Source organism: Streptomyces sp. NBC_00207 (assembly GCF_045160965.1).
Taxonomy (GTDB): domain Bacteria; phylum Actinomycetota; class Actinomycetes; order Streptomycetales; family Streptomycetaceae; genus Streptomyces.
Map to the genome: position 1 here is coordinate 7,964,247 of NZ_CP130715.1, position 226,495 is coordinate 8,190,741.

Sequence of the window (226,495 nt, forward strand, 5' to 3'; positions counted from 1 at the left end):
AGCAGCGGAGCGGTCTCCAGCAGGGACCGCAGCTGCAGATCCGCCACAGGCGCCAGATAAATCGCCCTCGTGGTCTCCAGGTCCGCGTGGCCCAGCAGGTCCTGCACCATCCGCCACGGATCCCCGTAGAGCAGGCGGAAGTCCCGCCGTTCTTCAGGTGTCAGTCCGAACTTGCGGTCCATCAAGTAGTGCAGGACCACGAGCATGTAGAGGGCAAAGGAGTGACGCGCGCTATGCGGGGTGGCCTGCGGTGCGACGCTGCGGTAAGGGTCCAATCCTGGGGGTGCGGGCGCAGGATCAAGCACCGCGCGGCACCGCTCGTTGGCCGAGCGGAACACGTTCTCCCAGGAAGAGACCCGAAACGGCAGGCCCTGCTCGTTCAGCCACAACCACAGCGGCTCCGGCCCCTGGGGACCCTCCGTGTAGAGCGTCATGCGCTCGGCCACGGTTAGGTCGGCCAGGGCCTTCTTGCCCACGACCCCGTTGCGGTCGCACCAGTGGACCTGGCGCTTGGTGCCGGTGGTCACCTGGGTGACCAGGCGCATGTCCACCACGGCGTCGTACCGGCCAGCCGCTTGCGCCTTGCGGACCGCCTCCGCGCGCAGTCCCTGCTGGTATGCCTCGACCCCACCCAGGACGTGAACCGCGACGTAGAACGTGCGTGACTTCTTCGACCGGGTCACCGCAGCGGCGATCCGCCCGACGTAGTAGCGGCCACCCCGCAACCGGATCGACGGGACCTCGAAGGTCAGCAGCGAACCGCCCTCGCTCAGCCGCATGCCCGAGGAGTGGAGCAGGTCGGCAAAGGCAGCATTACGGTCCTCCAGCCGCCCGGCCCATGTCGGAACCGGCACCCCGCCGGCGCCATGCCCGCGCATCCCCACATCTACCCAGCGGCGCCAGGCGCGTGGAGTCAGCCACCTCACATCGCTCCGCTTGGCGTCCTTCGCCTTCCCCGCCGGCACGCGGATCACCGTGCCGTCACGGCCGAGGATCTCCTTCATCGCCACCGGGTTCTGCGAGATGAGTTCCCGGCCCTCCGCCCAGGCGTAGAGCCCTGCCAGCGCGGTCAGTTCGCGGTCCCACTTCGCTCCGCTGACACGGTTCGCATTCTCCGGGGCGAAGCGACGCCAGTCCTCGTAGTCGTCCACGTCCTCCGCGACGGCCTGCGTCCACACATGCCCGCGTGCCCACAGGAAGTTCAGGAACAGGCAGATGTCGATGGCGTAGTTCCGCTTCGTCTCCGCGGTGTACCGACGAAACCGCCGTGTACGGAGGTAGAGGCAGAGCAACTCGTCCACTCGATAGTCCGGGGCAAGCAGGATCGGATCGCCGGGGTTGATGCCCGCTTGCTTCTCCGCCTCGGCCAGGTCCTCCCAGCCCTCTACCAGCGTGGGACGAACTCCACCCGGACCCGCACCCGCCGGGACCCAAAACACACGCCAGCCAGCCACCAGCAGACCCTCCCCGAGCTCCTTCAACACGCTCATTCAACAGGGAGGGCGGCGAGGCTATGAGGATGGCCGTGTACCGGAACACGGGGTGTTCGGGGTCCAACAGGGTGATGTCCGCGCAGACGGCCGTGCAGCCCGCAGCGCGGGAGGTGGCCACCGCGTCGGCGCTCTTGTCGATGCACAGCATGTCTACGTTGGCGCCGAGGATCTTGCGCAGGCCCACGCACCAGCCGCCGCACCCGCAGAACAGGTTCACCGCACGCGGGGCGTCGCCTAGCTCGGGGGCGAACAGCCAGCGGACCGGGCCGGGTCCGGCGAGCCGCTCCAGGTCGGCGAGGTCGGCCGGGGCGGTGAAGTCGGAGAGCCGCTTCCCCTCCAGGTCGGCGTACGTGAGCGAGGGCCGGGCGAACGTGGCGGGGATCTCCGCCGGTTCGGTGCCGGCGCACCGCTCCTCGTCTGCCTGCGCGGCGAGCGGCACCCATGCCTGCATCCGGGACTTGCTCGGCCGGTGCGCGGTGTCCTTCTCCGCGTACTGCACGGTGTCCTGTCGGCGGGCCTGCTCCCACAGGGCCAGGGCCCGGCGCCCCTCGGGCGTCAGGTCGAACCAGCGGCGCCCGCCCTGCGCGCGCACGGCCAGGAGACCGGACTCGACCAGCCCCCGGCCTGTTGAACGTCGTCACCGGGCAGGCCCCGGGCGACCCGCACGAGATCGTCGCGGAGGTCGTCGCCGAGCAGGGCGAGCGGGGCCTGGCCGCCCTCACCGAGGCCGGGGCGCTGCTCCTGGCGCTCGCCGTCGAAGAGCTTGTCGCCGTGCTCGATGACCCCGAGGTGGACGTGCCGGCGCGGGTGGTGGGCGTGTTCGAGGCGTACGGGGAGGAGGCGGGGCTTCTACCGCACCTCCCTGCGCTTCTGGCGGCTGCGGGCGGGGCGACGCTCGTGGACCAGCGGGCCCTCGCCGACGTGGTGGAGGCGGCCGGGGTGACGGCCGCGTTCCCGGTAGGGCTCGCGAAGACGGCCGGGATGGTGCTGCGCCTGGTGGAGCTCGTCGGTACGCCGCTGGAAGGTCTCCTCGAAGGCCTGGAGGAGAGGATCCTCACCGTGCCCTGAGCCGGGTGCCGACGCGCTCTCTATCACGCAACGCCGTTGTCGTCTAACTGTGTTGACGGCTCGCCTATCTAGGTTATTGAGTGTCCGTCATGACCATTAACGACTTCGCGAGCGAGTGGCCCCGTACCAGGCCCTTCAAGGACTGCGTGGACCGCGTCAACCAGTGGACCGGCAAGACCTTCCAGATGATGGCGGCGGACGCTGGTTTCGTGCGTTCGACCGCATGGTTCAACAACAACGCCAATTACACGCGCTATGCCACGCCGCCCGCCCCGAAGTACGTCCCGGGTGTGGCCAAGGCCTTGGGTGTCTCGGAACGCCGTGTCGCTGAGATGGTCGCGGAGCAGTGGTACGGAGTGCGGCCCGACGACACGGTGCCCGATCGGCTCCGGGATGTGCTGGACGTTCTGCGCTGCATGGACATGGAAGACGTGGCCGAGGTCGAGAAGCTGGCGAAGCACCTCAAGGCCTTGCGCTCCCGGGTCACGGATCTGGAGTTCGAGGTCGAGGAGCTGACCTCCAAGGCGTCCGACGAGGACCAGGGCGAAGGGGAGGAGCCCGCGGCGGCTTAGATGCCGGCGCCGTAGGGTCGGGAGAACCCGATCAAGGAGGCTGCGGTGCCGGAGATGGACAACCCGATCGTGATTGCGCAGACGACGGAGGACGACGAGGAGCGGGCGTACGCGCTGGCCCGTGGCGCGGTGGAGGCCCGGCTGACCGCCGGGGCCCACGTGGACGCCCGGATGACGGCCTTCTACTGGTGGAAGGGCGAGGTGCAGCACACGCGCGAGTACCGGATCTCCTTCAAGACGACACAGGACCGGGTGGAAGCCCTTCGGGCGTGGGTCCACGAGAACCACGGTTACGACGTGCCGCAGTGGATCGTCCTGCCGACCGTGGCCGCGTCGGAGGAGTACCTGGCGTGGGCACAGGCGGAGACCCGGGCACGGTAGGAGCTGGACGTGCCGAAGGCCCGTACCCGGGTGGGTGCGGGCCTTCGTGGCGTTCGGGGGTCAGGCGGCGAGGGCGTGGAGCTGGTCGGCGAGGTCGGCTTCGTGGCGGGGGAGCTGCGCGGCGATGCCGGCGGCTCGTTCGCGGCCCATGGTGTTGGGCTTCGCGCTGGCGGCTTGCGCGAACTGGCGGGCGACGTGGGCGCCCTGGTCGATGTCGCCGCCCAGGAGGAGCGCGGTCGCGAGGTCGCCGAGGATGACGACTCCGGCTTCGGAGAGGTCGCCGCCGAGGCGGTTCGCGGCGGTGGTCGCGGCGTCGTGGAGTTCAGGGTGTGCGAGGCGGCCGAGGACGGAGATCGCGAGGGAGTCCATGCGGCTGGGGGACACGAAGCGGACCCAGGCCTGTTCGGTGAGGTAGTCGCCGTACTCGTAGGCGGTGCGGGCCCGGTCCAGGGCGCGCAGGGCCTCGGTCGCGTTCCCGGCCGCGGCGGCCTCTTCCGCGTGGCGGCCGTGAATCCAGGCGGCGGCGGTGGCGTTGCCCGGCCCGCGTACGTGCTGGGCGGCCTGCTGGAGGAGTTCGAGGGCGCGGGGGCCGCTGGTGGCGTACGAGGCGTAGCCGAAGGCGAGGGCGCGCAGGGCGGGGTGGCCTGCTGCTTCGGCGCATTCGGCGGTCACCCGGTAGTAGTTGCGGGCGGCCTGGTGGTCGCCGAGGTCCCAGGCGAGCCATCCGGCGAGTGCTGCGGTCTCTCCGGCCGCGACGGTCAGTTCTCGTTCGTGGCGGTGGGCGCGGGGGAGTGCGCTCGTGATGGCGTCGAGGTGGGCTTCGACCCGGCCGCGGAGCTGTGTGGCGGTGAGGGTGAGTTCGGTGATGTGGAGCTGCTCGGCGGTCTCGGTGAGGATGCCGGCGGATTCGAGGTCGAGGGGCTTCGCGCGGGTGAGGGCGTGAGCGAGGCGCCCCCAGGGTTCGGCGGCGGTGACGGCGCCGACGAGGGCGCCCCCTATCAGCGTGCGGCGCAGCATGTCGTCGTGCTCCTGGTGGGCGGGCTGTTGGCGCGCTTTGCGGGCTTGTCGGGCGGCTCGTTGGAGGTGTTCGGGGGGTAAGCCGCAGGCTGCTGCGAGGTGCGCGCACGTGTTCGGGCTGGGGATGTTCTCGTTGTTCTCGTACCGGCTGATCTCGCGTCTGGTCATGGTGTCGCGGCCGGAGGAGGCGTTGACGGCTTCGGCTTGCTGCTCCTGGGTGCGGCCGGTCTGGGTGCGCAGGCGCTGGAGGAGCTCCCCGAAGGTCTCGTAGTCGCTGGTGGTCATCATGGGCCCCTGTCTTGGCGTGCGCCCATGATGGCCTCGGTTTTCCCCCTCTGTTTCCCCCTCGGCTGGTTTTTCCCCCTCCGGTTTCCCCTGGGACGGGGGCTTGTTGGGCGGTGAGGTAGGGCCATGAACGAGGACCGGGCGGCCGGACGGGGTCGCAAGAAGTGGATCCGTGTTGGCGCCCGGGTGCTCGACACGAGCACGGGGCGGATCGGCGTGGTGCTGATATTCCGCGACGGAGACGGCCAGACCACGACGGGCGAGGTCGTGACGCCGGATGCGGAGTGGACGGTGCTGCGGCCGGAGTGCGAGGGCTCCCCGCTGGGCGCCCTGCCGTGGCGGGCCTTGACCGACGACATCGGCCTCGTCACGGAGCGGAGGCCGGACGCGTGATCGGTGACCAGGTGGCTGGTCTGCTCTTCCTCGCGGCGAACGCTGTGGGTCTGGGCCTGGTCGGCGAGATCGCCCACCAGGAGGTGACCGCCGCGGCCGGGATCGAGCGGGCCGACGAGGAGACCTTCGAGGACGTGCCGGCGGAGGAACCGCTCGTGCGGGCCTGCCGGTGCGGTGAGCGCACCGCCCTCTAAAGACTGCCGTTCCGCCTACGCCCAAGCGTCCCCCTGTCGGGCGTGGGCGGGACGGCGCAGGTTCCCGGGCCGGTCGCCTGTCCACCGACCAGCACCCCCACGGTGGGGGTGTCCAAGCAGGCAGGCGACCGGCCCGGGTGCACCACAGGCACATCCCAACCAGGAGAAGGAGCACAACCATGGACATGATGGTGATGCGCCCGGCGCCGGAAACGGTCGCCGTACGGGCCCGGGAGATCCTCGCGGTGTGGGAGGCCGACCCGGAGTTCGGGCGGCTGTGGCAGTCCTGCGCCCGGTACCAGAACGACTGGACCTGTGTGTTCGGGTACACGGTCGTGGAGAACTACGACACCGCGCGGGACGCGGAGCCGCTCTTCACGGAGACCATGCGGTGCATGGCGATGAAGTCGGCCGTGTACGAGGCGACGGGCGACGAGAAGGCGGCCGAGCTGCCGGTGCCGGTCGCGGTGGACGAGATGTCGCACGCCCTCGCCGCCCAGTTCACGCTCGCGTCCCGGATTCAGGACCGGACCGGTATCCGGTTCGTCCACGCCACCGACATGGAAGAGGGCGTCGGCGGCGGGACGTGGGACCACGGCGACTACACCCACCAGGTGTACAAGGCCGCGTTCGGGAACGTTCCGGCCCGGTACTGGATCGGCGCGGCCGAGACGGACCGGCGCAGGAAGATCCTCGACACGGTCTTCGCGCAGGTGGGAGTCACCGACCGAGGAAAGAAGGTCGCCATCGACTTCGGCGGGGCTGCTCCGGCGGTGCCGGCGTAGTCGTCTCCGGCGGAGGGGCGATCCGGTCCGGCGTTAGCCCGATCTTGTCCGGGTGAACGCAGACCGGAGTGCCCTCGGCGGTGTACCGGAAGCCATCCGCGGGGTTGAACGGTGCCTCGCGGGTGGGCCGGTCGTAGATCAGGAAGTCCTCGCGCGCGAACCGTAGCGATGGACAGACCCCGCAGACCGGATAGTCCGACTCGGGGTCGATGTACGGGGAGGGGGGCGCCATGACCAGACGGTACCGGCACGGCGCCCCGCTTTCCCGGCACTTGGGCCCACCGGGCACGGCTTTGAGCGGGCGTGCGCGGCACATTGCTTGTCAGGTCCATGATATTTGGCCGCTGGCCGGAACCGATCGAATGCAGGGGGGTGGGGCGGAGTGCTGACCGACGGGTCCGGCATAGTTGGGGCTGCTGCCGATAGCAGCGTGCTACGTGCCGCCTCAGCGGCGATTCAGCCGGTCCGGGGTCTCCGGGCGGGCGATGTCGCAGCCGGGCAGAAGGCACGAATACCCGTGGTCACCCGTTCGGATGAACCGTACGCACGTCGCAACGATGGACTTAGTGCTGCGCGAGAAGATGACTCCGCCCCCCTGTCTGGTGGGGTCCCCCGTGCTGGCGGCCGTGCGCCGCGCCGGGCCGTTGATCCCCTGCTGACCTCGGCCGAAGTCGCTGCCGAACTCGGCCTCTCCACACACACCTTGGCTCACTGGCGGGTGCAGGGCAGGGGGCCCGAGTGGATCAGGATGGGCGAGGTCCACAGCGGCGTCCGCTATCCGGCTTCGGGGGTCGAGCAGTGGCGAGATGCCCGCACACCTACGGGCCGAAAGGCTGTCAGGGCCGGGTCGGGTCCGGGTACGCGCCACGCGGCGTCAGGACAACAGCGGATGAGCAAGGTCTGGATCAAGGACCAGTGGCACCTATCCCAGCCGGGACCGGATGCGCAGGAGTGCCGGGAGCACTCGACCCGGTGGGAAAAGGTCTACTCCTCCGGCTCCCACGGGCAGGGCTCGCGGTGGGAGGTCAGGTGCTACGAGGGGGAGAAGATCCGCCGGAAGGGGCGGTTCGAGACCAAGGAGGAGGCCGAGGAGCGGGCGGTGGAGGTGCGGCGGGAGCGCGGAGAGGTGCCGGCCGACCCGTCGCACACGCAGGTCACGCTCGCGGAGTGGGCCGCTCTCTACCTGTCGTGGCTCACCTGCGAGGAGCGCACGATGCGGAACTACCGCACGTACCTCAACAAGCACTTGCTCCCGGCCCTGGGCGAGCGACGGATCGCCGATCTCCGCCCCGCGGACCTCAAGACGTGGGTGGCGAACTGCACCATCAAGCCGTCTTACCTGCGCACGATCTTCCAGTTCCTCTCCACGGTCCTGGAGGCGGCCGTACACGACGAGCGGATCAAGAGGAACCCGTGCCGGGCGCCCGGGATGAATCTTCCCCGCGTTAAGGGCGTGCGTGTAGAGGTCTGGTCGGACGAGCGGGTGCCGGCCGTCATTAAGGGTCTTCCGTCGCACTATCAGATCGCGGGCCTGATCGCCGCGTACGGGAACCTGAGGCAGGGCGAGGTGTTCGGCCTCGCAGTCGAGGACATCGACTTCAAGCGGAGGATCCTGCACGTGCGGCAGCAAGTCGTACGGTCGCGCGGGCGGCTGCGCTACAGCCTGCCGAAGTCGGGAGAGGTCCGCGAGGTTCCACTCCATCCGCAGCTTGCCCGGGCGCTGAGAGCGCACATGGCATTGCACCCTCCGGTGCGGGTGACGCTGCCCGGTGTGGACGGTCTGCCGCACGAGCATGAGCTGGTGCTGACGAACTCGGCGGGGAGCCCGGTGCAGCGGCGAGGCTTCAACATCGCGTGGAAGCGAGCCCTGGCAGCAGCCGGAGTGATCCCGTCGAGGAAACGGGGCGAGGAGCACCAGGCGGCCCGGGAGCACGGCATCCACGCCCTCCGTCACTGGTGGGCGTCCGTCATGATCGAGCTGAGGATGCCCATTCCGGTGGTGGCCGAGGCCATGGGCCACCACGATGCCACGGTGACACTGCGGACCTATAGCCACGTCACCAAGAGGGCGTTGACCCGCAAGCGGACCGACTATGACCGGGAGGCGGCCGCCCTGGTGAACGAGCTCTATCAGCTGACAGCCCGTGCGGTACCATCCGGTCGGATCACCGAGACGAGGAGGGAGGCAGCGTGAACAGCACGACGGCGTACACCAGTTCGGCGGCAGGGCGCGCTTCGGTTTGCCTCCCGGAATGTGCCACGCGTGTGCCACGCGGCCGGGTTCAGAGCGTGTCTTCCCTGGTCAGCGCCTCGGCGGCCTCCTTCGCGTCGAAGAAGAGCCGGGCGCGCGCCCAGCGCTCGGCTGCCGTTCCGTGCTCGAAGTACGTCGCCGGCGCGTTCATCGCGTCCCTTCCGCCGTTCAGGTGGTCCGTCCGGTGCCTCCAACACGCCCGGGCGGTGGAACATTCCACCCGCCGGAGCCACCACCGCGGGGCTAGGTTGTCCGCATGAGCAATCTCGATCGCCAGCCCGCTCTCTCCGCCTGCGGCGGCCGCGGATTCGTCGTGGCCGAGCCGGTGCGCGAGCTCCTCAGCCCGCGCACGGTCAAGCTCGGAGAGTCCACCGAGGTCCGCCGACTCCTGCCGAACCTGGGCCGCCGCATGGTGGGTGCCTGGTGCTTCGTGGACCACTACGGCCCGGACGACATCGCCGACGAGCCCGGCATGCAGGTCGCGCCCCATCCCCACTCGGGCCTGCAGACCGTGAGTTGGCTCCACGAGGGCGAGGTGCTCCACCGCGACAGCGAGGGCAGCCTCGAGACGATCCGCCCGCGCGAGCTTGGCCTGATGACCTCCGGCCGCGGCATCAGCCACTCCGAGGAGAGCCCGCGCCCGCACGCCCGCTTCCTGCACGGCGCCCAGCTGTGGGTAGCCCTTCCGGACAGCCACCGGAACGTGGAACCGCACTTCCAGCACCACGCGGAACTCCCGCACGTCACGGCCCCGGGCCTGACGGCGACGGTCATCCTGGGCACCCTGGACACGGCGACCTCGCCCGGTACGGCGTACACCCCGATCGTGGGCGCGGACCTGACCCTCTCGGCAGGCACCGAGACCCGCCTCCCGCTCGACCCGGACTTCGAGTACGCCGTCCTGTCGATGTCGGGCGAAGCCCACGTCGACGGCGTCCCGGTCCTCCCGGGCTCGATGCTCTACCTGGGCTGCGGCCGCACGGAACTCCCCCTGCGCGCCTCGTCGGACGCGAGCCTGATGCTCCTGGGCGGCGAGCCGTTCGAGGAGGAGATCGTGATGTTCTGGAACTGGATCGGCCGGAGCAACGAGGAGATCGTACAAGCCCGCAAGGACTGGATGGAAGGCACCCGCTACGGCGAAGTGAAGGGCTACGACGGCCCTCCGATCCCTGCACCGCAGCTCCCGCCGGGGCCGCTGAAGGCACGCGGACGGGTGCGCTGACCTGCGCTTTTCTGCAGTAGGTCGACCAGCTGACATCAGCCGAGGAGAGGCCGCATCCCGTACGGAGACCCTTCCGGCGGGGCAAGCGACGGGGTGCTCCGGGAGGCGCTCACCGGGCTCTCGACGTTTCCCAGGTATGACCGGCTGGGGTCAGCTTTGCCAGGACCAATGCTGACCCAATGCTGACTTTGGTGACGGTTCGTCAGGTCTGATGCATTCCGCTACTTCGGTCGTTGGGGGCGATCGGAGCCTGACGCTGCTCGGTACAACACGTTGCACCGAGCAGGTGGTCTCGGGAGTGGCGCGGGCCTCGGGCAGCGCTGCCCGTGGACTACGGGCGCTTGCCCGGGCCGAATGCGGAATCGAAGCCCCGGGAGTGCGCCGTGGGAGCGAGTAGGCATGGCGTTCCCGAACCCGCGAGCGAGTGCAGACCGGTATGTCCTGCCGTGAGGGCGTTACGAGGCGCGGTCGTCGAGGTTGTGAGCAGGTTCTTAGTCTCCTGGTGGTACAGCGGCTACGCCCACGCTGACCTGGGAAAACAGCGCTTCGCAAGGCTCTTGGGTGTGGGCTGGTCCGGATATGGTCCGGATCTTGGTCCAAGCGGTCGTCGGGCGGGGAGGGGTCGGGAGTTCTGGGAGCGATCGGCACTGGACGGGCCGCACCGTCGTCTCCCGCGCCATCTCCTGGCCGTCCGTCTGCCGGGCGTTCAGAACGCCCGCTTGCCGGGCCGCCCCTGGCCTGAACTTCACGGGCGTGTCTGCGGGTGCCAAGGGGCTTCGCCGTCGGGCGGTGCCGCGAGTCCCTTCCGTACGGTGCGCCCGCGGCGGGAGGCGGATCGAAGGATCTGCAAATTGCAGAAATCTGCAATTTCATAGATGATGTAATGGCTGTGTTCCCAGGTAGCTGCAGGCGCAGCACCAGGCGTTTGCCCCGTTCGGGGTGGTGAGAAGGGTGCGAGACCGTGCCGGTTCCGCTGTATCAGGCGAAGGCCGAGTTCTTCCGGATGCTCGGGCACCCGGTGCGTATAAGGGTTCTGGAGCTGCTGCAGGACGGGCCGATGCCGGTGCGGGACCTGCTGGCCGCGATCGAGGTCGAGCCCTCCGCCTTGTCCCAGCAGCTCGCGGTCCTGCGCCGCTCGGGGATCGTCGCATCGACCCGTAACGGCGCTACCGTCGTCTACGCACTGGCCGGCGGGGACGTCGCGCAGTTGATGCTGGCGGCGCGGCGGATCCTGACCGAGGTCCTGACGGGGCAGAGCGAGCTGCTGGAGGAACTGCGCGAGTCCGAGGTCCCGGCCTCGTGAGCGTGAATACCGCCCTGACCGCCGTGCTCGGCCGGGTCCGCTGTATTCTGCCCGCCCGGGCCGACTGGGCAGCTATGGCCCGCAGCCCCCGCCGGGACCTGCTGGCCGGGCTCACGGTGGCGATCGTCGCCCTTCCCCTCGCGCTCGGGTTCGGGGTCTCCTCCGGTCTGGGCGCGGAGGCGGGGCTGGCCACGGCTGTCGTCGCGGGCGCGCTCGCCGCGCTGTTCGGCGGGTCGAACCTTCAGGTGTCCGGCCCGACCGGCGCGATGACCGTGGTCCTGGTGCCGATCGTTGCCCAAAACGGGCCCGGCGGTGTCCTGACCGTTGGCGTGATGGCCGGCGTGCTCCTGATCGGTCTCGCCTTGCTGCGGGCCGGACAGTACATGCGGTACGTGCCGGCGCCGGTAGTGGAGGGTTTCACCCTGGGGATCGCGTGCGTGATCGGCCTCCAGCAGATACCCAACGCGCTCGGCGTCGAGAAGCCGGAGGGCGAGAAGGTCCTGCTCGTGGCGTCGCGGGCGCTCGTGGAGTTCGTGGCCTTCCCGAACTGGACGGCGATCGGCCTCTCGGTGGGTGTCGCGGCGGTGATGCTGGCCGGGGCGAGGTGGAAGCCGACGGTCCCCTTCTCGATCGTCGCGGTCATCGCCGCGACCGTGATCGCGCAGGTCTTCCGTCTTGACGAGGCGGCCCCGATCGGTGACCTTCCCTCCGGGCTCCCCGCTCCGTCCCTGGCCTTCCTCAACGCTTCCGCGTTCGGGTCGCTGCTGGCCCCGGCGGTCGCGGTCGCGGCGCTCGCCGCGCTGGAGTCCCTGCTGTCGGCGACCGTGGCGGACGGGATGACGGTGGGGCAGCAGCACGATCCGGACAAGGAACTGTTCGGGCAGGGCATCGCCAACCTTGCGGCCCCGCTGTTCGGCGGGGTGCCGGCCACCGCCGCGATCGCCCGCACGGCGGTCAACGTCCGCACCGGCGCCTCCTCCCGGCTGGCCGCGCTCACCCACGCCGCGGTGCTCGCGGTGATCGTGTTCGCCGCCGCCCCCTTGGTGTCGAAGATCCCTCTCGCCGCGCTGGCCGGCGTGCTGCTGGCGACGGCGATCCGCATGGTCGAGGTCGGCTCGCTGCGCGCGATGGCGAAGGCGACCCGCTCGGATGCCGTCGTGCTCGTCCTGACCGCCGCGTCCACCCTGGTTCTCGACCTCGTGTACGCGGTGATCATCGGCCTCGTCGTCGCGGGAGCCCTCGCCTTGAAGGCGGTGGCGAGCCAGGCCCGGATGGAGCAGGTTGACTTCCGCCCGGACCTGCCTGGCGAGCACAGCGACGAGGAACACGCCCTGCTGGCCGAGCACATCGTGGCCTACCGCATCGACGGACCGCTCTTCTTCGCCGGCGCCCACCGTTTCCTCCTCGAACTCTCTGAGGTCTCTGACGTGAAGGTGGTGATCCTGCGCATGGCGAGGGTGACCACCCTGGACGCCACCGGCGCCCTCGTCCTGAAGGACGCGGTCGAGAAGCTGCACCGGCGCGGCATCGCCGTGATGACCTCCGGTATCCGGGCCGGCCAGCGCCAGGCCCTGGACGCCGTTGGCGCCCTGGACCTGCTGCGCCTGGAGGGCCGTGAGTACGCCACCACCCCCGAGGCGATCGCCGGCGCCCGCAAGCACTTGGAGCGGGCGGGACTGCTGCCCCGTACGCACCACCGACCGCACCGCATCCGGAAGGCCGCACGATGACCGTCCCCGCCGACCTCCGCATGATCGAGGTCTCCGGCACCGAGGCTCTCTGGCTCCTCGAGGGCTCCGCCCAAGGCCGACTCGTCTACATCCAGCGGGAGGTGGCCGTCGTCCGCCCCGCCACACACGTGATGGAGTACGGACGCCTCGTCGTCCGGGCCCCCGTACAAGCCGCCACCATCCCCGGCCGGGCGCTGCTGACCTACCAGGTCGACGAGATCCGCAGCCCAGCCGGCACCGGCTGGACGGTCAGCGCCCACGGCCCGGCCGATGTCATCGCCGACCCAGACGAGGCCGCCCACTACCGGCGCACCCTGCCCGGCTGGGCCCACGGCCCCCATGACACCCTGCTGCGCCTGCACCCGCAGTCCGTGTCCGGGTTCCGCCTGGCCCGCACCGTGAACGGGGTGGGCCGGTGAGCGTCCAGGTCGAGGCGATGCCCTACCGGCACGTGCTGGACGTGCCGGCCATGGGGGCCGCCGTTCGCATCGCCCGCGAGACCACCGAGCTTGTCCTCGTCGAGTGCGGGGTGGGTCTTCGTCACCCGAGTGTCGGGCCGACTCTCCTGATCCTGGCCGAGCTGGTCACCAACGCCGTCCGCCACGCCGCAGTCCTGTCCCCGATCATCACGGTCACCTACGCACACGGGCCGGGTGCATTCGCGTTCGCCGTCCACGACCGCCACCCCTACCAGCCCGCCCTGTTCGGGGCGCTCGCCACCGCCTCGGGCAGCGGCCTGGCCATGGTGGTCGAAATGACGATGGAACTCGGCGGCACCGCCGTCGTACGGGCGGACGCGGACGGGCGCGGCAAGGCCATCTGGATCACCCTTCCCCTGTGAAGCCGAGGAGCTGACGATGACGATCGAATGGCGCTACACCACCCGCCAGGACCTGGGCGTGCTGTCCCTGGCCGGGTATCTCGGCGCGGACGCCACCGACCGGTTCACTGGTGCCATCGGCTGGGCGATCGCGAGGGGCACCGGCCCGGTCATCCTGGACCTGACCGGCCTGCTGGGCTGGTCGGCCGGCGGGCAGATCGCCGTCGCCCAGGCCGCCCGCCGCCTCGCCGAGAGTGGGCGCCGACTCGAGCTCGCCGCGATACCGGCGGACGGCTCTCTCGTCCCGGACGCGACCTGCCCGCCCGTCCCGGTCCACTGCGACCTCGCCGCCGCTCTGGCCGCTCACGGAGCCCACGGGACGGCCAAGCAGTGGACCACCGATGACTGGCCCACTCCGCAGGCCCCCGAGGAACCCGCCCTCACCTAGACCAGCACGACCATCCACAAGAACGGCGAAGGACACCGGCACCATGAGCGACATCGTCTTCAAAGACTCCAACGGCACCGTCCTGGAGGACGGGGACTCGGTCACCCTGACCAAGGACCTGAAGGTCAAGGGAACCTCCGAGACCCTCAAGCGCGGCACCCTGGTCAAGAACATCCGCCTCACCTCCCGCCCGGGCGAGGTCGAGTGCAACACGAGGAAGGTCAAGGGCCTGGTCTTGAGGACCGAGTTCCTCAAGAAGGCCTGACCGGCGAAGGCCCTGCTGCGGAAAGGCGAACGACACGAAGGTGCCCCGCCGGGTCCGCGAGTTGCAAGGATCTGCAATTGTGGAGGTCGCAAGGTGTGAAGAGGGGCGAACGGATGCCTCTGCGAGGGAACGGTTCCGGGTGGATGAGATGGGCAGTCACGACAGAGGTACCCAGGTGAGCACACCGCTGTACCAGCTGAAGGCGGAATTCTTCAAAACGCTGGGGCACCCGGTCCGCATCCGCGTCCTGGAACTCCTGGCCGAGCGCGAGCACGCGGTCGCCGAGATGCTGCCCGAGGTCGGGGTGGAGGCCGCGAGCCTCTCCCAGCAGCTGGCCGTGCTGCGCAAGTCCAACCTGGTGGTGACCCGCCGGGAGGGCTCGAGCGTGTACTACGCGCTCACCGACCCCGAGATCGTCGAGCTCCTGCGGGTCGCCCGAAGCATCCTCTCCGGCGTTCTGGAGGGCCAGGCCGAACTACTGGCCGACCTCAAGGCCAGCCGCCACGCCTGAACGGTGCCGGCCCTGCGGGGCCCGCACCCCACATACGGCGGCCGTCTTCCGTTAGTGCGGGTTCAACGCGCTTCTGACACCGGAAGACGGCCGCTCCCTACATATGCCGAACCTGCGCCGCAGGCGTGCAGGCCCCCCTTCGGTCCCAGCCTCACTTCTGGGCGTGCTGCCCCAAGTAGAACAGCAACCAGATGAACCCGGCGAACACGTGCGTGCCGAAGATGTAGAAGAAGGCCCGCATCGCAACGCCCTTCTCTTTCCACTTCTCGTGCTCCGCCGCCGTGTCCTTCTCGGGCAGGTTGTCCGTCATGACGCACCTTCCTTCTCCGTGCTCGGCTCCTCGACCGGGCGGCGGCACGGGCGGACGCGGACCTGTATGCCGTGTTCGCCGGCGTACTCGATGGCGGCCGCGACTTCACCGGCCTCGACCGTGCGAACCTCCGGCTCAGGGCCGGTTCCGAGGAAGGCGACCTCGTACAGCTGGACGACCCTTTGGCTCCTGCTGGTCACGGTGTGCCTTCCGGCAGGATGAAGCGGACGAGCACCGTTTTGCCGTGCCCGCCGGAGGAAGGCTCGATACGGACGTCGCCGCTGAACGTGCGCGCCAGGTCGGCCACCGTGCGCAATCCCCGCCCGGAGGTCCGGTCGGCATCGGCCGGCGTTATCGGGCGCGGGTCCAGGTCCTCGACCGAGACCACGAGCAGGTGCTCGGCCATGTGGAGAGTCACCTCCGCATCCGGGGAGTCCTGAGCGTGCCGGACGGCGTTGGTCACCAGTTCGCTGACCACCAGGAGCACGGCGCCGAAGAGGGCGCTGGAGCTCTCAAGCCCGAAGGAGACGAGGGACCGTTCGCTGCGCTCGCGCGCGGCCCGCACGGAACCCGGCACCAGCGGCACCGTCCACACGTGCTTGAGCACCTCGACGGCAGGCCGGCCGCTGGGGTGCCGGGCCATCACCGACGCCTCGGACATGCCGGTGCCACTGTCTGGTTCACCGGCCGTCTCCTGCGTCGGTGGCCATGCCTTGATCGTGGGCCACGCGCAATGCGTCCTCCAGCTCCTCTGCCGCCTGCGCCTCCTCGAAGGCATCGTCAGCCTCCTGTGCAGCCTGGAGACGAGCCCGCGCCACGCGGACCCGTTCCAGCGCCGCTTCCTCGAACCCGGCCACACCGCGACCCCCGTCCGCCATATCCAGAACTAGTAAATTGCATAACTCTGCAAGTCTAGCTGGTGCGGGTCCGTTGGGAAGTTCACCGGCCCAGGCTGGTCAGGGCACCTTGCGCACCAACTGGCTGGTCAGCTCGTAGCGGGCACCGACTACGGCCAGGCAACCGTCGGCGATCCGGGCGGCGAGGTCCGGCTCGGCGGCAAGGCGCGCCCGGACCCGGCGGACGTTCTCGGTGACCGCCGCGTCAGTCCGGGCGTCGCCCTGAAGCCGGTGGTCGATCGCCGGCCGGATCCGGTCCGCCAGGTAGGCGATGTGCGCCGGGAGCTCACCGCCGGCCTCGGCGTGCACGGCCGCAGCGACTGCCCCGCACCCCTGATGCCCCAGGACGACGATCAGCGGGACACCCAGTTCCAGCACGCCGTAGGCGATGCTGCCCAGGACTGCCTCGTCCAGGACTTCGCCCGCCGACCGCACGGTCAGCAGGTCTCCCAGCCCCTGGTCGAAGACCAGCTCCGGCGGCACCCGCGAGTCCACGCACCCGAGCACCACGGCGAACGGATGCTGCCCGCCCACCAGCGCCCGGCGCACATGCCCGGCGCGGTCCGGATGGCTCTCGTGGAACGTCCGCCAGCGCCGGTTTCCCGCCTCCAGCTCGCCCCACGCCTGCCGGGGCCCGGCAGGCCGCGGCCTGCGGACAGCTGCCTCCCCGGCCCGTGCGCCTGAGGCTGCTGACGGCCCGCACACCAGCCCGACCCCTAACGCCAGGGCCCCGCTCAACCCCGCACGCACCATTCGGCGCCGCGCGAGGACCACCTCGGATTCGCAGTCACGATCGACACTCATGTCTGGACAAAGTAGGTGCCAGCCCTTGTCGGACATCGGGCAAAGGCCGGCCTTGAGCAAGACTTGGCCCGCGCTGGAGGTGCGCGTTTCCCTGGCGGGTCCGAGCTCTGTCGGGCAGGGCGGCGAGGGCCCCGCTGCGGGTGTCAGCCGGTCTTGAGCATGCCGCGCATCTGGGTGATCTCGGCTGTCTGGGAGGTGATGATGTCGTCGGCCAGGGCCTTGGCGGGGCCGTAGGCGCCCTGCTGCTTCTCGGTCTTGGCCATGGCGATGGCGCCTTCGTGGTGGTCGATCATCATGGTCAGGAACATGGTGTCGAAGGCGTTACCCCTGGCGTTGCCCAGCCGATCCATGTCCTGGTCGTCCATCATCCCGGGCATGCCGGGGTCGTCGCCGTGGCCCGTGCCGTCCATGCCGACGCCGGTGGGGACCTTCTCGCCCCACGCATTGAGCCAGCCGGTCATGGTCTCGATCTCCGGGGCCTGCGCCTTCTTGATCTTTTCTGCGAGTGCCTTGACGTCGGGGGATGCGCCGTGGGCGGCGACCATGTCGGACATCAGGATGGCTTGGCGGTGGTGGGGGATCATCCCCTGCGCGAAGGCGACGTCCGCCTGGTTGTGCCGGTCGGCCTCCGACGGCGCCGGGGCGGTCGTGGTGGCCGGTGCGGTGCCGGCCGTGTTGGTGGTGTTGTCGCTGCCGCACGCGGCAAGGATCAGTCCGGCGGCGACCGCGGTGGCCGCCAGGGCAGCCCGTCGCGGCCGGGATCGGTTCGTGTTCATGTCGCTGAGCTCCAGTGATTCGGATGCGGGAGGGGCTGGCTCTTCGTGGCCGACGCGCTCGGGCGCGTGCCACGGGAGGAGTCCCTACGTCCGCAGGACCTGGAGATCGGCGAGCGAGGGCGGCGCCCGCCCTCCGGCGGGCTGATGGACCACTGCGAGCGACGGTGCAGGCTGGGCAAGGACGAGGCTGCCGGGCATGCTGCTGAGAGGCGTGGTATCCGGTGCGGCGACGCCGGGGGCACCGGGCAGGGCCGGGGAAGCGCACATCTGGTCCGCATGACCGGCGTCCCGGACCGGGCCGCGCTGCTCGTCGTCGCCGCACGAATACAGCGGGCCGGCGGCCGCCGAGTGGTGGGGCACGTGCACCGTCACGCCCGTCGCCGGCAGCGCAGCCGAGGTGCCGAGACCGTGCATCCCGAGCAACCCGATCAGGAGAGCGAGGACGAGCAGCGGTCCGAGTCGCGGCACCGGCCGGGGCTGCGGCTGCGTGCGGGGCTCGTGACGGGTCACATTTCCCACCGTAGGACGCACCCGCGCGTGGCGCAGCACGACATGGGCTCGGCTAACCGCCATGGCGATCGTCTCCGTCGGCTGGGGCCGTAGGGGTCGAACCGGGCAGGCGGAGGCGCTTGAGGGCGAGGGCGTTGACGGCGACGATGATGCTGGATCCGGACATGGACAGGGCGGCGATCTCGGGGCGGAGGATCAGGCCCGTGGTGGGCTCGAAGACGCCGGCGGCGATGGGCAGGGCGATGGCGTTGTAGCCGATCGCCCAGCCGAGGTTCTGGCGCATCTTGCGCACGGTGCCCCGGCCGATGCGCAGGGCGGTGGGGACGTCGAGGGGGTCGGAGCGCATCAGGACGAGGTCGGCGGTCTCGATGGCGACGTCGGTGCCGGCGCCGATGGCGATCCCGAGGTCGGCCTGGGCGAGGGCGGGGGCGTCGTTGACTCCGTCGCCGACCATGGCGACCTTGCGGCCGCCGCGCTGGAGTTCGGCGACGGTGGCTGCCTTGTCGCGGGGGAGGACCTCGGCGATGACGGTGTCTATGCCCAGGCGTTGTGCGATCCGCTCGGCGGTGGCCCGGTTGTCGCCGGTGAGCATGACGACCTCGACGCCGAGTGCGTGGAGTTCGCGTACGGCGGCTGCGGAGGTCTCCCTTGGCGCGTCGGCGATGGCGATGAGGGCGGCGGCCAGGCCGTCGACGGCGGCGATGACGACCGTACGGCCGGTGGCGGCCAGCTCGTCCCGCCGGGCGGTGAGCGGACCGAGGGACACTCCCTCCTGTTCGGCCAGCCGGCGGTTGCCCACGGAGACCCGGTGGCTGTCCACCACGGCGGTCGCCCCGTGGCCGGGCACGTTCTCGAACCGACGGGCCTGCACCGGTTCAACGCCGTGCGACTCGGCGTGGCGTACGACCGCCTCGGCCAGCGGGTGCTCGGATTCCCGCTCGACCGCCGCGACCAGCCGCAGGACCTCGTGCTTGTCGCGGCCGGGTGCGGTGATCACCTCAGTGACCTCCGGTTCGCCCTTGGTGAGGGTGCCGGTCTTGTCCATGACCACGGTCTGGATCCCGGCCGACGCCTCCAGGGCCATCGCGTTCTTGAACAGGACCCCCCGCTTGGCTCCCAGCCCGGTGCCGACCATGATCGCGGTGGGTGTGGCCAGGCCCAGCGCGTCCGGGCAGGTGATGACGACCACGGTGATCGCGAACAGCATCGCGCTGCTGAAGGGCCGGTCCGCGGCCAGCAGCCAGACAGCAAGGGTCAGCGCGCCGCCCACGAGGGCGACGAAGACCAGCCAGAACGCGGCCCGGTCGGCGAGCCGCTGGCCGGGAGCCTTGGAGTTCTGGGCCTCCTGGACCAGCTTGACGATCTGCGCCAGTGCCGTGTCGGCGCCCACCCTGGTCGCCCGCACCCGGAGCACGCCGTTGGTGTTCAGAGTGGCACCGACCACGGCGGAGCCCGGTGCCTTGTGCACTGGCAGGCTCTCCCCGGTCACCGTCGACTCGTCGACCTCGCTCTCGCCGTCCTCCACGACCCCGTCCGTGGCGATCTTCGCCCCTGGGCGGACGAGCAGCAGGTCCCCGACGACCACCTCGGAGGTGGCGACCTCGACCATTTCACCGTCCCGCAGAACGAGCGCCTTGGGCGGGGCGAGGTCCAGCAGCGCACGGACGGCGTCGTTGGCGCCGCCGCGGGCGCGCATCTCGAACCAGTGGCCGAGCAGCACGAAGGAAGCGAGCACGGTGGCGGCCTCGTAGAAGACCTCTCCGCCGCCCGTGAGCGTGATGACCAGGGAGTACAGCCAGCCCGCGCCGATGGCGACCGCCACCAGCACCATCATGTCCAGGGTCCGGGCACGCAGCGCCCGTACGGCGCCGACGAAGAAGATCGAGCACGAGTAGAAGATCACCGGCAGGCTGAGCAGGAGCGCCCATACGTCCTGGCGGAGCCCGAACGGCACGGGTGTGTGCCAGCCGAAGACCTCCTCGCCGATCGGGGACCAGACCACGATCGGGACGGAGAAGACCACCGCGACGAGGAAGCGGTTGCGCATGTCGGCGACCATGGCCGCCATCGACATCTCTGCATGGCTGTTATGACCGCCATGACCATCGTCGCCCGCCTCCTCGTCGGGCGACTGCCCGCCCTCCGGGCCGTGCCCCGCGTGCGCCGGCGGTACGGCTTCGGCCGCTTCCACCACTCCGGGCGGATCCGGCTCGTCCATCGGGTCGCAGATGTGGGACGGCACCGACTGGCCCGCGCAGTGGTAGCCGCACTCGGTGACCCAGCCGCGCAGCTCGGCCAGGGAGGTCCGGCGGGGGTCGAAGACGACCGTGGCCGACTGCGCGACCGCGTTCACCTCGACGTCCAGCACCCCCGGTCGGCGGCCCAGCACAGCAGCGACGGTGTTCTGCTGAGTGGCCCGGACCATGCCCCGCACGTCCAGAACCACTGTGCTGCGCTCCTTGCCCCCATCGCGCGGCTCGTGCTTCCGCGGGTGCCGCATGCCCGTTCACCTCCCCGATCCGACAGCGGGTCCACTCGGCCAGGGCGCCTACCAGCAGCCTGTGGCCGTCGCGACCGCCGCGCAAGGGCAGAGCAGGCGCCCGGAGAGCGGGCGGTGACTCAGGTCCGGGCCGGGGCCGCGCTGTATCGATTGCGGATCACGTGCTGCGCTGGTCGCGGGTGTCCTGGCGGAGCTGGTCGGTGTGGCGGGTGAGGGCGTCGATGCGTTCGGCGAGCTCGGCGTCCTCGGGCCGCAGGTGGGCGCGGGTGTCGGTCAGGGGGCGGACGAGGCGGGCGGTGCCTCGCCCCGGGCGAGGGCTATGTGGCTCCCACCGAGTACCTGCTGCACGACGGTTCAACCGAGGCCCAGGACCGGCTCACGGCCGGTGGCCAGCGGCTCCCCTCCGTGCCACACGACCTCGAACGCCGGATCGTCGGCTGCCCACGGATTGACGGCCGCGGCAACAGCCTCGGCAACCGTCACCGACATCAAGTGGTTCATCTTGCGGAACGGCAGGTAGCAGTACGTGCAGCCGTAATGCACTCTGCATCGTGCTCCTCTCGATCGGGTCTGAGCAGTGCGTCTCGCCCGCGGATTGGCTCTGTTGAAGGCACCGGGCGGAGCGTCGGTGCGGTCAGCGGGGGTCGGCCTGGCGGAGGGCCTGGTGGTCGGCGACGACCCATTCGACGCCGCCGCCCTCGGGGCGCAGGAAGACGGCTTCGGGGATGAAGCGGCGGGACTTGGGGTCTTCCCAGTCGCCGATGAACTGGACGATCCCCTCGCGGTCCGAGGTGGGGTCCAGTACGCGGGCGCCCTCGTAGAGCCAAGAGGGCCGCCTGCTCATGCCGCACCGTCCGTGCCGGCCGACTTCCTGAATCGCTCCATGCCACGCTCGGCGCGGACCCTCAGGGAGGGACTGGGGTCGGGACTGCCGAACGGGTCGTCCCACGGGGCGTATTCGGGCCCGTGCTGCATCGTGCCGCCGGGGGCCTGTGGGGGAGCGGAACGGGGGCGTCCCCCGTGGGCACGAGGGTGTCGAGCGAGGCGTTCCAGCCATCCTCGCCCCCGCCCTCGGGACACAGGCGGTAGACCGTGGTGCCGGTGTCCCCGGGTACGTCTATGACCACACCCGTGCGGGAGGTTGCGGTGTCGTACGCGAGGTCGCCGCGCAGCGGCCAGCGGGGATCAGAGTCGTCCGCCTGCTGTCGTACGCGGTCATGGTCAGTGCGACGCGTCGAGGTCACGTAGCGGAACATATGCGCTCCGCTACGGAGCAATATGAATCCCTGGAATGTCCCCAGGTCAGTCCAGCGAAAAGCGTCCGGTCATGCCACGCAGCCGTTGGCGCGTAGCAGCCCGCTCGGCGTAGATGATCTTCCGCAGAGTCGCGCGTGCGACGGGGTGATTGCGGACCAGTTGGGGAGCGATCCGTTCGGCGGTCTCCAGTTCGGTCAGGGCCTGGTCGCGGTTGCCGTCCCACAGCCACGCGCGGGCGAGGTCCATGTGGTGGTGACCGAGGCGGGAGTTCGGCAGGACCGCGATGTGTGCAGGATCCGCCTCGCGGTTGAGCCGGAGAGCCTTTGAAGCGTCCATCCTGATCGCCACGATCAGCGAATTGCATTGACCTACCTGGGACGCCCGTTCCCCTCCCACGGTGGGGAGAGTACGAGCCCGAGCCGCCGCGCGGATGGATGGGAGCGCTCGGCTTCGGGCGCCGTTCGTACGACGCGGAGGTGGAAGCCGCGCGCAAGCGGTTCGACGAGGCGCTGCGGGACCATGCGCGCGAAGAGCACAAGCGGGTCGGGAAGCTGGATGCGGCGCAGGCCCGCCATGACGAGCGCAACCAGCAGGAGGCGGCTCGCGTTGAGGAGTGGAATGCCGGGGTGGAGGCACGCCGCGCCGCTTACCAGGAGCGCGACGTCGAGGCGGTCGAGTGGTTCATCGACCAGGTCTTGGCCGCCTCCACGTATCCCCACGGCTTCCCGAAGGCCCACCAGGTCTCCTACCAGGCAGATACAGGAGACCTGCTGGTCGAGATCGACCTGCCGCTGGAAGAGGTGATCCCAGCGGCCCGCGCCTATCGGTACGTGAAGACGCGCGACGAGATCACGCCTGTCCCGAGGCCGGAGAAGGAGCGCCACGAGCTGTACGCGTCCGTACTGGCGCAGACGGCGCTGCGGACCGTCCACGAGTTGTTCGCGGCGGACACCGACGGGGTGGTGAGGTCGGTGGCATTGAACGGGCACGTGGCCACCATCGACCGCGCCACGGGCCGCTCCCGCTCCCGCTTCCTCGTCCCGAGCCCTTCAGCCCGCATCCATCGAGCCGGGGGCGGCGTAGTGGCCGCCTTCCGCCGTTGAAAGCCCCGTTAGATCGGGATCCCCGAGTACGCGGTCGAGCACGGTGGGGCTGGCGCCAACAGCTCGCCGTACTCCTCTACGCCGCTGCCGTCACCGTCTTGGTGGTCGTCCTGGCCATCGCCGGCGATCCCAGACGCTGACCGTCAACCGACCTCAGGAATCCCCGTTCACACGCCGTGGCCTCGCGCCATCCCCATCTCCTCACGGGCCCCGAAGCAGCAGGGCTGGTGAGGCATGCCCCAACGGGGTTGGGCCGACACCCGTCGGCTATGGAATTCGACGAATTGGAGACACGCATGGCAGCACAGAAGGAAGACCTGCTGATCGGAGTCGAGAGCCTGATCAAGGTCCAGGACCGCTTCACCGCCGCGGCGGCGGAGTCCGACTCCACCGGCACCTCCGCGGGCGACGACGGCGAGAACCGCGACGGCCTGAACCTCCCGCAGGAGTAGCGCCACCAGCGCACCACAGCTCCAACCCGGGGGCCTGTCATCCACGGCGGGCCCCCGGCCCTCACCCCATGACTCGACTGGAGGAAGACGTGGATCACCACTTCGTCACTGCAATGGAGAAGGCTCTCGGCTGGGACGGACCTGGCGCACTCGGATCTGCTTTCACCCGAGGCACGATCGAGGACCTTGATCTGCTCGATCGCCTGCTTAACCCCAGTAAGTTGCTTGACCTGGTGATGCGTCGCAGCGTCACCACGCCCCAGTTCCGCATTTTCCAGGAAGGGGCAGAACTGCACCCTGGCCGCTACATCCACCCCTCCGTCACTCGGCGGGGACAGGCCATCCCCATGGCCGACATGCGCCGCGTCGGTGGGCTGATGCGCGAGGGCTGCACCATGGTTCTGGACGAGGTCGAGCGGAGCCTCGCGGGCCTGTCCACTCCCGATGGCCACACCTTTCTCGGCAACGCCTGCACTGCCCTGGCAGATGCCGCCCGCGACGGCCTGTTCGGCGCCTGGGGTGTGGCCTCCTGGGATACCCGGTCGCTCGAGATGGTCCAGGTGGACGACCTGCCGTCCCCGGACCTCTTGATGGTCCGGGCCGGGTTCCTCGTGGGCATCGACCTACTCGACGCCATAAACGTCCTGCGCACGGCCTGGCAGCCGGGCGAGACCTGGGGCATGAGTCCCTTCGGTGGCGGCCACAGGAAGGTGTGGGAGGAATTCGACCCCCGGCCGTTCCTGCGACCGCGTCACGAGGATCTGTCCCGCATACAGGCGGCGTTCCGGGCCTCGTTCCACCTGCCCAGCGCCTCCGCGATGGCGGTCGGTACCGACGACCCCGGGCACCTGGCCCAGTTGGTCCAGACGCTGGGCGCGGAGGTGGACACCGCCGCCGTCAGTCAGTACCTGCGGGCCCTCCATGGACACCGTCAGAGCTGAAGCTCGGCTACCAGGCGCTCGGCCTCCTTCCGGGCTGGCGCCAGCAGCGGATCCTCCTCGTACGCGTAGGGTCCGACGATCTTCGACAGGAAGAACAGCGACATCAGCTTGCCGTCCCGGCTCTCCAAATCTGCACGCCGCTCCTGCTGGACGCGGTTCGCGAGCCCTGGGACGGCAAGCGCGTTGCCCCACAGCGTTGCGGCGTCCAGGCCCCGGGGCGCCATGCCCCAGTCCTCCCAATCAATGAGGGAGAACCCCGGCCCCATCACGTTGGCCCAGGTCAGATCTGCATGAGCCGGCGACCACCGCTCGATGCGCGTATCGGCCACCCCAGGGAAGACCGCTCCGAGGGTCTGGGTCACGTGCTCCTGCGTGATCGTCACCGTATCTGGTGTCGCGATCCGCGGTGTCTGCTGTGAGGCAAGCGCGTCCAGCGAAGCGTTCAGAGCTGCCCACCATTCGTCCGGCAGGCCCGGGTCTTCGAGCACCAGGGCGCCTTTGCCGATAGACGGCGATGGAATCAGCTCCAGCTCATCCGCGCGCCACATCACCGGCTCGCCCGACTCACGCCACGCCAGGCCCTGGTACCACTGGGGCATCGCGACCCCCTGAAGAACGGCAGCGGCCTCGGTCCCGTTCCAGCCCTGTGCGCCGATCCGCTCGAATCCCCGCCGTTCAATGCGCACCCATGTATCCCGTTCGGTACGGCAGCCCAGGGAACGGCGCTTGCGTACGAGGGCCTGCCGATCCAGTTGCACATGCAGGGCCGCTTCTACGCGCTTCAGCACGTCTTCCACCGGCTGACGGCGTAGATCCACCTGGGCAGCAGCGGTCAAGGGTCCATTCATCACGACCTCCTCGGCGAACGGATGACCGTAGCAGGAAGAGCCCCGCCGACACGATGCGTCCGTCAACACGGAGCACATCAACTTCGCTGGTCGTCGGCCGTTGCTGGGCAATCCGTCCACGGCGATGGCGGCTGGCCGCTGTACTGAGACCGTCAACAAGCAAGGAGACAGACCGAAATGATCGAACGAGTCCGCGCCGTCCTCGTCACCGCTGACGACACGATGCTGGTCATCCGTCGCACCAAGCCCGGCATCCCCGTGTACTGGGTCCTGCCCGGCGGCGGCGTCGAACCCAGCGACGAGTCCCGGGAGGCCGCCCTTCACCGGGAGATCCACGAGGAGATCGCGGGGAAGGCCGACGTCGTCCGACTCCTCCACACGATGGAGTCCGACGACGAGCGTCAGCTCTTCTACCTCGCCCGCATCGCCACCTGGTCCTTCGACGACCGCACCGGGCCCGAGTTCAGCGCCGAGGGCCGCGGCGAGTACGCGCTGGAGGAGATCCCGCTGACCGTCAAGGGCCTCGACGGCATCGACCTCAAGCCTGAGGAGATCGCTCACGTCCTCCGGGGCACCATCGGCGCCGGCGCCTTTCGTGCAGAGGCTGCGAAGTAGCTGTCCGACTTTGTGGACTTGCCGTCGGGGCCAACGCCGAAGTGCATCGGCCCCGACGGCGCCTGCCGCTAGTGGTTGCTGTGAGCTGCTCAGGTTGGGACGGGCACAGTTTGTTGGCACGGGCCAGACAGCGGGCGTTGGGCAAGGGATCTCAACATGCAGAAGCCGCCTGCGATGAGTCGGTGGCTCGTCCAGAGTTGCTGTCCGTGCGGGAATCTATGCTGGTCGAGGGCCTTGGGCGCCGTAGTGAGCGCCGCCACTCTCAGTCAGCACCTCCGCCCCCGCTTGCAGTGGCTAGTCGGACAGACGCCCCAGTAGCGCGCCTTGGCCGGACTGGAGAATGTGCGCGGCCTCTAGCGGGATCCAGAAACACTCGAAGTAGGTCGGCTCCTGCTCGCCGTCGTGGTCCTCCTGGCTCATCCAGCGCTCCGGCGTCGGCTCGGTCAGCTCCAGGTGGAAGACGTGCCGGTGCTGGATCTCGAACCGGTACGGGCTGATGTCGTACTCGGTCTCGCCGAGCTTGCAGACGATCTTGAAGTCCGAAAGGCCGGTCTCCTCGCGGGCCTCGCGCAGGGCGGCGCCTTCCGGGGTCTCACCGGGGCGGATGCTGCCTGCGGGCACCTGGATGCCAACCTCCTCATAGGAGTAGTCGGTGTGGCGGAACACCAGCAGGCGTCCGTCACGGACGACGTAGACGAGGACCTTTTCCTTCGTGACCTTCTCGGGCATAGCGACAACCTCCACTTGGTGCAGGAACTGGTCCATGAGCCCGGCCCGGTAGAGGACCGGGGCCTGCTTGTCCTGTGGTCGACCGCGATCGGTCGGTGTCCGGGGGGAAACCCAGAGTCTAGGCGCCCAACTTGCCGTCGAATCAGCGCAATTCTGTCGATCGGCTGGCCCGGGAAGACCCCGACTGCTACCGGGGCGGCCGACCGACGCCTGACCCTCGTTCGAGTGTGCGATGCCGAACCTGCCGCCGGTGCGTGAACCCTTGTCGCAGCCCGATCGGCCATCCTGCTGGCAGGATCGGCTGGCAGTCGCCGGCCTTGATCGCTGGCCCCGATCCGCCTTCGATCTGACCTGATCACGACGACGCCTGAAGCGCATGACGCAGTTGCCGGAGGTTGCGCCGATCGGAACAGTGGTCGGGGGAGGGAGACCATGCATGCTGGCTTCGACCCTGTGGGCTGATTCCCGAAGCGTGTCTCGATCATTCCGTTGTGTCGAATCTGACCGTGTCCGTATCCTCGTCTCAATGCGTTGACGGAGACGAGTAGCCACGGATCACGCGAGCAGAGAGAGCCGCCGGTAGCTGTGAAGGCGGACTCGCACCCGTGGTGAAGACCCTCCCGAGCGCGGGGAGGAAAGGCCCTCGGGCCCAATGCCCCGCCGGTTTGCCCCCGTCATCGGGCTGAATGAGGCCGCCGCTGTCTGGCGGTGGCAAAGGCGTGGTGGCACCGCGAGTACCCTTCTCGCCCACGCTTCCAAGGGATCATGACGACGCCCCTGGAGGGCTGCGATGATCCACAGCACTAGCCGCGTACTGGTTTCTGACCTGCGCGCACACGTCGACCAGACCGTGACCGTCTCCGGCTGGGTGAACGCGCTCAGGCTGCAGCGCAAGATGCAGTTCGTCATCCTGCGGGACCACTCCGGCATGGCCCAGGTGACCCACAAGCGCGACGGCGGCCCGCTCGAAGCCGTCATCGAATCACTCACCCCCGAGTCCGCCGTGCGGATCACCGGCCGCGTCGTAGAGGCGGCCCAGGTCAACCTGGGTGGCCTGGAGATCGTCCCCGAGACGATCGAGGTGCTGAACCGGGCGGAGACGCCCCTGCCGATCGACGAGCACACCGGCCCCGAGCACCGGCTCGACTGGCGGTTCCTCGACGTACGCAAGCGGGCCACCGCGCAGATGGTGTTCGCCGCGCAGACGACCCTGGAACAGGGGCTGCGCGAGTACGCCATGCAGAACGGCTGCACCGAGATGCACACCCCGAAGCTGATGGGCACCGCCTCGGAGTCCGGCGCGGAGGTGTTCAAGCTCGGGTACTTCGACAGCTCGGCCTACCTCGCGCAGTCGCCGCAGTTCTACAAGCAGATGGCCGTGGCCGCCGGCATCGACCGGGTCTTCGAGATCGGCCCCGTCTTCCGAGCCGAGCCGTCGTACACCTCCCGGCACGCGACCGAGTTCACCGGCGTGGACGTCGAGCTGTCGTGGATCGACGACGTCGAAGACGTGATGGCGTTCGAGGAGGGGATGCTTGCCCACGCCATCGCGAAGGTCGCCGAGGTCCACGGTGAGGCGATCCAGGAGATCTTCGGCGTCGAAGTTGTCGTGCCGGAGGCTCCGTTCCCCAGGATCACGATGGCCGAGGCGCAGGAGATCCTGCGGGCCGGCGGCTGGGACCCCGAAGGCGTCAAGGAGGACCTGGACCCGGAGGGTGAGCGGACCATCGCCGCCCACATGAAGGAGCTCACGGGCCACGAGTTCGTGTTCATCACGCACTACCCGGCCAGCATCCGGCCCTTCTACCACATGCGTCCGGCGGACCGGCCGGACCTGACGCTCAGCTTCGACCTGCTCTGGAAGGGCCTGGAGATCACCACCGGGGCCCAGCGTGAGCACCGCTCCGACGTGCTGCTCAAGCAGGCGGAGGAGAAGGGCATGGACACCGAGCCGATGCAGGACTACATGAACATCTTCCGGTTCGGGTGCCCGCCCCACGGCGGCCTTGGCGCCGGCCTGGGCCGGATCCTGATGGTCATGCTCGGCCTCGACTCGATCCGCGAGGCCGCGTTCCTGTTCCGCGGACCGAACCGCCTCACCCCCTGACCCGAGGTAAGAGGTACTGCTCCCCACCGCTGCCCAGGCGGTGGGGAGCAGGGACGGCTCAGGCCCGGTGTGGCCCGGTCGAGGGTCCACCGGTGTTCCGCCTGCCCAGCGCTACCGCGTCGGCAGTCAGGCTGGCGTGGCCGTCACCTCAGCGGTGCCCATCCCTCACCCTGAACAGGCTGGTCCTGCCCACGGCCGCTGGCCCCCTTGAGGCGTGCCAGACCGGAGCGCCTCCCATGGTGATGGTCCAGCCCAACGCGTTGTCGCGCGACAGCTCCCCGACCATGAACTCCGCGGCCAGGGTCCGCAGGAAGCGCATGAAGCTCGGTTCGTTTCGGAACTCGGATGCGAGTGGGTACATCAGGATCGGGATTCGCCCATGCCCGGTCCAGGTCGAGTTGGAGTAGTCGATGGCCTGGGCTATCAGCTTCGCCGGATCACTGCTTGGCTGCTTCACCTCGAGCCCGAAGACCACATCGGTCTTCTTCCAGCCTGTCGTGTCACGCGGAGTCAGGAGAAGGTCCAGGCGGACGGTTTTCCCGTGAATGGACTTACCGGAGACCTGACGCTGAATCTCGAAGAAGGGGGAGAGCTGTCGGACAAGCCAGTTGACCAGGTCGGCCTCTAGCTCGAATCGGGGAACGTCGTCCGTCACCTGGGCGCCGCCTCGGCAGTTTGTGATCCCTGGATGGGTGTCCGGCGACTGGGGGCAGTGCTGCCAGCTGTACCGGTACTGATTCCCGTCGTGGTAGTCGGCAGAACAGCTACACGGACCAAGAAGACTGTCGCACTCTTGCAGGGACCCGTAGATGCTCTTTTGCATGTGCGAGACGGGGTAGTCGGCGACGATCCTTCCATCCCATAAGAATGCCGAACAGGTGTGCACCAGCTGTAAGTAGGACGCGGTCGGTCCCGAGGTCGTCGCTGGACCGTACCCCATGTAGATCATGGATCTTGTCCCGTCAGGGTGCCCCAGGACCAGAGTCCTTTCCATGCCTGCGTAGTCGATGATCTCGGACAGGTCCCGCTCCTCCATCTGCGGCGACACCCTGACAACTCGCAGCCCGGAGGGAGCAAGGGCGACCGCCGGGGGCGCGTCGGTGGGCCAGAAGTCCTTGACCCTGTCCGGCCTGGCCGTGGCGGAGTGAGAGCCGTGACACCACATCGTCTCAGCCGACACAAAGTGCTTGACCGGCTCACGAGCCTCTTCCCCAAACCCCTGGACACAGGCCGTGCATGACAACGAACCGGAGCTGTACCGCACGCTTCTGGAACGACACGTCTCACAGTTCTGCAGCGGCGTCCCGTCTGATTGCACGGGGTAGACCGAGAAGCCGTAGGTCGTCACGATGTACTCTGCGAGTTCCCTCCCGCGAAGGCTGTCGACGTTCACGTCTGCCACATTCCCCCCAGGGTGTCTGGCTCGTGGTGGTTGCCTACATACGCGTGATCAACATGTCTGCCCCCTGCGTCCGATCACCACCCCGCTGGCGCATCGTTGACGCATATCCACAACCTGCTCTCCCAGGTGACTTCGTGGCCAACGCCGTTGGCAACCCTCGCACGCGGGTATGACAGCACGCTCCGGATGTGCCCGGGGGCCGCGGTCCGGGCCGAGGCGTTTGCAGAGCTGCCGCTGTACGTTCCGTTCGGGCTCGTCCAGCCGGTACAAGGGCACCTGGACGCGGTGATCGGGTGAGTCGTCGAGTGGCCTACGCCGTCGCGGCCGGATCTCGGAGTTGTGGTGCTCGACTGGTGCGCTGCCCTCTGGCCCACGCATAGATTGGGCCGGTTAGGGCGGGGCATGAAGGGGAGCGCATGACGCAATCGTTGGAGATCACGCCGATCGGGACCGTGGTCGGGGGACGGGTCGAGCCCACGGACGACCATTGGGGAGGGCAGGCGATCATCCGTCTGAACCCGGACTTCCCCGTCGAGGTCGTGCAAGGCCTGGAGGAGTTCTCGCACCTCCTCGTCGTCTGGCACTTCCACAAGGCATCGCCCAACGATGTCGCCCTGCACGCACGGAGCCCCCGCAACAATCCGGCCTGGCCGCCGACCGGCACGTTCGTGCACCGCAATCACCGCCGGCCGAACCAGCTCGCGCAGTCGTTTCCCCGCCTGGTGAAGGTCGATGGCCTGGACCTCTATGTCGAGGACCTCGACGCGATCGACGGCACCCCGATCTACGACGTCGCACCGTACTTCCAGCAGATGGGACCGCGGGGCGAAGTACGCGAACCGAGCTGGCCAGCGGAGATGCTCGCGGACTACTGGCGCTCAAGGGGACTCGCGTGACGGATCCGCAGTGCAAGCCGTTCCTGTACGTCGTCGTCTGTGCCGCCGGGATCGCGGACGACGTCGGCAAGCTGATCACGGCGGCCCAGGAGCGGAACTGGGACGTCGGGGTCGTCGCCACTCCGCATGCCCTGCCCTTCCTCGACGTCCCTGCGATCGAGACGCAGACCGGCTTCGAGATCCGTTCTGCCTGGAGGTCGCCGGGTGACGATCGGCCCCTGCCGCCGGCGGACGCCATCGTGGCTGCCCCTGCAACCTTCAACACGGTCAACAAGTGGGCCGCGGGCTTCGCCGACAACCTCGCGCTGGCCATCCTGTGCGAGGCGTACGGAATGGACATCCCCACCGCCGTCCTGCCGTACGTGAACTCCGCCCTGGCGGCGCACCCCGCGTACCGGCGAAGCATCTCCGAACTTCGTGAGATGAAGGTATCGATCGGGAGCTACGATCCTCACCGCCCGAAGGCCGGCGGCGGCGCCGACCGCTTCCACTGGGATAGGGGCGCGTTCACGGGCGGATAGGCGGCGCAGGCGTCGGCTGCCTCGGCCTTCGTGCCGGTTTGGGTCAGCTGGCGCCGAGGCGGCGCCACGGCCTGACGTACCAGCGGCGCGACCATGCCAGGTGCCTCTCCGCGACGGCCAGATTGTTGCGACTTCGTGCGGTGTCGGGGTGGTCCGTGCCCAGTGCACGGGTGCGGTCGTCGAGGACCTGCCGGAACTGCTCGACTGCTTCCGTGTGCCTGCCGAGGTGGTTCAATGCCATGGCCAAATTGGTGCGGCTGGTCAGGCTGAGGGGGTGCTCCGCGCCCAGAGTGCGTGTGTAGTCGGTGAGGTTCTGCCGGTGCAGATCAGCTGCTTCCGCGTGCCGGCCCCGTTCGTTGAGGGCGTTGCCAAGATTGTTGCGGCTGCTTCGGGTGTCGGGGTGGTTCGGTCCCAGCACCCGTGTGTAATCGGTGAGGTTCTGGCGGTGCAAGTCGACCGCTTCCGCGTGCCGGCCGAGGTGGTTCAGGGCGTTGGCGAGGTTGTTGCGGGTACTCAGGGTGTCGGGGTGGTCCGGACCCAGCACCCGTGTGCAGTCGGTGAGGCTTCGACGGTGCCGATCGATTGCTTCCGTATGCCGGCCCTGGAGGCCCAGCATGAGAGCGAGCTTGCTCTGGCTAAGCAGGGTGTCGGGATGGTCAGGTCCCAGTACCTGCATACGGTGGAGCGAAATCCGCGCGTACAGATTCGCCGCTTCCCCGTGTCGGCCGAGACTGACCAGCGCGTTTGCGAGGTCGTCGAGGCTCTCCAGGGTGTCGGGGTGATTCGGACCCAGCACCCGGGTCCGGTCGGCGAGGTTCACCTCAAACAGTTCGAACGCCTCGGTGTACTGGCCGAGGCAGCCCAGTTCACGGCCCAGACCGCTGCGACTCTCCAGGGCGTCGGGATGATCCGGCCCGAGAACGCGTGCTCGGTCGGTGAGGTTCTGGCGATGCAGATCGACTGCTTCGGCATGTCGGTTGAGACCGCCCAGCGCGTTCGCGAGGTTGTGGCGGCTGCGGAGGGTGTTCGGGTGGTCCGGTCCGAGAACGCGTGCGCGGTCGATGGTGTTCTGCTCGAGTAGCTCGATGGCGTCCGCGTGCTGTCTCAGACTTTGCAGCGTGACGGCGAGGCCGTCGATGCTGGTCAGCGTGTCGGGGTGGTCCGGTCCCAGGACCCGGGTGCGTGTTGTTGCTGCCTGACGGTCCAGACGCAGGGCTTCGGTCGCCTCGCCGGCGTCGTCCAGAAGTCGTGCCAACGAGTACAGGGCGCTGGCGAGTTCGAGGTCGTCACGGCATCCCTCGAGCTCGGCGAAGGCCAGTGCGTGGGGTGCCAGAAGCCTGCCGATGGGCCATCCCGTACGTCCCGTGCCGTTCAGGCCTCGCACTGTGGTCACCATGTGATCGGCGAGAGCCCGGTACCAGCGGCTCGGGTCAGGGGACTCGCTGGTCAGGGCAAGGGCGGAGATCTCACGGATCAGGGGATGAAGTGACACCTGGGCGATGTCCGAGCCGGCCGGACCGGTTGCGGGAGTGTCCACAAGACCGTAGGTGTGCAGGCCGTTGATCGCCGCCTCGACGTCGGTCGCGGTCGTCGCCTGGCCGGTGGCCGCCGTCACCAGGCTCGGCGTGATGAGCGACAACGGAACGGGCGCAGTGCCGAACAGCGAGAGCAGGCGCAGGATGTGGCGTGCCCGGGTGGTGCCCCTGGCGGTGAGCTGGCCCAGGGAGAGGTCCCAGGTGTGGCGGACGAGGCTGCGGGCAACATCTGGGTCGGCGGCGTCGGGGTGTTCGGCACCGAGTAGGGCAGACAGTTCGTGGTCCAGGGCTTGCCTGTAGGCGGTGAACGTACGGTGTCGGCTGGCGACGGCGGCCAGGTAGCGACCGGCGGTGTGGAGCGCGAGGGGGAGACCGCCGAGCCGGTCGGCCAAGAGCCGTGCGTCTTCCAGGGTGCCCGCCTCGGGTGCGCCGTCGAGCAGAGCGCGGGCGCCGGCATCCGGGTCGAGCGGGGCCAGGCGGTGCAGAACGGCGCGGCCGCCCCAGGTGTCAGGGTCGGTGTCGCGGCTGGTGACCAGCAGGAGGCCGCTGCCGCCGGGGCGGATCCAACCCCGGTAGGAGGCAACGGGCTCCCTGTCGGGACCCACGGCAGCGGGCTGGTCGACGTTGTCCACGACCAGCAGCCATGAACGCTCCAGGGCGAGCTGCTGCCACACCACGTCCGGCAGGCTTGCCCGGCCCGACCGGACCGATTCCAGCTGTTCTTCCGAAAGCCCGCAGGCGAGTGCAACCCGGGTCATCTGCTCGGCAAGGTCCCGTTCGTCGCGCCACGGTACCCAGAACACCGGCGTACCATCGGCAACGGCCTGGTCGGCCAGTAGGGCGGCCAAGGTGGTTTTGCCCATTCCCCCCGTGCCGCACAGCACCGCGAACCGGCCGTCGGGACGACGTAACATCGTTCCCAGCGTGGCGAGGTCGGCGTCCCGGCCGCGCACCGGCCCCCCGGTGTGCGCGGGTGCGAGAGACCCGTGCCTGTTTGGCAGTACCCGTTCCAGAGGAAGCTGCCGCGGATTCGCGCGTCCCGCGCCGGCATCCAGGCTCTTGGCCCAGAACTGAAGTACGACCGCCGCAACGATCAGAACACCGAATGCGGGCCACACGAGCCGGGGATCTTGGGCCCAGGTGGGAACCACTGCCGTCACGTAGTTCGTGATCACGCCCATCCCGGCCGCGACCAATGCCGCGCCCACCGCGACCGCAGACCCGGCCCGCGCACTCGTTCCCCGCAAGACATCGTTCCCTTCGCGCTGTCGCAACGACCAGCATGACGCCTGCAGGCCGGCTCGCAGGGCACGATGCCGAAACTCGACGACTCTCCGGGCTGCGAAGGTGAAAGCCGTTCTCATGGGCAGAGGCACAGAGACCTCAGGAGTTCAAACGGTGGTCCAACTCAGAGCAGTGATCGTCTCCTGCGGCGGGCAGGCGCACTGCCGGTTCTCGACGATGTAGACGACAGGACCAGGGAACCAGTCATCACGACCTCCTTGGCGAACGGATGACCGTAAGGGCGCCGCAACGGCAGCTGCGACGCCGGGAGCCGACGGGCGCTGCTGTGGTCGGCTCTGCACCGAAAGGGGAGAGTCGGCGCATGTGGATGGCCTCGCCCTGAGTGGGGACTCGGTCCGCGGCGAGGCGGCGTGTTGTCATCCGGGTGGGGGTCGCTGCGGGCGGACACTTCTCGCATGCCCGAGGACCAGACGAAGTCCGTCCCTCCCGAACCGCTGTTGCAGATGATCGCCAACCTTGCCCGGTTCCATCGAGAACATGAGCAGTTCTACGCGCAGGCTCCGCTGCGGCAGGCGAGCGAGCTTCAGGCGTGCTCCCGGGCACTGAAGTCTCTGGCAGGCCGGTGGAGTGTGATCGACGCCGGTGAGCCGGCAGAGAATCCGTTCGCCGGTGCGGAGGATCTGAACGCCCCCGGACTCGTCGCGGAGTCGGGAATCCTCTTCATGGAGGGGGAGGCCGAGCCCGTCGAGCTTCAGCGGCTGAAGCGGGACGTCGGGGAAATCGCGGAAGACAGCGAGCAGACCGGAATCTGGCTGGCGCACGCGATGGAGCAGGCGTGGGAGGCCGCCGGCTTCTTGGTTGCTTATCCGGCGCTTGCCGATCTGCTCGGGGAGCGCCATCGCATCATTGCCAACGACTGGCAGTCGGCAGGGTTGCTGGCGCTGGTTGCCCACCTGCTGCGCCGCTCCCTCGACCTGTTGGATCGGGTCACGTTCTCTCCCGCGGCGCTGCGAGCCGACCTCGGGTCCGAGCGGAAGACCCCTGCCTACCTCTTCTCGGCGTCCGAGCTGCTCGACCGGGCGGCGGACCTCCTCGCGGAATCGGCAACGCTCGTGCGCGACAACGAACGGCGGTGGCGCGTGTTCGGCGCTCGCGTCCGCCGGCTGCGGTTCGGCTGAAGCGGCTACGTCGGAGCCGTCGTACGGCGCATCCGTTCACCTCACAGAGCCGGCCGACGATGCGCAGGCCGCTATGCGACCAGGCGTCAGGTGGTTGACGGCGGAAGGGAGGCGTGCGGGCCGACCCGTTGGGCGGGACTCGTGCAGTACGACCTCGGGCACGACCTCCACCAAGTCCGGGACATGCGCCGGGCACGGCGGATGCCCGTCTTCGGTGCGGTGTCCATGGGCGTGCAACCCGAGGCGTGGCGGCGCGCGGCCCGCGTGTCTTCCAGGTGGCCGTCAGGCGAGGGCGAGGAAGAGCTTTTCGAGTTCTTCCTCGGTCATGGGGGCCTCGGTTCCGTCGGCGTTGTTCATGCACTGGCGCATGCCGCTGGCAACGATCTTGAAGCCGGCGCGGTCGAGCGCTTTGGAGACGGCGGCGAGCTGGGTGACGACGTCCTTGCAGTCGCGGCCGGCTTCGATCATGGCGATGACACCGGCGAGCTGTCCCTGGGCGCGGCGCAGCCGGTTGAGGACTGAGCTGACCGCGTCGTCGTCGACCTTCACCGGGTGCCTCCTGTTTGGTGTGCTCTCCGGATCCATAGTACCCCAGGGGGTATTTTCCCTTCCGGGGTCAGTGATTGAGGAGCCTTGCGAGGGTGGCATCGAGGTCGCCGGGCTGAGGCCGGTTGTGGGGGAGCTTGGCGAGGACGGCCGCCATGCCGCACGAGTTGGTCAAGGCGGAGTAGGCGAGGCCGCCGGCGACTGCGGCGGAGATGAGCTGGAAGGCGGGGTGGATCAGTCCGAGCCCGATACCTGCGAGGACGAGGGCGCCGGCGGTCAGGCGGACCTGGCGTTCCATGCCCCACGTGGTGCGCGAGGCTTGTTCGGCGCGGTGGAGGTCGTGCCCCGCTGCGGCCCACGCGCCGGTGCCTCCTGTGAGGGTGGCGGTGTCGACGCCGTGCTCGGCGAGCGTCCTGCAGACGCTGTCGGAGCGTGCTCCGGAGGCGCAGACGACGAGGATGTCGCCGCGGTCGGCGGCGTGGCGGATGGCGGGAAGGGCGCGTGAGATCTGGTCGAGCGGGATGTTCAGGGCGCCGGGCAGGTGACCTGCGGCGTACTCGCCGGGAGTGCGGACATCGAGGACGGTGAGCTCGTGCAGGCGGGTGTGGGCATGGTGGGCGTTGAGGGCGTGGCGGGTGGTCATGGCGGACTGTCTCCTGCCGGTTGTGGGCGGTGTCCGGTGCGGATACCGGGCGTGCTGTGGGGGTGTGGCCGTGGGGTGGATCTGCTGTCAGCGGACCGCGTCGGTGAGCATCATGACCGCGACGCACAGCAGCACGACCGCGAAGATCCGTTGCAGGCTCGAGCCCTTGATCGCGGCGGCCAGGCGCCGTCCGTCCCAGGCGGCGAGGATCGCCGCCCCGGTGAAGGGCGCGACGACGGCCCAGTCCAGAGGCGCGGCGCCGCCCGTACGGACGGTGAGTGCGGCGAGCGAGTTGACGGTGATGACGAGCAGGCTGGTTCCGATGGCCACCCGCATCCTCAGACCCAGTACTCCTACGAGGGCGGGGACGGCGAGGAACCCGCCGCCGACCCCCAGGAATCCGGTGACGGCACCCAGGCTCGCGCCGGCTCCGGCAGCCCGCACGGGGCGGACCGGGCCGAGCTCGTTCTCGGGTGCGGGGGACTTGAGCATGTGCAGGGCCGCCAGGCCCGCGACGGCTGCGAACGCTGCGGTGAGCAGTTGTCCGGGCAGGTGTGCCGAGAGGGCGGCGGCCGTCACGGCGGGAGGGATGCCGGCGGCTGCGAAGAGGGCGCCGGTTCTCCAGCGGACGTTGCCGGAGGCGGCGTGGGCGTAGAGCGAGGTGGCGGAGGTGGCGGTGACGATGATCAGGGACGCGGTGGTGGCGGCGGCCGGGGTGAAGCCGAGCAGGTAGATCAGGGCGGGGACCGCGAGCACGCTGCCGCCGCCGCCCAGCGCGCCGAGTGCCAGGCCGACAACGGCTCCTGCGATCAGGGCGAGGGCGAGCGTGTTCACGCTATCGAGCCGTGGTTTCCGTGGCCGTCGACGACCGGAAGTCCCGCTGCGGCCCAGGCGTTCATGCCGCCCGTGATGTCGACGACGGCCCCGGCTCCCCGTTCGGTCAGGAGTCTCGCGGCCCGCTGCGACCGGTGCCCGGAGCGGCAGATCGCCATCAGCGGCCGTCCCCGGGCGGCCCGGGGCAGGTCGGCGCCGGCCAGCAGGGCGGAAAGCGGTGCGTGCACGGCGCCGGGTGCGTGCCCGGCTGTCCATTCCGCCCGCTCGCGTACGTCGAGCAGGACGGCGGCCCCGTCACGGGTGCGCTGATGGGCATCGGCTGGAGTCACGCGGGCGGGGCGGCGCCGGAAGGGGAACATCATGGGGTCCTTCTCTCGTCGGGAACGGGGAGGCCGAGTCGTCAGCTGTCGGTGCGGGGTCCGGTGGCCATCGGGAGACCCGAGCGCCTGGCGGCGTCGAAGGAGTCGTCGACGGCCACGACGTCGCGCCCAGCGGCGTCGAGCAGGGAGGCCGCGATCCCCGCACGCATGCCGCCCGCGCAGTGGACCCACACCACTCCGGCCGGTACCTCGTCCTGGCGTCGGTGGAGCTGGTGGATCGGGATGTGCACCGAGTCCTTGATCCAGCCGTCCGCGCGTTCGGACTCCCGTCGTACGTCCAGCACGATCCGGTGCTCGTAGGGGTCCAGGGCGGCGAGGTCGGCGAACGTGGCCCGTGGGAAACCCCGCAGCTGTTCGTGTGCGGAGATCCAATCGACGGGCTCTCCGGTGGCGGCGGCGGCCGGCCGGTCGATACCGACCCGGGCCAGTTCGCGCTGTGCCCGCGCCAGCTGCACGGGGGATTCCGCGAGGAGGGTGACGGGCTTGCCCCACGGGATCATCCACGCCAAGTACGTGGCGATCTTCCCGTCGGCCTCGAAGTTGAAGGACCCCGCGACGTGCCCCTGGGCGAAGGCGATGCGATTGCGCAGGTCGACCACCCACTCTCCGGCGGCCAGGCGGGCGGCGATGTCAGCGGCGTCCGCCACGGGAGGTGCGGTGAGGTCGACCGGAGCCGGGCCCGCGGCGTTGACCGGCCCCATGTGGGCGTAGTAGGCGGGCACGTCTTCGAGCCCGGCCAGCAGGGCGGTGACGAAGGCGTCGACGTCCTGGACCAAGGCGTCGTTGCCCGCCTTCTCCTTGCCGATGGTGGTGGCGTCCCCGTCGGCCTGGGCTGAGGAGCAGAAGCTTCCGAACCCGTGGGTGGGCAGCACCTGGGTTTCGTCCGGCAGTTCAGCGGCCAGCCGGTGTGCGGAGGCGTGCTGGGCGCGGGCCAGCGCCTCGGTCAGTCGCGGTTCGACCAGGTCGGGCCGTCCGACCGTGCCGATCAGCAGGGAACCTCCGGTGAACACGGCGACGGCCGCACCCCGCTCCTCCAGGACGTAGGAGGTGTGGTGCGGGGTGTGGCCGGGGGTGGCCAGTGCCCGCAGCGTGATTCCCGCGTCCACCGTCACGATGTCGCCGTCCTGGACCGGCGTGCGGGCGAAGGACACCCGGGCCGCGGCGGGCACCAGGTAGGCGGCGCCGGTGAGGCGGCTCAGGTCCAGGCCGCCGGTGACGTAGTCGTTGTGGATGTGGGTCTCCACGACGTGGGAGATCCGCACCCCCCGGCGGGCCGCCGCGGTGAGCACCTGGTCGATGTCGCGCGGCGGGTCCACCGCCACGGCCGTGCGGGCGCCGCCGGCCAGGTAGCTGCGGTTGCCGAGCCCTTCCAGATCAAGGGTGTCTATGAAGAACACGCTGTCGCTCCTTATCTCGAGAATTACCCCCGGGGGTATATTGCGAGCGTACACGAATACCCCCGGGGGTATTCTTTGCACACTGTCCCGGGACCGCTCTCCGCCCGCTGCGCGTCGGTCTGGGCCAGAGCACAGACTGGTGGGGTGGGCAGCATGGATGCGATCGAGCTCAGGGGACTGACCAAGCGCTACGGCGCCGTGGTCGGGGTGGAGGACCTCACACTCGGCATCGGTCCGGGCGAGGTGTTCGGCTTCCTCGGGCCGAACGGGGCCGGCAAGACCACCACGCTCAGGTGCCTGACGGGTTTGCTGCGCCCAACCGCCGGCCATGTCAGGGTGCTGGGGATGGACCCGCTCGCCGATCACCGCCGGGTGGCACGGGAGCTCGGCTACCTCCCGGGTGAGCTGCGCCTGTACCCGGAGCTCACCGGGGCGCAGACCCTCGACCTCCTGTGTTCCCTCCAGGGTCGGCCCTGTGCGCGGCGAGCCGAGCTGTGCGAGCGGCTCGGGCTGACGCCCGCGGTCCTGCGGCGCACGGTGGGCGGGTACTCGCGCGGCATGAAGCAGAAACTGGGCCTGGTGCAGGCGCTGCAGCACGATCCCCAGCTGGTGGTCCTGGACGAGCCGACCGAGGGGCTGGACCCTCTGGTGCAGGAAACGTTCTTCGAGCTGATGGAGCAGGCAGCAGCCGACGGCCGCACTGTGCTGTTGTCCAGCCACGTGCTACCGGAGGTCCAGCGGGCCTGCGGACGCGTGGCGATCGTCCGGGAAGGGCGCCTGGTAACGGTGGAGAGCGTGGCCGCACTCCGGGAGGCGCGGGCGCGCCGGATCCGCCTTGCCTTCGACGACGGGAAAGGGCCGCGCGCTCTGGGGAGCGCGGAACAGTGGGCGCCCCGCTGGGAGGGCGACCGGGTGGAGCTTCTCGTACCCCCGAGCGAGGTGGTGGAAGCATTGCGTGAGCTGCTGGCCTTGGGGATGGCGGACGTCATCGTGGAGGAGGCGGGCCTGGACGAGGCGTTCCTGGATCTGTACCGCAATGGTAGGGCGGAGGGGGCCGCGCCATGAAGTCGCGGTGGCCCCTGCTGTGGCTGGCACTGCACCGGCGCCGGCGAATGCTGGTGGCCCTCATGGTCGGGATGGTCGTCTTCGAGGCACTGATCGTGGTGGTGGCGAACACGATCGCGCCGGGGCAGCTGTTCTCGGCGGGCGGGAAGGGCCCTCCTTCGGCGTACCGGGCGTTCAGCGGGTCGGGCGGCGACGTTTCGATCGCGAGCTATCCGGGGCTGCTCGGCGCCGGACTGGTCCATCCGTTCTGGATCGCCATGCAGCTGACCGCGATCGGGGCGCTGGCCGCGGCCGCGGTGGCGGCCGACGTGGAATCAGGGACGATCGAGCTGGTCATGGTGCGCCCCGTGAGCCGCAACCGGCTCCTCGCCGAGCGGACCGCCGCCGTGGTGATCGCGGCCCTCGCCCTCAACGCCGCAGCGACGCTGACGGTGGCGGCGGGCGTCTGGCTGTCGCCGGACATCCACCGGGACGTGCCGTTGAGCGGCGTCTTCGCGGCGGGGCTGATGGGGTTCGGCTTCGCGCTGTGTCTGGCCGGACCGGCCCTGGCCGTATCGGCCGGGGGGAGCCGACGCGCCCAGGTGATCGGTGCGACGATCGCCATCGGAGCGGTCGGCTTCGCGGTCAACTTCATCGCGCTGGCCTGGTCGAAGGCAGCCCCCCTGCGGTTCATCAGCCCTTTTCACTACTACACACCGGGTGACGCCCTGGCACAGGGCCACGTGCTGTGGCCGCAGCTGGGGGTGCTGGTCGGGGTAGGAGTGGTGGGGCTCGTCCTGGGCCACGCGTTGCTGATGAAGCGGGACCTGGCCCCGTAACACCGACATTGCGCTCACGCGGATGCAGAGCCTTCGAGCCGGCAGTGCACACCGACCACGCCTTCGACGGCCCGGGCGAGGCGAGTGGCCACGGGGATGAGGTGCGGGTCGCGGGTCCTTCCGGTCAGGGTGACGATGCCGTGCGTGACGTCGACCGTGATGCCACGGTGCGAGAGCGGGAAGAGACGCTCGACGACCTCGCGGCGGACCTCGGCGGCCAGGTCGTCGTCGGAGCGGAGGAAGACCTTCAGGAGGTCGGCGCGGCTGACGATGCCGAGGATGGTGCCATCGGCGTCGACGACCGGAAGCCGTTTGATGTGGCGGTCGGTCATCAGGCGGGCGGCCTGAGGGAGCGTGGCGTCGGGGCGGATCGTGACGGCTGGGCTGGTCATCAGCTGCTCGGCACGGACCGATCCGGCCTTCGCGGTGTCGCCGAGCCGGCGCATCTGCTCGATGAGGCTCGGCCCGTGTTCGTGGAACTCCTCCTTGGTGAGGAGGTCGGCTTCGGAGACGACGCCGACGACATGGCCCTCGCCTTCGATGACCGGGACCGCGGTGACCTTCCAGCGCTCCATCGCGGTGGCGATCTCCTTGAACTCGGCGGCGGCGGTGACGGTGACGACGGTCTTCGTCATGACGTCGTTGACGGTGTACGGGGTGGAGGTCATGGCTGGTCCTCAGCGGGCGTAGGCGAGCGGCATGTCGCTGTGGTGGGGTGCGAACAGGTCGAGGATCCGGGTGCGGGCCGAGTCGAGCCGACGGGCGATGACTGCGGCGACAGCGGTCGATACGCAACGGCCCACGACGGCGTTTTCGTCGCAGAGCCTCCGTACGGCCTCCGCGTCGAATTCGAGCGCCCGAACGGGGTGGGTGGTGACGGCGCCGAGGTGCCAGGAGTAGGGAGGGACCATCCACGAACAGCCGAGGAGCCCTCCCGAACCGGGGGTGTCGACGACGGTGGCCTTGTGGCCGGGGACGTGCAGGTCGAGGTCGACGGTGCCGTTTTCGATGATCCAGAAGCGGTCGGCCCGCTGCCGCTCCTTGAAGATGCGGGTTCCGGCGGGGATGTCCACGCGGTGGGCGGGGGCTAGCAGGGCCCGGCGTGCTTCGGGTTCCATCTCGTCTAGGAGAGTGGTCATGGCGGTCATGGTGTGCCTCCAGCCGTTCCCCTTCAGGGTCGCGCCGGTCCCTTGGGGTGCGGGAGGGCCTCGCGGTGCATACCGCAGGGCCCATACGGCCCGGGTCAGCGGACCAGGACGGCTTCGCCGGATTTGGGTACGACGGCCGTCCATCCCAGCTCGTGGTCGATGCGGTCTCGGAGGGTCTCGGCGGCGGTCTCCTCGCCATGGACGAGGTAGGTGGTGTGTGGGGGCGGGGCGGAGCGCAGCCAGTCGATGATCTGGTCGGCGTCCGCGTGGGCGGAGAAGTGGGGTACGTCGGCCACCTCGGCGCGTACGGGAACGTACTCGCCGAACATCTTGAGGGTGCGGGCACCGTCGACGAGGTCACGCGCCCGGGTGCCGGCGGCCGCGAAGCCGACGATCACGACGGCGTTGCGGGGGTCGGGCAGCAGCCGGTGCAGGTGGTGCAGGACCCGGCCGCCGGTGGCCATGCCGGCGGAGGAGACGATGACCGCGGGGCCCGTGGTGCTGTTGATGTCGATGGACTCCTGGACGGTACGGGCGGCCAGGAAAGGCTCCGGGCTGAACACCGCCTCGCCCTGGCCCAGGATCTCGGGCCGCAGTTCGGGAGCGCGGGACCGCAGGGCGTCGCGGTACACGTCCAAGGCGGCCAGGGCCATGGGGCTGTCCACGTAGACGGGCACGTGGCGGGGTAGCGTGCCGTCACCGCGCAGCTCGGCCAGCTCGTGCAGGACGACCTCGGTCCGGTCGATCGCGAATGCCGGGATGACGACGGTTCCTCCTCGCGACAGCGTTCGGGTGATCACGGCAGCGAACTCGCGCCGTGCCGTCTCGTGGTCGTGGCGGCGGTCGCCGTAGGTGGACTCCATCAGCAGCACGTCGGCGCCGGTGAAGGGCTCCGGGGGCAGCAGCAGGGGGTGCCCGGGACGGCCGAGATCGCCACTGACGGCCAGGGTGTGGCCGTCCTCCAGCGTGAGGTGAGCCCAGGCTGAGCCGAGGATGTGTCCGCCGTGGTGCAGCCTCAGTTTCGTTCCGGCCATGATCTCGATCTCGCTGCCGACCTCGACCGGGTCGAAGAACTTCAACGTGTTCTCGACGTCCGAGTCGTCGTAGAGCGGCTTGGCGGGGCGATGCTTGGACCAGCCGTGACTGTTGGCGTGCTCGGCGGCCTCCATCTGGAGGCGGGCACTGTCGCGGAGCACGATCTCGGCGAGGCGGGCCGTTCCGGGGGTGCAGAGGATCGGACCACGGAAGCCGTGCCGGACCAGGCGCGGCAGATAGCCACAGTGGTCCAGGTGAGCATGGGTCACGACCACGGCGCGGAGGTCGGAGGCGTCGAAGCCGGGCTTGTCCCAGTTGCGACGGCGCAGGTCCGCGAAACCCTGGAAGAGCCCGCAGTCGACGAGGATACGGGCGTGGTCGCTCTCGACGAGGAACTTGCTGCCGGTGACCGTGCGTACCGCACCGAGCAACCGGAGGAGGGCAGGTCTGGGCGAGGCGGTAGCGGGGCGCGGGGCTGTCTCGGACATGACCCGCCCTCCCTTCGGTAAGGGGATCCGGTTCTCACCATTGCACCGCGTGTATGGGCCTACAGGGGGCCGACAGGCCCACGCAGGGGACCGACCGGCCCATGCGCGGGCCGTCGAGCCCGGGTCAGCCTGGCGGTGGAAACCTCCTTAACGTACGCAAGGGACGAGGGGAGCGTCGTGAAGACACTCGCCTTTCCAGGGGTGACGTGCCCGAGGTGAACCGGGTCAGGATCCTCAGGCACGGGACGTATCGGACTGGCACCCATCGTGACCGCCGGTCTCCACAGCCACGGCACACGCTGTCACGGTCCCGGCCACCCAGCCCCGACACCGAGAGGGCATGACGACGATGACTAGAACCCAGCACGGGCCGGGCGCCTCGGAGGCGCCGGCCGGACGCACTGACCTTGGGCGGCGGATCGCCTTGCGCCGTGAGGAACTCGGCCTCACCCGGGACGAACTGGGTGAGCGCTGCGGCGTTGACGGCGCGTACATCACCTACCTGGAGGAACACGCGGCAGCGCCGGCTATCGGCTCCCTGTTGCGACTAGCCGACGCACTGGGGACGACCGCCGCGGAACTCTCGGGCGCGACGACGGAATACCCGCCAGGCAGAGGAACAGCCGTGCTGGATGCCAAGCTGGTCGAGTTGTCCGAAGGCGAGTGCCGACGGCTGCTGTCCACGCACGGTGTGGGCAGGGTCGCTGTCTTCACGCCGGACGGTCCGGCGATATTCCCGGTCAACTACGTGGTGGCGGGCCGCGACATCGCATTCCGGACCTCGGGTGACGCGGTGCTCGCGCGGGCCGCCGGCTCCGAGGTGGCCTTCGAGGTCGACCACGTCGACGACGTCACGCGCCTGGGCTGGAGCGTTATGGCCGTCGGCGAGGCAGGAGGCGTCACCGACGAGGAGGAGCTGGGTCGGCTCGACGCCGTCGCGTACTCCCTGCCCTGGGCCGGCGGTCCGCGGACCCATTGGATGAAGGTCACTGCGATCCGGATCACCGGACGCAGGGTGATCAGGCAGTGAACCCGCTTCGAGCCGTCGTCCTGGACACCGACGGGGTCCTCCTCGACTCCGCCGCGCTGCATGCCCTTGCGTGGAAGTCCGCCTTCGACGGCTGCCTCGACGCCTGGGCGGCGGCCGGCACCGGCCGCCCGGCGCAGCCGCCCTTCGACGCAGAGCGGGAGTACCGGGCACTGGTGGACGGCAAACCCCGTCTCGACGGAGCTCTCGCCGTTCTGACCGCGCGCGGCATAGAGCTGCCGCGGGGTAACGCCACGGATCCGCCGGGGTGCGGCACGGCATGGGCGGTCGCCGCCCGAAAAGAGCACGCGTTCACGGCAGCGCTCGAGGACGGAGCGGTCGAGGTGTTCGACGAGGTCCGGCCCGCACTCGAAGCGCTGCGCGCCCAGGGGATGCTCTGCGCCGCCGTCTCCGCATCCAGACATGCACGCCCTTTGCTGGAGTCGGCCGCAATCGCCCCGCTCGTCGACGTGCTCGTGGACGGGGCGGATGCCGACCGAATGAACCTAGCGGGCAAGCCGGACCCCGCCCTGTTCCTCGAAGCGACACGCCGGATGCGTGTGGACCCCGTCGACGCGGCCGTGGTCGAAGACTCTCTGGCCGGGGTGGAGGCAGGCCGACGCGGGCGCTTCGGCCTGGTGATCGGCCTCGACCGGACCGGCGTCACGTCTGCCGCAGCGAACCTCCGGTCTCGCGGCGCGCATGTCGTGCTCCCTGACCTCACCGCCGTCGTGGACACCGTCGCCGGAGCGCAGCCGTGAACACCGCGTGGACCTGGACTTTCGACCGCTACGACCCGAAGACCGAGCAGGTGGTCGAAGCTCTGTGTACGCTCGGCAACGGCCGGTTCGCCACGCGCGGAGCCGCACCCGAATCACCTGCCGACGCGGTTCACTATCCCGGTACCTACGCGGCAGGCTGCTACAACTGGCTCCCTTCCCAGGTCGCGGGGAAGCAGGTCGGCAACGAGGACATGGTCAACCTCCCCGACTGGACCCGGGTGCGCTACCGCTGCCTGCCCGAGGACGGACCGGCGGGGGCGTGGCTCACTCCCGACGATCCGAGCCTGCGCCACCACCACGTCGTGCTGGACCTGCACGCGGGGACGCTCACCCGCCGCATGCTCTTCCAGGACGGCAACGGCCGCCGGCTCGGCGTCACCCACACCCGGCTGGTTCACATGGCGGACCCCCACCTCGCGGCCCAGCAGAGCACCTTCCGCGCGTTCGGATGGCGCGGAACCATCGAGATCCAGTCCGTTCTCGACGGTGACGTCACCAATGCCGGCGTCGCGCGGTACCGGGCCCTTGACGGACGTCACCTCACGGGCCACCGTGCCGGCGTCGGAGCGGACGGCATCGCTCGGCTCTCCTGCGAGACCACATCGTCCCGCATCCGCATCGGTATCGCGGTACGCACGTCCTCCCGGCCCCTGGCTGCCGTGAGTCTGAGCTGCACAGAGGCGGCGACGGCGCAGACCTTCCGGTTGCCGATCTCCCGTGGTCACCCAGTCGTCGTTCTCAAGTCCGCAGCCTTCTACAGCTCGTTGGACCGGCCTGCGGGCGATCCGCTCGCATCTGCGGTCGAACACGTCACGCGCGCACCAGGCTTCGCGACCGCGCTCGCCGGGCATATGGCAGCCTGGGAAAGCCTCTGGAGCCAAGGCGAAGTAAGGGTGCCCGGTGAGGCCGGTCGGATCCTGCGCCTCCACGCCTTCCACGTCCTGCAGACCCTCTCGCCGCACACGGCGGAGCTCGACGCCGGCGTACCCGCCAGAGGCCTGCACGGAGAGGCTTACCGGGGCCACGTCTTCTGGGACGAGCTGTTCGTCATGCCCTACCTCACCCTGCACTTTCCCGATGTCGCACGCGCCGTGCTCATGTACCGCCACCGACGCCTCCCCGCAGCCCTTGCCGCAGCACAGGCGGCTGGTAGACCGGGCGCGATGTTCCCGTGGCAGAGCGCCAGTTCAGGGCGAGAGGAGACGCAGACACTACACCTCAACCCACGCTCCGGCCGCTGGCTGCCGGACCACTCCCACCTCCAGCGCCATGTCGGTTCTGCCATAGCCTGGAACGCCTGGCGATACGCGCAGAGCACCGGTGACGCAGGGTTCCGGTACGGCCCCGGAGCCGAACTGCTCCTGAGTATCGCCCGCTACTGGGGAGCGGCCGCCGAGTACGACGCGGACCGGCAGCGCTACCGGATCCGCGGGATCATGGGCCCGGACGAGTACCACGACGCCTACCCCGGGGCGGCCACACCCGGAGTCGACGACAATGCCTACACGAACGTGACCGCCGCATGGGTGCTGGCCCGTGGACTCGAGCTGGCCGCAGAGCTGCCGCGGACACGCATGCGCCAGCTTGAGCAGCAACTCGGCCTCGATGCGGAGGTGCTGAACCGCTGGGAGGACGTCTCCCGCCATCTCTATGTCCCGTGGCACGGCAATGTCATCAGTCAGTTCGAGGGCTACGGAGATCTGGCCGAGCTGGACTGGGATGCGTACCGAAGGCGGTACACGGACATCCGCCGCCTCGACCGGATCCTGGAATCCGAAGGCGACACGGTCAACCGCTATCAGGCGTCGAAGCAGGCCGACACCCTCATGCTCGGCTACCTCTTCCGCCCCGACGAGCTGCACGACATCTTCGCCCGACTCGGCTACGAGCTCGACGATGACCTCTGGCACGCCACCGTCTCGTACTACTCACAGCGCACGAGTCACGGATCGACGCTCAGCAGCCTCGTCCACGGCTGGGTCCTGGCCCGCCACAAGGGCCCCGACGCCTGGCGGTACTGCGAAGAAGCCCTGCTCGGTGACGTGGTGGACATCCAGGGCGGCACGACCGGTGAAGGCATCCACCTCGGAGCCATGGCCGGCACTCTCGACCTCATCGAACGGGGCATCGTGGGGCTCGAGGTCGGCCCCGACGGACTGCGCATCGACCCCGTCCCGCTCCGGGAGGTGCCACGGTGCTCCTTCACCCTCGACTGCCTGGGTCACCATGGCATTCGCATCCGGTTCGTCCCCGGCAGGCTGGGTATCACTGTTCCCTTCTCCCCAACGGCCCCTCCCCTTCCGCTGTACCTGCCCGGTGGACGGGCCGCGTCCGTGGCCCCCGGTCGGCAGCGGTGGTTCCGCATGGAAATCGGCTGACCAGCGGATCCCGTTCAGCGGCTCCTGTCTCCGGGGACGGCCGATGTCGCTTCGAGGCGGTCCCTCACCTCCGAGGTCAGGGCCTCCAACCGTGGGGAACCTGTGGGCACAGGGCTCTCGGGGCGATGGATGAGGCGTGCTGCCTGCGGCAGGTCCGCGAGATCGGCCTCGAAGCGGGATCTGGCGTCGGCGAGGGCGTCGGGCGGGCCGGTCCGGCGGCCGTCCCGCATCACGGTCCGGAGCAGGGGCACCGTACCGTCGGGCGGTTGCTCGTCGATCAGACCGATCACATCTGCGCAGCCGGGGCCGCGGAACACCTGTTTGGGAGCCGGGGCTGTGACCTTCGCGGAGGACAGCTTCATCACAGGGCGTCCGTCGTACTGGACCAGCTTGTACGCCGCGTCCAAGTAGGGAGCATCGGCAGCGACGCCCACCCGGGTTCCGACAGCGAAGACGTCGATCGGTGCCCGAGTGCGCACGAGTTCGGCGACGGAGTATTCGTCCAGACCGCCGCTGGCGATGATGTGTACGTCGGTCAGCCCTGCCGCGTCGAGGAGTCGGCGTGAACGGTGCGCGAGTTCCCCCAGATCGCCGCTGTCGAGCCGGATCGCGCAGCCCGGGCCGCGCCGGAGATCGGCGAGAACGCGGCCGGCGGTCGCGACGCCGCGTTCGGTGTCGTAGGTGTCGACGAGGAACGTCAGCGGGCCCGGATGGGTGCGGGCGAAGGCCCGGAAGGCGTCCTCCTCGCTCGGGAAGCACTCGATGTACGAGTGGGCCATGGTGCCTGCGGCTGGGATGCCGTACCGGGTGGCGGCGGCAACATTGCTGGTCGCGGTGAAACCGACCATGGCGGAGAGTCGGGCGGCCTGCAGCCCGGCCTGGGGGCCGTGGTCGCGCCGCAGTGAGAAGTCCACCAGGGGTCGGCCTTGCGCGGCGATCACACAACGGGCCGCCTTCGAGGCGACCGCGGTCTGGTGGCAGATCTGGCCGAGCAGATATGTCTCGACGAGCTGGGCTTGGGGGAGCGGGGCGGTTACCTCCAGCAGGGGTTCCCCGGCGAACACGAGGTGCCCCTCCGGAATCGCGCGGACTACCCCGTCAAAGCGCAGGCCGAGCAGGCCGGACAGTTCGGCGGGCGGTCTGTGGAGCACGGCGGCGAAGTCGCGGACGTCATCCGTGCTCACCCGGAAGCGGGACAGGTAGTCCAGGCCCGGCTCCAGCCCGGCGGAGACGAGGAATCCCCGGCCGGGCGGCAGATCCCGGACGAACAGGCTGAAGGTGGCCGGGGCGCTCATACCCTCTCGCAGGTACGACATCGCCATCGTCACTTCGTAGAGGTCGGTGGTCGTCGTCTCGGACATACGTCCAGCCTGCACGGCCTGCGGCCTGTCGGGCATGAGCCCTTCGGGCCCCCGTTCGGCCCGCCATGGGCCGGTCGGCCCCTCCCCGGTACGGCCCGGTCGGCCCCTTGCAGCTGCACCTCTCGGCACTTCGGTGCCGCCACCTCCCGGTGTGATCGTGGAATCCGGATGCCGATACAGGCTCCGTTTCCGTGAGAGGTGGCCACGATGTAGCGCATCCGGATCCAGTCCCGCCAGAAGCAGCCCCACAAGCCCGCGCCGCTGGACCAGCGAACCCCGTCCGGCCGCCCGCTCCCGTATTGAGCCCGGAGGTCGTCATGGCAAGCACGCGGCGCGTCGTCCCGTTCGCGGAACTCGGCCGACAGGAGGTCGGCAGTGTCGGGGGCAAGAACGCCTCACTGGGTGAGATGACCGCCCACCTGGCCGATGCCTCGGTGCGAGTCCCCCCGGGGTTCGCAACGACGGCCGACGCGTACGGAGAGCTGCTTGACGGGCACGGACTGCGGGGGCGGATCGAGGAGCAGATCGCGTGGCTGCATGAAGGCACCGCGCTCGACGAGGTCGGGGCCGCGGTCCGGTCGATGATCCTCGCTGAGCCGCTGCCCCCAGGGCTGCGGTCCGAGATCGTCTCGGCCTACGAGCAGCTGGGACGCGACGAAGGCCGTGAGGATCCGGAGGTCGCCGTACGCAGCAGTGCCACCGCCGAGGACCTGCCGGAGGCGAGCTTTGCCGGCCAGCAGGAGACCTACCTGAACGTGCGCGGGACCGCCCAGCTGCTGGAGTCCGTGCATCGCTGCTACGCGTCCCTCTACACCGACCGAGCCATCGACTACCGGGAGCGGATGGGCTTCGACCACCTCCAGGTCGCCCTCTCCGTCGGTGTCCAGATCATGGTCCGGTCGGACCTGGCCGGTGCCGGGGTGATCTTCACCCTCGACCCGGAGAGCGGATTCCCCGAGGTCATCGTCATCAGCGCGGCGTTCGGACTGGGCGAGACGGTCGTCAGCGGGCAGGTCGACCCCGACGAGTACACCGTCTTCAAGCCGAGCCTGAAGGACCCGGAGCTGGACCCGCTGATCGACGTACGTGTCGGAGCGAAGCGGCGGAAGGCGGTTTACGCGGAACATGGACTGACGCGGACCGTCGACACCACCGCCGGGGAGCGCTCGCAGAGGGTCCTGACCGACGCCGAAGTACGGCTCCTCGCCGACTGGGCACTGACCGTCGAAGGGCACTACGGCTGTCCCATGGATCTGGAATGGGCCAAGGACGGCATCACCGGAGACCTGTGGATCGTGCAGGCCCGGCCCGAGACCGTGCAGTCCCGCCGCGCCGCCTCCACTCTGCGCCGCTGCCGCCTGACGGCCGTGCCCGGTACGCCTCTCGTGGACGGCATCGCCGTCGGTGAGGCCATCGGCAGCGGACCGGTCGTCGTCCTGGACTCGCCCGTCGACCTTGACCGCTTCCCGTCCGGCGGGGTGCTCGTCACCGGTATCACCGACCCGGACTGGGAACCGATCATGAAGCGGGCCTCCGCCATCGTCACCGACCACGGCGGCCGCACGTCCCACGCTGCGATCGTCAGCCGCGAACTCGGCGTCCCCGCCGTCGTCGGCACCAGCCGTGCGACCCACGTCCTGAACGACGGACAGACGGTGACCGTCTCCTGCGCCGAAGGCGGACGCGGCAGGGTCTACGAAGGGCTGCTCGCCTACGAGGAGACCGAGACAGATCTCGCGGACATCCCAGCCACCCGGACACACGTCATGCTCAACCTCGCCGACCCCTCCGCCGCCTTCCGGTGGTGGCGCCTGCCGGCCGATGGTGTCGGCCTGGCCCGGCTGGAGTTCATAGTGGCCCACCAGGTCAAGGTCCATCCCATGGCTCTGCTGCACCCCGAGCGCCTGGATCCCGCCGACCGCTGCGCCGTCGACCAGCTCACCGAGGGATGCCTCGACCGCACCCGTTACTTCACCGATCGCTTGGCGTACGGCATCGCCCGGATCGCCGCCTCCCGGTGGCCCGCCCCCGTTGTCGTACGGACCAGCGACTTCAAGACGAACGAGTATGCGCGCCTCGTCGGAGGCCGCCCGTTCGAGCCGGTCGAGGCCAACCCCATGATCGGCTGGCGGGGTGCGAGCCGTTACTACAGCGACGGATACCGGGAGGGCTTCGCCCTCGAATGCCGGGCACTGCGCCGGGTCCGCGACGAAATGGGCCTGACCAACGTCATCGTCATGATCCCCTTCTGCCGCAGCCTCGAAGAGGCCGACCGGGTGCTGGGCGTCATGGCCGAGGAAGGCCTCAGGCGTGGGGAGAACGGGCTGAAGGTCTACGTCATGGCGGAGATCCCCGCCAACGTCATCCTGGCCCAGGACTTCGCCGAACGCTTCGACGGTTTCTCCATCGGCAGCAACGACCTCACCCAGCTCACCCTGGGGGTCGACCGCGACTCCGAAGCTCTCGCTCACGTCTTCGACGAGACCAATGCGGCGGTCACCCGGAGCATCGAGATCCTCGTCCCCCGTGCCCAGGCCGCGGGCCGCCCCGTCGGTCTCTGCGGCCAGCGCCCCAGCGACGACCCCGCCTTCACCGAGTTCCTGGTCAAGGCAGGCATCGACTCCATCTCCGTTGCCCCGGACAGCTTCGCCGCGGTCAAACAGCACGTGGCCGCCGCCGAACCGGTCCGGAACGGGGAGGGCCGAACGGCCCCATCACGGACCCGATGGTCCCAAGCGGAGCAGCCGTCCGCCTCGTGAAAGTGGAGGAGGACAACGCTTGAAGGCGCTGATCGGGCGCCGGAACGGAGCACACCATGTCAGGAACGCACCTGGAGCGCAGGCGCAGCCCGTTCCCCGATTTCAGGGACTGGTTCGGCACCGAATTCCCACGGTTCCCGCTGTGGCGGTCGTCGTTCGATACCTTCCCGATCCCGATCGAGGTGACCAACAAGGAGGGTCGGTACACGCTGCGCGCCGAACTTCCCGGGATGGACCCCGACAAGGACATCCAGATCACGGTTGAGGGGGACACCCTCACCGTCAGCGCCGAGCACACCGAGAGCAAGGAGGAGAAGGATCACTCGGAGTTCCGCTACGGCTCCTTCCAGAGAGTCGTGCGCCTGCCCGGGCCGATCCCCTCCGACGAAGTCGAGGCAGCGTACGAGGACGGCATCCTCACCGTGCGCGTGCCCATGCCGGACTCGCCCGAGGAGTCCAAGCGGAGCATCCCCGTCAAGCGCACCACGGCGGACGGCAAGGGAGAGTCGTCATGACGTCCAAGCGCGTCCTGGTCGCCTACGGCACCAAGCACGGTGCGACCGCCGGAATCGCGTCCGAGATCGGCAGGACCCTGCGTGAGGACGGCCTCGACGCCGTCGTGGTCCCCGCCGACGACGTGGACGACGTACGCGGGTACGACGCCGTGGTGCTCGGCGGCGCCCTGTACGCCGGGCACTGGAGCGGCAAGGCCAAGCGCTGCGCCGAACGCAACGAGCACTACCTCCAGCACCGCCCGGTCTACCTGTTCAGCAGCGGCCCCGTAGACAGTTCCGCCGAGCAGCACGACATCGCGCCGGTGCCGGCGGTGGCCCGGGAGATGGAGCGCCTCGGCGCGCGCGAGCACATCACCTTCGGCGGCAGCATCACCGGCAGTACGCCCGGCTTCATCGCCCGGGCCATGGTCCGCGCGGGCAAGGGAGGAGACTTCCGCAATCCCGAGCGGATCCGGACGTGGGCCCACCACATCAGCGCCGAGCTCGCCGCTCCCCACTGAGCGGCCGGGCAGTACCAGAGCGCGGAGGTGCACGATGTCCGAGCCCGGCACGCCCGGAGACGGGCCCACCCGATCGCGCCCGGCGACGGCCGACCGCGTGCGTCGGCTGTTCGGCGGACATCCGAACGAGCTGCGTCGTCCGGCCGACCGGACCCGGCGCCGCTGGAACATCGCCTTCGTGCTCTCCTTCCTGATCGCCCTGTCTTGCGGCGTCGTCGTCACGACGGCCGTCTGGGATGCCGAAAGCCGCACTGCCCGGGAAGCGGCCCGCCACCGGCACCGGATCGAGGCGACGACGGTCGGCGCCGTGGAGCGCGCGGTCTCCAACCGCTCCGGCGGCACCTCCCGGACGGTTGCTCCGGCCGTGTGGGAGTACCCGGCCGCTCACCAGCACTCCGACACGATCTCCGTCCCGTTCGGCACTCCGGCAGGCCGGACGGTCACGATCTGGGTCGATGACGCGGGCAGGGAGGCGCAGGCGCCGTCGGCCGAAGCCCGACGCGTCCTCACGGCCGCAGTCGCGGGAGTCGGATCCTTCAGCCTGCTCGCCCTCGCCACAGGGGCAGTGGTCCGCCTTCGTCTGCTCCACGTCGAGACCCGCAGCCTGGCCCAGTGGGAACACGAGTGGGAGGCAGTGGAGCCACGCTGGTCCGGCAGGCTGCCGCGCGAACAGGGACCTGGCGATGACTGAGGCAGCCACCCGGCCCCCATCCCCGGTCAACGGGCTGCCCCTGAGCCCTGACCCGCTCGAACCGTTGCCGCTCCTCAGGCGCGAACTCGGCACCGGGCCCAGTGGACTCTCCGCGCGCGAGGCGGCCCGCCGCCTCGCCGTCTACGGTCCCAACGAGGTCCGCCGCAAGGCCCGTACCTCCCTGGGGCGCGAACTCGTCCGCCAGCTCGTCCACCCGCTGGCCATGCTGCTCTGGGCGGCTGCCGTACTGGCCTTCGTGGCGGACATAGCAGTCCTCGGCTGGGCCATCATCGCCGTGGTCATCGTCAACGCCGCCTTCGCGCTCCTGCAGGAGCGCCAAGCGGAGCAGGCCGTGGAGACCCTGGCCCGGTATCTGCCCGAGCACGCGTGGGTGATCCGCGACGGCCGGCCGTCGGCTGTCGAGTCGCGCGAGCTCGTGCCGGGCGATCTCATCGTCCTTGACGAGGGCGCCAAGGTCCCCGCCGACGCCCGCCTGACCGACGGGGGCATTGAGGTCGATCTGTCGATGCTGACAGGGGAGTCCGCCCCCGCCGAACGCGTCGCCGGCCCTGGTCTCGCAGGGGCTCCGCTGCTCCAGGAGCCGAACCTCGTCTTCAGCGGTACCGCCTGCACCGAGGGCCAGGCCCAGGCGATCGTGTTCGCCACGGGCGACCACACCGAACTCGGACGGATCGCCGCACTCAGCCAGCGTACCCAGCGCGACCCCAGCCCCTTGGAGCGGCAGGTCAAGAAGGTCGCCTGGCTGATCGCCGCCGTCGCGGTCGCCATGGGCGCGGTGTTCCTCGTGGCAGGCGTAGCGGTAGGACTCCCGCTGACCGACTCGCTGATCTTCGCCATCGGCCTGCTGGTCGCCAACGTGCCAGAGGGCCTGCTGCCGATCATCACCCTCGCCCTCGCCGTCGGGGTACGGGCCCTCGCCCGCCAGGGGGCTGTGGTCAAGCGGCTGAGCGCCGTGGAAACTCTCGGGTCCACCAACGTCATCTGCACCGACAAGACCGGCACCCTCACCCGGAACCGCATGCGGCTCCAGACCGTGTGGACACCTGAACACGGTACGAGCACCGGTCCCTGGACGGGCGAACTCGCCCGGACAGGTGCCCTGTGCACCACGGTCACGCGGGATGCCGAGGGCCACCTGCACGGCGACCCGACCGAGATCGCACTGGTTGAAGGAGCCGGCGCCCACGGCGCCCCCATAGACCTCGACAGCAGGGACGCCGGCCGCCGGGTCCTCTTCCGTTTCGACCCGCGATTGCGCCTCATGTCCGTCGTGCAGGAGGCGGAACCCGACGGCGCCCACGTCATCGTCAAAGGCGCGCCGGAGGCGGTGGTGGGCGCCCTTGACGGCGGGGACCCCACTGCCGCGCTCGCCGCCGCGGACCGGCTCGCCCACGACGGCATGCGTGTCCTGGCCGTCGCCGTGCGCGACCTGCCGAAGGGGGCCGCGACACCGGTGCGGCGCCACGATGCGGAGAGCGGTCTGCGCCTTCTGGGGCTCGTCGGCCTGTACGACCCTCCGCGGCCCGAGGTCGCGGAAGCCGTCCGCCGCTGTCACGACGCGGGCGTCCGGGTCCACATCGTCACCGGTGACAATGGCGCTACCGCGGCCGCCGTCGCACGTGAGGTCGGGATCGGAGTACCGCGCCTCGCGGTCGTGGCCCAGTCCGAGACGGTGGGCGACCAAGAACTCGACCAGCTCCTGGCGCACGGCGACGCCGAGGTCGTCTTCGCCCGCTCCTCACCGGAGACCAAGCTGCACGTGGCCGACACCCTGCGCGCCCACGGGCAGATCGTGGCCATGACCGGCGACGGCGTCAACGACGCCCCCGCACTTCACCGTGCGCACATCGGTGTCGCGATGGGCCGGTCCGGCACGGACGTGGCACGCGAAGCGTCCACGATGGTGCTGACCGACGACAACTTCGCCACCATCGTCGCCGCCATCGAATCCGGGCGCCGCGTCTACGACAACGTCCGCAAGTTCATCGTCTACATCTTCGCCCACGCCACCCCCGAGGTCGTTCCCTTCCTGGTGTTCGCACTCTCGGCCGGCACCATCCCCCTGCCGCTGACCGTCCTGCAGATCCTCGCCATCGACCGCGGCACCGAGACCCTCCCCGCCCTCGCTCTCGGCCGGGAACGGGCCGAGCCGGGCGTCATGAGCCGTCCGCCGCGACCGAGCTCGCAGGGGGTCATCTCCCGCGACATGCTCATCCGGAGCTGGGGATGGCTCGGCACGGTGTCCGCCGCCCTGGTCATGACCGCGTTCTTCTACGTGCTGTGGCGGGCGGGCTGGCACCCCGGCGACCCCACCGGCCCCGGCACACCCCTCCACCACGCCTACGTCACCGCGACCACCGCCACGTTCGCCGGCATCGTCACCTGCCAGGTCGGCACGGCGATGGCCGCACGCACCGACCACGCTGCTCTGCGCGAGATCGGCCTGTTCACCAACCACCTGCTCCTCGCGGGCATCGCCTTCGAGCTGGTCTTCACCGCGGCGCTCGTCTACGCGCCGCCGCTGCAAGACCTGTTCGGTACCGCAGCCCTCTCCCTCGATGTCGTCGCGCTCATCGCCGCCTTCCCGGTCCTCGTGTGGGGCACCGACGAACTCCGGCGCTGGGCCCGGCGTACTCGCCGGAGCACGAACGTCTGAACCTGTCCGGAGGCTCCCATGTCACACACAGCCGAATGGAAGGTCCGTCTCTACCTCTTCGAGGAGGACCACACGACGAAAGCACGCCTGGAACTCGACACGGGAACGAACAGGCTCACGGGGCACGGCACCGCCCGCTGCGCACCCCAGGACAACGACGTCCCGGAGATCGGCGACGAACTCGCGGTCGCTCGCGCCATGGAGGATCTCGCCCTCCAGATGAAGCGAGCCGCCTACGGCGACATGCAGGCTGCCGGAGCTCCGTCCCTGCGGGAGTCCCTCAAGCCGTACAGCGGGTGGCTGGACACCACAACGTGAACACGAAGGAGGCTCGACCGGGACCTTTGGCCCCCATGAAGGTCCTGAGCGGCCCTCTTCCCGGAGGGGCCTGCGGTGTCACCGTGAAGTCAGACCCTCAGGAGCCCTGGGCGAGGAGGAATCATGAAGCACACCGTCAGCGGTTCCGAACTCGGCTCCGTCGTCGTCGGCGTCGACGGCTCCGAGCCCGCCCGTCAGGCCGCGCTCTGGGCAGCGGGAGAGGCCGAACGCCGCGGGCGTCCGCTGCACATCGTCTACGGCGCAGACACGGACGGCCGGGCACTCTACGTATCCGTCGAGACCATCGAGCGCGTCCGCGTCGCCGGCCGCGAACTGCTCGACGAAACCGCTGCTGCGGTCAAGAAGCAGCACCCCGGCCTGGTCGCCTCCACGGAATTCGGCCGTGGCGACCCCGTGGCCAGCCTGCACCGGGCCGCTGGTCGTCGCGGCACCATAGTGGTCGGCAATCGGGGTCTGGGCGGATTCAACTCCCTCTTGCTCGGATCCGTGGGCCTGAAGGTGGCGGCCGGCGCGAAGACGCCCGTCATCATCGTCAGGGGAACCGAGAGCGGCGCCGAGAGCGGGACGGTACTCGCCGGGGTCCGTGACGAGCGAGATCTGGACTGTGTGCGCTACGCGGCGCGCGAGGCCGAGCTCCGCAAGGCCGAGCTGCGGCTGCTGCAGGTGTGGAACGTGCTCCAGTCCGTCGGCGACGTGGTGACCATGATGGACGACATCAAGGAGATCGCCGACGAGTACGTCCGGCACCTGACCGCGGTGACGGAGCGAATCCGGCGGGAATTCCCGGACCTCACCGTGCGGGCGGACGCCGAGAAGAGCGCGTCCGTCGCCGGCGTCCTCGTCGAGGCTTCCCGACACGCCGACCTGCTGGTCATGGGTGGACGGCGGGCGTCCGCGTACCTGGGGCCCACCCTCGGGCGGTACACCCACAGCCTCGTACACCACTCGCACTGCCCCGTGCTGCTCATCCCGCGCCACACGGACGAGCACGGGAGTGGATCGTGATGGCCACCGCCGAACGCCGCGAGATCGTCGTAGGCATCGACCCGGCCAGGGACTGGCACTTGCCCCTTGCCTGGGCGTCGGACGAGGCCCACCACCGTGGGATCGGGCTCCGACTCGTCGTGGCCGTGCCTCCGCCGCACCGTACGCGGCAGGTTGATGACACCCCCCGCGCGACGGCTCTGCGCCAGGCGGGCTCTGAAGCCCTCGCGGCAGGTCACGAGTGGGCGCGGGAACGACACCTGGGGCTCGACGTGGCCACCGATCTGATCGAAGGATTCCCCGTTACCGCCATCGGACGCCTGTCTCGCCACGCCCGCCTGCTCGTGCTCGGATCCCGTCACCTGAGCCGGTCGGCGGAACTCTTCAGCGCCGGTTCCACGGTGGTCCCGGTCACGGCCCAGGCGCACTGCCCTGTCGTCGTGGTGGGAAACCCCGAGCACACCACCCAGGAGCCCTACCTGGTCGTCGGCATCGACGGCAGTGAGTCCTCGAACGCGGCGCTGGCGCTTGCCTTCGAGGAAGCCGACCTGCGCGGTGCCGCGCTGCGCGCCATCGCTGTGTGGCAGCCACCGGTCTTCCTGCTCCACGACGAGGAGGTCGCACTGCAGGCTCAGCGGCGGATGCTGTCCGAGGCCACGGCCGGCTGGTCTCAGAAATACCCGGACGTGGTGCTCTCCCACGAGATCCCGATCGGGCACCCGGTGGAAGAGCTCGCGGAGGCCGGCGAGCACGCCTTGGCCGTGGTGGTGGGCCGCCGCGGACGAGGAGGCTACTCCGGCATGCGCCTGGGTTCCGTCGTCCACGGACTGCTGCACCGGGCCTTCTGCCCGGTGATCACGGTTCCGGCCGAATAGGACCGCCATGGCCACGACCCCGGCCACCGCAGCGGTGCCGGTACGCGCGCCCGGCGGGCTCACCGACCTCGAGGCGGAACGCCGACTGGCCGAGCACGGCCGCAATGAGATCCCGCCCGCCCCGGCGACACCCTGGTACACCAGGGTGCTGGCCCAGCTGCGCGATCCTCTGATCATGGTGTTGCTGGGCGCGGTGGTGCTCACGATCGCGATCGGCGACCACGCCGACGCGGTGGTGATCGCCGTGGTGATCGTCGTCAACACGACCGTGGGCGTCGTGCAGGAGATCCGCGCCGACCGCGCCGTGGCCGCTCTCTCCGCGATGTCGGCACCGAACGCACGGGTCCTGCGGGACGGAGCTCCGCGCGAGGTCCAGGCCGCCGTCGTGGTGCCCGGCGATGTCCTGCTCCTCGCCGAGGGTGACATCGTGGCGGCCGACGCCGATGTCACCGAGGCGTCCGCCCTCATGATCGACGAATCCATGCTCACGGGGGAATCCGTCCCCGTGGACAAGGCGCACGATTCGACGGTGGGCGCGGGGACTGTGGTCGTGCGAGGCCGTGGGGTGGCGACGGTGAGGGCCACCGGCCCGGACAGCGCGCTCGGCCGGATCGCCGCCCTTCTCGACACCGAGAGGGAGCCGACACCCCTGCAACACCGCCTCGCCTCACTGGGGCGCATCCTGGCGGTCGTCACCTTGGCACTGTGCCTGCTGGTCTTCGCCCTCGGGCTCGTACAGGGCCTGCCGCTCGGGATCATGGCGGTGACGGCCATCAGCCTCGCCGTAGCAGCGGTACCGGAATCCCTGCCCGCCGTCGTGACTCTGGCCCTCGCGCTGGGAGCGCGGCGCATGGCTGCCCGGCACGCTCTGATCCGCCGGCTCCCCGCCGTGGAGACCCTCGGCTCCGTCACGGTCCTCGCGACCGACAAGACCGGCACCCTCACCGAAGGCCGCATGGTCGTCCAGCACGTGTGGACGCCACGGGTTGCGGCCGACTTCTTCGGAGTGGGGTACGAACCGCAGGGAGACGTCCTGGTCGAGGGCAGGCAGCCGACGGCGGGCGAGCTCGGACCCGTGCAGGACCTGCTGGCCGCCGCGTCGCTCTGCAACGACGCCTCCCTGCGGCCGCCCCAGGGAACGCCGCCGGACGAGGGCCGGTGGACCGCGGTCGGCGACCCCATGGAAGCCGCCCTCCTGTCGGCCGCCGTCAAGGCAGGGTGCGGTGAGCCGGAGCTTCTCAGGCGCACCCACCCCAGGTCGTGGGAGGTGCCGTTCGACAGCGGACGCAAGCGCATGACGACAGTCCACCGTCTGCCGTCCGGTGGTGCTCTCGTGTGCCTGAAGGGTGCCCCGGAGGTGGTGCTGGACGCGGCCGTTCTCGCGGACCGCACGGACCTCGTGGCCGGCGCCCGACAGCAGGCGGCGAGCCTGGCCTCGCACGGATACCGGGTGCTCGCAGTGGCGTCCGCCGAACACGCCGGGCCGCCGGACACCGCGGAGACGGCCGAGGCGGGACTGAGGCTCCTGGGCCTGGTCGCCATCAGCGATCCGCCCAAGCCCGCGGCAGCGGCCACTCTCGCCGCCTGCCACGAGGCCGGCATCACCCCGGTTCTGATCACCGGAGACCACCCGGCGACGGCTCGCGCGATCGCCGCCCGGGTGGGCCTGGTCGGCAGCGACACCGATGAAAAGGCCGTGGTCAACGGCCCCGATCTGGCGGCCGGCCGGGTCGCCGACCTCACTGCCGCACGCGTCTTCGCCCGGACCGACCCGCAGCAGAAGCTGGACATCGTCGATGCCTGGCGGGACCGGGGAGCCGTCACCGCAATGACCGGCGACGGCGTCAACGACGGCCCCGCCCTGCGCCGCGCCGACATCGGGGTGGCCATGGGGCAGCAGGGCACAGAGGTCGCCCGCCAGGCGGCCGACCTCGTACTGACCGACGACGACCTCTCGACCGTGGTTGCGGCCGTGGAGGAGGGCCGGCGGGTCTACGACAACATCCGCCGCTTCCTGGTCTACGGCCTGGCCGGCGGTGCCGCCGAGATCCTCGTCATGCTGATCGGCCCCCTCCTGGGCCTTCCGCTGCCGCTCCGGGCGGGCCAGATCCTGTGGATCAACCTCCTGACCCACGGCCTGACCGGGGTGGCCATGGGAGCCGAACCGGTGGCCCCGGAGGCGATGCACAGGCCCCCGAGGCCACCCGGTCAGCACATCCTCGGCGCGGGCGCCTGGCAGCGCCTCGTGGTGCTCGCCACGGTCGTCACAGGCGCCTGCCTCACCGCCGGAACAGTTTCACGGTCCTGGGGCCTTGCCTGGCAGAGCGTCCTCTTCCTTTCCCTGCTCGCTGCTCAGCTCGGCGTCGTGCTGGGCCTGCGAACCCGTTTGCTGACCCGGGAGAACCTCTTCCTGCCCCTGTCCGTCCTCGCCTCCGCCCTGCTCGGGGCGGCAGCGCTCTACCTTCCCCCGCTGCAGTCGGTTCTGGAAACCGAACCCCTTGGATGGCCGGGCATTGCCCTGGCATCAGCCGCCCTCACCAGTGGCTTCGCGGCGGCCCGACTCACACGGCACGCATTCCGAAGGAGCTGATGATCATGGAGACGCACCCGTCCGAGCATGGACCCCACGCTCGCCTCGGCGACGAGATAGTCGTGGGAGGGCCGACGGTGGGCAAAGCGGGGCGCGACGGCGAAGTCGTCGGTCTGCGCCACGACGACGGCACCCCGCCATACGACGTCCGCTGGTCGGACACCGGCAGGACGACCCTCTTCTTCCCGGGACCGGACGCGCACGTTCGGCATCTCGGCGCGGACGACTCCGGCTGATGCCTTCAGCCTGAGCGGGAAGGTGGGGGCGGGGCTACGGTGAAGACGCAGGCCGGACATTCCCCGGGGCGCCGCTGGAGGTACGCATGGGCGGGGACGAGCAGAGTCCCGTGCGTCCGGGGCTTCCGCGGCTCCGGCTGGACGAACTGCTCGAGGAGCTCCAGGTCCGAATCGACGAGGTGCGCGGCACCCGGGACCGGCTCAACGGGCTCCTCGAGGCCGTGATGTCCGTCGGCCGGGAGCTCGATCTGCCACAGGTACTGAGGGGCATCGTGGAAGCCGCTGTCGTCCTGGTGGACGCGGAGTACGGAGCCCTGGGCGTCATCGGTGACGACCAGAAGCTCGCCCAGTTCCTTCCCGTCGGCATCAGCGACGACCTCCGGGCCGAGATCGGCGACCTGCCCTCCGGCCACGGCATTCTCGGCCAGCTCATCCGGCACCCCGAGCCGCTCCGGCTCTCGGAATTGTCCGGTCACCCCGCCTCCTACGGCTTCCCTGCCCACCACCCCCCGATGCACTCCTTCCTCGGCGTCCCCATCCGGGTCCGCGAGGACGTGTTCGGCAACCTTTACATGACCGAGAAGCGCGGCGGCATCGATTTCGACGAGGAGGATGAGGCGGTCCTGTCCACACTGGCGGTGGCAGCCGGCATCGCGATCGATAACGCCCGCCTCTTCGAAGAGGTACGCCTCAGGGAGCGCTGGCTGGCCGCCAGCTCCGACTTCACCAGTGCTCTGCTCTCCGGCTCGGCCGAGACGGAGGTGCTGGAGGGGATGCTGGAGCGGGCCCGAGACATCACGGGCGCCGACACCGGTGTCTTCTACATCGTGGGCCAGAGCGGGGAGCTGCGCGGCTCGCTGGCCCTGGGGGAGGGAGCCGAGGCACATCGCGGCATCGTGCTGCCCAGCAGCGAAGGTACCCTGGCCGCCGCTGCCCTCGGCGAGCAGGACGGGCTGATCACCGTGGCCGACGTCGGGGCCGACGACCGGATCACCGTGCAGCCGGAACGGTGGAAGGGCTTCGGTCCCGCCGTCGCCGTCACGTTCGGCACCAAGGAGAAGCTGAGCGGCGTTCTCATCCTGGCCCGCAGGCGCGGCAGCCCGGCGTTCGCCCGAACCGAGATCGCCGCCCTGCCCGGCTTCGCCGGCCAGGCCGCCGTGGCCCTGGAGCTCGCCGACCGGCGCCGGGACGCCGAGCAGATGACCATGTTGGAGGATCACGACCGCATTGCCCGTGACCTGCATGATCTCGCCATTCAGCGCCTCTTCGCCACAGGCATGACCCTGCAAAGCGCCCAGCGCTTCGTCGAGCATCCCGAGGCTTCGGAACGGCTCGCCCGGGCGATCGACGACCTGGATGCCACCATCAAGATCATTCGGTCGACCATCTTCGGACTCCGTGAACACGAGGTATCCGGGGTGCCGCCGAAGCTGCGGCTCCGCGCCGTTCAAGCCGTGGAGGAGGCTGCCAAGGTGCTCGGCTTCGCCCCGGCACTGCGGATGGAGGGCCTCATCGACACCGACGTACCCACCGGGACCGCGGACGAGGCACTCGCCGTGATCGGAGAGGCGCTCACCAACGTCGCCCGGCACGCCAAGGCATGCCGGGCAGAAGTTTCCCTCTCGGCCGTCGAGGGCGTACTGACTGTGCAGGTCACCGACGACGGAGTGGGAATGGCGCAGGGAGGTCGTCGCAGCGGGCTTCGAAATCTCACGGAACGGGCCGAACGCCTGGGCGGTGAACTCTCCGTTTCGGCGCACGGGCCCACCGGGCAGGGCACGAAACTGGAATGGCGGGTCCCACTGGACGCCGGAGGCCACTTCCCTTCCCCCGGGTGAGGGCTCCCCGCAGTCACTCAGCTGCGGCCCCTGCCGCGCTCCGGCTGGTGTTCATGGACCTGCGTGGCGATGACGGCGGCCTGCACCCGGCGCTCCACGCCCAGCTTGCCCAGGAGCCTTGAGATGTGGTTCTTGACCGTCTTCTCGGACAGGTACAGCCGCTTGGCGATCTGCGCGTTGGTGAGGCCTTCGCCGATCAGTTCGAGTACGGCACGCTCCCGCTCGGAGAGAGCGGCCAGCCGATCGTCATCCGGGGCCTTGACGGTCTGCGGGTCCCGTAGGGAGTGCATGAGGCGGGCGGTCGTCGCCGGGTCCAGCATCGACTGTCCCGTCGCCACCGTCCGTACGGCCGAGACGAGGTCGGACCCCTTGATCTGCTTCAGGACGTAGCCGGCCGCACCGGCCATGATCGCGTCGAGCAGCGCGTCCTCGTCATCGAATGATGTCAGCATCAAGCAGGCGAGATCCGGCATGCGCGAGCGCAGCTCGCGGCACACGGTGATCCCGTCCCCGTCGGGCAGCCGGACGTCGAGCACGGCGACGTCGGGGCGCAGCGCCGGTCCGCGGGCCAGCGCCTGCTCGGCGGTGGAGGCCTCACCGACGACCTCGATGTCCGGCTCCGCGTCCAGCAGGTCGTGCAGGCCGCGGCGTACCACCTCGTGGTCGTCCAGGAGGAAGACCCGGACGGGCACCTCGTCAGAGGCCGGCGGTGCGTCGGACATGTACGCCCCTGTAGTCGATCCGCTCTGCGTATGTCTCATACGGATTGTCTCAGTGGAGCGGGGGGATACGCCCTGGGCGCGCCCCTGGCTTTGTTCAGTCCGTGGGGAGGATGCTCCGGTCGAGCGGGTACCCGGCCATTCCCCGCTGGTCGTCGTAGACATGCCACTCGGCGGACGACGGCACGTACGAAGCGCTGCACATCCCCGCAGGCAGACTGCCTCGCGCTCGCCGGGCGCTGCTCATGCTCGCGTACATCGGCCCTGCGTCAGATCAGCCGCTGCTCAGCATGCGGGGACACGGGTCCGGACCTCCAGGGCATTGGTGGGCTGCACGGGGCAGACGCCGTACCACTCTTCGGCGATCATTTCGCGCATGCGTCACTCGGAGACGCCCAGCGTCGAGACGATGTTCGGGATGAGCGACGGGGGCGGAGGAGTGGGGCTTGCCCACCAGGTCGTTCCGTGAACAAAGCCACGCCCCAGGGGCCGGGGCACCATGAGGCATCAGGAGGCTCCGGTGGGCTGCCCTTCCAATTCCATCCGCACATCCACCACGCCTTCCACGGCATGGACCGCGCGAGCCATCAGCGGCACAAGGGCGCGGTCACGGAGCGATCCGCGCAAGGTGACGACGCCCTCCTTCACCGACGCCTGCAGCTGTGCCGGGGGAGCGAACCCGGCGAGAACCGCCTCGCGGATCTCCTCGCCGATCTCCTCGTCGGGTCGAAGGAACACCTTCAGCAGGTCGCTCCGGCTGACGACGCCCTCCAGCATCCCCACGCCGTTCACCACGGGGAGGCGTTTCACGTGCTTGCGCGCCATGATCCGGGCAGCCTCGGCGAGCGTGGCGTCGGGGTGCACGGTCACGGCCGGGCTCGACATCAGTTCCTCGGCCAGCACACCCCCGGCCTTGGAAGCCTCTTCCAGCTGATCAGGAAGCAGGGGGTCGTCCCGCCGGAACTCCTCCTTCGCCAGCAGGTCCGCCTCGGAGACCACTCCGACGACGCGCCCCTCGCCCTCCAGGACGGGAACGGCGCTGACCTTCCACTGGTCCATCAGCTCGACGATCTCCTTGTACGAAGCCTCGCGGCCGATGGCCACAGCCGTATGGGTCATGACATCGCTGACGGTGTACCGGGACGCGGGCATGACGCCCTCCTCACTGCAGGTGGTTCGGGTGCACGACACCGGCCGTCAGAGATAGCTGCCACTGCCGTGCGGGGCATAGAGGTCGAGCAGCCGGACACGGGCGGCGTGCAGCCGGTGCGCGAGCACCTGCGCGACCCAGTGGCCCATCGCGGAGCCGAAAGCAGGGTCGGTATCCATCATCGTGCGCACCGTGGCGGCGTCGAATTCGTAGGTGCGCACCGGCGTCGTGGCGACCGCGCCCAGTCTCCAGGCGCTGGGGTGCAGCATCCACGAGCACCCCACGAGTTCGCCGGGTCCCAGGCTTTCGATCACCGCCGGCTGTCGGCCGGGCACATGCACGTCCAGGGCGACAATGCCCGTTCGGACGATCCAGAACCTGTCCGCCCGGCCACCTTCGTTGAAGAGACGGGCGCCCTCGGGGAAATTGACCTCCTGGGCGACGCCCATCAGCCGGGAACGGTGCTGAGCCGGCAGCGCGCCGGCGATCTTCGTAGGGGGAGTGGTCCTCATGGCGGCCTCCGGTCGATTCCGATTCAAGTCTGAGCGGCACCGCGGGTGGCGGGGATGGGCCGACCGGCCCCCGGTTCCGCAGGACAGGGGACCATTCGGCCCTGGTACGGCGTGAGGGACGGAAAAGAGGCTGGTTGAAGCCGAAGCCGACAAGACGGGGCCGGAGCGGAGGGCCGTGGGATGGATCACGAAACCGCCAGGAGACCGGACCATCGCCCTGTCCCGAATCCAGTGCGGTCCACGCAGCAGCTGGACCGCGCCGAGGCGCTGCGGCTCCTGGGTACCGTCTCGCTCGGCCGCATCGTCTTCACCCACCAGGCGCTTCCGGCCATCCGGCCGACGAGTCACGTCGTCGCCGGGGAGGACGTGCTCGTTCGGCTGGACGAAGGCGCTTCACGCGCGTCGCTGGTGGCGACGCCCGGCGAACCCGGCATCGTCCTCGCCTACGAAGCCGACGCGATCGACCCCGAAACGCATCTCGGCTGGAGCGTCGTGGTGGTCGGCTACACCGAGCTCATCGCGGACCGCGACGAAGCCGAACGGCTAGCGGCGCTGCCCGACCCGTGGAGGGACCAGCCGTCGGCCGGCGTCCTGCGTATCCGGTCCGAACTCGTCACAGGGTTCCGCCTGGGGCCGTGACCATGGTCGATTCCAGCCCGCCGGTGAGGGCCCGGCCCTGCTTCTGACATCGGGGGACGGCGTGGGCTGCGATCAGCTACCACGGAGGTGCGCGAACCTGGGCGAAACGCGGTGGAAGAGGGGTTCCGGATGGATTGGCTGGTGACGGTCACGGGCGCCGCCCTGGTTCTGCTGATCCTTCGGGACGTGTTCCACACGCTGTGGCACCCGACGCGTCACGGCGGGCTGAGCCGCCTGGTCATGACCACACTGTGGCGGCTGTCCTTCGTCCTGGGCACACGTCGCACCACAGCCGGCCTGGCCGGCCCGCTTGCCATGGTGTCGGTCGTCGCCCTGTGGGCCCTCACCGTGGCGGTGGGGTGGGCGCTGATCTACTGGCCTCACATGCCCGACGCGTTCGTGTACGCGGGCGGGTTGCGGCCCGACGACCATGCGGGCCTGCTGGACGCGACGTACGTCTCGCTGGTCACGCTCTCCACGCTCGGTCTCGGCGACGTCGCACCTGCCGAGGGCTGGCTGCGCCTCCTCGCACCCCTGGAGGCGCTGGTCGGGTTCGCCTTGCTGACCGCGACGGTCTCCTGGATCCTCGGCATCTATCCGGCTCTGGCCCGCCGCAGGGCTCTTGCGTTGCGACTCTCCCACCTCTCCCGTACCCATCCCTCGAAGGAACAGATCGACTCCCCGGCCGGGGCGGCCATGCTGGACAGCCTGGCCACAGCACTGTCCGTGGCAGCGGTCGACCTCCTCCAGTACGCGGAGTCCTACTACTTCCACGACGGCGACGACCGGACCTCCCTGGCCCTCCAGATCGGCTACGCCCTCGACATTGCCGATGAGGCTTCGGAAGCCGGGCACAGGGATGTCCGGCTCGCCTCCACGGTGTTGCGTTCCGCCCTGGAAGACCTCGCGAGCATCCTGGACGAGCGCTTCCTGCACACCCAGGGCCCGCCCCGGCAGGCTCTCGAAGCGTTCGCGCGCGACCACGGACGACAGACGGACACCGGTGACCGCGCCTTGCCGTGAGTCTCCCGGCGTGGACGGCGATGTGCTCGTGGTGCAGACGCCAAGAACAGGACGTGCGGGCCTCATCCGGTGACGATCCGATCGGTCACTTCCTTCACGCCGTCGATCTTGCGGACTGCCGCGAGCATCCCGGCCACGTCGGTCGCGCCCGCTGAACCGGTGAGCGTGACGTTCCCCGCGTGCACCGAGACCTGGACGGTGTCCGCGGCTTCCGGCACTGTGGAGCGGACCACTTCCTCGATCTCGGCGCGCAACCCGTCATCACCGACCAGGGCCTCGAGCAGAGCGTGCCGGAGGACCGTTCCCACCAGGTGTCCCTCGCGGTCGACGACAGGGAGACGCTTGAGACGGGACAGGCATGCCAGCCAGGCCGCTTCGGCCACCGTCGCGCCTGGTTGCACGGTGATGGCCGGAGTGGTCATGAGCCGCTCCGCCGTCTCCTCGTGGATTTCGCCGCTCAGCGGGACTTCGCGATACCGGGCCAGGGACCCGGGCATCGGGCCCGTGCCCTGCACGGCGGCCCTCACGAGGAGGTCGGCTTCCGAGACCACGCCGATCACCTGCTCCTGAGGGTCCAGGACGGGCAGCGACCCGGTGTGCTCCCGGGACAGCGCACGGGCCACTTCGGTGAAGGGCGTGGTGCCCCGCACTGATGGGGCTGCGGTATCCATGATGTCGCGCACCAACAGAACGCCAACCGGGATCTCGGCCGAGGGCTCCGGGTGCACGTCCGCGCCGGCCGGGGGACCCGTCGGCACGGACCGTGCCTGCCGCCCTCTCGCTGCCGCCTCGGCCATGGCTCCCACGTAGCGCAGGAGCGAATCCCGGCTTTGTGCCTCATCGGGCCGCCAGGCGTGCGTCGGCGCGATTCGGCGGGCCTCGCTGCCGGCGGAGGACTTCTCTTGTTCTTTCATCTTGCGCTCCCGGCTTCGCGTGTCGGGGAGGCCACGGGCGGAGTGCCAGGACACAACCCAGCCCAACCGCTTTCCACGATCCGGTCCCCCCTGCACGGAGGGCCAGTGCCGAACGGTCCCCTTCCGCGTCTGGTAGTCCCATGATCGGCCTCAGAGCCTCGGGGCCCGTCCCCCACTCGGTACCGCGCCCTACGCCGTTTGCCCCGTGGCACAGGACCTCGTTCCGCTGGCAGGGCAGGCTGTGCCTGGAGAGGCCCGAAGAGGAAGCGGGTACCTATGAAGCCGCTCGCCGGTACGGCGGTCATCGGGATCGGAAACGAGTTCCGGCGCGATGACGGGGTGGGGTGGGCCACCATCACGTTGTTGCGCGCACGGAGACCACAGCGACCTCTCCCCTCCGGCACGGAGCTCGCCCAGTGCGACGGAGACCCCGGCCGGCTGATCAGCCTCTGGGAAGGCAAGGCCCTCACCCTCGTCGTCGATGCCTGCTTCCCACCTGCGGCGCAGCCCGGGCGAACACACCGGTGGTGTGTGGCTCCCGGCGAGATGCCGCACCCGGCTGCCGCAGGCAGGCAGAGCACCCACGGGCTGGGGCTCGCCGAGGCCCTGTGCCTCGCCGACCGCGTCGGGCGCGGCCCCGGCCGTCTCATCGTGTACGCGGTCGAGGGCGCGGACCGTTCGCTGGGCACTGGGCTCACACCGGCGGTGGCGGCCGCCCTGCCGCTTCTGGCCCTGCGTATCGAGGCGGACGTCCGCCTCCACGGCGAGCGGACTCGCCGGACCGGGTTCGGACCCCGGAGCCCGGAGGTCTGACATGCTGCCGAATCCAGGCACGTGGAGACCGAGAGGTGCACCATGACCGACGCTTCGGATGCCGGAGCCGTCCTCGACCACCAGGCCGAGGCGGTCCTCGACCGCGCCGGTCTGGACGCGCTCGTGCGTGTCCTGAAGCGGCGCGGCCGCACGGTGATCGGCCCGACCGTGCGCGACGGCGCGATCGTCCTCGACGAGCTGGACACCGCAGACGCACTCCCGTACGGGTGGGGGGTCGAACTGGAAGCGGGGCGGTACCGGCTCCGCCGCCGCGAGGACGGGGCGGCCTTCGCGCACAGCGCGGGACCCCAGTCATGGAAGTCGTTCCTCCATCCGGAGCGTGTCCGTCAGTGGTCCGCGGACCGCGGCCCGGACGGTGCTGCGGTCATCCGGGAGGAGGAGCAGGAGAGCGTTTCGTACGCGTTCCTCGGTGTGCGGCCCTGCGATCTGCGGGCCATTCAGATCCTGGACCGGGTGATGAGCGGCGGCAGGTACCGGGATCCCACCTACCTCTCCCGGCGCACGGGCGCCTTCCTGATCGCGGCCGAGTGCACCGAGCCGGGTGCCACCTGCTTCTGCGTCTCGATGGGGAGCGGGCCGGCCGCCGACGCCGGGTACGACCTCGCCCTCACCGAGGTCGTGGACGATGCCGGCCACCGCTTCCTGTGCCGGAGCGGGAGCGAGGAGGGAGCCGCGGTCCTCGCGGAACTGCCGGGGCGGAGCCCCGACGGCTCCACCCGAGCAGCTGCGGCCCAGGCCGTGAGCGCCGCCGCCGAACGCATGGGCCGCTCCATGCCGCCGGTGGACCTGCGCACGCTGATGAGGGACAGCCTGGAAGCGGAGCGCTGGGACGACGTCACCGCTCGGTGCCTCAGCTGCGGCAACTGCACCATGGTCTGCCCCACCTGCTTCTGCACCACCACCGAGGACGTCACCGACCTGACCGGCGATCACGCCGAGCGCTGGCGTCTCTGGGACTCCTGCTACGACCTGGACTTCTCCCTCCTCCACGGCGGTCCGGTCCGGTCCACCCCGCGCAGCCGATACCGCCAGTGGCTCACCCACAAGCTGGGCACCTGGCACGACCAGTTCGACAGCTCCGGCTGTGTCGGATGCGGCCGGTGCATCGTGTGGTGTCCCACGGGCATCGACCTCACCGAGGAAGCCCACGCCCTGCACCAGGAGGCCACGCAGCGGGAGAACACGCCGTGACCCCGCATCCGGGTGAGCCACCCGGTGAGAGTGTGCTCGCGGCTCTGACGGCGGAGCAGCGCGGGAAGCTGATGACCCTCGCCCGGGACATCGCCCTTCCGGCCGGCACGCGGATCTTCGAAGAAGGGGAGAAAGCCGACCGCTTCTGGATCATCCGCTCGGGCACGGTCGCGCTCGACATCCACATGCCCGGTCGGGGGAGACAGGTCGTCGAGACCATCGGTGCGGGCAGCCTGCTCGGCTGGTCATGGCTGTGCCCGCCCCGGCAGTGGCACCTCGCGGCCGAGACACGGGACCCCGTCCACGCCTGGGAATTCGATGCCGCCGCCGTCCATGACCTGTGCGCCGAGGACACGGCGCTGGGGCTGTCACTGGTCACCGCCGTCGCCGAGACCATCGGCGACCGGCTGCGAGCCACCCGCACCCGGTTGCTCGACCTCTACGGACCGCCGGGACCGCCGGGACCGCCGGGACCGCCGGGGAGCGGAGCAGCAGCATGACACCCGCACCGCTTTCCTATCGCGTGGTGGACCGGCGCGACGAGACGCACGACACGGTCACGCTCGTACTGGAGCCTGGCGGGGACGCCCTGGACCCCTTCGCACCCGGCCAGTTCGCGATGCTCTACGCATTCGGTGTCGGCGAGATTCCGGTGTCCGTGTCCCGGCTCGGAGACGGGCACCGGCTGACGCACACGGTCCGCGCCGTGGGGGCCGTCTCCCGCGCATTGTGCGGCCTGCGGACCGGCGGGTGGGTCGGCGTGCGCGGCCCCTTCGGTACCGCCTGGGACGCGGCTGCCGCTCATGGCAGCGACCTGCTCGTCATCGCCGGCGGCATCGGGCTCGCCCCGCTGCGTCCCCTCGTCGACACCGTTCTGGCCGAGCCCCGCGCGTTCGGGCGGCTGAACGTCCTCGCGGGTGCGCGGACCCCCGCCGATCTGCTCTACACAGACGAGTTCCCCGCCTGGGCGAAGCCGTTCGGCGCTGTCACGGTCGACCGGCCATCCGGCGGCTGGACCGGCCGGGTCGGAGTCGTCACCACGCTGCTCCGCGAGGCCCGGTTCACACCGTCGGGCACGGTCGCCTTCGTCTGCGGCCCCGAGGTGATGATGCGCGCGACCGCACGGGCGCTGATTCATCAAGGGGTACGTCCCGACCGCATCCGGGTCTCCCTCGAACGCAACATGCGCTGCGCCACCGGCCACTGCGGACACTGCCAGCTCGGGCCACTCCTTCTCTGCCGCGATGGCCCGGTCGTCGGCTACGACCAGGCCGAGCCCCTGCTCACCATCCGGGAACTGTGAGATGAGCACCCCCACCACACCCCAGCCTCCGGAACCTCAGGCCCGCCCCCGCCTCGGTGTGTTCAAGTTCGCCTCATGCGACGGCTGTCAGCTCACCCTCCTCGACTGCGAGGACGAACTGCTCGGCATCGCCGCCGAACTGGAGATCGCCCACTTCCTGGAAGCGTCCAGCGAACCAGCGCCCGGCCCGTACGACCTCGTCCTCGTCGAAGGCTCGGTCAGCACACCCGAGCATGTGGAGCGCATCCGGCGCATCCGCGCAGATGCCCGCCACCTCGTCACCATCGGCGCCTGCGCCACGGCCGGCGGCGTGCAGGCACTGCGGAACTACGCGGATGTCGAAGGGTACCTGGCGACCGTCTACGCCCGTCCCGAATACATCGAGACCCTCGCGACGTCCACGCCGGTCTCCGCCCACGTACCCGTCGATTTCGAACTGCGCGGCTGTCCCATCGACCGGGGTCAGCTCGTCGAGGTCATCACCGCATTCCTTGCCGGGCGAAAACCCGCCATCCCCAACCACAGCGTCTGCTTCTCCTGCAAGCGGCGCGGCAACGTCTGTGTCACCGTCGCTCACGGCACGCCCTGCCTGGGCCCCGTCACCCACGCGGGCTGCGGGGCCCTGTGCCCGACCTACGGGCGCGGCTGCTACGGCTGCTTCGGGCCGGCCGGAACCACGAACCTTCCCGCGCTGGTCCCCCTCATGCAGCGGGACGGGATGAGCGAGGAGGACATCGGCAGGTACCTGCACACCTTCAACGTGACCGCCTTCACCGCCGTGGAGGAGCAAGAGCAGCCCGGCACGACCGACGCGGAAGGCCTCGGATGAGCGATCCCACGCCCCGGTCCCAGGAGCTCCGCATCCCCTCACTCGCCCGTGTCGAGGGCGAGACCGCGCTGCACCTCAGGATCCACGACGGCACCGTCATCGAGGCGCGGCTCAAGATCTACGAGCCACCGCGGTTCTTCGAAGCCTTCCTCCGGGGCAGGGCGCACACGGAGCCACCCGACCTCACCTCCCGCATCTGCGGGATCTGTCCCGTCGCCTACCAGATGAGTGCCTGCCGTGCCATCGAGGACGCGTGCGGCGTCGTCGTCGACGGACAACTGGCCGCCCTGCGCCGCCTGCTGTACTGCGGCGAATGGATCGAGAGCCAGACGCTGCACATCCACATGCTGCACGCACCGGACTTCCTCGGCGAAGACGACGTGATCGGTCTGTCCCGCTCGCATCTGGAGCACGTCCAGCGCGGACTGCGTTTGAAGCAGGCCGGCAACGCCGTGGTCGAACTGCTCGGGGGCCGGGCCATCCACCCCGTCAACGTCCGGCTCGGAGGATTCCACCGCGTCCCGACCCGCGCCGAACTCCGCCCCCTGGAAGAACGGCTGCGCACGGCCCTCGACGACGCCTGGGACACGGTGCGCTGGGTCGCCGGCTTCGAATTCCCGGACGCCGAGTGCGAGGCCGATCTGCTCGCCCTCGCCGAGGAAGGCACCTACGCCATCGAGTCCGGCGTCCCCACCGTGCTCCCGTACGGCGGGACGCCCCCGCCGCACGGCTTTCCCCTGCGGGACTTCACCGATCACGTGGCCGAGGAGCAGGTGTCCCACTCCACGGCCCTCCACTCCCGGCTGGACGGCCGGAGGCATCTCACCGGCGCCCTCGCCCGCTGGGCGGTCAGCGGCCACCTGCTGTCCCCGCTGGCCCTGCAAGCGGCACGGGAGGCCGGGCTGGGCGATCCTCCGTCGCGCGCAGGCGCCGGGCGGGGAGAGGTCTGCAGGAACCCGTACCGAAGCATCCTCGTCCGTGCGGTGGAAGTCCTGTACGCGGTGGAAGAGGCCTTGCGGATCATCGCGGAGTACGAGCGTCCCGTCCGCCCGTACACAGAGGTGCCGGCCCGGGCCTGCACCGGGCACGGTGCCACGGAGGCGCCACGCGGCCTGCTCTACCACCGCTACGCGCTCGACGGCAGGGGCCGTGTCACCGACGCCTGCATCGTTCCGCCGACCGCCCAGAACCAGGGCGCCATCGAGGAGGACCTGCGCCGGCTGGTCCAAGCCGGGCTCGATCGGGGTGAGCGCTCCGAGGCCGAGCTCACCCGGCTGTGCGAGCGGGCCGTCCGCAACCACGACCCGTGCATCTCCTGTTCGGCCCACTTCCTGGAACTCGACATCGAGCGCAGCCACTGATCACGCCCAGGCGTGACCGGTTGCTCCGCGCGGACCTGTGACCGGTCCGCAAGGAGGCTTCGAGTGCTGCTCGGATGACATGCGGCCGTGTGCTCGGCGCGTTGGCACAGATGCTTCGTCGAGTACCGCTTACGGTCGCTGCACGGCTACCGGCACGAGCGCGGAGACGACAGGCTCCGGCCCGGCCGGACGGACACCTCACCGTCATTCCAGTCATCTACCAGACGGAGCAGTCGGCATGGAGCCAGTCGTCACCGTGGGCCTGGACGGCTCACCCGAGAGCCTTGCCGCCGCCCGTTGGGCCGCTGACGAAGCCGCCCGCCGCAAACTCACGCTGCGGCTGCTGCACGCGTGGCCCCTCCTGGCGCCGGAACCGACCCACGTTCCCGCCGAGCTGGATCAGAACTACTGGGCGAAGCGGATCGTGCACAACGCGAAGGCCGAGCTCCAGGCGCGCCACCCGGGCCTCGCCATCGTCGGCAACCTGGTCGCAGACGATGCCCAAGAGGCACTGCTGAAGGCGGCAGCGGAGTCCGAGATGACCGTGCTCGGCTCGCGGGGGATCGAGCCCGTCGAGAGCTTTTTCCTGGGCGACGTCAGCATGCCCGTCGTGGCACGGGCCGAGAGGCCGGTGGTCCTGGTACGCGCCGGGACGCGCGAAGAGGGGACGCCGGCCGCTCCAGGCGTCGCAGGCGGCGTCGTGGTGGCACTGAAACTGCAGGGTCCGTGCGACGACCTGCTCGCATTCTCCTTCGCCGCCGCCGCGGCACGGGGCGTTCCCCTGCAAGCCGTCCACGGCCGAAGCATGCCCCTCCACGCTCACGCTCCCTGGGGCGTGGACCACGACGTGACCGAGAAGATCAGGCAGGACGCTCTGAAGCTCCTGAATGACGCTCTCCGCCCCTGGCGCGAGAAGTTCCCGAACGTGGAGGTAACTCCCGGTATCGGTCTTGAAAGTCCTACCAAGGTCGTGGTCCGGACCGCCGAGGGTGCGGGACTGCTGGTTGTCGGCCGACGAAGGCACCGCCCCGTCCTCGCTCCCCCCTTGGGTTCCGTGGCCACCGCCGCCATCCATCACGCACGCTGCCCCGTCGCCGTCATTCCCCATGACTGAGCCGGGCCAACCCGAGCAGTCGATGGGCTCGGCGCACCGGGCCGACGCGTCCGTGCTCCGGAGCGGCGCCGGCCCCGATGTTCCACTACTCCCGCGGGCAGAGGTGCGCGAGACGCACACGGCCGTGCTGTTCTTCGTCGGTGAGCGCGCCTACAAGGTCAAGAAGCCGGTCGACCTGGGGTTCCTCGACTACACGACCACGGCCGCCCGGCGGACCGCGTGCGAACAGGAAGTCGCTCTCAACCGTCGCTTCGCCCCTGACGTCTACCTGGGGCTGGGAGAATTCCGCAGCCCGGATGCGGACACGCCCGAACCGCTCGTGGTGATGCGCCGCATGCCGGCGGAACGACGTCTGTCCCTGCTCGTGAGCCAAGGCGCCGACATCGACGACGCTCTGCGGACCGTTGCACGCCTCCTCGCCTCCCGTCACGCGGACGCGCCCCGCGGCCCGGACATCGACGAGCAGGGCAGGCGGGACGCGCTGTCCGCACGCTGGGAAGCGAGCTTCACACAGGTCGGGGAACTGACCGACGACGTCCAGCTGCTCGACGGGGTGGAGGAGATCGAGCGCTTGGTGCGGCGCTATCTCGCCGGCCGCGAGGAACTGTTCGACGCGCGTATCGAGCAGGGGCGGGTGGTCGACGGTCACGGCGACCTGCTCGCCCAGGACATCTTCTGTCTCGACGACGGTCCGCGCGTCCTGGACTGCCTGGAGTTCGACGACCGCCTTCGCTCCGTCGACGGTCTCGACGACGCGGCGTTCCTCGCCATGGACCTGGAGCAGACGGGTGCCCCGGAGGCCGCAGCGTTCTTCCTGGCCCAGTACGGCGAGTATTCCGGCGACCCCGCACCGCCGTCCCTGTGGCACCACTACGTCGCCTACCGCGCGTTCGTCCGTGCCAAGGTGTCCCTGATCCAGGCAGCTCAAGGCGCCCGCGGCGCAGAGGCGGCAGCGCGGCGACTGGTCACCACGACGCTGCGCCACCTGCGCACTTCCGCTGTCGGCCTGACCCTCGTCGGCGGCCTCCCGGGCAGCGGAAAGTCCACGCTCTCCGGCGCACTGGCCGATCGCCTTGGCGTCACGCTGCTCAGCAGCGACCGCCTTCGCAAGGAGTTGGCAGGCATGCCGGCGGAGGAATCCGCGGCCGCCGGCTTCGGCGAAGGGCTGTACACGCCCGAGTGGACCGCGAGGACGTACGCGGCGCTGCTCGACCGGGCGTCCACCCTGCTGTCACTGGGCGAGTCCGTCGTCCTCGACGCCACCTGGTCCGATGCCGGGCAGCGTGAAGCCGCCCTGCGCATGGCCGAACGCACCAGTGCCGACCTGGTGGCCCTGCACTGCCAGGCTCCGGGAGAGGTGTCGGCAGCGCGCCTGACCACCCGCGCCCCCGGAGCATCCGACGCCACCCCTGAGGTGGCCACGGCCATGGCAGCCGCGGAGCCGCCGTGGGAGGAAGCCGTCCCCATCGACACCGGCGGCCCTTTGGAGGCCGCTGTCATCCAGGCGATGGCAGCTGTGCGCCCCTACGGATCGGGCCAGGCCCCGGTCTTCCGCCGTCCTTACATGGAACCGGACTGAGCGAGTGGCGAGCCGCGTGCTGGGCCCCGCTCGCCGCCGGACCGATGCCGAATGTCGTGCACGGCTCCATCTCGGGACACGGCCATGTCTCGGGCCGGCTGAACCCCCGCCGGGCCTCGGACCTTCGCGTGAGGTGTTTTGGGCCGTGCGGCCCTGAACGGGGAGCCATTCAGCCCTGCACCACCCCTCCTGCCCGGTGGAGCATGGCCGTGTGGGGTCCTTGCGAAGCGCGGAGGAGGACACGGGACATGGCACCGACGTGGACGACCACAGGAGTGTTCACAGGCGCGGGTGGCGTCCGCACCGACGAGGCCGGGATCATCACCGGCGAGGTGAGCGTACGCACCACCTGGAAGGACGGACAGGCTCATATCGCGGTGCAGTATGGCGGTGCCCCACAGTGGTGCACCATGACCGGAAGCCCTCTGTCCTGTAGCGAACGAGCCAGTCGGGCTGTGCACCAGAGTGCTGTCGAAGCTGTTCGGGCAGGCGCCGCGGCCACGGCCCGGGGTATCTATCCAGAGTCATGAGTGTCGAGACGAGCGGCTGACCGACGAGTCACGTGCTGCGGCACATGGCAGCTTCATCTCCGGTTTCAGCGGACGTCCAGCACCTCGGCCGCGGGGCGCCGGGGTGTGGCGGGACCCTGCGGTCCGTAGCCGACCCGGATCACCATCTGGACGTGGGTCATCGCCGAGCCTGGATCACGCACCGCCCAGCGGAGTGCGGGCCATTCGAGCGGCTGCGAGGTCATGGACGTGACCAGTCCGTCGGCGGTGGCTTGAAGGAGAACCCGTTGCAGGGCCTGCCCGGCGCGTAGCCAGTCCTCGGGCCTGTCACCCGAAGTACCCAGCAGCACGATGTGCGGCCTCTGTTCGAAGGTGGCCCACCCGCGCCCGGGAACGCGCCGGGAGCGACCGAAGTCGCGCACGGCTCCACCCCGACCTGAGGGCTTCGGACCGAAGGCGTTCACGGGGATTCCGTCGGGACGGCTCTGCTCGTCCGGTGTGCCGGCATGTGTCCACGCCATTGTCTCTGCCGTCAGTGAGGGATCCATCTCCTCGCGATGCTCGGAGTCGTGTACCAGACCCAGCACGGTGTCGGTGTGCCACGCGTCCGGTACGGCCAGGCGGCACCCTTCGAGAAGAGCGGCGGCTCGGAGGCCGTCCAACAGTGCCGGAGGGACCTCCTCCTCCGAGAACGGAAATCGGCTGGAGTGACGTCGCCGTACGGCTGGCTGGAGGGTTCCAAGATCGCTGTCCGTGGTCCCGGGTTCCCGGAAGTTGGCAGCAGCCAGCAACCACGGAACGTCCGGGTCGGGCAGCAACCGTACGTCAGCGCCCCAGCCCGACGAGGCTGCGGACACCCGTAGGTTGAACAGAGCGGCGGCGCAGCCCATGTGGAGGGCGCGGTGGTCCGGGTCGGCATGGGGCATGGCACGGCCCGGGTCGCCGTACAGCTCGATGAGCCCGGAGGCCGGTCGGTAGAGAAACTTCCACGGCTGGGCGTTGTGCATGGAAGGAGCCATGGCAGCGTCCTCGATGAGCGGAACAATCGCTGCCGGGTCCGGAAACGATGCGTTCATGAGACCTACCTACCTACCTGCCTGTGCTGTGGGCTTCACTCGTGGGCGATGACGGCGACCGGGGCAACCGCGTGGTGCATCACGGCGTGTGTGATGGGGCCGATGTGAGTGCCGAAGGCGGAGTGGCGGATACGGCGGCCGACGACGACGAGGGCGGCGGTGGAGGCCGCGTCGAGGATCTGAATCGCCGGCTGGCCGATGGTGGCCCGGGAATCGACCTGCAGCGAAGGGTACTTCTCGTGCCAGGGGCTGATCATCTCGTCCAGAGTGGTGGTGATGCCGTGGGCCATTTCCTGCTGGACCCCGGGGTCGAGCGCCGGTGCGTAGCTGAGGATGGGCGGTGGCGACCAGCCGTGGATGATCACGAGCGGGCAGCGGCGGTACGACGCCTCCTCGAACGCGAAGGCGAGCAGCTTGTCACAGGGCTGGTGGATGTCCACGCCGACCACGACGGGCCCGCGGTCGCGGGTACCGTCCGGCGGATTGCCCGCGCGGTCCGTGGTCCGGACCAGTACGACGGGGCGCACGGCCTCGATGATGGTGGAAGCGCTGGTGGACCCGACGAGGAACCCTGCGATGCTGCCGAGCGCGCGGGAGCCGAGTACGAGCATGTCGGATTCCTCGGCGGCGCGGGTGAGGGCCAGGGAAGGCAGTCCGCCCACTCGGCGGGTGTCGACCGGCAGGGTCGGATGTACGCGGCGCGTCTCATCGGCGGTGTCGCGGAGGACGGCCTCGGCCCGCTGCCGACGTTCCTCGGTGGTAGTGACGGGAAGGGGCGGATTCTCCAGCCATTCCTCGGCGTGAACGAGGTCCAGAGAGGCACCGCGGAGCTCGGCCTCTCGGGCTGCCCAGCGGGCAGCCGCCGCACTTTCCGGGGACCCGTCAAGGCCGACGGTCACTCGGTTTGCCATGGTCTCCATCTCCCTCTTCGCGGATCGGCGTTTCCCGGCGCCCGGCAAGAGCTCAGAAGGCCTTCCGTCGGTTCCCGTGGCGCAGAGGAGCCACGTCCCCATGATCTCGCGTCGACGAGCGCGGCGCTGGACCCAAGCACAGACTGAGGAGACGGGTACGGATACACAGGTGAGGAGCAGCCATGACCACCGCGCGGGACATCATGCACAGCGGTGCCACCTGCGTACAGGAGACCGAGACGCTCATGGACGCGGCCCGGCGGATGAGTGAACTGGACGTCGGCGCACTGCCGATCTGCGGGCCCGACGACCGGCTGCACGGGATCATCACCGACCGTGACATCGTGGTGAAGTGCCTGGCCAAGGGTAAGGACCCACACCACGTGACAGCGGGACAGCTGGCACAGGGCAAGCCGATCACGGTCGACGCGGGCGCGGACACGAGCCAGGTGCTGAAGACGATGCAGGATCACCGGATCCGGCGTGTCCCGGTGATCGCGGACCACCGCCTCGTCGGCATGATCAGTGAGGCCGATCTCGCCAGGCACCTGTCCGAGGAGCAGGTGGGTCACTTCGTCGAGACGATCTGCGCCGAGAGGTGAGCCGCAGCGCCTCCCATGGGCGCCGCTATTCGTGCGCGATGACGGCGACGGGCGCCTTGGAGTGGTGGAGGACCGCATGGGTGACCGGTCCGATGTGCGCGCCGACCGAGCTCCGTCGGATACGGCGGCCGACGACGATGAGACCCGCCTCGGCGGCCATCCCGATGAGCTCTGTGGCGGCGTGCCCGACGCTCGAGCGCGCGATGACTCCGACATCGGTGTGCTTGGCACGCCAAGGCGCCAGGACATTGCGCAGAGAGGCCTCCGCGCTCATTTCGAGCTGGGCGTGAACTCTCGGATCGTACGCCGCGCCGTACCCCACCAGGGGAGGCAGTGACCAGCTGTGCAGGACGTGGAGGGTGCATGCGCGCCGCGCTGCCTCCTCGAAGGCGAAGGCGAGCAGTGCATCACAAGGCCGGCTGATGTCGACGCCCACCAACACCTCACGGGCCGCGTGCCGGCCGTCCGGGTGGGGCACCGCGTCCTCGCTCGCCCGCACCATGACCACCGGCCGTACGGTCTCCCGGATGACCGCCATGCCGACGGAACCGAGGACGAAGCCCGTGAGGGTGCCCAGTCCCCGAGAGCCCAGGACGATCATGTTCGCACCGGCGGCGACGCCGACGAGCTCGGCGGCCGGTCGGCCGTCGAATGACCGTACGTCGACCTCCAGTTCGGGGTGGCTCTCGCGCAGTTCGTCCGCGGTCTCGCTCACCAGCGCCTGGGCCCAGTGGCGGCGCACATCGCTCGTCGGCGCCGGGAAGCCCCGGGGCGATGACCAGTCCTCGGCGTGGACGAGATGGAGTGGCACGCCGCGCAGGAGGGCCTCTCGCGCCGCCCAGTGGGCGGCCGCGAGGCTTTCCGCGGATCCGTCGAGGCCGGCGACGATTCGATCGTTCATGATGGCTTCTCTCGGCAAGGGCCCGCATGGGTCAGGGAGTTCGTCTCCGCATGTGTCGAGGCGGCACGGCGGCTTCTTCAGGCTGAGTTCGTGTCGTCGATGGCGTATCCGAGATGCTGGGTTACGGAGACCACGCCGTCCACGGTCCGGCAGAGGCGTTCGATGAGCGGGATGAGGCTCCTGAAGTCGACGGTTCCGTGCAGTTCCACCCGGCCGTCGGTGACGGCCACGGTGATGGCCGAGGGACTCTGACGCACGCTGAGTTCGAGCACGTCGGCCATGATCTCGTGACGGATGTCCTCGTCTTCCCGGAGGAAGATCCGCAGCAGGTCCCGTCGGCTGACGATTCCGATCAGTACGTCCGAGTCGTCCACGACCAGGAGCCGCTTGACTCCTTGGGCTTCCATCAACCTGGCGGCTTCGGCGACGGTCCAGTCGGGTCTGGCGCACACGGGCGGCGAAGACATCAGCTCCTCGGCGCGCGTACCCTCGGCCTTGTCCTCCTGCCAGGCCTCCCGTTCGGGAAGTGACCGGAAGTAGTCGCTTTGGCCGGCGGACTTCGGCAGCAGGTCCCGTTCCGAGATCACGCCGAGCGGTCGGCCGGCGGAGTCGACGACCGGAACGGCCGACACCCTGTGCTCCGTCAGGGTGCGGGCGATCTCCTTGAACGGGGCGTTGTTGGAGACGGTGACGACCTCGCGGGTCATCAGCTCGCGGACTTCCCGATGTTTCATGCTCTTCTCCTACCGCTCGGTGGGCGTTCGGGCGCCGACCGACACGTCGTCCTGCGCGTAGTCGAGCCGGTTGACCACGTCGACGACGCCGTCGACGCTCTGGCACAGGCGCAGCACGATGGGCACCAGGCTGCGTCGGCTCACCGTGCCGCTGAGGGTCACCAGCCCGTCGGCGACCTCGACGGTCAACGACGACGGGCTGAGACCGAGGGTGTGGGTCACCACGTCTTCGAGGATTTCCTCCTGGATGGCGTGGTCCCTGCGCAGGAAGAGCTGGAGCAGGTCGCTGCGGCTCAGGATGCCGATCAGCCGGTCGGCGGCGTCCACCACGGGCAGTCTCTTGACCTGCCGCCCCCGCATGACTCGCGCCGCACGGACGACGCTCCATTCGGTCTGGGCCGTGATGGCGGGGCTGGTCATGAGATCGGCGGCCGTGTTCGTGCCGCTGCCGGAGCTGCGCTTGCGGAGCAGGTCGGCTTCGGAGACGACGCCCACGGGACGGTCGTCCTCGTCCACCACGGGCACGGCGGATATGTCGAACTCTCTGAGCAGCCTGGCGATTTCCTTGAACGGGGTGCCCCGCTGGACGCTGACGGCTGTCGGGGTCATCAGGTCGGCGACGCTGCGGTGCCTCATCGTCGGCCTCCTTCACGTGCGGACTTCGGCATCGAGGCGCACGGCCGTGACATCCACGACGCCCGGTACGGTGCGTGCGACTCGGACCAGCACGTCCTTCAGGGCCGGGTCGGGGATGGAGCCGTCCAGGTGCACGATCCCGTCGGCCACGTGCACCTGCACCATGGCCGATCCGGCGGGGATGAGCTCTGCCATGATCAGTTCGCGGAGTTCCTCGGCGATATCGGCGTCCGGGCGGAGGTAGATCTTGAGGAGGTCGCCCCGGCTGACGACGCCGATGAGGCGGCCGTCGCCGTCGACGACGGGGAGCCGCTTGAGGTGGCCGCGGGCCATCAGGCGGGCGGCGCCGGGGATGGTGGCGTCCTTGGTCACGGTGACCGCGGGTACGGTCATCAGCTGCCCGGCGGTGACTGCGCGGGACTCGTCCGCACCCTGGGCCTTGAGCAGCAGATCCGCTTCGGACACCACGCCGGCGACCCGTCCTTCCTCCGACAGGACGGGCAGGGCGCTGATCCGCCACTGCCGCATGGCCTCCACGACGTCCTTGAACGGTGTTCTGCGGTCGACGGAGATGACGGCATGCGTCATTACGTCCTCGACGGTGCGAAGGTGCTTCATGATGCCTCCAGAACGGCGTCCCGATACGTCCGAGCGTGGACACCCGTGCCGTTCGGCGGTAGGGCCGTGAGGGGGTCACTTCGGGCTGATCGGCCCTGTGTGTCCAGGTGTCGGGCGTGCTTTCATGAAATTGACGGAAAGAGCCCCTGAGAGGATGCGGAGAAGCGGCTGGTGGCCGTGCACCGCACGATCGGGATCCGCGAGAAGCGGGCGGGCTCTTTCCGCCCTTTGCCGCGAGTTCAATGCTGGGCATGGTGAGAGTCGGCAGTCGGAGACAGGTCGTCGACCGCGTAACCGAGAGATTGGTCCACGCTGACGACCCCGTCGACCGACTGGCACAGTCGTTCGACAACAGGAATGGTCGACCGCTCCTCGACCCGCCCGCTCAAGGAGACCACCCCTTCGCTTACGGTCACCGCTACGCCTCCCGGTGTCATCCTGAGGGTCCGGCCCAGTACCTCGTCGACGATTTCGTCGCGGATGGCGTCATCACGGCGGAGCATGGGGCGCAGCAGGTCGGTGCGGCTGACGATGCCCACCAGGGTTCCGGTCTCATCGACCACCGGTAGACGCTTGACACCTCTCTCGTGCAGGAAGCGGGCCGTCTCGACGATGCCCCACTCCGGCCGGGCGGTCAGGACAGGCGTGGACATCAGATCGCCGGCGGTCCGGGCGCCCATGGAGGCACGGTCCATGGGCGACGCGGGGTGCATGGGGTCGCGCCCTTCGGTATCGGGCAGCCCGGCCTGCCTGCGAAGCAGGTCGGCTTCGGAGACGATGCCGATCGGATGGCGGCGGGTGTCCACGACGGGCAGGGCCGAGACGCCGTTGTCGTCGAGGCTCCGGGCGACCGTCTTGAGCGAGGCTTCGGGGCTCGCCGTGGCCACGTTCCGGGTCATGACGTCTGCGACAGTGCGATGAGACATGGTCCGATCTCCTTGTGAATGGGGCCGTCAGCCGTGAGCGATGACCGCGACGGGCGCAGCGGCGTGGTGCAGGACCGCATGGGCCACGGACCCCAGATGCACGCCCAGGGGCGAGCGGCGCAGGTGGCGACCCACGACGACCAGGTCCGCGCTTGCCGCGGCCTGGACGAGCTGCTCGCCTGCGGGCCCCTCGAACGCCTCGTGGGTGACGCTCACGGACGGGAACTTGTGCCGCCACGGCATCAGCATGTCGTCGAGCATCACGGTGATGGTCCGGCCGACCTCCCGCTCGTTCTCCGGGTCGAAGAAGGGCGCGTACTGGTACATGGACGGCATCTTCCAGCCGTGGATCGCACGCAGGGTGCAGCCGCGACGGTCGGCCTCCTCGAAGGCGAAGGCCAGGACCTTGTCCGCCGCCTCGTGGATGTCGACGCCCAGGACGATTTCCCCGTAGCGGGTGGGCTGGGCCTCCTCGGGCGCGTCCGACACGCGTACGAGCACCACAGGCGTCTCGGTGGCCACCAGTGTCGACAAGCCCACCGAGCCGATGAGGAATCCGACCAGGCCTCCCACCCCGCGAGAGCCGAGTACGAGCAACGCGGCGTCGGCCGCCTCTGCGGCCAAGGCTGCCGCGGGCCTGCCCGAGAGGCATCTCGTCGAGACGTCCAGCCCGGGATGCCGGCGTCGCACGTCCTCCGCTGCATCGAAAAGCGCCTCGTCGGCCCAACGGTCGGCAGCTTCGCGGCCCGGCTGCGGTACCGCGGGGCTGATCAGCCAGTCGACGGCGTGGACGAGCCTCAGCGGAACTTCTCGCAGGGCCGCCTCCCTGGCACCCCACCGGGCCGCAGCCCGGCTCTCGGGAGAGCCGTCGACGCCGACGGTCACGTGGTGCTTCATGGCGAGACCTCCTTGGGCGCCGCGGCACTGCGGCTCTCTTCCAGCGTCACCTGCGGCGCGGTGACCGAGGAGGGGCCGAGTGGCCCCATGTGGGGCCGATCAGCCCCCGCTACTCCACGGACGTGCGTGAGGCGACGTAGTCTGCGCAGCCGTCCAACGTGTTCAACGCCGGATAGTCGGTCTCGGGCAGGGCGAGACCGGTGCGCTCGCTCGGCGCAGAGCGGCCGCGTCGGCGCCGTCCTTGATCAGTACGAGGGCCTCGTCACGGTTCACAGTTCCTCCGGTCGTTGGAGCAGGCGGTCGACGGACGTCAGGAAACGCGCCCCGGTCGCACCGTCGCTCGCACGGTGATCTGCGGAGAGCGTGGCCGTGACGGTCGGGTGCACCGTGAGCCTCCCGTCCACGGCTACCGGCTGCTCGATGACACGCCCCAGACCGACGAGCGCGACCTGCGGCGGGTAGATCACCCCGAAGACCGCCTCCACCCCCTGATCGCCGAGGTTGGTCACCGTCAGGGTTGGGTCGGCCGTCTCTGAAGCCCGCAGTCGGCCGCCGCGCGCCCGCGAGACCAGTCCCCGCCAGATCGATCTTCGTCGACAGGAAATAGTGCGGGATCTCGCGGTTGGCGCGGCTCATCAGGGCCGCAATCGCCGCACGCGCCGGATCTGGGGGCTCGGCCGTCGCCGAAGACGGGCGGTCGACGCCCGGCGACTGGGCCAGCCGACGGGCGAGAGGCGAGGCCTTTACCCGATGCGGCCCTTCGGTCGGTGCGTGGTCTACGTCGGAACGAGTGATCCGACCGCCCTTGCCAGGAACCGTGCACGGACGACAGTTCGATGCCCTTTTTGCTCGGCCAAGTGCCTCACCAGGGGAGTGGACACGGTGAGCGGGGCGATGATCCCGTACGAGGTACCGGTCACCCACCCCGGGTCCGCCGTACACCGGGACGTCACGGTTAAAGGGACATTCCGTAGGCGCTGCGGTGCGGTGGGGTGTGCAGGGAGTCATCGTGGGTGGCCGTCAGGCGGGAGGCGACTGCGACCACACCGTCCAGCTGGCTGGTGAGGCGGATCACGACCGGAATCTGGCTCTCTCGCTCCAGCCGGCCCTCCAGCGTCACGATGCCGTCGACCACGTGGACGGTGACCGCCTCGGTGCTCAGCCCCATGGTGTCCACGAGTATGTCCGCGACTACGCGGTGCCGTATCTCCGAGTCCGGTCGCAGGAAGAGCCAGAGCAGGTCACGGCGAGTGACGATGCCGACGAGTCGGTCCTCGTCGTCCACGACCGGCAGCCGCTCGACGCCGCGGCGGGCCATCAGCCGGGCGGCTCCTGCCGCGGTCTCGTCTGCGTGAACCGTCACCGCCGGTGCGGACATGGCCTCACCAGCGGTGAAGGTCACCTCGGACGGAAACGCGGTTCCGCCCCGGCCGGCATCGGGCTCTTCGCCCACCGGGGCGTGATCGGCGGCTGCGCGGCCGATCAGGTCGCTTTCGGAGACGATGCCGAGCACCCGGTCCTCGTCGTCGAGGACCGGCAGTCCACTGATGTCGTGCTGAGCGAGCAGCTTCGCGACATCCTTGAAAGGGGTGGAGGTCACGACCGAGACGACCTCGTCGGTCATCAGGTCTCCGACCTTGATCTGTTTCATGAGGCACCTCCTGCCGTCACGGCGATCCACCCGGACGGGAAGGCCGGAGGCCGCCGATAACCACGATCCGCCCCGTGCCAAGAGACGAGGAGGGCCGAATGGTCCGGAGCCGGGCCCGATCGGACCTGTGCCGCACCTGCGGCGCGGGATTGCATGAACCAGGACCACAGGTCCCTGACAGGGACTGCATGGCCGTCCTGACGTGAAGTCCGAAGAGCCGACCTGAGAGCCCGACCCCTGGCGGCTCCCTGAGGAGGAACCATGGAAGGCACCACGAGCAGCTCGGAACTCGGCGCCGTCGTCGTCGGTGTCGACGGCTCCGAACCGGCCCGGTGGGCAGCGTTGTGGGCGGCGGCGGAGGCCGCACGCCGCGATTGCCCGTTGCACATCGTGCACGGGTCCGACACTGACGGCCGGGTCCTCTACGTCTCGGCGAAGAGCATCGAGCATGTCCGCCAGGCAGGCCGGGAGCTTCTGGATGCCACGGCGGCCGCGGTCACGGAGCGGTTTCCCGGCCTGCAGGTCAACGCAGAGTTCAGCCGCAGGTCACCTGTCCCGAGCCTCCACCAGGCCGCGGGCCCCGACGGCACCATCGTGGTCGGCAGCCGGGGGCTGGGCGGTTTCAGCTCCCTCATGCTCGGATCGGTCGGCCTCAAGGTCGCAGCGTGGGCGAAGACGCCCGTCATCATCGTCAGGGGCACCGAGAGCGGCGCTGAGACGGGCGCGGTGCTCGCCGCCGTCCGCGACGAGCACGACGTCGATTGCGCACGGTACGCCGCACGCGAGGCACAGATCCGCGAGGGCTCACTGCGGCTGCTGCACGTGTGGAACATCCTGCAGTCCGTCGGCGAGGTCGTGACCCTGCTCGACGACGTGGAGGAAATCGCCAACGAGCAGGTCCATCACCTGAACGCGGTGGCGGACCGGGTGCGCCAGGAGTTCCCGGACCTGGCCGTGCAGGTGGACGCGGAGAAGAGTACGTCAGTGGCTTCTGTCCTGGTCGAGGCTTCACGCCGGGCTGACCTGCTGGTGATGGGCGGCCGACGGTCACCCAGCTACCTCGGGCCCACCCTCGGACGGGTCACGCACAGCCTCGTCCATCATGCCCACTGCCCCGTAGAGCTCATTCCGCGCCACACGGACGAGCACGGGAGCGAATCGTGAGCGACGCGGGCGAACACGAGGAGATCGTCGTCGGCATCGACCCGGCCAGGGACTGGCGTCTTCCCCTGGCCTGGGCGGTGGACGAGGCCGGGCGACGCAGCCTCCGGCTGCGACTCGTCGCAGCCGTACCTCCCCAGCACGACACGCAACGCGTCGATGACACACCGCGTAGCATCGCCTTGCACCAAGCGGCCTCGGACGCCCTCGGCGAGGCCGCCGCCTGGAGCAGGGAGCGAGACCCGGAGGTCGGATCGGCCGTGGATGTCCTCGAGGGTTTCCCCGCTCAGGAGATCGGTCGCCTGTCGGGGCGTGCCCGCATGATCGTGCTCGGCTCCCGTCACCTGAGCCGGACTTCGGAGTTCTTCAGCGCCGGTTCCCTGGTCGTTCCTGTCAGCGCTCAGGCGCTGTGTCCGGTCATCGTCGTGGGCGAGGCCGAGCACGTCACTCAACAGCCGCCGTACCTGGTGGTGGGCATCGACGGGAGCGATTCCTCGAAGGCGGCCCTCGCGCTGGCATTCGAAGAGGCCGACCTCAGGAACGCCAGGCTGCGTGCCGTGTCGGTGTGGGAGCCCCCGCTCTTCCTGCACCACGACGAGGAGGCCGCGCTCCGTGGGCAACGGCGCATGCTGTCCGAGACGACGGCAGGTTGGTCGCAGGAGTACCCGGACGTCGTGTTGACGCACGAGGTGCTGACCGGGCACCCGGTGGAGGAGCTCGCCGGTGCCGCCGAGCACGCCCTCGCCGTGGTCGTGGGCCGTCGAGGCAAGGGCGGTTACACGGGCATGCGACTCGGATCGGTTGTCCACGGGCTGCTGCACCGGGCGCACTGCCCGGTGATCACGGTCCCCGTGCGGTGAGGACTGCGTGACGACGCCCGCCGCCGGGTGCACCGAGCATCGTGGCGGTACGACAGAAGCCGAACCGGCACCCGAGATCGGACAGCCTGCGCCTTCAGGCGGTACTCACCGAGGGACGGTCTGCGTGACGCGCCACAGCCGCCGGGGGAGGCTGCCTTCCTCGAAGGCGGCGACCTCGACCAGAGTCCAGCTTCCGGCGAGGGCGTCGACCAGGTCGCGGGAGAAGAAGTGGACGGCGAAGCCGCCGTGTTCCCAGATGTCGTCTCCGTGCCCGGTACCGGCCTGGTAGTGGGCGTCCCCGGTGTGGCGGACGGTGTAGACGAACACTCCGCCCGGCCGCAGTACCCGTCGCACCTCGGCGACCAAGGCGTGGATCTCCTGGGTGGACAGCGCCATGCAGAGCAGCATGTGGGCGAACACGGCATCCACCGAGGCGTCCGCGAGCGGCAGAGGCCCGCGGGCGTCGTGGACCGCCGTGGTGACCCGCCCGGCCACCCCCTGGGACGCGGCGGCCGCGTGCAGCTGTTCCAGACCCACCGGGCTGAAGTCGGTGGCCAGAACGGAGAATCCCTGGCGGGCGAAGTACAGCGCATCACGGCCATGGCCGGCACCCAGCTCCAGCACCTTCCGGGCACCGGCGGTCCCGAAGACGGCAGCGGCGTGGATCGCGGGATCGGATGGCTCCTCCCCGTACATGCCGGGATGCTCGCCGTAGATCTGCTGCCAGTGCGCACGCTGAACGTCGCCCAGCCCCTGATCCCGCTCCGACATGCTGACGCCCTCCTCACCGGGCCGGCCTCGCCTCGACCGGCCCGCCAGGCCACCCTAGAGGGACACCGTGTCGTCACCGCGCCCACCCGCTGTGCCACGGCCGTCATTGCTGTCGGCACTCGGCTTCTGGCACGACTTCTGCGGGAAGAGCCGACTCTTGCGGTGGCGCCCGGGCGGGAAGGTGTGCCCACTGCGGCTTTCGTTCGGGTCCTCCCGTCCGGAGGCGGACACGGCCCCGGGCATAGGACCATCGGCCCTGGTTGCGACCCCGACCAGCCCATGCCCGGACGACACGGGCCGACGGACAGTGAGGACATGGGGGACATGCCCTGCGGGCCGTGTCCCAGACCACCGCAACAGGAGCGTGAGCCATGTTCTGGTACGACCACGGAATGGGCGGATGGGGCTGGGTCGCCATGTCGTTCAGCATGGTCCTCCTCGTGGCCCTGGCCGTCGCGGGAGTCGTACTGCTCCTCCGCAGTGCCGACCGCTTCCCCTCGGGCCCAGTGCAGCCCCCGGCTGCGCCTTCCGCCAAGCAGGTGCTCGCCGAACGGTTCGCCCGAGGCGAGATCGACGAAGAAGAGTACGAACAACGCCTGACCGCACTGCGTGCGCACGGGCCGGGTCAAGACCGGATTGGACCGGGAGAGGAGTGAACCCATCCCTTCCTGGAGGATGGCGGGCCGCGGCTGAGGACCTGCGGATATCGCGATCAACGGGGCGGGGCACGTCTTCCCATCACGGGGGGATCGCGCGATGACGGGTCCCGGAACGTGCAGCACCGGGCCCGTGCTGGTCAGTACGGCCAGGACCAGTTCGCGACCTCCGGCAGGTCGGTGCCGTGCTCGCGGATCCAGTCGTGGTGGCGGATGCGCTGGTCGGCCATGGCCTGGCGCAAGCCCTCGGCGCGGCTCGCGAGGCCGGGCACGCGGTCGATGACGTCCATGACGAGCCGGTGGCGGTCCATGTCGTTGCGCACGACCATGTCGAAGGGGGTGGTCGTGGTGCCGGACTCCTTGTAGCCGCGGACGTGCAGCTGGGGGTGGCCGGTCCGGCGGTAGGCGAGGCGGTGGATGAGCCACGGGTAGCCGTGGTAGGCGAAGATCACCGGCCTGGCGGTGGTGAAGAGCGCGTCGTACTCGGCACTCGTCATGCCGTGCGGGTGTTCCTCGTGGGGCATCAGCCGGGCGATGTCGACGACGTTGACGACGCGGACGGCCAGCGAGGGGAGGTGCTCGCGGAGCAGGGCCGCGGCGGCCAGCACCTCCATGGTGGGTACGTCGCCGGCGCAGGCGAGTACGACGTCCGGTTCGCGGGAGCCGTGGTCGGTGCCGGCCCACTCCCAGACGCCGGCGCCGCGCGTCACGTGGGTGCGGGCCTCGTCGATGGGCAGCCAGTCGAAGCAGGGCTGTTTGCCCGCGACGATCACGTTGACCTGGTCGCGGCTGCGCAGGGCGTGGTCGGCCACGGCGAGGAGGGTGTTGGCGTCCGGCGGCAGGTAGACCCGTACGACTTCGGGGCTCTTGTTGAGGACGTGGTCGACGAAGCCGGGGTCCTGGTGGGAGAAGCCGTTGTTGTCCTGGCGCCAGACGTGGGAGGTGAGCAGGTAGTTGAGGGAGGCGATCGGCGCGCGCCAGGACAGTTCGCGTGAGGTCTTCAGCCACTTGATGTGCTGGCCGACCATGGAGTCGACGATGTGGGCGAAGGCCTCGTAGGTGGAGAAGAGGCCGTGGCGGCCGGTGAGGAGGTAGCCCTCCAGCCAGCCCTGGCAGACGTGTTCGGACAGGATCTCCATGACCCGGCCGTCGCGGGACAGGTTCCGGTCCGTGGGCTCCGTGATGCCCTGCCAGGCCTTGCCGGTGGCCTCGTACAGGTCGTCCAGCCGGTTGGAGGCGGTCTCGTCCGGTCCGACGACCCTGAAGTCCCGTCGCCCGGCCGTCTCCCGCATGATCTGCGTGAGGAAGCGGCCGAGGACGCGGGTCGGTTCGTGGAGGGTCCGGCCGGGCTTGTCGACGGGGACGGCGTGCGCGTCGAGCGCGGGCAGGGGGAGCGGCCGCAGGAGGCGGCCTCCGTTCGCGTACGGCACGGCGCCCAGGCGGCGCTCGCCTCCCGGGACACAAGCCAGGACCTGCGCCGTCGGGCGGCCGTCGGCGTCGAAGAGCTCCTCCGGCCGGTACGAGCGCAGCCAGTCCTCCAGCTGTCGCAGGTGTGCCGGGTTCTCACGTACTCCGGCGAGCGGGACCTGGTGGGCACGCCATGTGCCCTCGACGGGGTCGCCGTCGACGGTCGCCGGGCCGGTCCAGCCCTTGGGCGTGCGCAGGACGATCACCGGCCAGCGTGCGTACTCCCGTCCCGGGTCGGTGCCCGCCGTCCGTGCCTCTCGCTGGATGAGGGCGATGCGGTCCAGGGCGTGGTTCATCGCGCGGGCCATGGCGCGGTGCACCTGGGCGGGGTCGCTGCCGGTCACGTACAGCGGGTCGTGCCCGTAGCCGCGCAGCAGCGCGTCGAGCTCGTCCTCGGGGATCCGGGACAGCACCGTCGGGTTGGCGATCTTGTAGCCGTTCAGGTGCAGGATTGGCAGGACCGCCCCGTCGTGGACCGGGTCGAGGAACTTGTTCGAATGCCAGGACGCGGCGAGCGGTCCGGTCTCCGCCTCGCCGTCGCCGATGACGCAGGCGACCAGCAGACCGGGGTGGTCGAAGGCGGCTCCATAGGCGTGGGCGAGTGCGTATCCCAGCTCCCCGCCCTCGTGAATGGACCCCGGCGTCTCCGGTGCCACATGGCTCGGCACGCCGCCGGGGAAGGAGAACTGCCGGAACAGTGTGCGCATGCCCGTAGCGTCCCGCGTGATGCCGGGGTAGGTCTCGGTGTAGGTGCCCTCAAGCCAGGAGTTGGCGAGGACGGCGGGGCCGCCGTGGCCCGGACCCCAGACGCACAGGGCGTCGAGGGAACGCTCCTTGATCACGCGGTTCAGGTGGGTGTGGACGAGGTTCAGACCGGGCGATGTGCCCCAGTGGCCGAGCAGCCGCGGTTTGACGTGCTCCGGGCGTAGGGGCTCGGTCAGCAGCGGGTTGTCCATGAGGTAGATCTGGCCGACTGCGAGGTAATTGGCGGCGCGCCAGTGGGCGTCGATCTCCGAGATGGGGTACGCGGTCATGTCCGCTCCTCCGTGCGGCGGTCCGGAACGTTCGTCGACTGAGCCGATGCCGACACTCTGCACTCGCCCGGCTTCCGTCCGCGAGGGGAGGACCGGCCCTCGGGGAGGGACTGTCGGCCCCTGTGTGGCACGGACCGTCACGGCGAAGGTGGGTTCAGCGGCGCCGGCACCCCCGGCCGGTGCCGCTCCCTCTGCCGGCCTACCCCGATGCACTGGCATCAGTACGGAGGACAGACCTGTGAAGCGCACCCTCGTCGTCGGAGTGGACGGTTCCCCCGAGAGCCGGGCCGCTGCCGACTGGGCCGCTCGCGAAGCCGTACGGCGCGACCTGCCGCTGCACGTGGTCCACGCCTGGCTGTGGCAGCCGCTCGCACTCCCGCTCGTCCAGGACCGCGACACCGAAGCCCGGCGTGCCGAGGACATCCTGAGGGAAGCCGCGGGAGAGCTCACCCAGCGGTACGCGGAGCTCACCGTCACCGCGGAGGTCCTCTCCGACGCGGTGGTGCCGGCTCTGCTGCACGCCGCCAAGGGAGCGGAGATGCTCGTTCTCGGCACCCGCGGGCACAGCGCCCTGGTCGGCTTCCTGCTCGGCTCCTACGGCCGGCAGGTGATCGCCGCCGCGGAGTGCCCCGTGGTCTCCGTGCGTTCCGCGCACGGCAGGCCTGTGGCGCTGCCGGAGCTCGGCGAGGTCGTCGTAGGCCAGCAGGGCGACCTGGAAGAATCCGCCGAGGTACTGCGGACCGCCTTCGAGGCGGCCGCCGCACGCAAGGCCCCGCTCCGCGCCGTCCGCGCCTGGAGCCTGCCCCCGGTCTACGGCTACAGCCCCGGATCGATGTGGATCGCCGACCAGTTCGGAGGCCTCGACCAGTACGAGAAGGCCGCGTTGGAACAGGCGCTGGAACCGTGGCGGCTGAGGTTCCCCGAGGTGGACGTCGTCGAGCACGTGGAGCGGGGCAGCGCCGGCCACGTACTGCTCACCGCATCGTCGGACGCCCAGCTCCTCGTCGTCGGCCGCAAGGTCCGTGAGTCGTCGATGGGGGCGCACATTGGATCCGCGGCCCATGCGGTCCTGCACCATTCGGCCTGCCCGGTCGCGGTGGTCCCGCACTCCTGACCGGCCCGGGGAGCGGGAGGGGTGCGCGACTGTACGGTGCACCCTGCCCTGCCCACCCGCCACGACATCCTCTATTCGGCGGCCGGGACCGGTCGCCGGCTCGGAGGTGTCAGCGCGTGACTGGCGATGACGGCGGCCTGGACACGACGCTCCACACCCAGCTTGACGAACAGCCGCGAGATGATGTTCTTCACCGTCTTCTCCGCAAGGTACAGCCGCTTGCCGATCTCCCGGTTGGTGAGCCCCTCGCTGACCATGACGAGGATCTCCTTCTCCCGGTCGGTGAAGCCCGGCAGGCCGGGGACCCTCTCCTTCGCGGGTACGTCGCCGCGCATCCGGGCCATGAGCCGGGTCGTGGCGCCCGGGTCCAGCATGGATTGACCCGACGCGACGGTACGGACGGCAGTGACCAGGTCGGTGCCGGTGATCTGCTTCAGGACGTATCCGGAGGCCCCGGCCATCACGGCGTCCAGCAGTGCCTCCTCGTCGTCGAACGACGTGAGCATCAGGCAGGCCAGCCCGGGCATCCGCGAACGCAGTTCCCGGCACACGCTCACCCCGTCGCCGTCCTGGAGCCGTACGTCCAGGACCGCCACCTGGGGGCGCAGCGCGGGAATGCGGATCAGTGCCTGTTCCGCCGTGCCCGCCTCACCGACCACGGTCAGGTCGGGCTCGGCGTCCAGTAGGTCGTGCACCCCTCGGCGCACGACCTCGTGATCGTCGAGCAGGAAGACCGTGATCGGCGTCTTCGTAGGGGTGAGGGCACCGCTGTCGGTCATGACCAACTCCTTCGCCGGGTTCGTCCTGTGCGCACGGACATCGGCATCCTGCCTCCCGGAGGGCCGAACGGACAGGGCCGATCGGCCCTCATCGGTCCGTACCCGGCTCGTCGGGGGCCGCCGTCGGCGCTCCGAAGAAGGGACCTTCGGCCCTGGCCGGAGGGCCTGCCGGACCTTCCCCGGTCCACCCGGCACCGGATGAACTGATGGCGCACAGGGAACGGCGCGACTCGACGGAGCCGCAAGCAGCGTGGAGGATCCCATGACGACCGCCTTGATCGACCTGAAGACCACGGCACGTGATGACCGCGGTCTGGAGGTCACCTTGTCCGGGGAGCTCGACCTCTGCACGGCAGAGCAAGTGGAGCCGCGCCTCCATGAACTCGCACGAGCCGGCCACCGGAACCTGATTCTGGACCTGTGTGGACTTTCCTTCTGTGACAGCGCCGGAATCGACCTGTTCATCCGTCTGAACCGCCGCTGTCGTGCGTCGGGAACGCGGCTTCTCCTCTGCGATGTGCCGGCCCCGGTGGTCAAGTCCATGCGGATGCTCGGTGCCGACAGAGATCTTCGGCTCGTCGTCACGTGATCGCGGTGTCATCCGAATTCGGCGCCCTGATGTGGACCGTTCGGCCCTGGTTCTCTCATCGGATCGAGAGGGAGGCTGGTGAATCGAAAACCGTAAGGACCGATTTGGTACTCGACGAAGGTGCGCATCATGGACCAGGACGGCACTCAGTACGCCGACGGCCGGCTCCGTGAAACGACGCCTGCCCGGCGCATGCGGGAGCTGGACAGGACCGAGGCGCTCCTGCTGGTGGCGACGGTGTCCCTGGGGCGCATCGTCTTCACGCAGCACGCGCTGCCCGCCGTCCGCCCGGTCAACCACCTCATCGAGGACGGGGACATCATCATCCGGATCCACGACGGTGCGCTCGCCTCCCTCGTGGCACCCGCCGACGTTCCCGGTGTGGTGGTCGCCTACGAAGCGGATGCCATAGACCCCGAGACGCATCTCGGGTGGAGCGTGGTCGTCACCGGGTACGCGAGCCTGGTGACCGATGCCGGCGAGGTGGACCGCTATGCGGAACTTCTGCGCCCCTGGGTGGCACAGCCCATGGCCGGCGCACTACGGATCCGCCCCGATCTCGTCACCGGATTCAGGGTGGAGGCGCCGGGAATGCGGCCCGAGTCGGTCGCACCCCGGGGCCGGTCGTGACCGTGGCGTCAGCTCCCGGTGGGCAGCGGCGCCCGCCAGACGAGCCTGCTGCCTCCCTCGTCCGGCGTATCGACGGTGAAGGTCCCGCCCAGGCCCTCGGCCCGTTCGGCCAGGTTGCGCAGGCCGCTCCTGCGTCCCTGCGCAGGAATGCCCCTGCCGTTGTCCGAGACGGTCAGTGTGATCTCCCCCGGTCCGGCTTTGAGGATCACGCCGACCCGGGTCGACTGCGCGTGGCGGGCCGCGTTGCTCAGGAGCTCGCCGAGGACCGCCATGACGTGGTCGGAGATCTGCGGCGGCACGTCCGTGTCGAGCAGGCCCTCCATGCTCAGGCGCGGCGGATGGCCGAGGGCCGTGGCCGCTTCGCCGACGGCGCGGGCGGCGCGGGCCCGCAGGCCGGGTCCGCTCTCGCGGTCCTTGGTGCGGAGCCCGAAGATCGTCGACCGGATGATCTTGATGGTCTCGTCCAGATCGTCGACCGCGCGACCGACCCGCTCCGCTGCACCCTCGTGCTCGACGAGGCGAGCGGCACTTTGCAGGGTCATACCGGTGGCGAAGAGCCGCTGGATGGCGAGGTCGTGCAGGTCGCGGGCGATCCGATCGCGCTCCTCCAACAGAGCGATCTGCTCGGCGTCCCGGCGCCGCTCTGCCAGCTCCAGGGCCAGCGCCGCCTGACCGGCGAAGGCGATGAGCGGCTCCAGCTCCTCTTCGCCGAACGCCGGGTCTCCCGCCGGGCGCGCGAGCAGCAGAACGCCCCTGCTCTCCCCGGCGCTGGTTCCGAGGGGCACCGCCACGGCAGGGCCGAACCCGTCTTGTACCTGGACATCGGCGGGATACCGTTCATCGTCGGAGGCGTGCAGGGATGCGACGGACCGGCCGGCCCGATGCGCGGCTCCCGAGAGCGTTCCGGCGAAGGGGACGACGAGCCCCTGTCGCGCTTCGCTGTCCGCACCAACCGCGAACTCGACGACCAGGTCCTCGGCGCCGGCCACGGGCATGGAGATGTCCGCGAGGCGTGCCGCGGTGATCGCTTGTGCGCGGCGGGCGATAAGCTCCAGCACCGCCGGGCGGGAGCTGCCGGACAGCAGGCTCTCGGTGATCTCCGCGTTGGCCTTGAGCCATCGCTGCTGGCGCTGCGAGCCTTCGTAGAGTCGTGCGTTGTCGATCGCCACGCCCGCCGCCACGGAGAGGGTGGAGATCACCGTCTCGTCCTCGGTGTCGAAGTCGATTCCGCCGCGCTTGTCGGTGAGGTAGAGATTGCCGAACACCTCGCCGCGGACCCGGATAGGCACGCCCAGGAACGTGCGCATGGGCGGGTGATGGGCCGGAACGCCGTAGGACGATGAGTGCGCGCCGAGATCGGTCAGGCGCAGTGGCTCCGGGTGGTGGATGACCTCCCCGAGCAGGCCGTGACCGGCTGGCAGGGGGCCGATCTCAGCGATCTCCTTCTCGCTGAGTCCGACCGTGAGGAACTGCGAGAGCGTCCGTCCGTCCGGGCCGATCACTCCCAGCGCGCCGTACTCGGCGTCGACGAGCAGCGCGGCCGCCTCCACGATCCGCCGGAGCACCTGGGCGAGATCCAGCTCCCGCCCCACCGACAGCACGGCCTCCAGGAGGCTGTGCACCCGGTCGCGGGTGCCGCGCACCGCGTCGATGCGCACCTGGAGCTCGTCGAGCAGCTCGTCCAGCCGCATCCGCGGAACTTGGCTCAACGGATCCCCCACACTCACGAGCTTCTCCTCCGTTTGCCCGCCCCGTCCGCTGCCAGCGTATCGACACACCCCGGCCCAGGGGGACATCGTTGCGCGCCGATACCGGCGGTGACTGACTTGATCGCAGCACCGGATGATGAGGAGGGGGCGATCATGGGTCTCAAGAAGGCGGTCGACAAGAGCGAGCTGCTGCGGCTCCAGACGGAGCTGATCAAACTCCAGGAATGGGTGCGTGCGGAGGGCGCTCGGCTCGTGGTCTTCGAGGGCCGCGCAGCGGGCGAGGGGGCACGATCAAGCGCGTCGCGGAAAACCTCAACCCTTGTGCCGCACGCATCGCGGCCTGCCCACGCCGACGGAGCGGGAGCGCAGCCAGTGGTACTTCCAGCGCTATGTAGAGCACCTGCCGGCCGCCGGCGAGATCGTCCTGTTCGACCGCAGCTGGTACAGCCGCGCCGGAGTCGAGTACGTGATGGGCTTCTGCACACCCGTGGAACACCGGCCCTTCCTGCGCCAGTGCCCGGTCTTCGCCCACATGCTCGTGGAAGACGGATCCTGCTCCGCAAGTCACGTACTGGGAGGCGTACTCGCGGGCCGAGGACGATTCCCCGCTTGCCTACGCGGACGTGGCCCTGCCCTTGCCCACCCTGCCGCCCGGTCCGCTTCCACGGCTACGAGCGACCGTCCAAGGAGCTTCAGACCGCCGTGCCCGACCATGCGGCCACCGTCGGGAACGAACGACTGAACCGGGGCGGGTGCCCGGTGGGCACTGCCGGAGGCACCATCAGTGAGGAGCCCGATGTCCGTGCGTAAAGGATCGTCCCTGCTGCCTCCTGGGCTCCGGGGGTACAACCGGTCATGGCTCGGGTGGGACGCGCTGGCCGGTGTCACCGTTGCCGCCTATCTGGTGCCGCAGGTCATGGCGTACGCGGGGGTGGCCGGACTCCCGCCCGTCACCGGGCTCTGGGCCGTGTTGCCCGCCATCGTGCTCTATGCCCTGATCGGTTCTTCGCGCTTGCTGTCGGTGGGACCCGAGTCGACCACCGCGCTGATGACCGCCGTCGCCGTGGGACCACTCGCCGGCGGAGACCCGGGCAGATACGCCGTGCTCGCGGCGGCCCTCGCCGTGGTCGTCGGCCTCATGTGCCTGCTGGCCTGGGCCGTGCGGTTGGGCTTCCTCGCGGACCTGCTCTCGCGGCCCGTACTCGTCGGCTACCTCGCAGGTGTCGCACTGATCATGATCGTCGACCAGCTGCCCAGGCTCACCGGAGTGCGCACGGCGGGTACGGACTTCCTGCCGAAGCTGTACTTCTTCGTCCTGAACCTCGCGCACGTCCACTGGCCGACCGTCTGCCTGACCCTGGCTGTCCTGGCCGTGCTCTTCGTCCTGCCGAGATACTGGCACCTCGTTCCACGTCCCCTGCTTGCCCTGGTGCTCGCCACCGTCGTGGTGGCTGCGTTCGGACTGGACGAGAGGTACGGGATCGCCGTGATCGGATCCGTCCCCTCCGGGCTGCCGCTGCCCGAGCTTCCACCGCTCGGCGACCTGCCCCAGCTGGTGGTCCCGGCGCTGGGCGTCCTCATCGTCGGATACTCGGACGTGATCCTGACCGCCCGGGGCTTCGCCGACCGCGCCGATCCGCAATCGCTGGACCCCAACCGTGAACTCCTTGCCCTGGGAGCGTCGAACCTGGGAGCGGGTGTGCTGCACGGCTTTCCCGTCAGCAGCAGCGCCAGCCGGACCGCCTTGGCCCAGTCTTCGAAGGCCAGGAGCCAGGCATACTCCCTGTTCGCCGTGGTCGCGGTCCTGCTGGTCCTGCTCTTCCTGGGCCCTCTCCTGGCCCACACGCCGAGCGCGGTCCTCGGCGCCATCGTCGTCTACGCCGCCGTCCGCCTGATCGAGGTGGGTGAGTTCCGGCGCCTCGCGGCTTTCCGGCGACGCGAACTGCTTCTGGCCCTGGGATGCCTCGTGGGAGTTCTGGCCCTCGGCATCCTCTACGGCGTCCTGGTCGCCGTGGCACTGTCCGTTGTCGAGCTGCTGGCCCGTGTGGCCCGTCCGCACGATGCGGTGGAAGGCATGGTGCCCGGGCTCGCCGGCATGCACGACGTGGATGACTATCCGACGGCGCGGACGATTCAGGGGCTGCTCATCTACCGCTACGACTCACCGTTGTTCTTCGCCAACGCCGAGAACTTCCGCAGCAGGGCCCTGGCTGCCGTCGACGAACAGGAACCGCCGACCCGCTGGTTCGTCCTCAACGCCGAGGCGAACGTCGAGGTCGACGTCACTGCCCTGGACGCCGTGGACGCACTCCGTCAGGAACTCGAGCACCGCGGAATCGTCTTCGCCCTGGCCCGCGTCAAGCAGGAACTCCGCGAGGACCTGGACGCGTACGGGCTCACCGCCTCGGTGGGCGCGGGTCGCATCTACCCGACCCTGCCCACGGTTCTGGAGGCCTACCGGGCCTGGAGCCGGGAGGCAGGGCTCGAGGAGGGCTGAGCGGGAGCCCTCGGGTCGGGGCCTCCTCCCCCCGCCGGCGCGTAAGGCGGCTCCGGCCTCAGCCTCGGCCACCCGGACGCAATACCGGGGGCCGGGGGATCGGCGAGGGAGGTCCCCGAGTCCCGGGCGGTCTGAGGGCCACCGCCGAGTGCGGGAGTCGTGGCCATCCGGAGCCGGCAGGCGGAACCGGCCGCCCGCCGCGGCCTGCGGTCGGAGGGGCCGGATGTCCCCAGGAAGGGCCATCCGGCCCCTCCGGAACCGCGGTGCCCGTCAGCCAGTGTGAGAGCAGAGCACGATTCCGCCGAGCGAGGAGGCTGGTGGCAGTCATGGGTCCCTACGTGTACGACTTCGCCGAGGGCGGGCGTGACATGGCCGATCTGCTCGGCGACAAGGGTGCCAACCTTGCGGAGATGGCACGCATGGGACTGCCCGTTCCGCCCGGCTTCACCATCACCACCGAGGCGTGCCGTGCCTTCATGGCAACCGGCGAGCCCCCGGAGGATCTGGACCGCCAGATAGGGGAACACCTGGCAGCGCTGGAGAGTGCCTCCGGCAAGAAGCTGGGGCAGGTGGACGACCCGCTGCTGCTGTCTGTCCGCTCGGCGGCGAGGTTTTCCATGCCGGGCATGATGGAGACCATCCTGGACATCGGTCTGAACGACCTGTCGGTGCTCGGACTGGGCATGACCCCCGAGCGGGAGCGCTGTGCCTGGGATTCCTACCGTCGACTCGTGCAAATGTTCGGAAATATCGTCAGGGGTGTCGACGTCACACTGTTCGAAGGCATGCTCCAGCGCGTCGAGGAGGAGCACCGCGTCGTGGACGACTCCCGGCTGGACGCCTGCGACCTCATCAGGGTCGCCGAGTCGTTCAAAGACCTCATCTACGACCGGACCGGCCGCAAGTTCCCGCAGGATCCGCGCGAACAACTACGAGAGGCGATCCTCGCTGTCTTCGCAACGTGGAACAGTGAGCGTGCCCGCCTCTACCGCAGGCGCGAACACATCGCGGACGAGCTCGGCGCGGCGGTCATCATCCAACAGATGGTATTCGGGAATCTCGGCGCGGATTCAGGCAGCGGCGTCGCGTTCACCCATGACCCGGCCACTGGCCGTCCCGGCTTCTATGGTGCCTATCTCTCCAACGCCCAAGGGGAGGATGTCGTTTCAGGCGTCCGCGACACCGTGCCGCTCCACGAGCTGGCCACCCTCGACCCGGCCTCGTTCCAGCAGCTGCGCGCGTACACGGAACAGCTGGAAGACCACTATCAAGACCCGTGCGACATCGAGTTCACGATCGAGCACGGCACGCTGTGGATACTTGAGGCCCGGGTCGGCAAGCGTACCGAGCAGGCGGCTTCAGCATCCCCTCACAACTGATCGATGAAGGTCTCTTCGGTGGACGAACCCCTGGAACGGGTCGACGGTAACGAGCTGGCCCGGCTGGTCTTCCCGATGACCCATCAGGCATGGATCGAGGTGAAAGCCCCACCTGATCACGGTTGCGTTCTCCCTCTGTGGTCGTGGTGATCTCTGCACCGCGCGTACGGGTGGGTTGCCGATACGGCCTTGACTGCTGCTGATGCGGCCCTTCGGGAGCCGGAATCCTGGGGCGGCCTGGACCTGTTGTGCACAACGGCAGACAAGATCCAGCCGTGAGGGACACTCGCACGGTGCGCGCCGCAGTGGTGCCAGCGCGGTTGCTCCGGCGCCTGACGCATCGCCCGACCCCTGCCGACCACCAAGGGCGCGGCCCCGGCGGAGATCTGGCGGCGGCACATCGCACTGGGCGGGGAGCACGTTCAGCCATACCCAACAGGCCAGGGCCGTGGAGACCGTCAAGGTCATCCCTGGGGCGATGCTCGTGGCACCGACGGAACCGCGCACACCGCCCGAGGTGACGGGCGGATCCCGCCCGTCGAAAGCGCAGCGGCTCGAGGGCCCGGCATGGGAAGCCGCGGACTGGTCAGTGGGTTTTAGGGCCGCCGGCGGCATGTCCAGCGCGCAGATGCTGCGCGGGGGGCGTGCGGGTATGGGGTGGGCGCCCTGTCGCTGCTCCCACCGAGGGCCGGGGCAAGATCGTGTGCACGTTCCGATGGGAAGCACATGTCCGAACCGCGTCATGGCGCGCCGTTGTGTCTGGAGTGGGCGAGTACGGCGACCGACCGGGTCCTCGGGGCTTTTCTGGACGCTCAGGCTCGTACGGCGCTGGGACCGGAACACGCGAGCGCGGCGCGAGACATCGGGGGCCTCATCGCCGCAGGCGGCAAGCGGATCCGGCCGCAGTTTTGTGTGCTGGGCTGGCATGCGGCCAGCAGTGAGGGCGAGCCGGAGGCCCTCGCTCGAGCCGCCGCGTCGCTGGAGCTGTTCCACCTCTTCGCCCTGATCCACGACGACGTCATGGACGGTTCGGCCCTTCGGCGAGGCAGACCGACCCTGCACCGTGCCCTCGCCGCCCGCTACAGAGCCCACGCCGATCCTGACCACCTGGGGGTCAATGCGGCGATCCTCATCGGCGACCTGGCCTTCGCCTGGTCCCAGCAGATGCTGCATACCGCCGGTCTGGCGCCGGGCCGGCTGGCGGCCGTCCTGCCCGTCATGGATGCGATGCGTTGCGGGGTCATGTACGGGCAGTACCTCGACCTCCTGGCCACCGGGGCTCCTGAGCCACTCGCCCTCGACGAGGTCCTGGCCGTCGCCCGCTTCAAGACCGCCACGTACACCGTGGAGCGGCCCCTGCATCTGGGCACCGTCCTGGCGGGCTCCGAACCTCCCCTGCTTGAGGCCCTGTCGCGGTTCGCGCTGCCGCTGGGGGAGGCCGTCCAGCTACGCGACGACCTCCTGGGCGTGTTCGGCGCGCCCGGCCGGACAGGCAAGCCCGCTCTCGCCCCGGCGACCAACGTCGCGGCCGTCCGATCGACGCTGGACGGGGCCGATCTCTCGGCGGTTCCCGAGGTGTACGCGACAGTGTGGAGCGGCCTGTTCGGAAATCTGGACCTGCAGCCCGGCGAGACCTCCTGGTGCGCGGAGCGACCTTCTCGCTCGGCCAGGCCGCGGTCAACCTGGCGTCGACTACGGGGCGACCGTCCTCGCCACGACCCGGGATCCGCTGCGGGCGCTCCTGCTGAAGGAGCTCGGCGCCGCCGACGTGCTCATGGTCGACGCCGCGCTCGCCCCGCAGGTCGCGGAGCGGGGATCGGCGTCGACGCGGTGTTCGACGTCGTCGGCAACAGCGTCCTGCGTGACTCGCCGGCCCTGGTCCGGCCGCGCGGCCGGGGTCTGCCAGCTCGGCTTCCTGGGCGGATTCGAGCCCCGACTTCGACCCGATCACCGACCTCCCCAGCGGAGTCCGGCTCAGCTTCTTCGGCAGCGCCTTCCTCCTGGGCGCCCCCGCGTTCCCGCTCACCGGCGTACCGCTGGACGAGATCTACGCCAAGGTCCAGGCCGGTTTCCTGCGGGCCCGTCCCGCCCGGTCCCGGCCGCGGGCGGGATCACCGGGACCATGGGTACGCACGCGGAGCTGGCAGAAGGAGGCGGTCGTCGCTGAAGGCATCCCGGTCGGGTCCGCGGCGTGTGCCTTGATGTCACATGCGCACGTACTCCTCGGTGTCCTCGGCGAAGTCCTTCAGGGCCTGGTCGGTGAGCGTGGGCCGGGTCTGGGCTATGGCCTGCAGGTAGTCCTGCGTGCCGATCGGGATGCCTTTCCGCTGGGCGACTTCGCGTTCGAAGGCGGTTGCGGCGCCCTTGCGAGCGGCGAACTCTATGTCGGCCGGCGTGAACATCGCGCTTGCCTCCACCAGACGGTGCAGGTCGACATGGACGGCCGCGGGTCCGAGGTAGCGCCGCCAGATGGCCGAACGGGCCTCCGGATCCGGCGGACCGACGGGGATGACGTAGTCGAAGCGGCCGGGCCGAAGGAACGCCGGGTCGAGGGAGCGGACGGAGTTCGTGGCGCAGATCAGGAGGCGGTCGTCGTGGTCGCGGAAACCGGGGATCAGCTTCAGCAGTTCGTTGGTGACTCCGTGACTGGGGTCGACAGCCGTACCGGACCGGACAGAGGCGATCTCCTCGACCTCGTCGATGAAGAGCAACACCGTCCCCAGCTCGGCCAGTTCCGTGAACGCCTCCCGCAACGAAGTCGCCAGCCCTCCCTCGTGGGATGATGCAAGCCGGGAGGGGAAGAGTTCCACGAAGGGCCACTGCAGCCGCGAGGCGACCGCTCGGGCGAAGCTGGTCTTGCCCGTGCCCGGCGGTCCGAAGAGGATGACCGCCTTCGGCGGCCTCACTCCGTACTGCTCGGCCAGCGCGGACTGTGCCAGCGGTAGCACGATCCGCCGCTCGATGGCTTCTTTCTCCCGCTCCATTCCGGCGAGGCTGTCCCACAGACCCTCCGGAAGCATCCTTCCCCCGAGTTCCGCGAGGAGGCCGGCGTCGCTTGAGCCGAGGTGTTCGACCTTCTCGTAGAAGACGAGCCCGGCCCGGGAGCGGTATCCGGAATTCTCCAACGCTGCGGTTCCCGTCGCCCCCGGCGCGAGAAGCGCGCCGATCCGGCGGGCTCCCAGCGACCGCAGGCGCCGTTCAAGCTCGGCGATCAAGGAACTCCCGATTCCCCGGTTGCGCCACGTCCCGGCCAGGGCCACCACCATGATCCAACCCCGCTCGCCACAGGCCTGCGCCACGGCGACGCCTACCAGCTCGTCGCCGACCACCGCCACCACGGCCGGTCCTCCGGCCCTGGCTGCGGTCACGACCTCCGAAACGGGGAAGACGGCAGGTGCCTCGTCCGCCTGCTGGTTCTGGTCCCAGATCTGGATGGCGCGGTCCAGGTCGTCGTCGTGGAAATCCCGCAGTCGCCACGTAGGCATCGCAACCACCTTGGTGAAGGAGCCGGGGCCACCGCCGCTCCGCAGGGCAGCGCGGTGCTCCTGGCAACAGATCCATGCTTCATTCTCCGTGTGCGTGCCACTCGTGCGCGCGTCGACCGATTCGGCATGGGGGAGCCGCCGACGACAGGCAGGCTGTCAAATGTGTCGCATGACTGCTGTGCGCAACGGTCGTCACGCCCTGTGCGTGAACGGTTCGGACAGGGCGATGAGGCGCTGGAAGGCGGCGGCTGCGAGGGTGACGGACGCGGCGATCAGGATGAAGCACGGCAGCAGGGGCCAGAAATGGCTAGTAGGCGCCGATCCCTGGCCCGGCGATGAGGTCGGTCCGCAGGGCACCGACTGCGGGGTAGCCGACGAGTAGGGCTACGTGCCAGGGGGCGGCTGCGGTCTCGGTTGCCTTGAGCAATAGGACGGATGCCAGGTAGCCGCCGATGAGCAGCGGGATCAGCAGGAGGCCGGAGACACCGCCGAGACGGTCGTACTTGGGCAGCGGCTTTACGGTCTGCACCGTCAGAGGCCTGCCGAGCTTCTTGGCTGCGTCGCCGAAGGCGGCTTCCAGTTCCACACGCCGAAGAAGCTCTTGGCCGGGACCACGAAGGTCTGGAGCGAAACTCTGGAGTTCACCGCATTGACGACCGGGGACGCGCCGGTCACCCTGAATGGGGTGTTGCGCAGCACGAGCAGTTGGAGCGCGCTGACCAGGCAGAGGGCGAACAGGCTCTGCAGGATCAGCACGATGCCCAGAGCGATCAGGGCCTTCTTCAACACGCGAACGCCCACCAGCCGGCCTCGATCCCTTGGCGCGCACCGTACGCAGGAAGGCCATGCCGGTCTCGCGCACTCGGCGGAGGCTGCCACTCACGAGGCCCCGTTCCAGCCGGGCCGCCACGCATCGCTCCTCTAGGTGCACGTTAGGTCGCGCTCCTGGACGGGCACCTTGGGTGCAGCAGTGTGAACGCGGGTGAGCCGTACGTTACGGATGGCCTGACGGCCGGACCCGTCGAAAAGGTCGGGCCGGGTAATGCAGGCGCTTGAGCCGGTTGCAAACGAACTTCCCAGCCGATCGAGAGCGACCGAAGCGAAGCCGGCCGGGCTGCGCTTGGCATGCGCCCCCAGACGCCAGGCCCACGGCGTTCTCATCCGCGGTGGCAACTGACGCGGCACACGGTTCTGCCGACTTCGGAGAAGGCGGAACCGTGCGCGGGAGCGGTCGGATCAGTTCGCGCAGATCACGGTGAGGCTGCTGGCAGCGGTTGTACGGGAGGGCTCACGGACCCTCGCCGACCACTTGACGGCTCCGGAGACGAACTCGGGGCGTGAGCTGGTCACCACGGCCGTGTTGTAGCCGGCGACGCCACCGCTGAGGGGGGCCTTGCCGCTGGGGCAGGCCAGCGACTTGGCGGTGCTGTTGGGTGCATCGGCCACCGGCAGCTCGACGATCTCGTATCCGGGGACCGGGTTCGCGCAGATCGCGGTCACCGCAAGGCCCACCGTGGCCGCGGAGAGGGACTGGCCGCTCGCCGTCCACAGCGACGGCGACCCCTCCTTGGGGCGCGGGGCAACGCTGACCCGGAGCGCCGGGTCCTTGCCCCGGGTCTCCGCGCCACCGCTCACCACCACCTTCCCGGCCGGGCAGGCCGCCTCGCGCGAGGCCCTGTTGGCCACGTCGGCCGATGGCAGGTTGACTAGCTGGTACCCGGGCAGAGCCGCGCTGTTGGCGCAGAGCATGTACGCGGTGAGAGTCACCTGGGGCTTGCCCACCTGCCGCGCCACCACGGTCCACCTGCTGGAGCTGCCGCCGAGGGTGGGGTGGGGAAGCTGCCGACGAGAACAGCGCCCGCGCCCTGCACGTCTGCGCCGCCGGACACGGCCACCTTCCCCGCCGGGCACTCGAAGGTCAGCGGGGTGAGGTTGTCGACCGCGATCGGGTCGCTGTACAGCATCTGGTAGCCGGGCAGATCCGTCATGGTTCGCTCGCTCGACGTGACGGTCTGCGCCTGCCCCGGCACCGTCGAACCGGTCAAGGTCGCCAGGGCGACCGCGGTCGTGGCAAGGAAACGACGGGGCGGGGTCATCCTCATGAAACAGCAGCTCCTGATCGGGGCGGCCGACCCCGCCCGCTGCTGCTTGCCTGACGCGGTGTAGAGAGCGGGGCAGAGAATCCGGCAGGCGACGGTGACCACGATTCCGGGTCACAGGCCAACTTGTAGTCACTCACGGTCACGCCGAGGAAGCTGGGTAACGCCCTTTCACCCGGTTGGCACTGCACCTTCACCTGCCGAACCCATGCCCCCATTGAGACTGCGCCAGCAGCCAACAGCGCGTCTCTATTCCCGCGCGCGTACGGGCTGCCTCTTCCATCAGGGCGGCCGCTGCCTGAGAATTCGCCGCCCCCGCCGGATGAGGCCACCGCACATCGAATGACGGCAGGCCCGTGCCGAGACGGAATGTGGGCGCGATCCCCATGCCGTATGGAGTCTTTCCACCCGCTATCGCACGGTTCACTGTTGACAAGCATCTGCCATGGCGAGGACTTGCCATCATGATGCCTTCACGTCGGCACTCTCGGGTCGATAGACCCTTGGCATGTCCTCCCCCTCTCATGCTTCCGCCTTCCGGCGCCGGCGCTGGCAGCTGGTCTCGGCCGCCACCGTGGGGCCGCTGCTGGCGTCGGGGCTCGCGGTCCTGCAAGCGCCCGCACAAGCCGCTCCGAGCAAGCCCACCCATCCCTCCCGGTCATCGGCGACCCACAAGGTCACCCTGGTCACCGGCGACGTCGTCACGGTCACCACGATGGCCGACGGCAAGCAGGCCGCCGAAGTCGACCGGCCCGACAGTGCCGTCGGCGGCGTGAAGATCCAGCAGATCAAGGGTGACCTGTTCGTCATCCCGGATGAGGCGGCGCCGCTGCTGGGCACGGACAAGCTGGACCGACGCTTGTTCAACGTCACCGATCTGATCGAGATGGGCTACGACGACGCGAAGTCGGCTGCAGTGCCGCTGATCGCGACATACACCCAGTCGAAGTCCCGTTCGGCCAGCGAGCCGACGGCCCCTCGGGGCAGCAAGGTGGCCCGCCGGCTCAAGGGCATCGGCGGTGCCGCGCTCAGCACCGAGAAGCGGCAGGCCCGCACTTTCTGGAGCACCGTCGCGCCGCAGGGCAGCCCGTCGCTGGGTGAGGGCGTGGCGAAGCTGTGGCTCGACGGTCGCGTGAAGGCCAGTCTGAAGGAGAGCGTGCCGCTGATCGGCGCGCCGGAGGCCTGGGCAGCGGGGTACGACGGCAAGGGCGTCAAGGTCGCGGTGCTCGACACCGGCATCGACGTCAACCACCCCGACTTCGCCGGCCTGATCGACGGCACGGCGAGCTTCGTGCCGGGTGAGGCCGTCACCGACGTCAACGGTCACGGCACCCATGTCGCCGGCACGATCGTCGGTTCGGGCGCCGCCTCCGGCGGCGACAACAAGGGCGTCGCGCCCGGCGCCGACCTGTTCGTCGGCAAGGTCCTCGGCGGTGCGGAGGGCTCCGGCCAGGACTCCTGGGTCATGGCCGGCATGCAGTGGGCCGCCGAGTCCGGTGCGGACGTCGTCAACATGAGCCTCGGCGACTCCTACCCGACGGACGGCAGCGACCCCATGTCGCAGACGGTGGACGCACTGTCCGCGCAGTACGGCACGCTGTTCGTCATAGCCGCCGGCAACTCCGGCCCGGAGAGCATCTCCGCGCCGGGCGCGGCCGCCTCGGCGCTGACCGTGGCCGCCACGGACAAGCAGGACCGGCTCGCGTCCTTCTCCAGCACCGGTCCGCTGGCCCACTCCGGCGGTATGAAGCCGGACATCGCGGCTCCCGGCGTGGACATCACCGCGGCCCGTTCGCAGGAGATGACCGGCGGTGGCGAGGGCCTCTACCGCACCCTCAGCGGCACCTCGATGGCCACCCCGCACGTGGTCGGCGCGGCGGCGATCCTGGCCCGGCAGCACCCGGACTGGACCGGCGCGCAGCTCAAGGAACACCTGATGAGCACCGCGAAGGGCCTGGACGGCGGGTACTCGCCGTACGAGGTCGGCACCGGGCGTCTCGACGTTGCCGCCGCCGTGCGCACCACGGTCCGCGGCACCGGATCGCTCTTCTTCGGCAACTACACATGGCCGCACGAGCCGAGCGACGCCGCCGTCACCAAGGACCTGACCTTCACCAACACGGGTGCCGCCGACATCACCCTGAACCTCGCGCCGTCCGGCGGCGGCCCGTTCGCGCTGGGAGCCACGAGGGTGACCGTCCCGGCGCGCGGCACGGCCGCCGTCCCGGTGACCGGTGACCCGAAAGCCGCGGCCGCCGGCCGGCACGTCGGCTACGTGACGGCCACCGACGCCGCCACCGGGCAGCCGGTGACCCGCACGTCCGTGGCGCTGCTCAAGGAGGAGGAGCGCTACGACCTGAACATCAAGCTGGTCGGCCGGGACGGCAAGCCCGCCGCCGGCTGGGTCACGGTCAACCTGGCCGGCGACTTCTGGCCCTGGTCGCTCTACGTCGACGGCTCGACCACCATGCGCATGGCACCCGGTACGTACACCGCCGCGGGATACCTGGACGTGGCGGGCGAGAAGGCCGACCGCTCGGGTCTGGCCGTGCTGGTCGACCCGGAGACCGTGCTCAAGGACCGCTCCGCGGACGTGGTGCTGGACGCGAGCAAGGCACGCCTGCTGCAGACCGAGGCGCCGCAGCGCACCGAGGACCGACAGCGCAAGGTCGACTTCAACGTCCACTACAAGGGCCTCGACCCGTTCACGGACTACCGCAGCGCGTACGTGCTGCCGCTCACGTACGACGACGTCTACGTCGCGCCGACGGAGCCGATGGAGCAGGGCGAGTTCATGCTGACCACCCGCTGGCGCAAGGGTGAGCCGCAGCTCGGCCTGAGCACGTCGGGCGGCCGGCTCCCATTCGATGCACTCGTGCAGGCGGGCAGCTCCCTGGGCACCGCCCGCGACACGCTGGACGCCGTCTACGCGGGCAACGGCGCGACGGCCGCGTACAAGAAGATCAAGGCCAAGGGCAAGGTCGTCGTCATCGACCGCAGCGACGGGGTCTCGCCCCAGGAGCGCACCGAGGCCGCGGTCGCGGCCGGTGCGAAGGCGCTGATCGTGGTCAACGACGGTGTCGGCGGGCTGATGGAGTACGTCGGCGAATCGAACATCCCGGTCGCCACCGTGCACCGCGAGGCGGGCAAGGCCCTTGTCGCGATGGCCAAGGCCGGCAGCCACAAGCTGACCGTGGAGCAGACGGAGTACACGCCGTTCGTCTACGACCTCACCCGGGAGTACCCCGGCCGGGTTCCGGACCGGGCCCTGGTCTACAAGCCGACCAAGGACGACCTCGCCAGAATCGATGCCCGCTACTACTCGGCCACGGCCGGCCGGTCGGCGGAAGGCTACCGGTCCGACTTCACCCTCAGCCCGTCGGTCAACTTCCCCGAGCGCGAGTGGCACCCGGGCACCCGCACCGAGTGGGTGACCCCGGGCCAGGGCTGGAGGGAGTTCCACGCGCAGGGCGTCGACACAGCCCTGCCGTGGGTGATGGTGTCGGGCGACAACACGTACGCCAAGGGCAGCACCACCCGGCTGGACTGGTTCGCTCCGGCGACCAGGCCCGCCCAGAGCGAGTCCTTCGGCGTGTACAACTCCCGCTGGCAGGACCACATGACCTGGAACGTGCAGGCGTGGGCCTCAGCCAGCGACACCATGCGGCTGGGCGGCTTCCTGCAGTGGGGAGAGACGCCGACCCACCTGCAGGTCTTCCAGGGCGACAGGCTGATCCACGACAACCCGCACAGCACGGACATGCAGTGGGTGGAGGTCCCGACGGGCAACCTGCCCTACCGCGCGGTCCTCGACGCCGAGCGGCCCGGTGACCTCTTCCGCCTGTCGACGCGCACCCACACGGAATGGACGTTCATGTCCGACACCGTCGACTCGGAGTTCTTCGAGCCGTTCCCGGTGCTGAACCTGGACTACGCGCTGGAGTCGGACCTGCACGGCGACGTCAAGGCCAACGCGACCCAGGAGATCGCGCTCAAGCCGGTGCCGATGGGCCTCGGCACGGTGCCGGGCACCGTCAAGTCGGTGAAGCTGGACATCTCGTACGACGACGGCGCGACCTGGCAGAAGGTGACCGTGACCCGTGGCACCGGCGGTCGCTGGACGGGTTCGTTCAGGACGGCCAAGAAGCCCGGCGGCTTCGTCTCGGTCCGCGCGAGCGCCGAGACGGACAGCGGCTTCAGCGTCAAGAACGAAATCATCCGGGCGTACGGCCTGCGATGAACCGCACTGTCGGGCCCCGGGGCGGCGACGCCCCGGGGCCCTTCGCCTCGCACCTCCTCCCACCAGGGACTATTCAGGGTCTGCCACCATGGCGGATACTCTCCCCGCTGCGGCAAGCGGAAGAGAGTCGGTCGCCGATGCTGGATGTCCTGGGCCTCGACCCCGACGACGAGCGCGTCTACCGGGCGCTGCTCGGACGGCCGAACTCCACCACGCTCCTGTTGAGCGACGAGATCGCCCTCCCGCACGCCCACGTCGAAAAGGCCTTGTCCCGTCTGGTCGAGTGGGGGCTGGCGACGAGGTCGGCGCACGACCGGTTCACCGCAGCGCCGCCGGCCATGGCCCTCGGCGCTCTCATCAGCCAGCGCCGGGACGGGTTGCGTATGGCCGAGCACGCCCTGGTGACCTTCGCCGAGGAGCACCGGGCGGCGATGACCGGGAGCAGCATCAACGATCTGATCGAGGTCGTCACGGGCGCCGACGCCATCCGCCACCGCTTCCTCCAGGTGCAGCAGGCGGCCCGCGCGCAGGTCCGGTCCTTCATCACCGCACCGTTCGTCGCCCTGCCGCCCGACGAGAACACGGCCGAGCCCATGGCCATCGGCCGTGGCGTGCGGTTCCGGGCGGTACTGGACCGAGCCGTCCTGGCAGAGCCGGGCATCGTCGACGACGCGATCGATTCACTGGGCAAGGGCGTGCAACTACGTGTCGCCGACGAGCTGCCGATGAAACTCGTGCTGGCCGATGCCGACCTCGGCCTCGTCCCCCTCGCGATCACCCCGGACGGGGAGCCCGGCGCCGTGCTGCTGCACCGCAGCGGCCTGCTGGACGCGCTGGACGCCCTGTTCGAGACGGTATGGCGCACCGCCCACCCGCTCGCCCTGTCGGCCACCGGCGGAAAGGCCGAAAGCGCCGTCGAGGTCGGTCCGCACGGCCCGACCGAGCTCGACCGCAGGATCCTCGGGCTGCTCCTGGCCGGCCTGACGGACCTGACTGCCGCCGCACAACTTGGCCTGTCGCCGCGCACGCTGCACCGGCGCCTACGTCACCTCATGGACATGGCCGGAGTCCACAGCCGGATGCAGCTCGGCGCCCACGCGGTCCGAAACGGTTGGGCGGAGCCTCCGCAAGCGTGATCGGCGCGCGACGGCGGCGGACGTCTGTGCGCCGGGCACACTCACCGCCGGGTTGGCTGTGCTCTACGCATGGTTCCGGCCGCAGTGGCCTGTTTATGGTGCCTCGCATTCACACCGAACCCGATGGTGTGCGTCTCGGTACCAATGCCAGGAGGGCAGCCGATGAGCGCAGTCTCAGTACAGACCGGAACCGCCGGAGTCCCGGACGGGGCCGGCGGTCCGCAGCCCGTGGGTGCCTACTTCGAACGCATGCCGTTCGGGAGGGCTCACGTGCTGATCGCCTTCGCGCTGTTCATGGCCTTCGTCATCGAGTCGTGGGAGCAGCTCGCTCTTGTCTACGTCTCCGCAGACCTCGGCGACGCCTTCGCCCTCGACGCCGGACGGATCGGGTGGGTCCTGTCGGCCGTGGCCCTCGGCATGATCCCCGGTGCGCTCGTCTGGGGGCCGGTCGCCGACCGGATCGGACGCCGGGCCGTGTGCTTGTGGAGCCTCGGTTCGTACGGCGCAATAGCCCTGGCCAGCGCCTTCTCGCCGAACTTCACCACGCTGATGGTCACCCGGGTGCTCTCGGGGACGGCCTTGGCCGGCATCTACACCGTCACCTTCCCCTACTTCCTCGAACTGTTCCCGGTCAGGCTGCGCGGCCGGGCCGCCGTCTACCTGTCGATCGGCTGGCCCATCGGAGTTCTCGCCGCCGTGGGAGTGACCCAGACGCTGTCCGGGATGGGATGGCACGTCGTGGCGGTGGCCAGCGCGCTGGCGGCGCTGTGGGTCTTCGCGATCCGGGCCTGGGTGCCCGAGTCCCCGTACTGGCTGGCCGCCCGTGGCCGGCACGCCGAAGCCCGGGCGGTGCTGCTGAAGCTCGGCGCCGAGGTCCCGGAGGGCGCCCGATTCACCGTGGTCGAGGCCGAGCGGGCCGGGAACCCCCTCGCCCTGCTGCGCGGCCGGCTGCTGCGCATCACCCTGCTCATGCTGATCGTGAACTTCGCCTTCAACTGGGGCTACTGGGGCCTGCAGACCTGGCTGCCCACGCTGCTCATGGAGAAGGGGCTGAGCATGTCCAGCAGCCTCGGCTTCGTCGCGCTGAGCGCTCTTTTCATGATCCCCGGCTACGTGTCTGCCTCCTACCTGACCGGGCGCTTCGGCCGCAAGAAGGTCTTCCTGCCGTACGTGGCGGCCGCCGCGCTCAGCGGCGTGCTGTTCGCCTACTCCGGCAGCCTCACCCAGCTGTACGCCGCCAACTTCGCCCTCTCGTTCTTCAGTCTCGGTGCGTGGGGTGTCTGGAACACCTGGAACGGCGAGTTCTACCCGACCGCACTGCGCGCCACCGGATACTCCTGGGCCACCGCGGCCCAGCTGATCTCCACCTCGGTCGCACCGTCAGCCGTCGGGTACCTGCTGGCGCGCGCCACCGGGTTCTCCTCCACGGTGCTGTTCATCACCGCATTCCTGGTGGTGGCGCTGGTCGTGGCCGTGCCGCTGCCGGAGACCGAGGGCCGGGATCTGGAGTGATATATAGGGGCAGATGGTGACAGGATCATGCGGGTGAGGCTGGGAGTGGACGTGGGGCGCGTCACCACCGTCGCCGTACTGGTCGGGCCGGACGGCCAGACCATGGCGCGCGCGGTGGTGGACAGCGTTCCCGGCCTCGGCGAGAGCCTGCTCGCCGTGCTCGCCGAGCTCCCCGGGGCCCAGACCGGTGAGGTGGACACCGTCGGCCTCACCACGGACCTGGAACGCCGCCCGGCGCGGTTGAGGCCGGTAGCCGCATTGCGGATCGCCCCGCCGAGTCACCCGTCCCTCGGGCCGCTCGCGGACTGGCCCGCGCGGGCCGCCCGCGAGGTAGGGCCGCTCCACACGGTCGTCCCGGGCGGAGCCGCGCTCACCGGGCGGCAACTGGCTCCGCTCGACCGGGCAGCAGTCGCGGACTTCGCCCGGCGGGCCGCCGACGACGGGGTCACCGACTTCTCGGTCGCGGCGGCCGGCGCGCTGACCCGCCCCGACCCGGAGCTCGCCGCCGCAGAGGTCATCGCGGAAACCGTGCCCGGCGCGGAGATCACCCTGTCGCACGAGCTCGGGCGGTCGGGACTGCGGGAACGCGAGAACACCGCCGTCCTCAACGCCGCCCTACGGCCGTGGGCGGCACGCTTGAGCGACACGGCGGAACGCGCGCTGCGCGTGGACGGTCTCCAAGCACCGCTGTACCTGGCCCGCAACACCGGAGGACTGATCTCCGCCGCGTACTTCCGCACCTACCCGGTCCTCGCCATCGCCTCCACCACGGCGAGCGCAGTGCGGGGAGCCGCGCTCGCAGCCGGGGCGGACCGCGCCGTGGTCGTCGATGCCGGGGCCGCGGAACTCAGGTGCGCGAGCGTCACCGACGGCGAGGTGGAAAGCTCCGACGTCGGATCAGGACTCGGCGGAGTCGACCTGGACCTGGACCGGATCCGCACCGACGTGCTGCCCCGCGCCGACCTCGTGGGGACCGGCGCCGAGCAGGTCGCCGACCTGGTGGAAAGGGTTCGGCGACGTATCCCCGGCGGTGTGCTCCTCGCGGCGGGCGGCGACTGCGGGCTGGTGCCCGTCCGGGCCCAGGATCCGGAGGCCGCCATCGCTGCCGCGGGCTACGGCGCTGCCCGCTCGGACATCGTCGCCGAAGTCGATCAGGTCGTCGTGGCCGGGGGCCGCGGCGACCTCGACCGGCTCCTCGGCCTCGCCCGTGACCAGGCCCTGGCCCGGGTCCTCGCCGCAGGCGCCGCCCCGGCCACCGCCCGCGTCGCGTTCGCCGCCCACACCCCCGTTTCCTACCTGCCCGAGGGCGTCCACCGCCTCCGCGTCCGCGCCGTCGGATCCCCCTCGGGAATCCCCGGCATGACCTCTGGCCGCCGCACATGACGCCCCTGGAGGGAACTGTGCTGGACGCCGCACGGCTGGAGGAGCTCGCCAAGGGGGCGCTGGTGCTCGCAGCGGGCGCCGAGTACTCCTCGTACCGGGCGAGCCTCGACTGGGCGCGGGCGGCCCTCGCGGAGCACGAGCCGGTGCCGCTGATCCGCCCCCGCGACCTGGGCCCAGGGCAGATGTGCGTCACGGTCAGCCTGCTCGGCTCCTCGGCCGCACTCGCCGAGCAGCTGCCCACGGGCGAGGAGCCGCGCCGGGCGCTCCGGGCGCTCGAGCGCCGCCTGGGCAAGGCGGCGGACGCCGTCGTGCCGCTCAACACCGCGGCCGAGAACGCGCTGCTCGCAGTCGTCACAGCGGCGTCCTGCGGGCTGCCGCTGGTGGACGGGGACGCCTGCGGACGAGTCCTCCCCCTGCTGGAACAGACCACGTTCACCATCGCCGGGATCGATGTCGCCCCGGTCGCTCTGGCCACGCCCGCTGGAGACGTAGTCGTCGTGGAGGCGGCCGGCAGCCGCGTTGAGGAGCTCGTACGGCCGATGGTCCTGGCCGCCGGAGGCTGGGCGGTCGCCGCCTGCTACGCCATGGACGGAGACCGAATGGCAGCCGCCGTGGTTCCAGGCACCGTGAGCCGGGCCCTGGCAGCGGGCCGCCCGACGCCCGGAGACCCCTTCGCGCTGTGGGAGCCGCGGCCGCGCCGACTGGGCATCGGTCGGATCACTGCCGTGGAGCACCCCGTGACGCAGGGACCGGACACCGCCGGGGGCTCAGCGCTGCCGTCCCGGCCGACGAGTGTGGTCGTCTCCGAGACCGAGGGCTTGCACAGACGGTTCCGGCTGGAGGCGCACAACGAGGTACTGCTGGTCCTCGCCGACGGCGCGCCGGCAGCGGCCGCGCCGGACCAGATCCTGATGCTGTCGGCGTCCGACCAGCGGGTGCTGGACGTCGAACGTGCCATGCCCGGCATCGAGGTGGAGATCGTCGTCATCCCCGCCGCACCCGCCTGGCACACCCCGCAAGGCCGCCGACTGGCGGCTGCCGGTGGGCTCCTGCTGCTGAGCCCGGACCCAGAACCGGATGCCTGGCGGGCGGAACACCCGGACGCGCAACGACCCGAGGAGACCCGGTGGTGAGACGTCCCGACCTGCCCGCGCCCATGACGGTCGCGGAGCTGGTGCAGTACGGCCCGCTGCCCGGTGTACGCGTACTCGGCACGACGGGGCGCGACGCCCAGGTTCTTGACGTGCGCATCGTGGACCGGCGTGAAGCCCTTGGAGACCTGCGCCCGCACACCGCCGTCGTCCTCACCGAGGAGCTCGCCCGGTCGGGATGGATCGTGGAGATGGCCCTGCGCAAGGCCTGGGAGCAGGCGGCTGCCTGCGTGGTCGTCCCTGAGACGGCGGTGGCCGCGCATCCACCGGGCGCACTCGCGGATCGCCTCGGTGTTCCGCTGCTGCTGATCGGCGGCGACGCGTTGGAGGGCGCCGTACGGATCGCCTCCGCAGTGTCCCGGCCGGATGCCGGCCGGACGGCGCTGCTGGCCGAGGCTGCTCAGCGCCTTGCAGCCGCCGGCCCGCACGTCGAGCGCGTACTGGCCGCGCTGCACGCGGTGCTGCCCTCGACGTCCCTGGCTCTCATCGATCCGGTGGGCGGGATGCTGGCCGGGCGGCGGGCCGCACGCGACTCCGCGCACCCGGTGCGGCTGGACGTGCCTGGGCCCGAAGGACGCCCGCTCGCGGTCCTCGTAGCCGACTCCCGCTCCAAGGAGACGGGTTGGGCGTCGACCGTGGAGGCAGTGCTGCGGCTGGCGGTACCCCCGCTGACCGCATGGGCCGCCACCCGCCGCTTGGCGGAGGAACAGCTGGAGCGCCGGAGCGAGTTGTTGCTGCACCAGCTGACGCATCCCTCCGGGGAGGAGGACCACCAGGCTCGTGTTCATGTCCGGGCTGAGGCCGCGGCGCTCGGCTGGCCGCTGGTCGGGCCCCTGATCGCGTTTGCCCTACGACCGGCCGTCGCCGCTGAGGCCGGGTCCGGGCCCGCACCCGGACCCGCGCTGCGTGCGCTCTGGGCCCGGTACGGCATCGGCGGACCGCTCATCGCGTACGAGGACTGCTGGGTGTCATGGCGTTCTGCGGCCGTCGACACCCCGGCCACGGCTCCTGATCCGGAGGTGTGGCTGCGGCAGGGCGAGGCAGAGCTACGTACGGCAGTCCAGGCGATCGGTGACCAGTTGCCGGTCGCCGGGGGAGTAGCCGGTCCGACCGACGGTACCGGCTCGCTGGGCTTGGCGCTTGCGGACGCCAGGGCCGCTGCGGCGGTCGCCGCCGTACCGGGGTCGGTGGTCCGCGCCGACCGTATGGGGCCCGCCCAACTGCTGTCCGCTTTGCCCGCGGAGGCCCTGCGGCGGCCCGCCGAGGTCGTGCTGGCCCCGCTGCTCGCCGCGGACCGGGACGGAACGCTGCTGCGTACGCTTGCAGTCGTCCTGGACCAGGGAGCCGCCCCCTCGGCGGCGGCAGAGATCCTCGGTGTCCACCGGAACACGGTCGCTGCGCGCATGGAACGCATCCGCTCGCTTGGCTTCGATCCAGAGGACCCCGCCCAGCGCCTCCCTCTGCACCTGGCCTGCCGCGTCCTGCTGACCGAGTCCTGAGCAGGAAGCGGTGATGAACGCAGCCCCACATGGGGAGGGCCCGGTCGCCGCGTGGGGGATTCGGCAACCGGGCCCGGTTCAGGGTGGAGTCGGAGCGCTGGGAGGTCAGGCTTCCACGCCGTAGGCGGACGCTGCCCGCCCACGGCTCAGCAGGCCCTGCCGGAGGTCTTCCCGTACCGCCTCGGCGGGGCGCTCCGCGACGGGACCAAAGCCGCCGCCCCCGCCGCTCTCGCAGCGCAGCACGTCGCCCCGGCGCACTGCCAGCGCGTTCACCTTGAGCAGTTCGCGCTCGCCGTCCCGGCCGGGGTTGAGGACGACGCGGGGCGCCGCGCCGGCGCCGCCGCCGAAGACACCCCAAGCGGGGGTCACGGAACGCTCCCACCACAGCGACAGGTTCTGGTCGGCTTCGAACGCGTACTGGCGCACCACGCCGTTGCCGCCGCGGGTGCGGCCCGCCCCGCCGGAGTCGGTACGGATCGCGTACTCGGTGACCCGTACGGGGAACAGCGTCTCCAGCACCTCGACGGGCATATCCCGCAGGGAGCCGTTGACGTTGTTGATCAGGCAGGACTCGCCGTCGTCGGTCTGCCAGGCGCCCCAGCCGCCGACCGTAGCTTCCTGGGAGACGAAGAGCCTGCCGTTGCGCGGGTCGGTCCCGGTGAACTGCACGATCATCGAGTCGCCGTAGCTGGCGGCAGCCGCTCGCGCGGGGGCCGCGGGCGCCAGCGCCTTGACCACCAGGTCGATGACCAGCCCGAGGTGGGAGTAGTAGTACTGGCACGCCGCCGGTTCGACGGCGGCGAGCATGGTTCCAGGCCGGGTGAGGACCTCCAGCGGCCGGAAGGAACCGCCGTTGAGCGGGACGTCGCCGCTGACCAGCAGCTTGTAGCCGACCCGGCAGGCGGCGACGGTCTGCGCCGCACCGCAGTTGACGGGCCCTGTGGCCTGGTCGGCGCAGTCGGTGACGTCCATGGTCATCCGGTCGCCGTCGATCTCGACCCGCACGGTGACATGGAGCGGGGTGCGCAGGTCGATGCCGTCGTTGTCCAGGTAGCCGGTCGCCTCGTAGACACCGTCGGGGATGGCGGCGATCTGCTCCCGCTCCAGCCGCTCGGTCTGCGCGAAGATGGCGTCCCGCGCGGCGAGGACGGTCGGCAGTCCCCAGCGGCGGACGATCTCGGCGAACCGCTTCGCGCCGGTACGGGCGCAGGCCACCTGGGCGCGCATGTCGCCGAGGGTGGGCTGCGGGAAGCGGACGTTGCGGGCGATCAACGAGTGCGCCTGCTCGCAGGGTTCGCCGCCCTCGTAGATCTTCAACGGGCCCATCCGCAGGCCCTCCTGATGGATCGAGGTGGAGTCCATCGAACCGCCGGGGTCCTTGGAGCCCATGTCGATCCAGTGCGCACGGGACGCGGCGAAGCCGATCAGCTCACCGTCGGCGGCGTCCTCGGTGAAGATCGGCGCGTAGACGGTGACGTCGTTGAGGTGGGTGCCGCCGATGTAGGAGTCGTTGAGGACCCATACGTCGCCGGGCTGCCAGACATCGGGGCCGTACATCTCCTCGGTGGCCCGGGTGCACACCTCCAGGTTGCCCAGGAAGATCGGCAGGCCCGAGGACTGGCCGAGCACGTTGTGGTCCCGGTCGAGGAGGGCGACCGCGCAGTCCTTCGCCTCGTAGATGGTGGGCGTGTAGGAGGACCGGATGAGGGTGGTGTTCATGTCCTCCGCGGCCTGCATGAGCGCGCAGCGGATGATCTCGGTGGTGACCGGGTCGACGACCCGGCTGTCGGTGTCGGTCATGCCGTGGCTCCAACCTTGATGACGAGGAAGCCGTTCTCGTCGACGGCGACCGACGAGTCCGGGGGGACGACGGTGGTGGAGGTGGCCTCCACGATGACCGCGGGCCCGTCGATGCGCTGCCCGGGCGCGAGGCGCTCGCGGCGCAGGACGGTGGTGTCGTACGAGCGGCCGCCGAACACGACCGGCCGCTGCCGGGCCGTGCCGGAGGCGGCCTCGTCGGCGGCGTACGGCACCGGTGCGGCCTCGGGCAGTGCGCCGAGCGCGGTGCTGCGCAGGGTGACGAACTCGACGGGCGCCTCCGGCGTGGCGTGCCCGTAGCGGCGTTCGTGGAGCATGGCGAAGCGCTCGGCAGCGGTGGCGAGGAAGTCGGCGCCGGCCGGCTCGGTGGCGGAGAGCAGCGGCACGGGGAGGGCGTAGTCCTGGCCCTCGTACCGCATGTCGACGACGTGCTCGACCCGCTGCCGCTCCACGGGGACGCCCTGCTCGGCGAGTGCGGCCAGCGACTCGTCCTCCAGGTCGGCCAGCGCGCGGGCCATGGCCTCGCCGTCCAGGTCGGCGCCCCGGGTGAAGAACTGGCGGGTGAGGTCGCGGCGGACCTCGGTGCCGAGCATGCCCCAGGCGGAGAACGCGCCGGGGAAGCGCGGCACGACGACCTCGCCGATGCCGAGCTCGCGGGCGATCTCCACTGCGTGCATCGGGCCCGCGCCGCCGAACGCCAGCAGGACGAACTCACCCGGTTCCAGACCGTGTTCGACGGTGAGCGTACGGATCGCCTGAGCCATCTTGGCGTTGGCCACCTCGCAGATCCCGCCCGCCAGTTCCAGCGGCTCCAGACCGAGCTCACCGGCGAGATCGGCGACGGCCTGCCGGGCCGCGGCCACGTCGAGCGTCATGTGGCCGCCGGCGAACCAGTCCGGGTCGACGCGTCCGAGCACCGCGTTGGCGTCGGTCACGGTGGCCTGGATACCGCCGCGCCCGTAGCAGGCCGGGCCGGGGACGGCTCCGGCGGACTCCGGTCCCACGCGCAGGCCCCCGGCCTCGGCGTAGGCGAGGGAGCCGCCGCCGGCGCCGATGGTCTGCAGGTTGACCAGCGGCATCAGGACCGGGAAGCCGTCCGCCGAGCCCTCGTTGGAGACGTCGGGGCGGCCGTCGAGGACCAGCGACACGTCGAAGGAGGTGCCGCCCATGTCCACGCAGATCGCGTTGCGCCGGCCCAGCAGGCCCGCGGCCGCGGCGCCGCCCATGGTGCCGCCGACCGGACCGGAGAGCAGGGTCTGCAAGGGGTGGCGGCGGGCGTAGGCGGCGTTCACGATGCCGCCCGAGGACTGCATCACCTGGACCGGGACGGTCAGGCCGTGCTCCGCGAACCGCCCCTCGATCCGGCCCAGATAGCGGCGCACCACAGGGCCCGTGTACGCCTCCAGGACGGCCGAGGACGTCCGCTCGTACTCGCGCCACTCGCCGGCCACCTGGTGCGACAGCACCACGACGACGTCCTCGCCGAGCTCCTGCTCCAGGATCTTCCCGGCCAGCAGCTCGTGGTCCGGATTGAGGTACGAGAAGAGGAAGGAGACGGCGACCGCGTCGAAGCCCTCGTCCTTCGCGCGTTGGGCGGCGGCCCGTACGGCGTCCTCGTCGAGGGGTTCGAGCTCGGTGCCGCGCGAGTCGAAGCGGCCGCCCGCCTCCATCGTGTCGCGGCGCTCGACCAGTGGCTCCGGCTTGCGGTAGTGCAGGTCGAACATCCGGTCCCGGTTGCCGCGGGCGATGTGGTAGACGTCCCGCATCCCGGCCGACGTGAGCAGCAGGACGCGGGCGCCCTTGCGTTCCAGCAGGGCGTTGAGGCCCTGCGTGGTGCCGTGCACGAAGAAGGAGATGTCGCCGGGCGAGTCCACCGCCCGGCCCAGTGAGGCGAAGACTCCCTCGGCCAGGTCGCCCGGGGTCGTGGGCGCCTTGGCCGCGAAGTAGGTACCGCTGTGTTCGTCATAGGCGACGACGTCGGTGAACGTTCCACCGATGTCCATGGCCACCCGGTATGTCATTGCGCCTCCCGGCTTCCTCAGGGGATCGCCGAGGACGCTAGCCCGAGGCTTTTGGGGTGGGCTGTGCGCCGCGCACGGGTGGCGGGACGCCGCAGTGCGCCGCGCCCGGTTCAGGGAGCGTCGACCGGGACACCGCCCGGCTGCTGCACGTCCTCGTGCAGGTGGACGATGCGCCACCCCGCGTCGACGCCCTTCTGCAGGACGGCGGTGTTGCGGACCAGCTCGGGGCGCAGCTCACCGGCCGTCGGGTCGTGTGCGAAGTCCACCCGCAGCCAGAAGCGCAGCACCGCGATGTCACCGAAGACGTCCACGACCTGCCCGTATGGCTCCAGCCCGGTCTCCACCGGCCCCTCACCACCGGCCGGGCGTTCCTCGCGTACCCGATCCAGGTCCCGCTTCCCGAAGAGCAGCCCGGCAGTACCGGAATCCCACACGGTCGCCTCAGGGTCCAGACAGGCGTCGATCCGCGCGCGGTCCCCGGCCGAGTAGGCCTCATACATGCTGGTGATCACCTGCCACACGGCGGCTGCCGTGTCAGGGGTAGCGCCGGGCCGGGCGCCGACGGGGGAAACCGGGTACGAGGGCATGGAGGAGCCTCCTGGAACTGTGGGGGAGAGGTCGCGCTGTGCGGGGCAGCGACGGGCAGCCAACCTACACACGGCTAGGAACGCATGTTGCGCGCCTGCGCCTTTCACGGTGCGCAGAAGGGTGGCGTCGAACGAGGAGCAGGGGATGCCGGCTGGGTTTGGGGTGCTCGGGACCTTGCCGATGACCGCTTGCCGGCGTCCGGGCGGCGGATCTCGGGCGGTAGGGGGATGAGCTAGCGCCCCAGCCTGCGCGTCACCGAATGCAAGACCGGCCACGTGCTGTGAGATCCGGCCATTTTGGATTTCGGAGGCTTCGGCGGGCGTGTTGCCGGTAACCGGCCTGTCCCAGGGGCGTTGGGCTGTTGTATCCACCTGGCGTCGGGGGCGGCCCGAGACGCGCGGGCATCCCGTACCTCGACGGTTCCGCGTCCTCGCGGCACCGGGCCCGGCGGCTTGAAATTCGTGCTCGCCCTCGCGCACCGGCCGGCTCAGACCGCCTGCCTGTTACTTGAGCGCTGCTCACGCAGACCCCCAGGAGTTGTTCCATGTCCACGCAGCCGCAGTCCGGTCCCGGCAATCCGCACCAGCCGGCCGGGTACCAGCCCCCGCCGAAGCAGGGCATGAGCACGGGCCTCAAGGTGGCGCTGGGATGCGGTATCCCCACTGTCCTCGGTCTGATTCTGATCGGAGGCTGTGGGCTGGTGTTCACCAAGGCCGCCAGCGACGCAGGCAAGGAGCTCGACAAGAACCACGACTCCGCAGCCGTCGCTCCTGACGGCGCTGCCCGGGGCGGCGGCAGCTCGAAGGTCGACCAGCCGGATATCACCAAGGACGTGAAGGTCACGTCCTGCAAGGTGAAGGCTGGCGAGTACGGAATCAAGGAACTCGACCTCCAGATCGAGTACATCAACAGCGGTGACCGTCGCTTCAACTACCTCGTCGAGGGCGAGATCACCGTCAACGGCGAGAAGAAGAGCGACATCGTTTCCACCGGTCAGAACCTCGCACCCGGCCAGAAGTACACGGACGACAACGCCGGGGCCCTGGCATTCGACGTGGCGAAGTCCGCGAAGTCCGGGGACAGGATCGAGTGCAAGCTGATCAAGGTCTCCCGTAACTCCTACTGAGCGACCGCGGATCCGGTCAAGGCCGCAGCTGGCGCGGACGCCTTCCGTCGTTCTCGCTGTCCCCCCGGTCAGGCGTGGATGCTTTAACGAGACGAGCTGCACCCCCTGGTGTGGGTAGGGATCTTCAGCAGGGTTGCCGAGTTTGGCTGTTCTCGCACGAGCGCAAGATCCGTGCATGACCACACCGAGCGGGCACCCAGCCGGAACGGTGCCCGCCTCCTCCGTCCAAAGGGACACCGTACGGGGCGTCTTGACAGAGTGGCCTGCTGGGGCACGGGATGGTCTTGGCAGTGGCATGGCAGGCCTTGTGGGACTGTCTCCCGCGGTGCGGGAGACAGTCGAGGCGATCGTGCGCGCAGTGGGGGCCGGCGACGACGTCTTGATCGGGCGCCTGCTGACCAGGTTCACTGAGTTCGCTGACTATGACGCCCTCGTGCACCTGCGCACCCGCCTCCATTCCACAATGCGCGCACCGAGTCGTACGGCGCCTCCGCACTACAGTCCAGCGGGGTGACGGGGGACGAGGGCCCTCGTTCCTGGTCAAACCCGCCAGGTCGCGGACCGCCCGGCCGTCGCCGACCCCGGACGCCGCGTTCACGGGGTGAGGTCGCGTCAGGTGAGGGGCTCAGGCGGCGAGGCCGTGGCTGTGACTGTTGCGAGTCGACGGGTGGCTCGGGCGCGGGGCGGAACCCTCAGCCGCGACGGCCCGTGTGAGGCTCCTGCGGACTGCCTGCGAGCCAGGCGCCCGGCCCTTCGCGCGTGACCGTCTCGGCAGCACTCCTGTTGGCCCGGGCGTACGCCTCCCTGGTCGTCCATGCCGTCGGAGGGATGAGCATGACCAGCCGGGAGAACCTGTCGGGCTCCCGGACCGCCGCGTGCAGCACGCTGCCGCATCCCATCGAGGCCCCCATGGCATCGACGGCCCGGCCGGCGCCGAGATGGTCGAGCAGGGCCAGCAGGTCGTCGGCGAGGGAGGGGTAGGTGTACTCGGAAGGCGACGGCCCGCCCGTGGACCTTCCGTGCGCCCGCGCGTCGTAGCGGACCAGTCGACGACCCGCACGCAGGACAGGCGCCCAGTCGAAGAGGCCCATTCGGTCCTCGACGGCCTGGCTGACGAAGCCACCGTGGGCGTACACGGCCAGCGGCCCTTCGCCGGCGTCGTCGAAGACCAGGCGGGCTCCGCGGTGGACGAAGTGCCCTTCATGGACGACGGGTCGTCGCTCTGGCGTCATGGTGGTCGCTCTTCCAGGAGCCCCCCGTCGATCGTACGACCGGCCTGCCCGGAGGACCGCACCCCGTCACTCGGCACCCGCACCCGCTCATCCGACGGACCGGCCGGGCCCCGCCGACGCGCGGACGCGTACTGATCTGCCGCGTCCCGGTCAGGACCGCCGGCCGGGGAAGGCGCGCAAGGAACGCGTCGAACGCCGGGCGCGAGGCGGCGGGGCATCCGCCGGGCTGCTCCGACGCGGCAGCGGCGGTCCACGGGGGTGACCGACACCCCCACGAAAGGGGTGAGCCCCATGCGCATCGCGTTTCTGACCGCCCCGGAGGGTGTGGAGGAGGCCGAGCTCACCGTGCCCTGGAAGGCCGTCGAGACGGCCGGCCGGATCCCGCAGCTGGTCTCGACCGAGCCCGGACGGGTGCAGGCCTTCAACCACCTCGCCAAGGCGAACGCCTATCCCGTCGAGCATTTGCCGGCCGGCGACACCTCGGACGCCTTCGACGCGCTCGTGCTGCCCGGCGGTGTCGCCAATCCGGACGCCCTGCGCATGAACGAACGGGCTGTCGATTTTCATCCGGAGCCTCTTCGAGACGGGCAAGCCGTTCGCGGCCATCTGCCACGCGCCCTGGACCCTGAACGAGGCCGATGTCGCACGCGGCGGGACGCTGACGTCGTGACCCAGCCTGGCGACCGACGTCCGCAACGCGGGAGGCACCTGGGTCGATGAGGAAGCGCAGGTGTGCCGCGCGGCTCCGGCGACGCTCGTCACCAGCCGCAGGCCCGACGACCTCGACGTCTTCTGCACGACGCTCGTGAAGGAGTTCACCCTTGCGGCGCAGGCGTGACGGCACGGTGCCCGTCCTGGAGCAGGGGCGCAATGTCGGCGGCCTCGCCGGCAGGCGCAGCGCCGCCGCCGTCCGTGTGTAGCCGTAGTGGAACGGCAGGAAGAGCACGCCCTCGCGGATGCCGGTGATACGGACCCGGGCTCGGACCATGCCGCGCCGGGTGGACACCTCGGCGAGGTCGCCTTCCCCGATGCCGGCTGCCGCGGCGTCGGCCTCGGACATCTCGAACCACATGTCCGGTGCGGCGGAACGCAGTTCGGGAACGCGGCCGGTGCGCGTGCGGGTGTGGAACTGGTAGAGGGTGCGCCCGGTGGTGAGCCACAGCGGATAGTCGGCGTCGGGCTGTTCGGGCGGCGGCACGTACGGAGCGGTGCGCAGGATCGCCTTGCAGGGCGTAGCTCAGTCCACTGTAGTCGCAGGGGCGGCCGCGGCTGCACTCCTTCCACGCTTCGAAGACTTCCTCGGGATCCTGCCACGGCAGGAGCGGTTCGTCCGAGGCGTCGCGCAGGTCCACGCGGCGGGCGAAGTCCAGGAAGATGCCGAGGTCGGGGCGGGCTTCGCCGGGTGGTTCGACAGCCTTCAGGGAGAGGTGCACGGTGCGGTCGGCGTTGGTGAAGGTGCCGCTCTTCTCACCCCAGCCGGCGGCGGGCAGCACTACGTCGGCGAACTCGGTCGTCTCGGTCGGGAAGAGATCCTGGATGGAACGGGGCGGAAACGAGACGAGAGGCGGGCGGTTCCCATGCCTCGTACGGCGCTCCAGGAACTCCCGTCGGACCGTGTCGGACTCCGCTTCAGTTGGCTGACGTCGGCCTCGACGCCGGCCGACCACGACTTGGGCGCGTCCGGAGGTTGTTGGCCGAACGTGGCCGAACATGAGGCCAGGCGCCGCACTTGAGCCGGCCGGGCCAGCGCTCGTGGCTGTCATCGGCGGTGCCCCAGTGCGAACGGAGAGTGCATAGGGTGACCCCATGTCTGTCTCGTTGAGCTCTGCGAAGGCTGCTGCCGCACTCCGTACGTGGGCACGGGTTTCCGCCGAGGTGTTGGTGGTCCTGGTCATGGCGGCGGCGGCCCTGTGGGTTCTGAGCCGGATGTGGTCGGTCGTCTGGCCGCTCATAGTCGCCCTGTTCCTCACCACTCTGACCTGGCCCTTGGCCGCATTCCTGCGCCGGCGGGGGTGGCGGCCTGCTCTGGCCGCTGCCGTGGTGACCGTTCTGTTCCTCCTGGTGGCCGCGGGCATTGCGGCGCTGATCGCCGTGCCCGTGGCCTCCCAGTCGGGCGAACTGGTCGACGGCGTGTCCGAGGGCATCCAACGGCTGCGCGAGTGGGCGGCCGGGCCGCCGCTGAACATCGGCGACGACCAGATCACCGGTGCCTCCGACGCCGCGATGGACCGCCTCCAGAACAGCGTTGGCAGCGCGGTCTCCACCGTCGTCACGGGGGTGAGCACCGTCTTCAACGGCCTGGTCACCGCCGTCCTGGCGCTCTTCCTGATGTTCTTCTTCCTCAAGGACGGTCCCCGCTTCCTGCCGTGGCTCACCCGCCAACTCCCCGGCCGGCTCGCCGCCGACATTCCGGTCGTGGCCGCGCGCAGCTGGCAGACCCTGGGATCGTTCGTCCGGTCCCAAGCCTTCGTCGGCTTCCTCGACGCCGTGTTCATCGGCCTGGGCCTGTGGATCGTAGGCGTACCCCTGGTGCTGCCGCTGGCAGTCCTGACCTTCGTCTCCGCGTTCGTGCCGATCGTGGGAGCCCTGTTCGCCGGCCTGGTGGCGGTGCTCATCGCGCTGGTGTCGAACGGCCTGACGGACGCGCTGATCGTGCTGGCCATCATCGTCGGTGTGCAGCAGCTCGAAGGGAACGTGTTCCAGCCCATGATCCAGAGCCGCAGTCTCGGTCTCCACGCGGCGGTGGTCCTGCTGGCCGTCACGCTGGGCGGCAGCCTGGCCGGCGTCGCGGGCAGCCTGCTGGCCGTACCGGCCGCCGCACTCGTCGCCGTCGTCTGGAACTACCTGCGCGACCAGCTCAGCGAACCACCGCACGAGCCGGAGGCCGACGAACGGCTTCCCACCGTTCCTGCACCGTCGTAGGACGCTCCGCAGCCGATCTGCCGTTGAGACCAAGCAGTCCCGCGCGGGTACCGACGAGGTGGTACCGCAGGCCGACGATCAGCCGCCGAGCAGCGCGGGCGTCGCACGCCTGCTTGCTCGGTCGGCTCCCTGTACCAGCCCTTCAGGGTTTCGCCCACGCCGCGACTCCTGGGGCTGCCTGGTCCGGGAAGTGGGCTCGTTCGGGGGGTCACTGTCCGGTCGCCGGGGCAGGCGCGCGGTGAGTGGGCACGGATGCGGGAGCCCCTGCACCGCGGGAGCCGGACGGGCCCGAGGCCGCCCACGCCCACGCGTACGACGACGCTCCGTTGCGGTGCCGGTCACCGTCTCGGGTGCCTGCATCCGTTACCCCTCCGCCCGCGCCGCGGCGGCGGCGTCCCATGGCGGTGGCGTGAGCGACTCCGTCCACGCGTCCAGGCCGGCGCCATCGACGCAGACGATGTCGCAGGCGGCGGCGTACTCCGTGGCCGGAGCGGTGAAGTCGCTGGTGGTCACGACGATGGCCACATCGGCCTCGTGGACGGCGAAACAGGTGCCGCCGAAGCGCTGGAGGTCCTGGGAACCGACCCGGTTGCCCTCGCCATAGCGCTTGCACTGGATGACCACGCGCAGTCCGTCCGCCGTCGTGGCGATCACATCGGCTCCCAAGTCCCCTGCTCCGCCCACCACTTCCACCTGGGGGCAGCCATCCCGAGCGCACAGCGCGGCGACCGTGTGCTCGAAGCCGTCGGCATCCACCGCCGCATGGTCCAGGGCGCGGGAGTCGACCTCGGGCAGACAGGCGCGCTCCGGCCCGGCCGCTGACCCAGCGCAGGGTGTCGGCGCCCCCGGCCCGATCGGGCCGGGGGGACCCGGCCGGCGCGCGGTGGAGCGGCGCGGGCCCGGAACGATGCTCCACCGCGCCAGCGCCATGCCGGCGGCCAGGAGGAGCACGGTGGCGACGGGCAGCACCGGTACGCCGCCACCCGTCTCCACGGCCGCCTTGACGAAGACGGCGGCCCCGCCCAGGCAGATCCCCACCAGACCCACCGCCAGCACGAGGTCACGCCTCATCGACGCCACGCGGACGCCCCCATCGCGCCGGTGCCCTCCCGAAGCCGTCATACGGGCCCCTCCTCACTCGTCACGCGCTTCGCCTCCGCCGTCCCTGCCCGCGGACAGCGGGCCCGGTTGCATCTCCCTCTTCGTCTGATCGGGATCGCCGGATCCAAACGGCGGGTGGTGGGGTCGTGAGCCTGCTTTCGTCACGTGTGGTCGCGCCCGGGGTGGCCACCTTCGTCCCCGGGCCGGATCTCCTTCGCCTCAGGCCCGGGCTGCAGGTCGAGCATGGCGAGGAGCGAGGCGAGGTCGTCGGGGCCGGTGGTACGGGACGCGACCGCCTCGTGGGCTCGCTCGCGACGGCCGACGGCGCCCGCAGAGGAGTCCCGGCACCGGGTCCCGCCCGTGACACCCGCTCCGTCCCCGCCGGAGCACGACCGGTGCTCGGCGGCTTTAGCGCAGACGGCGTCGATACCTGCGCGACGACGGCGCCGGGCGCTCCGGGCGACGACGGCCAGGGTCTCCGTCAGGAGGCGCGGCCCGAGCACGGCCGGCCGGAGCAGCGAGCCGACGGACGGCCGCCGGACGGTGCGACGGGCGTCTGCCATGTCGTCCTCCTCGTCGTTCAATTCAAGGCCCTGCCAGCCGGGGACCGAGGTGCGGCGGCGGTGTGGCCCGCCCTCAGCGGGAGCCGGTGAGGGCGGCCGCGGCCACCCTGGCGTGGTGGGTCGTACGCGCCGCGGCCGCTTCGACGGGGCGGCGGACGGCGTTCACCGGGTGCCGGTGGTCGAGAGCGTGCCGGGAGCGGTAGGCGAGCGAAGGCTTGCCGTGGGTGTCCGCGGCGGCGATGAGCAGCCCTCCCAGTGCGGAGAGGTCCGTCAGGAAGTGAGCACGCTGCAGGGCGCGCTCCTGAGGGTCCTCCACCGTCCAGAAGGCGTGTGTGGCGAGGGTGGTCGGCACCAGCGTGGCGGCGAGAGTGATCGCGGCCAGGCGAGGGGCGCGCCCCGTCGCGAACACCAGTCCCGCCGCGGCCTGGAGCGTTCCGATCGCGCGTGCCAGCCGCAGCGGATCCCCGGCAAGGGCCGGGACGTGCTTCCCGACCGCCCCGATGACGGGTTGGGCGACCACCGCGACTTCCGCGACGGCCTCGGGGTGGCGCAGGGTGCGCAGTCCGCCGGTGACGAAGGAGGCGGCGAGCAGGGGGCGGGCGAGCTTTCGTAGGACAGCCATATTCCGCTGCTGCCCACACCCGGCCGGTCCATCCGGTCCGAGTCGGTTCGTCTGCCGTCGGCCCGGGAGCACGTTCCGTGGGTTCTCGTCCGTGCGACAGGTCCGACGCGGCACAGCGGCGCAGACTATGCGTGGCAGTGGCAGTGGCAGTGGCAGACGGGCCCGGCGGGTTCCCCTGCGGCGAGGGGGCGGCGGCGGTTTCACGTGCCGCCAGCTCAACGCATCTCAGAACTCGCCGTCGACGCCTGTGACCGCCGGAGGCCCCAGAGGTGCGTCCTTCTCCGAAAACCCCAGCTCCACGAGGGCACCGGCCAGCAGGCGTACGGCTTCGTCCTCGGCCGTGGCCCGGTCGGGGGCCTCGACTTCGAGCCGGACGGAGAAGGTACCGCCCTCGTGGACCGTGAGCAGTTCCACGTCTTCGGTCTCGCTCAAGTCGGTGTGGTGCGGAGCCAGCCTCCTCGCCAGCTCGGAGCGTGCTACATCGTCGACGTCACTCAGGAACGTGCCGGGCACGGTGATGACGTAGGTGGTCACTGCTGCCTCCTGTCGGTTGGCGAGGGCTGCGTTGGGGATGCCCCGGTATCGCGCTTCAAACCCCCTCAAGCTCGGTAGATCACACTGCCGGATGTCGCCGCGCGGCCCCGCCCCGGGGTGTGCTCGACCACTCGCTCATGGAGCGAGCGACCCTTCCGGATCCACGGCTAAGTGTGGTGGCCCACCGTCCACGGCCGGAGCTTCTCGGGGTTGGGTACGGCCCAGATGCGGGTGATCCGGTCGTCTGTGACATCGAACGCGTACACGGTCACGATGACGCCGTCCTGCTGGGCGATCAGGCCGGGCCGACCGTTGACGCTACGCTCCAGGATCGTCAGGTTGGCCGGCCTGCCGGCGAGATCGACGAGGGCGCGCGCGAGTTGCCGGGCGTCTTCCAGCGGGCGGCGCACGGTGGTGGCGAGGCCGCCGTCGCCGATGGCCGTCGCCGATCGCCGTGATATCGGGCTCGAGAAGCCCGATGACGGCGCCGATTCGTCGTTCCCCACGGCCTCGCGCCCGTTGTCGACGCCTCCACCGCCCGGACCGTCGCGTCCCGTGAACGCAAGAACCTCCTCAAGGTCCTCGGCGCTCAGCACGTCGGCCGGGTCGGTCTCATGGCAGGCGAGACCGAATTTCGTCTGCCGCGGCGGTGATCGCGGTGAACGCCGCGTCGTCGAGGCGCGAGGACACGGCGTCGAGGAGCATGTGGGTGCCCGCTCCCCAGCCGTCGGCGGCCGGCCCCTCACCTGCAGCAGCCCGTACCCGCTCCCGCCAATCGGGCCACGTCCTCGCCGCCTCGACGGCCAGGGCGAGCCTGAACCCGCCGTGCCGGGTCCGTAACGACACAGGTGTCACCTCTCCCAGGACGCCGAGCATCGCCCCGGCGGCCCGCGAAGCGCCCGCCCGGTCGGGATCACCGCCAACACGACACGGGCGGTCGGCGCTGCCGTGGCCAACGCGAACGCCACCGACCGGCCCAGCACACCGGCCCCCACCACCAGCACGTCCGCACCGCGCTCCATCCGGCCCCCACGGGTTCGGGCCGTGGCCGTCACGGCCCCCCGGTCATCAAGCCACCCCCAACAGCCAAGATCAAGACCGCCTTTCGCGATGCCGGCACCGATGCCGACGAGCCAGGCCGCCACGGGCCGTACAGGAAGGCAGGACCGGCTCGGAGTGATCCTCGTGTGCCCACCGGCGGTTGCGGTCCAAGATGACGGCTCTGTGCCGCAGGTGGTGCTGTGCCCGAGTCCAACGAGGAGGCGTCCTTTGGGGGTAGGCGTTCGGCACCAGCGGCCCACAGAGCCGGTGAGGGAGCTGGGATCGGCCGGGCAGAGTGAACAGGGCCAAGAACTAGCGCGCTTGGGAACCGGAGACGGGGTGACCACGCTCACTCCAGGTGTGGCCGTCCACCCAGGTTCGACCTGCGATGTCCTCCCCCTGCCTTCGCCGCCCGGCCCGGCACCCCGCGCACCTCGACGCCGTCCGTGCAGTTGCGTACGCGCCCCTGCGTCCGCTTTCCGACGTAGGCTGGAGCCCGCGCCGCCCGCCGTGCCGCGCTCGCCGCTGAAGAGGACGCCCATCGCCATGCCCCATCAGTCGCACCCGGAACCACCTGGCGGGGAGAGCTTCCGGACCACCGATGTGGACGTCGCGCGCGACTGGCTGAAGGCGGCGTACGGAACGAGCCTGCGGATGAAGACACCCGCCCCGCACAGCTCCTTCCGGTACAGCCGCACCGCCGCCGGCCCCGTCTCGCTCAGCACCCTGTCCCTGCCGACGGAGTACGCCTACGCCACCGGTCCCCTGGGGGCGGTGGCCATCACCCACGTGGTCAGCGGCCGCATGGCCCGGGAGTGCGCGGACGATGTCACCGAAGCCGGGCCGGGCGACGTCCTTGCGATCTCGCAGCCCCACCTCCCCTACGCGGGCCGCGTGCACGCGGCCGAGCTGCGCGCGGTGACGGTACCGCTCGCCCTACTGGAACGGCTCGCGGGCCGCATGCCCGGAGGGACCGTCCGCCCGCTGAGCTTCACCCGCTTCACTCCGGTCTCCGATGCCATGGCCGCCCAGTGGAAGAGGACCGTCGCGTACGCCGAAGAGAGCGTCCTGGCCCTGCCGGTGGAGAGCGAACCTCTGGTGATCGACGCCGTCGCCAGGATGCTCGCCGCGACCGTCCTCGCCGCCTTCCCCAGTAACGCCCGCCCCGAGCCCGTGCTCGCGGACACCCGTGACGCGACGACGGAGACGGTCCGCCGGGCGGTCGCCTTCATCGAGTCCGAGCCGGATGCCGAGATCGGCCTGGTCGAGATGGCCGCAGCCGCCGGCGTCACCCCGAGGGCCCTCCAGTACGCCTTCCGACGCCATCTCGGGACGACTCCGACGGCCCACCTTCGCCGCGTACGGCTCGCTCTGGCCCACGCCGACCTGGTCGCGGCGGATCCCTCGCGCGACACGGTCACGGCCATCGCCAACCGGTGGGGCTTCCACCACCAGGGACGCTTCTCCGCCGCCTACCGTGCCGCCTACGGACGCCTGCCCCGACGCACGCTGGCGCAATCCTGAGCAGGCGACCGGGTCAGCAGCCCCCCGCGTCCGCCTCGCCGCCCGCCGGCGCCGTCCCGGGCCAGACGACTCGCAGATGGGTCCCGCGGGTGGCGACATCGAGGCCCGCCTCGCGCAGGATCACCGCGAGGGCTGTCTGGAGTGCCTTGTGCAGGCCGGCCAGAGAGGTGAACCGCGAGAGGTCCTCCTCGTGCCCGTGGACTTGAACGGTCGGCCGCAGCACCTCGCGGGCTACCCACCCCACCATGACCCCCTCCGGGGTCGTCCACACGCGCAGGCCGTCGCCCCACTCCGACGTCGTGTCGAAACCGGCCCGGGTCAGGATGTACCGCACCTTCTCGCAGTCGTCGCTGGTTCCGTCCTCGGGTGGCTCGGCGGTCGGTGCGGTCGGTGTGGGTGGCATGTGCCTACTTCAGCGACCCGGCGGCGCCGACGAAAGCCGCTGCGCGAAGAGTTCCGCACGCGACGAGCCGGAAAACGAAGCATGGACGCCGACGTCGTCGTCGGGGCCGCCGGCGGCCGACCCAGTAGGTGACGGCGTTCGGTGCGAGGGAGAAGCCGACGTCGTTGAGGCCCTGGAAGAGGGTCGGCGCTGACCTTGTGCGCGCCGTCCTCGTTGCCGACGACACAGATCGCGGCGGCCTTGCCGTAGGCGAGCGGCGGTCGTATTCGTCGGGCGCCGCGAAGGCGCAGGCCCGGCCGCTGCGGTGTGCTGTGACGCCCTCAACCTCTTCGCCGGCCGGGCCCCGGCCGGGCAATGGCAGCTGACGCACCCCGAGGTGCGCGGTGAGATCGTCAGCCAGGCCTGCGCCACCATGATCGGGCGGCAGACCTTCGGCCCGCTCCTTCAGGACTGCGGGCCTACGGCCGCATCCGCCTCCGTTACGCCCGGCCTGGAGCGGGAATCATTGCCACCCCGGCCGACTCGTTGAGTCGCGGCCCAGAACTGGCAGGCCATGATGAACGCGATCGCGATGGACCGGCAGGCCGTGCACGAGGACTATGAGCGTGCCCGCCAGACCTTCCACCGCCTGCTCGACAGTGCCTCCGAGGAGGAACTCTCCAGTGCCACCCACGGCACCAGGTGGACCAACGAGCAGCTGCTGTGGCACATGCTGTTCGGCTACATGGTCGTCTTGCGTCTGCTGCTCCTGGTCCGCGTCTTCCACCGGCTGCCACGGAGCGCGAGCAGGGTTTTCGCCCGGGCGCTGGACGCGGCGACCGTACCTTTCGACTGGGTCAACTACGTCGGCCCGCGCGGGGCGGTGAAGTTCTACGGGCCGCAGCGGATGGGCGCGGCGTTCGACCGGGTCATCGACTCCCTGCACCGCCACCTGATTTCGGAGACGGACGCCCGGCTCGCCCGGGGCATGCACTACCCCGTCCGCTGGGATCCGTTCTTCAAGGACTTCATGACCCTCGCGGACATCTACCGCTACCCCACCCAGCACTTCGACTTCCACCGTCGCCAACTCACCCTGCACCACGCTGACTGACGCCGGCAGCCGGACCGGCGGCGTCAGACGATCTGTGGACTGCGCCGCTCCAGCAACACCACGTCACGCCACACCCCGTAGTGGCGGCCTATCCGCTCGCGGGTGCCGATGACACGGAACCCCGCCCGTGCGTGGAGGGCGAGGCTAGCGGTGTTCTCGGGGAAGATCCCGGACTGGATGGTCCAGATACCCGCGGTCTCGGTCGAGGCGATCAGGGCGTCCAGCAGGGTGCGGGCGACGCCGCGTCCGCGTGCCTCGGGGTGGGCGTACACGGAGTGCTCGACCACGCCCGCGTACGCACACCGGTCCGAGACGGCACTCGCTGCGACCCAGCCCAGCACCCGGCCGTCGTCGAGGGCGACGAAGCGGTGGCCGGGCAGCTTGGCCTTGTCGAACGCGGTCCAGCCGGGGGCCTCGGTCTCGAAGGTGGCGTTGCCCTCGTCTATCCCTGCCTGGTAGATGCCGAGGACCTGCTCGGCGTGCTCGGGTAGCAGTGGCTCGATCCGCACCGCGGTCACGCCGTCTTCGCGGCGCCGGCCAGCAGCGCGCCCATGGCGGCGAGCACGGACGGCTCGACCCGGTAGTACACCCACGTGCCCCGGCGCTCGGAGGACAGCAGCCCGGCCTCTTTGAGCTTCTTCAGGTGGTGGGAGACGGTGGGCTGGGAGACACCGACGTCGGAGATGTCGCACACGCACGCCTCCCCGCCCTCGTGGGAGGCGACGGCGGAGAACAGACGCAGGCGCACCGGGTCACCGAGGGCCTTGAACATCTTCGCCGCGACCTCGGCGTCCTCGGCCGACATCGGGCGCTCGTTCAGCGGAGGGCAGCAGGCCGCGACGACGTCGGGCTCCAGCAGCGGCAGAACCTTCACATTCGACATACGTCTATGTTGACACACATCGAACTAAGAGGGCAGGGGGTCAGCTGCGGGCCAGGTGGGCCGCCAGACGGCGGGCCGCCCTGGCGGCATCCAGGCCGACCCCACGCAGGGTGTTCGAGGACAGGCTGCGCTGCCACTCCAGCCCGACGAACGCCAGGCCCGGATGGGCGGGGGAGGCGCCGCCGCGGTGGTGAGGGTGTCCGGCCGGGTCGAGGGCGCCGTCGAGTCCGGCGAGGTAGGGCAGGTGGGGGCGGTAGCCGGTCGCGAGGATCAGCGCGTCCAGCCGCTCCGTGGTGCCGTCGGCCCACGTGACCCGGTCGTTGGTGAGGCGGGTGAACATCGGGCGCCGGTCGGGGATGCCGGCGGTGAGGGCGGCGCGATAGCGGCCGTCGTCCAGGACCGGCGGGGCGGGTGGAGTCTTCAGGAGACGTGCGAGTGGGGCGGTGTCCAGGCCGGTGTGGGTGAGCCAGAAGTGCAGGTCCTTGCCCAGCAGGTGCTGCCGGGCGAACTTCACCGGCGCCCGCGTGGCCAGGCTCGTGCGGCTTTCGAGGGCGAGCTCGGCGGCGATCTGCACCGCGGAGTTCCCCGCCCCGACCACCACCACGCGCTGCCCGGCGAACCGGGCCGGGCCGCGGTAGGCGGCCGCGTGCAGGACCTGGCCCGCGAAGGTCTCCAGGTCCGGCAGGTCAGGGCGGTGCGGGCAACCGAAGCTGCCCGAGGCGGCGACCACCGCCCGCGCCCACAGCTGCCCGCCGCCCTCCAGCTCGACCGTGAACCCGGCGCCGTCGGCCCGGACCGCGATCACGCGCCGGCCGGTGCGGATGTCGGCCTGCAGGCGGTCGGCGTAGGCGGTCAGATAGGCGACGACCTCGTCCCGGTGCGGGTAGCGGTCCAGATCCCCGCCGAACGGCATCCCAGGCAGAGCGCTGAACCGGGCCGGTGAGAACAGGGTCAGGCTGTCGTAGTAGCGCGGCCACGACCCCGCCGCCCGGTCCGACGCCTCCAGCACCACCGGCTTCAGTCCTGCCCTGACCAGCGCATGCGCAGTGGCCAGCCCAGACTGGCCGCCCCCGATGACGACGGCTTCCACATGCTCCACGGCAACCCCAAGAGTTAGATGAATGTCTATGTTGACGTCTATCGATACAGGTGCCATGCTGATCACGCAAGCCATAGACAAACTTCGAAACACGAGGGAGTCGTCATGAACGAGCCGATCACCCCAACCAACCCGAACCGCGCCGCGACGACGAGCTCCTGCTGCGGTTCCGCCCCCGCGCAGCCCGCCGCCGAGGTGGCGCCCGCCCAGTCCTCACCCTGCTGCGGCACCAGCGAGGGCGCGGAAGCAGCCGGAGCCTGCTGCGAACCGCAGGCCAAGCGCGAAGCCGTCGCCACCGGCGCCGGCTGCTGCTGACCATCCGAAACCCCCGCCAACCCGCCCGCCCGCACGAAGACCCGGAGACATGCCATGAGCGAGACCACCACCGAGCTGCCCGTCGTCGTCATCGGGGCCGGCCCCGCCGGACTCGCGGCCGCCGCCCACCTCCTCGACCGCGACATCACGCCCCTCGTTCTGGAAGCCGGCCCGCTCGCCGGCGCCGCGGTGCGCGAGTGGGCTCACGTGCGGCTGTTCTCCCGCTGGGGCGAGCTCGTCGACCCGGCGGCCGAGAAGCTCCTGGCCCCGACTGGCTGGACCAAGCCGGCCGAGGACACCTACCCGTCCGGCGGGGACTGGGTCACCCTCTACCTCCAGCCGCTGGCCGACGTGCTCGGCGAGCAGGTCCGCTACGGAGCGCGCGTCACCGGCATCTCCCGCACCGGCCGCGACCGCATCGTCGACGCCGACCGCGACACCCAGCCCTTCGTCGTCCACTACGAGAACGCCGACGGCCACGAGCACCGCCTCTTCGCCCGCGCCGTCATCGACGCCTCCGGCACCTGGTCCACCCCCAGCCCCGCCGGCGGCAGCGGACTCGCCGCCCTCGGCGAGAAGGCAGCCGCCGACCACATCGCCTACCGGGTCCCGGACCTGATGGACCCCGCTGTCCGCGCCCGCTACGCGGGCAAGCGCACCGCGGTCATCGGTTCCGGCGCCTCCGCCTTCACCGCCCTCGCATACCTCGCCGATCTCGCCAAGTCCGAGGACGGCCAGAGGACTCACGCCACGTGGATCCTGCGCCGCGGGATCTCCGGCTCGACCTTCGGCGGCGGCGAGGCCGACCAACTCCCCGCCCGCGGCGCCCTCGGCCTGGCGGCCAAGGCAGCCGTCGACGGTGGCTACGCCGACGCGGTCACCGGCTTCCGCACCGACACCGTCGAGCGCACCGAAGACGGCCAGGTGATCCTGATCGGTGAGGACGGCCGCCGTCTCGACCCGGTGGATGAAGTCATCGTCCTCACCGGCTTCCGCCCCGACCTCACATTCCTGGACGAGCTGCGCCTCGGTCTCGACGAGCGCCTCCAAGCCCCGACCGCGCTCGCCCCGCTCATCGACCCCAACCAGCACTCCTGCGGCACCGTCTACCCACACGGTGTCAACGAGCTCTCCCACCCGGAGAAGGACGTCTACCTCGTCGGCATGAAGTCCTACGGCCGCGCCCCCACCTTCCTCGCCATGACCGGCTACGAGCAGGTCCGCTCCATCGCCGCCCACCTCGCAGGCGACCAGGAAGCCGCCGAGCGCGTCGAACTCACCCTCCCGGAGACCGGGGTGTGCGGCGGCGCGGGCCTCTTCGACGAGCCCGCAGCCGCGGAGGAGACCGGTGGCGGGTGCTGTGCGACCCCGGCCACCCTCACCATCGGCGCCGCTCCCGTTCCCGCTTCCTCCGGCGGCTGCTGAGGTGAGCGACCTTCAAAGCGGCGTGGCCGCGGCCGGGACGGGGGTCCGGTCGCGGCCACGCGCCGTCCTGCCCGCGCTCTGCCTCACCCAGATCAGCAGCTGGGGCATCGTCTACTACGCCTTCATCGTCCTCAACCCGGCCATCACCGCCGACACCGGCTGGAGCGCGGGCGCGACCACGGCAGCGTTTTCCGCCGCCCTCGTCGTCTCCGCCGTAGCCGGGATCTACGTCGGCCGCATGCTGGACCACCGCGGCCCCCGCACCGTCATGACCGCCGGCTCCGTCCTGGGTTCGCTGAGCCTGCTGGTGATAGCCGCGGCCCCCAACCTGGCCGTCTTCTTCGCCGGATGGCTGCTCGCCGGAGCGGCCATGGCCGCCATCCTCTACCAGCCCGCCTTCGCCGCCCTCACCCGCTGGTGGGCCCCCGACCACATCCGTGCCCTGACCATCGTCACTCTCGCCGGCGGCCTCGCCTCCACCGTCTTCGCACCCCTGACCGCGATACTCGCCGACCACATGTCCTGGCGCGCCACTTACGTGGTCCTGGCCGGCATCCTCGCCGTCCTGACCGTCCCGGCGCACGCCCTCGCGCTGAAAGCCCCCTGGCCCCCGGCCCCGCCGAGCCCGCCGCACGTCACCGGCGGCCACGAGCAGGTCGTGCGCAGCCGGGCGTTCTGGATGCTGGCCGTCACCTTCACCCTCTCCGCGTTCGCCATGTACGCCGTCGTCATCGGCCTCGTCCCCCTCCTCCTCGAACGCGGCTACACCACCACCCAGGCCGCATGGGCCCTCGGCCTCGGCGGCGCCGGCCAGACCCTCGGCCGCACCCTGTACGCGACCCTCGCCCGCCACCTCGGCGTCACCGCCCGCACCGTCACCCTGATCGCCCTCGGCGCCCTCACCACCGCAGCCCTCGCCACCGTGGCCGGCCCCTACGCCCTGCTCGTCGCCGTATCCGTCCTCGCCGGGGTGATTCGGGGCAACCTCACCCTCCTCCAGGCCACCGCCGTCACCGACCGCTGGGGCACCAGCCACTACGGCTGGCTCTCCGGCCTCCTCGGAGCACCCGCACACGCCGCAGCCGCCCTCGCCCCCTTCGCCGGCGCGGTCCTGGCAGGCCCCCTCGGCGGCTACCCCGCCCTGTTCGCACTGCTCGCCACACTGTCGATCACCGCCGCTGTCACAGCATTCGGGACTCGTCCGGGCAACGGCCCGAGCCGATGACCTCCAGCGCTCCTCGGCCTCGGCCGCGGGGACGCTGGGTCGTTCGTCGTTGAGCGCGTGCCCGGCCCCGTTCGCTGGGCGGCCCGCTGGGATCGAGCCATGGCCGACGGGCGCCCTTACTGACACCTGTCGCCTTGCCCAGACTGCTGATCGGAGACGGGGAGGTACTGGGTGGCGGTACGCAAGACTAGCCGGTCGGCATCACGGAAGCGTCGGGAGGCTCGCCTCAAGGCCGGCGCATGGGTCGGCGTCATCGTCTTGGCGCTGCTCCTGATGTTCGGGTCGGCCATCTGGCCTTACGTAGTCGGACTGATACTGCTCGGGGTCGCCGGCAGTGGCACTTGGTGGTTGTGGAGGACGGACCGTCGGCTCGAAGGTGCACGAGTGCGCGGTGGTGGAGCTGAGCTCTGTTCCGGTGCGGCGGCCTCGGTCGGCGTCCGAGGCGCGGCCTGACTGGCTTTGGAACCGGCCCGACCGCATCGGCGGGCAACCCACGTCGAACGGGTGGACCGCCTGCCGTGAGAATCTCCACGAGGTCGTACCCCGCCGGCCTGGACGTGCTGCTGCGTGGACGGACAGGGGCCGGGCCTCCTTCCCGCGCCTGTGCGGATCCGGTGACGGAAGTCGCCGGGCTGAGCACGGAGAAGGGGCCCGGCTTATGGAGCCGGATCAGCGGGTGGTGGCAGTTCCCCGGCGGCGCACGTAGACCACCGCACCGGCGACCGCCGCCACGGCTGCGGCCGCGGTGGCGGAGATCGGCTGCCAGGACGACTCGGGCGCCGGCGTAGCGGATGCAGCAGTGACCTGCTCCGGCTGGTCCTCCACGAGGCCGCCGTATCCGCCGGCCAGGCCCTTGCGGTCGTATTCCGAGCCGGGCATCTTGTCGCCGTAGCGGGCGGTGACCAACTTCTGGTAGGCGGCGAGGGTGATTCCGCGCTTTCCGCCGAGGCCGGTGGTCGCTTCCTCGTTGAGCGGCTCGACCATGCCTTCGGCGGTGAGCCGGTACCAGGCGTGGATCTGCGGCTCGGTGAAGGTACGGGCCTGAGGAGTGCCGCGCTCGGCAAAGCCGACCTCGGCGTCCCCGTCCCGGATGCCCGCCAGCTGCCAGCCCTCGGCACCGACGTTCTGCGCGCCGCTTGCCGGCGTAGCGGCGTTCCCCTTGGGTGCGAGCAGTACGGCGGCGTGTTTGCCGTCGGAGGCGGTCACCCGCGAGGCCAGGTAGGAGAGCCGGAGTGCGGTCTGCGGGGTCGCCTGGGTCTTGCCGGTCACGAACTCGGGGCTGATCTCGAACATCGGGACCGGGTCCTTGTTCAGATCGAACCCGGGCGGCGCGGCGACCGCGGCGGGTGCGTTCCCAGGGGTGCCGACGGTGCCGCCGTCCGCGGCGGGGGCGGTGCGGGGCTGCCGGGCCGAGACCAGGAAGCGGGAGACGGTGTTGCGGAGTTGGTCACTCCCGAGGGCTTGCTGGGCCGACTGGTAGCCCGCGATGCCGTCGCCTTCCGCAGCCTGTGCGGGAACGATTCCGCACAGGGCGGCGGCGAGCGCGGCCGTGGCGAGGACGGCGGCCCGGAGTGCAGCGTGCCTGGCGTGTCGCATGGTCTGCATGATCGGTCTGCTCCTCAGCCCTGGATGCCGATGCGGGAGTGGGTCCACTGGAACGAGTTGTTGTTCGTGTAAGTGGAGTGGTTCCACCAGGTGTAGGTCTGGGTGGTCTGCCACGGGTCGCCGACCGCGATCATGTTGGTGGCGCTGTCGTAGCCGTAGATGACGTTCATGTGACCGCCCCCGGTGCGCCAGCCGAACCGGACGGCGAACGGACGGCCTGCGTCGATCTCGGCGGCGGACTCACCGAACGAGGCGTTGCGGTACAGGCTGCGGCCGCTGTTCCTCAGTCCCAGCCTGGCCAGGCCATTGGCCATGTCCTCCAGCGTCGCGGGCTGGTTGTTGCAGTCCACCCAGGTTCCCTGGGCTGCGAGTTGGCAGAACTGCTCTTGGCTGACGGAGCGGCCCCAGTGCTTGGCGATCGTCACGCCGGAGGCGTCCCAGCACCACTGGGTCCTGACCTGCTTCTGCATGTCGATGCCGAGTGTCTTCGCGGTCGTGGGGGTGGGTTTCGGGTTCGGGGTTGAACCGCAGACCGGCAGAGAGGTGGTGTTTTCCTTGATGAAGGCGTCGGCGATGTAGAACGAGCCGGTGTAGATCCACCTCGGGTTGTTCTCCACGGTGTCGCCGGTGGTCCGGCAGGACATCTGGATCTTGGCGCCCACCTTCGAGGACCCCTTCACCTGGGCCGAGAGGGACGGCTTGGCCCGGTGGTTGACGGTCTTGTAGTTGCCCTGCCCGCCGATGACCGTGCCGCTGACCACATCGGCCTGGGCGAGGGCGTTGAAGCCGAAGAGCAGACCGCCGGAGAGTGCGGCGGTGATCGCGGCTATCAGCGCTTTCTTGCGGCGGGACGCGCGACGTTTGTGCATCATGCTCCTTGATCTGAAATGCGGGAACGGGCTTGCCTGGCGGCGCTCCCATAAAATGACGAATAGTCAGTTGGCGGGGCCGGTCAGAACCGACCAGAGCGGCGCTCGAAACGGGCGGCGGCCACTCACCGGAGCAGCGGCACAGGGGGCGACTCGACCAGCTGCAGCCGCGATCCCCTCACCGCCAACGCCCCAGGGATGGCGCCGCATTGTCGATGAGGCCGCCGTGATCGGCCGGGCAGACATCAGAGGCGACGGACCGACGGTGGCGCCTTCGGCGGCGGTTGCGCTCATGTTGCCGGCGAACGCTCCCCGACCAGTTTCTTGCGGTTCCGCAGGCGGGGGTGAACTGCCCACCTTGCGCGCACGCCGTCGCGGCAGGGCCGGGAGCCGGACAACTACAGCCGGGCGGCGCCAATTGACCGAGCGTCACATTCGGGCAGATCGACGGCCTTGCACTGCCGGTGAAGCCGAGATTCAGGCCTTCCGTGACCACGCACAACCGCACCTCTTTCCTTGACTGGATTGGGTGCCGGGAATCCTGCCAGAGAGATCGGGGGACCTGAACGCCTTTGCTCTACGCGCGAAGATGTCGCGAATTCAATCACCATAGAGGGGCGATGTGACAGATAGTCAATTCAGCTATGGTTGCGACGGGTTGGGGATTCCGTGGCCATTGGTCCAGGCCATGCAGCGGCCCCTGGCGGCGTGGGACTTTACGTAAACTTGATCTACTCCGGCCCTTTATTGGACACGCTGTCAAGTAGTTAAATCGCCCAGAGTGTGCGCCGCGTGACTCTCCATCATTTGATGAAGAAAAATCGACTTCAGGTTTTGCCTGGAATGAGCGCGTCCCTGCCCGCCGCCCAGTCGAGGCAGCCGCCTCTGGACGGGTTCCGGCGGTCGCGACACGACTGCGTCCTGGATACCTCGCGCGACATCGAGCATCCCGGCCGGGCGATCGCACTGCGCTGGCTGCGGCTGGGTGACGCTCGAGCGCGGAGTCCGGAACCTGGCACCGGCGTCCGGCGTCGCCTCGGGTGCGCGGCTGCACCGTCGATGGACGCCGGTCACGCCCCGCGGATTCCGGCTCGCGCGGCGATCAGCGCTGATAGGTGCCGACCAGGGTTCCGGCGGCCAGTTCCTTGCCCTCGACCGCGCGGTGCACGGTGTCGACGGTCGGTCGGCCGTGCAGGCTGAGCGCCTCGGACAGGGCGTACAGGCGGAAGAAGTAGCGGTGTGGCCCGTGCCCCGGCGGAGGCATCGGACCATCCCAGCCCACGCGCCCGAAGTCATTGGGCCACGGCAGCCCGCCCCGAGGTTTCTGCCCCTCCTCGGCCCCGATGACCCCGGGATCGATGCCGGTGACCAGCCAGTGGAGGAAGGTCCCTCCCGGGGCATCCGGGTCCTCACAGAGCAGCACCAGCTCAGCGGTCCCCTCGGGCGTCGCCGACCAGGTCAGAGGCGGCGAGATGTTCTCCCCCTCCCCGCTGTACCGGCGGGGGATCACGGTGTGATCGTCGAACGCGGCGCTGCTGAGTTCAATTCCGTTCATGCGCGGCGCACTACCCGCAGGCGGCGGCGCAGACACCGGCCCGCAGGGCAGAACACCCGATCAGCGGCGTCCGTTCGCCAAACGCGCGGCTCACCCGTTCTGCTGTCACCAGGCCGCCTGACTGAAGAGAACGTCAGCGCCGGCGGGGATCCGCGGTCCTCCGAGGGAGACATCGCCGAGTGGAGTTCGGCTGAGGACCGCGACCGACGGGTAGAGCCGGAGTGTCTCGGCGAGCGTCCTGCCCAGGAGGGGGAGCTTGGCCAGGTCGTCGCAGGCAGGTTGCCGTGCGCCGACTACGTCGTCCAGTTCAGTACACAGGTAACGTTCGAGGCGCGGCGGGGCGGGGCGGCCAGAGTGTCGAACGTCCATGCCATCAGGTCGGCGGTCGTCGCGATGCCTCGCACCAGCAGGGTGCTGATCTCGTCACGGATCCCGCGGTCGGTGAGGCCCTGACCGGTCTTGTCGCTACGGGCACGTGGAAGATGCGTCGGACACGGGGCGGCTCGGAGGCAGTGCCAGTGGTGATTGCTGCTTTGCAGATTCAGGCCGCGAGGCCGAAGTTGAGTATCTTGTCGGCCTTGTTGATGGAGCCGGGCATGAGGTGGCGGTAGATCTTGAAGGTGATGTCGATGCTTTTGTGACCCATCCATTCGGCGACGTCGGTGATGGGGATGGCGTTCGTGAGGCAGTTGGACGCGAAGAAGTGGCGGAGGCTGTAGATCACCATGCCATCGGGGACGTCGACCTCGCCGACCCGTTTGACGCGCTGCCACTGGTTCTGAACGTACTGGACGGCTTCGTCGGGTCCTGGGGGTGGCGTAGGAGGTAGCCGTCGACTGTGCCGTGTTTGTCGGTGGCCCACTCGATCGTTTCGCGGATGCGGGCGGGGAGTGGGGCGTCGCGGTAGTCGGTGGGTTTGCGGTGCTTGAGGGGGCCTCGGCAGCCGCCGAGCAGAAGTGCGCCCAGTACCGCGCCGATGATCGAGCCCGCGGGGTCAGGGCTGTGATCCCACAACCCGCCGGCCGGATCGCCAACCGCAAGCGCAACGGCAGCCGCGGCAGCCGCCCTCCAGCCTTCGACCGCGAGGCATACGGCGACGGGCGCCGCTTCGGCGGCGCCTCGGGGGCAGCCCGGCCGTACCCGGCGGAGCGATATGCGCTGTGGAAGGGCGCGAGGTGGAGCTGCTCGATCGCCTCGATCACGAACCGGGCGCCGTGGTCCTCGGCCAGTCAGTCGTGGAGGTCAGGGGGCTGCCGGGGTGCAGCAGCGAGGTCTCGATCGCATGTGAGGATGTTCTGCGGCATGCCCCGATGGTCCAAAACGGCCTGGACAGCAAAGGTTTGTGCGACAGCCTCCTTGAGACTCAGGTGCCGGAGTTGTCGACGAACCCCACGATGTCGAGGTATTCGATTTTGGGAGGGACGCCATAGATCCCCGTCACCTTCTCGACGATCTCCTCCGTGAAGAAGGCACGGGCCTTCTCCTTGTCATCCCACACGTAGAAATTCCTTGCCCGAACGCCGTCTTCGTCGAGCATGAAGCTCTTGAAGCGAAGGCCGGCCATGCCTTCGAACGGTCCTCGGAGTTCGCCGGCAATCTTTGCGAGAGTTGCACGATCGAACTTGTCGGTCTGCGTGAAAGTCACGAGCACGCCGATCATCGGGCCTCCTGTCGAGCGAGTGATGCTAGCGGCGGATCTTAGTGCAGGCGGCCGGAAATTCTGGTCGTTGGGCCGCGAGTCGGAGGTGCAGATTGCGGTCGGCGATGCGGGCCAGGGGTGCGTCGAGTTTTGCGTACGTGAACGTCTAATCGAATGAGTGGGCGATTTGACGGTGGAAGGACGCATGTCTTCCCCCGTGTCCCGGCGGCCGGGCAATAGCCCCGCCTCCCAGAGGGCTTGCGGATCAGGAGGAAGCGGCATGGAGGTGCTGGCGACGGAGGGGAGCATGCCGAGGGCGGCGCCGAGGGTCACTCGTTCAGCTCGGCCAGCATCTGCGCCTCCTCGGCGCGTGCGCTCCGATGGACGACACCGTTGCGCCCTGTGGCCCACGTCACATGTGGTTCCTGTCAGGAATCGGGGCGCTGTTCCGCTCAAGTCGCCGAGAGCAAGCGAACCGACAGGAGCATCACATGAAGCACCGCATCGTCGTCCTCGGCGCCGGCTATGCCGGGGCCTACGTGGCCGGCACTCTGGCCCGCCGGCTGTCCCCTGCGGACACAGAGATCACCGTGGTCAACGCCGAGCCGGACTTCGTCCAGCGGCTGCGGCTGCACCAGCTCGCGGCCGGCCAGGAGATCGAGGCCCCGGAGCTCGTCGACGTCTTCGCGGGTACGGGGATACGGCTGCGCCTGGCCCGTGTCACCGCCGTCGACCCCGAGCGCCAGGTGGTCGCCGTGGCCGACGCTGACGGCGGCGGCGAACTCGGCTACGACACGCTGCTCTACGCGCTCGGCAGCCACGTCGCCGACCACGGCGTCCGTGGCGTGGCCGAGCATGCCTTCCACGTCACCAGTCGTCCGGCGGCGCTGTGCCTGCGTGAGCGCCTGGACAACCTGCGGGGAGGCGGGAGTGTGGTGGTCGTCGGTGACGGGTTGACCGGCATCGAGACCGCCACCGAGATCGCCGAGTCGCGGCCCGGCCTGTCGGTGGTGCTGGTCGCCCGCGGGGAGCTGGGCGCCCCGCTCTCTGTCGGAGCCCGCGGCCACCTGCGTCAGGCCTGCGACCGGCTGGGCATCACCGTCCTGGAGCACACCAGCGTCGAAGCCGTCGAAGCGACGCGCGTCCTGTGCGCCGACGGGACCACCCTGGTGTCCGACGCGACCGTGTGGACGGCCGGGTTCGCGGTCAACCCCATCGCCGCCGCAGCCGGGTTGGACGTCACCGACGACGGCCGGATCGTCGTCGATCGCACCATGCGGTCGCTCTCGCACCCGAACGTCTACGCCGCCGGCGACAGCGTCTACACCATCGGCGACAACGGCCTGCCGCTGCCGATGTCCTGCGCTTCGGCCGGCTTCACCGGCATGCAGGCCATGAAGGCCATCGTGGGAAGTCTGACCGGCAGCAAGATAGAGCACGTCAAGCTGGGTTACCCGGGCAACCACATCAGCCTCGGGCGGCGGGACGGCATCCTGCAGATGGTCGACGGCGAGGCGCAGGCCAAGCCGAAGTACGTGGCCGGCCGGAAGGCCGCGCGGATCAAGGCGGGCATCCTCAAGATGTCGCTGTGGACCACCTCTCACCCGACCTTCGGCCTGCCCAAGCGCAAGCGCCACCTGGTCGCCGCGCAGGACGGGGCCGCCGCAAAGGTGGCCGCGTAGCCCGCCTAGGGTAATCCCCGTGGACAGCACCGCCATTGACCGCTTCGACACCAGTCGGTTCGAGGCCAGCCGCAACCGGCTGGCCTCGCTGGCGTACCGGCTGCTGGGCTCCGCCGCCGATGCCGAAGACGCCGTGCAGGACGCGTTCTTGCACTGGCAGACCTCCGACCGGCAGCGGATCAAGGTGCCGGAGGCATGGCTGACCAAGGTCGTCACCAACCTGTGCCTAGACCGGCTCCGCTCGGCACAAGCCCGCCGCGAACGCACCGTGGGCGCCTGGCTGCCCGAACCGCTTCTCGACGGCGACCCGATGCTCGGCCCGGCCGACACGTTCGAGCAGCGCGAAACGGTCTCCCTGGCCGTGCTCACTCTCATGGAACGCCTGTCACCCCTCGAGCGGGCCGTCTACATCCTGCGCGAAGCGTTCTCCTACCACCACGCCGAGATCGCCGAGATCCTCGACATCACCGAGTCCGCAAGCCAGCAGCACCTCCACCGGGCCCGGCGCCACATCACCACGGCGCGTCGCGGCAGCGGCGAACTCGACCCGGCATCCGCCCGCAGGATCGTCGAGGAATTCCTCGCCGCCGCCTCTTCGGGCCGCACCGAACGGCTGGTGGCACTGCTCACCGACGACGCCACCGCGATCTCCGACGGCGCCGGCCTCACCAAGAAGCTGCTGCAGTACGACACTCCGGAGCGCATCGCCGCCATCGCACGGGCCGGCTTCAAGTCCACGCCCGCGAAGCAGCGACTTGCCGGAGGGGTCTCCGAGGTCCACTTCGCGCTCGTCAACGGCGCCCCCGCCCTCCTCTTCGTGCCGGGCGGCAAGGTCGTCGGCGCGGTGACGTTCGACATCACGGACGGCAAGATCGCATCCGTACGGGGCATCGCCGCCCCTGACCGCCTCATCCGCCTCACCGACGCCTGGCGGCAACGCGAACCGGACGTGCCGCTCATCACCGAGTGGTGACCCGGCGCCGACCGAGGCCAGGCGCAGGACCCGCGCTGCGTTGAACCGTTTCCGGGTTCCCCGGCCGGTCGGTGGTTCAAGCCGGATGCGAAACGGCGTCGTCTACACGGCCCTGCGCACGCTGCTCACCCACCTCCTGTACGTGGAACTCCACAGCGGATCCCGCCCGCGCTGATCCCGATCGCGCGCCCGGGCATCAGCGGGAGGCCGCGGGCCGGCGCCCGGTGAGACGTACACAGGAGCGGTCCGCCCCGGCAGGGCGGACCGCTCCTCGGGGGAATGGTCGTGCACACCTCAGCGTGCGCTCTCCTGTGCGTTTTCCAGGGGCTCACCGGGTGCCTCGGAGGACGTCACGTCCAGATCGAGGGCTCCCATCGGGCAGGACCTGACCAGCCTCGCCACCTGACGGACGTCCCCGCCCCCCTCGCGGACGACGAGCTGCTGCCCGGGGGAGGCGAAGAGTGTGTCCGACAGGCCTTCGCACTGCTGGTGCAGTTCGCACCGCCGGGCGTCGATCCTGACCACTGCCAGCACTTCGCCGGGTTCAGGACGTTCGCCCATGGAGTGTCACGTCCATCTTCTCGATGCCGCGGATGGTGTTGTGCAGCCTCCACGAAGGTTCTCCGACCTCGATCCTGTCGACGTGGCGGATCAGCGCCTCCAGGAGGCTCTGCCCCTCCAGGCGCGACAAGGCCTGGCCGACGCACGCGTGGATGCCGTGCCCGAAACCGATCTGCTGGGCCACGCCCGGCCGGGCGATGTCGAAGGTCTCCGGGTCCTTCCAGAACCTCTCGTCACGGTTGGCCGAGCCGAACAGCAGGAGCACCCGCGACCCGCGGGGCAGGGGCGCGCCACCCAGTTCGGTGTCCTCCGCCACGTAACGGGTGAACCCGCGGAGCGGCGATTCGAACCTGATGATCTCGTTGAATGCCGACGAGACCAGCGAGGGGTCCTCCTTCAGCCGCTGCCACTGGTCCTGGTGTGTGCCGAGCAGCCACATCATGCTGGACAGCGCGCTGACGGACGTGTCCATGGACGGGGCCAGGAAGTCACCGAGCAGGCCGGGCAGCAGCTTGTCCTCGATCTTGCCCTCGCGGGCCTCGGAGACCAGTTCGGCCCCCCAGCTCCCCGGGCGCAGATTGCCCGGCTGCGACATCCGGTGGAGGAACTGGCTCATCTCGCCCAGCAGGGGGAGCCCGGCCTGTGTGCGCTCGTTCATCGGCCCGAAGGCGTTGAATCCGGCACTGGCCCACTCCAGGAGCCGTTCCTTGCCCTCGTCCTCCGGCCATCCCAGCAGATCCGGGACCACGGCCAGGGGGAACGCCACGGCGAAGTCCTGGACGGCGTCGAACGACTGCCGTTCCACGAGTTCGCGTACCAGCCGGTCCGCCCAGGAGGTGACGTACCCCGTGATGTCGGCCATCGCCCGGGGCTTGAGGTGCCGCGCCACCAGTCCGCGTACGTAGGCGTGGTAGGGCGGGTCGCTGGTGAAGCTGCTGCCCTTCTGCGCCTTGTTGAGGGTGTCGGTGAGGCCCACGCCTTCGCCGGAGACGAAGGTGCCGTGCTGGTGCAGGGCCGTGTACACCTCGTCGTACCGGGCGGCGCAGTGCACCTGGTGCGAGGTGAGGTACACCACGGGTGCGGCGTCGCGGAGCGCGCCGTACAGCGGGTACGGGTCGGTGATCGAGGCGTCGGTGTACGGATCGAGATCGGTCTGAGGAATCGTGGTCGTCGGACTCACCGGTTCACCTTTTCCCGCGCGACGAGGTCTTCGATCAGCGGCACCATTCCCACGGCGGTGGGCGCCGTGGCGGCCCGCTCGGCCAGTTCCCGGGCCTTGAAGCAGTACGAGGAGTCGCCCAGCATCTCCTTGACGACCTGCGCGATCGCCTCCGGACTGCCTTCCTCGCGGTACAGCGTCCGGGCGCAGCCGTAGTCCGTGAGCCGCTTCAGGGTCGGGGTGAACGCCTCGAACGGGTTGAGGATCAATTGCGGGGTCGCGGTGTTGATGGCGTTGACCGCCGTCAGGCCGCCCGCCGGATGGATGATCACCTCGCAGGTGGGGAGTATGGCCTCCAGCGGGATCCAGCCCGCCCGGACCCGCGGGTACTTCTCCTGGAGCTGCTTCCCCTCCGCCTCGCCGATGGCGACGACGACTTCGACGCCGAGCTCCAGCAGCCGCTCCACGATGGCCGAGATCCGGTCCATCGCGCCCGGGAAGGCGTACCGGAAGCTCCCCATCGTCAGGCACACCCGGCCGCTGTCCGGGGTCTGCAGCATCCACGGTTCGATCTGCCGCTGCTTGTTGTGCGGCGTCCAGCGCATGAAGGTGCCGGTGGTCTCGGTCAGGCCCGGCGGGCAGATGTCGATGCGCAGCGACGGGTCGGGCAGCGTGTCGGCGCCGATCCTGGCGAGCTGGTCCGCCAGCTCCTCGTGGAGGTATTCCTCGTAACCGTGGATGTCGAACAGGTCCCAGGACTGGCGGACGAACGGGATGCCGGCCGCGCGGGCGGCGATCTCCGCCCCGTGCCCCTGGCTGCCCGCGATCAGGACGTCGGCGCCCCACAGCTGGCAGATGTCCACCAGGTCGTCGCACACGTAGCTGCCCTGGCGGCCGAACCAGTGGCCCAGGTAGGGCATCTCCTGTTCGGGCCGGTGCGGGTACTCGATCGCCGGCCTGCCGTGGGCGGCGGCCTTGATGCTCTCGGTCGAATGCCCGCGGGCCACGGGGATGGACGGCAGGCCGATTCCGGTGACCGCGCCGGACATCTCCTCGAAGGAGGCCACCATGATCTCGTGCCCGGACGCCCGGAGGGCCGAGGCGAGGGGACCGATCGCGAACGCGCTGGCCGGGCTCGTGCCCGCGGCGTAGAACAGGGCCTTCACGCGGCGACCGCCGGCGACCGGTCTTTGTCGCGCTCCGCGAAGTAGGCCTCCTCCAGGCCCACGGTCTCGAAGTCGATGACGGCGAGACCCGCGGTCAGCAGGTGACTCGAACGCAGCTCCCGGACCAGGTCCAGGTAGTCCTCCATCTCGTCGAAGCCCAGGATGAAGAAGCTCTCCGCCTCACGCCCGTACTTGATGGCGCGCACCGGGGTGAGCTTCCCACCCCTCTTCACGAAGGCCCCGACGCTGGGGAAGACGTGCTCGTGCTCGATTGCTATGCGCTCTTCGAGCGACAACTCATACCAGGGGGTCAGGTAGTTGACGACGAGTACGGCGGCGAACTTCATGCGCGGTTCTCCGATCGGGTTTCCTGCGGGCGCAGTACGGCGTGCATGTGCCAGATCCGGGAGACGACGTTTCCGGCTTCGTCGATCAGCTGGTCGGCGAGGTTGTCGGTGGGGGCGTCGACCTCGAAGGTGCGCGGGTCGACCATCTTGGCCACGGCTTCGGCGGGCAGCGAGCTGTGGTAGCGCGTCGCCTCGATCACCTTGATGTCCCAGTCCGCGGAGAATGCCTCCCGCAGCTCGGGCTCCGAGACGCGGCGCGGGCCCGGGTAGTCGGGGGTGAGCTCCTTGGAGAAGGTGAACAGGTGGAGTTCGGCGCCTTCGTTGCACACGGCCCTGAGGAGTTCCGTGTACCGCGGCGTCTCCTCGGCCGGCAGTGTGTGGAAGAAGGCGCTGTCCAGGACGACGTCGTACCGGGGGCCGTCCGCCGCGAGGGAGAACGCGTCGGCCACCCGGAAATCGACGGTCGTGTCGTTCTTGCGGGCCTTCTCGCGGCCGCACTCGACGGCGACCTCCGACACGTCGACGGCGGAGACCCGAAGGCCCTGGGACGCCAGGTACAACGCGTTGTCCCCGAGGCCGCACCCCAGGTCGAGCACGTGCCCGTGGAAGCCGCCGTCGTCACAGATCCGGCGTACGGCCGGCTGCGGGCCTCCGATGTTCCACGGCATGAGTGGGCCCGACTTCTCCCCCTCCTGGTAGAGCTTCTCGAAGGGGATCTTCTCCGTGCTGCCGGTGGGCATCGTTCGCGGTTCCTCTCAGAGTTCTACGGACATGGCGTGGTGGAAGATGTTCAGGGGGTCCCACGTGCGTTTCGCCGACTGCAGACGCGCGTAGTTGTCCTTGTAGTACAGGTGGTGCCAGGGCTGCGCCGACCGGTTGTGCTCGGCGTTCAGCAGGTCGGTGTCGGGGTAGTTGATGTAGCAGCCGTCGGTGCGGTCCCCGGTGACGGGCACCCCTCCCGTGCCGGCGAAGAACTCCTCGTACAGACCGCGCAGCCAGCCGAGGTGGAGCTCGTCCATCGAGGCGTCCTGCCAGGCGGTGAACCACGACGACTTCGCGACGGAGTCCCGCTGGGGAGCGGCGGTGGCCGACGACGCGCGGCGGTTGATCTCGCCCCCGTAGCTGTTGAACATGACGTAGGACGCCTGGCCGGGGTGGTCGGAGTTCAGGTGCCGGTAGAGCACCGAGAACTGGTCGTCGGTGGGTGTCGCGCGATGATATGCGGACTTGGAGGCCGACCGGGCCCCCATGACGTCACCGCAGTCGGCCTGGCTCATGTAGCGGGTGCCGGTCAGCCAGCTCATCACGCCCCCGCGGGGGATGCCCACCGCGCGGGTGCCCTCCGTCAGCGACGCGACGAAGTCGGCCAGGATCTTCCCCTCGGGGTCCACGTCGGCGTCCTGCTGGACCATGAGCTGGAGGAACCCGGAGTTGCGGTGGTTGACGAAGAAGCTGGCGAACAGCGAGTTCTCCGGAGTTCCCGGCGCGGAGTGGCGTTCATGCCATGCGAAGAAGCGCCGCATCACGGTGACGAAGGACTCCTCGTCCATCGCGGCCCAGGGGTAGATGATCTTCTGCACGTGCAGTCGGCTGCTCGCGCGAGCCAGTCCGATCGGCTCGGTGGCGAGGTGCTCCGGGCTGCGGAACTCGTAGGCGGTGACCACGCCGAAGTTGCCGCCCCCACCGCCGGTGTGCGCCCAGAAGAGGTCTCCGAGGTCGCCGGTGTCGTCGGCGCGCGCCGTCACCAGGCGGACGTCGCGCGACTCGTCCACGACGGCGACCTCCACGGCGTGCAAGTGGTCGACCGCCAGGCCGAGCTGGCGCGACAGCGGACCGTAGCCGCCGCCGGCGACCAGCCCTCCCATGCCCACCGCGGAGCAGGCGCCGAGCGGCAGGGACGCGTTCCAGCGGCGGAAGAGGGCCTTCTGCGCCTGATCGACCGTCGCACCCGCACCGATCCGCACCCCAGGCCCTTCGGCGGACGGGCCGACGGTGTTGAGGTTGTGGAGGTCCAGGACGAGGTCCCGTCGCGGCGAGCCGACGAAGTCCTGGCCGCAGTGCCCGCCGGACCGGCAGGCGACGGCCCGCTCTTCGGCGACGGCCTTGCGCAGGGACGCGACGACGTCGTCCGGCGTGAGGGGAAGGTGGAACTCCGCGGGCTCGACGGCGAACCGGTGGTTGTCCGAGTGCGAGAGCTCGAGGTACCGGGGGTCCTCGGGACCCACGGTGAAGGGTGACATCGGCAGGGTCACGACGCGTAGCCTTCGCAGGACTGGGTGAAGACGGTCTCGTAGGTGTTGGCGTCCCTCGAGGTCAGCAGGGACTTGCCGCGTGCGCGCATCTGCCGGTCGTGCGCGGGGCGCTGTTCCTCCGGCATGGTGTGGAAGGCCTGGTAGGAGGCGGCGTCGTCCCACTGGGCGTAGTTGACGACCATGGTGCCGTCGAGCGCGCGCAGGATGCTGTGGGAGCGGTACCCGGGCACCTGCCGCATCCACTCGTCCGGCTTGTCGAGCAGGGACACGAGCTCGCCCTGGTCCTTGCTCTCGCACCCCATCAGAACGATCACGGTGAAGTCGTCCCGGTCCGGGCCTATTTCCGTCCGGGCGTCGCCGTCCTTCGTCTGGACGGACACCACCTCGGTCTTCAGCAGGTGCACCGACGTGGTGAGGTCGGTGAAGTAGGGAACGGTGTTGTGCTTGAAGTTCTCGCCGTCGTACCGCTCCTTGAGGTCGTCGATCGACCTCCACTGGATGTAGTTGGCCGCGCAGGGCTTCGCCACCCCCGCGTGCAGCGTGGACGACCGCCATCCCGGGTAGTTCGCCTTGGCGATGATGCCCCGCATGGCGTCCAGGAGAGTCGCCTGCTTCTCCGAGTCGGTGGTGTTGAACAGGTTGAACACGGTCAGGGAGCCGTTCTCGGGCTCGATGATCGGCATACGTCCTCCTAGGAGACTTTCTTGCCTTCGATGACGGACTGCAGTCCCGCGCGGGTGACCCCGACCAGCTCGATGCCGACCTCGGACATCAGGGTCCGGAACTCCTGCACGGTGCGCTGCTTGCCCTCGCAGAGGACGAGCATGTCCATGTCCATGAGCGCGATGGCCTGGTCCGCCTTCTCGTCCACGCCGGCCACGGCCTCCACGACGGCGAGGTGCGCTCCCTCGTGCATGGCCGACGCGATGTTCTTGAGGATGAGGCGCGAGCGCGCATCGTCCCAGTCGTGGAACACGTTGGAGGCCATGTACAGGTCGCTCCCCGGGGGGACGCTGTCGAAGAAGGAGCCGGCCTTCACCGTCACGCGGTCGGCGACGCCCGCGTCCGACAGCTCCGGCCAGGCCCGCGACACCACGTCCGGCTGGTCGAAGAGGACTCCGGACGTCCCGGGGTGTTGTTGCAGTACGGCGGAGAGGAGCGCGCCTCGCCCTCCACCGACATCCGTGATGCTGCCGAACCGGGAGAAGTCGAATGCCTCGACCACGGGCCGGATGATCCTCTTGGAGAGTTCGGTCATCGCGGAATTGAAGACCGAAGCGGTGTCCGGATTCGATTCCATGAATTCCCATACGCCGGAACCGTGCATCGCGGCGAAGGGGGATCGGCCCGTGCGCACCGCTGTGGGCAGGTGCGCCCAGGTCGCCCTTTCTGCAGTGGATCCCGTCCAGCGCGCGAAGTTGCGCATGGAGGAGTCGTCGTCCGTGGCCAGGGCGTGGCCCAGAGCGGTCAGCTCCATGGTGTGCTGCTCGGTCTGCTGCAGCAGGCCCACAGCGGCGCTGGCGCGGAAGAAACGTTCCGCTATATCGCGTTTCAGGCCGAGCCGAACGGCGAGTTGCGCCGGCGTCAGGCCGCCGGGCCCCAGCGCGTCGGCCACGCCGAGTTCTGCGAATGTGCTGACGACCCCGGCGCGCCAGCTTCCCATGAGGAGATCGAGAAGCTGGATGCTGACGGGGGGCGACGGCGGGCGCAGCGATTCCGTGCTTGTGATGGTCATGTTTTCCCTTCGACTGGTTGCCATGCGTCGAAATGAGGCACCGTTGCAAGGGCAATTCGCTCTCGAACACACTCTGTTGCCGGTGCCGGAACGGCGCTAGGTATTCCCATGGGATGGTCCTGGGAATCAGCGCCGGAACAGTGCAGAGTGCTGCGGGACGGAGCGGATTCGCCCGTCCCGCAGCACTCTGCGGCTGGTGGAGCCATGGGGCCGTGCCCTCTAGGAGGCGGGCGTCCGCTGGACGTCGGCGCCGGCTTCCGGCGCCCCGCCGGAAGCGTCCTGTCCGCCCCACTGCTGGGCGTCCGGCTTGCGCTGGGGGATGAGGAAGGTCGCGAGCATTCCGAGCACCAGCAGCGCGGCGCAGGTGTAGCCGTTGATCTGGACCCCGTAGGACATGGCGTCCCGGGCGGCGTCGGCGGCCGAGGCCGTCGCGGGGTTCTGGCTCAGCCCGGAGATCATCGCGCCCGCGCTGTCGGAGACCGCCGAGGACAGCCCGTCCGCGTCGGGCGTTCCCTGCTGGGCGAGCCGCTCGGACAGGTCGGAGTCCAGCGCCGTGAAGAACGTCGACGTCAGGATCGCGATGCCGAGCGCGGAGCCGAGCTGACGCGCGGCGCTCTGGATTCCGGAGCCCTGGCCGGCCTGCTGCGGCGGTACGTCCGCCAGGACGACGTTGGTGACCTGCGCGGTGGCGAAGCCGACCCCCATGCCGTACAGGAACAGGGCGATGGCGATGACCCACCACTGGGAGTCGCTGCTCGCCAGCAGGCCGAACATCAGCAGACCGAGCGCTTCGAGCACCAGGCCGATGCGGACCAGGCCGATGGGGCCGGTCTTCTCGGCCATGCCGAAGCTGGCACCGCTCGCGAAGAAGCTGCCGACCGCGACGACGAAGACCATCAGGCCGGTCTGGAGTACGGAGTACCCCAGGGTGTACTGGAGCCACAGGGGCAGTACGGCGAGGATGCCGAACTCCGCCAGCGCGATGATCAGCGTCGCGATGTTGCCCGTGCTGAAGGACTTGATGCCGAACAGCGAGGTGTCCATCAGCGGCGCCGTGCCGTTCGCGCGCGTCAGCCGGACCTGCAGCTGGAGGAAGAGCGCGAGGCTGACCACGGATACGGCCAGGGCGACCGGGACGACCGACAGGTTCACCACGTCACCGAAGGGGCCGAAGCTCTTGCGGGCCTCCCACCAACCGTAGTTGCGGCCCTCGATCAGACCGAAGGCGAGAAGTCCGAGGCCCAGCACCGACAGGACTCCGCCGACGACGTCGACCTTTCCCGGCTGCCGGGGGGACGGCTGGAGGAACCGCATGATGCCCGCGAGGATCAGAACCACGACGAAGATGTTGATGCCGAACGCCCACCGCCAGGAGGCCTCGGCGAGCCAGCCGCCCAGCAGCGGTCCGACCGCCGCGGCCGCACCGATCGTGGACCCCCAGATGGCGAAGGCCTTGCCGCGGTCGCGTCCCCGGAAGGTCATGTTGAGCAGCGCCAGCGACGTCGGCATGACGATCGCGCCGCCGACGCCCTGGGCGAACCGGCTGACGATCAGGAACTCCCCGGAGGGCGCCACCGCCGCGGCGATGCTCGCCAGCCCGAAGACCACGGTGCCGACGACGAACAGACGGCGTGCTCCCACGATGTCCGACAGGCGCCCCATCAGCAGCAGCAGGGCTGCCAGGATGATCGCGTAGGACTCCTGGATCCACTGCGCGCCGAACGCGGTGATCTTCAGGTCGTCGATGATGGGGGGCATCACCACGTTGACGATGGTGAAGTCCACGACCACCAGCGACACACCGAGGGAAATCGCGACCAAACCCAGCCAAGCGTCCCGACTGGCCGATGAGGATCGACTTGGATTTTCAGCCACTGCGTTCTTCCGATCTTCTCGATGCAACGCACCCGGTGGAACGCCGGGGGCGAAATACTGGAGCGGGAGGGGGGCGTGCGCCGCCCCCGGAGCAGAGGCACCATCGCAGGAGAAGAGGACGCGTGCTGACCTCTACTGATCGCAATCGGAGGGCAATTCTTGATCGCCAACCGCACACTGGAGCTCCTCAGCCTGCTTCAGGCACAGAAGGAGTGGACCGGCGACGGGCTGGCCGAGCGCCTGGGGGTGTCCCCGCGAACCGTCCGCCGCGACATCAACCGGCTCCGCGAACTGGGCTACCCCGTCACGGCGACGAAAGGCCCCTCCGGCTACTACCGGTTGTCCCGCGGGGCACGTCTTCCTCCGCTGATAGTCGACGACGAGCAGGCCATCGCCATCGCGCTGTCCCTCCAGACGGCGCCCGCCTCCGTGGCCGGCATGGGTGACGCCACCAAGCGCGCGCTGAACTCCATCAGGGAACTCCTGCCGCCCCATCTCTCCCGCCGCCTCGCGACCTTCTCCATCGAACAGATCGAGAACGCCTGGGAGCTGGCCCCGCCCCAGGTCGACCCCGGACTGGTGGCACAGCTGAGCGCCGCCGCGCAGGAGCGGGAACTCGTGCGGTTCACCTACCGGTCCATCGAGGTCGACGAGGTGGACGGCAGTGAGGTCCTCGCCGAACCCCACCGGCTCGTCGTCTGGTCGGGACGCTGGTACATGGTCGCCTTCGACCAGCGCGGGTGCTCCTGGCGCGCCTACCGGCTCGACCGGATCGAACAGCCGGCCGCCACCGGGTGGCGCTTCGCTCAGCGCGACATCCCCGAGAGGGACATCACCCGCTTCGTCCAGAGCCAGCCCGACCGCGGAGACACCCCGGACACCTGGCCCTGCTGGGGCACCGTCCTGATGGAGTGCCCCGCGGCGCTGGTGGCCAAGTGGGCCCCGGGCGCGGCGAGTTTCGAAGCGGTCGACGAGCGGATCACCCGGATACGGATGGGGGCCTGGTCGTGGTCGGCGCTCATCGGCTTCCTGGTGACCTTCAGCTGCCGGTTCACCGTCGAGAGCCCGCCCGAACTCGCCGAGGCGGCCCGCCGTGTGATGGGCCGCATCGACGTCGACATCCCGCGGGCCGACGCGCGTGCGCAGGCCCCGGCCGACGCGTCCGCCCAGGGGGGCGAACCGGCCATGTGATCGCGATCACGTGAGGAAGTAGAGGTCAGAAGCTGACCTCTACTACTCCTAGCCTGGCTCGTCCAGCCCGGCAATCACAGGAGACTCCTTGAATCCCGCCCGATCACTGACCGAGGCAGCGACAGTGGTCGCCGCGGAGCAGCCCGTCGACAGCGCACACCGCCACGAAGCGGCCGGGGCGACGAACAGGCTGTCCCACGACAGCGGCCACATCGAGGTGCGCGGGGCACGCACCAACAATCTCCGAGACGTCTCGATCGACGTACGCAAGGGCGCGCTCACCGTCTTCACCGGTGTCTCGGGCTCAGGAAAGAGCTCCCTGGTACTCGGCACCATCGCGGCCGAGTCGCAGCGCCTGCTCAACGAGACCCAGCCGACGTTCGTCCAGGGGCTGCTGCCCCAGACGGTGCGTCCGGACGTCGACAGTCTGCGCAACCTCTCCGCCGTCGTGACGGTGGACCAGAAGCGGCTGGGCGCGGACCCGCGGTCCACCATCGGGACCGCCACCGACACGTACGGCCTCCTGCGCCAGCTCTTCTCCCGGCACGGCTCCCCGCACATCGGGTCCCCCAGCCGGTTCTCGTTCAACGACCCCTCCGGCATGTGCCCGACCTGCTCGGGCACCGGAGTGGTCACGGAGGTCGACATCGACCAGCTGGTGGACCGGGACCTCTCCCTCAACGACGGCGCGCTGCTGTTCCCCACCTTCGCGGTCGGCACCGGATTCTGGTCGATCTTCGTCAACTCCGGCTTCTTCGACCCCGACCTCCCCCTGGGCAAGTACGACGACCAGGAGTGGGAGAGGCTGCTGCACCTGGAGCACGCCAAGACCGACAGCCGCTCGCTGAAGGTGACGTACGAGGGCCTCCTGCCCAAGCTGCGGCGCCTGTACCTGAACAAGGAGCGCGAATCGCTCCAGCCGCACGTGCGGGCCGCGGTCGAGCAGATCGCCAGCACCGCGCAGTGCACGGCGTGCGAAGGCAGCCGCCTGTCGGAGGAGGCCCGCTCGGTACGGGTCAACGGCGTGGGCATCGCCGAGTGCACCGGTATGGAGATCGCCCGGCTCCTCGAAGTCGTGCAGCAGTGGAACGATCCCGCGATGGCGGGCGTCGTCCACGGCATCCGCGGCGCGCTCACCGCCATGGTCGAGCTCGGCCTGGGCTACCTCAACCTCCAGCGCCGTGCGGGCACGCTGTCCGGCGGCGAGTCCCAGCGGGTCAAGATGGTGCGTCACCTCGGCTCGGCGCTGACGGACCTGACGTACGTCTTCGACGAACCGACGACCGGCCTGCACGCCGACGACGTCGACCGGGTGCTGAAGGTGATGGCGAGCCTGCGCGACAAGGGCAACACCGTGCTCGTCGTGGAGCACGACCCGCAGGTCCTCGACGTCGCCGACGCCGTCGTCGACCTGGGACCCGGCGCGGGCACCCACGGCGGGACGATCGTCTACGCCGGTCCGCCGAGCGGGCTTCCCGCCTCCGACGGACCCACCGCCGCGTCGCTGCGTACCGTGCCGCAGTTGCGGACCGCCCGCGAACCCCGGGGCTGGCTGCGGGTGGAGAACGCGGACCTGCACAACCTGCGCGACATCACCGTGGAGATCCCCCTCGGTGTGTTCGTCGCCGTGAGCGGTGTCGCGGGAGCGGGCAAGAGCTCGCTGGCCCGTGGAGTGCTGCCCTCCCGCCTGGACTCGTGCGTGATCATCGACCAGAGCCTGCCCCGGGGCAGCAGGCGCAGCACCCCGGCGAGCTGGACGGGCATCCTCGACCCGATCCGCAAAGCCTTCGCCCGTGCCACCGGGGTGAGCGCCGCTCAGTTCTCGTCGAACTCGGCGGGCGCCTGTCCGGCCTGCAACGGCCTCGGCGTCGTCGTGACGGAGCTCGGCCGCGGCGACACCGTGGAATCGCCCTGCGAGGAGTGCGAAGGCACCCGGTTCCGCAGCGAGGTGCTCGCCCACCGGCTGCGCGACCGCAGCATCGCCGACGTCCTCGCCATGTCCATCAGCGAGGCGTGCGCGTTCTTCACGGAACCGGCGATCCGGGAGGTGCTGGCGAGCCTGGAAGGGGCCGGGCTCGGCTACCTGGGGCTCGGACAGCCGCTGTCGACGCTCTCCGGGGGAGAGCGCCAGCGGCTCAAGCTCGCCGTCGAACTCGCCTCGCCCTCCGACTTCTACGTGGTCGACGAGCCGACGGCCGGGCTGCACCGCCAGGACGTGGGGCGTCTGCTCGGTCTTCTGGACCAACTCGTCATGAAGGGCAGCACGGTTGTCGTGGTGGAACACGACCTCGACGTCATCGCGCAGGCGGACTGGGTGATCGACATGGGGCCGGGCGCCGGTGCGGCCGGCGGCGACATCGTGTTCGCGGGGTTGCCCGAGGACCTGATGGAGAGCCGGCCTTCGGTCACCGGACGCCACCTCGCGAGCCGGGTCCGGGGCGAAGGCGCCGGCCACCCCGGGGCGTGACGCCGCCGTACCTCCCGGGAACGAAGCCGCCGTACCTCCCAGGACACGAAGCCGCCGGGCGTTCCGCGGCTCGGAACAGACAGAAGGAGCACATCAGATGATCAGGATCGCCGTCGTACTCGGAAGCACCCGCCCCGGCCGTCGCGGTGAGGCGGTGGCCCGGTGGGTCACCGAGGTCGCCGCGCGGCACCCCGCGGCCGTGATGGGCGAGGTGACCTTCGAACTGGTCGACCTGGCGGATTTCGCGCTGCCGTTGCTGGACGAGCCCGTGCCCGCCTTGTTCGGCCAGTACCGGAACGAGACCACCCGGCGGTGGGCCGACGCCATCGGCTCGTTCGACGGGTTCGTGTTCGTGACGCCCGAGTACAACCACTCCGTGCCCGCGGCGCTGAAGAACGCCGTCGACCACCTGTTCGCCGAGTGGAACGACAAGGCGGCCGGATTCGTCAGCTACGGCGTGCACGGCGGGACCCGCGCCGTCGAGCACCTGCGGCTGGCGCTGGCCGAGGTGAAGGTCGCGGATGTGCGGAGCCAGGTCGTCCTGTCGGTGTTCGACGACTTCGACTACACGGGATACGACATGACGGACCCGACGTCGGCCGGCCGGTTCACGCCGGGGGAGCGGCAGGAACCGGCGGTGAACACGATGCTGGACGAGGTCGTCGCCTGGTCGGCCGCGCTCAAGCCGCTGCGCGCGGACGCCGCCGCGGAGTCCGCGGAAGACGTCGTTGCGGTATGACGCGCCAGGGCCGCCGCCTGTCCGGATCGACGTACCGGGGCCGCCGCCTGGCCCCTGCCCCGGCTCCTGACCGCTGACGGGCACCTACGGCCTTCGGCTGTGCACGTGTCCCGGCCGGGACCGTACGAGCGCAGCTCGAAGGCCGTACCCGCCCTTCTCCGAATCCCCTGCCCGTCACGGGAGTTCCCCTGCGATAGCACGGATATACCCCCGTCCTCACCACAGGTGACCTACTCCCGCCGCGCGATTCCGAGCACCGTAAGTGGCATGACGTTGCACGCCGCAGAAGGCATTCGGTCGCACGTACCGGTTCTCGTCGTGGGAGCCGGTCCCACAGGTCTCATGCTCAGTGCCGAGCTGGCGCTCCACGGAGTCCAGCCGCTGCTGATCGACGCACTGCCGAGCCCGAGCGGACAGTCCCGGGCCCTGGGCTTCACGGTCCGGACGCTGGAGATCTTCAAGCAGCGCGGCATCCTCGGCCGCTTCAAGGGGCTCGCCCAGGTACCGGGAGTGCATTTCGCCGGCCTGAACATCGACGGCGACTTCCTGTCCAGCACGCTGAGACCGGCCAACCAGTACCCGCAGTCCAGGACCGAACAGGTCCTCGCCGACTGGTGCGAGGAGCGGGGGGTCACGGCCCTGAGGCCATGGAGGCTGGAGTCGATGGAGCCCACCGGCTCCGGATACCGCTGCGTGCTCAGCGGTCCGTCCGGTCGGCGCACCGTCGAGGCGGACTACGTGGCCGGTTGCGACGGGGCGGCCAGCGGCGTTCGCGAAGCGATCGGCATGCCCACCCGCCGCACCCCTCCTTCCGTCCAGATGCTCCTCGGCGACCTGCGCGGTTGCGGGCTGCCCAACGAGCCCTTCGGGGTCAAGCACGAGAAGGGCATGGTCATGTCCGCGCCGCTGGGCGACGGGACGGAACGGGTCATCGTCTGCGACTTCTCCCAGCCGATGCGGCCGCAGGGCGCACCGGTCACCCACGCCGAGATCAAGAACGCGTACGAGAACGTCGTCGGCAAGCCCCTGACGGAGGGCGAATGCCTGTGGGCGAGCTCCTTCTCCGACGCCTCCTCCCACGTGGAGTCGTACCGGGACGGCCGTGTGCTGCTCGTCGGGGACAGCGCGCACACGCACCTCCCGGCGGGCGGCCAGGGCATGAACGTTTCGCTCCAGGACTCGGTGAACCTCGGCTGGAAGCTCGCGCTGGTGAGCCGGGGCCACGCACCGGATTCCCTCCTGGACAGCTACCACGCCGAGCGGCACCCGGTAGGCAGGGAACTGCTGCTCAACACGGCCGCCCAGGGGCAGCTGTTCCTGCGCGGCCCGGAGGTGGACCCGCTGCGCGAGATCGTGCGGCGGCTGCTGGAGGTGCCGGAGGTGTCGGTCCGGCTTGCCGACGGAGTCAGCGGACTGGACATCCGGTACGACATGGGCGACCCGGAGGCGTCACCACCGGTGGGTGAGCGGTTGGCACCGGATGCCTTCACCGTGGTCGAGGCCGGCGGCGACGTCGTCGAAGAGCTGCGGCACGGCTCCGCCCTCCTGGTCCTCCTCGCCGACGACGGCGAGGCGTCCCCGCTCGCCGCGCAGTGGGGGGACCGGGTGCGCGTGGTGCACGCGCGGCCGAAGGAACCACGACGGAAAGCCGGCTCCGCCGAGCCCCTGAACCTGTTCGTCCGGCCGGACGGCCACATCGCCTGGGCGGGCCCGCGGAGCGACGGGCTGAGCGCCTCGCTCAGCCGTTGGCTCGGCGAGCCCGCCGCGTAACCAGAGGAGGAAGACCCTTGTACAGCTCTCTGATCGTCGCCCGGATGGACTCCGGCCACGCGGACGCGGTGGCCGACATCTTCAGCGCGTTCGACGCCACCGACATGCCTGCGCGGATGGGAACCCTGCGCCGCGAGCTCTTCCGGTACCGCGGCCTCTACTTCCACCTCCAGAACTTCGAGACCCCCGACGGGACCGCCGCCGTGGAGGCGGCGAAGACCGACCCGCGGTTCATCGGCATCAGCAACGACCTCAAGCCGTACATCGAGGCCTACTCCCCGACCTGGCGGTCGCCGAAGGACGCGATGGCCGAGCGCTTCTACCACTGGAGGGCCGAGCGTTGAGCCGCCGCGTGTTCATCACCGGGGTCGGGGTCGTCGCGCCCGGCGGCGTCGGCCGCGACGCCTTCTGGGACCTCCTGACCCAGGGGCGTACCGCCACCCGGCGGCTCAGTCTCTGCGACCCGGAGCCGTTCAGATCCCAGGTGGCCGCCGAGGTCGACTTCCGGGCCGAGGCCGCGGGACTGACCGAACAGCAGTCCGTGGAGCTGGACCGGGCGGCCCAGTTCGCCCTGGTCGCCGCCCGTGAGGCGGTGGAGGACGCGGGCTGGCGGGACACGTGCCCGCCCGACCGGGCCGGGGTCGTCGTGGGCTCCGCCGTCGGCGCCACGACCAAGCTGGAGGAGGTCTACCGGCAGCTCAGCACGGACGGGTCCCTCTGGGACGTGATCCCGGACTCCCCGGCCCAGCTCTACTCGTACTTCGTGCCCAGCTCCTTCGCCGCCGGCATCGCCCGGGAGTTCGGCGTCACCGGGCAGAGCGGCGTCGTGTCGACCGGCTGCACCTCCGGGATCGACGCCGTGGGCAACGCGTGGGAACTGATCCAGGACGGCATCCTGGACTCCGTGGTCTGCGGGGCCACCGACGCGCCCATCTCGCCCATCACCGTCGCCTGCTTCGACGCGATCAAGGCGACCTCGACCTACAACGACACCCCGGAGACCGCCTCCCGGCCGTTCGACGCGACACGGGGCGGATTCGTCCTCGGCGAGGGCAGCGCGATGTTCGTCCTGGAGTCCGAGGAGTCCGTCCTGCGCCGCGGCGCGCGCGTCTACGGCGAGATCAAGGGGTACGCCAGCCGCTGCAACGCGTACCACATGACCGGCCTGAAGGCCGACGGGCGTGAGCTGGCGCAGGCCGTCACCGCCGCCCTGACCCAGGCTCGGATGGACCCGGGCGAGCTCGACTACGTCAACGCCCACGGCAGCGGGACCAAGCAGAACGACAGGCACGAGACCGCTGCGCTCAAGGTCTCCCTGGGCGCCGCCGCCCGCCATGTGCCCATCAGCTCCATCAAGTCCATGGTGGGCCACTCGCTGGGGGCCATCGGCTCGCTGGAGATCGCCGCGTGCGCCCTGGCGCTGCGGTACGACGTGATCCCGCCGACGGCCAACCTCACCCGGCCGGACCCGGAGCTCGACCTGGACTACGTACCCGTACATGCGAGGAAACAGCGGACCGACGGAATCCTGACGACCGGCAGCGGTTTCGGAGGGTTCCAGAGCGCCATGGTCCTCGCGGATCCGGAGAAACGCTCATGACCGCACACATCACCGGCATCGGTGTCGTCTCCCCGCTGGGCCTGTCCCGGGAAGAGCACTGGAAGGCCCTCCTCGACGGGTGCAGCGGCCTGGGCCCGACCCGGTCGTTCGACTCCACCCGCTACGACAACCCCATCAGCGGCGAGGTCCCCCACTTCAGCCAGGAGGAACTGCCCAGCCGACTGCTGCCCGCCACCGACCGCATGACACAGATGTCGCTGGTCGCCGCAGCAGGGGCGTTCGACGACAGCGGCATCGACAGGGACCAGGTCGACCCCCTCGACATCGGCGTCATGACCGCCGCCACCGCGGGCGGATACGCGTTCGGGCAGAAGGAACTGCAGAACCTGTGGTCCAAGGGCCCCAAGTACGTCAGTACCCACCAGTCCTACGCCTGGTTCTACGCGGTCAACACCGGCCAGATCTCCATCCGCCACGGCTGCCAGGGCCACAGCGGAGTGATCGTCGCCGACGACGCCGGTGGCCTCGACGCGATCGCGACCGCCGCCCGCCGCCTGGCGCGCGGGAACCGCGTCATGCTCACCGGCTCGGTGGACAGCACCATGTGTCCCTGGGGGCGGGTCGCACACACCTCGACCGGCCACCTGTCGAAGTCCGCCGACCCGCGCACCGCGTACCTGCCGTTCGACGAACGGGCAGGCGGGTGGGTCAACGGCGAGGGCGGGGCCCACCTCGTCCTCCGGTCCGAGAGCGACGGCCGGTACGCGTCGCTGCTCGGCCACGGGGCGACCGTGGACGCCCCGCGCGCCGACCCGGGGGCGGGTCTGGTCCAGGCGATCCGCCTCGCACTCGACGCGGCGCGGCTGCGCGCCCGCGACATCGGCGTGGTCTTCGCCGACGCGGCCGGCACCCGGCAGGCGGACCGGGCCGAGGCCGCCGCCCTCGTGGAGGTCTTCGGGCGGAACTCCGTCCCCGTCACCGCGCCCAAGGCGGCCACGGGCCGCATGGGCTGCGGAACCGCCTCGCTCGACGTCGCCATGGCGGTGCTCGCCCTGCGCGACCAGACGATCCCGCCGACCGTCAACGTCGAAGCGGACGCGTCCCTCGGGATCAACCTGTGCACCGCCGCCGCCCCGCACCGCATCACCCACGCCCTGGTGCTCGCCAGGGGCATCGGTGGGTTCAACTCCGCCCTGATCGTCGGGGCATGACCGAAGGAGAGAACGACATGACCGCACGCGTAACCATGGACGACCTCAAGCGAGCCCTCCAGGAGGGCTCGGGGGTCGACGAGGGCGTCGACCTCGACCGGGACCTCCCGACCAAGGCGTTCGCCGACCTCGGCTACGACTCCCTGGCCGTCCTGGAGACCGGCCTGCGCCTCGGACGCGAGAACAACATCGAGATCGACGACTCGGTGTTCAACGACCTCGACACGCCCCAGCAGCTGCTCGACGCGATCAACCAGGCCCTCGAGAACCAGGCGGCGGCATCATGACGGCCCTGCGTCACGCCCTCGTCACCGGCGGGTCGAGCGGCATCGGCAAGGCCGTCGCGCAACGCCTCGGGAAGGCCGGGCACACCGTGTCGATCTGCGGCCGGGACCCCGAGAAGCTCCGGTCCGCCGCCAAGGAACTGGCCGAACTCGGCGTGTCCGTCACCACGTTGAGCGCCGACGTCAGTGACCCCCAGCAGGTGCGCGAGCTGGTCGGCCAGGCCGTGGAGGCGAACGGGCCCATCGGGATCCTGGTCAACAACGCCGGCAGGAACGGCGGCGGCAAGACGGCGGAGCTGACCGACGAGCTGTGGCGGGAGGTGCTCAGCACCAACCTCGACAGCGTCTTCTACGTCACCCGGGAGGTGCTGGCCCGCGGCGGCATCCACGAGGTCGAGCACGGCCGCATCGTCAACATCGCCTCCACCGCGGGCAAACAGGGCGTCCTGCTGGCCGCCCCCTACTCCGCCTCCAAACACGGCGTGGTCGGCTTCACCAAGGCCGTGGGCAAGGAGCTCGCGCCCCAAGGGATCGCGATGAACGCGGTCTGCCCCGGATACGTGGAGACGCCGATGGCCACCCGGGTGCGGCGCGCGTACGCCGACGCCTGGGAGACCACGGAGGCGGAGGTCCTGTCCGCCTTCGAGGCGAAGATCCCGCTCGGCCGGTACAGCACGCCCGACGAGGTCGCCTCCCTCGTCGAGTACCTCACCACCGAAGGCGCCGCCTCGATCACGGCCCAGGCACTCAACGTGTGCGGCGGCCTCGGAAATTTCTAGGAGATGATCCGCATGACCGACCGGCCTCGCGTCGACGTGCACACCACCACGATCAGCAGCAGCGCCGACGAGGTGTACCGCCGCCTGGAGAGCGTCGGGCAGTGGTCCCAGATGTTCGAACCGACCATCCACAGCACGGAACTGGCCCGGGAGGGGAACAAGCAGACGATCCAGCTGTGGGCCGTCGCCAACGGGGAACCCAAGTCCTGGGTCTCCGAGCGTCACCTCGACCCCGCCGCACGCACCATCCGCTTCGCGCAGACGGTCACCGCGCCGCCCGTCGCGGAGATGTCGGGCGAGTGGAAGGTCCTGCCCCTGACCGAGGACAGCTGCTCCGTCCGGCTGACGCACACCTACCGCGCGGAGGACGACTCCGAGGAGGCGCTCGCCTGGATAGCCAAGGCCGTGGACACCAACAGCACCAAGGAACTCGCGGCGCTGAAGACCGCCCTCGAACGGGAGGCGGACAGCGAGCTGAGCGCCTTCACCTTCGCGGACTCGGTGGAGACGACGGCCGACCCCGTCCTGCTGTTCTCCTTCCTGGACCGCGGCGAACTGTGGTCCGGACGGCTGGACCACGTCGCCGAGGCCGAGATGAAGGAGTTCTCCGACGGGCTGCAACTGCTCCGCATGCGGACGAGCACCCCGGACGGCGACAGCCACGTCACGGAGTCGTACCGGGTGTCCCAGAGCCCGGCCAGGCTGCTGTACAAGCAGGTGACGCTGCCGGCGCTGCTGGAACTGCACACCGGCGAGTGGACCATCTCCCCGTCCGGCGAGAGCTGGAAGGTCACCTCGAAGCACACGGTGGCGATCAACCCCGAGGCGGTGCAGAAGGTCCTCGGCCCGGACGCGACCGTCGCGGACGCCAAGGAACTCGCCCGGCGGAACCTGGGGAACAACAGCCTGCGGACCCTGGAAGCAGCGGTCCGCTGGGCCGATGCCGCCGCGCCGCAACGGTGAGCGGGAACGTGACCGTGCCCGAGGCCTCCGACGTCGTCGTCGTCGGCGCCGGGCCCAGCGGCCTGCTCCTGGCGGGGATCCTCGCCGGGGCAGGCGCGCGGGTCACCGTACTGGAATCGCGCGGCGCGCCGGACCCGCAGATCCGTGCCTCGACCCTGCACGCCCGCGCCATGGAGATCTTCGACTCCCACGGTGTGGAGTTCGCCCCCGAGTTACCCCACAGCACCCACGGGCACTACGGCGGCCTGCCCGTGGACCTCTCGCACGTCGAGTCCGACCGGGCCGGCGTCTGGCGGTGCCCGCAGCCCGAACTCGTACGGACACTGAGCGGCTGGGCCGGCCGCCGCGGCGCCCGGCTGCTGTACGGGGAACACGTGGAGTCCGTCCACGCGCAGGGCGGGCACCGTCTGGTACGCACCCGGACCGGCCGGACCTTCGGCGCGGCGCTGCTGGTCGCGACGGACGGACAGCAGAGCACCGTCCGTGCGCTGCTCGGCATCGCCTGCGAGGGTGCCCCGGCCACGCGCGTCCTGGTGCAGGCCGACCTCCGCCGGTGCCGCGTGCCGGGACGGCGCTTCGAGCGGCGGGGGCGTTACACCGTCACCGCCGCCCCGCTCAGCGACGAGGTCACGCGGCTGATGATCCACGATCCGCGGTGGCCCGTGGGCCGGCCGCGCACGGCGGAGGACCTCCGTGCCGCCTGGCAGGCCGCCACCGGCGAGGTGCTGCCGGCCGAGCCTTCGTGGCTGCGGACGTTCAGCGACGACACGAGCGTCGCGCACCGACTCGTCGAAGGCCGCGTCGTGCTGTGCGGTGACGCGGCTCATCCCTTCATCCCCATCGGAGGGCAGGCGTTGAACACGTCCCTGATGGACGCCGAGGCACTCGGCTGGCGCATCCTGGCGCACCTGGAGGACGGGGACCCGCAGGGGCTCCTGGAGTACGGGGAGGAACGCGCCGCCTGGCTGGACGTGCTCGCGCGCAGACTGCGCGCGCAGGCGCGCCTGCTGTTCGACACCGACGAGGCAGCCACCGCGCACAAGGCGCGCGTGGCCGAGCGGTTGAACAGCGACGAGGCCTACCGGCAGAAGATCGCCGACTCCCTGGCGGGTGTCGACGTGTGCTACCCGGCGGCCACCGGCGGGATCCGCCGCCGTCTCGGCCCGGCCCAGCTGCGCGAGGCCGGGGCCGCCCGCCGCACGACCCGCGTCCGACGGGCGTTCGTGACCGACGGCGGCACCCGGGTGGACGCGTGGATCAGGCCCGATCACCACTGGTATCCGACGGCCCCTGACGAGGCCCGGCGGGATTGGAATGACGCGGTGCGCCCTCTTGACGACCACGAAGCCGAGGTGGCGCGGTGAAAGCGTTCCTGTTTCCCGGCCAGGGGACCCAGAAAGTCGGTATGGGCTGCTACCTGCGCGAGGAGTACCCGGGCCTGGTCGAGCCGCTGTGGCAGGAGGCGGACGAGATCCTGGGGTACTCCCTGACCCGCCTCTGCGAGGAAGGGCCGGTCGAGGAGCTGCGGCACATGCCGGTCACGCAGCCGGCCGTCTTCCTGTGCAGCTACGCGGCCCTGGTCGCCGCGCGGGCCCAGGGCGCGGAGCCGGACGTCGTCGCGGGCCACAGCCTGGGCGAGTACTCGGCTCTCGCGGCGGCCGGTGTGCTGACCTGGAGGGAAGTGCTCCAGCTCGTCCATCGCCGTGGTGAGCTCATGGCGCAGGTGCAGGAGCAGGTGGACGGGAAGATGGCGGCCCTCCTCGGACTGTCGATCGAGCAGGTCGAGAGGGCCTGCGCGCAGGTGCGGTCCGACACCGGGGAGGTGGTCGAGGTGGCCAACCACAACGAGCCCCTCCAGGCCGTGGTCTCCGGCCAGACCGCAGCCATCGACCTGCTGGTCGAGCGGGTCACGACGATGACGGACGCACGCGCGACCGTGCTGAGGATCGGCGGCCCGGCCCACTCCAGTCTGATGGGGAGCGCCACGGCGGACTTCGTGGAGTACCTGCAGCGCTTCGACTTCCGGCCGCCCCGGGTGCCCCTGATCTCCGGTTCGACCGCCGCACTGTACGCGTCCGGTGAGGAGATCAAGCGCCAGCTCGGCGATCAGCTGGTGCACCGGGTGCGCTGGGTCGACGTGATGGCCGAGCTCAAGCGGCTGTCGGTGTCGCGGACCTGGGAGCTGGGGCCGGGCAAGGTCCTCTCGGGGTTCGTCCAGAGGTCGCTGCCCGGCGTGTCGACCTATCGTGCCAACGACCTGCCGTCCTTCCTGGCCGGCGTGACGGGCTGGTGAACCGGTGAATCACATGGTGCGACGAGCGCCGACCGCTGCCCTGGGGGAGCGGTCGTCCGACGGGGCGGGCACCTCGCCCGGACCCCTCGTCCTGATGCTGCCCGGGCAGGGTTCGCAGTTCGGCGCGATGGGGGCCCCGCTCTACGACGCCGACCCCCGTTTCCGCCGGGCGCTCGACGACTTCTTCGACGCGTTCGGCGCCGGCGCGCAGCGGCTCAGGCAGGTGTGGCGTCACGGCTCTCCCCGGGAACTCGAGCAGGGGGCCATCGCCCAGCCGCTGCTCTTCGGGATCGGCTACGCCGCCGGAAGGGTCTGGCTGGAGGACCTGAAGGGCGCCGACGTGACCCTGATCGGGCACAGCGTGGGTGAATTGGCGGCGGCCACGCTCGCGGGCGTCTTCGACCTCGAACTGGCCGGTGCGCTCCTGCAGGAGCGGGCCCGGCTGCTCGAAGAGGCTCCCCGCGGCGGCATGATCGCCTGCCGCGGCACGGAGGCAGAGGTGCAGGAGCACCTCGACGCCCTGGGCGGACGGGCTGTCGTCGCGGCGGAGAACGCGGACAACCAGTGCGTTGTGAGCTGTGCGGAGGAGGACCTCCCGGACACGGTGCGAGGCCTTGGCGCCCGGGGGGTGTCGTGCATGCGCGCCGCGGCGGCCGAGCCGTTCCACTCCCCGCTCCTGGCCCCGGCCGCCCTTGAGTTCGAGGATTTCCTGGCGCGGCGCGAGCGGGAGCTGTCGCCGGCGAGGTTACCGATGGTCTCGGCCTACTCGGCACGAAGGGTCAGCGATCGGAATGCGGAACCCGCTCGGTTCTGGACGCATCAGATGGCCGAAAAGGTGTTCTTCTGGAAGGCGATCGTCAGCAACTGTGGTTCCAGTCCGCACACGTTTGTGGAGATCGGCCCTGGAACGGTCCTTTGCATGGCTGTCCGCCGGTTGCCATCGGTTCGCGAAGGAGGTTCCGAAGTAGTCACCACGATGCCGCGTCATCGACGTGAGGTCGAACAGTGGAATTCCGTCCGGCGTGAGGTGGTCGAGCTGTTCAGTTGAGTCCTCAACGACTCTTAATGGGTCGGGGCGGGGGCTCCTGAGGTCGTACTGTGCAGAGTTTGTCAAAAGTTTGCATGTTCGAAAAAATAAGTACATGGATCGGAAGGATGCTGGTATTGTTGCCGAGCGTTGAACGGTTATCGATTCCGCAGATGTTTTCCCGTCCTCTTCTCCCCGCTGTTCCTACCGAATCCCGCTCCCCCTTCTTTCTTCAGCCTTTTCCGCTGCGCGTCAGGGGGTTGATGGTCGAGATCACACGGACGGCTCTTCGATAAATATTCACCTTGGCCGGGTCGAATAGTTAGCACGGGGGAAATGCAATGGGTTTAATCCGTTTCGATGTGCTGGGATCACTCCGGGTGCGGTGCGACGACGCGCTTGTGCGACTCACCGGACAGAAATACCGGACCGTGGTTTCGTGTCTCGCTCTCCATCCCGAGAGTTCGGTGAGCATGGAGGAACTCCTCCACGCCGCATGGAAGGGAAAGCGTCCGTCCAGCGCGCACCACCAGGTGCGGAAGATGATTTCCGCGCTCAGGCTCAGCTTCGACCAGGGCTGGGACCTGGTGGCGACGTCCCACGAGGGCTACATGCTGAAGTTGACGCCCGAGCACTCCGACGTCTCCGAGTTCTGCCGGCTCTACGACCGGGCGATGTCGAGTGCCTTCGCGAGCGACGAGGACCTGTCGGTGGCGTATTCGGCGCTGGCGCTCTGGCGGGGGAGGCCCTGCGAGGGATCGGAGCCCCGCGGGCAGGAGCACTGGATCTCCGAACTGGTGGAACAGCACCGGGTGCTCCTGAACAAGACGGTGCAGGCCTTCCAGGAGCGGGGACGCTCCGACGAGTTGACCTCGATACTGCGCGTGGCGTCGAAGATCCACAGGCAGCCGGTCCACCCGCACTCCGATACCGCCGTACCCGCCCCGGCCGGCCGGCCGTCGAGCGGGACGCACGCCCGCGAGAGTCCGTTACCGCCGCCCCTCCCGGCATGGCCCGGCGTCCCGGTCGGGCCGAACTGCTTGCCGCGGGACCTCCAGGACTTCGGCGGACGCGAACGCGAGATCGACGAACTGCACACCCTCCTCTCGGGGCAGGGGCCGCACTCGCCGTCGGTGGCGACCCTTCACGGAATGGGCGGAGTCGGGAAGACGGCTGTCGCCGTCCGCCTGGCGCACCTGCTGGCCCGCCACTATCCGGACGGCCAGTTCTTCGTCTCCCTGGACGGCTTCTCGTCGTCCTGCACGGCCAGCGTGTCCAGCGCCCTCGGGGTGCTGCTGCGGCAGAAAGGCATCCCGGACGACGAGATCTCCTCGTCGGAGGAAGGGCGGCTGGCGCAGTGGCGGACCATCACGGCCGGTCAGCGACTGCTCGTCGTGCTGGACGACGCCCGCGACATCGAGCAGGTGGAACCGCTCATACCGCCCTCGCGCGACAGCGCCTGCATCATCACCTCCCGCATCATCCTCAACGGCATCGACGGAGCTCATCACACCTCGCTCGAAGTGCCGGACGAGGACGAGTGCCTGGAAATGCTCAGCTGCATGCTCGACCAGCGCTTCGAGAGCCTCGACACCCAGGACGCGCGGGCGCTGATCCAGCAGTGCGCCAACCTGCCGCTGGCCCTGCGCCTGGCGGCGGCGCGCATCTCCACCCGAGACTTCCTCGACCTCCGGGAGCTCAGCGACCGGCTCGCCGCCACCTCCGTCTTCAACGAGCTGGAGGTGCCAGGACGCAGCCTGATCGGCCGGCTCATCACCTCGTTCACCTCCCTGGAGGACTTCGACCACGACCGCTATCTGCGGCTGTCGCTCCTGCCCTGTCCCGATCTGGACGAGACCTCGGTCGCGGCCGCGCTCGGCCTGTCGACCGATCTGGTCCGGTGCGCCTGCCGGCGCTTCGCCGACCGGGCGCTGTTGCAGCGGACACGGGCCGGCGCCTACCGGGTGCATCCGCTGCTGCTGCAGGCGGCGCACCTGGAAGCACAGAAGAAGATCACGTTCGACGAGCAGCGCCGCATCATCCGCGCCGCCTTCCTCCACTACAAGGCCTCGAACGGCCTCGTGGGTTCCAGCCGTGTCAGCCCCTCGCCGAGTCCTGACGGGCATGTGGTGCTGCGGACCCTCACCCGGTCGGCCGAGCTCGCGGCGCGGCTCGACCTCCAGCAGGAGTTCATCGAACTGTGCGTGGCCTGGGAGGGGATGGTCTCCCTGGTGCTGGACACGCGCCAGCAGGAAGTGGTGTGGAACCTCGTGCGCGACGCGAGGCAGCAGTCCTCGGAAGCCGCATGGCAGCACCACCCCGGACCGCCCGCACGAGGGCACGTCATGAACGTCGCCCGGTGCAGGGAGGCGGGGCTCGTCCGCCGCTCGGCCTAGTCCCCTGCTCCAACGGCGGCCCTCTTCGCGCGAAGGGCCGGAACTCCACGCCGTGCGCGTGATCGGCACAAGACGCCTCCCCCCCCATGATCCCCAGAGGAAAGGAAGCCGGACGATGGGCCGTGTCCTTCCGTATCCGCCCGACAGCGAGGTACTTCTGCTGCCGAGACAGTACGGCCCGGCAGCGGGCGAACAGGCGGTCAAGACCAGGGAATTCGTGGTGGGCGGGGGAGGCCTGCTCGGGAGGCACGTCCGCGCCGCGCTGGGCGGCCGCCTGAGCGAACGGGTGCGCGTCCCCTGGGACGACCACGCCCGCGCCTGTGCCCGACTCTACGAACTGGGAAGGGAGCTGGCCGCTCGAACCGACCGCTGGAACCTCTACTGGTGCGCCGGCCTGGCCGTGTTCCACACCCCTGCCGAGCAGGTCGAGCGAGAACGCGTCCAGGTCGGCCGCATGCTCGCGGGAATCCACGACGGACTCGAACGGTCCGGCCGCCCTTCCGACGGCGCCCTGTTCTTCGCATCGTCGGCGGGCGGTGCGTACGCGGGCTCGGCACACGCGCCCTTCACCGAGTTCTCCACCCCCGCTCCCCAGAACGCCTACGGCGAGGCCAAACTCGCCGTGGAGAAGGAGGCCGAGGCCCTGTCGCGCCGATGGCGGCTGCCCGTGGTGGCGGGCCGGATCGCCAACCTCTACGGTCCCGGACAGAACCTCGGCAAGAACCAGGGCCTGGTCAGCGCCCTCGTCAAGGCACAGCTGACCGGAGAACCCCTGCGCCTGCGGGCCGCGCCGAGGACGACGCGCGACTACATCTACGCGCGGGACTGCGCACGGATGGCGGTCACGACGATGGATGCCGTGCGTTCCCGCACCCTGGGCAGGGACCCGTACGTCTGCAAGATCTTCGCCAGCGGGCGGTCCTTCCGGATCGACGGGCTTCTGGAGGTGGCCGAGCGCCTCTTCGACCAGCCGGTGCCCGTCCTCCACGAGTACCCGGCGGGCGGCGCGAGCACGGACTTCTCCGTCACGTCCCGGGTGTGGGCGGACCTCGTGTCGTCCCCCTTCCTCAACATCGAGGAAGGGATGCGGGCCGTCCGTGCGGACCTCAGATACCGGCTCGACCTCGACTAGCGGTGATGCGTCCATCGCGCAGCCCCACGAACCCGAGCGGACCGAGGACGCTGTCGAGCAGAGAACCCCCACTTCGAACCGCGGAGAATCATGTCCCTCATCTCGCCCCAAGCTCTCCAAGCCCCCCAAGCCCCCCAAGCCCCCCAAGCCCCCCGAGGCACCCACCCGGCCGGGCGCCGCACTTTCCCCACCCTCGTGAACGGCGCCGCCGTCGGCCGGCTCTCCGAGCCGAAGGAGGCCGTGTCATGAGGTTCCTGGTGACCGGGGGCGCCGGGTTCATCGGCTCCCACTACGTACGGTCCCTGCTCGCGGGGGAGTACAAGGGGGCGGAGAACGCCAGGGTCACGGTCCTGGACAAGGAGACCTACGCAGGGAACCGCGCCAACCTGCCCGCCGAGCACCCGCGGATGACCTTCGTCCGCGGCGACGTCTGCGACCGGGAGCTGCTGCTCGACCTGCTGCCGGGGCACGACGCCGTCGTCCACTTCGCCGCGGAGTCGCACGTCGACCGCTCCGTCACGGGCGCCGCCGAGTTCTTCCGCACCAACGTGCTCGGTACGCAGACCGTCCTCGACGCGGCGCTGGTCACCGACGTGGAGCGCGTCGTGCACGTCTCGACCGACGAGGTGTACGGCTCGATCGAGAAGGGTTCCTGGACCGAGGATCGGCCGCTGCTGCCCAACTCCCCCTATGCGGCGTCCAAGGCGTGCTCCGACCTCGTCGCCCGCTCCTACTGGAACACCCACGGCCTCGACCTCTCGGTGACCCGCTGCTCCAACAACTACGGCCCGTACCAGCACCCCGAGAAGCTGATCCCGCGGTTCGTCACCAATCTGTTCGAGGGCATTCCGCTCCCGGTCTACGGCGATGGACGGAACCGCCGCGAATGGGTACACGTCGACGACCATTGCCGGGCCGTGCACCACGTGCTGATGTGGGGCGGGGCGGGCGAGATCTACAACGTGGGCGGCGGAAACGAACTGACCAACCTGGCCCTGACCGAGCGGATCCTGCGGCTGTGCGGAGCCGACCGGTCGATGATCCGGTACGTCACCGACCGAAAGGGACACGACCTGAGGTACTCCCTGGACGACACCAAGATCCGTGAAGAACTCGGCTGGTCGCCGCGCATCGCTTTCGACGAGGGGCTCGCCGGGACCGTCGCCTGGTACCGGGACAACCCCCAGTGGTGGAAGGCGGCCCGGAACGCGCCGTCGGCGCTCCTGCCCTGACGCCGGTGATCGACGAGATCCTGCCCGCCGCCGTGTCGGTCTCCGAGGCGTTCGCCGACGATCCCGCCGCCTGCCTGTTCCCCGAGGAGGAGGCGGCGATCGCGCGGGCCGCGCCCGGACGCCGCCGTGAGTTCGCCACGACCCGCCTCTGCGCCCGCCGGGCGCTGGCCAAGCTGGGGCGGCCGCCGGCCCCCCTGCTGCCGGGCGCACGCGGAGCCCCCTCATGGCCCGCGGGCGTGGTGGGCAGCATGACGCACTGCGAGGGCTACCGGGCGGCCGCAGTGGCGAGCCGCCGCGACTTCGCCGCCCTCGGGATCGATGCCGAACCCCACCGGCCGCTTCCCGCGCATGTGCTGGAGGCCGTCGCGATGCCCGCCGAATACGCCAGGCACCGCGTGCTGAGCGCCACTGTCCCGCAAATCTGCTGGGACCGTGTGCTGTTCTGCGCCAAGGAGGCGGTGTACAAAGCGTGGTTCCCGCGGACCGGCCTGCCGCTGGAGTTCGGCGAGGCCGACATCGCCTTGCGTACGGACGGTTCGCTCACCGTTCGCGTCCGACGCCGCCACCCCTCCCCGGAACACCTCACACCCCTTGCCTACGAGGGCCGCTGGGTCGCCACCTCCACCCTGGTGGCCGCCGCCGTGGCCGAACCCGCCACCGTCCCGTCCACCGCCGCGGGGCCCGTTCCTCGGGCTGGGTGCAGCCGGTCATACGGAGCGTAGCCGTCAGAGGTTTCGCCGCATGGCCCGGTCACCACCCGGTCCTCCGCCGCCGACGAGAGTCAGCGCCAGGCGGGATGCCCCTCGGTGGTGGCGCCGGTGGTGAGCGGGCGCTCGCCGGTCTTGTCCGCGCGCACGGCCCAGATCACGGGCGTCTCGTACGGACCGCGGACGAAGGCCACCCAGGTGCCGTCGGCGGACCAGGCGGGGTCCATCTCGTGGGCGCCGGTGGCGACCAGGTCACGATCGTCACTGCCGTCGGCGTCCACGAGGCGGATGTCGCCCTGACTGCCCGTGCCGTATGTCCCCGCTGTGTACGCGAAGGTGGCGCCGTCGGGTGACCACACCGGGTCGAGTGCCGGATGGGGCAGCCGGGTCACCTGCTGTGGGGCCCGGTTCGGGTCGGCGGGGTCGACCACGTGGATCTGCCAGTTCCCGGGCCCCGTCTGCAGGCAGACCGCGATGCTCTTGCCGTCCGGCGACCACGCGGGATCCTCGACCGGGCTCCCGCCCGACGTGAGCTGGCGGGCCGCGCCGTCGGCGACGCCGACCACGAACAGCTGCTGTACGCCGTCCTTCATGCGCAGCACGGCCAGCCGGCTGCCGTCCGGAGACCAGGACACCCTGCCGCCGGCGATGGAGGTGATCCGCCGAGCGTTCGAACCGTCGGCATTGGCGGTCCAGACGGCCGTGCCCTCGGAGGTGCTGCGGGTGAACGCGAACGACCTGCGGTCGGGTGACCACTGGGGCAGGGTGTCGCATGCGCCCGCGCCCCCGGCGATGAGCTGCACGGACTTCTCCGCGGCGGCGTCCCGGCGGGCGATGACGCCGTTGCACGTCCCGGGCCAGCCCGGGGCGGTGTCCTGCCGGATCAGCAGGGGATCGGTCGGGAACGGGGCAGGGGCAGGTGCGGATCCGGTGGGCGTGGCGGCGCCGGGCTTGGCATTGTCCTTGGTGGAGTCGGTCCAGGGATGCCACACGTACAGGCCGACGGCTGCGAGAGACGCCACGAGCACCGCCGCCACCACCGCGCGGCGACGCCGGGGCTTCTCCGGAACCGCCTGCGGCACCTGCGCGGGGGCGGGGGAGAGCCGCGCCGCGGGCCCCGTCACGGTGCGCGACTGTTCCGTACGGGGCTCCGCGTCCGTACGGGGCTCCGCGTCCGTACGGGGCTCCGCGACGGCGGGCGGGGCGGTGTCCGGGACCGGGAGTTCCTGCGCGGTGTCCGGCGGGCTGTCCGGCGTGGTGGGACGCACCACCGGTTCCGCGGGCGGGAGCAGTTGCGTCGCCGCCTCCGGCAGCCAGGAGCCACCGTCCGGGTGGCGGACGGTGAGGGTAGCGAGGAAGGCGGCCGGTGTGGGCCGTGCCGCCGGGTCCTTGGACAGGCAGGCGCCGATGGCTGCGCGGAGTTCACCGGGCACCGCGGTCAGGTCCGGCTCCTCGTAGACCACCTTGAAGTGCCTGGCCGCGGACGGGCCGTCGCCGAAGGGGGCGCCGCCCGCCGCCCGGGTGAGCACCACCCCCAGAGCGAACATGTCGACCGCGGGGGTGAGCACGCCACCGCCGGTGAGCTGCTCGGGTGCCAGGAATCCCGGCGTGCCGACCTGCAGGCCGGTCTGTGTCAGGGACGTTCCGTCCAGGGCGCGCGCGATGCCGAAATCGATGACACGCGGTCCGTCCTCCGCGACGATGATGTTCGCGGGCTTGAGATCGCGGTGGATGACCCCCGCTCGGTGGATCGCCTCGAGTGCCTCGGCCAGGCCGGCGGCCAGCACGGTGAGCGTGTCCAGGGGCAGCGATCCGACGCGCGCCAGTACCGCTTGCAGGGTGGGACCGGGCACGAAGGCCGTCACCAGCCAGGCCGGCTCCCCCTCCGGGTCGGCGTCGACCACCGGCGCGGTGTGGAACCCGCCGACCCGCCGCGCGGCCGCGACCTCGTCGGCGAACCTGCGCCGGAACCCGGGCTCCGTGCTCAGCTCGGGACGTACGACCTTGACGGCGACCGCACGGCCGGACTGGGAGCGGCCCAGGTAGACCACGCCCATGCCCCCCTGGCCGAGCCGTCCCACCAGCCGGTAGCGGCCCTCGCCGAGCGAGGTGGGATCACCCGTTTCGAGCGGCTTCATATGTCCCCCGTTTCACACCTTGCGCGATGAACAGCCTCTCCCTACCTGTCGTGCCGACCACCAGTCAAGCGAGGCCGTTGCGGAGACCCGACCGGGGTGCCTCTGACAGCCCGTCCCCCTGGTCGGCCGGGGGCGGGCGTCGGTGTGTGACCGGCGGGGTGGTGGCCGCGACGGCCGCCGAGGCTTCGGTCGGGAGCCTAAGGAGGTTTCGGAGTCGAGTCGATGACTTCAACACCGTGAGTGAAGGCTCGCCACGGCGAACCGATCTCCCGCTCGTCCGTCAGCCACAGGCCTGGCTCAGTTCCCGGCCCGGTCGGCGTAGTGGCTCAGGAAGAGCGCCTCGACCAGTGCCATCCGCTCGATCTCGGTGGGATCCACGCTTTCGTTGGGGGCGTGGATGAGGCAGCGCGGTTCCTCGACGCCCATGAGGATCAGCTCGGCGTCGGGGAAGGTGGCGCCGAGGACGTTGCACAGCGGGATGGAGCCGCCCTGGCCGAGGAAGGAGACCGGCCGGCCGTAGGCCTCCCGCATCGCGCGGTCGAGCGCGGTGTACGCGGGCCCGTCGGTCGCCGCGCGGAACGGCGAGCCCAGGCCCTCCCGCTCGACGGACACCTTCACGCCCCAGGGGGCGGCGCGCTCCAGGTGCGCCGTCAGGGCTCCGGCGGCCGCGGCCGCGTCCGTACCGGGCGGGACGCGGAGACTGACCCGGGCCCGGGCCCGGGCGGGCACGGCGGCGGCGGAGCCGACCACCGGGGGACAGTCGATACCGAGGACGGTGACCGCGGGGCGGGCCCACAGCCGGTCCGCGACGCTGCCGGTGCCGAGCAGGGCGACCCCGTCGAGCACGGCCGCGTCGTCGCGGAACTGCCGCTCGTCGTAGCCGATGCCCTGCCAGGTGCCGTCGGTGTCCAGGCCGTCGATCCGGGTGGCGCCGTCGGCGTCGCGCAGCGAGTCGAGGATCCGGATCAGAGCGGCAAGGGCGTCGGGGGCGGGGCCGCCGAACATGCCCGAGTGCAGGTCGCCGGCGAGGGCGGAAACGGTGACGACGACGTTGGCCAGGCCCCGCAGCACGGTCGTGGCGGTGGGGACGCCGACGGCCGCGTTGCCGGTGTCGCAGATGAGCAGGGCGTCCGCGCGCAGGGCGTCGGTGTGCTCCGGTACGTATGCCTCCAGGCCGCCGGTGCCCTGCTCCTCCGAGCCCTCGACGACCAGTTTCAGCCCGACGGGCACGTCGTCGCCCAGTGCCCGCAGGGCGGTGAGGTGCATGACGATGTTGCCCTTGCAGTCGGCCGCGCCGCGCCCGTACCAGCGCCCGTCGCGCTCGGTGAGCTCGAACGGCGGGGAGTGCCAGGCGGAGTCGTCCAGCGGGGGCTGTACGTCGTAGTGGCTGTAGAGCAGGACGGTGGGTGCGCCGGGCGGCGGCGGGCGGTGGCCGAGGACGGCGAGGCTGCCGTCCGGGGTCGGCTCCAGGCGTACGCCGTGCAGCCCGGCCTCGGTGAAGGCGGCGGCGACCCACTCGGCGGTGCGCCGGCAGTCCTCGGGCGGGTACTGGCGGGGGTCCGCGACGGAGGGCATCGCGACCAGCTCGGCGAGGTCCTTCTTGGCACGGGGCATCAGGGCGGCCACCCGGGCCGCGAGGTCTTCGGCCGTGCCGGCGCTTCCCGTCCGGCTCGTTCCGCCGGTTCCGTCAGTCATTGACGGTGTCCGAGGTCTTGAGGTCCGCGATCTTTTCCCGGTAGGCGTCGAGCTTCTCGGGGCAGTAGACCTTGATCACCTCGGCGCCCGCCTGGAGGACTCGGCCGTCGGCGATGACGGGACGCATGCCGGGGCCGGTGGCGCCGTTGGCCATCTGGATGAGCCACAGGCCGCGCTTGAGCGCTGAATTGGGATCGGCGCAGACGGCGCCTCCGTCGGTGCCCAGGACGTTGGCGATGTTGCCGGCGTTGCGGGGCCGGAAGCCCTGGGCGACCAGGGCGTCGTTCAGCTGGTTCGCCTTCTCGTGGGCCTGGTTGGTGGCCCGCTGCTGCTTGTACGTGAACATCCCGATGATCATCATCGCCACGAGCACCACGATCGAGCCGATGTAGATCCATTTGTGTTCGGAGGCCATCCGGGTGGGGCTCATGCCGCACCTCCTTCGACCCGGGCCGCGTCGGCGTCGGGCTGCCGCCAGCTGGGCTTGCGGGACTTGAGGAAGGCGAACGGGATGACCACGCCGAGCAGCAGCAGGCCGCCGCCGACGATGCCGACGTACGCCCAGACGCTGCCGCCGCCGAACTGTGAGGACGGGATGAAGCCGATCGCCATGGCCAGAGCCGAGGCGACGAAGCCCACCCAGCAGATGGTCTTGAGCATCGGGGCCCGGTAGCCGCGGGGGTGGTCGGGGAACTTCTTGCGGAGCTGGATCGCGGCCATGAACATCAGCAGGTACATGATCAGGTACACCTGCGTGGTGATGACCGAGAAGATCCAGTAGACGCTGGAGACGTTGGGGATCAGCGCGTACATCAGGGCGATGACCGTGGTCACGACGCCCTGGGTGACGAGGATGTTCTGCTGGATCCCGTGGCCGTTGAGCTTCTGGAGGAAGGGCGGCAGGTAGCCCTCCTCGCGGGAGATCAGCAGCAGGCCCTTGGAAGGGCCGGCCAGCCAGGTGAGCATGCCGCCGAGCGATGCGGCGCACAGCGCGAACGCGACGATCGGCACCAGCCAGCCGATGTGGAAGTACTGGAAGAAGGCGTCGAAGGCCTGCATCACGCCGGCGGTCAGGCTGAGCTGGCTCGGCGGGATGACCCAGCTGATGGCCAGGGCCGGGAGGATGAAGATCAGCAGGACCATGCCCATGGCCAGGAACATCGACTTCGGGAACTCCTTGGCCGGGTCCCGCAGCTTGTTCACGTGGACCGCGTTCATCTCCATGCCGGAGTAGCTGAGGAAGTTGTTCACGATCAGCACCAGGCTGGCGATGCCGGTCCACTCCGGGAGGAGGTGCGAGGCGGTCATCGGCGCGGCGGAGGGGTTGCCCTGCCCGAGGAAGACGGCGCCGAGGACCACGAGCAGCGTGCCGGGGATCAGCGTGCCGATGACCAGGCCCCAGGAGGCCAGGCCCGCGACGGCGTTGGTGCCGCGGGAGGAGACCCATACGCCGGTCCAGTACAGGACCATGATGACGATGGCCGTGTACAGGCCGTTGCTGGCCAGGGCGGGGTCGATCACGTAGGCGATGGTGCTGGCGACGTACGCGAGCAGGCTCGGGTAGTAGAAGATCGTCATGGCGAACTGGCACCACACGGCCAGGAACCCCAGTGGCTTCGACAGGCCCTGCGCCACCCAGTTGTAGACCCCGCCGCTCCAGCCGGAGGCCAGCTCGGCCGACACCAGGGCGGTCGGCAGGAGGAACACGACGGCCGGCACCAGGTAGAGGAAGACGCAGGCGAGGCCGTACACCGCCATGGTGGGCGAGGCCCGCAGACTCGCGACCGAGCTGGTCGTCATCAGCGCCAACGTCAACCAGGTGATCTTGTTCGACCCGACGGCAGTACGGGCCGCGTCCTTGACCCCGGCTCTGTCCGATCGTCCGGCGTCGTCGGCCGGCAGGTCCGCGGCGCTCATCGGGTACCTCCTCGAGCGAGTACTACCTAACGCTCCATCCTCGTCACCACGCCTTCCTGTCGCGCGTCAGGCTGGGCCATTCGGCTCCGCAGCCGAGCCGCCGTTCGAGCGGCGATGGCTGTCGGTGGCGTTCGAAGCCCGACGCTGCTCGGTACATCACGTTGTACCGAGCGGCGGGTCTGGCAGGCCGCTGGGCTCAGGCGGCGTCGCTCGCGACGGGCGGCCGCCTTTGCGGGCCGAGGTACCGCGACCGAGTGGGGGCCGGTCTGTCCCGCCGCGCGGGCGTCGTACGGGGTGAGGACTCGAGGCTGTCGAACACGGAGGGGAGGGGCAGCACGGTCCACGCGACGAGCTGGAGGTGTGCGCAGACCGCGGTGGTCTCGATCGCGTGGGCGGTTACCGGAAGGCGTATGCCGTACGCCGCCTGCGATGTTGCGGATGGTTTCGCACGTGCCGCAGCCCCGACGCGGAGATTGCCGAGGCGGCCTGGGTGACCCTTGCTGAGCTTCCCGGGTACGTCCCGTACGGGATCTTCGGGCCGGTGCGGAGGTACTTGGACGCCCTGATCGGGCTACCGCCGCCCGGCCAGAGCTGATGCTGCGCAGGCCCAGGGCCGCGGGGATCGGCCGGGGCCCGTCCGGATCGGGGTGGGCGCGGGCTGCCACCCCGGGTGGTCGGCCGGGAGCTGAGTGGGACCCGCCGCGCCCGGTACGGCAGCAGGGCCGGGCCCGCGCGTCGCGGTCCGGGCCCTGCCCCGTGCAGTGCCGCGCTGCGGCGGCGGCGCGTCAGCTCTGCGCGGTGTCGTCGCCCGCCTGCCCGGCGCTCTCGGCTGCGCGTGCCTTCTCGCGCATCTTGCGCACCAGCTCCGCCTTCTGGTCGGCGGCACCCTGGCGGTCGCGGTTGCGGTGGGGACCGTTGTTCTGCCGTTCGGCGCGGGACAGCTTCTTGCGCTGGCCGCCGCCCTGGCCCACGGGGTTGTTGATGTTCTTGCTGTCGGTCACGGGTTCTCCCGGTGGTGATGTGAAGTGATCTACGGATTCATCGGTGGGGGACGGGTGCGGCGATGTCGAAGGACGTCAGCGGGCCCGTCGCGCTCTCACTCGTAAATCGGCCTCTGGAAGAACATGACAAAGACGGTACCCGGTTCCGTCGGCCCCGCACACCAACCCTTTTGCCGCCCCGGCGCCGGCCAGGGCCTCGGCGAGCGCCCGGGGTCAGTCGTTTCCTTCCGGGAACCTCAGCGCCGCCAGCACCCGTAGGTGGTTGCCGCCCGTCCGGGGCAGGTCTGCCCGCCGGTCGGCGGGTGACGACGCATGGGGACAGTGCGGGGGAGCCGGTGCACCGGTAACCCGGCGTCGCTGTCGGAGCGGCCCCGATCTTCATCCGGGACGGCAGGCGCAGCTCACGCATCGCCAGGAACTCCGTGAGCTCCAGCGGTGGATCGCCGGCCACCCGGACGCGGACCTGTCGGTCGATGCCTTGGCCCAGCGCGCCAATCTGCCGGCTCGGACGCCTCGGACGTTTACGCGCGCGCTCGTCGAAGACAGTCGGGAACGGCCTCCGGCCTTCGACCTCCGGCCGTGAGGACTGGCAGGCCGGCACCGAGTCGAGCTTACGATCTGGACGGACGCCGCAGACCCTCCCGGACGGCCGGCCCAGCGCGTCGGCGACTTCTAGAGGTCGGCCTGGCGCACTACGCGGTAGCGGAGGTAGACGAATTTCGAGCTGAACGTGCGGGTCTCGACGAGTTCGAGATCCACCCGGCGTTCGTTCCGGGCAAAGAACGGAATGCCGCCGCCGACCAGTACCGGGTGGACCACGGCCTGGTACTCGTCGATCAGGTCCAACGCGGCCGCCTCGGCGGCGAGGGTCGCGCCACCGATCGCGATGTCGCCTTCCCCCGGCTCCGCTCGCAACCTCTCGATCTCCTCCGCCAGGCCGCCGGAGACCAGGCGGGCATTGCCCTCCACCGCCGACAGCGTCGTGGAGAACACCACCTTCGGGAGCGGGTTCCAGAGCGAGGCCCACTCCAGCTCGGGGTCGCCGAGCGAGGGATCCTGGTCGGCGGTCTCCCAGTACAGCATCGTCTCGTAGAGCCGTCGTCCCATCAGGTGGACGCCGACCCCTCGGATCTCGTCGATCCAGAAGCGGAAGACCTCCTCGTCGGGCGTCGTCCAGTCGAAGCCGCCGTCCGGCCCGACGATGTAGCCGTCAAGGGAGACGCCCATCGAGTAGGTCACGCTGCGCATCAGAAGTCCTCCTCGGGAACAGGATTCGACCCTACGGCCGCCGGACGCCGCAGGACTCGCTACGGCTCGCGGAACGGCCTCGGATCTCCCCGCGCCAGGCGAAGATCACCACGAACGACCGGCCGCCGGTTTCATGGGCGCCACCGCCCCACGGCCGGGTGCGCAGGTGTGGTCCGTGCTCAGGTCGGCTGCGGCGTGGCCGTGCTTCCGAGGAGACGGTCCACGAGGAGTTCCGGGTAACCGGAGGCCGGCGGGTCGATGCCGAAGATCGCCCGCAGGTAGAGCGGCGCGACGAGCTGGTCGAGGATCTGGTCGAGGGGCGGGGCGACCTCGCCGCGGGCGGCAGCGCGGTCGCGGATCCGCTCGATCGCGCCGATGCGGCGCTCGAACTGCTGCGCGCGCTCTCCCTGCGCCGTGGCGCTGCCCGGCATCGACAGGGCGACGGCCCGGATGAGCAGTCGCCCTTCGGGCGTGCGGATGCTCGCGACGCCCGCTTCGGCCCATGCCGTCAGGTCGCCGCGCAGGGTACCGGTGTCGGCCAGCGGCCAGTCCCGTTCGAGGCGGGTGACCACCACGTCGGCCAGGAGAGCCTCCCGGCTGCCCCAGCGCCGGTAGACGCTGGTGTGGTTCACCCCGGCGCGCTGCGCGACGGCCGGGATGGTGAGGTCCGCTCCCTCGGGGTCGGACAGCAGGTCGATGACGGCCTGGTGGACGGCCGAGCGGACCTGCTCGGGGCTCTTGCGGAGGCGCGGGGCCGGTTGTTTCGAAGTCACTCACCCATCGTAAGCACAAATATTTGCTTCCTGGCGCCCGCCAGGTCTACAGTCCCTGCCGTACGCACAGATCTGTGCTTAAGGAGAGTGTGATGAAGCCGCTGCTGTTCCCCGGCAACACCCAGTTCTGGTACAAGACCCTGCGCTCGATGAGCCACATCGCCTACGGCGGAGCCGACTTCGGCGAGGTCGTCTCCACCAGCGAGCGCATCAAGGAAGGCGACTACGACAGCTGGCACGAGGAGTGGATGGCGACCGCAGACCGGGTCGCCGCGGAAGCCCGGCGGGCCCTGGACGCGGGACACACCATCAGCGCCCGGGACGGATTCCTGCGCGCCTCGAACTACTACCGGTCGGCGGAGTTCTTCCAGCACGGTCAGCCGTGCGACCCCCGCCACGACTACGCCTACGACCGCAGCGTGACCTGCTTCCAGACCGCGGCCGCGCTCTACAGCCCCCGCATCGAGCCGGTCCGCATCCCCTGCGAGGGCACCACCCTGCTCGGCTACCTCTACCGGGCCGACGACACCGGCACGCCCCGCCCGACCCTGATCATGCACAGCGGTTTCGACGGCACCGCCGAGGAACTCCACTTCAGCGGCGCGCTGGCCGCCGTGGAGCGCGGGTACACCGTCCTGACCTTCGACGGCCCGGGGCAGCCCGGCCCCCGCCACCACCAGGGCATGGTCTTCCGCCCGGACTGGGAGAACGTCATCACCCCGGTCGTCGACTTCGCCGAGACCCTCCCCGAGGTCGACAACAGCCGCATCGCGCTCCTCGGGAGCAGCATGGGCGGCGTACTCGCCCCCAGGGCGGCCGCGTTCGAGCACCGCCTCGCCGCCCTGATCGCCGTCGACGGCGTCTACGACCTCGGCCAGATATCCACCCGCAACATCCCGGGCGACCGCGACCAGGCCGAACGGCTCCTGCGCGCGGACTCCGCCCCCGAACTCGACGCACGCTTCGAACGGATCGCGGCCCAGGACGCCACCGCGCGGTGGGCGATCAACCACGGTATGTACGTGATGGGCGTGGACACGCCCCGGGCCTTCAGCGCCTCCTACCTCGACTACACCCTCGCCGGGGGCATCGCCGAGCGGATCCAGTGCCCCACCCTCGTGTGCGACGCCGCGGAGGACGAGTTCTTCAAGGGCCAGCCCGAGCAGCTCTACGCACACCTGACCTGCCCCAAGACGCTGATGCTGTTCACCGACGAGGAGGGCGCCGGTGCTCACTGCCACCCCGGTGCCATGCGCCTGGCCCTCGCCCGCATCTACGACTGGCTCGACACCACCCTCGCGACCGCCGCCTGAAAACCCGGCCGGCCCGACCACTGCCCCGTCACCCGGGCCCGATCCTTCCGAACCGCCTCACACCACAAGGAAGAAGCGCCCATGAACCGCACCGGAATCGAAGCCGCCCTCAACGACCTGCTCTTCAACCACGGCATCACCTTGGACGAGGCCGCCGAACGCCACTTCACCCCCGGATACCGCCAGCGCACGGACGGCCAGTGGGCCGACCGCGCCGAGTTCCTCGATCACATCAGCCACCTGCGCACCATCGTCGCCAGCGGAAAGGTCGAGGTCCACGACGAGCTGTACGACGGCGACAAGTACGCCGACCGGCACACCTGCCACATCACCAAGAACGACGGCACCACCGTCGCCATGGAGGTCTACGTCTTCGCCGAACTCGCCCCCGACGGCCGCTTCCACCGCATCGAGGAAACCACCATGATGCTGAGCGGCTCCGACGCCGACCGCAACATCGGCAGTGCCCGCTGACCCTCACCGTGCGAGGTGCCCGGCAGGCACGCTCGGCGGTCTCGTGGCCCTCGGCGAGGGTGGCGCCACTCATCGGTGCGTGCGGCGGGTGAGGCGGGTGGCGGCGAGGTGGAACACATTGTCGATGGGGGCCCGGGGCGGGCTGTCGAGACTGACGGCATGGCTGCGCAGCATCGAGACCAGGTGCCGGCCGACCGACGGGGCTTCGGCGGGGATGCCTCGGTCGAGGACGGCGGCGAGCATGTCGGCGAGCTCGCGGGTGTGATGGGCGAGGGCGTCGGCGGTGTGCCGGGCGGCCTCGGCGGGGCGGTGGCGGCGGGTGAGCTGCTGGGTGAGGACGGCGAACGTTTCCCCGGGCAGGGCAGGGAGGTGCTGCTCGGCGTAGAGCTCGTCGGCGAGGCGGCGCAGCATGGCGGCGGCGGTGGCGCGCGGGAGGTTCGAGCGGACGTCGGCGGGACCCTGGTTCGGAAGGGTGACGATCAGGCGGTGAGTGTCGAGGGAAGCGAGGATGGCGACGGCGGGTGTGCGGTTCACGGGGGTGGGACTCCTTGTCCGGGGTCGAAGTGGTGCTCACGCACGCGGACACGGCGAGGGGGCTGGAACGGCACCTGTGAGCTGTCGTGTGGGGCCATGGGTCGTGGGTCTTGGGTGGAGTGGATGCAATGCGGAAGGCGGCGACTGCGGCGCCTCCCGGGGTGAACCTTGAGTTCGGGGTCGTCGGCCAGGTTGCCGAAGGCGGTCACAAGGGTCTCGCGCCAGACGAACGCCCTCGCAATTTCCTCACATGTGGAAACTAATTTCAACGTATGCTGAAACTACCGCCGAGGGGAAGCCCCCTCCTGTGATCGTTACGGAAGGTGATGCGGAGTGACTGGACGAGGCCCTCGGGGTGAACGCGGAGAGCAGGCGGACAAGATCGTCGCCGCCGCCCGCAGATCCTTCGCCACGCGCGGTTACGCCGCGACCTCACTCCGGTCGGTCGCCCAGGAGGCCGGTGTCGACCCCGGCCTCGTGAACTACTACTTCCGCACCAAGACCGGGCTGTTGGAAGAGGTCATGCAGCCCCCCGAGGAGTTCGGCGCAGCCGTGGCCGCCGCCGCCGAACAGCCCATGGACCGCCGGGGGCACGCCTTCGTGCAGGCCGCCCTGAACCTGTGGGAGGACCCCGTCTCGGCCGAGATCCTGCGCGCCATCATCCTCACCGCCGCCCAGGAACCCGCCGCCCTGCAACGCCTGCGGCAGCTGTACTCCGAACTCGTACTGGCCGTCGTCTCCCACAGCCTGCCCGACACCGAACGCAACCTGCGGGCCAGCCTCATCTCCACCCAGATCGTCGGCATGGTCATGAACCGCTACATCTGGCAGATCGGCACCATCGCCACCCTCCCCGCCCCCTCCGTCACCGACCTCATCGCCCCCACCATCCAGCACTACCTCACCGGCCCCCTGCCGCCAAGCCTCAGCGACGACAGCCGGAGCACGGGCTGACCGACCGCTCCGGCGAATCCCGCCAACCGTTCTCCGGCGCGCGGGAGCAGCCCCAGAGTGGTATGGCGTCCGCCCCGGTACAACGCGCCGATGCTGTACCGGGCCGGACCCATGCCGGCTCGCTGAGCAGCAGCTGATCTGACGCAGGGTCGATGTACGCGAGTATGGGCAGCGCCCGGCGCCCAACGCCCTGTGAGCGCGATGCAAGTCTGTCCCTGCGGGGACGCGCAGCGGGCCGTACGTGCCGTCGTCCACCGAGTGGCTCGTCCACGACGGCCGGCGCGGCCGGCCCCGCGCCGCACACCTGCGGCTGGCGGGGCACGGCCCAGTACCCGCTCGACTGAACTACTCTTCCCCGGACAAGCCCCTCTACGAGGCGGACGTACGTCGACCTGTCCGGGCCGATCGCGGACCACGGCGCGCACCTGTCGGCCATCCGCGACGCGGCCGTCCAACTCCCCGCGGAACTCACCGTGCTACCGCGCTTACCTGCGTCGCCGGGGGATCCGCTGCACCATCCCGGACGAGGTCGACCAGGCGCGTCACCGCAAACAGCGCGGCTCTCGCGGTAGCCGGCCGCCGAAGTCCGACCCGGTCGACTACCGTGAGCGCCACGCGGTCGAGTGTGGGATCAACCGCCTCAAGAGGTACCGCGCCGTCGCCACGCGATACGACAAGCCAGCGGTCCGCTATGAGGCGGCCGTCCTCGTAGAGGCCATCGGCGAATGGCTGTGAGCAGCACACATCAAGCGCGTCCAAAACAAGCTCGCAGGCGTGGAGGTGCTCTCACTCCACGGCAGCATTGAGGAGAATCTGCGCCAGCTCGCGCGGCTGGGAGAACATCGGCCAATGACCGGTGTCCATCTTGGCCAGCCGCCAGCGCTTGCTGTTCAGCAGCTCGGCCACATCTTCGTCGGGCTCGGCGTCGTCTGGCTCGGCCCCCGGTATCACGCACAGGATGTATGTCGCCGGAAGTTCACCGAGCGGCCCCGCCAGCACAGCGGGCTCGGTCAGCGTGGCACCTGGGTGAGGCGTCGAGCCACGCACGAGGCGTGCGATCTGCTCATCGGTGAGACCTTCGCCATCGTAGTGAGCAGCTGGCGCGAGCGGCCAAAACCCTCCGTTCTCGGCGATCGATGCCTCCACTGCCGCCCCGCCGTCCGGCCAGGCGGAGACAAACGACTCGCCGTCAGTTGGAACACTTGAGTCGACGAATACCACGCGGGCCAGTCGGTCACCGATCCGCTCCGCGGCCTGACCGACCGGGATGCCCGAGTAGCTGTGACCCACCAGGACTACGTCACGCAGACCCTGGCGTTCTACCTCGGCAACGATGTCCTGGACGTGAGTCGCTTGCCCCGCCGGTACACCCCGCTTGTCGGCAAGACCGGACAGCGTCAACGGATGGACGCCGTGGCCAGCCGCACGCAGATACGGCACCACGTCGCCCCACGCCCACGCCCCGAGCCGTGCACCTGCAACCAGCACGAAATTCACCATGCCCGCACCGTAGCCGGGCAGCCGGACGACCTTCTAGAAAATACTTTCGGTACGCGCCCTAGAGATCTTCAACGGTGCGGGTTACGTCGGGCCGTGACGGCCGCCGTGGGCGGCGCTGTGCTTCGGGCGGCCGACATGCCCTTGCCTCCAAGGGGCCCGGCGGCGCCCGCCGCAAGCTCGACCCGCAACAACTCCGCCTGCTGGAGACCGTGTTGGATGCCGACCCTGCCGTATTCGGCGGGCCTGACCCGTGCTGGGGCAATGCTCAGGGCCTGTGGATCAGCACCCTAGTCCTCAAAGGGGACGAACTTGGCAAGCGAAGTCCAGTCCAGTGGACGCACGATCGTGGCCAGGCGGGCGAAGGGATCCTGCGCTGCCGTTTGGAACCACATCACTGAGAGCACCGTATGCCCGTGCTCTGCAATGTCTTCGGGCTGCCACCATGACGTCAGTCGAGCATGAACCGCCTCTCGCGGCAGCCACTCCTCGACTCGCCCTTCCGCATCGGCTCGGAGCTCGTCGAGATCATGCACATACAAATGCGGCGTCTTAGCCATCGCCTTCTCGATGCCCATCAGGCGAAAGCGCCGGTGTAGCTGAGGCGTCCCTTCGAGCATGCCTTCACGGTCGTCACTTACCGTGAGTTCGCGAAGCTCGGCACGTACAGGTCCCACCTGATAGCCGCGCAACTCGCCATTCCTCATATGGATCATGGGCCAGAGGGTAGGTGTGTCCGACAAGCGGACCAAATGACTTTTGCGCAGAACCGTACAGAGGACCCGGACGCCCATGCTGAACCCATTCGACGCTCCAGACGCGGTGTCAGCCGCAGCTGAACCGCTCGAGGAGCTGCTCGACGACTGCAACCATGTGTCGTCCATATACCTCCTCCCTGTAGTCCCAGTGGCTGGGACGACACCCGGTCATGACTGGATGAAGGGTCTTGCTCAATCCGTGTACGACGCTGGGGTCAGTGGACACCAGGTGAGCGCGCCGGTCGACCCGTTCGAGTCACCACGAGCCTGGCGGGACATCCTCCGCCTACAGGTGACCGACGGCTTCATGCAGCCCGCCAACAGGTGGCCGGATGCCAACCTGCGCACGCCCATTGAGATCCGGCAGGCAGGCGAACTCGCCGATGGCGTCGCCGACCTCATCGAAGCGCATTTGGGGCCCGTCCGAGCCTGCGGCGATGTAGGCGCCCCGTACACGGGCGACATTTGGTGGCGCAGCTTGCTGTTGGTCACCAGCGACTGGGCCACCATCCTGCATCTCGGGATTTGCGACTGACCGAACACATCGTCCGTCCACAACCCTTGACGATTGCTCGTCGGCCCGCACGGGCCCTGCGACTCCCGGCTACGCTCGCGCGGGAGCGCCCCGCGGCGCGTGGCTACGGGGCGCCTTGTGGGGCTTAGTCGACCTGCTCCCCGTTATACGTCCCGCCCTTGCAGTAGTTGCCGTCCTCGTTGATCGCGGGCGTTCCGCCGCCCTGCTTGCACTCAGAAGGAGTGACGACGGACGGGGCAACCTGGGCGGTGGTGGCGGCAGCGGCGGTGGCGGCGCCCGTGAGGCCGAGTCCGGCGAGGGCTGCCGCGGCGATGACGGCGGCAAGGCTTCGTCGAATGCGCATGTGGTTCCCCTTTCACGGATTACCTCGGTTGGGGCACTAGCCAGCTTCTCACCCATGTGGGTGACACGTCATGTTGGGCCATTCGGGTGGCAGTGCTGTCGCGCCCCAAGTTTCTTGGGGCTGCAGGAACAAGGAATGTTCTTCGTCTGCTGGCTGTACAGCGGCTTCGCTCACGCTGACCAGCGAAAACGGCGGTCCGTGCGGCTCCTTGGGCGGGGCCGGTCCGGAAGTGGTGCGGATCTTGGGACTCGCCTCCCATCGGCGCTCGCCGTGAAGTGCCACCGCTGTGGCGACCCGGCACCTCGCGGGGACGCGAAGGCCGGCCGCCTCCTCGGCCGAACCGCGCCCGGTGGTGTGCGGGGGACGGGCCGACCGCCTCCCCGGGCCGTCCGATCCACCTGGTCGGCCGGACGGGCCGGCCACCGCGCTTCGCACCATCGCAGTTACTCAGCGCGGCCGCCCACCGGGTGCCCAGGACGGGCGGGGGAGAGGATGCGACGCTGGAGTGAGGAGCCCGCGAGTGGAGGTCCGAGTGCGCCTCATCCGGCCCGCGGTCCTCTCCTTCGGCTTGGCGGCCATCTCCAGGTGCGGCTGCGGCTCAATGGATGCGACGCAGAATCGTGCGGTCAGTCTGTGAGCCGGTCGGCCGGGAGGCACCACTCACCGGGCGTCGCCAGGCGGCCTTACCGCGTGGATCCGGCCCGCCGGGACCAGGACCGCGCGACCAACCCGGAAGGCAGGTGCGTCCCATGCGCACGTCGACCCGTATCGCCGGTGCCCTCACCGGCTTGACCCTCGCCCTCGGCGGTGCGGTCCTCGCCGCTCCCGCGGCCCGGGCGGACATCCCCGCCTGCACACAGATGGCCGAACAGGCCGGTGCCACCGCTTCCGACTCCGTCACAGCGGCCTGCAGCCGTGGCGTGGTCGGAGACCTGCAGAGTTGTGTGACCGGGCTGTCCGCGGCCGGAGTGGCGGGCGGCGCCGCGACCGGTGCCTGCCGGGCGGCGGCCCTCGAACCGCGTTAGAGGACTGCGCACGGCAGCCGCCCGCCGGCACCGGCCGGAGGCAGGTACGGCCCGTCGCCTCCCCAACCCCTGGCCTGCCCGGCCACAACGCGGCCCCGGGTGGGCAGTCTCGACACCATGGACATCGATGTCGCCCCGCTCCTACCGACGCGCACGCGGCGTACCGATGCGGCCGGTCGAGGTCGGTGACGTCATGCCTCTCCGGAGCCGGGCAGTCACCACCCGGGCGCGGCGCCCGGCCTCGCCTCGCGGGCCTCATGCGGAGCGCCCATGCTGAGTAAGAGGGCGCCGTCGTCTTGAGACTTGTCCTTCCCGAAGGGCCGAACGAAGGCGCCTGAGAGGAGGAGGAAGTCATGCGCATCCGAAGAATCCTGGGCCTCGCCCTGGCCGCGGCAACCCTTGCCGGCGCGAGCGCCGTCGGCGCCGTCAGCGCTGGGGCCGCCTCGTCTCCGAACATCTCCAGAGACGACTGCGCGGCCGCCGGCGGACAGGTCGTTGGACGCCCCTACGGCGGCTATGTCTGCACGCTGCCTGACGGGACCTCGCAGCCGGTCACCTGACCGGTCGGCGCACGGCTGGGCAACCAAGTCCGGCCGGTGAACCCGGCGCGGTGCGTACGGGGTGACGGTGACGGCACCCGGTCCACCGTGGGGTGGATCGCCCGCGCCCGTCTCGACACCGCGGCACCCGCGGTGGTGGACGCCGACCGTCTCGAAGCCAAGGCCGTCACCGCTTCGAGACGGTCCGTGCCGTCCTGAACACTGCGCCCCCCGCCGTCCTGAACGGCCTCGGCCATGTCGTCAGAGCGGAACACGTCGCCCTCCAGGCCGCCGCGGGTACGGGCGGCCATCCGCACCGCGTCCGTCACGAGGGTCGGCGATCGACCAGTCCACGACCCGTCGGCTGAAGCAGTCGAGCTCGGTCGCCAGATTGAGGAACTGGCCGTCCTGGAGGGGGAGATACGTGATGTCGCCCGTGTACTTTCGCTCTGGTCCGCAGGTCTGCAGGTTCGCAGGCGGCGAAGTCCCGCTGGAACGGGTCCGGAACCTGGGAGGCCGCCGGATCCGGGACGGTGGTGGGATGCCTCTGCGCAGCCGGATACCAGTGATGGCGAACGACCTCAGACGCGGGCGACCCGCTTCTCGTTGACCCGGAAACCCTCCCCGCGGAGCTCTGCCGTCACCCTCGGCGAACCGTAGGCCCCGCCGGAGGCGCTGTGGACCTCGCGGATCCTCCCGGCCAGGAGCCGGTCCGCCCGCTTATCAGCGCGTCCACCACTCAGGGGGAGGCCCCCATCCCCGCCGTGGATGAGGTCCAGCAGGTCATCCCGCTCCACCCACCCGTCTGAGCCAAGGCCGACCCGCCGGCATCGCCAACCGGCACGCGGCCCACGGCCCTCTCAGGGGACCGCGAGACGGCGCCGCAACAGCACGACCAAGGAGCCGACCGGCACGCTGCATCCGCCGGCCGGCTCCGCCGTGCTCCTCGACGACCCCGGGGATGACTCCGTCGTTCGGCCCATCAAGGGCACCGGCTGCAACGCCGAAAAGGACCAAGTGGAGTCGCCCCCCTCGCGTTCCGTTACGCCTCCGCGCCCCAGGCCGCCCCGATGACGGCGGTCCCGTACCCCGGCCTACAGGCCCGGAGGAGATCCCGCATGCGCGTTTTCCTGCCCCTGACCGCCGTCACCACCGCCGCGCTCCTGCTCGTCACGGTCACCGGTGCAACTCCCGCCGCCGCAGACCGGAACCCGGACGGCACACCACTGGTCAAGGTGTCCCACGGCGACCCGTACGCGAACTGCACCATCGGAGCGAGGTCCCCCGACAGCATCGTCTACCCGGGCACCGAGGTCGAGCCGTACCTGTCCGTCGATCCGCGCGACCCCAAGCGGGTGGTCACCGTGTTCCAGCAGGACCGCTGGAACGACGGCGGCGCCCGTGGCCTGGCGGCAGGCTGGACCACGGACGGCCACACCTTCCACCAGAGCACGCTGCCGTTCAGCCTGTGCGCCCCCGGCGGCGCGGACTACGAACGGGCCTCCGACCCCTGGGTGAGCACCGGACCGGACGGCACGGTCTACGCCAGCGGGGAGGGCGTCGACTTCACGAAGAGCACGCGCAGCGCCCTCCTGGCAGTCACGTCCCGTGACGGCGGCCGCACTTGGCAGAACCTCACCACCACGCACGTCGACGAGCAGCCGTTCTTCAACGACAAGCCGTCCCTCACCGCCGACCCGATCCGCAAGGGCACCGCCTACCAGGTCTGGAACCGCCTCGACAACGACCCGCCCGGCCCCAGCTCCCTCGACGGTCCCGGCTACATCTCCCTCACCCGCGACGGCGGCCGCACCTGGAGCGAGGCCCGGCCGTTCGTCGACACCAGCACCGTGCCCAACACCCAGACCATCGGCCATCTGATCGTCGTCGACCGGCGCACCGGCACCCTGTACGACTTCTTCGACCGGATCACCTACGCCGACGACCTGAGCACCGTCGTCGAAGCCCGCTACGAGGTGGTCACCTCGACCGACGCCGGAGAGACCTGGAGCGACCCGGTCACCGTGGCCCGGGACACATCCGTACCGGAGGTCGACCCGAACGACCCCACCAAACTGCTGCGCGCCGCGGCCACCCTGCCGAGCCCGGCCGTTGACCCCGAGACAGGCACGCTCTACATGGCCTACGAGGGCTCGGACTTCTCCGGTGGAGAGTTCGACTCCGTCCAGCTTGTGCGGTCCACCGACGGCGGACGCACCTGGGGGAACCCGGAGCTGATCAGTCCCGAGGGCGTTCCGGCCTTCTCGCCGTCGATCGCGGTCACGGAGCGGGGCACGGTCGCGCTCACCTACTACGACCTGCGCTTCCTCGAGCCCGGCAACACCACCACCCTGCCCACCGCCTACCAACTGGCCACGCTGCAGCACGGAAACCCGAAGCTCCGGAGCGAACGACAGATCTCGCGGGTCTTCGACTGGCTGCAGGCGCCGTTCGCCGGGGGCTACTTCCTCGGCGACTACCAAGGCCTGGTGGCAGACGGCAAGGGAGTACGGGCGGTGCTCACCGAGACCCACTCCGGCGCACCACAGAACCGTACGGACGTGTACACCGGCAGTTTCCGCACCCGCTGACCGACGCGGACGCCGTCGGCCGGCCCGACCGCCGAAGGCTGCAGGGAGGCCTCGGACCCACTCCGTGACCACGTTGGGCGGGGAGGTTCGGCCGCGTCCCGCCGGAACTGATCACCGTTGTCAGACCCTCTTGTTACTGTCGCGAACCTCGCGAACCACGCGAACCGGAACGATCGAGGGTGGTCTGATGAGCGACAACGATGTGCGGCAGTTCGGCATCCACACCTACAACCAGTGGACGGCGATGTGGAACGGTGATCTGGACCTCGCCGAGAAGATCATGGCGCCGGAATTCGTCCTGCGTTATGCCCAGGCAGGCACCGAGGCCTTCGACGATGTCCGTACTCCGCAGCAGCTCGCCGACATCATCGCGGCCTGGCATCGACAGCGACGTGGGCTTCGCTTCGTGGCCGAGGGCGCGGCAGTCGTGGACCTCACGCTTGTCGATGGCGCACCGACCGGCCTGGTCGCCCGCCCCTATCTCGCGTCCGTCACGGACGAAGACGCCCGAACTGTCGCCAGGAGCGGGACCGACACCCTGAGGATCACCAACGGTTTGATCAGCGAGGTGTGGTCCGTTTCCTCCGGCCCCGCCGGCCGGACCTTTTACCGCTAGTTGCTGCCGGCGAGGGCGACCGCGCTGCGTCAGCTTCGCGACGAGGGACCTTCCTGTGCAGGTGACCGCAGCCGGATGCGGTGCCGTGCTCACGGTAGGCGAGCGGTCGGGCGAACTGGTGCGTGGGCACCCCCTGTTGCGGCCCGCCGGGTTCGTCACGGGCGGGTCGCCCGGATGATCCAGGTTGCGGAGGCGTAGAGGACGCCGTCGTCGGTCTCGTGGGCGGTGAGGGTGGCTCTCAGGTCGTCGACCGCACGACGTCGACCCTCGTCATCGAGTCCGTCGAGCATCCAGCCGTGCAGGCCGAGTACGAACCGCTCCGCGTCGGCCGCGTCCTGGCCGAACCACATCGCCTCGCCGTGCGGCTCCAGTTGGACGTCCGTGAAGCCGGCGGCGCCGAGCACCCTCCGTACGCGCACGGGGTCGGCCAGCGAGAACGGCCCGGGCGCGTCCGGCGGGGGAGTGGGCAACGGCCGTCCCGCGGACAGGGCCCGGGCGAAGGAGCGGAGCCACTCGTTGCCGGTCGGCGGTTGCCAGACCAGCTGCACGAGGCGTCCGCCCGGGCGCATCGCTGTGCCGATGTTGCGGAACGCGGTGACGGGGTCGGCGAAGAACATCGTCCCGGTGCGGCTGACGGCCACGTCGAACGAAGCGGCGGGGAAGGGGTGGACCTGGGCGTCCGCCTGCACGAAGTCGGCGTTGTGCAGCCCCTCGTCTGCCGCTCGCTGCCGGGCGACCCGCAGCATCGCGGCAGACAGGTCCACGCCCAGGACCCGCCCGCTGTCTGCCCGCCGTGCGACGTCGCGGGTGATCTCTCCGGTGCCGCAGCCGATGTCCAGCACGTGGTCGGTGGCGGATACGTCGGCCGCAGCGAGGAAGTGCCTGTCATACGGGCCTATCGCGCGGTCGAACCGGTCGGCGTGCTCCGCCCAGTACGCGCCTTCCCGTCCGTCCCAGGCGCGGGCCTGCTCGGCATTGGACGGAGCGACCTGAAGAGTGCTGACCATCGCCACCACCACCTATACTTTCAAAATAGTCCCAAAGGGACTATTTACCGGATTACACCCCGAGGGTGGCGATGTCAATGGACCCGGCGCTCACCACCACGTCCTATGCGATCCTCGGCCTGCTCTCGGTCCGCCCCTGGAGTACCTACGAGCTCGCACAGCAGATGGACCGCAGCCTGGGCCGCATCTGGCCCCGGGCCCAGAGCAAGCTCTACGAGGAGCCGAAGAAGCTGGTCCGCCTCGGCCTGGCCGAGGCGACGAAGGGGGCGGTCGGGCGGCGGCCGCGCACCGTCTACACCATCACGGCCGAGGGCCGGCGCGCGCTGGCCGACTGGCTGCCCCGACCGAGCGCCGGGCCGGTACTGGAGTCCGAACAGCTGCTGAAGGTGTTCTTCGCCGATTCGGGCACCAGCGCCGACACCCTGGCCACCCTCCACGCCGCCCGGGCCTGGGCCGAGGAGCGAAACCAGGGCAACGTGGCGGCCGGGCAGGCCTACCTGGCCGGCCAGGGCCCGTTCCAGGACCGGGCCGCCCAGACCGCACTCGTCGGCCGCTTCCTCACCGACTACTACCGACTCGTCGCCACCTGGGCCGAGTGGGCCACGGCCGTCGTCCAGCAGTGGCCCGACGACCCCGCGGACGCCGCCCCCGACCCGTCACAGATCGCCGAGACCCTGCGACGGGCGAACTGGAGCGGCGGCGCTGCTCGCGGGCCGGCCCCGCGCGGGACGACGGCTTGAAGCCCGCAGTCCGTGAATCGCCTGGTCAGCTCTTCGTACGGCTTCGGAGCCGCCCCCGGGAGTGGAGGCGGGCCAGCCGTCGTTGCTCCCGCTGCGCCCACCGGCGGACGCGCTCGGGGTCAAGCGGAGTGCCGTGGCCGACATGGAGGCGGCTGGGGCCGAGATCGCGCATGGCGCGCAGGCTCGTGAGGTTGCCCAGGGGGTCGTCATGGAAGGGCGGGTTCGCCGGTTTGCCGGGGATGAGGCCCATGAAGGAGTTGGCCACGAGGTCACCTGCGACGAGGTCCCCGTCATCGGTGAGAACGGAGACGGAACCTGCGGTGTGGCCCGGGGTGGGCATGATCCGACCCGCCAGCCCGAAGTCCGACAGATCGGTCTCGCCGGTGATGAGGATCTCGGGTTCGAACGGGTCCGCCGCGATGTGAAGCTTCCTGTTCCTGTTCATCAGCCGGCCCATGGGCCCCGTCGGGAGGTACGGCATCAGCGGTCGGCCGGTGCGGAAGGGTTCGAGGTCGGCGGTGTGCCCGGCGACGGGTGCGCCCGTGAAGCGGTGCAGTTCCGCTGCGGAGCCGAAGTGGTCGATGTGGCCATGGGTGATGACGATCAGTGCGAGGTCGGCGGGGTCCACTCCGTGATCGGCGATCCGGTCGTGGATGAGACGTCCGCTGCCCGGCGTACCGGCGTCGACGAGGACGGGGCGTCGGCCCAGCAGCAAGTAGGCGTTGACGGCGTGCTTGCCGAGCACCGGAATCGGAATGATCTTCGTGCCGGACATGATGGCCTTTCGTGTACGAGCCGGGGGCGGGCATGCCTCGGCAACCGCGGGCCGCGGGCAGGCCGGCGGGCAGTAAGGGTGGGCAGTGAGGGCAGTGAGGGCGTAAGGGAGGTAAGGGCGGTGAGGGACGGGCCGGCTTCAGCGGAACCGGCGGCGGTATTCGGCGGGGGTTGTCCCCAGGTGCCGTTGGAAGCAGCGGTGGAGGGTCTGCAGGGAGCCGAGCCCGCTGGCGGTGGCCACCTGCGGCAGACCGGCGTCGCTCTCCTCGAGCAGGCGCCGTGCGGCCTCCAGCCGTGCGGACTCCACGTAGACGGCGGGCGTGGTGCCGGTGCGCTGCGCGAAGAGCCGGGAGAAGTGCCGCGTGCTGAGGCTGACGCGCTGGGCGAGAGCCTCGGTGGAGAGGTCGGCGTCGGGGTGTTCGGTGATCCACTGACGGAGTTCGCCGATGCGGTCGTCGGCGGGTGCCCGGACGGAAAGGGGCACGCTGAACTGGCTCTGGCCGCCGGAGCGTTTGACGTACATGACCATCATCCGCGCGGTGGCGAGCGCGAGGGCCTGACCGTGGTCCTCGGCCACCATCGCCAGTGCCATGTCCATTCCCGAGGTGATCCCGGCACAGGTCCACACCGAACCGGAGCGAATGAAGATCGGATCGGGGTCCACGTCGACCTCGGGATGCGCGGCGGCCAGTTGCGCCGCCGTGAGCCAGTGGGTGGTGGCGGTCCGGCCGTCCAGCAGACCGGCCGCGGCCAGCAGATGGGCGCCGGCGCACACCGATCCGGTACGCCCGGCCCGCGGTGCCGCCGTACGGAGCCAGTCGGTGACCACCGGATCGACGACGGCCTGGACGCCACCCCCTGCGGGGGCGGTGACCGCCCCGGACACCAGGAGGGTGTCCACGCGGCCGGTCACCTCGTCGAGCCGCAGGTCGGCGTGGACCCGCAGGCCGCTGGAGGTGGCCACCGGACCGCCGTCCTCCGTGGCGACCTGAACGGAGTAGCCGGGGAACCCTCCCGCGGAGACCCGGGACGCGACCGAGAACACCTCGGCGGGGCCTGTGATGTCCAGGAGTTCCACGCCGGGGAAGGCGACGATGACGACGCGGTGGGGTGCGGGCATGCACCGATCCTCGTTCCCCTGCCCCTGCGTCCGCAATGACGAGGTTGTCTCAGATCCGGCCATCGGGCCGGCTGACGCGGGGGCGCCACGGCCGAGGAGCCCGGCCGACCCACTCCGGGTGGGGGCCAGGCCCCCAGTTCCCCCCCCGCACACGCGGAAGTACGGAACTGACTGGAAGCTCCGAGGGTGTGGGGTGGCTGCCGATGGCGCAGAGATCGTCTCGTTCGGAGCACTCGTATTGCCGTTGCGCCTTGGAGCTGGGTGGAGCCGGTGGGGCCCGCCGATAAATGCCTCGACACCGGTCGCGGTGATCGGGGACGCTTCGCGCGATGACCAGAATCGACGACACGCCGCCCGCGTGGGACGAGCGCACCCAGCTCACCACGTTTCTCGACTACACCCGTGACACAGCCCGCGCCAAGTGCGACGGCGTCTCTGCGGAGAACGCCCGCAAGGCGCTCCTGCCGGGCTCACCGCTGATGACGATGAGCGGAGTGATCAACCACCTCCGCTGGGTCGAGTACTACTGGTTCCAGGTGGTCTTCCTCGGAGAGGAAGACCGGGGTCCCTGGACCGAGGAGGACCCCGACCGCGAGATGCGTATCGCCGTCGACTTCCCGCTCACGCAGTTGCTCGACGAATACGCCGAACAGAGCGCCGGCTACCGCGAACTGGTCGCCGGGAACGGCCTGGACGACCAGGCCAAGCGAGCCGTCCGCGACGGCCTCCACGTCGACCTGCGCTGGATCCTCCTTCACCTCACCGAGGAGACGGCCCGCCACAACGGCCACCTGGACATCCTGCGCGAGTTGCTCGACGGCACGACCGGCGACTAGATCCGGCGGCGACGTTCGCACACGGTCTTCCCCGGGCGAAAACGGGCCCGCCAGACCCAGGGCAAGAAGTGCCCCCTAGCCATGAACGAGCCCCCTACCTGCGGTTTTCCCCGTCAGCTAGGGGGCCTTTCGCTGTCCGGGGTCCCGTCAAGTCACGTATGTGCGTGGCGTGACGGGGTCCTACGTACTTGAGGGCCAGACAGGCACAGGTCCGGCGGCGCCTCCGCCGCCGGCCGCACACCTTCAAGGAGCAGTCATGACCCACGACCTTCACACCCGGGCCACCGTCCAGTCCCAACGGCGCATCCTGCGGATCGGGATGGTCCTCACCTCGGCCGCCTTCGTCTCCGGAGCCATCGTGTTGCCGGCGTCCGCGGTGACCGCGATTGCGCACCATTCCCCGGTCACGAGCCGCACTTCCGATGATCCGAACCGCCTGCCGGGTAGTAATCAGTGCAAGTCGGGTTACGTGTGGCGTGACAGTTTCGAGGGTGACGGTCTGTGTGTTACGCCGGCGGAGCGCGATGCGGCGCATGCGTCCAACCCGAACCGCCAGCCGGGCAGTAACCAGTGCAAGCCGGGTTACGTCTGGCGCGACAGTTTCGACGGCGACGGCCTGTGTGTCACGCCAGCGGAACGCGCTGCGGCGAAGAGGTAGATCGGATGACCTCTGCACGAAGCGGCCCCCTACTTGCGGTTTCCCGCAGGTAGGGGGCCGCCGTGGGCATGGCCGCTCTGGGACGTCGCTTCTTGTGGAGGCACTTCGTTCGCCGGACAGCGACGGGTGGACGACCCTGCCCCTGACCGTCGCTCTGCTTGCCGGATGCGGTCCGGCAGCCGACGACGCGAAGCCGAACAGCAGCACGCCCCCGGCGGCCGTAGACCCCTTGGCGCCGGGAAGCGGATCCTGACGCCGCACGCCCCCCCGCAGTGGTTCGATTGGCGCGGGCAGTTGCCCCTGTCGGAGGCGGCCACGAGGGGGCGGACCAACCTGGCCGGGCAGGTCCGCGGCGGCGGTGAGGACATGCCGGTACTTCTCCACGAGGACCGGGCCTTCGTCGTCTCCCCCTCGCGCGTGCAGGTGATCGACCTTGCCGGCGGCCGCACCGTGGGCGTAGATCGCCCGAGCTGACGTACTGCGCGAGGACGCCGACGGGTTCGTCCGGGAGGCGGTGTCGTACGGCATCGACACCGCGTCCCGCGCCCTGCGCTGGACGCAGCCCGGGCCGGAGGTCGTTCAGGCCGGTGCGGGCATGGCGGTGGGCCTGCTCCACGTCGAGCCGCTCACCTCCGTACCGCTCGGGGTCGATCTCGCCACCGGCACCGAGAAGTGGCGCGGGGAGAAGACCTACGCCGCGATCATGAACGGTGCCGGGCCCGGCACGGTCCGGGCCGCGGGCCCACAGGTCGGTGACAAGGGCGACCAGCTGCTCGACGTGATCAGCAGAACGCCCCGCGCCACCATGCCGCCGGGAATGCGCGCGATGAGCTGCTCCTACGACCGCGGCCAGGCGCTGGTGTGCACGCACGGGTTTGCGGTCGTGGCCGTGGATACGGCGAGGGGCACGTTGCTGTGGGTCCTCAAGGACGGTGACGGGGACCGCAAGCCCCAGGCGGTGACCGCGGTGTGGCACGGACGGGTGCGGACATGCCGGCCAAGCCCGAAGCCGCGCCGCTTCTCGCCAACTCCTTCGCCGGGCTGGTGCTGAACGACAACCGGCTTTCAAACCACCCGGCCGGCGGCTGAGCCGTCCCTCCCGCTGGTTCCCGTGCGGGCGCCCGTTGGACCCGCCGTCCCCAAGACCGCCCGGCCGCCGCCCGTGACTGGCCAGGCCGGCTCGAAGACGGGGCTTCGGGACGCAGCGCAGAGGCGCCGGGCGCCAGGGCGCGTATCGGGTCGTGATCAACGAGCACCGCGGCGTCCGGGGTACGTGGCCCGGCGATCTGCGGCTGCGCCACGTGGGTGCGAGTGACCGGAAGGGATGCCGCAGGCAGGCGCGACTGCATGCCCGCCGGGACGGTGTGTCAGACCACGGCGAGCCGGTCCACCAGCAGTTCCACCCTCCGCTCGGCGTCTTCAGGCGGCAGCCGTCCCGCCCGGGTCAGGGTGGCCAACCCGTGCAGGGCCGCCCAGAACGTCTCGGTGAACAGTCCCGGGTGGACGCCGTCGCCGGCGACCTCGCCGAGAGTCTCCAGCAGGGCGGCGAAGGCGTCCTTCAGCGGCTCGGGGGTGTCCTCTTGCGCGAATGCCAGGCCGCCGTCGAGCTGGAACATGGCGTCGTAGACCGCCGGGTTGCGTTCGGCGAAGTCGAGATAGGCGCGGGCCAGGGCGGTGACCCGGGTGCGGGGGCCGTCTGCGGCGGAGGTCGTGGCCCGCAGAGCCGCGGCCATATCCGTGGCGCCTTCGAGGGCGACGGCTCCGATGATCTCGCGCTTGCCGCGGAAGTGGCTGTAGAGGACGGGCTGGCTGTATTCGATGCGCTCGGCGAGCCGGCGGGTGGTGACCGCGTCCCAGCCCTGCTGCTCGGCGAGTTCGCGGGCCGTGGCCACGATGAGTCGCTCGCGCTCCGCCCGTTCGCGCTGCTTGCGTTCCTGTACCGACATGATTCGATCCTAGCATTGCTAGACAAGAGAGCGGCAGTAGCGCTAGCGTTGCCTCATCAGCTAGCAACACTAGATTTCAGGAGGGTCATCATGCTCAACGCACTCGAGGTGTTCACCACCGTGGTCGTCGGCGTGATGGTGGGGGTGGAGTTCTCCGTCGCCTTCGTCATGAACCGGATCTTCAACGCCCTTCCCGAGGACAGTGGCCAGCTCGGCCGCGCCCACGGGGGCCGGATGCTCGGCGCCGTGATGCCGGTCTGGTACATCGGCTCGCTCGCCCTTGTCGCGGTCTGGGGCGTAGCCGGATGGCACGACCCCGGCGCCGGCCTCGTCGTCACCGCCGGCGCGCTGCTGATCCTCAGCGTGGTCATGTCGATCCTGCTGCTCGTCCCGATCAACAACCGCAGCAAGACGTGGACCCCCGAGAACCGGCCCGCCGACTGGAAGGAGCAGATGAACCGCTGGGACCGCTTCCACTACGTCCGCGTCGCCGTCATCATCGCCGCCTTCGCCCTGCTGGCCGCAGCCCTCGCCTGAGCCCGCGGGTCGACGCCGTACTGGTGGCGCACGATCCCCACTCCCCGGGTGGTGGCGGGCCCGTCCCCGGCCGCGAGTGGGTGCACACCCCCCGCCACCTGCCTGATCCTCGATACCGCGCCCGGCGGGTGGATCGGCACCGGCCCCGCCGAGGTCCCGGTGTGCACCGGGTGTGGCCTCGGCGGAAGCCAGGCCGATCCAGGTCGCGTCCAGCTCCTCCCGGGATGGGGCCATCGCCGCGGCCCGGTGCCGTACCGGTCGGCACCAGGGCTGGCTCTACGGATAGGCCCGCGTCCTCCTCGGGCCCTGCCCCTCGCCTCGGCCGGTACCGCGGCGGAGCCGGAAACGCGTCCATGGCTGCAGTCACCTGGCATCGCATCCCGGATCGCTGCAGGTCAGAGCCCTCGCCCTCGTGTGGCGTCGAACCGGTGCTGCTCGGGCAAGGGGGCCTGTCACGCGCCTGTGACAGTCGGCGGACAGCGTCGTGAAGTCCGGAGGTCAGTCTTTTTAACAGAAGGACAAAGCAGACATTTCACCGCGGTCCTTCAGCCCCCCGCCCCCGTTTTTTACTGGAGTAATTCTCATGGCTCGCACTTCCCGGAAGCAGCGTTTCTCGATGTTCGCCGTCTCGGCCGCGATTGTCGGGGGAGGCGTGCTGCTGCCCACCAGTGCATTCGCTGCGCCGGCCAAGCCGCAGGTCAGTGAGGCGGCCACGCTGGTTGCCGACCACGCGAAGAGCGGTCATGGGAGCAAGGGCAAGAAGGACAAGCGAGGCCACAAGGGCAAGAAGCACGGCAAGGTCAAGGACGTCAAGAACATGCCCGGCTGCAAGTTCTACCAGGGCACGGTGTACTGCGAGCACAAGCCCGAAAAGCCCGCCCCGACCACGGAGACCCCGGGTACCGAGACGCCGACCACGGAGACGCCGGGCACCGAGACGCCGGGCACCGAGACCCCCGGTACGGAGACCCCCGGTACCGAGACCCCGGGTACCGAGACGCCGGGTACGGAGACCCCGGGCACCGAGACCACGGACACCGACCCCTTCATCCTGACCACGGAGACCGGTGAGGCCGGTGCGTAAGCAAGCCCGGGCGCTTCCGGCTTCGGTGACCTGACGGCGGCGTAGCGCCCCGCGCCCGTATCGGTTCCCACGGTGAAGCCTTCATGTAGCTGATCAGCCCCTGCCGACCCTCGGGCCCAGGGGCTTTGGTCTGCCCTGCCGTCTGGGCAGTCCTCCGCCAGGCCGAGGAGCGCTTCGCGCTCGCAGTCGTCGGCGGCCGGGCCCCAGAGGAGCCCGGTCTCGACCCGGCCCGTCATGTACGCGCAGCGGTAGGCGGCGGTCGGCGGCCGTCATTCCACCGGGTCCTTGTCGGCCTTGGCCCGGTGCGACTTCGCGGTGGTCGCGATCAGCGAGGTGGGCGTGTCCTGGTCGTTGGTGTAGGCCTCGCGGCGCTTCGCCGTCCAGGCCGGCATGGAGGCGGGCTTCGAAGGTGAGGTCGGCCAGGAGTGCTACCGGGCCGTTTCCTTCGGATCCCTGATGTGGGGTCAGGGTTTGACCAGGGCCCGGCCAGGGTGATCCCCGATGACGGGGCAGGCCTGGGCGGACAGACTCACCTGGACTTGATCATCACGTTCCAAGTGGAGTTTCCCCTATGCGCCGTTCCTCGGCCCTGTCGCTGACCGCCGCCCTGGCGTTCGGTGCCATCGCCCCCGCGCAGGCCGCCGCCGCTGCCTCCGCGTACGCCGGCACCGCCGCGGACCTCGACCGTGCCGCCCTGCGCAAGGCGATTTCCGTGGGCCCGGACGACGGTGCCGCCGGTGTCGTGGCCGACGTGCACAAGAACGGACAGAGGTGGCGCGGTACGTCCGGGGACATCACCACCGGCAAGCCCGTCAGCCCCGATGCGCACTTTCGTATCGGCAGTATCAGCAAACCCATGGAGGCGGTGATTCTCCTCCAACTGTCCGCCGAGGGCCGCGTAGACCTGGACCAGAGCATCCAGCACTACCTGCCCGGGCTGCTGCCGGAGAACCGGTTCGCGGAGCCGATCAGCGTCCGGCAACTGCTCAACCACACCAGTGGCCTGCCCCAGGACTTCGAGGGCTCCCCGGCCGCCTCCGCCGACGAGGCGATCGAGCGCCGCCTCGCGTACGTCTCCTTCGACGAGGTCATCGAGCAGACGCTCCGCCCCGTGGGCCGACCGGGGCCGGGTCAGCGCTTTCGCCCGGGTGCCCGGCAGGAGTACAACTCCTTCGGCTACCGCGTCGCAGGCAAGCTCATCGAAGAGCTCACCAGGCACCCGTACCAGTACGAGGTGACTGCCCGCATCCTGAAGCCGCTGAAGATGCGGGAAACCAGGGCCGCCGTGCCGGGCCGCAGTACGTCCGTGCCTGCGCCCTACCTGCCGGGCTACATGTCCAGGAGCACCGGCGAGCTGGTCGATGTCAACGTCCAGGGCGGGCTGCCCGCGAGCATGACCTCGACCACGGGTGACCTGGACCGCTTCATCTCCGGCCTGTTCGACGGTCGGCTGCTGCGTCCGGAGCAGGCCGCGGAGTTGTTCGCCGTGCCGAAGGGCAGCGACGGCAAGCCGCTGCCGTACGCCGACGGCTCGAACTGCAACACCGGTCCCGCCAGGGGCACGGCCTGCTTCAGCGTCGGCCTGATGTCCGTGCCGCTGCCCGACGGTTCGGTCCTGTGGGGCAAGACGGGCTCTGATCTGGGGTACCGGAGCGGGGTCTTCGCCTCCCGCGACCTCAACCGGCGCGCGGTATACGCGATCGGTACGTCGTCGTCCCTCGGCAATGGCTCCCAGGCAGTGGCCCAGCGCTTGGCCCTCGCCGCCTTCGGTGACCAAGTGCGTGACTGAGTACTTCGGAATGTTTCGTGAAGCCATGTACGGCGCGAGGGAGCCCCGTACGCGACGATTGGGTAGCCAGTGCTTCTGAAAACGTTCGGCTGGTCGTTCGCGGTCACCGCGCTCGGCCTGATCGCGGCGGTCTTATACGGGGGGTGGGCCGGCTTCGGGATCGTGGCGATCCTGTCCATCCTCGAAATCTCGGTGTCCTTCGACAATGCCGTGGTCAACGCCGGGATCCTGAAGAAGATGAATGCCTTCTGGCAGAAGATCTTCCTGACCGTCGGCGTCCTGATCGCGGTCTTCGGCATGCGCCTGGTCTTCCCCGTCGTGATCGTCGCCGTCAGTGCCGAGATCGGTCCGATCGAAGCGGTACAGCTCGCACTGGACGATGAGAACAAGTACCAGCAGCTGGTGACCGACGCCCACCCGTCGATCGCCGCGTTCGGTGGCATGTTCCTGCTGATGATCTTCCTCGACTTCGTCTTCGAGGACCGCGACTTCAAGTGGCTCGCGTGGCTGGAGCGTCCGCTCGCCAAGCTCGGCAAGATCGACATGCTCTCCGCCTGCATCGCGCTCATCGTGCTGCTCGTCTCCGCCATGACCTTCGCCACCCACGCTCACCAGTACGGCGGCGTCCATGCGGACAAGTCGGAGACCGTCCTGATCGCCGGCATCGCGGGCTTGATCACCTACCTGGTCGTCGGCGGTCTCTCCGGTTACTTCGAGAACAAGCTCGAGGAAGAAGAGGAGCGCGAACACGAGGCCGAGGAAGCGGCCAGGGCGAGCGGCACGAAGGTCCCGGCGGTCGTGATGGCCGGCAAGGCCGCGTTCTTCCTGTTCCTCTACCTGGAGGTCCTGGACGCGTCCTTCTCCTTCGACGGCGTCATCGCCTCGTTCGCGATCACCAACGACATCGTCCTGATGTCGCTCGGCCTCGGCATCGGCGCGATGTACGTCCGCTCGCTCACGGTCTACCTCGTCCGCCAGGGCACCCTCGACGACTACGTCTACCTGGAGCACGGCGCGCACTATGCGATCGGCGCCCTCGCCGTGATCCTGCTCGTCACCATCCAGTACGAGATCCACGAGGTCATCACGGGCCTCGTCGGCGTCATCCTGATCGGCTGGTCCTTCTTCTCCTCGGTCCGGCGCAACCGCAGGCTGGCGGCGGCGGAGGCGAAGGGCGCGGGCTCCGGCGAGAAGGCCGAGGTCTCCTCCGGCGTCTGAGTCGGCCCGCCGACGCGGATCACCGTCCGTCCGGGTTCACCGTCCGTCCGTGCCGCCGAGCGGGGCGGTGAGCCGTGGCCGCCAGCCCTCCTCCGTCAGCACCACCAGCTGGACCGCAGCCGCACGGGTGCGCAGAGGCAGCAGGCTGCCGACCGCAGCGCGGACACGGGCGGAGGCTGTCGGGTCGTCCGCACCCATGGCGACCGTGACATGGGCTGCGGGCCGAGCCCCGAAGCGGCCTCTGTAAGGCAGCAACCCGGGCCACTGGGCATGGAACGCATCAACGATCGGCTGGAGTTCCGGAACGGTGACGGCGACGAAGCCGGACGCCGTCACGAGCTCCTCCAAGAGCAGATCAGCTGCCGGAAAACTCGCCGCCAGGGAACGTACGCCCTCCTCGTCCTGCCCTGTCAGCGCCGATTCCGGCACGAACGGGTAGAAGAGCGAGACGTGCGCCGGCACCCCACGACGCACCAGAGCCGGGTCGATGCGCCACGCCGCATCGAGGAGCGGAGCGGCATCGGACAAAACGATGACGACGGCAGTGGTCCCTGGCTCTGGCATTCCATCATGATCGCAGGCCAGGTACGGGACCCGAGAAGGCCGGACTGGGGTTGCGGGGGCCGAACTGCCGCGGCCGGGCTTAGTCCCGTGAACAGGTTGTCCAAGACGGCTCCGACGCCGTGATCACACCAGCCACGATGTGATCACGGCACTGGGGGGAGGGTCTCGACCGAAGGGGGAGGTGGCACTACCCCCCACTGGGTCTGTGCAGGTGGTGATACCACCACACGTCACCGTTCCAGGGCCGACGATCGGCAAAGGGATCAGGCAGCGTGCGCTTGGAGAACACCCGGTCCAGGACCGTCATTCGGCGCCCGAGCTCAGCCAGAGCCCGAGGCGGCAGGTGTGCAAGGACCGCTTCGAGGAGATCGCGGGCGTGCCTGACATCGTCGAGGGAATGACTCTCGCAGCCACACTCCGGGTCTTGCGGGTAGAGAGGCCGACGCCCGGGAGGGTTGAGGAACGCTTCGTACCGCCGGAGGGCCTGACCGATGGCGCCCGGGTAGAGGAAGCCGGATCCGAGCTCTTCGGCGCGGCGGATTGCGGTGCTGGTGTGGGCAGAGAGCCCATGGATCCGTTCCGGTGGCGGCTTGTCCCACCTACGCGGCCGCCCAAGGTGTCGGGTACGAAGCGCACCCGGCCGCCTACGCGGCATTGGCCTTTCGGTATGCAGTCATGATCGGCATTCTGCCAGCAGCAGCAGCAGCCTCCGAGCCGACCGAAGCAGGGCCCTGGCCAGGAGCAGTGGGACAGCCCTTACCGGTGGCCGCCCTTCCGTGATACCTGGCCCGGATGGACAGCACCAATGCCCGGAATCGGCCGCCAGCCGATCGGGGCCGGCCGCTCGCCGGGGCTGGGTGCCGGCTGATGCGCGAGTGTTTTCGCGGGGCGGGCCGCGGGTGTTCCTACGGGGCGGGAGTCGCGGGTGCCTGCGGAGCCGGAGCCGGGGAGCCGTGCGGGACCGGGGGGTGGCACGCCGCGGGGGTGTCGTCTTCCTCCGTGCGCGGCCAGTACCGTCCTTCGAGGGCCTCGGCGCTGCGGTTGAGCCGGACCAGGACGTCCTCCAGCTCCCGTACTTCCTCAGGGGACCAGTTGGCGACCACCCGGGCCAGGCAGGACTGGTTGACCTCACGGTCTTGGGAGAGCCGGCGCCCGCCTTCAACGGTGATGCGCAGCTTGCGGGCCATGCCCCCGTCCGGGTCCGCGACGCGCTCGGCCAGTCCGCAGCGCAGCAGCGCGGCCGTCTGGCGGTTCACGGTCGAGGTGTCGAGCCCGAAGGCCTCCGCCAACTGTCCGATGGACATGGGGCCTTGTGTGTCGATTCGGCTGAGCAGCAGGTACGCCGACCGCTCCAGGCGTTCGGGGTCGCGCTCGCGCCGGGCAAGCACCTGGTGCCGCGAGAGCAGCATCAGCTCCCGCTCCAGTTTCTCCAGCACTGCGCCTCCCGCTCCTTCCGACACTCCATTATCGCGGACCTGTGAACCCGGCGGCCGGCGGACCCCTGCACGGTTCGGCCCGCGGGCGGGGCGGCGCCGCGCCGTACGACGGTCGACGACGGCCGATGGCGTCCATGCGGCGGCCGGCGCGGCAATATGCATGATACATAGCATGTGTACTATGCACTTCTCGTTGTCACCCCGACGAGCCACAGCCTTAACCCGGAGGACCCGCATGACCGTCACCACGTCCACCGCCTCCCGTGCGGCCGAGATCCTCTCCCGGCCCGTCAAGCTGAACGGCCTGACCGTCCCCAACCGCATCGCGATGGCGCCGATGACGCGGATGTTCTCCCCCGGCGGCGTTCCCGGTGAGGACGTGCAGGCGTACTACGCCAGCCGGGCCGCCGCGGGCGTGGGCTTGATCGTCACCGAGGGCACCTACGTCGGTCACGACTCCGCCGGGCAGAGCGACCGGGTGCCGCGGTTCCACGGCGAGGACCAGCTGGCAGGGTGGGCGAAGGTCGCCGCGGCCGTGCACGAGGCGGGCGGCACGATCGTGCCCCAGCTGTGGCACATAGGCATGGTGCGCAGGCAGGGCGAGGCACCGTATGCCGACGCCCCCGCCGTCGGCCCCTCCGGCATCCGCGTCGACGGCACCGAGGGGACCGGCAAGGCGATGACCCGCGCCGACCTCGACGACGTCATCGGCGCGTTCGCCGACGCCGCCGCGGAGGCCGCGCGGATCGGCTTCGACGGCATCGAGCTGCACGGCGCCCACGGCTACCTGCTCGACCAGTTCCTGTGGGAGCGGACCAACCGCCGCACCGACGCCTACGGCGGCAACGCGGTGGCCCGTACGAAGTTCGCCGCGGAGATCGTGGCCGCGGTCCGCGAGCGCGTCCCGGCCGACTTCCCGGTGATCTTCCGCTACTCGCAGTGGAAGCAGGAGGCCTACGACGCACGGCTCGCGCAGACCCCGGAGGATCTGGAGGCGATCCTGGCCCCGCTGGCGGCGGCCGGCGTCGACGCGTTCCACGCCTCCACCCGGCGCTACTGGATCCCGGAGTTCGAGGGCTCGGACCTGAACCTGGCGGGCTGGACCAAGAAGCTCACCGGCCGGCCGACCATCACCGTCGGCTCGGTCGGTCTCGACGGCGACTTCATCCGCGCCTTCGTCGGCGAGGGTGCGGCGCTCGGTGACATCGACAACCTCCTGGACCGCATGGAACGCGACGAGTTCGACATGGTCGCCGTCGGCCGGGCGCTGCTCCAGGACCCGCAGTGGGCGGCGAAGGTCCTCGGCAACCGCTTCGACGAGCTGCAGCCGTACGACGCGGCGGCGCTCAAGTCGCTCAGCCGCTAGCCGCCAGCCGCTAGCCGCCAGCCGCTAGCCGCTAGCCGCCAGCCGCCAGCCGCCAGCCGCCAGCCGCCAGCCGGAAGCCGTCCGGACGTCCGGACGGCCGGCCCGAGGGCGCCCCGCGACATCGGTCCCCCGAGGTCACGGGGCGTTCGCGCTCCGGTCGGACACCGCGAAGCGCACTTCCCGCAGGACGGGGCCGACCGCGGTGAGATCAAGTAACGCCAACGGAATCACGAGACGCTGGCCTGCGGTCCGGGTGTGGAGCGGTGGAGCAAGAGGAATCCGTCGTCCTGGGCCACGGCGCGGTAACCGCCGAAGCGGGCTTGGTCGAGGGCGTGGGACTCGTCCTGGGCCGAGATCGGGAACCCCATGGGGTATTTGGCATCGACGATGATCCAGTCGGCCGTGAGGGGGATGTCGGGGAAGCCGAAAAGCGTCACCGTGCACCGGTTGGTGAGTTGGGGGACGAGGCGGTTGGCGGCAGCCACGGTCGCGTTGTCGGGAATCCTGTCCATGACGCGGTGTGCGGCGGCGGCTCGTGGTGGGGTCTGCCAGGTCAGCGGATCGGCGAGTCCGGCGAGGGGAAAGCCGGCGATCAACAGAGCGGTCATGGCGCTGCTGATGGCCAGTCCGGTCCGCAGGGTGCGACGGTCCTGCGTCGAGCGGTGAGGGGCCCAGCGGTTCAGGGAGTGGACGAAGGCCCCGAAGATGATCGGCACCAAGACGGCGCTGTAGTGGTGACTGGTTCCCCAATGGGGCGGATACGCGGACAGGAAGCGCCAGCAGAGCGTGGGCAGGGCCAGCAGGATCAAGGGGGAGCGCAGCGCCATGAACGCGGTGGGCGCCAGCAGCAGGATCAGGGTGATGACCTTGGCCTGCGGGGTGATCAGGTCCACGGGCAGGTGCAGCAGGCCCAGCAGGGTGGTGCCGCCCGGTGACTCGGCTCCGCCGAAGCGCTCATAGTGGGAATAGGAATGGTGGGGGTTGAAGGCCGGAATGACGACGAGGACTTCCAGCAGGGTGCCCGCCAGCCCCACGAAGGCAGTGGCCATGCCCAGGCGGCGCGAGCCCTGCCAGGCGATGTAGGCGCCGATCACCATGACCGTGAGGCCCAGATCCTCCTTCACCAGGAGCAGGGGAAGCGCCCATCCCGCGGCCGCGCGCCAGCGCTCGTTGCCCAGGGCCGTCACCGAGAAGGCCAGGAGCGGGACGGCGAAGCAGATCTCGTGGAAATCGAAGCCCACTGCCGAGGCGATTCCCCATGAGGCCCCGTAGCCGATGCCGGTCACGAGTGCTGCCGTACGGCCGTGAGCCTGGTAGGCCCAGCGGCTCAGCGGTACGACGGCAACAGCGAGAAGGGCTGCCTGCGCCACGAGAAGGGTCATCGGCGAGGGGAAGATCCGGTAGAGGGGGGCAAGGCTCGCGAGGACCGGGGAGAAGTGGTCGCCGAGCAGATTGAAGCCGGGCCCCTTCAACGCCGAGACCGGCGCACGGCCATGGGCGTAGGAGCGAACGGCCTGCTCGAAGATGCCGAGATCGTAGCCGGTGGTCAGCAGCCTCTGGTGCAGCCGCACGGACAGTGCCGTGTACAAGGCGAAGAACACCGCGGCCAGGGCCCACGGCAACGCGCGATCGGCGGGCAGCCTCCTCCGCAGACGTCCCTCGCCTGCGGGGGAGGGCTCCGGACGTGTGATGGCCCCCAGCAGGCGCACTGACTGGTCCCGTTCGCTTGACGTGGTCCGTTACCTCGCGGCCCAGGACCATGTCCTCAGGCCGGTACGGAATCGACAATGAACGACATCACGCGCCCGTTCACTCCGGACACGCTGGTGCGGGAGTGATCTTGGGCCTTCTGTGGGTGTACTGGTGCGTTCCTCCGGTAGGTCGCGTGTGCGTGCCCGTGCGGATGGGCCTACGTTGGAGGGAGAGGGATGCCGTGCCGACTCCGGCCCTCCCGTGCATCCCGCCATCCGGCACCTGCTTCCTCCAAGGAGGTTTTGGCATGGGCCCCAACGCTGAAGCCAATGAGCCGTACGGTCGGGAATGGCATCCGATCGGGGCGCTGTACGCACGCCGGGCGCTGGACCCCGTGATCGATGTGGTGGTCGCGATCGCCGACGATTTCGCGAACTGCCCCGCCAAGTACCATCGCGTGCCCGACCGGGTGGCCGACACCCTCGGAGGCTTCCGATCCCTGGTGGGACGGGACCCGGAGTGGCCCGATGCGGCCCAGCGGGTGGCCTTTTCGGGCGGAGTGATCGACGGGCTGGGCGTTTCGGCCGCCGGATTGCGCAAGGCGGCCGTCGTTTTCGTCGAGCAGAGCTCGGCCACGACCGAGCCCCGGCTGCGCCGGGCGGCGCGAGAGGCCGCCGACACCCTGCGCGTGTCGTGTGAGCAGAGCGGGGGTGCCGCCATGGCCCTCGCGGAACGTCGACTCGGTTCCCTGTTCGAGCGTGCGGCGTCCGTGTTGACCAGTGAGGAGGTCACCGGGGCGTTCGGCCTCGCGGGACTGCCCGCGCAACCGGACGGCCGATCGGGCCTGACCCCCTTCCTCAGTCCTGGGATGGTCGCGCTGCACGAGGCGGTCAGACGGACGACCAACGGGACGCAGGGCCGGATTCCCGCGGAAGAGCAGAAGCTGGGAACGGTCCAGCGGATCGCCCGCCACGGTGCGGACGCCCTGTCCATGACCATGGACGGTCACGACGACGGCCGCCTGGACACTGCCTTGGAGAGCGCCTACAACTGGGCGCGCGCCTTGCAGGACCTGCTCGTCGGCATCGACGTCCCCCGGGCCTGGCTGGATCCGCGCTACCTGCTGAGCCTCCAGACCGCCGAGCGGGACATCCTGCCGCCCAGTCCTGCCGGAGAGATCGAGCTGGACATTCCCGCGCTGCAGGCGTGGGCGGCTGCCGCCCCCGAGATGCCTTACTTCCGGGGCACCTTGACCGTCAACTACGAGATCTGCTGCTCCACCGCGGGCTGCTCGACCCGGTCCTGCAGTTCGGGCACTTGTGACAGGTGAAGCGCGGGGGACGGTCCGACCGGCAGCCTGGCCGGGCGCGCTCACGTTCGATGAGCGGATCGCGCTCGTGCGCGCCGGTGCTCCCCGGCCCGGCCGCGGTGACTCCGACCCCGAGACCGCGCGCGCCCGCCTCGCCCAGTGGCGATCCGAGCCGCAGTTCGCGCACGGGGACGGACTGACGCGCTGGCTCACGGACACCGGAGTCGGCGAGGACGAGTTCCGGGATGTCCTCGGCGTACGGCCGACCGAGCTCGTCGAAGGCGTCGACCCGCCGCCGTGGTGGGAAGACCTGCGAACGGCATACGCCCGGCCCGCCGGCCATGACCTCGGTCGGCCGCCGTACGGATTCCTCAACCTGGTCGGGCCGCTCGTCGCCGAGACTCGCAGCCGGTTCCGCGAGCGGCGACGCGCCCTCGTCGGCGACGGCACGCCGTGCTTCGACGCCCAGTCCGTCGAGAGGTCGTTGACCGGGGACCTGCTGGCAGAGCTCTCGCACACCGTCAACCGCACGCTCGTGACGGAGCTGCAGCTCGCCCGCCTCCGGGGCGAGTTGGACGGCCGCACGGCCGAGCAGCGGTTCGAGTGCTTCACGGAGCGGCTGCGGGATCCGCGCGCGGCCCGGGCCCTGCTGGACGCGTACCCCGTCCTGGCCCGCCAGTTGGCGGTTCGGGCCGGGCACTGGCTGGACTCCGGCCTGGAATTCCTCGGGCGCCTCCAGGCCGACGTCGACGCGGTGCGCGGTACGTTCGTCCCCGGCGCGTCCCCGGGCGTCGTGGTGCGGCTGGACGGCCGGCTCGGAGACAGCCACCGGCGCGGACGCTCGGTCCGCATGGCGACGTTCTCGTCCGGTCTGCGCGTCATGTACAAGCCGCGCCCCATGGCCGTGGACATGCACTTCAACGCGCTCCTCTCCTGGCTCAACCGCCACGGAGCCACCCCGCCCTTCCGTGTCCTCGGCGTTCTGGACCGTGGTGCGTACGGGTGGATGGAGTGCGTCGAGAACACCCCCTGCGAGTCGCCGGAGGCGGTCCGGCGCTTCTATCTGCGGCAGGGCGGCTACCTGGCCCTGCTGTACGTGCTGGAGGGCATGGACTTCCACGCGGAGAACGTCATCGCGGCCGGAGAGCACCCGGTCATGGTCGACCTGGAGGCGTTGCTGCACCCGTCGGTGGAGGCCGACGCATCAACGGAGGCCGAGCACACGGCGGTGGACCTGCTCTCCGGCTCCGTACTCCGCGTGGGCCTGCTGCCGCAGCGGAGCTGGGCGACCGCGGACTCACCCGGCTTCGACGCCAGCGGCATCGGCGGATCCGACGGACAGCTCACGCCCTACACGGTGCCGTACCACCAGGACGCCGGCACGGACACGATGCGGGTCGCGCGCAAGCCGGTGCCCCTCACGGGCTGCCGCAACCGGCCGTCCCTGCCCGGGCACGAGGTGGATCCCGGTGACTACGTCAACGAGGTCGTCGCCGGCTTCCGGCAGACGTACGGCCTGCTGCTCGGCCACCGCGATGCGCTGTCGCACCCCTCGGGGCCGCTGGCGGCGTTCGCCCGTGACGAGGTGCGCGTGATCCTCCGTGAGACCCGGACGTACGGGGTGCTGCTGTACGAGAGCCTGCACCCACGGCTGCTGCGTGACGCACTGGACCGGGACCTGCTGTTCCACCGCCTCCTGGTGGAGACCCGGCTGCGGCCGTATCTGGCCCGGGTGGCCGAGTACGAGCGCGAGGAGCTGTGGAACGGCGACGTGCCGGTCTTCACCGCCCGCGCCGATTCCCGCGACGTGGTGACCGGGACCGGCGTCCGCCTCGAGGGGTTCCTGGCGGAGTCCGGGCTGGACCGGGCCGGGCGCCGGCTCGGCAAGCTCGGCACCGACGACCTCGAACGGCAAGTGTGGTTCATCCGGGCCTCCATGGCGACGGCGGAGCGCCGCCGGGACGGCGTTCCGCGCGCCCCGCGCCCGGTACCGGCGGCCGGCCCGGACGAACCCGCCCGCACGGCCGGCGCGGAGCGCCTGATGGCCGCCGCGCGCTCCGCCGGGGAGCGGCTCGCGGGCATGGCCCTGCGGGGTGACGGCGATGCCGCGTGGTGGGGATTCTCACCGGCCGGCCCCGGGCAGTGGTCCATCACCGTCCCCGGCCAGGACCTGTACGACGGAACGGCCGGAATCGCGCTCTTCCTCGGCTACCTCGGCGGGGTCACCGGGGAGCGCAACCACACGGACCTCGCGCGGGCGGCCACCCGGACGATGCTGCGGCAGGTCGAGCGGGACCGGACCCGCCCGTACGGCATCGGCGGCTTCACCGGCTGGGGCGGAACGGTCTACGCACTCACACATCTCGGCGTGCTGTGGTCGGATCCGAAGCTGCTCGGCCTCGCGGAGGAGCTGGCCGGCCTGATCGCCCCCTCGATCGAGCTGGACGATCAGCACGACGTCATCGCGGGCGCGGCCGGCTGCATCGCCGCGCTGGCTTGCCTGCACAGGGTCCGCCCCTCCGCGACGGCCTTGTCGGCCGCCACCCGGTGCGGCGACCATCTGCTGACTCGTGCCCGCCCGTCGGGCAGCGGGCCGGCCTGGCTCAATCCCGCCCTCGGCGCACAACCCCTCACAGGGTTCTCCCACGGCAGTGCCGGCATCGCATGGGCGCTGCTGGAGCTGGCCGCACTCACGGGGCGGGAACGCTTCCGGACGGCGGCCCTGGACGCGCTGGCCTACGAACGCGATCTGTACGACGCCGACCAGGGCAACTGGCCCGACCTGCGCACCCGGCCCGACCGGAACGGCACGGGCGCCATGACGGCCTGGTGCCACGGCGCGTCCGGCATCGGCCTGGGGCGGCTGGCCATGCTGCGCCATGCGCCCGACCCCGCCATCCGCTCGGAGGCGCGCACCGCCGTGGCCACCACGCTGAGCCGTGGCTTCGGGCAGAACCACAGCCTCTGCCACGGCGACCTGGGCAACGTGGAACTGTTGCTGTCGGCGGCCGACGTTCTGGGTGAACCGTCCCTGCGCGCGCGGGCGGCCGTGGTCGCGGCGCGGGTCCTCGACGAAATCGAGCGCGAGGGCTGGATCTGCGGCATTCCCCGCGCGGTCGAATCACCCGGGCTGATGACCGGCGTCGCCGGCATCGGCTACGGCTTCCTCCGGTTGGCCAACCCTGCCCTGGTCCCGCCGGTGCTGCTCCTTGCCGCACCACCCCGGTACGGCTGAGCTGCGGGGGGCGCCACCTCGGGCCGGGCCGGGCGTCTCGGGCCACTCCAAAATATTGCGCATTTATGCCGAACGTCAATATTATTCGATCCACCATCAAGTGGAGGCTCGAATGGCGACGTGGCGTATCGGTGGGACGACGATTCACAAAGTGCTGGAGGCGGAGGTACCTGTTCCCTTCATGGGGGCCTTGCGGACGGAGGACACCGCGCTCCTGAAGAGGTACCCGTGGCCCGCTCCTGACTACAGCAGGGCGGACGGCACCTTCGTACTCTCCGTGCACGGGCTCGTCGTGGACACCGGTACGCGCAGGATCCTCGTGGACACATGCGTGGGCAATGCCCGGACGTCGGTGCCGTTCCTGCAAATGCTGGACACCACGTGGCTCGAAGACCTCGCCGCTCTCGGCTATCCGCCGGAGTCGATCGACACCGTGGTCTGCACCCACCTGCACTTCGACCACATCGGCTGGAACACGCGCCTGGTGGAAGGGGCATGGGTGCCGACCTTCCCCCGGGCACGTCACCTGGTCACACGCGCGGAATGGGACCACTGGGCGGACGAAGCGGACGCCGGCCTCCACGACACGATGCAGCCGTTGATCGACGAGGGTCTGGTCGACTTCGTCGGAACCGATCACCAGGTCTGCGAAGGCGTGCGCCTGGAAGCCGCTCCCGGGCACACCCCGGGCCAGGTCGTGGTCGTGGTCGAGTCCGGCGGGGAACGTGCCGTGATCACCGGTGACCTCGTGCACCACCCGGTGCAGTTCATCGAACCCGATGTGGCCGGTCTCGCCGACAGCGACGTGGCGCAGGCCGCTGCCACCCGGCGGGCGTTCGTCGACCGGTACGCGGACACGGGAACGCTCGTGATCGGCAGCCACTTCCCCGCCCCCACCGCCGGCCTGCTCCGGCGGGGCGGTGACGGGAGCGTGCGGTTCGTCGCGGACGGCCTGCGCTGAACCGTGGACTTCCGGCAGCTGACGTACTTCCTCGCCATCGTGGACCAAGGCGGCTTCAACCGCGCGGCCGTGGCACTCTACGTGTCCCAGCCGTCCCTGTCGCAGGCCGTCCAGGGCCTGGAACGCGACGTGGGCAGCCGCCTGTTCCACCGGATGGGCAGGAGGGTGGTCCTCACCGAGGCCGGCACCGCACTGGTTCCCCGGGCACGGGAAGCCCTGCACGCCCTGGAGCTCGCCAGGGCCAGTGTCGGTGCCGTCCGTGAACTGCGCGCCGGACGCCTGGAGATCGCCGCGATGGCCTCACCCACGGTCGAACCCCTCAGCACCATGGTCCAGCGCTTCACCGAGCGCCATCCGGCGGTGTCGCTCAGCCTGCGCGTCGCCCTCACCCGCGAGGACGTGGTCGAGATGGTGCGCACGGGAGGCTGCGAGCTCGGACTGCTGACGACCTCGTCGCCGCTGCCGAGCCGGGAGGTCGTCCCGCACCACGTCGGAGAGGACCGGCTCGTCCTGGTCGCCCCGGTGGACGGCCCCTTCCCGCCCGGACAGGCGGTTCAACGCGAACAGCTCGAAGGTCACCGGCTGATCGTCGGGCAGCGGGGGACCGGGATCCGCGCCTACGTCGACGACCTGAAGGCACAGGGCATCGACGTCCGCATCGCGGTGGAGACCGAACACCGCATGGCCTTCCTGCCCCTGGTGCTCGCGGGGGTCGGGCTGGCGGTGGTGACGGAATCCTGGGCCGACCTCTCCGAGCGGGCCGGAGCCCTGGTCCTCGACCTGGAACCGGCCTCCCTCCAGCACAACATCCTGGTCAGCCGCAATGCGCAGCTGACGCCGGCGGCCGGCGCCTTCCTGGAGATCGCCGTCCCGCCGGCTCATAGGAGCAGCCTATGAGGGACATCGGGGATACGTGTTGGACCCGGACTGCGCCCGATTGCTGGAATGCGAGCCATGACGAACCACAGCATCGCCCTCATCCCCGGTGACGGCATCGGCACCGAAGTCCTCCCGGCGGCACGGGAGGTCCTCGACACGGTCGGGCAGCGCCACGGCATCACCTTCGCCTACGAGCAGTTCGACTGGTCCTGCGAGCGGTACCTGCGCCTCGGAACGATGATGCCCGAGGACGGACTGGAGCAGCTCCGCCGTCACGACGCGATCCTCCTCGGCGCGGTCGGCTACCCGGGTGTGCCGGACCACGTCTCCCTGTGGGGGCTGCTCATCCCGATCCGCCGGGCCTTCAGCCAGTACGTCAACCTCCGCCCGATCCGCGTGTTCGACGGCCTTCCCAGCCCGGTACGCGCGGCCGCGTCCGGCGAGGTGGACTTCGTGGTCGTCCGGGAGAACACCGAAGGCGAGTACAGCGAGATCGGCGGCCGGATGAACCGCGGCGGCCCCGATGAAATGGCTGTACAGCAGGCCGTGTTCACGAGGGCCGGGGTGACCCGGGTCGTCGACTTCGCCTTCGGCCTCGCCGAACGGCGGGGCGGCCCCCTCACATCGGCGACGAAGTCCAACGGCATCGTGCACACCATGCCGTTCTGGGACGAGCTGGTGGCCGAGCGGTCCGCCGAGCACCCCACGGTCGACTGGAACCAGGAGCACATCGACGCGCTGGCCGCCAAGTTCGTCCTCGAACCCGCCCGCTTCGACGTCGTCGTCGCCTCCAACCTCTTCGGGGACATCCTCAGCGACCTGGCGGCGGCCGTGGCCGGCGGCATCGGCATCGCCCCGTCCGCCAACCTCAACCCGGAGGGCGCGTACCCGTCCATGTTCGAACCGGTCCACGGATCCGCCCCCGACATCGCCGGGCAGGGCGTCGCCAATCCGATCGGCGCGATCTGGTCCGCCGCCATGATGCTCGACCACCTCGGCCACCCCGAGGCTGCGGCCGACGTCACCGACGCCATCGCCCGCGTCCTGGCCACCACCTCGCTGCGCACGCGCGACCTCGGCGGCTGCGCCTCCACCGCCGAATTCACATCCGCCGTCCTCCGGCACCTCTGACAGGACGGCGAGGCCGGGCACCGCCCTCATCCGATGGTTCGTCCCAGTGGAGCAGCCGTACCGCTCCCGGTGCTCGGTCGCACACCGGGCCGTCACGTCGGCCACCCGGTTCGTCCGCCGTCCGCTTCCCCCTCGCCCCCACGATCGGGGAGCCTGGGATGGCGGTCACCGGCGGTGGCCTTGGCCACCATCTCGGCCAGCAGTGTGCAGGCCCGCGCGATCTCCTTCTGGGTCTGGTTGCGCTGGCTGACGGCGGCCGCGACCAGCAGCGCGGTCAGCGAGGAAGAACCGTTGAACGCCTGCAGGGTGATCATGTTGGTGAGCAGGTCATGACCGGCGAACGGGCCCGAGCCGCGGGCGGCGGCGACGATGGCGAAGGTCGACACGGACAGGGCACAGAGCGCAGCCCCGGCCAGCTGGAAGCGGAAGGCCGCCCAGATCAGCAGCGGGAAGCCGAGGAACATGAGCGGCGTGTTGCTGATCTCGAGGAAACCGACGCAGACGGTGGCTGCCAGAAGCAGCAGTCCCTCCGCCCAACGGGACGGCCGCGCATCCTTCGGCCAGCGTGCGAAGCGGAGAACGAGCAGGACGGGCGTCACCACCAGTACGCCCATCGCGTCGCCCGTCCACCAGACCGACCACGTCGGCCAGAATTCCTCGGCGCTCAGCGCACCGGCCAGGGCCAGCGTCCCGCTGCCCACCGTCGCGCTGATCAGCATCCCGGTGAGCGCACCGAGAAAGATCAGCCCCAGCACATCCTGCAGACGGTCCAATTCGTTGCGGAACCCCGTGCGACGGAGCAGCGCGTACGAGCAAAGGGGGGCGAGCGTATTTCCCGCCACGATCGCGAGCACGGCCGGGATCGAGGGGCCGAGCGGGACGTTGACCAGGAACGCGCCCAGCGCGATCCCGGGCCAGACCCGCGGACTCCATAGGAGCAGGCTCGCCAGGGCGATACCGGTCGGCGGCCACAGGGGGGTGACCTGGCCTCCCACCAGTTGCTGGATCAGTCCCAGCGTGGCTGAGCCGTAGTACAGCGCGGCGACGGCGCAGATCTCCAGGGCGGTCAGGCCGGCCTGCCGGAGCCGTTCAGGCCGCGCGGCAGTCATCAGGCGACACCTCCGCATCGACATCGCCCCGACGTCCATCATCCGTCGGATCCCCCGGATCCTCCAGGGCACTGTCGAGCCGGAAGTGAGAGACACGGGGATCAGAGGCGCGGGGTGCGCAGGGCGAGGATGGCCAGGTCGTCGTGACCGTCGCTCGGGTGGTGATCGGCCAGGGCCTGGACGAACTCCTGCAGGGGCAGGGCGGCGTACCTGGCGGCGAGATCGGTGAGCCGGTCGAGACTCTCGTCGATGGGGTGATCGGGATGTTCGACCAGCCCGTCCGTGAAGAAGACCACGGTGGACTCCGGAGGCAGGAAGCGGGAATGGTCGGGGCGTGGCTGCTCGGGGTCGACCCCGAGCGGTACCCCGGGCTCGGCGAAGAGGTACTCCGGTGGGTGCCCGGGGGCGATCAGCAGCGGTGGGAGGTGGCCCGCGCTGCTCCAGTGGAGTCGCCAGCCCGGTTCCTCGGGTGCGATGCGCGCCAGGGTCGTGGTGGTGACGGGATTGCTCGTGATGGCCTGCAGGGTGCGGTCGAGCTGGGCGAGGATGGCGCTGGGCGGGTTGCTCTGGTCGAACAGCAGGGCCCGCAGCATGTTGCGGGTGGAGGCCATGGAGGCCGCGGCCTCCAGGTCGTGACCGACCACATCACCGATGACGACCGCCACGATGTTGTCGGCCAGCGGGATGGCGTCGTACCAGTCCCCGCCGAGTTGACTGGGCTCGGCGGCGGGCCGGTAGATGGCGGCGGCGGTGAAGGGCCGCAGGTCCGGCAGGGTAGGCAGCAGAAGCCGTTGGAATTGCTCGGCTCCGAGGCGAACACGTTCAAACAGCCGGACCTTCTCGATCGCGATTCCGGCGGCACTGGCCAGGGCGACGACGACGTTCTCGTCATGGACGTCGAAGGGATGTCCGTCGCGCCGCTCGGAGAGGTAGAGGTCGCCGTAGATCTCGCCGCGGACGCTGATGGCGACGCCGAGCAGGGTGTGCATGAGCGGATGGCCGGACGGGAACCCGGCAGACGACGGATGGGCCGAGATGCTGTCGACCCGCAGGGGTTCGGGGTGGTGGATCAGGTGCCCGAGGACACCCATACCGCGGGGCAGACCCGTCTCGGCCAGATCGGCCCGTTCCTGCTCGGAGAGGCCGGCGGTGATGAACTGCTCCAAGTGCTCGCCGGACTCGCTGAGTACGCCCAGTGCCCCGTAGCGGGCGCCGACCAGGTCCATGGCGGTGGTCACGATGCGGTGCAGCACGTCGGGCAGCTCCACCTCCTGGCTGATGGACACCACCGCATCCAGCAGGCCCTGGAGCCGGTCCATGGCGGCCAGCAGGGAGCGAAGTTGCTCGTCGATCCTGGCCAACTCGGTACGCAGCCGCACGTGCAGGTCGGGAAGGTGCGGCTGCCCCCCGTGTTTCCCTTCCTCGTCCCCTGCCATCACGAGCGCTCGGCGTCAGGATTGCTCCGCTTCCGCGCCGACGTCCTCGGGTCTGCCTGCAGGGCAGGACGGATCCGCTCGTACAACCCCTCACCTGAGCGGCGCATCCCGGTCTCCTGACACGACCCTGATCAATCGAGACCACAGCCTGGCACGGCTGTACAGGCAAAACGGTCATTACTCCGAAGGCGGCATGCCACTCCGGGTTCGGGGGGCAGACGGTGGACGACCCTCTGCCGACGTACAGCGGCGCGGCGATACTGAAGATAAGCCGACTGCTCAACCCCTGATCTCTGATCACTCTGGGTAGTCGCCGCGGCAATGCCCGCTGTGCGGTCCGTTCGGCAGGTCGAGCAGGTCGAAGGGTGGCAGCGATGGACGCACCGGCGCCGGGATCGGGTGAGGTGCCCGAGGACCCGTTCGCGTTGCACAACTCTGCCTCGGCGGTTCTGGACGACCACGGCAGGGTCGTCGGCTGGAGCGAGCGCGCTCAGGAGCACCTCGGCTACCTCCCCGACGAGGTCCTGGGCCGCATGGCCTCGGAATTCCTGTGCGACTCCCGTGACCGTGAGGTGGTCCGGGACGCAGCGGCCGCGTGCCAGCGCGACCAGGGCTGGTCCGGCGTCCTGCCCGTCCTGCACCGCAGCGGGCGGCGGGTGAAGCTGGGCTTCCGCGCCCGCGCCGTCATCCGCGCCGGCTCGGCCCGCGAGTGGTTCCTCGTCGTCGCCCCGGCGGAGGAGGTGCTCCAGTGGGAGACGGACCGGTCGGTCCTGGACGGTCTCTTCCGGCGCTCCCCGATCGGTCTGTCCGTCCACGCCCCCGATCTGAGCATCCTGCGGATCAACCGGGCTCTGGCCCGGTTCACGCAGCTTTCCGCGGCGGAGATCCGGAGCCGACGCATCGGTGACTTCCTCATCGGTCCGGACCTGGAGACCATCGAAACCCGGCTGCAACGGGTGCTGGAGACCGGCGCACCCCTGATCTTCACCGAGCAGCCCTGCCGCCTGAGGAGCGACCCCGACCACGAGCGGGTGGTGTCGGTGTCGGCGTTCCGGATGGAGGACCCCTCCGGCGGGATCCTCGGAGTCACCCAACTGGTGGAGGACGTCACCGACCGCTACCGGGCCCGGCGGCGGCTCGCCCTGCTCAACCGGGCGAGCGCCCGCATCGGGACCACACTGGACCTCGGCCAGACCACCCGGGAGCTGGCCGACGTCGCCGTCCCCGACCTCGCGGACGCCGTCTCGGTGGATCTGCTGGAGTCGGTCGCCCGGGGCGACGAGACCGCCGAGGAGACGAGCGGACCGGTCCGCAGAATGGCCGTCCACTCGGTCTTGGCAGAGGCGCTGCAGGTGATGTACCCCGCCGGAGAGGTGTTCCACTTCGACCCTCGTACCCCGCAGGCCAGGTGCCTCGCCGAGCAGCAGCCCATCCTCGAACCGGTGCTCCAGACCAGCCCCGGCTGGTACTTCCAGGATCCCGAGCGCACACAGCGCGCCCTCGACCTGGACGCTCACTCACTGATCGTCGTACCGCTGACGGCGCGCGGTCTGCTCCTCGGCCTGCTCAGCCTGTGGCGGGCCGGGCGGCCCGAGCCGTTCGAGGATGACGACCTCACGCTCGCCGAGGAGTTCGCTGCGCGGGCCGCCCTGTGCATCGACAACGCCCGCCGCTACACCCAGCAGCACCAGGCCGCGTTGACCTTGCAGCGCAGCCTGCTGCCGCAGGCGTTGCCCGAATTCAGCGCGGTCGAGGTCGCCCACCTCTATCTGCCGGCCGATCCCGCCACCGGCGTCGGCGGCGACTGGTTCGATGTCATCCCGCTTTCCGGAGCACGCGTCGCCCTCGTCGTCGGCGATGTCGTCGGCCATGGTCTGCACGCCGCGGCCACCATGGGCCGCCTGCGCACGGCCGTACACACCCTGGCCAGCCTCGACTACGCTCCGGACGAGGTCCTCTCCCACCTGGACGACCTGGTCAACCGCCTGGCAGCCGAGCAGGAGCCTGCCGACGGACGCTCGCGCGGCCAGCAGATCGTCGGAGCGACGTGCCTCTACGCGGTCTACGATCCCACCTCCCGGCGCTGCACCCTGGCCCGGGCGGGTCACCTGCCCCCCGCCGTGGTGACCTCCGACGGCGCGGTGAGCCTGCCCGACCTGCCCGAGGGGCCGCCGCTGGGGCTGGGCGGACTCCCGTTCGAGTCCGCCGAACTGGAACTCGCCGAGGGAAGTCTGCTGGCGCTGTACACCGACGGCCTGGTCGAGGCCCGTGGCCTCGACCTCGACGAAGGACTCGCGCGGCTGCGGGAAGCCCTGTCCCGGCCCGGCCGCTCGCTGGAGGAGACCTGCACGGACGTGCAGAACGCCCTGCTGCCGGATCACCCACCGGATGACGTCGCACTGCTCCTCGCCCGCACCCGCGTGCTGGCGCCGGAGCAGGTCGCCTCCTGGGAACTGCCCGCAGAGCCGACCGCCGCCGCCCGGGCACGGCACCTGACGGAGACCACACTGACCGGGTGGGGCCTGGAGGAGCTGGCCTTCACCACCGAACTGGTCGTCAGTGAACTGGTCACCAACGCCTACCGGTACGGCGGCGGCACGCCGTTGACCCTGCGGCTCATCCGCGACCGCAGCCTGATCTGCGAGGTCTCCGACAGCAGCAGCACCGCTCCGCACCTACGACGGGCGCGCACCACCGATGAGGGCGGGCGCGGCCTCTTCCTGGTGGCCCAGCTCACCGAACGATGGGGTACCCGCTACAGCCGGGACGGCAAGACCGTCTGGACGGAATTCCCCCTTGCCACAGCGGCGGAGGGGCACTCCGCGGCCGTGGCGAACCCCGCGCTCAGTGGGTGGGACATCAGGTGAGTCGTGGCCGACGGGCTCCGTCGGCATGGGTGTCCGCCCCGGGATCCACTGATGCTGCCGGAGGGATCACCACGGGACCTGCCGGTAGTCCTTCAGGAGGACGCCGTGTACGGGTGCGCCGGCCTGCCCTTGCACGATGGGGTGGTAGACGCGGGCGGCGCCGTCGACGATGTCCAGGGGCGGGCGCCAGCCGGTGGCGGCGTGCCGCTTCCGGGCGGGGAGGGGTTTCTCATCGGTGACCCAGCCGGTGTCGACGCTGCAGGTGTGGATGCCGCGGGTGGCCAGGTCGGCGGCGCTGGTCCGGGTGAGCATGTTCAGGGCGGCCTTGGCCATGTTGGTGTGCGGATGGTCGCTGGTCTTGTTGCGCACGGTGAACTGGCCTTCGACTGCAGAGACGTTGATGAGGTAGCGGTGGGGGTGCGGGGAAGCATCGAGAAGGGGCAGCAGGCGGTCGGCGAGCAGGAACGGCGCGACGGCATTGACCAGCTGGACTTCCAGCAGCTCGGTCGGGTCGATCTGTCCCAGACGCAGGGTCCAGGAGTTGGCTGCGGTCGTCTCGGGCAGCAGGCCCGCCTCGTCGACGCCCTCCTGCGGCAGTGGGGCGGCCACGGAGGCGTCGGCCGTGTGTGCGGCACCGGCCAGGGCGTGGGGCGCCCGGAAGCGTGGGGCGAGCTCCGCCGTCCACGGCAGAGGTGCGGTGCGTGGGCCGGGTACGGAGAATCCTGGAGCGGTCCAGATCTGCGGCGGAGTCAGGGATCCGGGGGTCGGCGCGGGTTCGGCGGCGGACAGCGCGGCGTACGCCTCAGGAGAGCGGCGCAGGGTCTGGGCGGCGTTGTTGATCAGGACGTCCAGGGGCAGCCCCTGGGAGAGCATGTGGTCCGTGAAGGCGAGAACCTGCCGGGGATCGCGCAGGTCCAGGGCGGCGATCCGCAGCCGGTGCCACCACTGGGCGGCGCCGGGGGCCGCCGCGAACCGGCGCGCCGTGTCCTGGGGAAAGCGGCTGGTCACAGTGAGCTCGGCGCCGTCCCGGAGGAGCATCAGCGCGACCTGGAAGCCGATCTTGACGCGCCCGCCGGTCAGCAGCGCACGACGGCCG

General features: G+C 70.1%; 216 protein-coding genes and 7 pseudogenes (2 of these 223 only partly in view). 120 read left to right on the top strand and 103 right to left on the bottom strand.

Annotation, left to right across the window (positions count from 1 at the left end):
* Positions 1-1,481, bottom strand: the 5' portion of a protein-coding gene (locus OG472_RS36830) for a tyrosine-type recombinase/integrase (protein WP_405942551.1). The gene continues 127 nt to the left of window position 1, outside the view; 1,481 of the gene's 1,608 nt are visible here — the first part of the coding sequence; its start codon is at positions 1,479-1,481; its stop codon lies beyond the left edge, outside the window.
* A 639-nt stretch (positions 1,482-2,120) separates the two neighbouring features.
* Here OG472_RS36830 and OG472_RS36835 point away from each other — a divergent pair.
* From OG472_RS36835 to cutA, 3 genes are all read left to right on the top strand, one after another.
* On the top strand, positions 2,121-2,561 hold the full coding sequence (locus OG472_RS36835; protein WP_405942552.1) for a hypothetical protein: 441 nt from the start codon (positions 2,121-2,123) through the stop codon (positions 2,559-2,561).
* Between the two features lie 89 nt (positions 2,562-2,650).
* A complete protein-coding gene (locus tag OG472_RS36840) occupies positions 2,651-3,133 on the top strand; it encodes a hypothetical protein (RefSeq protein ID WP_405942553.1) in 483 nt (160 codons plus the stop codon).
* A gap of 54 nt (positions 3,134-3,187) precedes the next feature.
* Positions 3,188-3,514 (top strand): divalent-cation tolerance protein CutA, encoded by a 327-nt coding sequence (gene cutA, locus OG472_RS36845; RefSeq protein ID WP_405943235.1) that lies wholly within the window; start codon positions 3,188-3,190, stop codon positions 3,512-3,514.
* A gap of 60 nt (positions 3,515-3,574) precedes the next feature.
* On the opposite strand, the gene OG472_RS36850 is transcribed toward cutA, so the two are convergent.
* Positions 3,575-4,819 carry a helix-turn-helix domain-containing protein gene (locus OG472_RS36850; RefSeq protein WP_405942554.1) on the bottom strand — a complete coding sequence of 415 codons (1,245 nt, stop codon included), beginning with the start codon at positions 4,817-4,819 and terminating at the stop codon, positions 3,575-3,577.
* A 123-nt stretch (positions 4,820-4,942) separates the two neighbouring features.
* Between OG472_RS36850 and OG472_RS36855 the strand changes: the two genes are divergently transcribed.
* The 12 genes from OG472_RS36855 (at position 4,943) to OG472_RS36910 (ending at position 14,738) form a co-directional block, all read left to right on the top strand.
* On the top strand, positions 4,943-5,209 hold the full coding sequence (locus OG472_RS36855; protein WP_405942555.1) for a hypothetical protein: 267 nt from the start codon (positions 4,943-4,945) through the stop codon (positions 5,207-5,209).
* Positions 5,206-5,403, top strand: a complete 198-nt coding sequence (locus OG472_RS36860; RefSeq protein WP_405942556.1) for a hypothetical protein — start codon at positions 5,206-5,208, stop codon at positions 5,401-5,403. The genes OG472_RS36855 and OG472_RS36860 overlap by 4 nt, the downstream gene beginning before the upstream one ends.
* A gap of 179 nt (positions 5,404-5,582) precedes the next feature.
* Positions 5,583-6,188, top strand: coding sequence for a hypothetical protein (locus OG472_RS36865; protein WP_405942557.1), 606 nt, complete (start codon positions 5,583-5,585; stop codon positions 6,186-6,188).
* 889 nt (positions 6,189-7,077) lie between these two features.
* The gene (locus tag OG472_RS36870) at positions 7,078-8,382 is read left to right on the top strand and encodes a tyrosine-type recombinase/integrase (protein WP_405942558.1); all 1,305 of its coding nucleotides are present in this window, start codon (positions 7,078-7,080) and stop codon (positions 8,380-8,382) included.
* Positions 8,383-8,695: 313 nt separating this feature from the next.
* On the top strand, positions 8,696-9,661 hold the full coding sequence (locus tag OG472_RS36875; RefSeq protein WP_405942559.1) for a pirin family protein: 966 nt from the start codon (positions 8,696-8,698) through the stop codon (positions 9,659-9,661).
* Between the two features lie 961 nt (positions 9,662-10,622).
* Entirely contained in the window at positions 10,623-10,964 is a 342-nt protein-coding gene (locus OG472_RS36880; RefSeq protein ID WP_405942560.1) for an ArsR/SmtB family transcription factor, read from the top strand.
* Between the two features lie 74 nt (positions 10,965-11,038).
* Entirely contained in the window at positions 11,039-12,694 is a 1,656-nt protein-coding gene (locus OG472_RS36885) for a SulP family inorganic anion transporter (protein WP_405943236.1), read from the top strand.
* Positions 12,691-13,113, top strand: coding sequence for a pyridoxamine 5'-phosphate oxidase family protein (locus OG472_RS36890; protein WP_030648700.1), 423 nt, complete (start codon positions 12,691-12,693; stop codon positions 13,111-13,113). The genes OG472_RS36885 and OG472_RS36890 overlap by 4 nt, the downstream gene beginning before the upstream one ends.
* Positions 13,110-13,535: an ATP-binding protein gene (locus OG472_RS36895; RefSeq protein WP_405833309.1), complete on the top strand. Its 426-nt coding sequence runs from the start codon at positions 13,110-13,112 to the stop codon at positions 13,533-13,535. The genes OG472_RS36890 and OG472_RS36895 overlap by 4 nt, the downstream gene beginning before the upstream one ends.
* Positions 13,536-13,551: 16 nt before the next feature.
* Entirely contained in the window at positions 13,552-13,962 is a 411-nt protein-coding gene (locus OG472_RS36900) for an STAS domain-containing protein (RefSeq protein ID WP_398673016.1), read from the top strand.
* 43 nt (positions 13,963-14,005) lie between these two features.
* Positions 14,006-14,227 (top strand): alkylphosphonate utilization protein, encoded by a 222-nt coding sequence (locus tag OG472_RS36905; RefSeq protein WP_314251689.1) that lies wholly within the window; start codon positions 14,006-14,008, stop codon positions 14,225-14,227.
* Positions 14,228-14,402: 175 nt separating this feature from the next.
* Positions 14,403-14,738, top strand: coding sequence for a helix-turn-helix transcriptional regulator (locus OG472_RS36910; protein ID WP_190620183.1), 336 nt, complete (start codon positions 14,403-14,405; stop codon positions 14,736-14,738).
* Between the two features lie 151 nt (positions 14,739-14,889).
* Here the strand turns inward: OG472_RS36910 and OG472_RS36915 are convergent, their stop codons facing one another.
* Genes OG472_RS36915 through OG472_RS36925 form a run of 3 tightly spaced genes read right to left on the bottom strand, consistent with a single transcriptional unit; the run spans position 14,890 to position 15,709 of the window.
* Positions 14,890-15,048 (bottom strand): DUF6126 family protein, encoded by a 159-nt coding sequence (locus OG472_RS36915; protein WP_190620181.1) that lies wholly within the window; start codon positions 15,046-15,048, stop codon positions 14,890-14,892.
* Positions 15,045-15,248, bottom strand: a complete 204-nt coding sequence (locus OG472_RS36920) for a hypothetical protein (RefSeq protein ID WP_405833315.1) — start codon at positions 15,246-15,248, stop codon at positions 15,045-15,047. Before OG472_RS36920 ends, OG472_RS36915 begins: the two co-directional genes overlap by 4 nt.
* Complete coding sequence (locus tag OG472_RS36925; RefSeq protein ID WP_405942561.1) at positions 15,245-15,709, bottom strand: ATP-binding protein; 465 nt, start codon at positions 15,707-15,709, stop codon at positions 15,245-15,247. Before OG472_RS36925 ends, OG472_RS36920 begins: the two co-directional genes overlap by 4 nt.
* 58 nt (positions 15,710-15,767) lie before the next feature.
* On the opposite strand from OG472_RS36925, the gene OG472_RS36930 reads away from it, so the two are divergent.
* Positions 15,768-15,938, top strand: coding sequence for a hypothetical protein (locus OG472_RS36930; RefSeq protein WP_280913748.1), 171 nt, complete (start codon positions 15,768-15,770; stop codon positions 15,936-15,938).
* A 66-nt stretch (positions 15,939-16,004) separates the two neighbouring features.
* Here OG472_RS36930 and OG472_RS36935 read toward each other — a convergent pair whose 3' ends face one another.
* From OG472_RS36935 to OG472_RS36970, 8 genes and pseudogenes are all read right to left on the bottom strand, one after another.
* Positions 16,005-16,748: a carbonic anhydrase gene (locus tag OG472_RS36935; protein ID WP_405942562.1), complete on the bottom strand. Its 744-nt coding sequence runs from the start codon at positions 16,746-16,748 to the stop codon at positions 16,005-16,007.
* A 143-nt stretch (positions 16,749-16,891) separates the two neighbouring features.
* Positions 16,892-17,524, bottom strand: a complete 633-nt coding sequence (locus OG472_RS36940; protein WP_405942563.1) for a DUF305 domain-containing protein — start codon at positions 17,522-17,524, stop codon at positions 16,892-16,894.
* Positions 17,525-17,608: 84 nt separating this feature from the next.
* On the bottom strand, positions 17,609-18,034 hold the full coding sequence (locus OG472_RS36945; protein ID WP_405942564.1) for a DUF6153 family protein: 426 nt from the start codon (positions 18,032-18,034) through the stop codon (positions 17,609-17,611).
* Positions 18,035-18,086: 52 nt separating this feature from the next.
* Positions 18,087-20,534, bottom strand: a complete 2,448-nt coding sequence (locus tag OG472_RS36950; RefSeq protein ID WP_405833325.1) for a heavy metal translocating P-type ATPase — start codon at positions 20,532-20,534, stop codon at positions 18,087-18,089.
* A 157-nt stretch (positions 20,535-20,691) separates the two neighbouring features.
* The gene (locus OG472_RS36955; protein ID WP_405833327.1) at positions 20,692-20,892 is read right to left on the bottom strand and encodes a hypothetical protein; all 201 of its coding nucleotides are present in this window, start codon (positions 20,890-20,892) and stop codon (positions 20,692-20,694) included.
* Positions 20,889-21,077 carry a hypothetical protein gene (locus OG472_RS36960; protein ID WP_405942565.1) on the bottom strand — a complete coding sequence of 63 codons (189 nt, stop codon included), beginning with the start codon at positions 21,075-21,077 and terminating at the stop codon, positions 20,889-20,891. The genes OG472_RS36955 and OG472_RS36960 overlap by 4 nt, the downstream gene beginning before the upstream one ends.
* A 91-nt stretch (positions 21,078-21,168) precedes the next feature.
* Positions 21,169-21,378 (bottom strand): hypothetical protein, encoded by a 210-nt coding sequence (locus tag OG472_RS36965; RefSeq protein WP_405942566.1) that lies wholly within the window; start codon positions 21,376-21,378, stop codon positions 21,169-21,171.
* A 458-nt stretch (positions 21,379-21,836) separates the two neighbouring features.
* Positions 21,837-22,157: pseudogene (locus tag OG472_RS36970) on the bottom strand (transcriptional regulator); the annotation flags it as partial.
* A gap of 68 nt (positions 22,158-22,225) precedes the next feature.
* On the opposite strand from OG472_RS36970, the gene OG472_RS36975 reads away from it, so the two are divergent.
* From OG472_RS36975 to OG472_RS36985, 3 genes are all read left to right on the top strand, one after another.
* A complete protein-coding gene (locus OG472_RS36975; protein ID WP_405833333.1) occupies positions 22,226-22,894 on the top strand; it encodes a hypothetical protein in 669 nt (222 codons plus the stop codon).
* A 296-nt stretch (positions 22,895-23,190) separates the two neighbouring features.
* Positions 23,191-23,346: a hypothetical protein gene (locus tag OG472_RS36980; protein ID WP_157853303.1), complete on the top strand. Its 156-nt coding sequence runs from the start codon at positions 23,191-23,193 to the stop codon at positions 23,344-23,346.
* Between the two features lie 68 nt (positions 23,347-23,414).
* Positions 23,415-24,287 carry a hypothetical protein gene (locus OG472_RS36985; RefSeq protein WP_405942567.1) on the top strand — a complete coding sequence of 291 codons (873 nt, stop codon included), beginning with the start codon at positions 23,415-23,417 and terminating at the stop codon, positions 24,285-24,287.
* Here the strand turns inward: OG472_RS36985 and OG472_RS36990 are convergent.
* Complete coding sequence (locus OG472_RS36990; RefSeq protein WP_405942568.1) at positions 24,278-25,135, bottom strand: hypothetical protein; 858 nt, start codon at positions 25,133-25,135, stop codon at positions 24,278-24,280. The two genes, OG472_RS36985 and OG472_RS36990, sit on opposite strands and share 10 nt — an antisense overlap.
* 177 nt (positions 25,136-25,312) lie before the next feature.
* On the opposite strand from OG472_RS36990, the gene OG472_RS36995 reads away from it, so the two are divergent.
* Positions 25,313-25,750 (top strand): NUDIX domain-containing protein, encoded by a 438-nt coding sequence (locus tag OG472_RS36995; protein WP_405942569.1) that lies wholly within the window; start codon positions 25,313-25,315, stop codon positions 25,748-25,750.
* Positions 25,751-26,044: 294 nt separating this feature from the next.
* Here OG472_RS36995 and OG472_RS37000 read toward each other — a convergent pair whose 3' ends face one another.
* Positions 26,045-26,479, bottom strand: coding sequence for an NUDIX domain-containing protein (locus OG472_RS37000; protein WP_405833340.1), 435 nt, complete (start codon positions 26,477-26,479; stop codon positions 26,045-26,047).
* Positions 26,480-27,269: 790 nt separating this feature from the next.
* Between OG472_RS37000 and aspS the strand changes: the two genes are divergently transcribed.
* The gene (gene aspS, locus OG472_RS37005) at positions 27,270-28,586 is read left to right on the top strand and encodes an aspartate--tRNA(Asn) ligase (RefSeq protein ID WP_405942570.1); all 1,317 of its coding nucleotides are present in this window, start codon (positions 27,270-27,272) and stop codon (positions 28,584-28,586) included.
* 148 nt (positions 28,587-28,734) lie between these two features.
* On the opposite strand, the gene OG472_RS37010 is transcribed toward aspS, so the two are convergent.
* Entirely contained in the window at positions 28,735-29,979 is a 1,245-nt protein-coding gene (locus tag OG472_RS37010) for a hypothetical protein (protein WP_405942571.1), read from the bottom strand.
* 425 nt (positions 29,980-30,404) lie between these two features.
* Between OG472_RS37010 and OG472_RS37015 the strand changes: the two genes are divergently transcribed.
* Together OG472_RS37015 and OG472_RS37020 are read left to right on the top strand one after the other, a co-directional pair.
* Positions 30,405-30,884, top strand: a complete 480-nt coding sequence (locus OG472_RS37015) for an SAM-dependent methyltransferase (protein ID WP_405833343.1) — start codon at positions 30,405-30,407, stop codon at positions 30,882-30,884.
* On the top strand, positions 30,881-31,405 hold the full coding sequence (locus tag OG472_RS37020; RefSeq protein ID WP_401605724.1) for a flavoprotein: 525 nt from the start codon (positions 30,881-30,883) through the stop codon (positions 31,403-31,405). The genes OG472_RS37015 and OG472_RS37020 overlap by 4 nt, the downstream gene beginning before the upstream one ends.
* 43 nt (positions 31,406-31,448) lie before the next feature.
* Here the strand turns inward: OG472_RS37020 and OG472_RS37025 are convergent, their stop codons facing one another.
* A complete protein-coding gene (locus OG472_RS37025) occupies positions 31,449-34,115 on the bottom strand; it encodes a tetratricopeptide repeat protein (protein WP_405942572.1) in 2,667 nt (888 codons plus the stop codon).
* 525 nt (positions 34,116-34,640) lie between these two features.
* Here OG472_RS37025 and OG472_RS37030 point away from each other — a divergent pair.
* The gene (locus tag OG472_RS37030; protein WP_405942573.1) at positions 34,641-35,363 is read left to right on the top strand and encodes a hypothetical protein; all 723 of its coding nucleotides are present in this window, start codon (positions 34,641-34,643) and stop codon (positions 35,361-35,363) included.
* Between the two features lie 282 nt (positions 35,364-35,645).
* Here the strand turns inward: OG472_RS37030 and OG472_RS37035 are convergent, their stop codons facing one another.
* From OG472_RS37035 to OG472_RS37055, 5 genes are all read right to left on the bottom strand, one after another.
* Complete coding sequence (locus tag OG472_RS37035; RefSeq protein WP_405833348.1) at positions 35,646-35,912, bottom strand: metal-sensitive transcriptional regulator; 267 nt, start codon at positions 35,910-35,912, stop codon at positions 35,646-35,648.
* 67 nt (positions 35,913-35,979) lie between these two features.
* Complete coding sequence (locus OG472_RS37040; protein ID WP_405833350.1) at positions 35,980-36,552, bottom strand: rhodanese-like domain-containing protein; 573 nt, start codon at positions 36,550-36,552, stop codon at positions 35,980-35,982.
* A gap of 87 nt (positions 36,553-36,639) precedes the next feature.
* Positions 36,640-37,386, bottom strand: coding sequence for a sulfite exporter TauE/SafE family protein (locus tag OG472_RS37045; protein ID WP_405833351.1), 747 nt, complete (start codon positions 37,384-37,386; stop codon positions 36,640-36,642).
* Positions 37,383-37,745, bottom strand: a complete 363-nt coding sequence (locus tag OG472_RS37050; RefSeq protein WP_405943237.1) for a rhodanese-like domain-containing protein — start codon at positions 37,743-37,745, stop codon at positions 37,383-37,385. The genes OG472_RS37045 and OG472_RS37050 overlap by 4 nt, the downstream gene beginning before the upstream one ends.
* 41 nt (positions 37,746-37,786) lie before the next feature.
* Positions 37,787-39,163, bottom strand: a complete 1,377-nt coding sequence (locus tag OG472_RS37055) for a rhodanese-like domain-containing protein (RefSeq protein ID WP_405942574.1) — start codon at positions 39,161-39,163, stop codon at positions 37,787-37,789.
* Between the two features lie 153 nt (positions 39,164-39,316).
* Between OG472_RS37055 and OG472_RS37060 the strand changes: the two genes are divergently transcribed.
* Both OG472_RS37060 and OG472_RS37065 read left to right on the top strand, forming a co-directional pair.
* Entirely contained in the window at positions 39,317-40,228 is a 912-nt protein-coding gene (locus OG472_RS37060; protein ID WP_405833355.1) for an ABC transporter ATP-binding protein, read from the top strand.
* Positions 40,225-41,046 carry an ABC transporter permease subunit gene (locus tag OG472_RS37065; RefSeq protein ID WP_405833357.1) on the top strand — a complete coding sequence of 274 codons (822 nt, stop codon included), beginning with the start codon at positions 40,225-40,227 and terminating at the stop codon, positions 41,044-41,046. The genes OG472_RS37060 and OG472_RS37065 overlap by 4 nt, the downstream gene beginning before the upstream one ends.
* A 14-nt stretch (positions 41,047-41,060) precedes the next feature.
* On the opposite strand, the gene OG472_RS37070 is transcribed toward OG472_RS37065, so the two are convergent.
* From OG472_RS37070 to OG472_RS37080, 3 genes are all read right to left on the bottom strand, one after another.
* Positions 41,061-41,714: a CBS domain-containing protein gene (locus OG472_RS37070; RefSeq protein ID WP_405942575.1), complete on the bottom strand. Its 654-nt coding sequence runs from the start codon at positions 41,712-41,714 to the stop codon at positions 41,061-41,063.
* Positions 41,715-41,723: 9 nt separating this feature from the next.
* The gene (locus OG472_RS37075) at positions 41,724-42,185 is read right to left on the bottom strand and encodes a Crp/Fnr family transcriptional regulator (RefSeq protein WP_405833360.1); all 462 of its coding nucleotides are present in this window, start codon (positions 42,183-42,185) and stop codon (positions 41,724-41,726) included.
* 104 nt (positions 42,186-42,289) lie between these two features.
* Positions 42,290-43,717 (bottom strand): MBL fold metallo-hydrolase RNA specificity domain-containing protein, encoded by a 1,428-nt coding sequence (locus OG472_RS37080; RefSeq protein WP_405942576.1) that lies wholly within the window; start codon positions 43,715-43,717, stop codon positions 42,290-42,292.
* Positions 43,718-44,057: 340 nt separating this feature from the next.
* Here OG472_RS37080 and OG472_RS37085 point away from each other — a divergent pair, with 340 nt between their 5' ends.
* Genes OG472_RS37085 through OG472_RS37095 form a run of 3 tightly spaced genes read left to right on the top strand, consistent with a single transcriptional unit; the run spans position 44,058 to position 47,904 of the window.
* Positions 44,058-44,747 (top strand): helix-turn-helix domain-containing protein, encoded by a 690-nt coding sequence (locus tag OG472_RS37085; RefSeq protein ID WP_405833364.1) that lies wholly within the window; start codon positions 44,058-44,060, stop codon positions 44,745-44,747.
* A complete protein-coding gene (locus tag OG472_RS37090) occupies positions 44,744-45,505 on the top strand; it encodes an HAD family hydrolase (protein ID WP_405833366.1) in 762 nt (253 codons plus the stop codon). The genes OG472_RS37085 and OG472_RS37090 overlap by 4 nt, the downstream gene beginning before the upstream one ends.
* Positions 45,502-47,904, top strand: coding sequence for a glycoside hydrolase family 65 protein (locus OG472_RS37095; protein ID WP_405833368.1), 2,403 nt, complete (start codon positions 45,502-45,504; stop codon positions 47,902-47,904). Before OG472_RS37090 ends, OG472_RS37095 begins: the two co-directional genes overlap by 4 nt.
* Before the next feature lie 14 nt (positions 47,905-47,918).
* Here OG472_RS37095 and OG472_RS37100 read toward each other — a convergent pair whose 3' ends face one another.
* Complete coding sequence (locus OG472_RS37100; RefSeq protein ID WP_405942577.1) at positions 47,919-49,265, bottom strand: nicotinate phosphoribosyltransferase; 1,347 nt, start codon at positions 49,263-49,265, stop codon at positions 47,919-47,921.
* A gap of 317 nt (positions 49,266-49,582) precedes the next feature.
* On the opposite strand from OG472_RS37100, the gene ppsA reads away from it, so the two are divergent.
* The 11 genes from ppsA to OG472_RS37155 all read left to right on the top strand — a co-directional run bounded on the left by ppsA (position 49,583) and on the right by OG472_RS37155 (position 63,269).
* A complete protein-coding gene (gene ppsA, locus OG472_RS37105; RefSeq protein ID WP_405833372.1) occupies positions 49,583-52,024 on the top strand; it encodes a phosphoenolpyruvate synthase in 2,442 nt (813 codons plus the stop codon).
* Between the two features lie 56 nt (positions 52,025-52,080).
* Entirely contained in the window at positions 52,081-52,539 is a 459-nt protein-coding gene (locus OG472_RS37110) for an Hsp20/alpha crystallin family protein (protein ID WP_405942578.1), read from the top strand.
* Positions 52,536-53,039 carry a flavodoxin domain-containing protein gene (locus tag OG472_RS37115; RefSeq protein WP_405942579.1) on the top strand — a complete coding sequence of 168 codons (504 nt, stop codon included), beginning with the start codon at positions 52,536-52,538 and terminating at the stop codon, positions 53,037-53,039. Before OG472_RS37110 ends, OG472_RS37115 begins: the two co-directional genes overlap by 4 nt.
* A gap of 34 nt (positions 53,040-53,073) precedes the next feature.
* Complete coding sequence (locus tag OG472_RS37120; protein ID WP_405942580.1) at positions 53,074-53,730, top strand: hypothetical protein; 657 nt, start codon at positions 53,074-53,076, stop codon at positions 53,728-53,730.
* Entirely contained in the window at positions 53,723-56,407 is a 2,685-nt protein-coding gene (locus tag OG472_RS37125) for a cation-translocating P-type ATPase (RefSeq protein WP_405942581.1), read from the top strand. Before OG472_RS37120 ends, OG472_RS37125 begins: the two co-directional genes overlap by 8 nt.
* Positions 56,408-56,425: 18 nt before the next feature.
* On the top strand, positions 56,426-56,725 hold the full coding sequence (locus tag OG472_RS37130; RefSeq protein ID WP_405942582.1) for a DUF1876 domain-containing protein: 300 nt from the start codon (positions 56,426-56,428) through the stop codon (positions 56,723-56,725).
* A 123-nt stretch (positions 56,726-56,848) separates the two neighbouring features.
* Complete coding sequence (locus tag OG472_RS37135) at positions 56,849-57,751, top strand: universal stress protein (protein WP_405833383.1); 903 nt, start codon at positions 56,849-56,851, stop codon at positions 57,749-57,751.
* The gene (locus OG472_RS37140; protein WP_405833385.1) at positions 57,748-58,605 is read left to right on the top strand and encodes a universal stress protein; all 858 of its coding nucleotides are present in this window, start codon (positions 57,748-57,750) and stop codon (positions 58,603-58,605) included. Before OG472_RS37135 ends, OG472_RS37140 begins: the two co-directional genes overlap by 4 nt.
* A gap of 7 nt (positions 58,606-58,612) precedes the next feature.
* Entirely contained in the window at positions 58,613-61,195 is a 2,583-nt protein-coding gene (locus OG472_RS37145; protein WP_405942583.1) for a cation-translocating P-type ATPase, read from the top strand.
* 5 nt (positions 61,196-61,200) lie between these two features.
* Positions 61,201-61,431 (top strand): DUF1918 domain-containing protein, encoded by a 231-nt coding sequence (locus OG472_RS37150; RefSeq protein WP_405833389.1) that lies wholly within the window; start codon positions 61,201-61,203, stop codon positions 61,429-61,431.
* A gap of 86 nt (positions 61,432-61,517) precedes the next feature.
* The gene (locus OG472_RS37155) at positions 61,518-63,269 is read left to right on the top strand and encodes a GAF domain-containing protein (protein WP_405942584.1); all 1,752 of its coding nucleotides are present in this window, start codon (positions 61,518-61,520) and stop codon (positions 63,267-63,269) included.
* Between the two features lie 17 nt (positions 63,270-63,286).
* Here OG472_RS37155 and OG472_RS37160 read toward each other — a convergent pair whose 3' ends face one another.
* The 3 genes from OG472_RS37160 to OG472_RS37170 form a co-directional block, all read right to left on the bottom strand.
* Positions 63,287-63,991 (bottom strand): response regulator, encoded by a 705-nt coding sequence (locus OG472_RS37160; RefSeq protein WP_405833392.1) that lies wholly within the window; start codon positions 63,989-63,991, stop codon positions 63,287-63,289.
* A 504-nt stretch (positions 63,992-64,495) separates the two neighbouring features.
* Complete coding sequence (locus OG472_RS37165) at positions 64,496-65,140, bottom strand: CBS domain-containing protein (protein ID WP_405833394.1); 645 nt, start codon at positions 65,138-65,140, stop codon at positions 64,496-64,498.
* 45 nt (positions 65,141-65,185) lie between these two features.
* Positions 65,186-65,650 (bottom strand): Crp/Fnr family transcriptional regulator, encoded by a 465-nt coding sequence (locus OG472_RS37170; RefSeq protein ID WP_405833396.1) that lies wholly within the window; start codon positions 65,648-65,650, stop codon positions 65,186-65,188.
* A gap of 231 nt (positions 65,651-65,881) precedes the next feature.
* Here OG472_RS37170 and OG472_RS37175 point away from each other — a divergent pair, with 231 nt between their 5' ends.
* Complete coding sequence (locus OG472_RS37175) at positions 65,882-66,289, top strand: pyridoxamine 5'-phosphate oxidase family protein (protein ID WP_405833398.1); 408 nt, start codon at positions 65,882-65,884, stop codon at positions 66,287-66,289.
* A gap of 129 nt (positions 66,290-66,418) precedes the next feature.
* Entirely contained in the window at positions 66,419-67,312 is an 894-nt protein-coding gene (locus OG472_RS37180; protein ID WP_405833400.1) for a potassium channel family protein, read from the top strand.
* A 62-nt stretch (positions 67,313-67,374) separates the two neighbouring features.
* On the opposite strand, the gene OG472_RS37185 is transcribed toward OG472_RS37180, so the two are convergent.
* On the bottom strand, positions 67,375-68,280 hold the full coding sequence (locus tag OG472_RS37185; protein ID WP_405833402.1) for a CBS domain-containing protein: 906 nt from the start codon (positions 68,278-68,280) through the stop codon (positions 67,375-67,377).
* A gap of 222 nt (positions 68,281-68,502) precedes the next feature.
* Here OG472_RS37185 and OG472_RS37190 point away from each other — a divergent pair, with 222 nt between their 5' ends.
* The 8 genes from OG472_RS37190 to OG472_RS37225 all read left to right on the top strand — a co-directional run bounded on the left by OG472_RS37190 (position 68,503) and on the right by OG472_RS37225 (position 76,437).
* Positions 68,503-69,039, top strand: coding sequence for a hydrogenase maturation protease (locus tag OG472_RS37190; protein ID WP_405833404.1), 537 nt, complete (start codon positions 68,503-68,505; stop codon positions 69,037-69,039).
* Positions 69,040-69,081: 42 nt separating this feature from the next.
* A complete protein-coding gene (locus OG472_RS37195) occupies positions 69,082-70,251 on the top strand; it encodes a 4Fe-4S dicluster domain-containing protein (protein WP_405833406.1) in 1,170 nt (389 codons plus the stop codon).
* Positions 70,248-70,751: a cyclic nucleotide-binding domain-containing protein gene (locus OG472_RS37200; RefSeq protein WP_405833408.1), complete on the top strand. Its 504-nt coding sequence runs from the start codon at positions 70,248-70,250 to the stop codon at positions 70,749-70,751. Before OG472_RS37195 ends, OG472_RS37200 begins: the two co-directional genes overlap by 4 nt.
* The gene (locus tag OG472_RS37205) at positions 70,748-71,554 is read left to right on the top strand and encodes an FAD/NAD(P)-binding protein (protein WP_405833410.1); all 807 of its coding nucleotides are present in this window, start codon (positions 70,748-70,750) and stop codon (positions 71,552-71,554) included. The genes OG472_RS37200 and OG472_RS37205 overlap by 4 nt, the downstream gene beginning before the upstream one ends.
* A 1-nt stretch (position 71,555) precedes the next feature.
* Entirely contained in the window at positions 71,556-72,383 is an 828-nt protein-coding gene (locus OG472_RS37210) for an oxidoreductase (protein WP_405833411.1), read from the top strand.
* A complete protein-coding gene (locus OG472_RS37215) occupies positions 72,380-73,744 on the top strand; it encodes a Ni/Fe hydrogenase subunit alpha (RefSeq protein WP_405942585.1) in 1,365 nt (454 codons plus the stop codon). Before OG472_RS37210 ends, OG472_RS37215 begins: the two co-directional genes overlap by 4 nt.
* 238 nt (positions 73,745-73,982) lie before the next feature.
* Positions 73,983-74,858, top strand: a complete 876-nt coding sequence (locus tag OG472_RS37220) for a universal stress protein (RefSeq protein WP_405833415.1) — start codon at positions 73,983-73,985, stop codon at positions 74,856-74,858.
* Between the two features lie 103 nt (positions 74,859-74,961).
* Positions 74,962-76,437 (top strand): AAA family ATPase, encoded by a 1,476-nt coding sequence (locus tag OG472_RS37225; protein WP_405835003.1) that lies wholly within the window; start codon positions 74,962-74,964, stop codon positions 76,435-76,437.
* A gap of 595 nt (positions 76,438-77,032) precedes the next feature.
* Here the strand turns inward: OG472_RS37225 and OG472_RS37230 are convergent.
* Complete coding sequence (locus OG472_RS37230) at positions 77,033-78,022, bottom strand: Acg family FMN-binding oxidoreductase (protein ID WP_405833417.1); 990 nt, start codon at positions 78,020-78,022, stop codon at positions 77,033-77,035.
* 35 nt (positions 78,023-78,057) lie between these two features.
* On the bottom strand, positions 78,058-78,933 hold the full coding sequence (locus OG472_RS37235) for a universal stress protein (protein ID WP_405942586.1): 876 nt from the start codon (positions 78,931-78,933) through the stop codon (positions 78,058-78,060).
* Between the two features lie 182 nt (positions 78,934-79,115).
* On the opposite strand from OG472_RS37235, the gene OG472_RS37240 reads away from it, so the two are divergent.
* A complete protein-coding gene (locus OG472_RS37240; protein WP_405833420.1) occupies positions 79,116-79,535 on the top strand; it encodes a CBS domain-containing protein in 420 nt (139 codons plus the stop codon).
* Between the two features lie 25 nt (positions 79,536-79,560).
* On the opposite strand, the gene OG472_RS37245 is transcribed toward OG472_RS37240, so the two are convergent.
* The 8 genes from OG472_RS37245 to OG472_RS37280 all read right to left on the bottom strand — a co-directional run bounded on the left by OG472_RS37245 (position 79,561) and on the right by OG472_RS37280 (position 85,898).
* Positions 79,561-80,436 (bottom strand): universal stress protein, encoded by an 876-nt coding sequence (locus OG472_RS37245; protein WP_405942587.1) that lies wholly within the window; start codon positions 80,434-80,436, stop codon positions 79,561-79,563.
* A 77-nt stretch (positions 80,437-80,513) separates the two neighbouring features.
* On the bottom strand, positions 80,514-81,170 hold the full coding sequence (locus tag OG472_RS37250) for a CBS domain-containing protein (protein ID WP_405833423.1): 657 nt from the start codon (positions 81,168-81,170) through the stop codon (positions 80,514-80,516).
* A gap of 9 nt (positions 81,171-81,179) precedes the next feature.
* The gene (locus OG472_RS37255) at positions 81,180-81,806 is read right to left on the bottom strand and encodes a CBS domain-containing protein (protein WP_405942588.1); all 627 of its coding nucleotides are present in this window, start codon (positions 81,804-81,806) and stop codon (positions 81,180-81,182) included.
* Positions 81,807-81,818: 12 nt separating this feature from the next.
* On the bottom strand, positions 81,819-82,424 hold the full coding sequence (locus tag OG472_RS37260) for a CBS domain-containing protein (RefSeq protein WP_405833426.1): 606 nt from the start codon (positions 82,422-82,424) through the stop codon (positions 81,819-81,821).
* A 239-nt stretch (positions 82,425-82,663) separates the two neighbouring features.
* Entirely contained in the window at positions 82,664-83,323 is a 660-nt protein-coding gene (locus OG472_RS37265; RefSeq protein WP_405833428.1) for a CBS domain-containing protein, read from the bottom strand.
* A gap of 54 nt (positions 83,324-83,377) precedes the next feature.
* Entirely contained in the window at positions 83,378-84,247 is an 870-nt protein-coding gene (locus OG472_RS37270; protein ID WP_405833430.1) for a universal stress protein, read from the bottom strand.
* Between the two features lie 269 nt (positions 84,248-84,516).
* Positions 84,517-84,852, bottom strand: a complete 336-nt coding sequence (locus OG472_RS37275) for a 2-oxo acid dehydrogenase subunit E2 (RefSeq protein ID WP_405835004.1) — start codon at positions 84,850-84,852, stop codon at positions 84,517-84,519.
* A gap of 350 nt (positions 84,853-85,202) precedes the next feature.
* Entirely contained in the window at positions 85,203-85,898 is a 696-nt protein-coding gene (locus OG472_RS37280) for a CBS domain-containing protein (protein ID WP_405833432.1), read from the bottom strand.
* 261 nt (positions 85,899-86,159) lie between these two features.
* On the opposite strand from OG472_RS37280, the gene OG472_RS37285 reads away from it, so the two are divergent.
* Positions 86,160-87,062, top strand: coding sequence for a universal stress protein (locus OG472_RS37285; RefSeq protein ID WP_405833434.1), 903 nt, complete (start codon positions 86,160-86,162; stop codon positions 87,060-87,062).
* Positions 87,059-87,919: a universal stress protein gene (locus OG472_RS37290; protein WP_405833436.1), complete on the top strand. Its 861-nt coding sequence runs from the start codon at positions 87,059-87,061 to the stop codon at positions 87,917-87,919. The genes OG472_RS37285 and OG472_RS37290 overlap by 4 nt, the downstream gene beginning before the upstream one ends.
* Positions 87,920-88,024: 105 nt before the next feature.
* On the opposite strand, the gene OG472_RS37295 is transcribed toward OG472_RS37290, so the two are convergent.
* On the bottom strand, positions 88,025-88,690 hold the full coding sequence (locus OG472_RS37295; RefSeq protein WP_405942589.1) for a class I SAM-dependent methyltransferase: 666 nt from the start codon (positions 88,688-88,690) through the stop codon (positions 88,025-88,027).
* Positions 88,691-89,061: 371 nt separating this feature from the next.
* Between OG472_RS37295 and OG472_RS37300 the strand changes: the two genes are divergently transcribed.
* Positions 89,062-89,346, top strand: a complete 285-nt coding sequence (locus OG472_RS37300) for an SHOCT domain-containing protein (RefSeq protein WP_405833439.1) — start codon at positions 89,062-89,064, stop codon at positions 89,344-89,346.
* Positions 89,347-89,486: 140 nt separating this feature from the next.
* On the opposite strand, the gene OG472_RS37305 is transcribed toward OG472_RS37300, so the two are convergent.
* Positions 89,487-91,847, bottom strand: a complete 2,361-nt coding sequence (locus OG472_RS37305; protein ID WP_405942590.1) for a phosphoketolase — start codon at positions 91,845-91,847, stop codon at positions 89,487-89,489.
* A gap of 238 nt (positions 91,848-92,085) precedes the next feature.
* Here OG472_RS37305 and OG472_RS37310 point away from each other — a divergent pair, with 238 nt between their 5' ends.
* Positions 92,086-92,961 carry a universal stress protein gene (locus OG472_RS37310; RefSeq protein WP_405942591.1) on the top strand — a complete coding sequence of 292 codons (876 nt, stop codon included), beginning with the start codon at positions 92,086-92,088 and terminating at the stop codon, positions 92,959-92,961.
* A 71-nt stretch (positions 92,962-93,032) separates the two neighbouring features.
* On the opposite strand, the gene OG472_RS37315 is transcribed toward OG472_RS37310, so the two are convergent.
* Positions 93,033-93,740, bottom strand: coding sequence for a response regulator (locus OG472_RS37315; protein ID WP_405833443.1), 708 nt, complete (start codon positions 93,738-93,740; stop codon positions 93,033-93,035).
* 262 nt (positions 93,741-94,002) lie between these two features.
* On the opposite strand from OG472_RS37315, the gene OG472_RS37320 reads away from it, so the two are divergent.
* Entirely contained in the window at positions 94,003-94,329 is a 327-nt protein-coding gene (locus OG472_RS37320) for an STAS domain-containing protein (protein ID WP_405833445.1), read from the top strand.
* A gap of 129 nt (positions 94,330-94,458) precedes the next feature.
* Positions 94,459-94,959 (top strand): pyridoxamine 5'-phosphate oxidase family protein, encoded by a 501-nt coding sequence (locus OG472_RS37325; protein ID WP_405833447.1) that lies wholly within the window; start codon positions 94,459-94,461, stop codon positions 94,957-94,959.
* A gap of 8 nt (positions 94,960-94,967) precedes the next feature.
* On the opposite strand, the gene OG472_RS37330 is transcribed toward OG472_RS37325, so the two are convergent.
* The gene (locus tag OG472_RS37330) at positions 94,968-96,650 is read right to left on the bottom strand and encodes a GAF domain-containing protein (protein ID WP_405835005.1); all 1,683 of its coding nucleotides are present in this window, start codon (positions 96,648-96,650) and stop codon (positions 94,968-94,970) included.
* A 171-nt stretch (positions 96,651-96,821) separates the two neighbouring features.
* Between OG472_RS37330 and OG472_RS37335 the strand changes: the two are divergent.
* From OG472_RS37335 to OG472_RS37350, 4 genes and pseudogenes are all read left to right on the top strand, one after another.
* Positions 96,822-97,394, top strand: a pseudogene (locus OG472_RS37335) (polyphosphate kinase 2); the annotation flags it as partial.
* A 70-nt stretch (positions 97,395-97,464) separates the two neighbouring features.
* Complete coding sequence (locus OG472_RS37340) at positions 97,465-99,165, top strand: SulP family inorganic anion transporter (RefSeq protein WP_405942592.1); 1,701 nt, start codon at positions 97,465-97,467, stop codon at positions 99,163-99,165.
* A 326-nt stretch (positions 99,166-99,491) separates the two neighbouring features.
* Positions 99,492-100,619: pseudogene (locus tag OG472_RS37345) on the top strand (PEP/pyruvate-binding domain-containing protein); the annotation flags it as partial.
* 651 nt (positions 100,620-101,270) lie between these two features.
* On the top strand, positions 101,271-102,746 hold the full coding sequence (locus OG472_RS37350; RefSeq protein ID WP_405833450.1) for a polyprenyl synthetase family protein: 1,476 nt from the start codon (positions 101,271-101,273) through the stop codon (positions 102,744-102,746).
* Positions 102,747-102,748: 2 nt separating this feature from the next.
* Here the strand turns inward: OG472_RS37350 and OG472_RS37355 are convergent, their stop codons facing one another.
* The 5 genes from OG472_RS37355 to OG472_RS37375 all read right to left on the bottom strand — a co-directional run bounded on the left by OG472_RS37355 (position 102,749) and on the right by OG472_RS37375 (position 106,131).
* A complete protein-coding gene (locus OG472_RS37355) occupies positions 102,749-104,029 on the bottom strand; it encodes an ATP-binding protein (RefSeq protein ID WP_401605731.1) in 1,281 nt (426 codons plus the stop codon).
* Between the two features lie 307 nt (positions 104,030-104,336).
* Positions 104,337-104,615, bottom strand: coding sequence for a hypothetical protein (locus tag OG472_RS37360; protein WP_405942593.1), 279 nt, complete (start codon positions 104,613-104,615; stop codon positions 104,337-104,339).
* Positions 104,561-104,830 (bottom strand): hypothetical protein, encoded by a 270-nt coding sequence (locus tag OG472_RS37365; RefSeq protein WP_405942594.1) that lies wholly within the window; start codon positions 104,828-104,830, stop codon positions 104,561-104,563. The genes OG472_RS37360 and OG472_RS37365 overlap by 55 nt, the downstream gene beginning before the upstream one ends.
* A gap of 435 nt (positions 104,831-105,265) precedes the next feature.
* On the bottom strand, positions 105,266-105,796 hold the full coding sequence (locus tag OG472_RS37370; RefSeq protein WP_405942595.1) for a hypothetical protein: 531 nt from the start codon (positions 105,794-105,796) through the stop codon (positions 105,266-105,268).
* On the bottom strand, positions 105,793-106,131 hold the full coding sequence (locus tag OG472_RS37375) for a hypothetical protein (protein ID WP_405942596.1): 339 nt from the start codon (positions 106,129-106,131) through the stop codon (positions 105,793-105,795). Before OG472_RS37375 ends, OG472_RS37370 begins: the two co-directional genes overlap by 4 nt.
* A 505-nt stretch (positions 106,132-106,636) precedes the next feature.
* Between OG472_RS37375 and OG472_RS37380 the strand changes: the two genes are divergently transcribed.
* The 6 genes from OG472_RS37380 (at position 106,637) to OG472_RS37405 (ending at position 117,049) form a co-directional block, all read left to right on the top strand.
* Complete coding sequence (locus OG472_RS37380; RefSeq protein WP_405942597.1) at positions 106,637-110,368, top strand: S8 family peptidase; 3,732 nt, start codon at positions 106,637-106,639, stop codon at positions 110,366-110,368.
* Between the two features lie 137 nt (positions 110,369-110,505).
* Positions 110,506-111,504 (top strand): helix-turn-helix domain-containing protein, encoded by a 999-nt coding sequence (locus tag OG472_RS37385; protein WP_405833461.1) that lies wholly within the window; start codon positions 110,506-110,508, stop codon positions 111,502-111,504.
* Positions 111,505-111,666: 162 nt separating this feature from the next.
* A complete protein-coding gene (locus OG472_RS37390) occupies positions 111,667-113,016 on the top strand; it encodes an MFS transporter (protein WP_405942598.1) in 1,350 nt (449 codons plus the stop codon).
* 33 nt (positions 113,017-113,049) lie between these two features.
* Complete coding sequence (locus OG472_RS37395) at positions 113,050-114,399, top strand: hydantoinase/oxoprolinase family protein (protein ID WP_405942599.1); 1,350 nt, start codon at positions 113,050-113,052, stop codon at positions 114,397-114,399.
* Positions 114,400-114,416: 17 nt separating this feature from the next.
* Positions 114,417-115,532, top strand: a complete 1,116-nt coding sequence (locus OG472_RS37400) for a DUF917 domain-containing protein (RefSeq protein WP_405942600.1) — start codon at positions 114,417-114,419, stop codon at positions 115,530-115,532.
* Complete coding sequence (locus tag OG472_RS37405; RefSeq protein WP_405833469.1) at positions 115,529-117,049, top strand: PucR family transcriptional regulator; 1,521 nt, start codon at positions 115,529-115,531, stop codon at positions 117,047-117,049. Before OG472_RS37400 ends, OG472_RS37405 begins: the two co-directional genes overlap by 4 nt.
* Before the next feature lie 105 nt (positions 117,050-117,154).
* On the opposite strand, the gene OG472_RS37410 is transcribed toward OG472_RS37405, so the two are convergent.
* The 3 genes from OG472_RS37410 to OG472_RS37420 all read right to left on the bottom strand — a co-directional run bounded on the left by OG472_RS37410 (position 117,155) and on the right by OG472_RS37420 (position 121,475).
* Positions 117,155-118,849, bottom strand: coding sequence for a hydantoinase B/oxoprolinase family protein (locus tag OG472_RS37410; protein WP_405942601.1), 1,695 nt, complete (start codon positions 118,847-118,849; stop codon positions 117,155-117,157).
* Complete coding sequence (locus tag OG472_RS37415) at positions 118,846-120,888, bottom strand: hydantoinase/oxoprolinase family protein (protein WP_405942602.1); 2,043 nt, start codon at positions 120,886-120,888, stop codon at positions 118,846-118,848. The genes OG472_RS37410 and OG472_RS37415 overlap by 4 nt, the downstream gene beginning before the upstream one ends.
* Before the next feature lie 110 nt (positions 120,889-120,998).
* The gene (locus tag OG472_RS37420) at positions 120,999-121,475 is read right to left on the bottom strand and encodes a YybH family protein (RefSeq protein ID WP_405942603.1); all 477 of its coding nucleotides are present in this window, start codon (positions 121,473-121,475) and stop codon (positions 120,999-121,001) included.
* A 545-nt stretch (positions 121,476-122,020) separates the two neighbouring features.
* Between OG472_RS37420 and OG472_RS37425 the strand changes: the two genes are divergently transcribed.
* A complete protein-coding gene (locus OG472_RS37425; protein WP_401605758.1) occupies positions 122,021-122,602 on the top strand; it encodes a hypothetical protein in 582 nt (193 codons plus the stop codon).
* A 692-nt stretch (positions 122,603-123,294) separates the two neighbouring features.
* On the opposite strand, the gene OG472_RS37430 is transcribed toward OG472_RS37425, so the two are convergent.
* Entirely contained in the window at positions 123,295-123,834 is a 540-nt protein-coding gene (locus OG472_RS37430) for an alpha/beta fold hydrolase (RefSeq protein ID WP_405942604.1), read from the bottom strand.
* A 291-nt stretch (positions 123,835-124,125) separates the two neighbouring features.
* Here OG472_RS37430 and OG472_RS37435 point away from each other — a divergent pair.
* Positions 124,126-124,672, top strand: a pseudogene (locus OG472_RS37435) (type 1 glutamine amidotransferase domain-containing protein).
* 66 nt (positions 124,673-124,738) lie between these two features.
* Here the strand turns inward: OG472_RS37435 and OG472_RS37440 are convergent.
* Positions 124,739-125,372: pseudogene (locus tag OG472_RS37440) on the bottom strand (molybdopterin oxidoreductase family protein); the annotation flags it as partial.
* A 268-nt stretch (positions 125,373-125,640) separates the two neighbouring features.
* Between OG472_RS37440 and OG472_RS37445 the strand changes: the two are divergent.
* Entirely contained in the window at positions 125,641-126,756 is a 1,116-nt protein-coding gene (locus OG472_RS37445) for an AI-2E family transporter (protein WP_405942605.1), read from the top strand.
* Between the two features lie 363 nt (positions 126,757-127,119).
* On the opposite strand, the gene OG472_RS37450 is transcribed toward OG472_RS37445, so the two are convergent.
* The 6 genes from OG472_RS37450 to OG472_RS37475 all read right to left on the bottom strand — a co-directional run bounded on the left by OG472_RS37450 (position 127,120) and on the right by OG472_RS37475 (position 130,422).
* Positions 127,120-127,878 (bottom strand): restriction endonuclease, encoded by a 759-nt coding sequence (locus OG472_RS37450; protein ID WP_401605762.1) that lies wholly within the window; start codon positions 127,876-127,878, stop codon positions 127,120-127,122.
* A 140-nt stretch (positions 127,879-128,018) separates the two neighbouring features.
* Complete coding sequence (locus OG472_RS37455; protein WP_405942606.1) at positions 128,019-128,420, bottom strand: hypothetical protein; 402 nt, start codon at positions 128,418-128,420, stop codon at positions 128,019-128,021.
* Between the two features lie 73 nt (positions 128,421-128,493).
* Positions 128,494-129,042 carry a DoxX family membrane protein gene (locus OG472_RS37460; RefSeq protein WP_405942607.1) on the bottom strand — a complete coding sequence of 183 codons (549 nt, stop codon included), beginning with the start codon at positions 129,040-129,042 and terminating at the stop codon, positions 128,494-128,496.
* Positions 129,043-129,267: 225 nt separating this feature from the next.
* On the bottom strand, positions 129,268-129,576 hold the full coding sequence (locus OG472_RS37465; protein ID WP_405833482.1) for a hypothetical protein: 309 nt from the start codon (positions 129,574-129,576) through the stop codon (positions 129,268-129,270).
* 167 nt (positions 129,577-129,743) lie between these two features.
* A complete protein-coding gene (locus OG472_RS37470) occupies positions 129,744-130,172 on the bottom strand; it encodes a hypothetical protein (RefSeq protein WP_401605770.1) in 429 nt (142 codons plus the stop codon).
* Between the two features lie 16 nt (positions 130,173-130,188).
* Positions 130,189-130,422 carry a hypothetical protein gene (locus tag OG472_RS37475; protein ID WP_405942608.1) on the bottom strand — a complete coding sequence of 78 codons (234 nt, stop codon included), beginning with the start codon at positions 130,420-130,422 and terminating at the stop codon, positions 130,189-130,191.
* Positions 130,423-131,163: 741 nt separating this feature from the next.
* Between OG472_RS37475 and OG472_RS37480 the strand changes: the two genes are divergently transcribed.
* The gene (locus OG472_RS37480; protein ID WP_401605774.1) at positions 131,164-132,141 is read left to right on the top strand and encodes a helix-turn-helix domain-containing protein; all 978 of its coding nucleotides are present in this window, start codon (positions 131,164-131,166) and stop codon (positions 132,139-132,141) included.
* Between the two features lie 13 nt (positions 132,142-132,154).
* On the opposite strand, the gene OG472_RS37485 is transcribed toward OG472_RS37480, so the two are convergent.
* Positions 132,155-132,544 (bottom strand): hypothetical protein, encoded by a 390-nt coding sequence (locus OG472_RS37485; RefSeq protein ID WP_405942609.1) that lies wholly within the window; start codon positions 132,542-132,544, stop codon positions 132,155-132,157.
* Positions 132,545-132,659: 115 nt separating this feature from the next.
* Positions 132,660-132,798, bottom strand: a pseudogene (locus OG472_RS37490) (NADPH-dependent oxidoreductase); the annotation flags it as partial.
* 50 nt (positions 132,799-132,848) lie between these two features.
* Between OG472_RS37490 and OG472_RS37495 the strand changes: the two are divergent.
* Positions 132,849-133,073 (top strand): hypothetical protein, encoded by a 225-nt coding sequence (locus OG472_RS37495; protein ID WP_405833488.1) that lies wholly within the window; start codon positions 132,849-132,851, stop codon positions 133,071-133,073.
* Between the two features lie 24 nt (positions 133,074-133,097).
* Complete coding sequence (locus tag OG472_RS37500; RefSeq protein ID WP_405942610.1) at positions 133,098-133,637, top strand: DinB family protein; 540 nt, start codon at positions 133,098-133,100, stop codon at positions 133,635-133,637.
* Positions 133,638-133,660: 23 nt separating this feature from the next.
* On the opposite strand, the gene OG472_RS37505 is transcribed toward OG472_RS37500, so the two are convergent.
* The 3 genes from OG472_RS37505 to OG472_RS37515 are packed head-to-tail and all read right to left on the bottom strand — an operon-like array spanning position 133,661 to position 135,619.
* A complete protein-coding gene (locus tag OG472_RS37505; protein WP_405942611.1) occupies positions 133,661-134,155 on the bottom strand; it encodes a GNAT family N-acetyltransferase in 495 nt (164 codons plus the stop codon).
* Positions 134,152-134,520, bottom strand: coding sequence for an ArsR/SmtB family transcription factor (locus tag OG472_RS37510; protein WP_401605786.1), 369 nt, complete (start codon positions 134,518-134,520; stop codon positions 134,152-134,154). The genes OG472_RS37505 and OG472_RS37510 overlap by 4 nt, the downstream gene beginning before the upstream one ends.
* Positions 134,521-134,560: 40 nt before the next feature.
* On the bottom strand, positions 134,561-135,619 hold the full coding sequence (locus OG472_RS37515) for a flavin-containing monooxygenase (protein WP_401605788.1): 1,059 nt from the start codon (positions 135,617-135,619) through the stop codon (positions 134,561-134,563).
* Positions 135,620-135,724: 105 nt separating this feature from the next.
* On the opposite strand from OG472_RS37515, the gene OG472_RS37520 reads away from it, so the two are divergent.
* The 3 genes from OG472_RS37520 to OG472_RS37530 are packed head-to-tail and all read left to right on the top strand — an operon-like array spanning position 135,725 to position 138,584.
* Complete coding sequence (locus OG472_RS37520) at positions 135,725-135,934, top strand: hypothetical protein (RefSeq protein ID WP_401605790.1); 210 nt, start codon at positions 135,725-135,727, stop codon at positions 135,932-135,934.
* 54 nt (positions 135,935-135,988) lie between these two features.
* Positions 135,989-137,359 (top strand): NAD(P)-binding domain-containing protein, encoded by a 1,371-nt coding sequence (locus OG472_RS37525; RefSeq protein WP_405942612.1) that lies wholly within the window; start codon positions 135,989-135,991, stop codon positions 137,357-137,359.
* Position 137,360: 1 nt separating this feature from the next.
* The gene (locus tag OG472_RS37530; RefSeq protein WP_405942613.1) at positions 137,361-138,584 is read left to right on the top strand and encodes an MFS transporter; all 1,224 of its coding nucleotides are present in this window, start codon (positions 137,361-137,363) and stop codon (positions 138,582-138,584) included.
* Between the two features lie 669 nt (positions 138,585-139,253).
* Here OG472_RS37530 and OG472_RS37535 read toward each other — a convergent pair.
* The 5 genes from OG472_RS37535 to OG472_RS37555 form a co-directional block, all read right to left on the bottom strand.
* Positions 139,254-140,189 (bottom strand): hypothetical protein, encoded by a 936-nt coding sequence (locus tag OG472_RS37535; protein WP_405942614.1) that lies wholly within the window; start codon positions 140,187-140,189, stop codon positions 139,254-139,256.
* A gap of 14 nt (positions 140,190-140,203) precedes the next feature.
* Positions 140,204-141,061 carry a papain-like cysteine protease family protein gene (locus tag OG472_RS37540; RefSeq protein ID WP_401605798.1) on the bottom strand — a complete coding sequence of 286 codons (858 nt, stop codon included), beginning with the start codon at positions 141,059-141,061 and terminating at the stop codon, positions 140,204-140,206.
* 1,099 nt (positions 141,062-142,160) lie between these two features.
* Positions 142,161-142,613: a YbhB/YbcL family Raf kinase inhibitor-like protein gene (locus OG472_RS37545; protein WP_405942615.1), complete on the bottom strand. Its 453-nt coding sequence runs from the start codon at positions 142,611-142,613 to the stop codon at positions 142,161-142,163.
* A gap of 105 nt (positions 142,614-142,718) precedes the next feature.
* Positions 142,719-142,982: a cytochrome P450 gene (locus OG472_RS37550; protein ID WP_401605801.1), complete on the bottom strand. Its 264-nt coding sequence runs from the start codon at positions 142,980-142,982 to the stop codon at positions 142,719-142,721.
* A gap of 172 nt (positions 142,983-143,154) precedes the next feature.
* Positions 143,155-143,340, bottom strand: a complete 186-nt coding sequence (locus OG472_RS37555) for a tyrosine-type recombinase/integrase (protein WP_401605804.1) — start codon at positions 143,338-143,340, stop codon at positions 143,155-143,157.
* 254 nt (positions 143,341-143,594) lie between these two features.
* On the opposite strand from OG472_RS37555, the pseudogene OG472_RS37560 reads away from it, so the two are divergent.
* Positions 143,595-143,705 (top strand): annotated as a pseudogene (locus OG472_RS37560) (IS5/IS1182 family transposase); the annotation flags it as partial.
* Positions 143,706-143,976: 271 nt separating this feature from the next.
* Here OG472_RS37560 and OG472_RS37565 read toward each other — a convergent pair.
* A complete protein-coding gene (locus tag OG472_RS37565) occupies positions 143,977-144,585 on the bottom strand; it encodes a hypothetical protein (RefSeq protein ID WP_405942616.1) in 609 nt (202 codons plus the stop codon).
* A 158-nt stretch (positions 144,586-144,743) separates the two neighbouring features.
* On the opposite strand from OG472_RS37565, the gene OG472_RS37570 reads away from it, so the two are divergent.
* Entirely contained in the window at positions 144,744-145,934 is a 1,191-nt protein-coding gene (locus OG472_RS37570; RefSeq protein ID WP_405942617.1) for an NAD(P)/FAD-dependent oxidoreductase, read from the top strand.
* 19 nt (positions 145,935-145,953) lie between these two features.
* Positions 145,954-146,907: a sigma-70 family RNA polymerase sigma factor gene (locus OG472_RS37575; protein WP_405942618.1), complete on the top strand. Its 954-nt coding sequence runs from the start codon at positions 145,954-145,956 to the stop codon at positions 146,905-146,907.
* Between the two features lie 294 nt (positions 146,908-147,201).
* On the opposite strand, the gene OG472_RS37580 is transcribed toward OG472_RS37575, so the two are convergent.
* The 9 genes from OG472_RS37580 to OG472_RS37620 form a co-directional block, all read right to left on the bottom strand.
* Entirely contained in the window at positions 147,202-147,468 is a 267-nt protein-coding gene (locus OG472_RS37580; protein ID WP_405942619.1) for a hypothetical protein, read from the bottom strand.
* Complete coding sequence (locus OG472_RS37585; RefSeq protein WP_405833505.1) at positions 147,452-148,648, bottom strand: cytochrome P450; 1,197 nt, start codon at positions 148,646-148,648, stop codon at positions 147,452-147,454. The genes OG472_RS37580 and OG472_RS37585 overlap by 17 nt, the downstream gene beginning before the upstream one ends.
* On the bottom strand, positions 148,645-149,793 hold the full coding sequence (locus OG472_RS37590) for a glycosyltransferase (protein ID WP_401605815.1): 1,149 nt from the start codon (positions 149,791-149,793) through the stop codon (positions 148,645-148,647). The genes OG472_RS37585 and OG472_RS37590 overlap by 4 nt, the downstream gene beginning before the upstream one ends.
* Positions 149,790-150,140, bottom strand: coding sequence for a hypothetical protein (locus OG472_RS37595; RefSeq protein ID WP_384341673.1), 351 nt, complete (start codon positions 150,138-150,140; stop codon positions 149,790-149,792). Before OG472_RS37595 ends, OG472_RS37590 begins: the two co-directional genes overlap by 4 nt.
* Positions 150,137-150,880 (bottom strand): class I SAM-dependent methyltransferase, encoded by a 744-nt coding sequence (locus OG472_RS37600; RefSeq protein WP_383575338.1) that lies wholly within the window; start codon positions 150,878-150,880, stop codon positions 150,137-150,139. The genes OG472_RS37595 and OG472_RS37600 overlap by 4 nt, the downstream gene beginning before the upstream one ends.
* A gap of 15 nt (positions 150,881-150,895) precedes the next feature.
* Positions 150,896-152,392 (bottom strand): FAD-binding protein, encoded by a 1,497-nt coding sequence (locus OG472_RS37605; protein WP_405942620.1) that lies wholly within the window; start codon positions 152,390-152,392, stop codon positions 150,896-150,898.
* A complete protein-coding gene (locus tag OG472_RS37610) occupies positions 152,389-153,075 on the bottom strand; it encodes an antibiotic biosynthesis monooxygenase (protein ID WP_405833509.1) in 687 nt (228 codons plus the stop codon). Before OG472_RS37610 ends, OG472_RS37605 begins: the two co-directional genes overlap by 4 nt.
* Positions 153,076-153,083: 8 nt before the next feature.
* Positions 153,084-154,127 carry a methyltransferase gene (locus OG472_RS37615; protein WP_405942621.1) on the bottom strand — a complete coding sequence of 348 codons (1,044 nt, stop codon included), beginning with the start codon at positions 154,125-154,127 and terminating at the stop codon, positions 153,084-153,086.
* 219 nt (positions 154,128-154,346) lie between these two features.
* Positions 154,347-155,948, bottom strand: a complete 1,602-nt coding sequence (locus OG472_RS37620) for an MFS transporter (RefSeq protein ID WP_405942622.1) — start codon at positions 155,946-155,948, stop codon at positions 154,347-154,349.
* Between the two features lie 213 nt (positions 155,949-156,161).
* Here OG472_RS37620 and OG472_RS37625 point away from each other — a divergent pair, with 213 nt between their 5' ends.
* The 17 genes from OG472_RS37625 to OG472_RS37705 all read left to right on the top strand — a co-directional run bounded on the left by OG472_RS37625 (position 156,162) and on the right by OG472_RS37705 (position 175,769).
* Complete coding sequence (locus OG472_RS37625; RefSeq protein ID WP_401605827.1) at positions 156,162-157,193, top strand: helix-turn-helix transcriptional regulator; 1,032 nt, start codon at positions 156,162-156,164, stop codon at positions 157,191-157,193.
* Between the two features lie 190 nt (positions 157,194-157,383).
* Complete coding sequence (locus tag OG472_RS37630) at positions 157,384-159,660, top strand: ATP-binding cassette domain-containing protein (RefSeq protein WP_405943238.1); 2,277 nt, start codon at positions 157,384-157,386, stop codon at positions 159,658-159,660.
* Between the two features lie 97 nt (positions 159,661-159,757).
* Positions 159,758-160,399: an NADPH-dependent FMN reductase gene (locus OG472_RS37635; protein WP_405942623.1), complete on the top strand. Its 642-nt coding sequence runs from the start codon at positions 159,758-159,760 to the stop codon at positions 160,397-160,399.
* Between the two features lie 267 nt (positions 160,400-160,666).
* A complete protein-coding gene (locus tag OG472_RS37640; protein WP_405942624.1) occupies positions 160,667-162,169 on the top strand; it encodes an FAD-dependent monooxygenase in 1,503 nt (500 codons plus the stop codon).
* Between the two features lie 17 nt (positions 162,170-162,186).
* Positions 162,187-162,513, top strand: coding sequence for a TcmI family type II polyketide cyclase (locus tag OG472_RS37645; protein WP_405833519.1), 327 nt, complete (start codon positions 162,187-162,189; stop codon positions 162,511-162,513).
* A complete protein-coding gene (locus OG472_RS37650) occupies positions 162,510-163,769 on the top strand; it encodes a beta-ketoacyl-[acyl-carrier-protein] synthase family protein (RefSeq protein WP_401605839.1) in 1,260 nt (419 codons plus the stop codon). Before OG472_RS37645 ends, OG472_RS37650 begins: the two co-directional genes overlap by 4 nt.
* On the top strand, positions 163,766-164,941 hold the full coding sequence (locus OG472_RS37655) for a ketosynthase chain-length factor (protein ID WP_401605841.1): 1,176 nt from the start codon (positions 163,766-163,768) through the stop codon (positions 164,939-164,941). The genes OG472_RS37650 and OG472_RS37655 overlap by 4 nt, the downstream gene beginning before the upstream one ends.
* Before the next feature lie 17 nt (positions 164,942-164,958).
* Positions 164,959-165,228, top strand: coding sequence for an acyl carrier protein (locus OG472_RS37660; protein ID WP_405942625.1), 270 nt, complete (start codon positions 164,959-164,961; stop codon positions 165,226-165,228).
* Positions 165,225-166,004, top strand: coding sequence for an SDR family NAD(P)-dependent oxidoreductase (locus OG472_RS37665; protein WP_401605843.1), 780 nt, complete (start codon positions 165,225-165,227; stop codon positions 166,002-166,004). Before OG472_RS37660 ends, OG472_RS37665 begins: the two co-directional genes overlap by 4 nt.
* A 12-nt stretch (positions 166,005-166,016) precedes the next feature.
* Positions 166,017-166,967, top strand: coding sequence for an SRPBCC family protein (locus tag OG472_RS37670; RefSeq protein ID WP_401605846.1), 951 nt, complete (start codon positions 166,017-166,019; stop codon positions 166,965-166,967).
* Positions 166,968-166,975: 8 nt separating this feature from the next.
* A complete protein-coding gene (locus OG472_RS37675; RefSeq protein WP_401605847.1) occupies positions 166,976-168,331 on the top strand; it encodes an FAD-dependent monooxygenase in 1,356 nt (451 codons plus the stop codon).
* Positions 168,328-169,260: an ACP S-malonyltransferase gene (fabD, locus tag OG472_RS37680; protein ID WP_401605850.1), complete on the top strand. Its 933-nt coding sequence runs from the start codon at positions 168,328-168,330 to the stop codon at positions 169,258-169,260. Before OG472_RS37675 ends, fabD begins: the two co-directional genes overlap by 4 nt.
* Positions 169,261-169,273: 13 nt before the next feature.
* On the top strand, positions 169,274-170,308 hold the full coding sequence (locus tag OG472_RS37685; protein WP_405943239.1) for an acyltransferase domain-containing protein: 1,035 nt from the start codon (positions 169,274-169,276) through the stop codon (positions 170,306-170,308).
* Between the two features lie 521 nt (positions 170,309-170,829).
* Positions 170,830-172,683 carry an NB-ARC domain-containing protein gene (locus OG472_RS37690; protein WP_401605852.1) on the top strand — a complete coding sequence of 618 codons (1,854 nt, stop codon included), beginning with the start codon at positions 170,830-170,832 and terminating at the stop codon, positions 172,681-172,683.
* A 115-nt stretch (positions 172,684-172,798) separates the two neighbouring features.
* Positions 172,799-173,815 carry an NAD-dependent epimerase/dehydratase family protein gene (locus tag OG472_RS37695; protein ID WP_405942626.1) on the top strand — a complete coding sequence of 339 codons (1,017 nt, stop codon included), beginning with the start codon at positions 172,799-172,801 and terminating at the stop codon, positions 173,813-173,815.
* A gap of 245 nt (positions 173,816-174,060) precedes the next feature.
* Entirely contained in the window at positions 174,061-175,047 is a 987-nt protein-coding gene (gene rfbB, locus OG472_RS37700; RefSeq protein WP_405942627.1) for a dTDP-glucose 4,6-dehydratase, read from the top strand.
* Between the two features lie 5 nt (positions 175,048-175,052).
* Entirely contained in the window at positions 175,053-175,769 is a 717-nt protein-coding gene (locus tag OG472_RS37705; protein ID WP_405833530.1) for a 4'-phosphopantetheinyl transferase, read from the top strand.
* A gap of 59 nt (positions 175,770-175,828) precedes the next feature.
* On the opposite strand, the gene OG472_RS37710 is transcribed toward OG472_RS37705, so the two are convergent.
* From OG472_RS37710 to OG472_RS37740, 7 genes are all read right to left on the bottom strand, one after another.
* Positions 175,829-177,892, bottom strand: a complete 2,064-nt coding sequence (locus tag OG472_RS37710; RefSeq protein WP_405942628.1) for a protein kinase domain-containing protein — start codon at positions 177,890-177,892, stop codon at positions 175,829-175,831.
* A gap of 297 nt (positions 177,893-178,189) precedes the next feature.
* Positions 178,190-179,587: a dipeptidase gene (locus OG472_RS37715; protein ID WP_401605863.1), complete on the bottom strand. Its 1,398-nt coding sequence runs from the start codon at positions 179,585-179,587 to the stop codon at positions 178,190-178,192.
* Positions 179,580-180,017, bottom strand: a complete 438-nt coding sequence (locus OG472_RS37720; RefSeq protein WP_405833534.1) for a hypothetical protein — start codon at positions 180,015-180,017, stop codon at positions 179,580-179,582. Before OG472_RS37720 ends, OG472_RS37715 begins: the two co-directional genes overlap by 8 nt.
* Positions 180,014-181,504, bottom strand: a complete 1,491-nt coding sequence (locus OG472_RS37725; RefSeq protein ID WP_405942629.1) for an APC family permease — start codon at positions 181,502-181,504, stop codon at positions 180,014-180,016. The genes OG472_RS37720 and OG472_RS37725 overlap by 4 nt, the downstream gene beginning before the upstream one ends.
* A 785-nt stretch (positions 181,505-182,289) precedes the next feature.
* Positions 182,290-182,505 (bottom strand): DUF6243 family protein, encoded by a 216-nt coding sequence (locus tag OG472_RS37730; RefSeq protein WP_401605869.1) that lies wholly within the window; start codon positions 182,503-182,505, stop codon positions 182,290-182,292.
* Between the two features lie 672 nt (positions 182,506-183,177).
* On the bottom strand, positions 183,178-183,753 hold the full coding sequence (locus tag OG472_RS37735) for a dihydrofolate reductase family protein (protein WP_401605871.1): 576 nt from the start codon (positions 183,751-183,753) through the stop codon (positions 183,178-183,180).
* Between the two features lie 179 nt (positions 183,754-183,932).
* A complete protein-coding gene (locus tag OG472_RS37740) occupies positions 183,933-184,526 on the bottom strand; it encodes a TetR/AcrR family transcriptional regulator (protein WP_401605873.1) in 594 nt (197 codons plus the stop codon).
* Positions 184,527-184,618: 92 nt separating this feature from the next.
* Here OG472_RS37740 and OG472_RS37745 point away from each other — a divergent pair, with 92 nt between their 5' ends.
* Together OG472_RS37745 and OG472_RS37750 are read left to right on the top strand one after the other, a co-directional pair.
* On the top strand, positions 184,619-185,839 hold the full coding sequence (locus tag OG472_RS37745) for an alpha/beta hydrolase family protein (RefSeq protein WP_405942630.1): 1,221 nt from the start codon (positions 184,619-184,621) through the stop codon (positions 185,837-185,839).
* A gap of 81 nt (positions 185,840-185,920) precedes the next feature.
* Positions 185,921-186,313 (top strand): nuclear transport factor 2 family protein, encoded by a 393-nt coding sequence (locus OG472_RS37750; RefSeq protein WP_401605878.1) that lies wholly within the window; start codon positions 185,921-185,923, stop codon positions 186,311-186,313.
* Positions 186,314-186,382: 69 nt separating this feature from the next.
* On the opposite strand, the gene OG472_RS37755 is transcribed toward OG472_RS37750, so the two are convergent.
* The gene (locus OG472_RS37755) at positions 186,383-186,847 is read right to left on the bottom strand and encodes a hypothetical protein (RefSeq protein WP_405942631.1); all 465 of its coding nucleotides are present in this window, start codon (positions 186,845-186,847) and stop codon (positions 186,383-186,385) included.
* A 333-nt stretch (positions 186,848-187,180) separates the two neighbouring features.
* Here OG472_RS37755 and OG472_RS37760 point away from each other — a divergent pair, with 333 nt between their 5' ends.
* On the top strand, positions 187,181-187,801 hold the full coding sequence (locus OG472_RS37760) for a TetR family transcriptional regulator (RefSeq protein ID WP_401605881.1): 621 nt from the start codon (positions 187,181-187,183) through the stop codon (positions 187,799-187,801).
* A 786-nt stretch (positions 187,802-188,587) separates the two neighbouring features.
* On the opposite strand, the gene OG472_RS37765 is transcribed toward OG472_RS37760, so the two are convergent.
* Both OG472_RS37765 and OG472_RS37770 read right to left on the bottom strand, forming a co-directional pair.
* Positions 188,588-189,301, bottom strand: a complete 714-nt coding sequence (locus OG472_RS37765) for an alpha/beta fold hydrolase (RefSeq protein ID WP_405942632.1) — start codon at positions 189,299-189,301, stop codon at positions 188,588-188,590.
* 287 nt (positions 189,302-189,588) lie between these two features.
* Complete coding sequence (locus OG472_RS37770; protein ID WP_401605886.1) at positions 189,589-190,014, bottom strand: hypothetical protein; 426 nt, start codon at positions 190,012-190,014, stop codon at positions 189,589-189,591.
* 76 nt (positions 190,015-190,090) lie between these two features.
* Here OG472_RS37770 and OG472_RS37775 point away from each other — a divergent pair, with 76 nt between their 5' ends.
* On the top strand, positions 190,091-190,591 hold the full coding sequence (locus tag OG472_RS37775) for a hypothetical protein (RefSeq protein ID WP_405942633.1): 501 nt from the start codon (positions 190,091-190,093) through the stop codon (positions 190,589-190,591).
* Between the two features lie 124 nt (positions 190,592-190,715).
* On the opposite strand, the gene OG472_RS37780 is transcribed toward OG472_RS37775, so the two are convergent.
* A complete protein-coding gene (locus OG472_RS37780; RefSeq protein WP_405833546.1) occupies positions 190,716-190,934 on the bottom strand; it encodes a hypothetical protein in 219 nt (72 codons plus the stop codon).
* A gap of 749 nt (positions 190,935-191,683) precedes the next feature.
* Between OG472_RS37780 and OG472_RS37785 the strand changes: the two genes are divergently transcribed.
* The 3 genes from OG472_RS37785 (at position 191,684) to OG472_RS37795 (ending at position 192,717) form a co-directional block, all read left to right on the top strand.
* Positions 191,684-191,959, top strand: a complete 276-nt coding sequence (locus tag OG472_RS37785; protein WP_405833548.1) for a hypothetical protein — start codon at positions 191,684-191,686, stop codon at positions 191,957-191,959.
* A gap of 353 nt (positions 191,960-192,312) precedes the next feature.
* Complete coding sequence (locus OG472_RS37790) at positions 192,313-192,519, top strand: hypothetical protein (protein WP_401605895.1); 207 nt, start codon at positions 192,313-192,315, stop codon at positions 192,517-192,519.
* A 36-nt stretch (positions 192,520-192,555) separates the two neighbouring features.
* The gene (locus OG472_RS37795) at positions 192,556-192,717 is read left to right on the top strand and encodes a hypothetical protein (protein WP_405942634.1); all 162 of its coding nucleotides are present in this window, start codon (positions 192,556-192,558) and stop codon (positions 192,715-192,717) included.
* A 362-nt stretch (positions 192,718-193,079) separates the two neighbouring features.
* Here OG472_RS37795 and OG472_RS37800 read toward each other — a convergent pair whose 3' ends face one another.
* Positions 193,080-193,295 (bottom strand): IS3 family transposase, encoded by a 216-nt coding sequence (locus tag OG472_RS37800; RefSeq protein WP_405942635.1) that lies wholly within the window; start codon positions 193,293-193,295, stop codon positions 193,080-193,082.
* 321 nt (positions 193,296-193,616) lie between these two features.
* Here OG472_RS37800 and OG472_RS37805 point away from each other — a divergent pair, with 321 nt between their 5' ends.
* Both OG472_RS37805 and OG472_RS37810 read left to right on the top strand, forming a co-directional pair.
* Entirely contained in the window at positions 193,617-195,089 is a 1,473-nt protein-coding gene (locus OG472_RS37805) for a sialidase family protein (RefSeq protein WP_405942636.1), read from the top strand.
* A 187-nt stretch (positions 195,090-195,276) separates the two neighbouring features.
* Positions 195,277-195,705, top strand: coding sequence for a hypothetical protein (locus OG472_RS37810; RefSeq protein WP_405942637.1), 429 nt, complete (start codon positions 195,277-195,279; stop codon positions 195,703-195,705).
* 155 nt (positions 195,706-195,860) lie between these two features.
* On the opposite strand, the gene OG472_RS37815 is transcribed toward OG472_RS37810, so the two are convergent.
* Complete coding sequence (locus tag OG472_RS37815; RefSeq protein ID WP_405942638.1) at positions 195,861-196,712, bottom strand: class I SAM-dependent methyltransferase; 852 nt, start codon at positions 196,710-196,712, stop codon at positions 195,861-195,863.
* 71 nt (positions 196,713-196,783) lie between these two features.
* On the opposite strand from OG472_RS37815, the gene OG472_RS37820 reads away from it, so the two are divergent.
* On the top strand, positions 196,784-197,452 hold the full coding sequence (locus OG472_RS37820) for a PadR family transcriptional regulator (RefSeq protein WP_405835007.1): 669 nt from the start codon (positions 196,784-196,786) through the stop codon (positions 197,450-197,452).
* Between the two features lie 25 nt (positions 197,453-197,477).
* Here the strand turns inward: OG472_RS37820 and OG472_RS37825 are convergent, their stop codons facing one another.
* Both OG472_RS37825 and OG472_RS37830 read right to left on the bottom strand, forming a co-directional pair.
* Positions 197,478-198,227, bottom strand: a complete 750-nt coding sequence (locus OG472_RS37825) for an MBL fold metallo-hydrolase (RefSeq protein WP_405942639.1) — start codon at positions 198,225-198,227, stop codon at positions 197,478-197,480.
* A gap of 138 nt (positions 198,228-198,365) precedes the next feature.
* Positions 198,366-199,346 (bottom strand): GlxA family transcriptional regulator, encoded by a 981-nt coding sequence (locus tag OG472_RS37830; protein WP_405942640.1) that lies wholly within the window; start codon positions 199,344-199,346, stop codon positions 198,366-198,368.
* A 329-nt stretch (positions 199,347-199,675) separates the two neighbouring features.
* Here OG472_RS37830 and OG472_RS37835 point away from each other — a divergent pair, with 329 nt between their 5' ends.
* The 3 genes from OG472_RS37835 to OG472_RS37845 all read left to right on the top strand — a co-directional run bounded on the left by OG472_RS37835 (position 199,676) and on the right by OG472_RS37845 (position 201,891).
* Complete coding sequence (locus OG472_RS37835) at positions 199,676-200,182, top strand: DinB family protein (RefSeq protein ID WP_401605916.1); 507 nt, start codon at positions 199,676-199,678, stop codon at positions 200,180-200,182.
* A 256-nt stretch (positions 200,183-200,438) separates the two neighbouring features.
* Positions 200,439-200,840, top strand: a complete 402-nt coding sequence (locus OG472_RS37840) for a hypothetical protein (protein WP_405942641.1) — start codon at positions 200,439-200,441, stop codon at positions 200,838-200,840.
* 514 nt (positions 200,841-201,354) lie between these two features.
* Positions 201,355-201,891: a hypothetical protein gene (locus tag OG472_RS37845; protein WP_405942642.1), complete on the top strand. Its 537-nt coding sequence runs from the start codon at positions 201,355-201,357 to the stop codon at positions 201,889-201,891.
* A gap of 316 nt (positions 201,892-202,207) precedes the next feature.
* Here the strand turns inward: OG472_RS37845 and OG472_RS37850 are convergent, their stop codons facing one another.
* The gene (locus OG472_RS37850) at positions 202,208-202,786 is read right to left on the bottom strand and encodes a TetR/AcrR family transcriptional regulator (RefSeq protein ID WP_405942643.1); all 579 of its coding nucleotides are present in this window, start codon (positions 202,784-202,786) and stop codon (positions 202,208-202,210) included.
* Positions 202,787-202,876: 90 nt separating this feature from the next.
* Between OG472_RS37850 and OG472_RS37855 the strand changes: the two genes are divergently transcribed.
* Both OG472_RS37855 and OG472_RS37860 read left to right on the top strand, forming a co-directional pair.
* Positions 202,877-203,323: an anthrone oxygenase family protein gene (locus tag OG472_RS37855; protein ID WP_401605928.1), complete on the top strand. Its 447-nt coding sequence runs from the start codon at positions 202,877-202,879 to the stop codon at positions 203,321-203,323.
* Positions 203,324-203,906: 583 nt separating this feature from the next.
* Positions 203,907-204,407 (top strand): hypothetical protein, encoded by a 501-nt coding sequence (locus OG472_RS37860; RefSeq protein WP_405942644.1) that lies wholly within the window; start codon positions 203,907-203,909, stop codon positions 204,405-204,407.
* 269 nt (positions 204,408-204,676) lie between these two features.
* Here OG472_RS37860 and OG472_RS37865 read toward each other — a convergent pair whose 3' ends face one another.
* Entirely contained in the window at positions 204,677-204,799 is a 123-nt protein-coding gene (locus tag OG472_RS37865) for a hypothetical protein (protein WP_405833570.1), read from the bottom strand.
* 179 nt (positions 204,800-204,978) lie between these two features.
* Between OG472_RS37865 and OG472_RS37870 the strand changes: the two genes are divergently transcribed.
* On the top strand, positions 204,979-206,196 hold the full coding sequence (locus OG472_RS37870; RefSeq protein ID WP_405942645.1) for a serine hydrolase domain-containing protein: 1,218 nt from the start codon (positions 204,979-204,981) through the stop codon (positions 206,194-206,196).
* Positions 206,197-206,265: 69 nt separating this feature from the next.
* The gene (locus OG472_RS37875; RefSeq protein WP_401605939.1) at positions 206,266-207,414 is read left to right on the top strand and encodes a DUF475 domain-containing protein; all 1,149 of its coding nucleotides are present in this window, start codon (positions 206,266-206,268) and stop codon (positions 207,412-207,414) included.
* Positions 207,415-207,450: 36 nt separating this feature from the next.
* On the opposite strand, the gene OG472_RS37880 is transcribed toward OG472_RS37875, so the two are convergent.
* Positions 207,451-207,978 carry a 2'-5' RNA ligase family protein gene (locus OG472_RS37880; RefSeq protein ID WP_405942646.1) on the bottom strand — a complete coding sequence of 176 codons (528 nt, stop codon included), beginning with the start codon at positions 207,976-207,978 and terminating at the stop codon, positions 207,451-207,453.
* 905 nt (positions 207,979-208,883) lie between these two features.
* The gene (locus OG472_RS37885; protein WP_405943240.1) at positions 208,884-209,387 is read right to left on the bottom strand and encodes a MarR family winged helix-turn-helix transcriptional regulator; all 504 of its coding nucleotides are present in this window, start codon (positions 209,385-209,387) and stop codon (positions 208,884-208,886) included.
* 262 nt (positions 209,388-209,649) lie between these two features.
* Here OG472_RS37885 and OG472_RS37890 point away from each other — a divergent pair, with 262 nt between their 5' ends.
* Complete coding sequence (locus OG472_RS37890; RefSeq protein ID WP_401605944.1) at positions 209,650-210,780, top strand: NADH:flavin oxidoreductase; 1,131 nt, start codon at positions 209,650-209,652, stop codon at positions 210,778-210,780.
* Positions 210,781-211,007: 227 nt separating this feature from the next.
* On the opposite strand, the gene OG472_RS37895 is transcribed toward OG472_RS37890, so the two are convergent.
* Positions 211,008-212,381: a DUF2079 domain-containing protein gene (locus OG472_RS37895; RefSeq protein WP_405942647.1), complete on the bottom strand. Its 1,374-nt coding sequence runs from the start codon at positions 212,379-212,381 to the stop codon at positions 211,008-211,010.
* Between the two features lie 332 nt (positions 212,382-212,713).
* On the opposite strand from OG472_RS37895, the gene OG472_RS37900 reads away from it, so the two are divergent.
* From OG472_RS37900 to OG472_RS37920, 5 genes are all read left to right on the top strand, one after another.
* On the top strand, positions 212,714-213,802 hold the full coding sequence (locus OG472_RS37900) for a mersacidin/lichenicidin family type 2 lantibiotic (protein ID WP_401605948.1): 1,089 nt from the start codon (positions 212,714-212,716) through the stop codon (positions 213,800-213,802).
* Between the two features lie 67 nt (positions 213,803-213,869).
* Complete coding sequence (locus OG472_RS37905; protein ID WP_405942648.1) at positions 213,870-217,016, top strand: type 2 lanthipeptide synthetase LanM family protein; 3,147 nt, start codon at positions 213,870-213,872, stop codon at positions 217,014-217,016.
* Between the two features lie 181 nt (positions 217,017-217,197).
* Positions 217,198-217,977: an MBL fold metallo-hydrolase gene (locus OG472_RS37910; RefSeq protein ID WP_405942649.1), complete on the top strand. Its 780-nt coding sequence runs from the start codon at positions 217,198-217,200 to the stop codon at positions 217,975-217,977.
* A 3-nt stretch (positions 217,978-217,980) separates the two neighbouring features.
* A complete protein-coding gene (locus tag OG472_RS37915; RefSeq protein WP_405942650.1) occupies positions 217,981-218,874 on the top strand; it encodes a LysR family transcriptional regulator in 894 nt (297 codons plus the stop codon).
* A gap of 57 nt (positions 218,875-218,931) precedes the next feature.
* Positions 218,932-219,987, top strand: a complete 1,056-nt coding sequence (locus tag OG472_RS37920; RefSeq protein WP_405833582.1) for a tartrate dehydrogenase — start codon at positions 218,932-218,934, stop codon at positions 219,985-219,987.
* 92 nt (positions 219,988-220,079) lie between these two features.
* Here the strand turns inward: OG472_RS37920 and OG472_RS37925 are convergent, their stop codons facing one another.
* Positions 220,080-221,096 (bottom strand): MASE1 domain-containing protein, encoded by a 1,017-nt coding sequence (locus tag OG472_RS37925; RefSeq protein WP_401605958.1) that lies wholly within the window; start codon positions 221,094-221,096, stop codon positions 220,080-220,082.
* A gap of 101 nt (positions 221,097-221,197) precedes the next feature.
* Entirely contained in the window at positions 221,198-222,475 is a 1,278-nt protein-coding gene (locus OG472_RS37930) for a PP2C family protein-serine/threonine phosphatase (protein ID WP_405942651.1), read from the bottom strand.
* Positions 222,476-222,906: 431 nt separating this feature from the next.
* Between OG472_RS37930 and OG472_RS37935 the strand changes: the two genes are divergently transcribed.
* Positions 222,907-225,399 carry a SpoIIE family protein phosphatase gene (locus OG472_RS37935; protein WP_405942652.1) on the top strand — a complete coding sequence of 831 codons (2,493 nt, stop codon included), beginning with the start codon at positions 222,907-222,909 and terminating at the stop codon, positions 225,397-225,399.
* A gap of 66 nt (positions 225,400-225,465) precedes the next feature.
* Here OG472_RS37935 and OG472_RS37940 read toward each other — a convergent pair whose 3' ends face one another.
* Positions 225,466-226,495, bottom strand: partial view of an SDR family NAD(P)-dependent oxidoreductase gene (locus tag OG472_RS37940; protein WP_405942653.1) — the 3' portion only. The gene runs 479 nt beyond the window's last position; the window shows 1,030 of its 1,509 coding nt (coding positions 480-1,509); its start codon lies beyond the right edge, outside the window — the gene reads right to left on this strand; the stop codon is at positions 225,466-225,468.

Excerpts from the sequence above, each read along its gene's own strand:
- OG472_RS36875 (WP_405942559.1), top strand. The coding sequence starts at position 8,696 with ATGAGCAATCTCGATCGCCAGCCCGCTCTCTCCGCCTGCGGCGGCCGC.
- OG472_RS36890 (WP_030648700.1), top strand. The coding sequence starts at position 12,691 with ATGACCGTCCCCGCCGACCTCCGCATGATCGAGGTCTCCGGCACCGAG.
- OG472_RS37100 (WP_405942577.1), bottom strand. The coding sequence starts at position 49,265 with ATGTCCGAGACGACGACCACCGACCTCTACGAAGTGACGATGGCGATG.
- OG472_RS37245 (WP_405942587.1), bottom strand. The coding sequence starts at position 80,436 with ATGAACGATCGAATCGTCGCCGGCCTCGACGGATCCGCGGAAAGCCTC.
- OG472_RS37390 (WP_405942598.1), top strand. The coding sequence starts at position 111,667 with ATGAGCGCAGTCTCAGTACAGACCGGAACCGCCGGAGTCCCGGACGGG.
- OG472_RS37340 (WP_405942592.1), top strand. The coding sequence starts at position 97,465 with ATGTCCGTGCGTAAAGGATCGTCCCTGCTGCCTCCTGGGCTCCGGGGG.
- OG472_RS37250 (WP_405833423.1), bottom strand. The coding sequence starts at position 81,170 with ATGAAACATCGGGAAGTCCGCGAGCTGATGACCCGCGAGGTCGTCACC.
- OG472_RS37890 (WP_401605944.1), top strand. The coding sequence starts at position 209,650 with ATGACCGTCACCACGTCCACCGCCTCCCGTGCGGCCGAGATCCTCTCC.
- OG472_RS37860 (WP_405942644.1), top strand. The coding sequence starts at position 203,907 with ATGGCTCGCACTTCCCGGAAGCAGCGTTTCTCGATGTTCGCCGTCTCG.
- OG472_RS37125 (WP_405942581.1), top strand. The coding sequence starts at position 53,723 with ATGACTGAGGCAGCCACCCGGCCCCCATCCCCGGTCAACGGGCTGCCC.
- ppsA (WP_405833372.1), top strand. The coding sequence starts at position 49,583 with ATGGCAAGCACGCGGCGCGTCGTCCCGTTCGCGGAACTCGGCCGACAG.
- OG472_RS36965 (WP_405942566.1), bottom strand. The coding sequence starts at position 21,378 with ATGAGCAGGCGGCCCTCTTGGCTCTACGAGGGCGCCCGCGTACTGGAC.
- OG472_RS37550 (WP_401605801.1), bottom strand. The coding sequence starts at position 142,982 with ATGGACGTTCGACACTCTGGCCGCCCCGCCCCGCCGCGCCTCGAACGT.
- OG472_RS37155 (WP_405942584.1), top strand. The coding sequence starts at position 61,518 with ATGGGCGGGGACGAGCAGAGTCCCGTGCGTCCGGGGCTTCCGCGGCTC.
- OG472_RS36940 (WP_405942563.1), bottom strand. The coding sequence starts at position 17,524 with ATGAACACGAACCGATCCCGGCCGCGACGGGCTGCCCTGGCGGCCACC.
- OG472_RS37460 (WP_405942607.1), bottom strand. The coding sequence starts at position 129,042 with ATGGCTGTCCTACGAAAGCTCGCCCGCCCCCTGCTCGCCGCCTCCTTC.
- OG472_RS37765 (WP_405942632.1), bottom strand. The coding sequence starts at position 189,301 with ATGGTGAATTTCGTGCTGGTTGCAGGTGCACGGCTCGGGGCGTGGGCG.
- OG472_RS37525 (WP_405942612.1), top strand. The coding sequence starts at position 135,989 with ATGAGCGAGACCACCACCGAGCTGCCCGTCGTCGTCATCGGGGCCGGC.
- OG472_RS37500 (WP_405942610.1), top strand. The coding sequence starts at position 133,098 with ATGATGAACGCGATCGCGATGGACCGGCAGGCCGTGCACGAGGACTAT.
- OG472_RS36925 (WP_405942561.1), bottom strand. The coding sequence starts at position 15,709 with ATGTCCGAGGCGTCGGTGATGGCCCGGCACCCCAGCGGCCGGCCTGCC.
- OG472_RS37615 (WP_405942621.1), bottom strand. The coding sequence starts at position 154,127 with ATGACCATCACAAGCACGGAATCGCTGCGCCCGCCGTCGCCCCCCGTC.
- OG472_RS37295 (WP_405942589.1), bottom strand. The coding sequence starts at position 88,690 with ATGTCGGAGCGGGATCAGGGGCTGGGCGACGTTCAGCGTGCGCACTGG.
- OG472_RS37000 (WP_405833340.1), bottom strand. The coding sequence starts at position 26,479 with ATGCCCGAGAAGGTCACGAAGGAAAAGGTCCTCGTCTACGTCGTCCGT.
- OG472_RS37130 (WP_405942582.1), top strand. The coding sequence starts at position 56,426 with ATGTCACACACAGCCGAATGGAAGGTCCGTCTCTACCTCTTCGAGGAG.
- OG472_RS37580 (WP_405942619.1), bottom strand. The coding sequence starts at position 147,468 with ATGGGCGAACGTCCTGAACCCGGCGAAGTGCTGGCAGTGGTCAGGATC.
- OG472_RS36935 (WP_405942562.1), bottom strand. The coding sequence starts at position 16,748 with ATGAGTGTCGATCGTGACTGCGAATCCGAGGTGGTCCTCGCGCGGCGC.
- OG472_RS37410 (WP_405942601.1), bottom strand. The coding sequence starts at position 118,849 with ATGACCGACACCGACAGCCGGGTCGTCGACCCGGTCACCACCGAGATC.
- OG472_RS37240 (WP_405833420.1), top strand. The coding sequence starts at position 79,116 with ATGACCACCGCGCGGGACATCATGCACAGCGGTGCCACCTGCGTACAG.
- OG472_RS37190 (WP_405833404.1), top strand. The coding sequence starts at position 68,503 with ATGAAGCCGCTCGCCGGTACGGCGGTCATCGGGATCGGAAACGAGTTC.
- OG472_RS37815 (WP_405942638.1), bottom strand. The coding sequence starts at position 196,712 with ATGGTCAGCACTCTTCAGGTCGCTCCGTCCAATGCCGAGCAGGCCCGC.
- OG472_RS37165 (WP_405833394.1), bottom strand. The coding sequence starts at position 65,140 with ATGCCCGCGTCCCGGTACACCGTCAGCGATGTCATGACCCATACGGCT.
- OG472_RS37220 (WP_405833415.1), top strand. The coding sequence starts at position 73,983 with ATGGAGCCAGTCGTCACCGTGGGCCTGGACGGCTCACCCGAGAGCCTT.
- OG472_RS37330 (WP_405835005.1), bottom strand. The coding sequence starts at position 96,650 with ATGCGGCTGGACGAGCTGCTCGACGAGCTCCAGGTGCGCATCGACGCG.
- OG472_RS37135 (WP_405833383.1), top strand. The coding sequence starts at position 56,849 with ATGAAGCACACCGTCAGCGGTTCCGAACTCGGCTCCGTCGTCGTCGGC.
- OG472_RS37280 (WP_405833432.1), bottom strand. The coding sequence starts at position 85,898 with ATGAAACAGATCAAGGTCGGAGACCTGATGACCGACGAGGTCGTCTCG.
- OG472_RS37610 (WP_405833509.1), bottom strand. The coding sequence starts at position 153,075 with ATGCCGATCATCGAGCCCGAGAACGGCTCCCTGACCGTGTTCAACCTG.
- OG472_RS37640 (WP_405942624.1), top strand. The coding sequence starts at position 160,667 with ATGACGTTGCACGCCGCAGAAGGCATTCGGTCGCACGTACCGGTTCTC.
- OG472_RS37030 (WP_405942573.1), top strand. The coding sequence starts at position 34,641 with ATGCCCGAGGACCAGACGAAGTCCGTCCCTCCCGAACCGCTGTTGCAG.
- OG472_RS37910 (WP_405942649.1), top strand. The coding sequence starts at position 217,198 with ATGGGGGCCTTGCGGACGGAGGACACCGCGCTCCTGAAGAGGTACCCG.
- OG472_RS37180 (WP_405833400.1), top strand. The coding sequence starts at position 66,419 with ATGGATTGGCTGGTGACGGTCACGGGCGCCGCCCTGGTTCTGCTGATC.
- OG472_RS37635 (WP_405942623.1), top strand. The coding sequence starts at position 159,758 with ATGATCAGGATCGCCGTCGTACTCGGAAGCACCCGCCCCGGCCGTCGC.
- OG472_RS37520 (WP_401605790.1), top strand. The coding sequence starts at position 135,725 with ATGAACGAGCCGATCACCCCAACCAACCCGAACCGCGCCGCGACGACG.
- OG472_RS37820 (WP_405835007.1), top strand. The coding sequence starts at position 196,784 with ATGTCAATGGACCCGGCGCTCACCACCACGTCCTATGCGATCCTCGGC.
- OG472_RS36840 (WP_405942553.1), top strand. The coding sequence starts at position 2,651 with ATGACCATTAACGACTTCGCGAGCGAGTGGCCCCGTACCAGGCCCTTC.
- OG472_RS37065 (WP_405833357.1), top strand. The coding sequence starts at position 40,225 with ATGAAGTCGCGGTGGCCCCTGCTGTGGCTGGCACTGCACCGGCGCCGG.
- OG472_RS37885 (WP_405943240.1), bottom strand. The coding sequence starts at position 209,387 with ATGCTGCTCTCGCGGCACCAGGTGCTTGCCCGGCGCGAGCGCGACCCC.
- OG472_RS37210 (WP_405833411.1), top strand. The coding sequence starts at position 71,556 with ATGAGCACCCCCACCACACCCCAGCCTCCGGAACCTCAGGCCCGCCCC.
- aspS (WP_405942570.1), top strand. The coding sequence starts at position 27,270 with ATGATCCACAGCACTAGCCGCGTACTGGTTTCTGACCTGCGCGCACAC.
- OG472_RS37850 (WP_405942643.1), bottom strand. The coding sequence starts at position 202,786 with ATGTCGGTACAGGAACGCAAGCAGCGCGAACGGGCGGAGCGCGAGCGA.
- OG472_RS37725 (WP_405942629.1), bottom strand. The coding sequence starts at position 181,504 with ATGAGCGCCGCGGACCTGCCGGCCGACGACGCCGGACGATCGGACAGA.
- OG472_RS37070 (WP_405942575.1), bottom strand. The coding sequence starts at position 41,714 with ATGACCTCCACCCCGTACACCGTCAACGACGTCATGACGAAGACCGTC.
- OG472_RS36870 (WP_405942558.1), top strand. The coding sequence starts at position 7,078 with ATGAGCAAGGTCTGGATCAAGGACCAGTGGCACCTATCCCAGCCGGGA.
- OG472_RS36900 (WP_398673016.1), top strand. The coding sequence starts at position 13,552 with ATGACGATCGAATGGCGCTACACCACCCGCCAGGACCTGGGCGTGCTG.
- OG472_RS37480 (WP_401605774.1), top strand. The coding sequence starts at position 131,164 with ATGCCCCATCAGTCGCACCCGGAACCACCTGGCGGGGAGAGCTTCCGG.
- OG472_RS36855 (WP_405942555.1), top strand. The coding sequence starts at position 4,943 with ATGAACGAGGACCGGGCGGCCGGACGGGGTCGCAAGAAGTGGATCCGT.
- OG472_RS37050 (WP_405943237.1), bottom strand. The coding sequence starts at position 37,745 with ATGTTCCCCTTCCGGCGCCGCCCCGCCCGCGTGACTCCAGCCGATGCC.
- OG472_RS37810 (WP_405942637.1), top strand. The coding sequence starts at position 195,277 with ATGAGCGACAACGATGTGCGGCAGTTCGGCATCCACACCTACAACCAG.
- OG472_RS37715 (WP_401605863.1), bottom strand. The coding sequence starts at position 179,587 with ATGACTGACGGAACCGGCGGAACGAGCCGGACGGGAAGCGCCGGCACG.
- OG472_RS36885 (WP_405943236.1), top strand. The coding sequence starts at position 11,039 with ATGGCCCGCAGCCCCCGCCGGGACCTGCTGGCCGGGCTCACGGTGGCG.
- OG472_RS37555 (WP_401605804.1), bottom strand. The coding sequence starts at position 143,340 with ATGGTGATCTACAGCCTCCGCCACTTCTTCGCGTCCAACTGCCTCACG.
- OG472_RS37320 (WP_405833445.1), top strand. The coding sequence starts at position 94,003 with ATGACGACCGCCTTGATCGACCTGAAGACCACGGCACGTGATGACCGC.
- OG472_RS37745 (WP_405942630.1), top strand. The coding sequence starts at position 184,619 with ATGAAGCCGCTGCTGTTCCCCGGCAACACCCAGTTCTGGTACAAGACC.
- OG472_RS37150 (WP_405833389.1), top strand. The coding sequence starts at position 61,201 with ATGGAGACGCACCCGTCCGAGCATGGACCCCACGCTCGCCTCGGCGAC.
- OG472_RS36995 (WP_405942569.1), top strand. The coding sequence starts at position 25,313 with ATGATCGAACGAGTCCGCGCCGTCCTCGTCACCGCTGACGACACGATG.
- OG472_RS37380 (WP_405942597.1), top strand. The coding sequence starts at position 106,637 with ATGTCCTCCCCCTCTCATGCTTCCGCCTTCCGGCGCCGGCGCTGGCAG.
- OG472_RS37015 (WP_405833343.1), top strand. The coding sequence starts at position 30,405 with ATGACGCAATCGTTGGAGATCACGCCGATCGGGACCGTGGTCGGGGGA.
- OG472_RS37595 (WP_384341673.1), bottom strand. The coding sequence starts at position 150,140 with ATGAAGTTCGCCGCCGTACTCGTCGTCAACTACCTGACCCCCTGGTAT.
- OG472_RS37870 (WP_405942645.1), top strand. The coding sequence starts at position 204,979 with ATGCGCCGTTCCTCGGCCCTGTCGCTGACCGCCGCCCTGGCGTTCGGT.
- OG472_RS37780 (WP_405833546.1), bottom strand. The coding sequence starts at position 190,934 with ATGCGCATTCGACGAAGCCTTGCCGCCGTCATCGCCGCGGCAGCCCTC.
- OG472_RS37570 (WP_405942617.1), top strand. The coding sequence starts at position 144,744 with ATGAAGCACCGCATCGTCGTCCTCGGCGCCGGCTATGCCGGGGCCTAC.
- OG472_RS37075 (WP_405833360.1), bottom strand. The coding sequence starts at position 42,185 with ATGACCACTCTCCTAGACGAGATGGAACCCGAAGCACGCCGGGCCCTG.
- OG472_RS37735 (WP_401605871.1), bottom strand. The coding sequence starts at position 183,753 with ATGCGCAGCGTGACCTACTCGATGGGCGTCTCCCTTGACGGCTACATC.
- OG472_RS37415 (WP_405942602.1), bottom strand. The coding sequence starts at position 120,888 with ATGACATACCGGGTGGCCATGGACATCGGTGGAACGTTCACCGACGTC.
- OG472_RS37535 (WP_405942614.1), bottom strand. The coding sequence starts at position 140,189 with ATGCAGACCATGCGACACGCCAGGCACGCTGCACTCCGGGCCGCCGTC.
- OG472_RS37425 (WP_401605758.1), top strand. The coding sequence starts at position 122,021 with ATGTCCACGCAGCCGCAGTCCGGTCCCGGCAATCCGCACCAGCCGGCC.
- OG472_RS37305 (WP_405942590.1), bottom strand. The coding sequence starts at position 91,847 with ATGACCGCGTACCCCATCTCGGAGATCGACGCCCACTGGCGCGCCGCC.
- OG472_RS37510 (WP_401605786.1), bottom strand. The coding sequence starts at position 134,520 with ATGTCGAATGTGAAGGTTCTGCCGCTGCTGGAGCCCGACGTCGTCGCG.
- OG472_RS37660 (WP_405942625.1), top strand. The coding sequence starts at position 164,959 with ATGACCGCACGCGTAACCATGGACGACCTCAAGCGAGCCCTCCAGGAG.
- OG472_RS37420 (WP_405942603.1), bottom strand. The coding sequence starts at position 121,475 with ATGCCCTCGTACCCGGTTTCCCCCGTCGGCGCCCGGCCCGGCGCTACC.
- OG472_RS37835 (WP_401605916.1), top strand. The coding sequence starts at position 199,676 with ATGACCAGAATCGACGACACGCCGCCCGCGTGGGACGAGCGCACCCAG.
- OG472_RS37485 (WP_405942609.1), bottom strand. The coding sequence starts at position 132,544 with ATGCCACCCACACCGACCGCACCGACCGCCGAGCCACCCGAGGACGGA.
- OG472_RS37160 (WP_405833392.1), bottom strand. The coding sequence starts at position 63,991 with ATGTCCGACGCACCGCCGGCCTCTGACGAGGTGCCCGTCCGGGTCTTC.
- OG472_RS37830 (WP_405942640.1), bottom strand. The coding sequence starts at position 199,346 with ATGCCCGCACCCCACCGCGTCGTCATCGTCGCCTTCCCCGGCGTGGAA.
- OG472_RS37205 (WP_405833410.1), top strand. The coding sequence starts at position 70,748 with ATGACACCCGCACCGCTTTCCTATCGCGTGGTGGACCGGCGCGACGAG.
- OG472_RS37430 (WP_405942604.1), bottom strand. The coding sequence starts at position 123,834 with ATGACGCCAGAGCGACGACCCGTCGTCCATGAAGGGCACTTCGTCCAC.
- OG472_RS37375 (WP_405942596.1), bottom strand. The coding sequence starts at position 106,131 with ATGAGGATGACCCCGCCCCGTCGTTTCCTTGCCACGACCGCGGTCGCC.
- OG472_RS37445 (WP_405942605.1), top strand. The coding sequence starts at position 125,641 with ATGTCTGTCTCGTTGAGCTCTGCGAAGGCTGCTGCCGCACTCCGTACG.
- OG472_RS37265 (WP_405833428.1), bottom strand. The coding sequence starts at position 83,323 with ATGACCCGGAACGTGGCCACGGCGAGCCCCGAAGCCTCGCTCAAGACG.
- OG472_RS37145 (WP_405942583.1), top strand. The coding sequence starts at position 58,613 with ATGGCCACGACCCCGGCCACCGCAGCGGTGCCGGTACGCGCGCCCGGC.
- OG472_RS37540 (WP_401605798.1), bottom strand. The coding sequence starts at position 141,061 with ATGATGCACAAACGTCGCGCGTCCCGCCGCAAGAAAGCGCTGATAGCC.
- OG472_RS36975 (WP_405833333.1), top strand. The coding sequence starts at position 22,226 with ATGGGAGCGCTCGGCTTCGGGCGCCGTTCGTACGACGCGGAGGTGGAA.
- OG472_RS37255 (WP_405942588.1), bottom strand. The coding sequence starts at position 81,806 with ATGAGGCACCGCAGCGTCGCCGACCTGATGACCCCGACAGCCGTCAGC.
- OG472_RS37325 (WP_405833447.1), top strand. The coding sequence starts at position 94,459 with ATGGACCAGGACGGCACTCAGTACGCCGACGGCCGGCTCCGTGAAACG.
- OG472_RS37110 (WP_405942578.1), top strand. The coding sequence starts at position 52,081 with ATGTCAGGAACGCACCTGGAGCGCAGGCGCAGCCCGTTCCCCGATTTC.
- OG472_RS37120 (WP_405942580.1), top strand. The coding sequence starts at position 53,074 with ATGTCCGAGCCCGGCACGCCCGGAGACGGGCCCACCCGATCGCGCCCG.
- OG472_RS37825 (WP_405942639.1), bottom strand. The coding sequence starts at position 198,227 with ATGTCCGGCACGAAGATCATTCCGATTCCGGTGCTCGGCAAGCACGCC.
- OG472_RS37170 (WP_405833396.1), bottom strand. The coding sequence starts at position 65,650 with ATGAGGACCACTCCCCCTACGAAGATCGCCGGCGCGCTGCCGGCTCAG.
- OG472_RS36850 (WP_405942554.1), bottom strand. The coding sequence starts at position 4,819 with ATGATGACCACCAGCGACTACGAGACCTTCGGGGAGCTCCTCCAGCGC.
- OG472_RS37355 (WP_401605731.1), bottom strand. The coding sequence starts at position 104,029 with ATGCCTACGTGGCGACTGCGGGATTTCCACGACGACGACCTGGACCGC.
- OG472_RS37750 (WP_401605878.1), top strand. The coding sequence starts at position 185,921 with ATGAACCGCACCGGAATCGAAGCCGCCCTCAACGACCTGCTCTTCAAC.
- OG472_RS37060 (WP_405833355.1), top strand. The coding sequence starts at position 39,317 with ATGGATGCGATCGAGCTCAGGGGACTGACCAAGCGCTACGGCGCCGTG.
- OG472_RS37230 (WP_405833417.1), bottom strand. The coding sequence starts at position 78,022 with ATGAACGCATCGTTTCCGGACCCGGCAGCGATTGTTCCGCTCATCGAG.
- OG472_RS37195 (WP_405833406.1), top strand. The coding sequence starts at position 69,082 with ATGACCGACGCTTCGGATGCCGGAGCCGTCCTCGACCACCAGGCCGAG.
- OG472_RS37720 (WP_405833534.1), bottom strand. The coding sequence starts at position 180,017 with ATGAGCCCCACCCGGATGGCCTCCGAACACAAATGGATCTACATCGGC.
- OG472_RS37865 (WP_405833570.1), bottom strand. The coding sequence starts at position 204,799 with ATGCCGGCCTGGACGGCGAAGCGCCGCGAGGCCTACACCAACGACCAG.
- OG472_RS37040 (WP_405833350.1), bottom strand. The coding sequence starts at position 36,552 with ATGACCACCCGCCACGCCCTCAACGCCCACCATGCCCACACCCGCCTG.
- OG472_RS37670 (WP_401605846.1), top strand. The coding sequence starts at position 166,017 with ATGACCGACCGGCCTCGCGTCGACGTGCACACCACCACGATCAGCAGC.
- OG472_RS37785 (WP_405833548.1), top strand. The coding sequence starts at position 191,684 with ATGCGCACGTCGACCCGTATCGCCGGTGCCCTCACCGGCTTGACCCTC.
- cutA (WP_405943235.1), top strand. The coding sequence starts at position 3,188 with ATGGACAACCCGATCGTGATTGCGCAGACGACGGAGGACGACGAGGAG.
- OG472_RS37855 (WP_401605928.1), top strand. The coding sequence starts at position 202,877 with ATGCTCAACGCACTCGAGGTGTTCACCACCGTGGTCGTCGGCGTGATG.
- OG472_RS36950 (WP_405833325.1), bottom strand. The coding sequence starts at position 20,534 with ATGCGGCACCCGCGGAAGCACGAGCCGCGCGATGGGGGCAAGGAGCGC.
- OG472_RS37805 (WP_405942636.1), top strand. The coding sequence starts at position 193,617 with ATGCGCGTTTTCCTGCCCCTGACCGCCGTCACCACCGCCGCGCTCCTG.
- OG472_RS36865 (WP_405942557.1), top strand. The coding sequence starts at position 5,583 with ATGGACATGATGGTGATGCGCCCGGCGCCGGAAACGGTCGCCGTACGG.
- OG472_RS37450 (WP_401605762.1), bottom strand. The coding sequence starts at position 127,878 with ATGACGGCTTCGGGAGGGCACCGGCGCGATGGGGGCGTCCGCGTGGCG.
- OG472_RS36915 (WP_190620181.1), bottom strand. The coding sequence starts at position 15,048 with ATGACGGACAACCTGCCCGAGAAGGACACGGCGGCGGAGCACGAGAAG.
- OG472_RS37115 (WP_405942579.1), top strand. The coding sequence starts at position 52,536 with ATGACGTCCAAGCGCGTCCTGGTCGCCTACGGCACCAAGCACGGTGCG.
- OG472_RS37690 (WP_401605852.1), top strand. The coding sequence starts at position 170,830 with ATGATTTCCGCGCTCAGGCTCAGCTTCGACCAGGGCTGGGACCTGGTG.
- OG472_RS37775 (WP_405942633.1), top strand. The coding sequence starts at position 190,091 with ATGCTGAACCCATTCGACGCTCCAGACGCGGTGTCAGCCGCAGCTGAA.
- OG472_RS37300 (WP_405833439.1), top strand. The coding sequence starts at position 89,062 with ATGTTCTGGTACGACCACGGAATGGGCGGATGGGGCTGGGTCGCCATG.
- OG472_RS37770 (WP_401605886.1), bottom strand. The coding sequence starts at position 190,014 with ATGATCCATATGAGGAATGGCGAGTTGCGCGGCTATCAGGTGGGACCT.
- OG472_RS37315 (WP_405833443.1), bottom strand. The coding sequence starts at position 93,740 with ATGACCGACAGCGGTGCCCTCACCCCTACGAAGACGCCGATCACGGTC.
- OG472_RS37270 (WP_405833430.1), bottom strand. The coding sequence starts at position 84,247 with ATGAAGCACCACGTGACCGTCGGCGTCGACGGCTCTCCCGAGAGCCGG.
- OG472_RS37655 (WP_401605841.1), top strand. The coding sequence starts at position 163,766 with ATGACCGCACACATCACCGGCATCGGTGTCGTCTCCCCGCTGGGCCTG.
- OG472_RS37235 (WP_405942586.1), bottom strand. The coding sequence starts at position 78,933 with ATGGCAAACCGAGTGACCGTCGGCCTTGACGGGTCCCCGGAAAGTGCG.
- OG472_RS37080 (WP_405942576.1), bottom strand. The coding sequence starts at position 43,717 with ATGTCCGAGACAGCCCCGCGCCCCGCTACCGCCTCGCCCAGACCTGCC.
- OG472_RS37215 (WP_405942585.1), top strand. The coding sequence starts at position 72,380 with ATGAGCGATCCCACGCCCCGGTCCCAGGAGCTCCGCATCCCCTCACTC.
- rfbB (WP_405942627.1), top strand. The coding sequence starts at position 174,061 with ATGAGGTTCCTGGTGACCGGGGGCGCCGGGTTCATCGGCTCCCACTAC.
- OG472_RS37935 (WP_405942652.1), top strand. The coding sequence starts at position 222,907 with ATGGACGCACCGGCGCCGGGATCGGGTGAGGTGCCCGAGGACCCGTTC.
- OG472_RS37085 (WP_405833364.1), top strand. The coding sequence starts at position 44,058 with ATGACGACGATGACTAGAACCCAGCACGGGCCGGGCGCCTCGGAGGCG.
- OG472_RS37790 (WP_401605895.1), top strand. The coding sequence starts at position 192,313 with ATGCGCATCCGAAGAATCCTGGGCCTCGCCCTGGCCGCGGCAACCCTT.
- OG472_RS37880 (WP_405942646.1), bottom strand. The coding sequence starts at position 207,978 with ATGCCAGAGCCAGGGACCACTGCCGTCGTCATCGTTTTGTCCGATGCC.
- OG472_RS37920 (WP_405833582.1), top strand. The coding sequence starts at position 218,932 with ATGACGAACCACAGCATCGCCCTCATCCCCGGTGACGGCATCGGCACC.
- OG472_RS37665 (WP_401605843.1), top strand. The coding sequence starts at position 165,225 with ATGACGGCCCTGCGTCACGCCCTCGTCACCGGCGGGTCGAGCGGCATC.
- OG472_RS36980 (WP_157853303.1), top strand. The coding sequence starts at position 23,191 with ATGGCAGCACAGAAGGAAGACCTGCTGATCGGAGTCGAGAGCCTGATC.
- OG472_RS37455 (WP_405942606.1), bottom strand. The coding sequence starts at position 128,420 with ATGGCAGACGCCCGTCGCACCGTCCGGCGGCCGTCCGTCGGCTCGCTG.
- OG472_RS37710 (WP_405942628.1), bottom strand. The coding sequence starts at position 177,892 with ATGAAGCCGCTCGAAACGGGTGATCCCACCTCGCTCGGCGAGGGCCGC.
- OG472_RS37840 (WP_405942641.1), top strand. The coding sequence starts at position 200,439 with ATGACCCACGACCTTCACACCCGGGCCACCGTCCAGTCCCAACGGCGC.
- OG472_RS37260 (WP_405833426.1), bottom strand. The coding sequence starts at position 82,424 with ATGAAGCACCTTCGCACCGTCGAGGACGTAATGACGCATGCCGTCATC.
- OG472_RS37685 (WP_405943239.1), top strand. The coding sequence starts at position 169,274 with ATGGTGCGACGAGCGCCGACCGCTGCCCTGGGGGAGCGGTCGTCCGAC.
- OG472_RS37545 (WP_405942615.1), bottom strand. The coding sequence starts at position 142,613 with ATGAACGGAATTGAACTCAGCAGCGCCGCGTTCGACGATCACACCGTG.
- OG472_RS37600 (WP_383575338.1), bottom strand. The coding sequence starts at position 150,880 with ATGCCCACCGGCAGCACGGAGAAGATCCCCTTCGAGAAGCTCTACCAG.
- OG472_RS36985 (WP_405942567.1), top strand. The coding sequence starts at position 23,415 with ATGACTCGACTGGAGGAAGACGTGGATCACCACTTCGTCACTGCAATG.
- OG472_RS36905 (WP_314251689.1), top strand. The coding sequence starts at position 14,006 with ATGAGCGACATCGTCTTCAAAGACTCCAACGGCACCGTCCTGGAGGAC.
- OG472_RS37925 (WP_401605958.1), bottom strand. The coding sequence starts at position 221,096 with ATGACTGCCGCGCGGCCTGAACGGCTCCGGCAGGCCGGCCTGACCGCC.
- OG472_RS36990 (WP_405942568.1), bottom strand. The coding sequence starts at position 25,135 with ATGAATGGACCCTTGACCGCTGCTGCCCAGGTGGATCTACGCCGTCAG.
- OG472_RS37350 (WP_405833450.1), top strand. The coding sequence starts at position 101,271 with ATGTCCGAACCGCGTCATGGCGCGCCGTTGTGTCTGGAGTGGGCGAGT.
- OG472_RS37285 (WP_405833434.1), top strand. The coding sequence starts at position 86,160 with ATGGAAGGCACCACGAGCAGCTCGGAACTCGGCGCCGTCGTCGTCGGT.
- OG472_RS37695 (WP_405942626.1), top strand. The coding sequence starts at position 172,799 with ATGGGCCGTGTCCTTCCGTATCCGCCCGACAGCGAGGTACTTCTGCTG.
- OG472_RS37385 (WP_405833461.1), top strand. The coding sequence starts at position 110,506 with ATGCTGGATGTCCTGGGCCTCGACCCCGACGACGAGCGCGTCTACCGG.